The sequence below is a fragment of the Telluria sp. ZT3P39 genome, assembly GCF_059685935.1.
The window spans coordinates 56,573-235,810 of record NZ_JCASIH010000006.1 but is presented as its reverse complement, the minus strand read 5'-3'; the positions used below and the strand labels follow the sequence as shown (position 1 = coordinate 235,810).

General features: G+C 64.3%; 168 protein-coding genes and 2 tRNA genes (1 of these 170 running past the window's edge). 86 read left to right on the top strand and 84 right to left on the bottom strand.

Annotated features, from left to right (window positions below; all coding sequences use genetic code 11):
* Positions 1-424: 424 nt before the first annotated feature.
* Entirely contained in the window at positions 425-652 is a 228-nt protein-coding gene (locus tag AC56LR_RS09220; protein WP_497129706.1) for a hypothetical protein, read from the top strand.
* 44 nt (positions 653-696) lie between these two features.
* Here AC56LR_RS09220 and AC56LR_RS09215 read toward each other — a convergent pair whose 3' ends face one another.
* From AC56LR_RS09215 to AC56LR_RS09175, 9 genes are all read right to left on the bottom strand, one after another.
* On the bottom strand, positions 697-1,149 hold the full coding sequence (locus AC56LR_RS09215) for a GNAT family N-acetyltransferase (RefSeq protein ID WP_497129705.1): 453 nt from the start codon (positions 1,147-1,149) through the stop codon (positions 697-699).
* A gap of 34 nt (positions 1,150-1,183) precedes the next feature.
* Complete coding sequence (locus tag AC56LR_RS09210) at positions 1,184-2,221, bottom strand: arginase family protein (protein WP_497129704.1); 1,038 nt, start codon at positions 2,219-2,221, stop codon at positions 1,184-1,186.
* 24 nt (positions 2,222-2,245) lie between these two features.
* The gene (gshA, locus tag AC56LR_RS09205) at positions 2,246-3,841 is read right to left on the bottom strand and encodes a glutamate--cysteine ligase (RefSeq protein ID WP_497129703.1); all 1,596 of its coding nucleotides are present in this window, start codon (positions 3,839-3,841) and stop codon (positions 2,246-2,248) included.
* A gap of 79 nt (positions 3,842-3,920) precedes the next feature.
* Positions 3,921-5,726, bottom strand: coding sequence for a DUF885 domain-containing protein (locus AC56LR_RS09200; protein ID WP_497129702.1), 1,806 nt, complete (start codon positions 5,724-5,726; stop codon positions 3,921-3,923).
* A 72-nt stretch (positions 5,727-5,798) separates the two neighbouring features.
* Positions 5,799-6,617: a peptide chain release factor N(5)-glutamine methyltransferase gene (gene prmC / locus AC56LR_RS09195; RefSeq protein WP_497129701.1), complete on the bottom strand. Its 819-nt coding sequence runs from the start codon at positions 6,615-6,617 to the stop codon at positions 5,799-5,801.
* The gene (locus AC56LR_RS09190) at positions 6,617-7,090 is read right to left on the bottom strand and encodes a disulfide bond formation protein B (protein ID WP_497129711.1); all 474 of its coding nucleotides are present in this window, start codon (positions 7,088-7,090) and stop codon (positions 6,617-6,619) included. Before AC56LR_RS09190 ends, prmC begins: the two co-directional genes overlap by 1 nt.
* A gap of 171 nt (positions 7,091-7,261) precedes the next feature.
* Entirely contained in the window at positions 7,262-8,341 is a 1,080-nt protein-coding gene (gene prfA / locus AC56LR_RS09185) for a peptide chain release factor 1 (RefSeq protein WP_497129700.1), read from the bottom strand.
* 81 nt (positions 8,342-8,422) lie between these two features.
* Positions 8,423-9,703: a glutamyl-tRNA reductase gene (hemA, locus tag AC56LR_RS09180; protein WP_497129699.1), complete on the bottom strand. Its 1,281-nt coding sequence runs from the start codon at positions 9,701-9,703 to the stop codon at positions 8,423-8,425.
* An 85-nt stretch (positions 9,704-9,788) separates the two neighbouring features.
* Positions 9,789-10,478, bottom strand: coding sequence for a response regulator transcription factor (locus tag AC56LR_RS09175; protein WP_497129698.1), 690 nt, complete (start codon positions 10,476-10,478; stop codon positions 9,789-9,791).
* Positions 10,479-10,663: 185 nt separating this feature from the next.
* Between AC56LR_RS09175 and AC56LR_RS09170 the strand changes: the two genes are divergently transcribed.
* Positions 10,664-11,212 (top strand): hypothetical protein, encoded by a 549-nt coding sequence (locus AC56LR_RS09170; protein ID WP_497129697.1) that lies wholly within the window; start codon positions 10,664-10,666, stop codon positions 11,210-11,212.
* Positions 11,213-11,287: 75 nt separating this feature from the next.
* Here the strand turns inward: AC56LR_RS09170 and minE are convergent, their stop codons facing one another.
* The 3 genes from minE to minC are packed head-to-tail and all read right to left on the bottom strand — an operon-like array spanning position 11,288 to position 13,217.
* Positions 11,288-11,539 (bottom strand): cell division topological specificity factor MinE, encoded by a 252-nt coding sequence (minE, locus tag AC56LR_RS09165; protein ID WP_497129696.1) that lies wholly within the window; start codon positions 11,537-11,539, stop codon positions 11,288-11,290.
* Position 11,540: 1 nt separating this feature from the next.
* Positions 11,541-12,356 carry a septum site-determining protein MinD gene (gene minD / locus AC56LR_RS09160; RefSeq protein WP_489875326.1) on the bottom strand — a complete coding sequence of 272 codons (816 nt, stop codon included), beginning with the start codon at positions 12,354-12,356 and terminating at the stop codon, positions 11,541-11,543.
* Between the two features lie 42 nt (positions 12,357-12,398).
* Positions 12,399-13,217 carry a septum site-determining protein MinC gene (minC, locus tag AC56LR_RS09155; protein ID WP_497129695.1) on the bottom strand — a complete coding sequence of 273 codons (819 nt, stop codon included), beginning with the start codon at positions 13,215-13,217 and terminating at the stop codon, positions 12,399-12,401.
* Between the two features lie 282 nt (positions 13,218-13,499).
* On the opposite strand from minC, the gene AC56LR_RS09150 reads away from it, so the two are divergent.
* The 7 genes from AC56LR_RS09150 to AC56LR_RS09120 all read left to right on the top strand — a co-directional run bounded on the left by AC56LR_RS09150 (position 13,500) and on the right by AC56LR_RS09120 (position 21,026).
* The gene (locus tag AC56LR_RS09150) at positions 13,500-14,678 is read left to right on the top strand and encodes an acetyl-CoA C-acetyltransferase (RefSeq protein ID WP_497129694.1); all 1,179 of its coding nucleotides are present in this window, start codon (positions 13,500-13,502) and stop codon (positions 14,676-14,678) included.
* A gap of 75 nt (positions 14,679-14,753) precedes the next feature.
* Positions 14,754-15,494, top strand: a complete 741-nt coding sequence (gene phbB, locus AC56LR_RS09145) for an acetoacetyl-CoA reductase (protein WP_497129693.1) — start codon at positions 14,754-14,756, stop codon at positions 15,492-15,494.
* Between the two features lie 117 nt (positions 15,495-15,611).
* Positions 15,612-16,931, top strand: a complete 1,320-nt coding sequence (locus tag AC56LR_RS09140) for an amino acid deaminase (protein ID WP_497129692.1) — start codon at positions 15,612-15,614, stop codon at positions 16,929-16,931.
* A 51-nt stretch (positions 16,932-16,982) separates the two neighbouring features.
* Positions 16,983-17,939: a prolyl aminopeptidase gene (gene pip, locus AC56LR_RS09135; protein WP_497129691.1), complete on the top strand. Its 957-nt coding sequence runs from the start codon at positions 16,983-16,985 to the stop codon at positions 17,937-17,939.
* A gap of 73 nt (positions 17,940-18,012) precedes the next feature.
* Complete coding sequence (locus AC56LR_RS09130) at positions 18,013-18,459, top strand: DUF2721 domain-containing protein (protein WP_497129690.1); 447 nt, start codon at positions 18,013-18,015, stop codon at positions 18,457-18,459.
* Between the two features lie 25 nt (positions 18,460-18,484).
* A complete protein-coding gene (locus AC56LR_RS09125) occupies positions 18,485-18,937 on the top strand; it encodes a hypothetical protein (RefSeq protein ID WP_497129688.1) in 453 nt (150 codons plus the stop codon).
* 55 nt (positions 18,938-18,992) lie between these two features.
* A complete protein-coding gene (locus tag AC56LR_RS09120) occupies positions 18,993-21,026 on the top strand; it encodes an oxidoreductase (protein WP_497129710.1) in 2,034 nt (677 codons plus the stop codon).
* 71 nt (positions 21,027-21,097) lie between these two features.
* Here AC56LR_RS09120 and AC56LR_RS09115 read toward each other — a convergent pair whose 3' ends face one another.
* Together AC56LR_RS09115 and AC56LR_RS09110 are read right to left on the bottom strand one after the other, a co-directional pair.
* The gene (locus tag AC56LR_RS09115; RefSeq protein WP_497129686.1) at positions 21,098-22,219 is read right to left on the bottom strand and encodes a beta-ketoacyl-ACP synthase III; all 1,122 of its coding nucleotides are present in this window, start codon (positions 22,217-22,219) and stop codon (positions 21,098-21,100) included.
* Between the two features lie 111 nt (positions 22,220-22,330).
* The gene (locus AC56LR_RS09110; protein ID WP_497129684.1) at positions 22,331-23,752 is read right to left on the bottom strand and encodes a S41 family peptidase; all 1,422 of its coding nucleotides are present in this window, start codon (positions 23,750-23,752) and stop codon (positions 22,331-22,333) included.
* A 521-nt stretch (positions 23,753-24,273) separates the two neighbouring features.
* Between AC56LR_RS09110 and AC56LR_RS09105 the strand changes: the two genes are divergently transcribed.
* The 3 genes from AC56LR_RS09105 to AC56LR_RS09095 all read left to right on the top strand — a co-directional run bounded on the left by AC56LR_RS09105 (position 24,274) and on the right by AC56LR_RS09095 (position 30,767).
* On the top strand, positions 24,274-26,484 hold the full coding sequence (locus AC56LR_RS09105) for a TonB-dependent receptor plug domain-containing protein (protein WP_497129682.1): 2,211 nt from the start codon (positions 24,274-24,276) through the stop codon (positions 26,482-26,484).
* Positions 26,485-26,556: 72 nt separating this feature from the next.
* Positions 26,557-28,608, top strand: coding sequence for a M13 family metallopeptidase (locus tag AC56LR_RS09100; RefSeq protein WP_497129680.1), 2,052 nt, complete (start codon positions 26,557-26,559; stop codon positions 28,606-28,608).
* 86 nt (positions 28,609-28,694) lie between these two features.
* Positions 28,695-30,767: a M13 family metallopeptidase gene (locus AC56LR_RS09095; RefSeq protein ID WP_497129678.1), complete on the top strand. Its 2,073-nt coding sequence runs from the start codon at positions 28,695-28,697 to the stop codon at positions 30,765-30,767.
* Between the two features lie 89 nt (positions 30,768-30,856).
* On the opposite strand, the gene AC56LR_RS09090 is transcribed toward AC56LR_RS09095, so the two are convergent.
* Complete coding sequence (locus tag AC56LR_RS09090) at positions 30,857-32,467, bottom strand: right-handed parallel beta-helix repeat-containing protein (RefSeq protein WP_497129676.1); 1,611 nt, start codon at positions 32,465-32,467, stop codon at positions 30,857-30,859.
* 569 nt (positions 32,468-33,036) lie between these two features.
* Here AC56LR_RS09090 and AC56LR_RS09085 point away from each other — a divergent pair.
* On the top strand, positions 33,037-34,044 hold the full coding sequence (locus tag AC56LR_RS09085; RefSeq protein WP_497129674.1) for a glycosyltransferase family 2 protein: 1,008 nt from the start codon (positions 33,037-33,039) through the stop codon (positions 34,042-34,044).
* 11 nt (positions 34,045-34,055) lie between these two features.
* The gene (locus tag AC56LR_RS09080; protein ID WP_497129672.1) at positions 34,056-35,504 is read left to right on the top strand and encodes an oligosaccharide flippase family protein; all 1,449 of its coding nucleotides are present in this window, start codon (positions 34,056-34,058) and stop codon (positions 35,502-35,504) included.
* 101 nt (positions 35,505-35,605) lie between these two features.
* Here AC56LR_RS09080 and AC56LR_RS09075 read toward each other — a convergent pair whose 3' ends face one another.
* The 4 genes from AC56LR_RS09075 to AC56LR_RS09060 all read right to left on the bottom strand — a co-directional run bounded on the left by AC56LR_RS09075 (position 35,606) and on the right by AC56LR_RS09060 (position 41,048).
* Positions 35,606-36,664, bottom strand: coding sequence for an acyltransferase family protein (locus tag AC56LR_RS09075; RefSeq protein ID WP_497129670.1), 1,059 nt, complete (start codon positions 36,662-36,664; stop codon positions 35,606-35,608).
* On the bottom strand, positions 36,661-37,983 hold the full coding sequence (locus AC56LR_RS09070; RefSeq protein ID WP_497129668.1) for a putative O-glycosylation ligase, exosortase A system-associated: 1,323 nt from the start codon (positions 37,981-37,983) through the stop codon (positions 36,661-36,663). Before AC56LR_RS09070 ends, AC56LR_RS09075 begins: the two co-directional genes overlap by 4 nt.
* Before the next feature lie 78 nt (positions 37,984-38,061).
* Positions 38,062-38,208, bottom strand: coding sequence for a hypothetical protein (locus AC56LR_RS09065; RefSeq protein WP_497129666.1), 147 nt, complete (start codon positions 38,206-38,208; stop codon positions 38,062-38,064).
* Positions 38,209-38,399: 191 nt separating this feature from the next.
* Complete coding sequence (locus AC56LR_RS09060; protein ID WP_497129664.1) at positions 38,400-41,048, bottom strand: RIFT barrel domain-containing protein; 2,649 nt, start codon at positions 41,046-41,048, stop codon at positions 38,400-38,402.
* A gap of 357 nt (positions 41,049-41,405) precedes the next feature.
* Here AC56LR_RS09060 and AC56LR_RS09055 point away from each other — a divergent pair, with 357 nt between their 5' ends.
* A complete protein-coding gene (locus AC56LR_RS09055; RefSeq protein WP_497129662.1) occupies positions 41,406-42,878 on the top strand; it encodes a right-handed parallel beta-helix repeat-containing protein in 1,473 nt (490 codons plus the stop codon).
* 28 nt (positions 42,879-42,906) lie between these two features.
* Here the strand turns inward: AC56LR_RS09055 and AC56LR_RS09050 are convergent, their stop codons facing one another.
* Together AC56LR_RS09050 and AC56LR_RS09045 are read right to left on the bottom strand one after the other, a co-directional pair.
* Positions 42,907-43,938, bottom strand: coding sequence for a GNAT family N-acetyltransferase (locus AC56LR_RS09050; protein WP_497129660.1), 1,032 nt, complete (start codon positions 43,936-43,938; stop codon positions 42,907-42,909).
* 204 nt (positions 43,939-44,142) lie between these two features.
* Positions 44,143-45,024, bottom strand: coding sequence for a c-type cytochrome (locus AC56LR_RS09045; protein WP_497129658.1), 882 nt, complete (start codon positions 45,022-45,024; stop codon positions 44,143-44,145).
* Positions 45,025-45,218: 194 nt separating this feature from the next.
* Here AC56LR_RS09045 and AC56LR_RS09040 point away from each other — a divergent pair.
* Positions 45,219-45,294, top strand: a tRNA-Arg gene (locus AC56LR_RS09040).
* 431 nt (positions 45,295-45,725) lie between these two features.
* On the opposite strand, the gene AC56LR_RS09035 is transcribed toward AC56LR_RS09040, so the two are convergent.
* Positions 45,726-46,364 carry a hypothetical protein gene (locus AC56LR_RS09035; protein WP_497129656.1) on the bottom strand — a complete coding sequence of 213 codons (639 nt, stop codon included), beginning with the start codon at positions 46,362-46,364 and terminating at the stop codon, positions 45,726-45,728.
* 100 nt (positions 46,365-46,464) lie between these two features.
* Positions 46,465-46,902 carry a Cd(II)/Pb(II)-responsive transcriptional regulator gene (gene cadR / locus AC56LR_RS09030; protein WP_497129654.1) on the bottom strand — a complete coding sequence of 146 codons (438 nt, stop codon included), beginning with the start codon at positions 46,900-46,902 and terminating at the stop codon, positions 46,465-46,467.
* A gap of 89 nt (positions 46,903-46,991) precedes the next feature.
* Between cadR and AC56LR_RS09025 the strand changes: the two genes are divergently transcribed.
* The 5 genes from AC56LR_RS09025 to AC56LR_RS09005 all read left to right on the top strand — a co-directional run bounded on the left by AC56LR_RS09025 (position 46,992) and on the right by AC56LR_RS09005 (position 55,519).
* Positions 46,992-49,421: a heavy metal translocating P-type ATPase gene (locus AC56LR_RS09025; RefSeq protein WP_497129652.1), complete on the top strand. Its 2,430-nt coding sequence runs from the start codon at positions 46,992-46,994 to the stop codon at positions 49,419-49,421.
* Complete coding sequence (czcI, locus tag AC56LR_RS09020) at positions 49,418-49,765, top strand: cation efflux protein, CzcI family (protein ID WP_497129650.1); 348 nt, start codon at positions 49,418-49,420, stop codon at positions 49,763-49,765. Before AC56LR_RS09025 ends, czcI begins: the two co-directional genes overlap by 4 nt.
* 90 nt (positions 49,766-49,855) lie before the next feature.
* Positions 49,856-51,127: a TolC family protein gene (locus tag AC56LR_RS09015; protein ID WP_497129648.1), complete on the top strand. Its 1,272-nt coding sequence runs from the start codon at positions 49,856-49,858 to the stop codon at positions 51,125-51,127.
* Positions 51,124-52,368 (top strand): efflux RND transporter periplasmic adaptor subunit, encoded by a 1,245-nt coding sequence (locus tag AC56LR_RS09010; RefSeq protein WP_497129646.1) that lies wholly within the window; start codon positions 51,124-51,126, stop codon positions 52,366-52,368. Before AC56LR_RS09015 ends, AC56LR_RS09010 begins: the two co-directional genes overlap by 4 nt.
* 16 nt (positions 52,369-52,384) lie before the next feature.
* Positions 52,385-55,519 (top strand): CusA/CzcA family heavy metal efflux RND transporter, encoded by a 3,135-nt coding sequence (locus tag AC56LR_RS09005; protein ID WP_497129644.1) that lies wholly within the window; start codon positions 52,385-52,387, stop codon positions 55,517-55,519.
* Positions 55,520-55,941: 422 nt separating this feature from the next.
* Here the strand turns inward: AC56LR_RS09005 and AC56LR_RS09000 are convergent, their stop codons facing one another.
* The gene (locus AC56LR_RS09000; protein WP_497129642.1) at positions 55,942-56,118 is read right to left on the bottom strand and encodes a recombinase family protein; all 177 of its coding nucleotides are present in this window, start codon (positions 56,116-56,118) and stop codon (positions 55,942-55,944) included.
* A 591-nt stretch (positions 56,119-56,709) separates the two neighbouring features.
* Between AC56LR_RS09000 and AC56LR_RS08995 the strand changes: the two genes are divergently transcribed.
* On the top strand, positions 56,710-57,078 hold the full coding sequence (locus AC56LR_RS08995) for a helix-turn-helix domain-containing protein (RefSeq protein WP_497129640.1): 369 nt from the start codon (positions 56,710-56,712) through the stop codon (positions 57,076-57,078).
* 630 nt (positions 57,079-57,708) lie between these two features.
* On the opposite strand, the gene arsH is transcribed toward AC56LR_RS08995, so the two are convergent.
* From arsH to AC56LR_RS08950, 9 genes are all read right to left on the bottom strand, one after another.
* Positions 57,709-58,428: an arsenical resistance protein ArsH gene (arsH, locus tag AC56LR_RS08990; RefSeq protein WP_497129638.1), complete on the bottom strand. Its 720-nt coding sequence runs from the start codon at positions 58,426-58,428 to the stop codon at positions 57,709-57,711.
* Positions 58,421-59,158, bottom strand: a complete 738-nt coding sequence (locus tag AC56LR_RS08985) for an aquaporin (RefSeq protein ID WP_497129636.1) — start codon at positions 59,156-59,158, stop codon at positions 58,421-58,423. The genes arsH and AC56LR_RS08985 overlap by 8 nt, the downstream gene beginning before the upstream one ends.
* Positions 59,159-59,180: 22 nt before the next feature.
* Complete coding sequence (locus AC56LR_RS08980) at positions 59,181-59,669, bottom strand: arsenate reductase ArsC (protein WP_497129634.1); 489 nt, start codon at positions 59,667-59,669, stop codon at positions 59,181-59,183.
* 33 nt (positions 59,670-59,702) lie between these two features.
* Entirely contained in the window at positions 59,703-60,047 is a 345-nt protein-coding gene (locus AC56LR_RS08975; RefSeq protein WP_497129632.1) for an ArsR/SmtB family transcription factor, read from the bottom strand.
* Positions 60,048-60,138: 91 nt separating this feature from the next.
* Positions 60,139-60,648, bottom strand: a complete 510-nt coding sequence (locus AC56LR_RS08970; protein ID WP_497129630.1) for an arsenate reductase ArsC — start codon at positions 60,646-60,648, stop codon at positions 60,139-60,141.
* A gap of 10 nt (positions 60,649-60,658) precedes the next feature.
* Positions 60,659-61,183 (bottom strand): arsenate reductase ArsC, encoded by a 525-nt coding sequence (locus AC56LR_RS08965; protein WP_497129628.1) that lies wholly within the window; start codon positions 61,181-61,183, stop codon positions 60,659-60,661.
* A 168-nt stretch (positions 61,184-61,351) separates the two neighbouring features.
* Positions 61,352-61,498 carry a recombinase family protein gene (locus tag AC56LR_RS08960; protein ID WP_497129626.1) on the bottom strand — a complete coding sequence of 49 codons (147 nt, stop codon included), beginning with the start codon at positions 61,496-61,498 and terminating at the stop codon, positions 61,352-61,354.
* The gene (locus tag AC56LR_RS08955) at positions 61,489-61,647 is read right to left on the bottom strand and encodes a hypothetical protein (protein WP_497129709.1); all 159 of its coding nucleotides are present in this window, start codon (positions 61,645-61,647) and stop codon (positions 61,489-61,491) included. The genes AC56LR_RS08960 and AC56LR_RS08955 overlap by 10 nt, the downstream gene beginning before the upstream one ends.
* On the bottom strand, positions 61,647-61,844 hold the full coding sequence (locus AC56LR_RS08950; protein ID WP_497129624.1) for a recombinase family protein: 198 nt from the start codon (positions 61,842-61,844) through the stop codon (positions 61,647-61,649). The genes AC56LR_RS08955 and AC56LR_RS08950 overlap by 1 nt, the downstream gene beginning before the upstream one ends.
* A gap of 548 nt (positions 61,845-62,392) precedes the next feature.
* On the opposite strand from AC56LR_RS08950, the gene AC56LR_RS08945 reads away from it, so the two are divergent.
* Positions 62,393-62,788 carry a helix-turn-helix domain-containing protein gene (locus AC56LR_RS08945; RefSeq protein WP_497129622.1) on the top strand — a complete coding sequence of 132 codons (396 nt, stop codon included), beginning with the start codon at positions 62,393-62,395 and terminating at the stop codon, positions 62,786-62,788.
* 85 nt (positions 62,789-62,873) lie between these two features.
* Here AC56LR_RS08945 and AC56LR_RS08940 read toward each other — a convergent pair whose 3' ends face one another.
* From AC56LR_RS08940 to AC56LR_RS08905, 8 genes are all read right to left on the bottom strand, one after another.
* Entirely contained in the window at positions 62,874-64,094 is a 1,221-nt protein-coding gene (locus AC56LR_RS08940) for a ParB/RepB/Spo0J family partition protein (RefSeq protein WP_497129620.1), read from the bottom strand.
* A 340-nt stretch (positions 64,095-64,434) separates the two neighbouring features.
* On the bottom strand, positions 64,435-64,884 hold the full coding sequence (locus AC56LR_RS08935; protein ID WP_497129618.1) for a hypothetical protein: 450 nt from the start codon (positions 64,882-64,884) through the stop codon (positions 64,435-64,437).
* Entirely contained in the window at positions 64,871-65,080 is a 210-nt protein-coding gene (locus AC56LR_RS08930) for a Lar family restriction alleviation protein (protein ID WP_497129616.1), read from the bottom strand. Before AC56LR_RS08930 ends, AC56LR_RS08935 begins: the two co-directional genes overlap by 14 nt.
* A gap of 4 nt (positions 65,081-65,084) precedes the next feature.
* The gene (locus tag AC56LR_RS08925) at positions 65,085-66,077 is read right to left on the bottom strand and encodes a hypothetical protein (protein ID WP_497129614.1); all 993 of its coding nucleotides are present in this window, start codon (positions 66,075-66,077) and stop codon (positions 65,085-65,087) included.
* Positions 66,070-66,246: a hypothetical protein gene (locus tag AC56LR_RS08920; RefSeq protein WP_497129612.1), complete on the bottom strand. Its 177-nt coding sequence runs from the start codon at positions 66,244-66,246 to the stop codon at positions 66,070-66,072. The genes AC56LR_RS08925 and AC56LR_RS08920 overlap by 8 nt, the downstream gene beginning before the upstream one ends.
* Positions 66,246-66,503: a helix-turn-helix domain-containing protein gene (locus AC56LR_RS08915; protein WP_497129610.1), complete on the bottom strand. Its 258-nt coding sequence runs from the start codon at positions 66,501-66,503 to the stop codon at positions 66,246-66,248. The genes AC56LR_RS08920 and AC56LR_RS08915 overlap by 1 nt, the downstream gene beginning before the upstream one ends.
* Before the next feature lie 95 nt (positions 66,504-66,598).
* Positions 66,599-67,162 carry a hypothetical protein gene (locus AC56LR_RS08910; RefSeq protein WP_497129608.1) on the bottom strand — a complete coding sequence of 188 codons (564 nt, stop codon included), beginning with the start codon at positions 67,160-67,162 and terminating at the stop codon, positions 66,599-66,601.
* Between the two features lie 49 nt (positions 67,163-67,211).
* Complete coding sequence (locus AC56LR_RS08905; protein ID WP_497129606.1) at positions 67,212-68,486, bottom strand: tyrosine-type recombinase/integrase; 1,275 nt, start codon at positions 68,484-68,486, stop codon at positions 67,212-67,214.
* Positions 68,487-69,021: 535 nt separating this feature from the next.
* Here AC56LR_RS08905 and AC56LR_RS08900 point away from each other — a divergent pair.
* The 5 genes from AC56LR_RS08900 to prsR all read left to right on the top strand — a co-directional run bounded on the left by AC56LR_RS08900 (position 69,022) and on the right by prsR (position 76,422).
* Positions 69,022-70,311: a nucleotide sugar dehydrogenase gene (locus AC56LR_RS08900; RefSeq protein WP_497129604.1), complete on the top strand. Its 1,290-nt coding sequence runs from the start codon at positions 69,022-69,024 to the stop codon at positions 70,309-70,311.
* Positions 70,312-70,382: 71 nt separating this feature from the next.
* Entirely contained in the window at positions 70,383-71,444 is a 1,062-nt protein-coding gene (locus AC56LR_RS08895) for an SDR family oxidoreductase (protein ID WP_497129602.1), read from the top strand.
* Between the two features lie 17 nt (positions 71,445-71,461).
* A complete protein-coding gene (locus tag AC56LR_RS08890) occupies positions 71,462-72,865 on the top strand; it encodes a TIGR03013 family XrtA/PEP-CTERM system glycosyltransferase (RefSeq protein ID WP_497129600.1) in 1,404 nt (467 codons plus the stop codon).
* A gap of 88 nt (positions 72,866-72,953) precedes the next feature.
* Positions 72,954-75,047: an XrtA/PEP-CTERM system histidine kinase PrsK gene (gene prsK, locus AC56LR_RS08885; protein ID WP_497129598.1), complete on the top strand. Its 2,094-nt coding sequence runs from the start codon at positions 72,954-72,956 to the stop codon at positions 75,045-75,047.
* Between the two features lie 13 nt (positions 75,048-75,060).
* On the top strand, positions 75,061-76,422 hold the full coding sequence (gene prsR, locus AC56LR_RS08880) for a PEP-CTERM-box response regulator transcription factor (RefSeq protein WP_497129596.1): 1,362 nt from the start codon (positions 75,061-75,063) through the stop codon (positions 76,420-76,422).
* A gap of 109 nt (positions 76,423-76,531) precedes the next feature.
* Here the strand turns inward: prsR and AC56LR_RS08875 are convergent, their stop codons facing one another.
* Genes AC56LR_RS08875 through AC56LR_RS08850 form a run of 6 tightly spaced genes read right to left on the bottom strand, consistent with a single transcriptional unit; the run spans position 76,532 to position 81,943 of the window.
* Positions 76,532-77,785, bottom strand: coding sequence for a glycosyltransferase (locus AC56LR_RS08875; RefSeq protein ID WP_497129594.1), 1,254 nt, complete (start codon positions 77,783-77,785; stop codon positions 76,532-76,534).
* Between the two features lie 7 nt (positions 77,786-77,792).
* Positions 77,793-78,638 carry a hydrolase 1, exosortase A system-associated gene (locus AC56LR_RS08870; protein ID WP_497129592.1) on the bottom strand — a complete coding sequence of 282 codons (846 nt, stop codon included), beginning with the start codon at positions 78,636-78,638 and terminating at the stop codon, positions 77,793-77,795.
* Complete coding sequence (locus AC56LR_RS08865) at positions 78,631-79,476, bottom strand: hydrolase 2, exosortase A system-associated (RefSeq protein ID WP_497129590.1); 846 nt, start codon at positions 79,474-79,476, stop codon at positions 78,631-78,633. Before AC56LR_RS08865 ends, AC56LR_RS08870 begins: the two co-directional genes overlap by 8 nt.
* A complete protein-coding gene (locus AC56LR_RS08860; RefSeq protein WP_497129588.1) occupies positions 79,473-79,721 on the bottom strand; it encodes an acyl carrier protein in 249 nt (82 codons plus the stop codon). Before AC56LR_RS08860 ends, AC56LR_RS08865 begins: the two co-directional genes overlap by 4 nt.
* Before the next feature lie 15 nt (positions 79,722-79,736).
* Complete coding sequence (locus AC56LR_RS08855) at positions 79,737-80,750, bottom strand: GNAT family N-acetyltransferase (RefSeq protein WP_497129586.1); 1,014 nt, start codon at positions 80,748-80,750, stop codon at positions 79,737-79,739.
* On the bottom strand, positions 80,747-81,943 hold the full coding sequence (locus AC56LR_RS08850) for a DegT/DnrJ/EryC1/StrS family aminotransferase (RefSeq protein WP_497129584.1): 1,197 nt from the start codon (positions 81,941-81,943) through the stop codon (positions 80,747-80,749). The genes AC56LR_RS08855 and AC56LR_RS08850 overlap by 4 nt, the downstream gene beginning before the upstream one ends.
* A 168-nt stretch (positions 81,944-82,111) precedes the next feature.
* Between AC56LR_RS08850 and AC56LR_RS08845 the strand changes: the two genes are divergently transcribed.
* Together AC56LR_RS08845 and AC56LR_RS08840 are read left to right on the top strand one after the other, a co-directional pair.
* Positions 82,112-83,686: an acyl-CoA ligase (AMP-forming), exosortase A system-associated gene (locus AC56LR_RS08845; protein ID WP_497129582.1), complete on the top strand. Its 1,575-nt coding sequence runs from the start codon at positions 82,112-82,114 to the stop codon at positions 83,684-83,686.
* The gene (locus AC56LR_RS08840; RefSeq protein ID WP_497129580.1) at positions 83,683-84,930 is read left to right on the top strand and encodes a pyridoxal-dependent decarboxylase, exosortase A system-associated; all 1,248 of its coding nucleotides are present in this window, start codon (positions 83,683-83,685) and stop codon (positions 84,928-84,930) included. The genes AC56LR_RS08845 and AC56LR_RS08840 overlap by 4 nt, the downstream gene beginning before the upstream one ends.
* A gap of 27 nt (positions 84,931-84,957) precedes the next feature.
* On the opposite strand, the gene AC56LR_RS08835 is transcribed toward AC56LR_RS08840, so the two are convergent.
* The 6 genes from AC56LR_RS08835 to AC56LR_RS08810 all read right to left on the bottom strand — a co-directional run bounded on the left by AC56LR_RS08835 (position 84,958) and on the right by AC56LR_RS08810 (position 93,239).
* A complete protein-coding gene (locus AC56LR_RS08835) occupies positions 84,958-86,172 on the bottom strand; it encodes a polysaccharide pyruvyl transferase family protein (protein WP_497129578.1) in 1,215 nt (404 codons plus the stop codon).
* Complete coding sequence (locus AC56LR_RS08830; RefSeq protein ID WP_497129576.1) at positions 86,169-87,155, bottom strand: glycosyltransferase family 2 protein; 987 nt, start codon at positions 87,153-87,155, stop codon at positions 86,169-86,171. The genes AC56LR_RS08835 and AC56LR_RS08830 overlap by 4 nt, the downstream gene beginning before the upstream one ends.
* A gap of 89 nt (positions 87,156-87,244) precedes the next feature.
* Positions 87,245-89,830 carry an oligosaccharide flippase family protein gene (locus AC56LR_RS08825; protein WP_497129574.1) on the bottom strand — a complete coding sequence of 862 codons (2,586 nt, stop codon included), beginning with the start codon at positions 89,828-89,830 and terminating at the stop codon, positions 87,245-87,247.
* Positions 89,831-89,845: 15 nt separating this feature from the next.
* Positions 89,846-90,826, bottom strand: coding sequence for a polysaccharide deacetylase family protein (locus AC56LR_RS08820; protein ID WP_497129572.1), 981 nt, complete (start codon positions 90,824-90,826; stop codon positions 89,846-89,848).
* 79 nt (positions 90,827-90,905) lie between these two features.
* Positions 90,906-92,063 carry a glycosyltransferase family 4 protein gene (locus tag AC56LR_RS08815; protein ID WP_497129570.1) on the bottom strand — a complete coding sequence of 386 codons (1,158 nt, stop codon included), beginning with the start codon at positions 92,061-92,063 and terminating at the stop codon, positions 90,906-90,908.
* Positions 92,064-93,239, bottom strand: a complete 1,176-nt coding sequence (locus AC56LR_RS08810; protein ID WP_497129568.1) for a glycosyltransferase family 4 protein — start codon at positions 93,237-93,239, stop codon at positions 92,064-92,066.
* Between the two features lie 344 nt (positions 93,240-93,583).
* Between AC56LR_RS08810 and AC56LR_RS08805 the strand changes: the two genes are divergently transcribed.
* Positions 93,584-94,945 carry a UDP-glucose dehydrogenase family protein gene (locus tag AC56LR_RS08805; RefSeq protein WP_497129566.1) on the top strand — a complete coding sequence of 454 codons (1,362 nt, stop codon included), beginning with the start codon at positions 93,584-93,586 and terminating at the stop codon, positions 94,943-94,945.
* 73 nt (positions 94,946-95,018) lie between these two features.
* Here AC56LR_RS08805 and AC56LR_RS08800 read toward each other — a convergent pair whose 3' ends face one another.
* The 10 genes from AC56LR_RS08800 to AC56LR_RS08755 are packed head-to-tail and all read right to left on the bottom strand — an operon-like array spanning position 95,019 to position 107,968.
* On the bottom strand, positions 95,019-96,914 hold the full coding sequence (locus AC56LR_RS08800) for an XrtA/PEP-CTERM system amidotransferase (protein ID WP_497129564.1): 1,896 nt from the start codon (positions 96,912-96,914) through the stop codon (positions 95,019-95,021).
* Positions 96,915-96,966: 52 nt separating this feature from the next.
* The gene (locus AC56LR_RS08795; RefSeq protein WP_497129562.1) at positions 96,967-98,154 is read right to left on the bottom strand and encodes a TIGR03088 family PEP-CTERM/XrtA system glycosyltransferase; all 1,188 of its coding nucleotides are present in this window, start codon (positions 98,152-98,154) and stop codon (positions 96,967-96,969) included.
* Between the two features lie 3 nt (positions 98,155-98,157).
* The gene (gene xrtA, locus AC56LR_RS08790; RefSeq protein WP_497129560.1) at positions 98,158-99,726 is read right to left on the bottom strand and encodes an exosortase A; all 1,569 of its coding nucleotides are present in this window, start codon (positions 99,724-99,726) and stop codon (positions 98,158-98,160) included.
* Positions 99,717-100,910, bottom strand: coding sequence for a TIGR03087 family PEP-CTERM/XrtA system glycosyltransferase (locus AC56LR_RS08785; RefSeq protein ID WP_497129558.1), 1,194 nt, complete (start codon positions 100,908-100,910; stop codon positions 99,717-99,719). Before AC56LR_RS08785 ends, xrtA begins: the two co-directional genes overlap by 10 nt.
* Before the next feature lie 3 nt (positions 100,911-100,913).
* On the bottom strand, positions 100,914-102,011 hold the full coding sequence (locus AC56LR_RS08780) for a FemAB family XrtA/PEP-CTERM system-associated protein (RefSeq protein WP_497129556.1): 1,098 nt from the start codon (positions 102,009-102,011) through the stop codon (positions 100,914-100,916).
* A 21-nt stretch (positions 102,012-102,032) separates the two neighbouring features.
* Positions 102,033-102,917, bottom strand: a complete 885-nt coding sequence (locus tag AC56LR_RS08775; RefSeq protein WP_497129554.1) for an XrtA system polysaccharide deacetylase — start codon at positions 102,915-102,917, stop codon at positions 102,033-102,035.
* Positions 102,914-103,954, bottom strand: coding sequence for an XrtA/PEP-CTERM system-associated ATPase (locus AC56LR_RS08770; RefSeq protein WP_497129552.1), 1,041 nt, complete (start codon positions 103,952-103,954; stop codon positions 102,914-102,916). Before AC56LR_RS08770 ends, AC56LR_RS08775 begins: the two co-directional genes overlap by 4 nt.
* A 13-nt stretch (positions 103,955-103,967) precedes the next feature.
* Positions 103,968-105,524: a TIGR03016 family PEP-CTERM system-associated outer membrane protein gene (locus AC56LR_RS08765; RefSeq protein WP_497129550.1), complete on the bottom strand. Its 1,557-nt coding sequence runs from the start codon at positions 105,522-105,524 to the stop codon at positions 103,968-103,970.
* The gene (locus tag AC56LR_RS08760; protein ID WP_497129548.1) at positions 105,505-106,419 is read right to left on the bottom strand and encodes an XrtA-associated tyrosine autokinase; all 915 of its coding nucleotides are present in this window, start codon (positions 106,417-106,419) and stop codon (positions 105,505-105,507) included. Before AC56LR_RS08760 ends, AC56LR_RS08765 begins: the two co-directional genes overlap by 20 nt.
* A 19-nt stretch (positions 106,420-106,438) precedes the next feature.
* Positions 106,439-107,968 carry an XrtA system polysaccharide chain length determinant gene (locus AC56LR_RS08755; protein WP_497129546.1) on the bottom strand — a complete coding sequence of 510 codons (1,530 nt, stop codon included), beginning with the start codon at positions 107,966-107,968 and terminating at the stop codon, positions 106,439-106,441.
* 378 nt (positions 107,969-108,346) lie between these two features.
* Between AC56LR_RS08755 and AC56LR_RS08750 the strand changes: the two genes are divergently transcribed.
* From AC56LR_RS08750 to AC56LR_RS08720, 7 genes are all read left to right on the top strand, one after another.
* The gene (locus tag AC56LR_RS08750) at positions 108,347-109,150 is read left to right on the top strand and encodes a S1 family peptidase (protein ID WP_497129544.1); all 804 of its coding nucleotides are present in this window, start codon (positions 108,347-108,349) and stop codon (positions 109,148-109,150) included.
* Between the two features lie 140 nt (positions 109,151-109,290).
* Positions 109,291-109,902, top strand: coding sequence for an XrtA/PEP-CTERM system exopolysaccharide export protein (locus AC56LR_RS08745; protein WP_497129542.1), 612 nt, complete (start codon positions 109,291-109,293; stop codon positions 109,900-109,902).
* Positions 109,903-110,132: 230 nt separating this feature from the next.
* Positions 110,133-110,651, top strand: a complete 519-nt coding sequence (locus AC56LR_RS08740) for a hypothetical protein (RefSeq protein WP_497129540.1) — start codon at positions 110,133-110,135, stop codon at positions 110,649-110,651.
* Between the two features lie 14 nt (positions 110,652-110,665).
* Positions 110,666-110,938 carry an HPr-rel-A system PqqD family peptide chaperone gene (locus AC56LR_RS08735; RefSeq protein WP_497129538.1) on the top strand — a complete coding sequence of 91 codons (273 nt, stop codon included), beginning with the start codon at positions 110,666-110,668 and terminating at the stop codon, positions 110,936-110,938.
* Positions 110,932-111,846, top strand: a complete 915-nt coding sequence (locus tag AC56LR_RS08730) for an HprK-related kinase A (protein ID WP_497129536.1) — start codon at positions 110,932-110,934, stop codon at positions 111,844-111,846. The genes AC56LR_RS08735 and AC56LR_RS08730 overlap by 7 nt, the downstream gene beginning before the upstream one ends.
* Positions 111,843-112,943: a nucleotidyltransferase domain-containing protein gene (locus tag AC56LR_RS08725; protein ID WP_497129534.1), complete on the top strand. Its 1,101-nt coding sequence runs from the start codon at positions 111,843-111,845 to the stop codon at positions 112,941-112,943. Before AC56LR_RS08730 ends, AC56LR_RS08725 begins: the two co-directional genes overlap by 4 nt.
* A 122-nt stretch (positions 112,944-113,065) precedes the next feature.
* Positions 113,066-113,818, top strand: a complete 753-nt coding sequence (locus tag AC56LR_RS08720; protein ID WP_497129532.1) for a GAF domain-containing protein — start codon at positions 113,066-113,068, stop codon at positions 113,816-113,818.
* A gap of 91 nt (positions 113,819-113,909) precedes the next feature.
* On the opposite strand, the gene AC56LR_RS08715 is transcribed toward AC56LR_RS08720, so the two are convergent.
* On the bottom strand, positions 113,910-114,791 hold the full coding sequence (locus AC56LR_RS08715; protein WP_497129530.1) for a PEP-CTERM sorting domain-containing protein: 882 nt from the start codon (positions 114,789-114,791) through the stop codon (positions 113,910-113,912).
* 464 nt (positions 114,792-115,255) lie between these two features.
* Between AC56LR_RS08715 and AC56LR_RS08710 the strand changes: the two genes are divergently transcribed.
* Positions 115,256-116,086 (top strand): HesA/MoeB/ThiF family protein, encoded by an 831-nt coding sequence (locus tag AC56LR_RS08710; RefSeq protein WP_497129528.1) that lies wholly within the window; start codon positions 115,256-115,258, stop codon positions 116,084-116,086.
* Here AC56LR_RS08710 and AC56LR_RS08705 read toward each other — a convergent pair.
* The 4 genes from AC56LR_RS08705 to AC56LR_RS08690 form a co-directional block, all read right to left on the bottom strand.
* The gene (locus tag AC56LR_RS08705; protein WP_497129526.1) at positions 116,083-116,931 is read right to left on the bottom strand and encodes a PEP-CTERM/exosortase system-associated acyltransferase; all 849 of its coding nucleotides are present in this window, start codon (positions 116,929-116,931) and stop codon (positions 116,083-116,085) included. The genes AC56LR_RS08710 and AC56LR_RS08705 overlap by 4 nt on opposite strands.
* 30 nt (positions 116,932-116,961) lie before the next feature.
* On the bottom strand, positions 116,962-117,834 hold the full coding sequence (locus AC56LR_RS08700) for a PEP-CTERM/exosortase system-associated acyltransferase (protein WP_497129524.1): 873 nt from the start codon (positions 117,832-117,834) through the stop codon (positions 116,962-116,964).
* Between the two features lie 65 nt (positions 117,835-117,899).
* On the bottom strand, positions 117,900-120,680 hold the full coding sequence (prsT, locus tag AC56LR_RS08695) for an XrtA/PEP-CTERM system TPR-repeat protein PrsT (protein ID WP_497129522.1): 2,781 nt from the start codon (positions 120,678-120,680) through the stop codon (positions 117,900-117,902).
* 223 nt (positions 120,681-120,903) lie between these two features.
* The gene (locus AC56LR_RS08690) at positions 120,904-121,206 is read right to left on the bottom strand and encodes a hypothetical protein (RefSeq protein ID WP_497129520.1); all 303 of its coding nucleotides are present in this window, start codon (positions 121,204-121,206) and stop codon (positions 120,904-120,906) included.
* A 121-nt stretch (positions 121,207-121,327) separates the two neighbouring features.
* Here AC56LR_RS08690 and AC56LR_RS08685 point away from each other — a divergent pair, with 121 nt between their 5' ends.
* On the top strand, positions 121,328-121,597 hold the full coding sequence (locus AC56LR_RS08685) for a MoaD/ThiS family protein (RefSeq protein WP_497129518.1): 270 nt from the start codon (positions 121,328-121,330) through the stop codon (positions 121,595-121,597).
* A gap of 3 nt (positions 121,598-121,600) precedes the next feature.
* The gene (locus tag AC56LR_RS08680; RefSeq protein ID WP_497129516.1) at positions 121,601-122,689 is read left to right on the top strand and encodes a WD40/YVTN/BNR-like repeat-containing protein; all 1,089 of its coding nucleotides are present in this window, start codon (positions 121,601-121,603) and stop codon (positions 122,687-122,689) included.
* A 48-nt stretch (positions 122,690-122,737) separates the two neighbouring features.
* Here AC56LR_RS08680 and icmF read toward each other — a convergent pair whose 3' ends face one another.
* The 3 genes from icmF to AC56LR_RS08665 all read right to left on the bottom strand — a co-directional run bounded on the left by icmF (position 122,738) and on the right by AC56LR_RS08665 (position 130,783).
* Positions 122,738-126,025 carry a fused isobutyryl-CoA mutase/GTPase IcmF gene (gene icmF, locus AC56LR_RS08675; RefSeq protein WP_497129514.1) on the bottom strand — a complete coding sequence of 1,096 codons (3,288 nt, stop codon included), beginning with the start codon at positions 126,023-126,025 and terminating at the stop codon, positions 122,738-122,740.
* Between the two features lie 123 nt (positions 126,026-126,148).
* A complete protein-coding gene (locus tag AC56LR_RS08670) occupies positions 126,149-129,706 on the bottom strand; it encodes an indolepyruvate ferredoxin oxidoreductase family protein (RefSeq protein ID WP_497129512.1) in 3,558 nt (1,185 codons plus the stop codon).
* Positions 129,707-129,853: 147 nt separating this feature from the next.
* The gene (locus AC56LR_RS08665) at positions 129,854-130,783 is read right to left on the bottom strand and encodes a LysR substrate-binding domain-containing protein (protein ID WP_497129510.1); all 930 of its coding nucleotides are present in this window, start codon (positions 130,781-130,783) and stop codon (positions 129,854-129,856) included.
* A 108-nt stretch (positions 130,784-130,891) separates the two neighbouring features.
* Between AC56LR_RS08665 and AC56LR_RS08660 the strand changes: the two genes are divergently transcribed.
* Together AC56LR_RS08660 and AC56LR_RS08655 are read left to right on the top strand one after the other, a co-directional pair.
* Positions 130,892-132,112, top strand: coding sequence for an HD-GYP domain-containing protein (locus AC56LR_RS08660; RefSeq protein ID WP_497129508.1), 1,221 nt, complete (start codon positions 130,892-130,894; stop codon positions 132,110-132,112).
* Between the two features lie 78 nt (positions 132,113-132,190).
* Entirely contained in the window at positions 132,191-132,793 is a 603-nt protein-coding gene (locus tag AC56LR_RS08655) for a 2-hydroxychromene-2-carboxylate isomerase (RefSeq protein ID WP_497129506.1), read from the top strand.
* A 7-nt stretch (positions 132,794-132,800) separates the two neighbouring features.
* Here AC56LR_RS08655 and AC56LR_RS08650 read toward each other — a convergent pair whose 3' ends face one another.
* Positions 132,801-133,835: a GGDEF domain-containing protein gene (locus AC56LR_RS08650; protein WP_497129504.1), complete on the bottom strand. Its 1,035-nt coding sequence runs from the start codon at positions 133,833-133,835 to the stop codon at positions 132,801-132,803.
* 355 nt (positions 133,836-134,190) lie between these two features.
* Between AC56LR_RS08650 and AC56LR_RS08645 the strand changes: the two genes are divergently transcribed.
* The 12 genes from AC56LR_RS08645 to AC56LR_RS08590 all read left to right on the top strand — a co-directional run bounded on the left by AC56LR_RS08645 (position 134,191) and on the right by AC56LR_RS08590 (position 145,284).
* The gene (locus AC56LR_RS08645; protein ID WP_497129502.1) at positions 134,191-134,397 is read left to right on the top strand and encodes a Flp family type IVb pilin; all 207 of its coding nucleotides are present in this window, start codon (positions 134,191-134,193) and stop codon (positions 134,395-134,397) included.
* Between the two features lie 58 nt (positions 134,398-134,455).
* Positions 134,456-134,977, top strand: coding sequence for an A24 family peptidase (locus tag AC56LR_RS08640; RefSeq protein ID WP_497129500.1), 522 nt, complete (start codon positions 134,456-134,458; stop codon positions 134,975-134,977).
* Positions 134,978-135,088: 111 nt separating this feature from the next.
* On the top strand, positions 135,089-136,480 hold the full coding sequence (locus AC56LR_RS08635) for a DUF8689 domain-containing protein (protein WP_497129498.1): 1,392 nt from the start codon (positions 135,089-135,091) through the stop codon (positions 136,478-136,480).
* Entirely contained in the window at positions 136,477-137,322 is an 846-nt protein-coding gene (cpaB, locus tag AC56LR_RS08630; RefSeq protein WP_497129496.1) for a Flp pilus assembly protein CpaB, read from the top strand. Before AC56LR_RS08635 ends, cpaB begins: the two co-directional genes overlap by 4 nt.
* 25 nt (positions 137,323-137,347) lie before the next feature.
* Positions 137,348-138,937 carry a type II and III secretion system protein family protein gene (locus AC56LR_RS08625; RefSeq protein ID WP_497129494.1) on the top strand — a complete coding sequence of 530 codons (1,590 nt, stop codon included), beginning with the start codon at positions 137,348-137,350 and terminating at the stop codon, positions 138,935-138,937.
* 9 nt (positions 138,938-138,946) lie between these two features.
* On the top strand, positions 138,947-139,225 hold the full coding sequence (locus AC56LR_RS08620; RefSeq protein ID WP_497129492.1) for a hypothetical protein: 279 nt from the start codon (positions 138,947-138,949) through the stop codon (positions 139,223-139,225).
* A 48-nt stretch (positions 139,226-139,273) separates the two neighbouring features.
* Positions 139,274-140,449 carry a CpaE/TadZ family protein gene (locus AC56LR_RS08615; RefSeq protein ID WP_497129490.1) on the top strand — a complete coding sequence of 392 codons (1,176 nt, stop codon included), beginning with the start codon at positions 139,274-139,276 and terminating at the stop codon, positions 140,447-140,449.
* Between the two features lie 29 nt (positions 140,450-140,478).
* Positions 140,479-141,825: a TadA family conjugal transfer-associated ATPase gene (locus AC56LR_RS08610; RefSeq protein ID WP_497129488.1), complete on the top strand. Its 1,347-nt coding sequence runs from the start codon at positions 140,479-140,481 to the stop codon at positions 141,823-141,825.
* Between the two features lie 10 nt (positions 141,826-141,835).
* Positions 141,836-142,813, top strand: coding sequence for a type II secretion system F family protein (locus AC56LR_RS08605; RefSeq protein WP_497129486.1), 978 nt, complete (start codon positions 141,836-141,838; stop codon positions 142,811-142,813).
* Between the two features lie 7 nt (positions 142,814-142,820).
* Complete coding sequence (locus AC56LR_RS08600) at positions 142,821-143,762, top strand: type II secretion system F family protein (protein WP_497129484.1); 942 nt, start codon at positions 142,821-142,823, stop codon at positions 143,760-143,762.
* Positions 143,763-143,779: 17 nt separating this feature from the next.
* On the top strand, positions 143,780-144,868 hold the full coding sequence (locus AC56LR_RS08595; protein ID WP_497129482.1) for a LytR C-terminal domain-containing protein: 1,089 nt from the start codon (positions 143,780-143,782) through the stop codon (positions 144,866-144,868).
* A 92-nt stretch (positions 144,869-144,960) separates the two neighbouring features.
* Positions 144,961-145,284: a BON domain-containing protein gene (locus tag AC56LR_RS08590; protein ID WP_497129480.1), complete on the top strand. Its 324-nt coding sequence runs from the start codon at positions 144,961-144,963 to the stop codon at positions 145,282-145,284.
* Between the two features lie 27 nt (positions 145,285-145,311).
* On the opposite strand, the gene AC56LR_RS08585 is transcribed toward AC56LR_RS08590, so the two are convergent.
* On the bottom strand, positions 145,312-146,079 hold the full coding sequence (locus AC56LR_RS08585) for a GIN domain-containing protein (protein WP_497129478.1): 768 nt from the start codon (positions 146,077-146,079) through the stop codon (positions 145,312-145,314).
* A 514-nt stretch (positions 146,080-146,593) separates the two neighbouring features.
* Between AC56LR_RS08585 and AC56LR_RS08580 the strand changes: the two genes are divergently transcribed.
* The 19 genes from AC56LR_RS08580 to AC56LR_RS08490 all read left to right on the top strand — a co-directional run bounded on the left by AC56LR_RS08580 (position 146,594) and on the right by AC56LR_RS08490 (position 162,825).
* Entirely contained in the window at positions 146,594-147,304 is a 711-nt protein-coding gene (locus AC56LR_RS08580) for a SapC family protein (protein ID WP_497129476.1), read from the top strand.
* Positions 147,305-147,565: 261 nt separating this feature from the next.
* On the top strand, positions 147,566-148,111 hold the full coding sequence (locus AC56LR_RS08575) for a lysozyme family protein (protein WP_497129474.1): 546 nt from the start codon (positions 147,566-147,568) through the stop codon (positions 148,109-148,111).
* Positions 148,112-148,381: 270 nt separating this feature from the next.
* A complete protein-coding gene (locus tag AC56LR_RS08570; protein ID WP_497129472.1) occupies positions 148,382-149,701 on the top strand; it encodes a tyrosine-type recombinase/integrase in 1,320 nt (439 codons plus the stop codon).
* Positions 149,702-150,518: 817 nt separating this feature from the next.
* The gene (locus AC56LR_RS08565) at positions 150,519-150,947 is read left to right on the top strand and encodes a hypothetical protein (RefSeq protein WP_497129470.1); all 429 of its coding nucleotides are present in this window, start codon (positions 150,519-150,521) and stop codon (positions 150,945-150,947) included.
* 375 nt (positions 150,948-151,322) lie between these two features.
* Complete coding sequence (locus AC56LR_RS08560) at positions 151,323-151,703, top strand: helix-turn-helix domain-containing protein (protein ID WP_497129468.1); 381 nt, start codon at positions 151,323-151,325, stop codon at positions 151,701-151,703.
* Positions 151,700-152,152: a DUF1376 domain-containing protein gene (locus tag AC56LR_RS08555; protein WP_497129466.1), complete on the top strand. Its 453-nt coding sequence runs from the start codon at positions 151,700-151,702 to the stop codon at positions 152,150-152,152. The genes AC56LR_RS08560 and AC56LR_RS08555 overlap by 4 nt, the downstream gene beginning before the upstream one ends.
* Positions 152,149-153,810, top strand: a complete 1,662-nt coding sequence (locus AC56LR_RS08550) for a DEAD/DEAH box helicase (protein WP_497129464.1) — start codon at positions 152,149-152,151, stop codon at positions 153,808-153,810. The genes AC56LR_RS08555 and AC56LR_RS08550 overlap by 4 nt, the downstream gene beginning before the upstream one ends.
* On the top strand, positions 153,797-154,759 hold the full coding sequence (locus tag AC56LR_RS08545; RefSeq protein ID WP_497129462.1) for a DUF7146 domain-containing protein: 963 nt from the start codon (positions 153,797-153,799) through the stop codon (positions 154,757-154,759). The genes AC56LR_RS08550 and AC56LR_RS08545 overlap by 14 nt, the downstream gene beginning before the upstream one ends.
* Entirely contained in the window at positions 154,756-155,040 is a 285-nt protein-coding gene (locus AC56LR_RS08540) for a hypothetical protein (RefSeq protein ID WP_497129460.1), read from the top strand. The genes AC56LR_RS08545 and AC56LR_RS08540 overlap by 4 nt, the downstream gene beginning before the upstream one ends.
* A 28-nt stretch (positions 155,041-155,068) precedes the next feature.
* On the top strand, positions 155,069-155,353 hold the full coding sequence (locus AC56LR_RS08535) for a hypothetical protein (protein WP_497129458.1): 285 nt from the start codon (positions 155,069-155,071) through the stop codon (positions 155,351-155,353).
* A gap of 275 nt (positions 155,354-155,628) precedes the next feature.
* A complete protein-coding gene (locus AC56LR_RS08530) occupies positions 155,629-155,832 on the top strand; it encodes a hypothetical protein (protein WP_497129456.1) in 204 nt (67 codons plus the stop codon).
* Positions 155,833-155,837: 5 nt separating this feature from the next.
* Positions 155,838-156,695 carry a hypothetical protein gene (locus tag AC56LR_RS08525; protein WP_497129454.1) on the top strand — a complete coding sequence of 286 codons (858 nt, stop codon included), beginning with the start codon at positions 155,838-155,840 and terminating at the stop codon, positions 156,693-156,695.
* 27 nt (positions 156,696-156,722) lie between these two features.
* Positions 156,723-160,055, top strand: coding sequence for a coiled-coil domain-containing protein (locus AC56LR_RS08520; RefSeq protein WP_497129452.1), 3,333 nt, complete (start codon positions 156,723-156,725; stop codon positions 160,053-160,055).
* 235 nt (positions 160,056-160,290) lie between these two features.
* Entirely contained in the window at positions 160,291-160,614 is a 324-nt protein-coding gene (locus AC56LR_RS08515; protein ID WP_497129450.1) for a hypothetical protein, read from the top strand.
* Positions 160,583-161,056, top strand: a complete 474-nt coding sequence (locus AC56LR_RS08510; protein WP_497129448.1) for a DUF2335 domain-containing protein — start codon at positions 160,583-160,585, stop codon at positions 161,054-161,056. The genes AC56LR_RS08515 and AC56LR_RS08510 overlap by 32 nt, the downstream gene beginning before the upstream one ends.
* A gap of 141 nt (positions 161,057-161,197) precedes the next feature.
* Entirely contained in the window at positions 161,198-161,851 is a 654-nt protein-coding gene (locus AC56LR_RS08505; protein ID WP_497129446.1) for a hypothetical protein, read from the top strand.
* Between the two features lie 274 nt (positions 161,852-162,125).
* Positions 162,126-162,326 carry a hypothetical protein gene (locus AC56LR_RS08500; protein ID WP_497129444.1) on the top strand — a complete coding sequence of 67 codons (201 nt, stop codon included), beginning with the start codon at positions 162,126-162,128 and terminating at the stop codon, positions 162,324-162,326.
* Positions 162,323-162,652, top strand: a complete 330-nt coding sequence (locus tag AC56LR_RS08495) for a hypothetical protein (protein ID WP_497129442.1) — start codon at positions 162,323-162,325, stop codon at positions 162,650-162,652. The genes AC56LR_RS08500 and AC56LR_RS08495 overlap by 4 nt, the downstream gene beginning before the upstream one ends.
* Entirely contained in the window at positions 162,649-162,825 is a 177-nt protein-coding gene (locus tag AC56LR_RS08490; RefSeq protein WP_497129440.1) for a hypothetical protein, read from the top strand. The genes AC56LR_RS08495 and AC56LR_RS08490 overlap by 4 nt, the downstream gene beginning before the upstream one ends.
* Before the next feature lie 100 nt (positions 162,826-162,925).
* Here AC56LR_RS08490 and AC56LR_RS08485 read toward each other — a convergent pair.
* From AC56LR_RS08485 to petA, 6 genes are all read right to left on the bottom strand, one after another.
* A tRNA-Thr gene (locus AC56LR_RS08485) sits at positions 162,926-163,001 on the bottom strand.
* A gap of 26 nt (positions 163,002-163,027) precedes the next feature.
* A complete protein-coding gene (locus tag AC56LR_RS08480) occupies positions 163,028-163,513 on the bottom strand; it encodes a ClpXP protease specificity-enhancing factor (protein WP_497129438.1) in 486 nt (161 codons plus the stop codon).
* A 137-nt stretch (positions 163,514-163,650) separates the two neighbouring features.
* Positions 163,651-164,262, bottom strand: coding sequence for a glutathione S-transferase N-terminal domain-containing protein (locus AC56LR_RS08475; RefSeq protein WP_171085447.1), 612 nt, complete (start codon positions 164,260-164,262; stop codon positions 163,651-163,653).
* Positions 164,263-164,361: 99 nt separating this feature from the next.
* Positions 164,362-165,126 carry a cytochrome c1 gene (locus AC56LR_RS08470; RefSeq protein WP_497129436.1) on the bottom strand — a complete coding sequence of 255 codons (765 nt, stop codon included), beginning with the start codon at positions 165,124-165,126 and terminating at the stop codon, positions 164,362-164,364.
* A gap of 28 nt (positions 165,127-165,154) precedes the next feature.
* A complete protein-coding gene (locus tag AC56LR_RS08465; RefSeq protein WP_497129434.1) occupies positions 165,155-166,570 on the bottom strand; it encodes a cytochrome b in 1,416 nt (471 codons plus the stop codon).
* A gap of 1 nt (position 166,571) precedes the next feature.
* Entirely contained in the window at positions 166,572-167,186 is a 615-nt protein-coding gene (petA, locus tag AC56LR_RS08460) for a ubiquinol-cytochrome c reductase iron-sulfur subunit (RefSeq protein ID WP_497129432.1), read from the bottom strand.
* Positions 167,187-167,412: 226 nt separating this feature from the next.
* On the opposite strand from petA, the gene mscL reads away from it, so the two are divergent.
* The 4 genes from mscL to AC56LR_RS08440 are packed head-to-tail and all read left to right on the top strand — an operon-like array spanning position 167,413 to position 170,105.
* Positions 167,413-167,820 (top strand): large conductance mechanosensitive channel protein MscL, encoded by a 408-nt coding sequence (gene mscL / locus AC56LR_RS08455; RefSeq protein WP_497129430.1) that lies wholly within the window; start codon positions 167,413-167,415, stop codon positions 167,818-167,820.
* Entirely contained in the window at positions 167,817-169,016 is a 1,200-nt protein-coding gene (locus AC56LR_RS08450; RefSeq protein ID WP_497129428.1) for a Do family serine endopeptidase, read from the top strand. Before mscL ends, AC56LR_RS08450 begins: the two co-directional genes overlap by 4 nt.
* Positions 169,017-169,037: 21 nt before the next feature.
* Positions 169,038-169,730 (top strand): DUF2461 domain-containing protein, encoded by a 693-nt coding sequence (locus AC56LR_RS08445; protein WP_497129426.1) that lies wholly within the window; start codon positions 169,038-169,040, stop codon positions 169,728-169,730.
* Positions 169,731-169,757: 27 nt separating this feature from the next.
* Positions 169,758-170,105, top strand: a complete 348-nt coding sequence (locus AC56LR_RS08440) for a cupin domain-containing protein (RefSeq protein WP_497129424.1) — start codon at positions 169,758-169,760, stop codon at positions 170,103-170,105.
* A gap of 35 nt (positions 170,106-170,140) precedes the next feature.
* Here the strand turns inward: AC56LR_RS08440 and AC56LR_RS08435 are convergent, their stop codons facing one another.
* The 5 genes from AC56LR_RS08435 to AC56LR_RS08415 form a co-directional block, all read right to left on the bottom strand.
* Complete coding sequence (locus AC56LR_RS08435; protein WP_497129422.1) at positions 170,141-171,172, bottom strand: NAD(P)H-dependent glycerol-3-phosphate dehydrogenase; 1,032 nt, start codon at positions 171,170-171,172, stop codon at positions 170,141-170,143.
* A gap of 19 nt (positions 171,173-171,191) precedes the next feature.
* Positions 171,192-171,632: an SH3 domain-containing protein gene (locus tag AC56LR_RS08430; RefSeq protein WP_497129420.1), complete on the bottom strand. Its 441-nt coding sequence runs from the start codon at positions 171,630-171,632 to the stop codon at positions 171,192-171,194.
* A gap of 105 nt (positions 171,633-171,737) precedes the next feature.
* Complete coding sequence (secB, locus tag AC56LR_RS08425) at positions 171,738-172,196, bottom strand: protein-export chaperone SecB (RefSeq protein ID WP_489875198.1); 459 nt, start codon at positions 172,194-172,196, stop codon at positions 171,738-171,740.
* A 160-nt stretch (positions 172,197-172,356) separates the two neighbouring features.
* Complete coding sequence (grxC, locus tag AC56LR_RS08420; RefSeq protein ID WP_497129418.1) at positions 172,357-172,620, bottom strand: glutaredoxin 3; 264 nt, start codon at positions 172,618-172,620, stop codon at positions 172,357-172,359.
* 26 nt (positions 172,621-172,646) lie between these two features.
* A complete protein-coding gene (locus AC56LR_RS08415; RefSeq protein WP_497129416.1) occupies positions 172,647-173,048 on the bottom strand; it encodes a rhodanese-like domain-containing protein in 402 nt (133 codons plus the stop codon).
* Positions 173,049-173,133: 85 nt separating this feature from the next.
* Here AC56LR_RS08415 and gpmA point away from each other — a divergent pair, with 85 nt between their 5' ends.
* The 8 genes from gpmA to AC56LR_RS08375 all read left to right on the top strand — a co-directional run.
* Complete coding sequence (gene gpmA, locus AC56LR_RS08410) at positions 173,134-173,880, top strand: 2,3-diphosphoglycerate-dependent phosphoglycerate mutase (RefSeq protein ID WP_497129414.1); 747 nt, start codon at positions 173,134-173,136, stop codon at positions 173,878-173,880.
* A gap of 18 nt (positions 173,881-173,898) precedes the next feature.
* Positions 173,899-175,311 carry a murein hydrolase activator EnvC family protein gene (locus AC56LR_RS08405; RefSeq protein WP_497129708.1) on the top strand — a complete coding sequence of 471 codons (1,413 nt, stop codon included), beginning with the start codon at positions 173,899-173,901 and terminating at the stop codon, positions 175,309-175,311.
* A gap of 10 nt (positions 175,312-175,321) precedes the next feature.
* Positions 175,322-176,803, top strand: coding sequence for a S41 family peptidase (locus tag AC56LR_RS08400; protein WP_497129412.1), 1,482 nt, complete (start codon positions 175,322-175,324; stop codon positions 176,801-176,803).
* A gap of 15 nt (positions 176,804-176,818) precedes the next feature.
* Positions 176,819-177,577, top strand: coding sequence for a HesA/MoeB/ThiF family protein (locus AC56LR_RS08395; RefSeq protein WP_497129410.1), 759 nt, complete (start codon positions 176,819-176,821; stop codon positions 177,575-177,577).
* A 128-nt stretch (positions 177,578-177,705) separates the two neighbouring features.
* The gene (gspG, locus tag AC56LR_RS08390) at positions 177,706-178,149 is read left to right on the top strand and encodes a type II secretion system major pseudopilin GspG (RefSeq protein WP_497129408.1); all 444 of its coding nucleotides are present in this window, start codon (positions 177,706-177,708) and stop codon (positions 178,147-178,149) included.
* Between the two features lie 8 nt (positions 178,150-178,157).
* On the top strand, positions 178,158-178,637 hold the full coding sequence (locus tag AC56LR_RS08385; protein ID WP_497129406.1) for a GspH/FimT family pseudopilin: 480 nt from the start codon (positions 178,158-178,160) through the stop codon (positions 178,635-178,637).
* Between the two features lie 8 nt (positions 178,638-178,645).
* Positions 178,646-179,041 carry a type II secretion system minor pseudopilin GspI gene (gene gspI / locus AC56LR_RS08380; protein ID WP_497129405.1) on the top strand — a complete coding sequence of 132 codons (396 nt, stop codon included), beginning with the start codon at positions 178,646-178,648 and terminating at the stop codon, positions 179,039-179,041.
* On the top strand, positions 179,038-179,238 hold the 5' portion of the coding sequence (locus tag AC56LR_RS08375; protein WP_497129403.1) for a PulJ/GspJ family protein. 438 nt of this gene lie beyond the right edge of the window; 201 of the gene's 639 nt are visible here — the first part of the coding sequence; its start codon is at positions 179,038-179,040; its stop codon lies beyond the right edge, outside the window. The genes gspI and AC56LR_RS08375 overlap by 4 nt, the downstream gene beginning before the upstream one ends.

Genomic DNA, 179,238 nt, shown 5'->3' with positions numbered 1-179,238 from the left:
GAAAGAGAGGGCTAACACAGCCATGCATGCACCGCTTTTTTGACAGGGAAGCTAGCAGCAACCCGGCCCGCCTACAAGGAAAATATGTGGGGAAGGGTCAGGGTCAGGTCTGACATTTGGACACGGACTCAACCAGGTCAAGGCTGGGCTCGTGTCCGAATGTCAGACCTGACCCTGGGTGTATGTCCGCAACCAGGTCAAGGCTGGGCTCGTGTCCGAATGTCAGACCTGACCCTGGGTGTAGGTGCCGTAAAATTCGGGTCTGGATTTCGAGCTCGTTCTGCACAAGGTCGAATACGAAACTAGAGCAAGACCAACTGGGGCGCTGCCCCGGTTTTTTTTGGCGCGCACGCCTGCGTTGGCGCACATGGCGGGCCGGCTGGATGCCGGAAGCTGCAGGTCCCGACAACTACCGCCTGCCGCCATGCGCTGCCACGTCCCGCTCCTGCTGCTGCTCCTGTTCGCTTGCCGCGTGTGCGGTGCCGAAGCACTTTCCACTTCAGAATGTCTCCACGGCTGCACCGCATCCATGCCGGTGCGCGCCTGCGTGGCCGCCGCCCATCCGCCTCCGGCTGAAACCGACGCCTGGCTGTTGCTGGCGGCCGTGGCCGTCTGCGCGGCGGGCCGGCTTGCCACGAGCCGGCGCGGATGAGGTGCGGCTCGACCCGGTGCCGGCAAGCCAGGCCTGGTTGCCGTTCAGCGCAGCATGTCGACGTGCATGATGCCGTCTTCGTCGTAGGGGGCGGAGACGGTCTCGAAGCCGAAGCCCTGGTAGAAGGTTTCGAGGTATTGCTGCGCGCCGATGCGGATGCGGTGGCCCGGATACAGGGCTTCGGCGCATTCGATGCCGCGCACCAGGAGCGCGCGTCCGGCGCCGCTGCCGCGCGCGGCCTGGGTGGTGATCACCCGGCCGAGCGACATCTCGGTGTATTTCACGCCGGGACCGAGCACGCGCAGGTAGGCCGCCAGCTGGCGCTTGCCGTCGACGGTGCGCCAGCCGAGCAGGTGGTGGGCCAGCGGGTCGAGGCCGTCGATGTCGGGATACAGGCAGGTTTGTTCGAGGATGAACACGTTCTGGCGCTGGGCCAGCACCTCGTACAGGTCGGCGGGGCTGAGGTCGTTGAAAGGGGAGAACTGCCAGTCGATCATGATGGTGTGGTGTTGGGCCGCGTAGCGTGAACGCTTACGCAGCGGTTTCGAAGCCTTCGAGGATGTTCACGGTGTTGGTGCCGACGCTGGCGCCAGGGTCCGTTGCGGCCCCGCCGCCCTCGAAGATAAAAGTGGTGGGCAGGCCGAGGTGCGCAATGCGCTCGCCGATGCGCAGGAAGTCGCCGCCCTGCAGGCTGAAATCCGGCCCGATTTCGCCCCCCAAGGACACCACCAGCGCGTCAGCGCGGAACATCGCCAGCTTGAGGCAGGCCGTTTCCAGCGCGGCAAACCACGGCGCGCTGCCGCTGCCCGGGGCCAGCGGCAAATTCATGGTGCAGCCAAGTCCTGCGCCGGCGCCCTGTTCGCTGGCGTGCCCGAGGTAGAAGGGGTAGGCGCCGCGCGGGTCGAGGTGGATCGACACGAACAAGGCGTCGGCCCGCTCGTAGAAAATATGCTGGGTGCCGTGGCCGTGGTGGCGGCCGATGTCGAGGATGGCCACGCGCTGCGCGCCGTCGTCCAGCAGGTGCTGGGCCGCCAGCGCGGCATTGTTCAGGAAGCAGCCGCCGCCGAACCAGTCGGCGCCCGCATGGCGCCCGGGCGGGCAGGTCAATGCGAGGGTGCCGCGCTCGCCCATGCGCAGCGCGTGGGCCGCATTGACGGCGCAGTCGGCGCCGGTCTTGGCCGCGATCCAGGTGCCTGCGCCGAGCGGCGTGTGACTGTCCGCCGCATACAGGCCGGCGCGCGCCAGGAAGTCCTCAGGCTCGTGGGCATCGCGGTCGCGCATGCCGCGTACCGGCCACAGCGCCGGCAGCAGCGCGCGCCCCGCATTGCCCGGATCGCGTGCGCTCCACTCGCTCCATGCCGTGCGCAGGAAATGCAGGTAGCGCGGCGTGTGCACGCGTTCGAGCGAGACCAGCGGCACGCCATGCGGCGTGACGATGCGACCCAGCCCGCGCCGTTCGAACTCCGCCAGCGTCAGCGCGAGCGCGTTGACTCCGCCGGCCCGCTCCTGCCAGGGCGCAGGCGCGCCGCCTTCGTGCTGGGCGTGGTGTTCGTTGTAAAAGGTGAGCAAGGCATTCCCGCCGCAGGCGCCCGCTTATTGGTTACCGCACAGCGTGCTGCTGTTATAGGCCGCCACGAAGTCGTCGAAACTGCCGCTGTCGGCCGCCTCGATGGTGGCCTGCTCGGCGATCGAGGCGGCGACCATCTCTTCGAACATCGCTTCCTCGGCCGGCATCAGCGGACTGTCGCGGAAGCTTGCCGCATGCAGTTCGCTCTGGCGCAGGCCGAACGCGGAGGCCGAACCAAGCGCGCGGATTTCTTCGAGCACGCGCGCCGAAGGCGTGAGCGCCGGGTTCTCGATCTTGGCCTGTTGCAGGCCGAGCGAACCCGCATGCACGCCAGCTTCGTTATGGCCTTCGTCCAGCAGCTCGGCCACCGGGCGGATGCGCTCGATCAGTTCCAGCGCCCATTCCTTCAGGGGCACCTCGGCGCCGTCGCGGGTGAGCGTCAAGGCCGGGTCGCGCCCTTGCTTGACGGTGCGCGCGAAGTTGCGCGCATGGACCTGGCCTTCGTGGGCGCTGATCAGGGGGCTTTCTTCAAACGCGCAGAACAGCAGGAAGGCGTCGAGGAAGCGGCCGGTCTCCAGGCTGATACCCACCGGCTCGAACGGATCGACGTCGAGGCAGCGCACTTCGATGTATTGCACGCCGCGGTTGCACAAGGCCTGTACCGGGCGCTCGCCGGTACGGATCACGCGCTTCGGGCGGATCGTCGAGTAGTACTCGTTCTCGATCTGCAGCACGTTGGTGGACAGCTGGATCCACTCGCCGTCCTTCCTGGTGCCCATCTCGGCATACGGTTCGTACGGCGTGTTCACCGCGCACATCAGGCTGGTGACATAGCTCTCCAGGCTGTTCTCGTGCGGGCGCAGGCCGCTTTGCGCGTCGTTCTGGTAACCCAGGTCGCTCATGCGCAGGCTGGTCGCGTAGGGCAGGTACAGGGTATCGTCGGACAGGGTCTCGAGATTGTGCGGGCGGCCGCGCAGGAAGCTGGTGGTCAGCGCCGGGGTGGCGCCGAACAAATACATCAGCAGCCAGCTGTAGCGGCGGAAGTTGCGGATGGTCGCGATATAGCTCTCGGACTGGAAGTCGCGCAGCGCGTTGCGGCGCTCCTCAATAATGCCTTCGCTGGCGGCCACCAGCTGCCACAGTTTTTCGGGCAGCGAGTAGTTGTAGTGGATGCCCGCGATGCACTGCATGGCCTTCCCGTAGCGCAGCGCCAGACCGCGCCGGTACACGTGCTTGAGCATGCCCAGGTTCGATGTGCCGTACCAGGCGATCTCGATGTCTTCTTCCGATGGCAGTTCGCCCGGCATCGACACGCTCCACAGCATGTCGCCGTCCATGCGGGCGTGGGCGAAGCGGTGGATGGCGTCGAGGCGGTTCAGGGCCACGGAGATGTCATGCTCGGCCGGGGTGATGAACTCGAGCAGGGCTTCGGCGTAATCGGTGGTGATGAGCGGATGGGTCAGTGCCGAACCAAGTTGCGCCGGGTGCGGGGTGCGTGCCAGGCGGCCGTGGCGGTCGACGCGCAGGGTCTCGCGCTCGATGCCGCGCAGGCCCTGGCCGAGCAGGGCGCGGTGGTCGTCGTCGTCGAGCAGGGCCAGGCGGCGTTGTAATTGGGTCGACACGGGTGTTTCCTTTCTTATACTGCCAATGCGGATTGGAGCAGAGATTAACCGAAAAACGGCGAGCGCGCCGGGCGCCCCCTCATTCCCGCCGGGCTGCCGCCGCGGTGGCCGGATTTGCCTGCGGCCCTGGCGCCGCGGCGCCCTTTTTGGCTGCCGCTTTTTCGGCCTGGATCCAGACTTCGACCTGGCGCTGGAGCAGGTCGAGCGGCAGGGCGCCGTTGCCCAGCACCGCATCGTGGAAGCGGCGCAGGTCGAAGCGCGCACCCAACACGGCGCGGGCGCGCTCGCGCAGGGCCGCGATGCGCAGCTGACCGATCTTGTAGCCGAGGGCCTGGGCCGGCTGGGCGATGTAGCGGTCCACTTCCGCTTCGTTGTCCTGCGGCGGGTTGGCCGTATGGGCATTGAGGTAGTCGATCGCCTTGCGGCGTGACCAACCCATCGCATGGATGCCGGTATCCACCACCAGCCGCGCGGCGCGCAGCATCTCTTCGTTGAGCTGGCCGAAGCGCGAGAACGGATCCTCGAAGAAGCCGAGCTGCGGCCCCAGGCCTTCGGCATAGGTGGCCCAGCCTTCGCCGAAGGCGTCGATCCAGCCATGGCGGCGGAAAGCCGGCAGCGCGAGCGCCTGGGCACGCGCCACCTGCAGGTGATGGCCGGGCACCGCTTCGTGCAGCGCCACGCTGTCGACCTGCCACATCGGGCGCGCCCCGAGCTGCGTGATGTTCACCACCAGCGCCGCGGTGCGCGCCTCGCTGCCGGCTTCGTAATAGGCGACCGGCTGCCAGGTGCCGTCCTGGATCATCGGCTTGACCGCGATGCCGGCGTCCGGAACCGTGGCCACTACCTTCGGCAGCTTGGCCTGCGCACGCGCCAGGGCCTTGCGGTAGCGCCCCAGCAGCGCTTCCGGCTCGCTGAAGAACAGGCGCGGGTCGGTGCGTGCAAAGACCAGGAATTGGGGCAGGGTGCCGCGAAAGCCGGTCCGTGCTGCCTGCGCCGCCATCTGTCCACGGATGCGCGCCACTTCGCGCAGGCCGATGGCGTGCACGTCGGCGGGCGCCAGGCCGGTGGTGGTGGCGCTGCGCAGCAGGAAGGCGTACCAGGCCGCGCCGCCGGGCAGGCTCGAGGCGCCGATGGTGTCGCGCGCGGCGGGCAGGTATTCACTGCGCAGGAAGTCTTCCAGCCGGTGCAGGCTGACTGCGGCATTGGCCAGCACGGTGATGCCGCGGTCGACCAGTTCTTCACGCGTCTCGGGTTCGATCGATGCAGGGATGCGCCCGAAAGGCGCGTTCAGTGGACCCGTGGCGATGTTTTCGCGCAGCAGGCGCAGCGCGTCCGGCACCGGTGTGATGGCCGCCTTGGGCACGGTCCAGCCGGCGCGCATGCCTGCGCGCAGCTGCTCGATCAGGCCGTCGACGTGGGCCGGCAAGGCCTTCATGCGCGCCAGGTAGGCGCGGTAGTCCGCTTCGGTGGCGAAGGGCATCTGCGCAACCAGGCGCGGCAGGCGCAGGTGCAGGCCGTCCCAGCCGCTGATCGGCTGCGGGTCGAAGGCGGTGAAGGCGGCGGCGGCCAGGCTGCGCTCGCGCGCGGCGATGAACAGGTCGTAGGAGAGCTGGTCTTGTGCATCGAGCTGGGCGCGGTCCAGCTTGCGGGCTTCTTCCAGCACCTGGCGCGTGTGCTCGAGGGCGGCGGCGCGCCCTGCCAGCGAGGTGTCGGATAGCAGCGCGTTGTGACGGTGCTCGCCGATGCCGGTGGCGTATTCGGGTTGCTGGCGCAGCTGGTATTGCCATTCGCGCTCGAACAGCCGGCGCGCCTCGTCGGCTGGCGTGTCGGCGGCGCCGCAGGCGAGGGGAAGCAGCAGGAAAATCGAAGCGAGGAAGGTGCGCATGCGGTGCCCGCGCAATGGGCCGACGGTCAAGGAGTGGTCATTGTAGCAAGACCCGGACCGGGACCGCGCAGGCTAGGGCAGGCGGCCGCCGCTGACGCGCTCGATACCCGACAAGTCGCGCCAGCTTTGTACGTCGAGGAAGCCGCGTGCGCCGAGCAGCGCGCGCACGGCTTCGGCCTGGTCGTAGCCGTGTTCGAGCAGCAGCCAGCCGCCCGCCACCAGGTGGCCGGGGGCGCCCTCGACGATGATGCGCAGTGCCGACAGGCCGTCCGCACCGTCGGTGAGGGCGCCGGTCGGCTCGAAGCGCAGGTCGCCCTGCGCCAGGTGTGCGTCGCCCGCGGCGATATAAGGGGGATTCGAGGCGATCAGTTCAAACTGCTCGCCCTGGACGGCGGCAAACCAGTCGCTGCGCAGGAAGCGCACCGCGGCGCCGTTGGCGGCGGCATTGTCGCGCGCAATGCCCAGGGCCTCTTCGCTGAGGTCGAGCGCGGTGACGGCTGCATCTTGTCGGTTGTGGGCGCAGGCCACGGCGATGGCGCCGCTGCCGGTGCCCATGTCGAGCATGCGGCCTTGCGGCGGCAGGCGTTCGAGCGCCAGTTCGACGATCAGTTCGGTGTCGGGGCGGGGAATCAGCACGCCGGGGGCGACCCGGAACGGCAGCCCGAAGAATTCGCGGCTGCCGACGATATAGGCGATCGGCTCCCCCTCCAGGCGGCGCTGCACCAGCGCGCCAAGGCTTGCCGCTTCGTCAAACGTCAGGGCGCGGTCGGACTGGGTGATCAACTGGATGCGTGCCAGGCCGAGCGCATGGCACAGCAGGATGCGGTTTTCCAGCGGGTCCAGCGGCAGCGACGCTTGCAGCTGCTGGAGCGTAGCGCCTGCCTCGATCATCAGCGTGCCTTGCGCACCAGGACGAAGACCAGCAGCACCGTGAAGGCCACGAACCAGATCGCCGACCATTGCGGGATCGCCAGGCCCATCACCGCATCGGTGGCGCCCGAGCACAGGCCGTCGGCGCGGAACAGCCACGGCAGGTATTCGGCGGTCGGGATCTTGTTGAGGAAGGTCTCCATCGGATCGATGCCGCAGCTGAAGCCCGGGTTGGCGATCACGTACAGGTGCTTGCCGACGAAGTACAGACCGCCGAGCGCCGCCATCAGCGCCAGGATCGTGCCTTCGCGGACCTTGCCGCTGATGGCCGACACCAGGGTGGCCACGCCGATCGCCAGGAACATGTAGCGCTGGATCACGCACAGCGGGCAAGGCTGCATCTGCTGGATGTGCTGGAGATAGAGGGCCACGGCGATCAGCGCGAAGCAGATCGAGGAGATGGCGAACAGGATCTGGCGGGTGGTAGGCAGCATCATGGTGTTTGTATGGGCGTTGTTCGGACGGGGCATTCTCGCATAAGTTCGCATCAAGTTAACCCGTAGGGTGGCCGTGTTTCCCGGCCGCGCGTTCAAATTTCATATGAACAGACGCGGCGTGGTTAATCACGAGCCGGTTGAACGCGCGGGCGGGAAGACCCGCCCACCCTACACATCCCCCAGCGCCGCCAGCAATTCCGCCTGGTGCTCCGCCGCCAGTGCATTGGTCAGATCGGCCAGGTCGCCATCCATGATGAAGTCCAGCTTGTACAAGGTGAGGTTGATGCGGTGGTCGGTCAGGCGCCCCTGCGGGAAGTTGTAGGTGCGGATCCGCTCGCTGCGGTCGCCCGAGCCGATCAGGCTCTTGCGGGTAGCCGCTTCCTTCGACTGCTGCTCGCGCAGCTGCACGTCCTTGATGCGCGCCGCCAGTACCTTCAGCGCCTGGGCCTTGTTCTTGTGCTGGCTGCGGTCGTCCTGGCATTCCACCACGATGCCGGTCGGCAGGTGGGTCAGGCGCACCGCCGAATCGGTCTTGTTGATGTGCTGTCCGCCGGCGCCCGAGGCGCGGTAGGTGTCGATGCGCAGGTCGGCCGGGTTGATGTTCACGTCCTCGACTTCGTCGGCTTCCGGCATCACGGCCACGGTGCAGGCCGAGGTGTGGATGCGGCCTTGCGTCTCGGTGGCCGGCACCCGCTGCACGCGGTGGCCGCCCGATTCGAATTTCAGTTTCGAGTACACGCCGTTGCCGATGATGCGCACGATGACTTCGCGGTAGCCGCCCAAGTCCGAGCTCGATTCCGACACCACTTCGACCTGCCAGCGGTTGCGCTCCGCGAAGCGCGTGTACATGCGCAGCAGGTCGCCCGCGAACAGCGCCGATTCGTCGCCGCCGGTGCCGGCGCGGATCTCGAGGAAGATGTTGCGCTCGTCGTTGACGTCCTTCGGCAGCAGCATTTTTTGAAGATCGAGCTCCAGCGCGGCCAGGCGCGCCTTGGCCGCTTCGATTTCGTCCTGCGCGAACTCCTTCATCTCCGGGTCCTGCGCCATCTCCTGGGCCGCGTCCATGTCGCCCTGCGCGGCGCCGTACTGGTGGAACAGTTCGACCAGCGGCGCGAGCTCGGCGCGCTCGCGCGTGAGCTTGCGGTAGCTGTCCATGTTGGTGGTGGCGCCTTCGCACATCAGGAGCTCGTCGAGTTCGACGAATCGGTTGGCCAGTTGTTCCAGCTTGGCCAGCATGGATGGTTTCATGGGAATGCTCGGTAAATTCGGGAAGCCGCAATGCGGCCGGAATGCGTCTGGTGAGAGACGCACAACGAATGGGAAGGGCCGCTAACGGCGGCCGCGGAACAGCTGCGGCAGCAGGGCTGCCAGACGGGCGCGCTCGTCGCCCTGGGCATGGTGCAGCGCCTGCTGCGGGCCGTGCAGGAACTTGGCGGTGAGGCCTTTCGACAGCGCCTCGAGCACGGCCTCGGGATCTTCGCCGCGCGCCAGCAGTTTGCGTGCGCGTTCGAGTTCGGCCAGGCGCAGCGCCTCGCTCGACTCGTGCAGGTCGCGGATCACCGGCACCACGGCGCGGTCGCCCACCCAGTGCATGAAGGACTGGACCCGGGTCTCGATGATGGCTTCGGCCTGCGATACGGCGGCCTGGCGGCTTTCCAGCCCGGTCTGCACCACCTGCGCAAGGTCGTCGACGGTGTAGAGGAAGACGTCGTCCAGGCGTGCGACTTCGGATTCGATATCGCGCGGCACCGCCAGGTCGGCCATGAAGATGGGACGGTGGCGGCGCGCCTTGATCGCGCGCTCGACCATGCCAAGGCCCAGCAACGGCAGCGTGGACGCGGTGCACGAGATGACGATGTCGAACTGGTGCAGGCGTTCGGGCAGGTCGGCCAGCAGGATCGCCTCGCCGTTGTAGCGGGTGGCGAGCGCCTGCCCGCGGGACAAGGAGCGGTTGGCGATGGTGACCGATTTCGGGTTCTGCGCGGCGAAGTGGGCGGCGCACAGTTCGATCATTTCGCCGGCGCCGATGAACAGCACGTGCTGGTCGGCGATGGAATCAAAAATGCGCTGCGACAGGCGCACCGCGGCGGCGGCCATCGACACGCTGTGGGCGCCGATCTCGGTGGTGCTGCGCACTTCCTTGGCCACCGCGAAGCTGCGCTGGAACAGCTGGTGCAAATAGGTGCCCAGGCCGCCCGCTGCATCGGCGGTGCGCACGGCGTCCTTCATCTGGCCGAGGATCTGCGGTTCGCCCAGCACCATGGAGTCGAGCCCGGAGGCGACCCGGAAGGCGTGGCGCACCGCGCTGTCGTGCGGCAGCATGTAGAGATGGGGGCGCAGCTCGGCGAAATTCAGGGCGTGGTAGTGGGCCAGGAACTGGGCCGAGGCGTCGAGCGGATTGGGCGCGTCGCTGGCCGCATACATCTCGGTGCGGTTGCAGGTCGAGAGGATGGCCGCTTCGTTGCTGGCGCCGCCGCTGCCGCCCTGGCGCGCGAACCAGCCGCGCGCCGCCTGCACCGCGCCGCCGAGCTGCTCAGGCCCGAGCGCCAGCTGCTCGCGGAGCGAGACCGGTGCGGTCGTGTGGTTCAGGCCAACGGCAAGCAGTTGCATGGTGGGGCGGGGTGGACGGTATGCGCCCATTATACCCTTGTGCGAGAAGGGTTTCAGCGGCCGCCAAGGGCAGCCGTGAGGATGCTCAGGCGCCCAGTTTTTCCAGGCGGTAACCGTAGCTGTACACCGGCACCAGGCGGAAACCGTTTTCCGGACGCAGGCTCAGCTTGTTGCGCACGCGCGAGACATGGGTGTCCATGGTGCGCGAAGGCACGTCGGTATCGCGGACCCAGACCGATTCATGGATGTAGGCGCGCGACAGCGGACGGCCGATGTTGCGGAAGAACAGCAGCGCCAGCGAGAATTCCTTCTGGGTGACGTCGACCACCGAGCCATCCTTGATCAGGCGGCCTGGGCGGGTTTCGAAGATATACGGACCGAACTGCAGCTGTTCCGCGCTGTTTTGCGACGGGTAGGCGCGGCGCAGCAGGGCCGAGACGCGTGCCACCAGTTCGCCGCGGCGCAGCGGCTTGACCAGGTAATCGTCGGCGCCGGCAGTGACGCCCGCGATGATGTCGTCCTCGGCATTGTTACCGACCAGGAAGATGGTCGGGGCATTCGCCGCCATCTTTTCCTTGGCGCGGCGCAGCACTTCGGCGCCTTCCATGTCCGGCACGTTCCAGTCCATGACCAGCATGTCCGCCGTTTCCTTGCGCAACTGGGCCAGGCATTCCCGGGCATTGTCGAACGCCTGGCAGCCATGGCCGGCGGCGGTCAGCACCTGGCAAATCAGCTCAGCCTGAGCACGGTCTTGTTCCAGAATCGCAATCTTCATGGGTCATCTACTGGTAAGGTTACCGTTGTAGGAAGTCTCCTACAAGAGTTAAACGGAATATAGCAGACTTTCACAAAATAGTGCTCAGGAAAACTAGGAATTTACATTTGGAACCTTTGTTCTGTTGTGTTAAGGGGATAGCGGGCTCCGCGTTACACTTTGCTAAACAGACAATTGGAGGCGATATGTTGTTTCGACGCAAAAATAAGGACATTCTTTCGACGGAGCCGCCATTGGTGCCGGTCAGCGGCATCGGCATCGAACTGGCGCGCGAGCGCTGCCGCGAGATGGTGCGCAAGCGTGCGATGGTGTCGGCCGGCGTGGCCGCCATCCCGCTGCCGGGTGTGGATATCCTGTCGGACCTGACCACCTTCGCGGTGCTGGTCGAAGAAGTGAACAAGGAGTTCGGGCTCAGCCAGAAGCAGATCGAGCGCCTGAACCCGCAACGGCAAGTGCTGATCTACCGGGCAGCGGCCTCGGTCGGTGGCATGCTCGTGGGTAAATTGGTGACGCGCAAGCTGGTGCTGGCGGTGTTCCAGCGCGCCGGTATCCGGATCGCGGCCAAGACGGTGGCCAAGGTGGTGCCGATCGCGGGGCAGATGGCGTCTGCGGCGATCGGGTTTGCGCTGTTTCGCAAGATGGGCAACCAGCATGTGGAGGCTTGCGCCAAGGTGGCGCGCGAGCTGGAGACCTTGAAGGTGGTTGATACGGAAAGTACGGTGGCGCCGATGTGAGGTGGCACTGGAATTATTAACTTTTATAAACAAATGTCCGCACATAGCGGACATTTGTTTAGTCAAGCACCGGAATCAAGCGTCCGGCAACACCACGTTCACGTCCAGCACTTCCAGGTTGCCCTGGCGGTCGAGCGAGATCTTGATGTCGTCCGCGTTGACCTTGGTGTACTTGGAGATGACCTCGATCAGCTCGCGGTGCAGGGCCGGCAGGAAGTCCGGACCGGTGACACTGCTGCGCTCGCGGGCGATGATGATCTGCAGGCGTTCCTTGGCGGCTGACGCGCTCTTCTTTTTCTCCGGGAAAAGGAAATTGAGCAGTGCCATATCACTTCGCTCCAAAGATGCGCTGGAACAGGCCCGGCTTTTCGTAGCTGGTGAAGCGCAACGGACGGTCTTCGCCCAGGAAGCGGGCAATCACGTCCTCGTAGGCGTCGGCCACGTCGGTCCCCTTGAAGTGGATCGCCGGGTTGCCCTGGTTCGAGGCGTGCAGCACCGATTCCGATTCCGGGATGATGCCGATCAGCGGGATGCGCAGGATTTCCTGCACGTCCTGGTAGGACAGCATTTCGTCGGCTTCGACGCGCTTCGGCGAGTAGCGGGTGATCAGGAGGTGTTCCTTGACCGGCTCCGAACCGCTCTGGGCACGGCGCGACTTGGCCTGGATGATGCCGAGGATGCGGTCGGAGTCGCGCACCGAGGACACTTCCGGATTGGTGACGATGATCGCTTCGTCGGCGAAGGTCAGGGCCATCAGGGCGCCGTGCTCGATACCGGCCGGCGAATCGCAGATGATGAACTCGAAGCCCATCTGCACCAGGTCGTTCAGCACGCGTTCCACGCCTTCTTCGCCCAGCGCATCCTTGTCGCGCGTCTGCGACGCCGGCAGGATGAACAGGTTGTCGGTGTGCTTGTCCTTGATCAGCGCCTGGTTCAGGGTCGCTTCGCCATTGATGACGTTGATCAGGTCGTAGACCACACGGCGTTCGCAGCCCATGATCAGGTCGAGGTTACGCAGGCCGACGTCGAAGTCGATGACCACGGTCTTGTGGCCGCGCAGGGCCAGGCCGCTGGAGAAGCTCGCGCTCGAGGTGGTTTTGCCCACACCGCCCTTGCCGGACGTTACAACAATAATTCGTGCCACAAAAAAGTCCTTTTCAGTATCTAGCAGTATCTAGGTCAAGGGTTACGCGCGCGCTGAAGCCGGAGCCAGCGATGATATATCGAGGCGGTCGCCCACCAGCCGGATTTGGGCCGGCTGGCGCGTCAGGTCGTTGGGGAAACCGTCGTCGAAGGTGCGGTACACGCCCGCGATCGACACCAGTTCGGGCTGCATCGACAAGGCGAAGATGCGCGCCTCCGGATTGCCGGACGCGCCCGCGAGAGCCCGGCCATTCAATGGGGCATACACATGGATGCTGCCGTCAGCAATGATTTCCGCACCATTGTTGACGACGGCGGTAATGATCAGGTCGCTGCCGCGCGCATACACGCGCTGACCCGCACGCACCGGGGTATCGATGATCATGGCCGACACCGGCAGCGGCGCAGGCGCGGCACCTGGCGCCGGTTCGGCCGGCGCCGGGGCCGGCGCGGCAACAGCTTCCACTGCCGGCGCAGGCGCAGGCGCAGGCGCAGGCATCGTCACCGGGGCCGGCGCCGTTTCGGGGGCACGCACGCCGCTCGAGCCGTCGTCCAGCGACAGGCCATGGGCGCGGATTGCGTCTTCCATGGCCGGGGCGGCGCCGCGCACGGCGACCGCGTTGAGCCGGTATTTCTTCAGCAGCGCCACCAGGGCCGGCCAGTCGATCGTCGGGGATTCATGGGCAATGGCGGCGACGTCGATCACCGCGAACTCGTCTTCGAAGAAGTCCGAGACCCCGCCGGTCATCTGGTGCAGCGCGCCATCGATCGTGGCCGGATCGGCCGAATGCAGGATCGTCGAAATGGCGACGACCGTGGAGATCTTGATTTCAATGGGTAGCGAGCTTGGGGTTTTGGTCATAAAGCAGTCTGGTTGGCGTTGCGCTCGTGCATTCTACTGTGAAATTTGACCAAAAGGAGAGTTGCGTACACATCATTCCAGTAGGAAACGAACCTTGTCGCCACCGTTCAAAAACGTCCTGACGACACACCAGGGGCTTCGCAACAGGCGGTTGTAATCTGTGGATTAGCTGATAAGATTGATTTTCCTCACACGTGGGTAGAACGCGCACCTTAAGATGCATGGTTTCGCAACCTGCAGTCTCAACAAATCCCCGGCCAGACCGGGACTAGGGAGAGCAACATGGAAGACGTCGTCATCGTGGCCGCCGGCCGCACCGCGGTCGGTAAATTCGGCGGTTCGCTGGCCAAGATCCCTGCGACCGAGCTCGGCGCGCAGGTGATTCGCCAGCTGCTGGCCAAGACCGGCATTGATCCGGCCTCGGTCAGCGAGGTCATCATGGGCCAGGTGCTCACCGCCGGCGCCGGCCAGAACCCGGCGCGCCAGGCCGTGATCAAGGGCGGGCTGCCCGACATGGTGCCGGGCATGACCATCAACGCCGTCTGCGGCAGCGGCCTGAAAGCCACCCACCTGGCGGCCCAGGCCATCAAGAGCGGCGACGCCCAGATCGTCATCGCCGGCGGCCAGGAAAACATGAGCGCCTCGCCGCACGTGCTCAACGGTTCGCGCGACGGCTTCCGCATGGGCGACGCCAAGCTGGTCGACACCATGATCGTCGACGGCCTGTGGGACGTCTACAACCAGTACCACATGGGCGTGACCGCCGAGAACGTCGCACGCAAGTACGAGGTCTCGCGCGCCGAGCAGGACGACTTTGCGCTGCAGTCCCAGCTCAAGGCCGAAGCTGCCCAAAAAGAAGGCAAGTTCAAGGACGAAATCCTGCCGATCGAGATCCCGTCGAAAAAAGGCGCGACCGTCTTCGATACCGACGAATATCCCAAGCATGGCTCGACCCTGGAGGCCCTGTCCGGCCTGCGCCCGGCCTTCAACAAGGAAGGCACCGTCACCGCCGGCAACGCCTCCGGCCTGAACGACGGCGCCGCCGCCGTCATCATGATGAGCGCCTCCAAGGCAAAAGAACTCGGCTTGACACCGCTGGCGCGCATCAAGGCCTATGCCTCGGCCGGCCTGGACCCGTCGATCATGGGCATGGGCCCGGTCTCGGCCACCCGCCTGTGCCTGCAGAAGGCCGGCTGGACCCACGACGACGTCGACCTGATGGAAATCAACGAAGCCTTTGCTGCCCAAGCCATCGCGGTCAACAAGGAAATGGGCTGGGACACCTCGAAGATCAACGTGAACGGCGGCGCCATCGCGCTGGGCCACCCGATCGGCGCCTCCGGCTGCCGCGTGCTGGTTACCTTGCTGCACGAAATGGTGCGCCGCGACGCCAAGCGCGGGCTGGCCAGCCTGTGCATCGGCGGCGGCATGGGCGTGGCGCTGGCAGTGGAGCGCGACTGACGAATTCGCAGGCAGCCGCATGCGGCTGCCTGTCGAACGACGACGTAGTGACTGACAATAAAACTGGAGAAGACAATGGCAAGAGTTGCATTAGTAACGGGTGGCATGGGCGGTCTGGGCGAAGCGGTCTGCATCAAGCTGGCTGCCCTGGGATACCGGGTTGTCACCACTTTTTCGCCAGGCAGCAAGAAGGCCGATGCCTGGCTGGGCGCGATGCGCGAGCAGGGCTTTGACTTCAAGGCCTATGCCTGCGACGTGTCCGACTACGACTCGGCCCAGGAATGCGTGCGCCAGGTCGAGCGCGACGTCGGCCCGATCGACGTGCTGGTCAACAACGCCGGCATCACCCGCGACATGACCTTCAAGAAGATGGACAAGCCCAACTGGGACGCGGTCATGAAGACCAACCTGGATTCCGTGTTCAACATGACCAAGCCGGTCTGCGACGGCATGGTCGAGCGCGGCTGGGGCCGGATCATCAACATCTCGTCCGTCAACGGTCAGAAGGGCGCCTTCGGCCAGACCAACTACTCGGCCGCCAAGGCCGGCATGCACGGCTTCACCAAGGCCCTGGCCTACGAAGTCGCCCGCAAAGGCGTCACCGTCAACACCATCTCGCCGGGCTATATCGGCACCAAGATGGTGATGGACATCCCGAGCGAAGTGCTGGAAACCAAGATCATCCCGCAAATCCCGATGGGCCGCCTGGGCAAGCCGGAAGAAGTCGCCGGCCTGGTCGCTTACCTGTCGTCGGACGAAGCAGCATTCGTCACCGGCGCGAATATCGCGATCAATGGCGGGCAGCACATGCAGTGATCGCTGGCTTGCGCCACGAAGGGCACCGCTGCGGCGGTGCTTTTTTTTGTCCTACCCACGCGGTCAACGATCGCTAGAATATCTACACTGCCATTTCATCAGGTAACCGGACCTCCCATGCACACCTTGCCCCGCGACGGCCTCGCCCTGTCCAGCCTCGACGAACAACTGCTCCCTCCCGGCACCAAGGGGCTCCCGATCACCGAACCCCTGCGCCAGGGCGCCATCGGCGTGCAGGGCTGGAACGTCCTGCGCGGCGACACTTCTTTCCCGGTCGCGGTGCTGAAAGAATCCGCGCTGCAGTACAACCTTGCCTGGATGAAGGATTTTTGCGAACGCCACGGCGCCACGCTTGCGCCGCACGGCAAGACCACCATGAGCCCGCAGCTGTTCGGCGCCCAGCTGGCCAATGGCGCCTGGGGCATCACGCTGGCCAGCGCCACCCAGGTGCAGGTCGCGCACCGCTTCAACGTGCGCCGCGTGCTGCTGGCGAACCAGCTGGTGGCGCGCGCCGATATCGAGGCCGTGCTGGCGCTGCTGCATGACGACCCGGATTTCGAATGTTTCGTGCTGGCCGACTCGCTGGACGGCGTAGCACGCCTGGCGGGGGCAGTGCAGGCCCGCGCCCTGGCGCGCCCGCTCCCGGTGCTGGTCGAACTGGGCCTGGCCGGGAAGCGCGCCGGCTGCCGCACGCCGGAAGAAGCCCTGAACGTGGCCCGTGCGATTGCCGGCGCCGACGGCCTGGCGCTTGCCGGCATCGAAGGCTACGAGGGCCTGCTGGTCAGCGACGACTTCTATGCCGACGTGCGCGCCGTGAATGCCTTCCTGGCCGCTCTGGCCGAGTTGGTGAAGACGGCCGATGCCGAGGGCCTGTTCGGCAGCGCCGAGATCCTGCTCTCAGCCGGCGGCTCGGCCTATTTCGACCTGGTGGCGCGCGGCTTCGCCGGCGTGGAAGGATTGTCACGCCCGGTACGCGCCGTGCTGCGCAGCGGCTGCTACCTCACCAGCGACCACGGCTCCTACAAGCGCCTGCTGTCCCGTCTGGATGCGCGCGAAGCGCACGGCGAAGGCTTGCGTCCCGCATTGGAAGTGTGGAGCTGCGTGCAGTCGCGTCCCGAGCCGGGCCTGGCCATCCTCACCATGGGCAAGCGCGACGCGTCCTATGACATCGACCTGCCGGTGCCGCTGTTCGCGCATCGCCCCGGCGGCGATGCGCAGCAGCCTGCCGCGCTGCCGCCCGGCTGCGCCATCGTCAAGATGAACGACCAGCATGCCTACCTGACGCTGCCGGAAGGCGCGATCCGCGACCAGCTCGCCGTTGGCGACCTGGTCGGCTGCGGCATCTCGCATCCCTGCACCACCTTCGACAAGTGGCAGGTCTTGCTGGCGGTGGACGACGCCTACACGGTGACCCAGGCGCTGAACACCTTCTTCTGAAAGGCTGGTCCGTACGCTACAATCGGCACCTAGCCTGCCGAGAGAGCCGCCATGCCTGCCACACCGCCGTCACTGTTCCCCCCGATCCAGCCCATCCGCCACGGCATGCTGGCCGTCGACGAGCTGCACACGATCTATTGGGAAGAAGTCGGCAACCCCAACGGCATCCCGGTGCTGTTCCTGCACGGCGGGCCGGGCGCCGGCCTGTCGCCCCAGCACCGGCGCTTCTTCGATCCGAACGCCTACCGCGTGATCCTGTTCGACCAGCGCGGCGCCGGCAAGTCGACGCCGCTGGGCGAATGGCGCAACAACACCACCCAGCTTCTCATCGACGACATCGAGCGCCTGCGCGCCATGTTCGGCATAGCGCAATGGCTGGTGTTCGGCGGCTCCTGGGGCTCGACCCTGGCGCTGGCCTATGGCCAGGCCCACCCGGAACGCTGCCTCGGCTTCGTCCTGCGCGGGATCTTCCTGTGCACGAAGGCCGAAGTCGACTGGTTCCTGAACGGCGTCCAGTGGTTCTATCCCGAGCTGTACGAAGAATTCGTGGCGCCCATCCCCGTGGCCGAGCGCGGCGACCTGCTCACCGCCTATACCACGCGCCTGCTGTGCGACGACCCCGAGGTCTACTGGCCGGCCGCGCGCGCCTGGAGCCGCTTCGAGGGGCGCCGCGTCTTTTTGCTGCCGCAGCCCGAGGAAGCCTCGTCCGACGCGCTCGACCTGGGCGTGGGCCGGCTCGAGTCGCACTACATGCTGCATGGGGCCTTCCTGGAAGAAGACCAGCTGCTGCGCGACGTCCAGCGCATCAGCCATCTGCCGGCGACCATCGTGCAGGGCCGCTACGACGTGATCTGCCCGCCGCTGTCGGCCTGGCGCCTGCACCAGGCCTGGCCCGGCGCAAAGCTGCGCATGATTCCCGACGGCGGCCATGGCGCCCTGGAGACCGGCATCGCGCGCGCGCTGGTGGGCGCGACCGAGCAGTTCAAGCGCCACGGACGCTTCGATTGAGCGCTTTTGGGCTGCCGGGGCCGCACGCCGGCTGCTACACTAAGGCCAACCTGACAATAACGCACCTGTCCTCATGAATATCCAGATCAGCGACATCGGCCACGTCATCCAGTTGGCGATCGCGCCGGTCTTCCTGCTCACTGGCGTGGCAACCAAGCTGACGGTCCTGACCAACCGCCTGGCGCGCATCATCGACCGCACCCGTGTGCTCGACGATCGCCTCGCGGAAGGCGCCAACGAAGAGTATGCGGGCGAGCGCGAGACCCTCTATACCCGCGCCCACCTGATCAACACCGCCATCACGTCCAGCACCGCCTGCGGCCTGATGGTCTGCCTGGTGATTGCCCTGCTGTTCCTGGGCGATACCACCAACCTGCCGCTCGACCAGTACATCGCCGGCCTGTTCGTGCTCGCGATGCTCGGCCTGATCAGCAGCTTCGTTTATTTCCTGCGCGAGATCTTCATCGCCTCGCGCTTCATGCGCCTGCAACACACGCTGTCGCTCAAGCAGTCCCGCTAACGCTTCAATCGAACGGTTTTATCTCATGCACGACTATCAACGCCCCCCGACCCTTTACCGCTACGCACCGCAAGACGAACTCGAAGCCGCGCTGCGCGGCCAGTTCCGTTTGCTGCCCGACGGCGGCTTCCTGGCCCTGTCGTTTTCGACCGCCTGGGACAAGCAGCTGTTCGACGTGTTCAGCCCCGCCGACCGCTGCCTGGTGATCCACAATACCGAGGAATTCGGCGAACGCCTGCACCGCGCGGTGCAGCGCACGCTTCCCAACTGGGCCGGCATCGATGGCGAGGTCACCTACGGCACGCGCTCGCCGCTGGGCGCCGCCTTTACCAAGAGCCTGGGCCAGTCGCGCGAACAGGAATGGCAGTTCGCCTGGCGTTCGATGTCGCCGGGCGCCAGCCTCAATCCGGTTGTCATCAATATCGGCAATATCGAACAGTTCGCCGAACTGCGCGAACGCGACTTCCGCCCGTCCTGACGCGGCGAAAGCCGTTTAGTAACATCCCTCCACGAAATCACGGTGTAATGCCGTGATGACGCATTCCACCTATCCACACCTCCTCGCCCCGCTCGACCTCGGTTTTACCACCCTGAAGAACCGCGTGATCATGGGCTCGATGCACACCGGGCTCGAAGACCGCTTCTATAACTACGGCAAGCTCGCGGCGTTCTACGCCGAACGCGCGCGCGGCGGCGCCGGCCTGATCGTCACCGGCGGGATCTCGCCGAACCGCCAGGGCTGGCTGCTGCCTTTCGGCGGCACCCTGAACTTCCTCGGCGACGTGCCGAACCACCGGCGCGTCACGCGCGCGGTGCATGACGAGGGCGGCAAGATCGTGCTGCAGATCCTGCACGCGGGCCGCTACGGCTACCAGCCCTTCGTGGTGTCGGCATCCAGCATCAAATCGCCGATCTCCAAATTCAAGCCGAAGGCGCTGGATGCGCGCGGCATCGAGCACACCATTGCGTCCTATGCGCGCTGCGCGAAACTGGCGAAAATGGCCGGCTACGACGGCGTCGAAGTGATGGGCAGCGAAGGCTATTTGCTGAACCAGTTCCTGTGCGCGCGCACCAACAAGCGCACGGACGACTGGGGCGGCTCGATCGGGAACCGCATGCGCCTCGCAGTCGAGGTGGTGCGCCGCATCCGCGCAGCGGTCGGTCCGGACTTCATCCTGATGTACCGCCATTCGGTGCTCGACCTGGTTGAAGGCGGCAATACCTGGGACGAAGTGGTGGCCGTCGCCAAGGCCCTGGAGGCGGCCGGCGTGACCATCCTGAACACCGGCTACGGCTGGCATGAGGCGCGCGTTCCCACCATCGTCACCTCGGTGCCGCGCGCGGCGTTCGCGCAAGTGGCGGGCCGGCTGCGCGCCGAAGTGGGCATCCCTGTCGTCGCCTCGAACCGCATCAACATGCCGGATGACGCCGAAGCGCTGCTGGCGCAGGGCAGCGCCGACATGGTGTCGATGGCGCGGCCCTTCCTGGCCGACCCGGACTGGGTCGTCAAGGCGGCGGGTGGCCGGGTCGACGAAATCAATACCTGCATCGCCTGCAACCAGGCTTGCCTGGACCACACTTTTCAAAACAAGCGCGCCAGCTGCCTGGTCAATCCGCGCGCCTGCCACGAGACCGAACTGGTGTTTCGCAAGTCCGCGCGGCCACGCCGTGTCGCCGTGGTCGGCGCCGGGCCGGCCGGCCTGTCCGCCGCCACCGTCGCCGCCGAATGCGGCCACCGGGTCACGCTGTTCGACGCGCTGGGCCACATCGGCGGCCAGTTCAACGTGGCGATGCGCGTACCGGGCAAGGAAGAATTCGCCGAGACCATCCGTTATTTTGGCCGCAAGCTGGAATTGACCGGCGTCGAGCTGCGCCTGGGTGCGCGCGTCACGCGCGACGAACTGGTGGCCGAAGGCTACGACGACGTGATCGTCGCCACCGGCATCGTCACGCGCAAGCCGAAGATCGAGGGCATCGACCACCCGAAGGTCCTGAGCTACCTCGACGTGCTGCGCGACGGCAAGCCGGTGGGCCGCAAGGTGGCCATCATCGGCGCCGGCGGCATCGGTTTCGACATGGGCGAATTCCTGGTGCACGACCCGAGCGTGCCGCTGCCGGTGCCGCCTGCGCACTGGATGGCGGAATGGGGTGTCGATCCGGCGTCGAACACGCCGGGGGGGCTGGTGCCGCAGGTCGCACCGCATCCGCCGCGCCAGGTCTGGCTCCTGCAGCGCAAGACCACGCGCCCTGGCGCAGGCCTGGGCAAGACCTCTGGCTGGGTGCACCGCGCCACCCTGGTGCGCAACGGCGTCCAGATGCTGGCCGGGGTGCAGTACGACCGCATCGACGACGCCGGCCTGCACATCACGGTCGGCGGCGAGCAGCGCGTACTGGACGTGGACAATGTGGTGATCTGCGCGGGGCAGGAGAGCCTGGCGGAGCTGATGCCGGCGGAAGGGAGCAAAGTCGGGCCGCGCTTCCACAAGATCGGCGGGGCGGCGCTGGCGGCGGAGCTGGATGCGAAGCGGGCGATTCGGGAAGGGGCGGAGCTGGCTGCGCGGCTTTGATGAGCGTTGGCGGATACGCGTACAAACTTGGGTTCCGGCGAAGGCCGGAACCCAAGTTTGCAAGCGTCGTGTTACTTTTTGCGAACCACCACACACCCGATCGAATACCCCGCCCCAAACGAGCAGATCACGCCATTCGCGCCGCTCGGCATGTCGTCCTGGTACTTGTGGAACGCAATGATCGATCCCGCCGACGAGGTATTCGCATAGGTATCGAGGATCACCGGCGCCTCGCCCGGCTCCGCATCACGCCCCAGCAGGGTGCGGGCGATCAGCAAATTCATGTTCAGGTTCGCCTGGTGCAGCCAGTAGCGCGACACGTCCTTGATCTCGAGGCCGGCATTTTTCACCGTGGCGGCGATCATCTCGGCGGCCATCGGGCACACTTCCTTGAAGACCTTGCGGCCCTGCTGGCGGAACAGCTTGTCCGGCGCGCCGATGCCGGCTTCGTCGAAGCGGTTCATGAAGCCGAAGTTGTTGCGGATGTTGTTCGAAAACTTGGTCTTGAGCTTCGTGTCGAGTATCTCGAACTGGTGGCGGCTGGTGGCCGTCTCCGCCGCTTCGATGACGACCGCGGTGCAGGCGTCGCCGAAAATGAAATGGCTGTCGCGGTCGCGGAAGTTCAGGTGGCCGCTGGTGATTTCCGGGTTCAGCATCAGCACGGCGCGCGCGCGGCCGCTTTGCACCGCGTCGACGGCGGTGGCGATGCCGAAGGTGGCCGACGAGCAGGCCACGTTCATGTCGAAGCCGAAGCCTTCGATGCCCAGCAGCTCCTGCACCTCGACCGCCATGGCCGGGTAGGGGCGCTGCATGTTGGAGCAGGCGACCAGCACCATGTCGATGTCGGATGGCTGCTTGCCGGCGCGGTCCAGTGCCTCGCGCGCAGCGGCCACGCACATCTCCGCCTGCAGCGACAATTCTTCGTCGGCGCGCTCGGGAATGCGGGCGGTCATGCGCGCCGGATCGAGGATGCCTTCCTTCTCCATCACGTAGCGCGACTTGATGCCGGAGGCCTTTTCGATGAAGCCGCTGCTCGACGCTTCCAGAGGGGTAGCCTCGCCGGCCGCGATCGCCGCGGCGTTTTCCTGGTTGAACAGCTCCACATAGGCGTTATAGGCCGTCACCAGCTCGTCGTTGGAGATGGAATACGGTGGCGTAAACAGGCCGGTGCCGCTGATGACGACAGGTTTCATGGTCGGGACTTTCAAAGAAAATAACAGGCGTTACCTGCAAGATGCGGCGATTCTACACGCTCGCGCGGGGCCTGGGAATTGGCCGGCCCGACAACGAAGATGCCTTTTTACTCAGCGCGCGTGCTGGGCCAGCGTGGCGCCGCCGGGCCGGCGCGACAGCTGCACCGGCTGGCCCTTCAGGTGGCGCAGCGCCTGCGCCAGCTGGAAATCGCTGGCGCTGCCGTAATCGAGCGGCTTGCGCTGGCGTGCCTCGGCCAGCAGCCGCATCTGCTCTTCGATATCGTCTTCGCGGGTGGCCGCTTCTTTGTCGCGGTCGTTCGACAGGTGGCGCTCGAGGTCGGCCTCGCGCATGCGCAGGGCGTTCAGGCCGTCGCCATCGAGGGTTTCGTCGACGGCCAGGTCGGGCAGGATGCCGCGCGCCTGGATCGAGCGCCCGGCCGGGGTGTAGTAGCGCGCGGTGGTGAGCTTGACCGCGGCGTCGTGGCCGATCGGGCGGATGGTCTGCACCGAGCCCTTGCCGAAGGTCTGGCTGCCCAGGATGGTGGCGCGCTTGTAGTCTTGCAGGGCGCCGGCGACGATTTCCGAGGCCGAGGCCGAGCCGGTGTTGACCAGCACGACCATCGGCAGGGTCTTGAAGGCTTCCGGCAGCGTCGAGAGCGGATCGCCCCCGCTGCGCAGCATGTAGAACTCGGGACGGCCATAGAAGCGCTGGCGCGAATCGGCCAGCTGGCCGTTGGTCGAGACGATCTCGGCGTCTTTCGGCAGGAAGGCGGCGGCCACGCCGATCGCGCCCTGCAGCAGGCCGCCGGGATCGTTGCGCAAATCGAGCACGATGCCTTTCAGGTCAGGGTCCTGGCGGTACAGGGCCTGCAGCTTGGCGGCCATGTCGTCCACCGTCGGCTCCTGGAACTGCGAGATGCGCAGCCAGGCGTAGCCCGGTTCGACCATTTTCGCCTTGACGCTTTTCTGGATGATTTCGCTGCGCACGATGGCAAAGCGCAGCGGGGCAGGGGAGTCCTTGCGCGTGATGGTGAGCGTGACCCGGGTGCCGGGCTCGCCGCGCATGCGCTTGATCGCTTCGTCGATCGGCAGGCCCTGCACCGGATGGCCGTCGATCTGGGTGATCAGGTCGCCCTCCTTGATGCCGGCGCGCCAGGCGGGGGAATCCTCGATGGGGGCGACGATCTCCACGAAGCCATCGTCGCTTTCGGAGATCTCGATGCCAAGGCCGACGAAGCGGCCCTCGGTGCCTTCGCGCAGCTCGCGGTAGGCGCGCGGGTCGAGGTAGGCCGAGTGCGGGTCGAGCGAGGCGACCATGCCGGAAATGGCTTGCGAGAGCAGCGCCTTGTCTTCGACCGGCTCGACATAGGTGGCCTTGATGACGCCGTAGACGTCGGCCAGCTGGCGCAGCTCGGCCAGCGGCATGCCGGCGTCGACCGGCTTCTGGGCCAGGGCGGAGAACTGCATGGTAAGGGCGACCCCGGTGATGGCGCCGAGGCCGACGAGACAGGAATTCTTGAAAGTGGAGCCCATGGTTCACCCGGTTTGGCCGTGCGCGGCCGTCACGCATGAGATAGCGCGAGTCCAGTATAAACCCGAACATCGGCCGCTGCCCTGAACCTCGCCAAACTTCGAAGCAATACATATCAATCGGCCGGCGCGCGCGCCGCCTGTTACGACTTCTTGAGCTTGGTAAGCAATTGTAAGAGTCCAAGCGAGCGCGAGGGCCGAGTCATATAGTCAATCTCAGTTTTTCTCTCTCTCTCCACTTTTTGAAGTGGTCTTGCCCGCGGCCCCCTCCGCGGGCTTTTTTATGTCCCGCGCTGTTCCAGCATTCACTTTCCGGGCGTAAATTGGCAGTCCGTCCGGATGTTGTGGTGGCGTACCAACACATGCATATGCAATAACACCCATCCTGCATGTATCGAAAAGTAAAAAAGCACCGATGGCCGTTGCCGCCTCTTGCGCACGGGCTAGAATGGGCCTCAGCCCCTGCCGTCCTGGACGGCGGGCGCACCTACCGGGATGCCCCCTAAGTAAAACAATAAAGAAGCATGAAGAAACTCGTATCGATCGCCTGCCTGGCGATGCTCGGCCCAACCGTGGCCCACGCCGGCGGCCAGTCGGCGGATCCCGGCGTGGCCCAGCCCGTCCAGGACACCCCGAAGGCCCCGGCCGCCGGCGACAAGCTGCAGCAGGTGACGATCAGCGGCAGCCGCGCCAACGATACCGACCAGCGCCGCCTCTCCACCGCCGGCAAGATGGTGTTCGGCCGCGAGGAACTCGACCGCAACGGCGACAGCAATGTCGGCGACATCCTCAAGCGCCTGCCGGGCGTGACCATGGGCGGCGCACCGGGTGGCCGCGGAGGCGGCGGGGTGCGCATGCGCGGCATGGGCAACGGTTATACCCAGATGCTGGTCAACGGCGAGCGTCCGCCTCCGGGCTTCTCGCTCGAGTCGCTGCCGCCCGACCAGGTCGAGCGCATCGAAGTGATGCGCGGCCCGGTCGCCGAGCACAGCACGCAGGCGATCGCCGGCACCATCAACATCATCCTGCGCGAAGGCTACCAGCAGAAGGACAAGCAGGTCCGCCTGAGCGACAGCGTCACGCGCGGCCTGCATTCGCCCAACGTGTCGGTGGCGGTGCCGGGCAAGTCGGGCAAGCTGTCGTGGCTGACCAATGTCATGGTCAGCCAGAACCGCAACGAGAACGAGACCACCACCTACGACCGCGTCGAGCGCCGCGACGGCAGCCTCGATAGCGAGCAAATCCTGCGCGGCACCAGCGATGCGCGCTCGACCGGCCTGCACATGACGCCGCGCTTGACCTATGCGTTCGATAACAAGGACACGCTGACGGTCCAGCCCTTCATCGGCATCAACCGCAACAAGAGCCGCCTGGCCAACCAGGCCGAGCGCCTGGGCGGCACGCCGGCCTATGGCCGCCTGGCCCAGGAGTCGGAATCGGATGCGGCCTTTATTCGCGTGATGGGCAACTGGCTGCACCGGATGGAGGGCGGGGCCAAGCTGGACCTGAAACTCAGCGGCGGCGGCATGAACAACGAGAGCAGCAGCCTGCGCCGCACCTTCGGCTTCGATGGCGCGCCGCTGCGCGTCTACAACGACGAAGGCGACATGCGCTTCCGGGGCCTGAGCAACAATGGCAAGTACACCCGGCCGGTGGGCAAGGGCCATTTGCTGGCGGTCGGCTGGGACATCGAAGGCACGCGCCTGAGCCAGACCCAGGTCGCGGAAGACGATGGCGGCCCGCTGTACGAAGAATCCGGCGCCAATCTCGCGGCCGCGCAGCGCCGCATCGCCTTCTTCGCCCAGGACGAATGGGACATCACCGAACGCTGGTCGGCCTACCTCGGCCTGCGCTGGGAAGGCATCCGCACCACCAGCAGCGGCCGCGCCAACGACGTGAAGAACGTCAGCCGCGTCTGGAGCCCGGTGCTGCACACGGTCTGGCGCATTCCCGGCACCCAGAAGGACCAGGTGCGCGCCAGCCTGACCCGCAGCTACCGCGCCGCGCCGCTGCAGGACATGATCGCCGCGCCGACCATCTCGGCCGACAATTCCTTCGTGCGTCCCGACCGCAGCGGCAACCCGGCGCTTGAACCCGAGCTGGCCACCGGCATCGACCTGGCCTATGAACACTATATCGGCAAGACCGGCATCGTCTCGGCCAGCGCTTTCGTGCGCAATGTCGATGGCCTGATCCGCCGCGTGGTCGAAGAAGTGCCGACCAGCCAGGGCCTGCGCTGGATCTCGCGCCCCGTCAACGTGGGCGACGCCAGGACCAGCGGCATCGAACTCGAAGCCAAGTTCACGCTGAACGACGTCATGAAGGACGCCACGAACGTCGACCTGCGCGCCAACTACAGCCGCTTCTGGTCCGATGTCGACGGCATTCGCGGTCCCTACAACCGCCTCGAGGGCCAGGCCGAGCAGACCGCCAACCTGGGCGCCGACTGGCGCCTGAAGTCGATGCCGCTCACGCTTGGCGCGAGCGTCAACTGGACCCCGGAACTGCTGGTGCAGCTCAGCGACGAAGAATTGTCGCGCGCGGGCTCCAAGCGCCAGATGGATGTGTATGGCCTGTGGCGGTTCTCCGCCAACACGCAATTGCGCGTGTTCGGCAACAACCTGCTGGCGCAGAACTATGACACGGCGCGTTTCGTGACCGTGCCCGAAGTCTTTACCTCTACCCAGGCGCGTACCTACGCGACTGTCGGCGTGCGCCTGGAGCTCAAGCTCTGATGACGCATATTGGAAGAACGGCCACAAGCCGCTCATTTTTCAGCAACTTTCCCAGCAACTAAGGACACCCCCGTGAAGCGACTCCTTTTGAGCACCCTGACCCTGTCGATGATGGCGGCCTTCGCCCATGCGGCAGACCCTGCCCCTGCCAAGCCGGCCGGCGCGCCGATCTCCGGCATCGACACGCAGTACATCGACACCAGCGTGCGCCCGCAGGACGATTTCTTCACCCACCTGAACGGCAAGTGGCTCAAGACCACCGAGATCCCGAGCGACAAGGCCAGCTGGGGTACCTTCATGAAGCTGCGCGACGACACCACGCCGCAGATCAAGGCCATCATCGAGGCCGCGCAGGCGGACAAGTCGGCCAAGCCTGGGTCGGAAACCCGGAAGATCGGCGACCTGTACGCCAGCTACATGGACGAAGCGCGCCGCGAAGCCCTGGGCACCAAGCCCTTGAGCAGCGAGCTGCAGAAGATCCGCTCGCTCAAGGACAAGAAAGCCCTCCCAGGCCTGGTGGCGCACCTGTCGAAGATCGGCGTGTCGACCCCGTACGGCATCTACGTCAACCAGGACATGCGCAAGTCGAGCGAGCACGTCGTGTACATCTCGCAAAGCGGCCTGGGTATGCCGGACCGCGACTACTACCTGAAGCAGGACGACGCCAAGCTGGCCGAAGTGCGCGCCAAATACCTCAAGCATGTCGAGCAGACCCTCGTGCTGGCCGGCGAAAAGGATGCCGCGGCCCAGGCCAAGGCCATCGTCGACTTCGAGACCGAGCTCGCCAAGGTGCAGTGGACCCGCGTCGAGAACCGCGACCCGGTCAAGCGCTACAACAAGATGAGCGTGGCCGAGCTGGGCAAGCTGGCGCCGGGCTACGACTGGAAGGCGGCGCTGGGCGCGGCCGGCTTCGGCAACAAGGTCGACACCGTCATCGTCAACCAGCCGAGCTATTTCAAGGGCCTGAACGACGTGCTGGCCAGGACCGAGCTGTCGACCCTGAAGTCCTATTTCGAATGGCAACTGCTGCGTGAGTTCTCGCCGCTGCTGTCGAAGGCCTTCGTGGAGCAGAGCTTCTCGTTCTACGGTACCGCGCTCTCTGGCGTCTCCGAGCAGGCGCCGCTGTGGAAACGCGGCGTGGGCGCGCTCGAGGGCGCGCTGGGCGAAGCGGTCGGCAAGCTGTACGTGAAGGAGCACTTCCCGGCCGAGCGCAAGGCGCGCATGGAAGAGCTGGTGAAGAACCTGATCATCGCCTACGGCCAGTCGATCGACAACCTCGAGTGGATGAGCCCGGAAACCAAGAAGGAAGCCCGTGCCAAGCTGGCCAAATTCACGCCGAAGATCGGCTATACGGAAAAGTGGCGCGACTATTCGAAGCTCGCCATCAAGCGTGACGACCTGGTCGGCAACGCGATGCGCACCGCGAACTTCCGCTACAACTATCAGCTGAACAAGCTGGGCAAGCCGGTCGACCGTACCGAATGGGGCATGACGCCGCAGACCGTGAACGCCTACTACCGCAGCACCACCAACGAGATCGTGTTCCCGGCCGCGATCCTGCAGCCGCCGTTCTTCGACATGCGCGCCGACGATGCAGTCAACTACGGCGGCATCGGCGCCGTGATCGGCCACGAGATCGGCCACGGCTTCGACGACAAGGGCAGCCAGTCGGACGGCGACGGCAACCTGCGCGACTGGTGGAGCGACGCTGACCGCACCGCCTTCAAGGCCCGCACCGACAAGCTGGTGAAACAGTTCAACGGCTTCTCGCCGCTGCCTGGCTATAACGTGAACGGCGAACTGACCCTGGGCGAGAACATCGGCGACAACGCCGGCCTGTCGATCGCCTACAAGGCCTACAAGCTGTCGCTGAAGGGCCAGCCGGCCCCGGTCATCGACGGCCTGACCGGCGACCAGCGCTTCTTCATGGGCTTCGGCCAGGTGTGGCGCTCGAAGATGCGCGAAGCCCAGCAGATCAACCAGGTCAAGACCGACCCGCATTCGCCGGGCCAGTTCCGCGCCAACGGCACCGTGATGAACATGCCGGAGTTCTACGAGGCCTTCGGCGTGAAGCCGGGCGACAAGATGTACCTGGCGCCGCAAGATCGCGTCATCATCTGGTAATCTCGCGCTAGCAGGCACAATCTGAACGGGCCGGCGCAAGCCGGCCCGTTCAGCATGACGACAATAGAACATACACGGAGAGACGCATGAAACGACATTTGCTCAGCGCTGCGGCGCTGGTCCTGGTAGCCTCGATGGCCCAGGCCGAAACCGGCACCGGCGCTGCAGCCAGCGCCAAGAGCGGCGCCAAGGCAGCTGCGCTATCGTCCGGCATCGCGCTGGAATACGTGGAACCTGCAGTACGCCCGCAGGACGACTTCTTCCAGCACCTGAACGGGAAATGGCTCAAGACGGTCGAGATCCCGGCCGACAAGTCGACCTGGGGCGCCTTCCACCAGCTGCGCGACGACACCCTGCCGCAGCTGCGCGCCATCATCGAGCGCGCCGCTGCCGACAAGAGCGCGGCCGCCGGTTCGGAAACGCGCAAGATCGGCGACTTCTACGCCAGCTACATGGATGAAGCGCGCCTGGAGCAACTGGGCATCTCGCCCCTGAACGGCGAACTGGGCAAGATTGCTGCCCTGAAGGACAAATCCGAGCTGCCGGCAGCGTTTGCCCGCCTCGGCCGCCTCGGCGTGACCGTGCCCTTCGTGTTCTACATCCACCAGGATGCCAAGGATTCGACCAAGTACGTGGCCGACCTGTACCAGGCCGGCCTGGGCATGCCCGACCGTGACTACTACCTGAAGGGCGACGACGCCAAGCTGGCCGACATCCGCGCCAAATACCAGCAGCACGTCGAAAAGTTGCTGACCATGGCCGGCAGCAAGAACGCTGCCGCCGATGCGAAGGCGGTCGTCGACCTGGAAACCGAACTGGCCAGGGTCCAGTGGACCAAGGTCGAGAACCGCGACCCGATCAAGACCTACAACAAGGTCGAGCTGGCCAAGCTGGCCGAGCTGGCACCGGGCTATGACTGGAACGCCTGGCTCGATGCGGCTGGCTTGAAGGGCAAGGCTTCCTACCTGATCGTGAGCCAGCCAAGCTACCTGAAGGGCTTCGCCGAGGTCCTGAACCGCGTGCCGCTCGAGACCTGGAAGACCTACCTGCAGCTGCATACCGTGAACGGTTACGCCGGCTTCCTGTCGAAAGCCTTCGTCGACCAGCGCTTTGCCTTCAACGGCACCGTCCTGTCCGGCATTCCGCAGCTCGAGCCGCGCTGGAAGCGCGCGGTATCGACCCTGGAAACGAGCGTGGGTGAAGCGGTCGGCAAGCTGTACGTGAAAGAGCACTTCCCTGCCGAGCGCAAGGCGCGCATGGAAACCCTGGTGAAGAACCTGCTGGCGGCGTACAAGGACTCGATCAATACCCTCGACTGGATGAGCCCTGCGACCAAGAAGGAAGCCCAGGCCAAGCTGGCCAAGTTCACCCCGAAGATCGGCTACCCGAACAAGTGGAAGGATTACTCGGCGCTCACCGTCAAGCGCGATGACCTGGTCGGCAACGTGATGCGTTCGCGCGAAGTGGAATACAACCGCGAGATCAACAAGCTGGGCAAGCCGATCGACCGCGACGAATGGGGCATGACGCCGCAGACCATCAACGCCTATTACAACCCGGAACTGAACGAGATCGTGTTCCCGGCCGCGATCCTGCAGCCGCCGTTCTTCGACGCGAAGGCCGACGACGCGGTGAACTACGGCGGCATCGGCGCCGTGATCGGCCACGAGATCAGCCACGGCTTCGACGACCAGGGCTCGCAGTACGACGGCGACGGCAACATGCGAAACTGGTGGACCGCCGAAGACGGCAAGCGCTTCGCCGAAAAGACCAAGGTGCTGGTCAGCCAGTACGCCGCCTACAGCCCGCTGCCTGGCTATAAGGTCAACGGCGAACTGACCCTGGGCGAGAACATCGGCGACAACTCGGGCCTGGCGATTGCCTACAAGGCCTACAAGCTCTCGCTCAAGGGCAAGAAGGCCCCGGTGATCAATGGCCTCACCGGCGACCAGCGCTTCTACATGGGCTGGGGCCAGGTGTGGCGCACCAAGATGCGCGAGCCGGCGCAGATCGCCCAGATCAAGACCGACCCGCACTCGCCGGGCCAGTACCGCGCCAACGGCACCCTGAAGAACCAGCCTGGCTTCTACGAGGCATTCGGCGTCAAGCCGGGCGACAAGATGTACCTGGCGCCGAAGGATCGCGTGATCATCTGGTAAGCACGCGCCTGCATAGGCAATGAAAAACGGCCGCGATCTGCATCGCGGCCGTTTTTTTTAACCACTGCGCCGCTCAGGCGCAGCCGGTCTTACATGACAACGTTCGAGACGCTGCAGGTCTTGGCATAGCCCGGCTTCGGATCGCCGAAGACGGCGTTCGAGCACGACACGGAGCCGGTCACGACTTTCGTCGCATAGCTGCCGTTGTAGCCGTAACGGACTTCACGGGTGCCGGACACGGCGCAGGTGCCGCCTTCGCTGGCGCAAGTCGTCCAGCTCGCCGTCGTCGTGCTTGGCGCCGGGGCAGTCACGGTGGTCGTGGCGCTGAACTGGCAGGTCTTGCCATAGCCTGGCGCGGGGTCGCCGAATACGCCGTTGGTGCAGGCGACCGGACCGGTCAGCGTTTTGGTGACGAAGGCAGTCGCGGTGCCGTAGCGTACCTGGGCAGAGCCGCTGAACGAGCACCAGTTGCCTTCGGTGGCGCAGGCAGTCCAGCCGGTCGGGGTGGGGGCCGGAGCAGGTGCCGGCGCAGGTGCCGGAGCAGGTGCCGTCCCGGTCGTCGTCGAGCCCGTTTCGTATGCGCCGATGTCCAGCAGGCCCACTGCGGTCCGGGTTACACCCGAGGCAGGGTGCTTGTACTGGGCAACCGGGGTCAGGGACACGCCCGCCGCGGTGTTGCCCGGCGCCGAGCCGGCATTGATTACCAGGGCATTGGCCAGCGGCGTCAGGTCATAGGCTGCACGGTTGACGAAACCGGGCGAGGCCGAGCGGTAGTTGGTCTTTTCGACCGTGCTGGCCTGGGTGCTCAGGGTGCCGGTGCCGCCGAAGATGTTGTTCTGCAACAGGGCAGGCTTGGTCACGCCGGAACCGACGAACACGAAGGTGCCGCGGGCGGTATCGTCGTTCAGGAAGGTATTGTTGACGACGTACAGGTCGTGGCCCGGGTTGCTCGCGCCTTCTTCGCCGTAGGCGATCATGCCCGGGTTGTTGTTTGCTGCCGGCTGCTGGATCACGTTGCCGATGATATAGGTCGTGCCTGCGTTCGGCAGGTTGATCTCATAGCTCGGTTTGCCGCTGCCGGCCTGGCCGTCCGGCAGGCTCGAGAAACGGTTGTACACGATCGTGTTGACCCGTGCGCGCGACTTCAGGTTGTGCCCGACGTTGGCGTCGTGCGAGAAGTTGTAGCGGTAGGTCAGGCTGGCGACGTTGCCGATGTACAGGTTGTGGGTGTAGCCGGTGCCGTCGCCATTGCGGCCGAATTCGGTGGTTTCGATCAGGATGTTACTGGTACTGACTGCGTTGGCGAGGATACCGTTTTCGTTGTCGTGCAGGAAGGACGAGCGCAGCGTGAAATTGCTGCCTTCCAGGCGCAGGGCGGCGCCATTACGGTCCGGGACCTTGGCGCCGTACATTTCGACGTTCTCGACCACGACATTATTGCCGATGACGACCCAGGTGCCCTTGCCCATCGCATTCCTGCCGTAGGCATCGATCTTTGGACGGCCGTTGACGCCGCGAATGGTCAGGTTGCTGGCGTAGATGCCGCATACGTCACCGCTGTAGGTCTGGGCCTGGATCTCGACGATATCGCCATCCTTGGCTGCGGCGAAAGCGCCGCATGGGCTTGCATAAGTCTTGCCGGAACCCACTGAAAGCGTGGCAGCCGATGCCGGAAGGGCGGTCAGGAAACCTGCGATCAAAAGGCTATTTCGCAGGGTAGAAGAAGAAAACTGGTGCATCGCTATACCTCTGGTCAGAATGTCAAGATATGTGTCTGTAGGAAATTTTTTGCGACACATTTCCGGCCAGCATATACGATGCCGTGTGTAAAATCACGTGACCAATTGTAACAATCGGAACTTCTTCTTGCACTCCATAGAGAAAACAGGGTGGAAGTGTTAATTATCTATCACCACTCTATTTTGGCGTCATTTGCCGTCAACTTGACGTTATCTCGCAAAGTGAAACGGATGAGCTGGCTGATCGGTAAATTTTTTCGCTTGGAAATTAGTTGACCAATTGTCAAAGTTTGTGCCATGCAACAATCACCTTGATTTATAGAAGAAAAATAGTTGAATATCGAGCGACATGTTTTATTTTTAGCAATTATGATAGGGGTGAATGTCCCGTTTCGCGGTGCAGGCAGCCGCGAACGACACTGCATGTGTATCCGTACCCGCACGGGACCCCAGGGCCGTCCAGCGCAGGATGCAGGCAGTCAGCGCTCGCTACCCGAGCGTGCGAACCAACCTAGAAAGCGTCCGACGCCATGATCAAATTCAGTCTCATCATCCCCACCTATAATCGGTCCGATCTGCTGGCTGTTGCGCTCGACCATATCAGCAAGGCGCGCGTCCCGGCCGACATGGACCTCACGGTCATCGTCTCCGACAACAATTCGACCCCGGCCAACCAGGAAGCCAACAAGGCTGCCCTGCAGAACTATCCGGGCAAATCGAAATACTTGCTCGCCACCCAGCAGGGACGCTCCGCCGCGCTCAACTTCGCGCTGGCGCACACCGACGACGATTTCCTGGGCTTTGTCGACGACGACGAAAAGATCGATGCCGCCTGGTTCGAGGTCGTGGCCGGCTACCTGCGCGAGGGTGCGGTGGATTTCCTGGGCGGCCCGTACAAGCCGGATTGGGAATCGGCACCGCCGGATTGGCTGCCCATGCATGTCGGCGCCTACCGCGCAGTGCTGGGCTGGATCGAGCAAAGCGACCGCGCCCAGCCATTCAAGGACTTCGGCGGCAGCATCTGCGGCGGCAACTGCATCGTGCGCCGCACCGCCATGATCGAGGCGGGCGGGTTCGCGACCCATATCGGCCGCTCCAAGGGCAACCTGATGGGCGGCGAAGACGACGAACTGCACCATAACCTGCTGGCCAAGGGATTCCACGGCATCTACGATCCGGCCCTGATCATCTATCACTTCATCCCGAATTCGCGCATGACCCGTTCCTATCACCTGCGCTGGTCCTTCTGGTCCGGCGCCACGGTGGGAGTGCGCCATCAATGGCTGCCGCCCGAGCCCGTGCCCATGCTGCTCGGCTTGCCGCGCTACCGCTTCAGCAAGGCGATCACGGGATTGGTGGGTTACGTGCGTAACTTCTTTTCACACGCGCAAAACAGCAAGGCGACGGGCTTTACCGGCCTGATGGATGCCGTGTATTTGCTCGGCATCGCATACGGCAAATTTATCCTTGGAAGAAAAATGCAGAAACCGACGATGGTCGCTGCCGTTCCCCTGCATCCGCCTGCTTCCCATTCCTGAATGACAGATCGATGAGTTCCCTGCGTTCCAAACTTGCGTTCGAATTTTTCGCCACCAACGGGGCGACGGTCGCAAATTTCCTGCTGTCGATTTACATCGCGCGCATCCTCGAGCCAGCCGAGATCGGTATTTTTTCGATGGCGGCAGTACTGGTGGCATTTGCCCACGTGTTTCGCGACTTCGGCGTCGGGTCCTTCATCCGCAGCCAGAAGACCCTGACCACCGAATCCCTGCGCGCGGCGATGGGCGTCATGATCTGCGCATCCTGGACCTTCGCACTGGCCGTCTACCTGGCCGCGCCCTATGCCGCCAGCTATTACAAGCACCAGGGCGTGCAGGAAATCATGCAGGTGCTGGCGATCGGCTTCCTGTTCATTCCACTCGGCTCGATTCCGCAGGCCATGCTCGCGCGTGAACTGAATGTGCGGATTCCTGCCATCGTCAGCGCGGCATCGGTTGTCGCCTATGCCATCAGCTGCATCACGCTGGCCAAGCTGGGCTACAGTTACATGGCATTTGCCTGGGCTAACCTGATCAACATCATCGTGACCGTCACGGCCTATTCGCTGCTGCGGCCCAAGAATCTGCCGCGCTGGCCATCGCTGCGCGGCTGGCGCGAAGTGGTCAATTTCGGCGGCGGCACGATGCTGACCAATTCGATCCGTTCCGCCGACGCGGCCTTGCCCGACCTGATCATCGGCAAGCTCAGCGGAGCGCACGCCGTCGGCCTGTTCAGCCGCTCGAATTCCACGGTGAACATGCTGAACTATATTGCCGGCCCGACGATCAATTTCGCCACCTTGCCCTACCTGGCCAAAGTCCATCACAGCGGCGAGGACGTCTCGCGCGAGGTCAAGCGCATCATTGCCTATCTCACCGGCGTGATGTGGCCTGCGCTGGCGGTCATGGCCTTCGTGCCCGAAGACATTATTTTGCTGCTCTACGGCCCGGCCTGGCTCGGTTGCGCCCTGATCATCCCGGCCTTGTGCGTAGTGGCCGCGATCCAGACCTCGTTCTCGGTGCTGCAGCCGGCATTCACGGCGATGGGGCGGCCCTACCTGGCCGCTTCGCCCCTGATGGTGGGCATGCTGGCCAAGGGCGTGCTGGCGGTGGTCCTGTTCGATGGCACCCTGCAAGGCTTTGCCACGGCCTTCGTGCTGGGGGAGGTCCTGTCGATCCCTGCCTACCTGCTGCTTGCCCGCAAGACCATGGGGATCCAGGTCGCCCACTGGTTGTCGGCGACCTGGCGCAGCGCCGTCACGGTGCTGGCCATCCTGGCCTCGCTCTATCTGTTCGCGCCGGTGCTCGCGTCGGTAGGCCATCCGGCCGGACGGCTGCTGTTGGTCGGGCTGTTCACTTTCGTTGTCTGGTCCGCCGCGCTGCTCTTGCTGCGCCACCCGCTGGCCGAGGAACTGCTGCGCGCGAAGAACTTGTTATCCACCCGCCTGGCGCGGGCATAACACGGCAAGCCTGCACAGCGGGCAAGTCAATTAAAAAAGCTGCCTGGATGCACATCCAGGCAGCTTTTTTTCATGCGACCGCCGCTGGCAGCAGGCAATGATCACCGGGCCGGCAGCCTGCGGCGGAAGTATCTCTGCGAGGGCGAATCGACCGCGTGGTGCAGCAGCACCGACAGGACCAGCACGGCCAGGAAGGACAGCCAGAGGTAGACCTGGTTGACCTGGTCAGTGTTGGACACGAAACCGGCCTTGAGGAGGTCGTAGACCAGGTAATGCACCATATAGGTCGAATACGAAATCTCGCCCAGGTAGACCAGCGGCGGCGTGGAGAGCGCGCGCGTGATCCACGACGAGGTCACGCTCAGGTAGGCGATCAGGAAGGCAAAGGCGGCCGGGATCAGCGAAAAGTCGGGAATCGGGGTGGCCACGTACAGAACGCACAGCGCGACGAAGCCGGCCAGCGCGGCGCCCGACCAGGCTTCGAGGAAAGCCTTGTGGTGGACGAACAGGGAACCGATGAAGACGCCCATGAGGAATTCCAGCATGGTGCGCACCAGGGCCATGCGCGGAATGTCCGAGCCCAGGGAGTGCAGGCCGCCCAGCGAATAGATCAGGTGCAGGAGCAGCGCGACCAGTGCGATCACGACCAGGTGCGCCGCGATGCCGCCGCGCAGCTTGCGCAGGCTGAAGGCCATCAAGGGGAAGAACAGGTAGACGAACCATTCCGAGCTGATCGACCAGGACGGGACGTTCCAGGTCAGGTCGCTGCCGACCCACATATGGACCAGGAACATGCTCTGGATGAAAGAACTCCAGGTATACGATGCGGGCGCCGTGCCGCTGCTCGACAGGAAGGTGAAGGCGCCGAACAGCATCAGGTAACCGCCCAGCATCACGAGATGCAGCGGGTAGATGCGCGAGAAGCGGTTCCAGTAGAATTTGCCGATGCTGCGCGGGGAATTATCGGTCAGCTTGGCGTGATAGCTCAGGAAAATCACGAAGCCGCTCAGCAGGAAGAACAGGTCAACCGCCAGGTAGCCGTGCGAAATAATATTCCTGAGCGGCCCGGAGACCGAATCGCCCATCAGGCCCAGCGAGTGGTAGAACACCACCCACCAGGCACAGATGCCCCGCAAGCCTGCAAGTTGATTGAGCTTCACAGTGTCACACGTCCTTTTTCTTTGAGCTGGTCGCGCGCCACGCGCGCGGCATACTGGTCGATCGCGATCGTCAGGCTGACCATGTAGAAGATGAAGGGCTGGTAGGCGATGCCCACGAACGCGCCGCCGGCAAGGAAAATCACGATGGCCGTCGTCAGGGCATCGGCCAGTCCGACCAGCCAGGCCATGCCGGGCTGGTCGCGCCAGGTCTTCTTCAGCTTGCGCAGCTTGAGCAGCGCCAGCACGATGATCGAGAAATACAGGGCGAAGCCCACCATGCCCTGTTCTCCCAGCACTTCGAAATAAATGCTGTGGAAGGCCTTGCCGCCCATCTGCCCGTCGGGCAGGTAATGGACCACGCCATCTTGCGACACGGCCACGATCCGATTGTGCATATAGGCGTCGAAGCCGCCGCCCAAGGGATTGCTGGCGACAAAGTCGAGCGTCCATTCCCAGACCTTCAGCCTGCCGAGCGCGGACGAGTCGGCGTTATAGGTCTCGATGGTCGACATGCGCGCGCCCCAGGGGGTCGAGGACAGGTCGATGTTCATCAGGATGATCGCCGCCAGTGCGGTGCCACCGATCCACCACATCTTCTTCTTCGACTTGAGCATCGACAGCGCGCACAAAGTCACCACTGCGATCACGCCGGTGCGCGCGGTCGTGCCCACCACCGCGGCCAGGGCCGTGACGATGATCCCGGCGAACAATGCGAAGGTCAGCAGGTTTTTGGGGAACAGCAGGGTATGGCGCATGATGAAGAGGATCAGCGGGATCAGCATCACGCACACCACGGCCAATGTGCTGCTCTCGGACAGGCCGGTATTACCCGAGCCCATGATCGCCAGCACGCCATAGCCCCCGCCGCCGAGCGCGGTCTTTACGCCGGCCGAGAAGAAGATGGTGCTGGCGGCAAAAATGAAGACCAGGATGAAGGCTTCGATCTGCACCCGGGAACGGAAGATGTACGGGATGAGCAGGGCGAAGATCAGGACCTTGGACGCCCAGTCCCATTTCGTCCATGCGCGGTCGGGGAAGGCCGACATCGAGGTGGTCAGGGTTACCCAGATGGCGAACATGGCGATCAAGACCAGGATCGCGCCGAATTTGGGCGGGGATTTCCGGTCCTTCAGCGCGAACAGCGACAGGGTGGCCAGGGCCGCGATGAAGGACAGCGGCATGCCGTTGACGATGGAGTAGGCGAGTTGCTGGGGCTTGACGATATCGACCCAGACAAAACCCAGTGCCGCGGCGAATGCGGCGGAAAACCCCATGAACATCAGGCCGGCAAAAATTGCCGTCAAAAAAAGACTTTGCATACGTGTGTGAGGCCTTGCGCAACGTTGGCGGGAGACCCGAGGACCGCCCGGAGCAGAGGAAATGCCGGGGCTGTGCGTTTACTTGCGAATGTCCTGGGTAGTCTGTGGTGGCTGGGCTTGTTCGCTGCCGGAAAACCAGGGCAGCAGCCTGTCGAGCTTGATGGCGCGGAAGACTGTGTAGACGATCAAGGTGCTGAAAAGAAAAATTGCCGCGTTGTCAATCATGACTTCCTGCCTTTAACGGGTGCTGCCTTCTTGAAGAGTTGCCAGAACGAACGGGCACTAGAATACCACGTGAGGTGGAGCAACACCGTTGCGCCCATGGTCTTTTTGTTGTCGTTTTGGTACCAAACTGCGACAGTGCGAAAAAAAAGCGGAAGCCCCTGGGGACTCCCGCTTTCCGGTCGATGCCCGGCTTAGCGTGGCACGACGGCGTATTGCGGTTCGGTTGCGTAGTCCGGCTTGAACGGACGCGCCGCGAACAGCGACCAGGCTTTTGCACCGGCGGCATTGGCGCCGACGGCGTAGGCCAGGGCCGGCTGCATGATGGCCTGCGAGCCGTTGGTGGTGACACCGCTGACCATCTCGCCGGTACGCAGCTTGAGCAACGAAGCCATGATCGAGCTGCCGCACTCCGACTGCAGGACCGTCAGCGCGTTGTTGGCCTGATATACCTGGCCAATCGTCGTGTAGAACGGCGCGGTGGAGGTATCGCGTACCTTCATGCTGTACAGCGGCGCTTCGATCCAGCAGAAGCCGCTGCCCACCATGCGATCGACCACGAATTTCGACTTCCAGGTCAGCAGGGGCTGGGCGTTGCTGAAGCCGAGCTCGACCATGCGGCCGATCACCATGGTGAAGAAGTCATCCTGCCATGGGGCCAGGCCGGTGTTGCCGTCGTACTCGATGGCATAGCCGTTGGTGATGACGCCGAGCTTGTTCGCTGCCGTATTGCTGATGTAGGCCGTGTTGTACCAGTCGATATTGTGGTTCACGACGGCGGTAAAGTTGGCCTTCTGCGGATCGTTGTCCGGCGTGATGTAGGCAGCTTCCGTCACGGTACGCATTGCCCATGCCTGGGCACGCACCTGGTCGGACTGCACCAGCCCCTTGCCGGCCTGGCGGTAGCCAGGATTGTTGTAGAAGCTGCTGTAGTTAGCCCAAAATTGCAGCTCTTCCAGGTGGTAATAGTCGCCGGTCACGAGGTAAGGCACGTAGGCGAAGGCTGCCTGGTGCGCCGTGTCGGCGGTCATTGGGGTGTTGCACAGCGTTGCCGGGCAATCCGGGAAGGCCTCCTTCTGGCGGGTCGCCGGATTGATCGTGTCGTTGCCGCTGGTGATGATCGACATGTACGGGTACTGCGCCAGGGTGACCGGACGGCCGGTGTTCTTGTCGCGGTAGTGGGTCGACCATGCGCCGGCCGAGTCCGACATGCCCAGCGAGACATCCTTCATGCGCTGGTCCATGCTCAGCAGGTAGAGTGCATTCCAGGACGGCATCAGGCCGATATCGCTGCGGGCGCCGGTGGTCGGCATGTAGGGCTGGCCGACGCCAGGCTGCATCGGGCCGTTCTTGCTGGTGGTCCAGCGCGAGTTCCAGGAAGCGATCGTGGTATCCTGGATGACCAGCGACTGGTCATAGTTCGGCAGTGCCTTGCTGGCGAGCAAGTATTTGGTATTGTGACGCACGTTCAGCACCTGCTTCTGGCCCCACCAGAACACCTTGCGCCAGCGGGCGTGGTGGTAGTGGTTCAGCGCAGCCTGCGAATAGACCGCCTGGCCACCGACCAGCATCTGGGCGTCGTAGGTCAGGTTTTGCGGCGCGGCCTGGTAGGCCCACCCGTTTTCCAGCGTGACGTCGACGCGTGCGCTGTTGCTGCCAGCATAAGAACGGATGGCGAACTGTGCAAACAGGTGAGGATGTTCCGTGCCCGAGGCGGTTTTCAGCGGCGCCGACACCACCCACTCATTGACCAGCGATCCCGACAGCCAGCTCGTATATTTGCCGGCTTTCAGCAGCGCGTCGGCCGAGGCCGTGTATTGCACGCCGCTGATGGTCGCGTTGAAGCCCGCAGTGAAGCCGTCATTCAACAACGATGCTGGCGTTGCCGCGGCAGGCGCCGCCGCAGCCGTGGCCTTGACCAGGGTGATGTTTTGCACGTCGTTGGCTGCACTGCTCGGCAGCTGCGCCGTGATGACTGCGTGGCGCAGCGAGCCGTCGGCATGGCGCGCCTTGACGTCGACCTGCAGCGGCACCGCGGCGCCGCTGGCGCTCAGACCGGTGACGGTTTCACCGCTGGCGACGTGGCCCTGGGCAAACACTTGTCCAAAGGTCGCGGCTGCGTTGGTTTGCGTCACTGCCGTCGGGTTGGCCAGCTGGACTGCGGTGATGCCGCCAGCCTGGACGACAACCGGGCTCAGGTTAGGCGCCGGGGCAGGTGGCGGGGCTGGGGTCGGGGTCGGAGAGATGACCAGCGACGTCGACTGCGTCACGCTGCCGACGCTGCAGGACTTGCCTTGGCCGGGGGCCGGATCGCCGAAGACCGAATTGGCGCAGGCCACCGGGCTGGTGACCATCTTGGTGACATAAGCGGTCGCGGTGCCGTAGCGAACCTCGGCGGTACCGCTGAAGGTACACCAGTTGCCTTCGGTAGCGCAGGCGTTCCAGCTGATTGTCGTCGTCGGTGGCGCAGCGAGAGCGATCACCGGGGCGCTCGCAATGCTGCAGGACTTGCCGTAACCGGGAGCCGGGTCGCCGAACACGGCGTTCGAGCACGCAACCGGGCCGGTAATCGTCTTGACCGCGAAATTGCTGCCATAACCATAGCGTACCTCGGCAGTGCCGCTGACGTTGCAGGTACCGCCTTCGGCGGCGCATTGGGTCCAGGTGGTTTCAGCGGTCGATGACGGAAGATAGGAGGTACTGGCCCGCGTTGCTGCCATCGTACCAGTTGCGCTGGCCATCGCGTCGTCCGGTGCGGCATCGGTGCCACCACCGCATGCCGACAAGCCGGCGCAGAGCGCCGCGAGGAGAATCGAGAGAGGGGTATGGGATGTGTAACGCATGATCTAAACGTGTCCTAGAAAGTAACGGCGTAATAAATAGTGCCGTACGGATACATTTAGGTTACAGCGGAAAAACAAATGGCTACAGGAAAAATTCGAAATAGATACTGAAAAAATTCCCAAAAACAACAAACGATTATCATCCGCACCACTCTTGTTGTCAATAAACATTTATTTCAAGCATCATTTAGTGATGTGTTTACGAAACAAAATGTCGGCGATTTTTGCCTGTTTCAGCTTGTGGGATAATCCAGCGCCTTTTACCGTAGCGCAATTTCAGAAATTGCTTATGATCAACTAATTTGCCTTTTTAACACGCGTCGATGATGAATATCCTGACAACCCAATGGTCCTGCCATGGCTCGGCATAAAGGCTCACATCGCGCCGGCGCCGGGTACCGCCGCCGTTGGCTCGGCGCGGGCGTGGCCGTGCTGGTGCTGGCTGCCCTCGCCACCGGAGCGATCCTGTCGAGGCTGGACGATGCGGGTATCGCGCCGCGCTCGCTGGGTCCCTATATAGAGCGCCGCAGCGATGGGCACCATGCGGTGATCGAAACGGCTGGGCAGGTCGTCGGCGCGTGGCTGGTGCGCGCCGACCGTGGCGAGCCGGCCTGGCGCGCGGCGCCATGGTCGGGCAGGGTAGGGATGCAGCCGACGGGGGTGGCCGCACCGCCGGAGTCCGGCGGACAGGAAGTCCTGGTTGCCGACAGTGCCGGGCTGCTGCGCGCACTTGCCGCAGCGCTGCCGGGCCAGGTCCTGACCCTGCTGCCGGGCCGTTACCGGATCGAGCGGATGGTCGAGCTTGCCCGTCCGGGCAGTGCCGCGGCGCCGATCGTGGTGCGTGCCCACCAGGCGGGCAGCGTCCAGCTCGACATGGCGACCGAAGAGGGGTTCCGTGTGTCCGCCCCTTACTGGCGCTTCGAAAACCTGGTTTTCCAGGGCGCCTGCGCCAACAACAGTTGCGAGCACGCCTTCCATGTGGTGGGCAATGCCCACCACTTTGCTGCGCGCAACAACCGCCTGGTGGATTTCAATGCGCATGTCAAGATCAATGCGGAAGGCGGACGCTACCCCGACCATGGCCTGATCGAATCGAATACGCTGACCAATACCAGCGTGCGGCCTACGGCCAGTCCGGTGACGCCGATCGACCTGGTGACGGCCAGCCACTGGGTGATCCGGCGTAACCTGATCAGCGATTTCATCAAGGGTGACGGCGACCGCATCAGTTATGGCGCGTTTGCCAAGGGCGCCGGCGGCGACAACCTGATGGAGCAGAACGTCGTGCTGTGCGAGGACAAGCTGCGCGGCGCGCCCGGCCAGCGGGTCGGCCTGTCGCTGGGCGGCGGCGGCACCGGCAAGTCGTATTGCCGCGATGGCGGCAAGTGCATCACCGAGCAAGCCGGCAGCACCCTGCGCGCCAACCTGGTGGCGTCCTGCTCGGACGACGGGATCTATGTGAACGCGGCCGCGCGCAGCAAGCTGCTGCATAACACCCTGGTCGACACCGGCGGGATCACCGTGCGCTTTGCCTCGAGCAGCGCCGACGTCGAGGGCAACCTGGTCGACGGCCTCATCCGTAGCCGCGACGACGGCATCCTGCACCTGGGGGACAACCTGCACTCGTCCGCGGCGCGCCTTTACTTCGGAAGCCATCCGCAGCGCGCGTTGTTCCGCGATCCGCTCGCCTTCGACTTCCGCTGGCGCGATCCGGCCGGAGCCCGCAAGCTGCAGGGCGAAGCGATGCCCGACCTATGCGGACCGGCGCGTACCGGCACGGCCCGTTACGGGGCCTTCGAGGATTTCGCGGGCTGCCTGGCCGGCCCCTGAACGCCGCTCGCCTGCCGGCGCAGGGCGTTTACATGCCGAGCTTCCATTTAATGCGATGGAAGTTGTGGATAAGCGGGCTGAGCGCCGAGTCGCCTTTCCAGACGCCCCGGTAGAGCCGGTATTCGTGGTTGGTGATCTCGCGCTTGGCGGGCGTGTCGCCTTCGCCGCGGTCGATCACCCTGAATCCCGCCTCGCTGCAGGACTCGATAATCTGCTGGAACAGCAGGCGCCCCGGGGAATAGCGCGAGAATTCCGGGTTATACACCGGGAACCAGAAGGTCAGGATCCCGTTGCCCATGATGCCGAAATGCGAGGCGATCCACTTGTCGCCCGCATACAGGGTCGACAGCACGCCGCGGCAGGTCAGGAACCGGTAGTCCAGCAGCCGCAACAGGGCCTTGCGCTTCCACTCTTCTTGTAAAGAGTCGGGGGCCTTGCTCTCCGCATATTGCGCGCGCTTTTGGGCGATCAGGTGCGCGAGCTGCCCGGGCCGGTCCTCGGCGACATCGAACTCGAAGCGGATCGGGCCGATTTCCTCGGTCAGCTTGCGCAGGCGGCGCGCGGTGTCCTTGGTGTAGTGGCGCGACTGCGCGGCGTTGAGCACCGTCGGCGACTCGGGCGTGAGCAGGGCGCGCAGGCCGATCCGCGGCTGCTCCCCGGCCAGGCCGTGTTGCAGCTGGGTTTCGTCGAGATGGGAGAAATTCAGGTAGTTGATGTTCGCCAGGCGCAGTAGCTCACTTCCCGTAATGCGGAAACCCGGTTCGGCCACCACGCCGAAAGTATCCATCAGCTCGCCACCGACACGCTGGGCCACCTTGAAACGCCCGGCCCACTTGTTCTCATACAGGTAGGGGAAGAAGGCGCTGGTTTTCCCCTGGTCCTGGATCACGCAGACGCGCGCATCGACGCCGGACTCGGCAATGGCACGCGCGAAGTGCGCGCTCATGAAGGGCGAAGCGACATGGGGCTGGGTCGTCGACAAGCGGTCCCATGCCTGGATGTCGTCCGGGGAAAGGGCGTCGGCCTTCTTGAGGTATGCGTGGCGTGAGAGGTTTTGCATTTTTTGCAATTGAATGTGGGCGACGACATTCTAAACGAAAAATATTTCTAAATCGCATTGAACAGTGCGGTCTGTCCACATGGAACCACAGGGGAATCGGGGCGAGGAGCGGGGAGGCGGGAAAGGCGGGTGCTGCGGGGAGAGAAACGGGGACGGCGGCGAGCCTGCCCATGACAGGCCCCGGTCAGACCGGGGCCCGGCGTGTTATTTCGAGGCGAGGACCATGTAATCGACTGCCGCCTTGACGTCGGCGTCGGGAGCGGTCGAGCCGCCCTTCGCCGGCATGACGCCGGCCTTGCCCTGGAAACCCTTGATGGCGTGTTCGTACAGCGCAGGATTGCCCTGGGCAATGCGCGCAGCCCAGGCTGCCTTGTCGCCGACTTTCGGCGCACCGGCGATACCGGCACCATGGCAGGCGACGCAGGCGCTGTTGTACAGGGTCTTGCCGGTGTCTGCCGTGGCGACGGCCGGAACGACCGACGCCGGGGCGACAGGCGCCGCGGCAGGAGCGACAGCGGCCGGCATTGCGGCGGCAGGCGCTTCGGCAGCGGCCGCGGCGGCTGGTGCAGCGGCCGGCGCCGGGGCGGCAGGTTCCTTGAACGATGCGCCGCTCTTGTTGGCCAGGTAAACCACGGCGCGCTCGACTTCCACGTTGTCGAGGTCAGGATTGCCGCCCTTGGCCGGCATCGCGCGGATGCCTTCGATCGCATGCTTGACGAGCAGGTCGTAACCCTGGGCCAGGCGCGCGCTCCAGGCGCCGTTGTCGCCCAGTTTCGGGGCGCCGGCCGCACCGCTGTCATGGCAGGCTGCGCAGACCGCGGCATAGACGGCATTACCAGCTTGCAAGACGCGTGGTGCGTTCGCATCGACCAGGGTGAAACCCTCTTCGGCCACCGGACGCACGCGGTCGGCGACTGCCTCGGCGCCCTGGCTGTCGGTGCCGGCGCCCACCAGGCGGTCATTGGTAGCGAAAATCACGAGCAGGATGATGCCGATGACGATGACCAAAAAGAACCCCGCGACCGCTGCGATGAGCTGTTTCGGGGTGCTGATCAGGGATTGGTGTTCATTGTGTGCGTCGCTCATGATTTCCTTAATTCTATTAAAAAAACCTGCCACTACCAGCGTTTGCAATTACATGTTCTTTTGCAAATGCCGTCAAACGGCCGATTATAGACGTAAAGCTGCTGTAGTGTAACGAAATTCAATGCTGCCAGAGCATGACCATGGACGCGGGTGGCGAAAGACTGTATCCTTCGCCTCACTTTCTCTCCCTTAACGCGGCTGTAGCTCAGTGGATAGAGTATTGGCCTCCGAAGCCAAGGGTCGTGGGTTCGATCCCCGCCAGCCGCACCATGAAATCAAGCACTTACTACGCTTCTCATCAGTGCTCAGCACGATGGGGTTACAGCGGGGTTACAGCAGCCGTAGCGTGCCGTTGACCATCGCACGGTGTGACGGCGAATTCAGCGGCAAGCGAGTCGCTGAAAAGCCAGAAAGTTCCTCCTCAAGCCACACGCGTTGACCCGCATCTTGTGTTCGACCTGACGCTGCGCACTAGCCATTAGGAATCTGCGGGACGGCATGTATGACGGCCGGCTAATAGCTTCCCTGTGCTTGCGTCTTGCGCTTGCGCCGCCTGTAGGCGCACACGACCGTGGCCGGGTCCCCGGCACCCAGCTGACTACCGTCGGTGCGCCCGATTTACCTGTAGCGAACATTCGCAAGATGGCTGCCCACCGGCAGCTCGACGGCGCTCTGCGGGCAGTAGTGTCAAAGAGCGGCCGTTATACTTCGACACCGTGCCTTTTAAGGAACTCTTTGCATGCTTGACGCGGCGCGTTCAGGTCCTCAAATTCTTTGACCATATCGTCGTATCGCCCTTGGTAATAGGAGCTAATCCTGGCAGCAGGAAACGGCACGCCTGCGCCCGTTTTCTTCAGTGAGATCATGGTGTTCTCGATGCGAACCTTGATCACAACTAATTTTGCGGCGGCGTGATCGGAAACCATCGACAGTGGCGCTAGGTCAGCAGACGACCACATGCCGGCAGCTTCCAAGATTTCGCCGCACTTCAGAAAAACCGCGCGCGGATCCTCCTCCAGCAAGCTCGCGGGAAGGTATCCCACGGCGGACCGCAGCGCTCCTTGTACAGCAGCGATCCAGATGAAGAGCTGTGCCGCATGGATCAATGCCAAGTCGATCTGGTCGTTCCGGCGCTCTCGTGCAGATTGAGTGGCGATCACGATGGTCACAGCAAGCGCAAGCGCGGTGCAGATGGCGCCGACCCATGTGCCCCAGTCCGACGCAGAAAGTGAGGACCAGCTTATCCACTTGTAGCCGACGAACACTATCGCCGCCGCGAGCGCGATGAGAGCGTATTTGTTGTACCAAGAGTCTAGCCAGTTCATCAGCGTCGCAAACATGCTTCCTCCACGCAATATTCGCGGAATCGTAACATGTCCTTCTTGAAACGATGCCACTGAACAGACCAAGCACCTGGGCTGTGTCGACCTGAAGCCGTCGTCACAAGTGAGTCAAACGCGGGCTTGTTTTCGGTGCGTCGCACGCCGCTTCTGTCCCGAGTGCTTGAAGGATCGCACATGAGCTTGTGGTGTCACTGGACACGCACCGGCTCCTCAAATGTCTGAGCTGGGTCTCCAGTGCCGACAAGGACGCAATGCGCATGGCCACATGACCGATGTGCTTGTCGAGCAGCTTGTTGACACCGAGGCAGTCCCGTTCGGGTTCGTCGCGGAAGTCGAGCAGGAGCCGGATCTCGTCCAGCCCCATGTCCAGTGCCCGACAGTGTCTGACGAAGAGCAACCGCTCGCTGTGTTGAGCACCGTATGTACGGTAATTGTTGGGCGACCGTTCAGGCGGCATGAGAAGACCAATCCGTTCGTAATACCGGATCGTCTCGACGGGGCAACCCGAGCGCTCGGCTAGTTCACCAATCCTCATCCATCACCCTATTCGTTTAAATTGCGCTTGACCCTGAACCGACTACAGGGTTTCAAATGCAAACTATACACAGTTTGCAAGGGCCAGGTATGTCGGAGTGTCAGACTAAATCGTGTTGTGCGGGGGCGGCGTCAGTCGGGCCTTCGGCGGCAGGAGCAGCGTCGTTCGATCACGTGTTGGTGCTTCATATCGACCAGATGGATTGTCCGACCGAAGAGGGGCTGCTGCGTCAGACGCTCGGACGAGTCACAGGCGTGAGGCAGTTGGACTTCAACCTCATGCAGCGCCGCCTTCGAGTCGAGCATGGCCTTGCCGACCCCACGCCCATTCTCGCGGCAGTTCGTGCAGTAGGCATGAATCCGGTCGTCGAACCTGACGCCGACCAGAAGCCCGCAGGAAGCCATACCGTTTTCCAGATCGAAAACATGGACTGCCCGACGGAAGAGGCTCTCATCCGCAATAAGCTGTCGCAGCTTCCGCAAGTCACCCAGCTTGAGTTCAACCTGATGCAGCGGCGCCTGACCGTGAAGCACACAGGGACGGGCCAGTCGATCCAGGCCGCGTTGCAGGCCATTGGGATGCAGGCGGTCACTGAGGTGACCAATGCCGGCACTGCGGCAGGCACAGTTCAGCCGTCCACCCCGTTGTGGCGGCGGCAGACAGGGTTGCTTCTCGGCCTTGGGGCAGCTGCCGGTGCGGAGCTTCTTGCATGGACAAGCGGCAGCGAGGACTCGTGGGGCGTCATCCTGTTGTCGTTGCTGGCGATCGGACTAGCCGGTCTGGGCGTGTACAAGAAGGGCTGGATCGCGCTCAGGAACCGAAACCTGAATATCAATGCCCTCATGTCGATCGCAGTGACTGGCGCCGTACTGATCGGCCAATGGCCAGAAGCGGCGATGGTGATGGTCCTGTTCGCCATTGCCGAGGTGATCGAAGCGCGCTCTCTCGATCGGGCGAGAAACGCCATCCAGGGCTTGATGTCACTGACGCCTGACACGGTGCACGTGCTCGGCGCGAACGGCACATGGAGCGAGCGTGAGGCCGCTACCGTTGCCGTTGGCGAGATCGCACGCGTTGGACCAGGGGAACGAATAGCCATAGATGGAGAAGTGACAACAGGCCAGTCCTCCGTGAACCAGGCGCCAATCACCGGAGAGAGCATGCCGGTGCTTAAGTCGGCCGGCCACAAGGTCTTCGCGGGCACCATCAACGAGACCGGCTCCTTTGAGTACCGTGTCACTGCAGTGCACAGCAACTCGACCCTCTCGCGCATTATCCATGCCGTTGAAGAGGCACAGGGCAGCCGCGCGCCCACCCAGCGCTTCATTGACCGTTTTTCCCGCGTCTACACCCCGGTCGTGTTCGCCATCGCACTCGCTGTTGCCGTTGTGCCGCCCCTGATACTGGGCGCTGAATGGTTGCCCTGGATCTACAAGGCGCTGGTGCTGCTTGTGATCGCGTGTCCATGTGCACTAGTGATCTCCACGCCGGTCACGGTTGTCAGCGGCCTCGCTGCAGCGGCCCGCGCCGGCATCCTGATCAAGGGAGGCGTCTACCTGGAGCAGGGAGGGAAGCTGCGCTCGCTCGCCCTCGACAAGACAGGCACGATCACGCAAGGCAAGCCAATGGTGACGGATGTCGTTGCCGTTCAAGGCGATGCGGCGACGTCCCTTCTTCTTGCCGCGTCTCTCGCCGGACGCTCCGACCATCCTGTCTCGGCTGCTGTCAGCCGGCACTGGCAGCAGCAGGCCAACGGCGCACCGCTTGCAAGTGTGAGCGGCTTCGAGGCGCTTGTCGGCCGTGGCACGAAAGGGCAGGTTGGGGACAGGAGCTACTATCTGGGCAATCATCGTCTGATCGAGGAGCTGGGCATCACTACTCCGGCCGTCACCGACATTCTCGGCAGGCTGGAAAACGAGGGCAAGTCGGTCGCCATCCTCTGCGACGACTCGACACCGTTTCTGGTTATTGGCGTAGCCGATACCATCCGCGAGACGAGTCGTGAAGCGATCGAGCAGCTTCATCAGCTGGGGGTTCGTACCGTCATGCTCACCGGCGACAACCCAAACACTGCTGCTGCGATTGCCGGCCAGGTCGGCATCGTTGATGCCCGTGGCGGGCTGCTCCCTGCCGACAAGCTCGCGGCGGTGAACGAGGAGCTGGCACGTTTCGGCGTAGTAGGTATGGTCGGTGACGGCATCAACGATGCGCCAGCGCTTGCGAAGGTAAGCATCGGTTTTGCCATGGGCGCCGTCGGAACTGACACCGCCATTGAGACTGCCGATGTCGCGTTGATGGACGACGACCTGCGCAAGATCCCAGAGTTCATCCGGCTCAGCAGGCAAACCAGCGCAATCCTCCGGCAGAACATCCTTGCCGCCTTGTCAATCAAGGCCGTGTTCCTGATCTTGGCCATTGCAGGATCGGCTACACTGTGGATGGCCGTGTTCGCAGATATGGGCGCGAGCCTGCTTGTGGTCTTCAACGGCCTGCGACTGCTACGCCCCAAAAAACGATGAAGCGCTTCTTCCTGATCTTCCTGCTCGTGCTCCTGCCCCTCCAGTTTTCCTGGGCTGTGGCGGGCGCTTACTGCGCTCATGAGGAAGGTGCTGCCGCACAGCACTTCGGTCACCATCTGCACAAGCACGAAGGGACCGGAAAGTCCGCCGATGAGGCGCCGAAGAAGGCAGCAGGCGATGCAGACTGCGAATACTGCCATCACGTCTCCGCCAGCGCGATCTTCGCCGCCATGCCGATGATGGAGACGCTTCACCCACCAGCTCACATCCGTTTCGAGGTTCACCGATACGCCTCGCACATCCCCGATCTCATTCCCCGACCTGACTGGTCAGCGCTCGCCTGAGCCGGCGGGACAAACACGAACCAAAGCGCGCGCTTCGTGCGCGGACGTACTGGTGTCTTCGCCGAATAGCCACCCTGTTCGGAGTTAATAATGAGAAAACTGATTCTGCCGCTTGCACTGGCGGCGATCACCTGGATGCCTATTGCTGCTCATGCGCGGCCGACGGCGAGCACCGCGCACACGGGTCATCGGCTGACGCTTGACGCAGCTGTGGAGCGCGCGCTGCGCCTTCACCCCGAGATCCACGTCGCGCAGCAGGAAGTGGCCGCGCAGTCGGGTGCATTGACGCAGGCCGGAACCTTGCCAAACCCGGAGCTTGAATTCCTTCGTGAAGGCAAGGAGGCCCCGAATCGCACGTCTACGGTCCAACTGAGCATCCCCTTGGAACTGGGCGGAAAGCGGTCGGCACGCATGCGCGTAGCGCAGCAAGAGCAGCGCATGGCGTCGCTCGACCTAGACGCTGTACGCGCCCGTATCCTTGCGGAGACGGTTGCTGCCTTCTACGAGCTTGTCGCGGCCAACGAACGTACTCGTCTCGCCAGCGAGCTGGCATCGATAGCCGAGAGGGCAACTGGCGCCGCCGGCCGGCGTGTCGCGGCAGGCAAGATCTCGCCGGTCGAGGAGACCCGCGCAAAGGTAGCCGAAGCCGGCGTTCGTATCGAAGCGGTGCAGGCAGGCCGCGACGTGGAAAGGGCCAGGATTCGCCTCGGGGCGCTGGTTGGAATCGACTCGCCTCAGGTCCTTGTGACCAACGCTGGCGCAATCGAGCTGCCGGCCATTGTTCCACTTCCTGAGCTATTGGTGCAGCTGGAGCGGTCTCCCACCCTGGCGCGTGCTCGTGCGCAGGTTGATCACCGCGTGGCGGTGGTTGACGTCGAGCGCTCACGACGGATACCCGATGTCAGCGTAATAGTCGGCACCAAGCGCGAGGACGAGCACAGGCAGGGAGTCATTGGCCTGTCGATCCCGCTTCCACTGTTCAACCGCAACCAGGGCAGCCTGCTTGAATCGTTGCGCCGTACCGACAAGGCGCGCGACGAACTGGATGCGGAGACGCTGCGCCTACGCTCGGAGCTGTCGGATGCACACACCCGCCTGGCTGCAGCACTCAAGGAAGCGGCCTTGATCCGGGCCGACATCCTGCCCGGCGCTCAAAGCACCTACCATGCGGCGAGCCGAGGGTTTGAACTTGGGAAGTTCAGCTTCCTAGAGGTGCTGGATGCCCAGCGCACCCTGTTCCAATCAAAAACACAGTATCTGGTGGCGGTTGTCGAGAGCTATCGGGCGTCGGCCGAGATCGCACGTATCGTCGGCACTAACGCTCAACAGAACGGCAACGCCCAGACTCAGGAGCAAGAATGAAGACGCAACAAATGAAACTGATCACCATCATGGTGGTCCTGGCCATCGGGTTCGGTGGATTCGTGGTGGTGAAGGACCGGGCTGCAGATGCGCCGGCCACGGAGCAAAGCGAAGTTGACGAGCACGGCAAGGCCGGTCACGACGATGCGACAACAGGATCGAAGGAGGGCAAGCCAGAGCAGGCAAACAAGGACGACCCCCATGAAAACGAAGGAGTCATCCGATTCAACAATGACCAGGTGAAGGTGGCCGGTATCTCCATGCAGACAGCAGAGGCGGCCCACCTCGATACCTTCATCCGCATGCCAGGCCAGATTGTCTTGAACGAAGACCGCACTGCCCACGTGACCCCGCGCGCGTCTGGGGCAGTCGAGGCGGTGAAAGTCAACTTAGGCCAGGCGGTCAAGAAAGGTGATGTGCTCGTCGTGATTGCCAGCGTGGAGATCTCCGACCAGCGCAGTGAGCTTGCCGCAGCCGAAAAGCGGCTCGCGTATGTACGGGGCGTATATGCCTCGGAAAAGGCATTGTGGGAGGAGAAGGTCTCGGCACGCCAGGACTTCTTGAAGGCGGAGCAGGAGCTGAGGGAAGCCGAGATTAGCCTGCGCAACGCCCGGCAGAAGCTGCAGGCGCTTGGCGCACAAGGAGGCACCTCTGGCCCGACGAACCGTCTGCATGTACGCGCTCCATTCGGTGGGACGATCGTCGAAAAGCATGTGGCCCTGGGTGAAGTCGTGGGTGCCGACACTCGCATCTTTACAGTGTCAGACTTGTCGACGGTCTGGGCCGATGTCGTGGTACCCGCCAAGGACCTGGAGATCGTCCGGGTCGGCACCGACGCCATCATTCGTTCCGTTGCATCAGAGACGACAGCTCCGGGAAAAGTCAGTTTCGTCAGTGCCATGATCGGCGAGGAGTCGCGCTCAGCGAAAGCAAGGGTCGTCCTGAGCAACCCGAACTCGTCCTGGCGTCCGGGCCTTTTCGTCAACGTCGACATCGTTACGGGATCGGCCAGGGTCCCCGTGGCGGTAGCAAAGGAGGCGCTGCAGACAGTCGAAGGACGCCAGGTCGTATTCAAGCGCGTGGCCGAGGGGTTCGTCGCCCAGCCTGTATCGACGGGCCGCTCAGACGGACGACTGGTCGAGATCACCACGGGGATCAAGGCCGGCGACCAGTACGCGGGCGCAGGCAGCTTCGCCATCAAGGCGGAGCAAGCCAAGGGCGACGCCGAGCACGGCCATTGAGCGGAGACGACCGACCATGTTCAATCGAATCATTCGCGCTTCCATCGAGCACCGCTGGCTTGTCATGTTCCTCGTGTTCCTCATGGCAGCGGCAGGCGTGTACAACTACCATCGGCTGCCCATCGATGCGGTACCCGATGTCACCAACGTCCAGGTGCAGATCAACACTTCTGTGCCCGGCTATTCGCCCCTGGAGACCGAACAGCGCATCACGTTCCCGATCGAGTCTTTGATGTCCGGGCTGCCCCGGCTCGAAGAATTCCGCTCTCTATCCCGCTACGGCCTGTCACAGGTCACCGTGGTCTTCAAGGACGGCACCGACATTCACTTCGCCCGCCAGCTGGTCAGCCAGCGGCTACAGGATGCGCGCGAGCAGTTGCCACAGGGCATTGTTCCCGCGATGGGGCCGGTCGCAACAGGCCTCAGCGAGATCTATCTCTGGACCGTTGAAACCATCCCCGGCGCCCGAAAGCCCGACGGAACGCCGTACACCCCGACCGACTTGCGTGAGGTCCAGGACTGGATCATCAAGCCGCAGTTGCGCAACGTGCCCGGCGTCACGGAGATCAACTCCATCGGAGGCTACAACAAGGAGTTCTTGGTGGCCCCCGACCCGAACGTCCTGTCCTCGTATCGCCTGAGCCTCGCCGACGTCGTGACGGCGCTGGAGAAGAACAACAGCAACGTCGGTGCTGGCTATATCGAACGGGAAGGCGAGCAGTATCTGATCCGCACCCCGGGACAGGTTGGATCGATCGAAGACATCGGCAACATCGTGGTGTCCAGTATTCAGGGCGCGCCAGTGCGCATCAAGGACGTGGCGCAGGTCTCGATCGGCCGCGAGCTGCGTACTGGTGCCGCCACGGAAAACGGACAGGAAGTCGTGCTGGGGACCGTGTTCATGCTCATTGGCGAGAACAGTCGGGCTGTATCAAGCGCGGTGGACAAGAAGATGGCCGAGATCAACCGCACACTGCCGGCTGGCGTCAAGGCGGTCACCGTCTATGACCGCACCGTCCTGGTCGAAAGGGCTATCAACACAGTCAAGAAGAACTTGCTCGAAGGCGCGGTGCTGGTGGTCGGGGTGCTCTTCCTCTTCTTGGGGAACTTCCGGGCCGCGCTCCTGACCGCCATGGTGATCCCGCTGTCGATGTTGTTCACGTTCTCCGGCATGGTGGCCAACAACGTCAGCGCAAACTTGCTCAGCCTGGGCGCGCTTGACTTCGGCATCATCGTCGATGGCGCTGTCGTGATCGTGGAGAACTGCGTACGGCGCCTTGCCCACGCGCAGGCGCGCCATGGGCGCCCGCTCACGATGCAGGAGCGCTACCACGAAGTGTTCCTCGCCGCGCAGGAAGCCCGTAGGCCATTGCTGTTCGGCCAGCTGATCATCATGATCGTCTACCTGCCGATCTTCGTGCTCACCGGGATCGAGGGCAAGATGTTCCACCCGATGGCGTTCACGGTCGTGATTGCCCTGCTGGGAGCGATGATCCTTTCGGTCACCTTCGTCCCTGCAGGCGTGGCCCTGTTCATGGGCAAAACCGTGTCGGAAAAGGAGAGCCGCCTGATGCACGGAGCGAAGCGGTACTACGAACCCTGCCTCCGGTACGTCATGGCGAACAAGCCTGTGGCGCTGACCTTCGCCGGCATCATGATCGCGCTGTCCGTACTGCTGGCCACCCGGCTGGGGACAGAATTCGTGCCTAACCTGAACGAAGGCGACTTCGCGGTGCTCACCGTGCGGGTCCCGGGAACCAGCCTGACCCAATCGGTCAAGATGCAGAAGCAGATCGAAACGACCCTCATGAACAAATTCCCGGAAATCGCCCGGGTGTTTGCCCGTACCGGCACGGCGGAGATTGCGTCGGATCCTATGCCGCCGAGCGTCTCGGATGGGTACATCATGCTCAAGCCAGAGAGCGAATGGCCAAGACCAAAGAAGACGCGCGATCAGCTGCTGGCAGCGATCCAGGAGACCGTCGAGGCCTTGCCGGGCAACAGCTACGAGTTCAGCCAGCCGATTCAGCTCAGGGTAAACGAACTTATCTCGGGCGTGCGCAGCGACGTCGCAGTCAAGGTCTTCGGGGACGATCTCGACATCCTCAACACAACGGCGGCGCGGATCGGCCAAGTACTGGAAAAGGTCCCTGGTGCGAGTGAAGTAGCGGTAGAGCAGACCACTGGCCTGCCGATGCTGCAGATTCACGTTGACCGGGAGCGGGCAGCCAGGATGGGCCTGAACATCGCGGACGTACAGAACCTGATCTCGACGGCGACCGCCGGCCGCGAGGCTGGGACCCTGTTCGAGGGCGACCGCCGGTTCGACATCGTCGTGCGACTACCCGAAGCCGTGCGCAGCGACATCGACGCTCTGCGGCGCCTGCCCGTTCCGCTGCCGACGACGGGCGCGAACGCCGCGCAACACTACGTCACGCTGGGGGAGATCGCTACCTTCGACACCGCGCCCGGTCCAAACCAGATGAGCCGGGAGCAGGGCAAGCGCCGCGTGGTGGTCACCGCCAATGTGCGAGGCCGCGACATCGGATCCTTCGTCAGTGAAGCCGAGCGCCGGATACAGGCCGAAGTGAAGGTGCCGGCCGGGTACTGGACGACGTGGGGTGGGCAGTTCGAGAACCTGCAGGCCGCGGCGAAGCGGCTACAGATAGTCATCCCGGCGTCATTGCTCCTCGTGTTCGCGCTCCTGTTTGTCATGTTCAATAACGTCAAGGATGGCTTGCTGGTCTTTACCGGCGTGCCGTTTGCGCTGACAGGCGGGATCTTCGCCCTCTGGTTGCGCGGGATCCCGATGTCGATCTCCGCTGCAGTCGGCTTCATCGCGTTGTCCGGTGTGGCCGTGCTCAATGGCCTGGTCATGATCTCCTTCATCAGGAGCTTGCGTGAGGGCGGCACAGGGCTTGCCGAAGCGGTGCACGAGGGGGCAATGACGCGTCTACGGCCGGTCCTGATGACGGCGTTGGTCGCATCGCTCGGCTTCGTGCCCATGGCGATCGCCACCGGGACCGGGGCCGAGGTGCAGCGACCGCTGGCCACTGTCGTGATCGGCGGAGTCCTGTCGTCGACCGTCCTGACGCTACTGTTGTTGCCGTTGATGTACTACATGGTGCACAGGAGGAGTGAACGGACCTGACCGTCCCAGCCACGGTGGCAGTGTGATCGCAGGACGAACACCCTGCCATCGAGGATCTGCTCACCGTCGTACGGGGACAGTTCGAGTTTTCAGCCGCGCAGCAGAACCTCGATCTGGCCAGTAATACCGTGACGGGGTCGTCCAGCAGCATCTGCACCGCACGACGCTTGTCGGCGTTGATGCGACGCAGGCGTGGGTGGCGTTCGCACTAGCCGCATACAGCATGGCGTCGCGCCAGGTCCCCTCGTGTACGACGACTGGGATGTCGAGCGCGTCGATGGCCACATGCGCGAGCATAGGCTAACTGAAAAGGCCAAACAGCCCCTCCAAGGCGCTCATGAGCGCGCTGTCCTGTCGAGAGTGTCACCATCGCCGCGCGCGCCTTGGGCGTCGTTCTACGCGGCCTTGCGAGCGTCTTGCCTTCAGCGCGTGTGCGTTCCAGTCCCGCCCCTAGTTCTCTTGAGACGCAGGTCAGGCTCCATTTCGGCGACAGCGGCCAACATCGTCAGCATCATGCGCTCGGCTGGCGAGATCAGGTCGAGCTGACCCAGTTGCAGGACGATCACCTTGACCTCCAGCTCGTTGAGGCGCCGTATCATCGCCAGTACGTCCACTGCGTCACGCCCGAGCAAGCTAAGCGTTGACCCCGGCGGGCCATACACGTTGGAGTCAACGCTTGGTCAGCTCGCGCAGCGTGTCCCTGTCCTCGTTCAGGGACGGTCTTTGCCCTTCGTCTGAATCCGGCGGATTTTCGAGCGGTTCGAGACATCCTGATCGCGGCGACGCTGGCTTTTCACCCGGGTTCCCCGCCTGCTCTGGCGGTGCTGCAGCGCGCTATGGCGGCGCCGTTCGCCACCTGGTCGCTGCCGTCGGGCGTGCCCGAGATCCGTGCCATGAACATCCGGTGAGATCAGGGCAGGTCGTGGCGCAGCCTCTCCCTGGCCAGCAGCATGACCGCAGCTCATCCTGCGCCCGTGCTGTGCCGGCTTCTTGGACCCGTCTTCAGGCTCTGGTGGGTTTCTTCGCGCGTCGTGCTGCCGCTCGCACCTCGGTGACGACGGCCATGAGCGCACGCCGGACCGAGATCGGCTTGGCCGAGAAGCCTTCAGGCGACCCGAACACATAGTCCGGGCCGCGCCTGTGGGTCCTCTGGTAGGCTTCCATGTCGTCATAACTTCAAGGTGCAGCCTATGACCAAATATGTTGCGAGAAGGATAAAAGAAAGGATGAAGGCCATCGGCATGACCCAAGCTTGGCTGGCTGAGAAGGTGGGGGTATCGATCGCCGCCGTCTCGAAGTGGACGACGGACGGGAAGGTTGCGCGCGACAACGTGCCGCGAGTCGCAGAGGCACTGGGCCTTACCACTGACCAGCTTCTGGGAACAGATCCTCCGGCTTACACCGAGGCTACCTGGTCTGAATGGGTGAGCGCAGACGAAAAGGAAATGCTGGAACTGTACCGCCTGTGCAGTCAGGAAGGTCGCCTAATGCTGAAAGGTGCCGCCCGCGAGGGGAGCAAGGCGACGGCGACCAGTAGCGCGCTCGCCCCCTCCTTTTAGCAGCCCAGGCCTGTTCAAGGTGTGCTGCGTCTGTTGTACCTCGGCACCGAGGACTAGGAGCGTGCAGGCCTAAGGTTGTCTTGTAGGTGCTGCAGCAGGAGATTGCGTTGCTTTCGGCCGTCGTTCGCCAGAAACGTGAGCAGCTTGGCTGGCGGCGGCATGGGCTGGCCATCGTGCCAATGCGCCAACGTGACTTGGTCGTCAGCGCCCGGATGAGGTTGCCTTCGAGGTCGTAGCTGTCGTCATCGGCAAGGTGCCCTCCGCCGGCGCCGAGCACCATGCGGATCGGCTGCGCGGCCGGGTTACGACCGGCCCTGCTAAGTCTTGTTCGCAGCGCGCCACGCGCGCCGCACCTCTTTGGTGATCTCCAGCAAAGCCTGGGTCACCGAGCTGCTTTTGAACGCATTGCGCGATGAAACTGCCTTGCTAGCAGTGGTGCGTGGGCCAGTTGAGCGCTCCCATGGGCGCCACTCGCGGATCGCTGCGGCCTGCCGTGTCCGTCGTTCCTGGGACCACCCTCGAGAACCTGCGCTCATTAGTTCGTTCCTTAAAATCCGCTAGAAACCAGCGTGACTTCGTCATTTGCCCTTCAGGTCATTGGTCTGGAGGCACATGACACGTTGAAGGACCCTACAGCTTTTCGATCTGCCGGTCGATCGCCTTGCGCGCCCGCTCGTTGCGCTCGCTGTAGCGGTCGTTCAGGTACTCAGCGCGACCACGCAGCAGCAGAGTGAACTTGAACAGTTCTTCCATCACGTCGACCACGCGGTCGTAGTAGGCCGAGGGATGCATCCGCCCGGCATCGTCGAACTCCTTGTAGGCCATCGGCACCGACGACTGGTTCGGGATCGTGAACATCCGCATCCAGCGGCCCAGCAGGCGCAGTGTGTTGACCACGTTGAAGGACTGCGAGCCGCCGCACACCTGCATCACCGCCAGCGTCCGGCCCTGGCTCGGCCGAACGGCACCCTGTTCCAGCGGGATCCAGTCGATCTGGTTCTTTATCACGGCCGTGATCGCGCCGTGGCGTTCAGGGCTGCACCACACCTGGCCCTCGGACCACAGGCACAGCTCACGCAGCTCGACCACCTTCGGATGCGTTTCGGGCACGCTGCCGACCATGGGCAACTCCATCGGGTCGAAGATCTTCACCTCGGCGCCGAAGTGTTCGAGGATTCGCGCCGCCTCGTACGTCAGGAAGCGGCTGAACGAGCGCTCGCGCAAGGAGCCGTACAGCATCAGGATGCGCGGCGGATGGTTCATGTCGCCGACGGGTTCGAGCTTCTCGATCGTCGGCAAGTCCAGCAGCTCCGGCTTGATGTTCGGGAGGTTGTGCTGCGGCTCAGCCATGCTTGACCTCCTGCGGCTGTCCGGCGCCGGCGAAGTCGCTTTGCGCGACCGTGCCAGCTACCGTCGCCTCCCGATGTGCTGCCGGGTAGAGCCAGCAGAACAGCGGCGTCGCGGCGGCGGCGCCCAGCAGCTGCGCCACGATGAAGCCGAATGCATCGGCGGGGCGGATGCCGGCGAAGGTATCGGTGGCGCTGCGCGCCAGGGTTACCGCCGGGTTGGCGAACGAGGTCGAGGAAGTAAACCAGTAGGCGGCTGTGATGTAGGCCGCGACCGCGAACGGCGTCACACTCGGCCGGCTGCGCGAGCAGCCGATGATGACGGCGATGAGGCCGAAGGTGGCGACGAATTCGCTCCACCACTGCGCGGTGCCGGTGCGCACGTGCTCGGACGCGACGAACACGGGGATGTCGAACATCAGGTGCGCGGCAGCCACGCCGGCAAAGGCGCCCGCGACCTGCACGGCGATGTAGGGGAGGATCTCGGACGCCGGCAGGTTCTTCTGCCACGCTTCCGACAGCGTGACGACCGGGTTGAAGTGCGCGCCCGAAATCGTCCCGAACATGAGGATCAAGGCCACCAGGCCGGCGCCGGTCGCTATCGCGTTGGCCAGCAGGGCGATGGCCACGTTGCCGCCGGCTAGGCGCTCGGCCATGATGCCCGAACCCACGACCACGGCCAGAAGTAGGGCAGTGCCGAGGCCTTCGGCGACGATTCGTCTGGCAAATGTCATTATGCAACTCCTTTGTTCGACGTCAGGCCGTGACCGGCAGCAGGGTCCCGATGCGGTCCAGTTCCGCCTTCAGGCGCGCCTTGTCGTTCTTCAGCTCGTCGAGGGGGAGGGCCAGGAAGGCTTCGATACGCGCACGGAGGATCGCGTAGGCCGTCTCGAAGGCGGCGTTGATTTCCTCCTCGGTGCCGACCACGTGACTCGGGTCTTCCACGCCCCAGTGCGTGCGCAGCACCGGGCCGAGGTAGGCTGGACAGGTTTCGCCGGCGGCGCTGGCGCAGACGGTGACCACGATGTCCGGCGTCACGGGCAGGTCGTCCCATGATTTGCTGTAGTAACCCTCGGTGGAAATCCCCTTGCTGGCAAGCAGGGCTAGCGCCTTGTCATTCAGTTTGCCTGTGGGCTGGCTGCCCGCGCTGATGCCATGCCAGCCGGCGGACGCCAAGTGGTTGAAGACGGCTTCGCTGATGAGCGAGCGGCAGGAGTTGCCAGTACAAAGAAACAAGACGTTCATGGTAGACCTTTATTTCAAAAAAATGGAAAAAAATCAGGCAGCGACGCCTGAGGCCTCGTCGTCGCAGCTTGTCACATCGTCGGGCAAGCAAGGATTGCCACCGCAGCAGTTCTCGCTCAGGAAGCCGAGCAAGCCGTTCATCGTGGCGAAGTTCGCCGAGTAGATGATGAAGCGACCGTCCTGACGCGGAACGACCAACTGGGCGTGGGCGAGTTCTTTGAGGTGAAACGAAAGCGATGAGGGCGGCACGTCGAGCGCGTCGGCGATTTTTGTCGCAGACATGCCCTCAGGCCCCGCCTGCACGAGCAGGCGGAAGGTGGCCAGACGTGACTCTTGGGCCAAGGCAGCCAGTGCTGCAAGTGCCGGTTTGGTATCCATAATGTCGCCTTTATGTTTGATGATTCCAGTATAGTGGAACTGACGTCCTCGTATCAAGGCTGATTGAGCTGGCTGGAACGCGGCAGCTGACTCAGGGCGCGAGCGATGCGATCGTCCGTACTGCTTCGCGCCGAACAGCATCACCCTCCATCCAGTCGAAGGGCAGCGCTATGAACTGCTCGACTCGCTTGCGGATCTGTATGAACACCTGACTAAAAGCTTCCTTCTTTTCCTGATCACTACCAATCACTTGTGCCGGGTCCATATAGCCCCAGTGCGCCGTCGTAGGGTAGCCCGGCCAGTGAGGACAGGTCTCGCCGGCCGCGCTGTTGCACACGGTAATGATGAAGTCCATGCGCGGCGCGCCAGGCGAGGAAAAGTCGAACCAGCTCTTGCTGTGCATCCCGTTGACAGGGAATGCGGGATCGAATTGCCTGATCTGCTCAATCGCGTACGGGTTCACAATGCCGGTGGGCCGGCTTCCCGCTGAGTACCCCTTGAACCGCCCCCTGCCCAGGATGCTCAAAAGCGCTTCTGACATGATGCTGCGCGAAGAGTTGCCCGTGCACAAAAACAGGACGTTGTACACCTTGCTTCTCATGTCGGACCCTTCAATGAGGTCTATCGACAAGGCGCAGGTTGGGCTGGGCCATTGCCTCTAGCTCCTCCTGAATCGCCAGGCGCGACAGTTTCTCGAAGGGCAGCATCGAGAAGATGTCCAGACGATTCTTGATTTCGCGGCAGACCTTTGCGAAGAGCTGCCGGTGAGCTTCCTCACTCCCTACAAACAAGGCGGGATCTTGGAAACTCCAATGCGCAGTGATTGGGTGGCCGGGCCAGCGCGGACAGGTTTCTCCTGCTGCGTTGTCGCACACCGTGATCACGAAGTCCATGTGAGGCGTGCCAGCGGACGCATACTCGTCCCAACTTTTGCTGCGCAAGCCGTCCGCCGAGAAGCGCAGTCGCTCGATCTGCTCGATCGCTAAGGGATGCACCGATCCTGTCGGGTGGCTGCCGGCACTGTAGGCATGGAAGCGCCCAGTGCCGGTCGCGTTGAGCACGGCCTCGGCAATGATGCTGCGAGAAGAATTTCCTGTGCAAAGAAACAGTACGTTGAAGATCTTGAGGTCAGTCACAGCACTCTCCGTTTAGACAAGGTTTGGTACGACACTTCTAAATATATCGAATTTTTTTGACAGTCTGATGACATGCCAGTATTCTTTATTCGTCGAATAACGAATAAAAAAGACCAAATTCTCTGTTTGAGGCGGAAGATGAATCTGTTGAAGCGACGTTACCTTGACTCATTCGTTAGTCGACGAAAATCGAAAAGCATGCGCAAGTCGATCGGACTTGCCTTTGGACTGGGCGCGCTTCAACCCGGCCTTGGTCCGCTCGACCAGTAAGTCAAGCTCCATCTCGGCCACGGCCGCCAACATCGTCAGCAGCATGCATCCGGCCGCCGAAGTGAGGTCGAGCTTGAAGTGAGGTCGAGCTTGCCCAGCTGTAGCACGATCACCTTGACCTGCATCTCGCCGAGTCGCCGGATCGTTGCCAGGACGTCGACTGCGTTACGCCCAAGCCGGTCCAGCTTTGACACTACCAACGTGTCGTCCTTGCGAGCTTGTCGATCAACCGGCTGAACTCGGCCCGCTGCGTCGCGTGCACGGCGCCGCTGACGGTGTCGGTGTCGGTGTACCAGTAGTCGAGCTGAACCCCTGCCTGCTCGATCTCAAACCGCTCGTTGTTGGTTCTCTGTTCCTGGATGCTGACTCGGCCATATCCGAAAGTCGCCATGATCTTGCTCCTGACCGTATGGACTAGTTCCAACATGTTAGAAGGGAAGGAGCTAGTTTGATCACAGGCAAGACAGGGTCATTGCTGGGTGTTGAAAAAGGTCGTTAAATGACACCCTCAGGTGTGGCAGCCGGCTTAACACTTCTAAGGGTTGTTCTTGTCAATTGGAAATGAGTACTCATGAGAGTACGCACCCCCACGCGGGCGCGGGCGAGAGAGAACATCGCGGCGGTCAATTACCTTTATGCACAGTCTTATTAACGAAATCTGTGGATGGATTGCTTAATGGACAACTATCAGAGTTGATAGGTGCGCAAGCTTGGCTTGGTCGAGCCAGCACACTCCGCGCGAAGTCCGCGCCCCTACAGCGGATTTTAAGAAAGTGGATGTGGATCAGTGTTAGCCAGCCCGCGCAGTAGGTACCTATCTTCGTCGATTATCTGAGTGGCCAAAGTCATCTGGCACCGGTTCACGCCCTCTGGCACATGACTGCTATAGTCGTGCCGGCAGTACCAACATTGATGTCGTCACGACTTTCAGGTGGTCACATGAACAGCGATATTGCAAACTTGATAAAGAGCAGACTGAAAGCCATCGGCCAGAGCCAAGCTTGGCTCGCCGAGCGGGTGGACGTGTCGATCGCGGCAGTCTCCAAGTGGACGACAAGTGGAAAGATCGCGCGCGACAATGTACCTGCGGTCGCAAAGGTGCTGGGACTGACTGCCGATCAGCTATTAGGGACGGACGCTACGCCTGCCGTGCTTGGAAAGGCTTGGCTTGAACAAGTAGATTCGGACGAGATGGAAATGCTGGAGCTGTATCGTCAATGCACTGAGGCGGGTCGGATGATGTTGAAAGGAGCTGCCCGCGTGGGCAGCGAGCGAAAGCACATGGCTCTCAAGCCGGTCCAAAGGACTAGTTTCAACGAAAAGACCGTTACCTGACCAAAGTCACGGCCTCAACAACATCACAGGTTCTCAGGGGCGCCTCACGTTAGTCGTCGGCCGAGGGCATGAGCTACAGCAGTGTCTACTTGTCTTGTCCCAAGCCTTGCGCACCGAGGTCGGCTTCGGCTGCCAAGCTTGCGGTCGTGGCGACGAGCACACGCACGCGGTCGACGATATTCTTCGCACCTGCAACGCCCAGTAGCTTGCCCAGCTCCGCGAACTGATCACCGAGGAATTGCAGGCGCTCATCTCGCGGGTTTTCTCGCTCTAACACCTCGTCGAGACGGTGTTCCAGCTCGACACGCACGGCGATCTCGCGCTGCAGCTCGGCATTGTGTTGGTCACACAATGCGGCGACTTGAGCAGTGAGTCGCTTGGTCTCTTCCTGAGCTTCGGCCAGCAGCTCATTGACGTTTGCGTTGAGGGCGACATCGACGCGCGACATCGATTCCAGCTTGCGCGCCTTCGAGATGGGGGGGTGATCGCCGTCGCTACGCGGTTTCTCCACTTCGCCGCCTTGCGACGACACGGACGCCGCTGGCGGTTGATGATCGGCGTCACGCTCGTCCGAACTCATGTCCGTCGACGCTGAGGGAGCGGCAGCGGAGGTTGGCTTGTCCTTGACCCTCTGCTGGTAGGTCTTACCGTTGCGGGTGACGGTGCGGGTCGGCGCGGCCGGGCTATCTGCATTATCCGTGCAGATAGCCTTGCGCACGTCGGCCACCAGGCTCGCGCCGACCTTGCAGTGGCGGGCAATCTCGCGGTCGCTTTTCTGGGTCAGCTTTGGGTTGGCCAACACCATTTGCACTGAGTTGCGTTTGTCAGCGTTGGTGCGGCGCAGACCGTGAGTATCGTTGGCGCCAGCAGCGTGCAGCAAGGCCTCGTCGAGGGTGCCGTCACGGACGCAGGCCAAGATGTCCGTGCTGCCGATCAGGCGGTGTGCGAAGAAGCGATGGAAGCCGTCTGCGAGCCAGTAAGCATCCACCTCTTTCTCGTGGTAAAGCAGAACTGGCGGCAGCTTGGCACCGTCGCGCAAAGCCTCGGCATAGTCTTCAACGATGGCGTCATCAATCTGCAGGCGGGTCTGGGTCCCACCGTCGATGCGCACGTCGCTCATGGGGAAGAACTCGGGACGGTACTTCTCTGCTGCGTCGCTCGCCTTCTCGTGCCGTGCGAAATCCTTTGCGACAGCGTCGGGCGTTTCATGACCCGGCTGTGCCAGTGCCGCCACTGCTTCGGTGACGATGCTAGCTGCTGTGGTCAGGGAATGAAGAGAGATGTTTCCGGTCAGGTGGGTCATCATTGCTTCTCCTTGTTCAGATGATGCTGCGATGTTGTTGGGTTGTGTTGCTGCTGCGGACAGCCGCCAGATCGGCGGAATGGTGGGCGGTAGTGGCTTTGGCGTGCGGTGCGGCCCGCATGTCTGCGCGTCGCCGACCCAACCAAGCCCGTCGCTTCCTACTGGTGCACCAAGTCCTGTGCTGGGCAGAGATGGCAACCTCTAAAACATGTACGAAAATCGTACCGATCGAAAAATCGCCGTTTCCCTATGAGCCGTGGTTCAATTTCCGTACCGATTGAACAGCTATTCCACCTGCTATCGGTACGAAAACCGGACCATGTAGCCCCCGATTTCCGTCCGATCAGTACGCTTTTCGTACCTCACGAACTGCCGGCTTTACCCGTCCTTCATTCGGGTCCTGCCTGGCAGCGCTGAAGAACTTTAGGTGGTGAAAGGCGCGAGGATCGATGTCCATCGACTTCTCGTAATCGAGTTCCCACCAGGTAAAGGCGACCCATTCCGCAGTGCGCGGGGGATGCCCGATGCGGGTCTGCACCACGAAGGAGCAATCCAGCAGCGCCTTCTTGGCCCTGATCAGGGTCTCCTTCGACACCCAGCCGTACCTCTGCATGACCGGGAAGCCAGGGCACAGCCTGCCGTTGTTCTTGCCCGTGTACTGGCTCATCAGGTCGATGGCGAGTACACGGGCACTGTGCGGCAGGTTCAGCCACTCTTCTGAACGAACGACCTCGGTGGGGATGGCAACGAACGGGAACGACAGACCGCCCTTCCGGTAATTACTCTTGCTCATTACCCCTCCGGTTCCAGACCTTGACGGCCTTGGCGGCTTCGTCCATTGCCCAGGTCGTGGCACCGCACTCGTACTGGGTGCAGCGCACGCGCCACCAGGTCGGTGCCAGCGGCAGTGATGATAGGGTGGCTGGGCCCCCGCAGAACGGGCAGGGCCGCAGATTTATCGTGCTGGCACGATAGACGGATGCGCTCATGCGCTTAGTCCTCGCCGTAGTTTTCGTCGTCATCGGGTTCCCCGTCGGACTCATAGATCAGCGCGGCCAGCGAGTCCGGCGACAGCATGCCGAGCCGAAGCAGCCCGTCGCGTTCGGATTGCTCGGCGATCTTTGCAACTGCCAGTGCATTTGGTGGCAACAGGACCTCGATTTCTCTACGCAGCATGCGGCGCAGGATGCGCGCCGGCATCGCTTCGGCCTCGACAGTCACTGCGACATGGGCAGAGCGCTTGTCAGTCGCTTTGCGTGGCTTGGTTGGCAGGTTGTGGAGTGCGATCTGACGCTGGTTGACTGCGATGCGCTTGAAGTGCAGCGGGATGTCCGGGCGCAGGTGCAGTCGCAGTTCACGTTCGAGCGCGATGTCGATCAGTACGCCGGCCGGATCGTAATCGCCGATGTAGAAGATCGTCAGCGGGCGCAGGTCGTCGCTATGGTTGTGCATCTCGGCGGCCTCGTGAACGAACGACAGGCTGCTGAAGCCGCCGCATGGGTACAAGGCGACTGCAAGCTCGTGGCAGTCAGCCTGGACGACGCTGGCGATACTGCGGCTTTCGCACCAGACCTCGCAGCGGCCCTCGGCCTCCTTCCACAGGTCGGCGCGGTACAAGCCAGCCATGCGCAGCAGGAAGTTGTTCGCGTCCGAAAAGGTCGTGACGAAGTAGCCGCGGCGCGACATATCGGCGATCCAGCTATACGGCAGGCGGCCGCTACGGCGCAGCTTCACGCAGCGATCCTGTACGTGGCGGTAGCCGTTGTCCGATTTCTCGACCGGCTCGGGCAGACGCGGGTCGGTCATACGGTAGAACACGTGGCGCACCGACTGTGGATGATCTACTCTCAGCACGTCCAGGATCTGCTGGTCGAGCTGCTCGGTTTGCGCCTGGGTGCGGCGGTGGCGCTTTATCGTGCCAGCACGATAAGTACCGCCCACCATGGCGTTGGGTTCCCATGGCTGTTTCTTGGCGTGGTTATTCATCGCAGACCCCCGTCTTTTTTTCCTTGCGGGCGAGGAAGCGGTACAGCCCGTGCAGTTCGTCGAGGCACATGACGTGCACGTCGGCACCGATGCCGAGGCCGGAGTGGCGCGACAGGAGCATCGACAGCTCAGCGAGCCAGGGCTGGTCGTTGGCGGGTTGGGAAGTCATTATTCGACCTCCTGGATGGAACCGACACGGCGGGATTCCAAGAAGGAATCGAGGTCGTTCTTGCGGTAGCGGACGAGACGGCCGACTTTGAGGTAGGGGAGCGAATAGCGGCCCGTGCAGCGCCACACGGCCAAGGTGGCTGCTTCGACGCCAATGTATGCAGCGGCTTCGGCGGGCGTCATCAGCGCGGACGTCAGCGTGGGCGGTTGCAAAACAGAAGCAATCGCCGTAACGGCTTGCGGGAACTTCTTTTCCAAGGTCTTCTCCTGGTTGCGGAACCCGCCGCAGGATTGCTGCAGGTTACTTGACCGCGAGTAGACCTCGTATGCCTAGTGTTTTTAAGTGTTGCCGTTCAGTCGAAAACTGTCTTTTTCTTCTTGGAACGAGATACGATCGGCCGGCCCCGGCGCCGGCCACGGGGTATGACAATGTCGCCAAAGGCCACATTGTCCGTGCTGCCCCGGCGGATATCCGTCAGCCACTCGTTGTTTTCTTCATAAACGGCGATCACTGTGCGGCGAGGCACGCCTACTTCCTGTGCGACCATGTCGAACACGTCTTTCTCCCCGCGTGCGAAGCTGGCCCCCTCCTGGCGTCGCCGTAGCAGGTCAGCGAGGATCTGCGATTTGCACTTGTCCTGGTAATGCTTGTTGTAGCGCGCGTTACTGCTATCCGGCTTCCAGCCGAAGTACTTGTTCAGGTCGACAGGCTGGCCGATCTTGATTGCCGTCTCAATGCGCAGCAGTTCATCGACGGCCCAGTCTGGGATGACGGCTTGATAGCGTCCGCATAACAGCAGCGTTTTGAGCAGCCCCTGCAGATCGCCCTTTTGGAAGGCGCGCCTTTGGATCACGAGTGCGCGCAGAATCTCTCGATCGGACAGCAGGCATGGCTCGTCATTTTCGTTCTCCAGCATGTTTCTCCTTCGTCGTGGGTGTTGGTGGGGCGACGGCACCGCGTGCAGCTTAATCCGTAACCTGAGCGGCCTCGGAAGCCGGGGGAGAACCCAGCGCTGCCTCGAACAGCGCATCTGCGGCCTGCGCAACCGATGCGCGAACTGGTTCGGCGCTCAGGCGCGCATAGATCTGTGTTGCGGCAAGTGACTTGTGGCCGAGCGACTTGCCGATGATCACGAGCGAGGACCCGAGAATCGCCTGCCAGCTGCCCAGTGTGCGGCGCAGGTCGTGAATGCGCAGGTCGTCGATTCCGGCGGCGTCCAGGATTGTCCGAACGCCGCGTTTGGGCGACTCGAGGTGTCCCGAACGGCCGGTGCCAGGGAATACCCACGTGCCGCCAGCGGCCTGCCGTCCCTGCAGCACGGCCATTGCTTGGTCGCACAGCTGCACATCGACCGGCTCGTCGTTCTTCGTGTCCGGGATGCGCCACACGCGGCGGGTCATGTCGATGTCAACCCAGCGCATGGCGAGCACATTGCCGCGCCGCGCCCCCGTCAGGATCGACAGGAGGATGTAATCGCGGATCGTGATGTTTGTGGTCTGCGCAAGGGCAGTGAAGAGTTGCGGCAACTCGTCGCGGCCCACGAACCTGTCACGCGCCTTGATCCGCAGGATGCCGAATTCGGCAGCCGGGTTGTCGCCGCCGAACCGGCGCGCCTTGATGACGCAGTTGAAGACCACCCGCAGCAGCTTTAGCGCGTGGTTTGCGGCTGCGCGACCGGCGCCGCGCGCCAGCGAGGACTTTAGTTCGGCGACCTGGACCGGGGTAATGCTAGAAAGCTTGCGGTGTTCCCAGTTGACCGAACCCGGCGATTTTGTGCGCGGCTTGCCGTGTTTCTTTACTTGGGTCGGCGGCAGGGCGCCGAGGTAGCGCTCGAAGTTGGCGCGCATCGCATCGACAGTCTTGAGTCCTTCCGGGATGGCGCGATGCTCCACGTACCAGTTGAACGCCTGGCCGAGCGTCAACTCGGCACGGCGGTCGCGTTTGGCCTGGGCCGGGTCCCGTCCGAGGGCGATGTCGTTACGGATGGCAACAGCGCGGACCCGGGCTTGGTCGATTTTCAGGTCAGGATACAGTCCAATCGTGATGCGCAGCGGTCGGCCGTTGGGCACGCGCTTGAGCATGCAGAAAGTCTTGCGCCCGTTCGACGTTATGCGCAGCTGCAGGCCAGGTTCGCGGATATCATGATAGGTGGCGCGCGCTCCTGCCGGGGGCAGGGGGAGGCGATCAATGGCGGCTACCGTAAATACAATACGCTGCGAGGGTGAGCGCGGTGTTGGCATATTTCGGTCCTGGGCTACATTGGGGTTACGGAGGAGCGCAATGCCGGACAACTTTCGTACTCGTCCGTAAATCTCGGCCGCGCTATAAGATCATGATTTCATAGTAAATATAAAAGCAAGTCAAATTTGGTAAAACGTGGCAAACATGCTAGCCTTGTGCCTCCGAAGCCAAGGGTCGTGGGTTCGATCCCCGCCAGCCGCACCATCCCATTCATCTGCCTTCCCTGCCTGTCTCGGGTGTCGACGCATGCCGTTATCGGCCGGTGCGCGACGCTTGACGAAGTGCTATCGGTACGGCGCGCACGATTCATGCTTTCTTGGAACTTGTGTTTCAGAAAATGCTAATATCCCCAGACCGATACAGATGAGCTGGCTAAAGGCGTCTTACGCCAGTCATGTCATTTAGTTATCACTTCGAAGTCAATGTTGTTACCGTTAGACAAATTCTAAAGGTAAGTTGAGTGTACTTATCCATTCGTGCTACACTGAATGTTAGCATAATTGCAAAACTAAATTCTTGAGCGGAACGCGATCAATGAAAGCTGATGAAGTCGTCGCAGTGGTAGGGCTGGGTTACGTCGGGTTGCCCCTGGCTGTTGAATTTGGCAAGAAGGGGCGCACCATCGGTTTTGACCTGTCGCGTGCCAAGATCGAACGTTATCAACAGTTCGTGGACCCGACCGGCGAAGTCTCGTCGGACGCGCTGCGCGCTGCGAGCGGGCTCGAGGTCACCACCGACCCGGCCATGCTGGCGCAGGCCGACTATATCGTCGTGGCCGTGCCGACCCCGGTCGACATCGCGCACAATCCCGATTTCACGCCGCTGATCGGCGCCAGCAAGTCGGTCGGCAAGCACATGAAGCGCGGCGCCATCGTCGTCTATGAATCGACCGTCTATCCCGGCGCCACCGAAGAAGTGTGCATCCCGATCCTGGAACGCGAGTCGGGCCTGAAATGGAAGCAGGACTTCAACGTCGGCTTCTCGCCGGAGCGCATCAACCCGGGCGACAAGGAACACACCCTCACCACCATCCTGAAAGTGGTGTCGGGCGACGGCGACGAATCGCTCGAGCGCATCGCGAACCTGTACGAATCGGTGATCACCGCCGGCGTCTACCGCGCTTCCAGCATTAAAGTTGCCGAAGCCGCGAAAGTCATCGAGAACACCCAGCGCGACCTGAACATCGCGCTCATGAACGAACTGGCGATCATCTTCGACAAGATCGGCATCGACACCCTCGAGGTCTTGAAGGCAGCCGGCACCAAGTGGAACTTCCTGCCCTTCCGTCCGGGCCTGGTCGGCGGCCATTGCATCGGCGTCGATCCGTATTACCTGACCCACAAGGCCGAGATGGTCGGCTACCACCCGCAGGTGATCCTGGCGGGCCGCCGCATCAACGACGGCATGGCCAAGTTCGTGGCCGAGAAGACCGTCAAGTCGATGATCTCCTCTGGCTTCCACGTCAAGGGCTCGAAGGTCAACGTGATCGGCCTGACCTTCAAGGAAAACTGCCCGGACCTGCGCAACTCGAAAGTGGCCGACATCGTCCACGAACTCGAATCGTATGGCGTCGAGGTGCATGTGTTCGACCCGCAGGCCGATGCCGCCGAAGCGCAGCACGAGTACGGCATCAAGCTGGAAAGCTGGGACAGCCTGCCGAAGGCCGACGCCGTGATCATCGCCGTGCCGCACAAGGAAGTGCTGGCCCTGTCGCTGCCCGACTTCCAGTCCAAGCTCAACGAAGGCGGCTGCTTCATCGACGTCAAGTCGCAGTTCGAGCCGAACGCCTTCCAGGAAGCCGGCTACTGCGTCTGGCGCCTATAACATTCCGTGGCTGCGCGTGAGCGCGGCGACGTCGCCGGCAACGCCGGCGTGACCCTGAAAGTGTTTAGAAAGTGAACAAGTTCCAAGACGTCCAGCAGCACCTGCGGCAGCACCGCTACCACTGGCTCGTAACCGGTGCGGCCGGGTTCATCGGTTCGAACCTGGTCGAGGCGCTGTTGAAGCTCGGCCAGCAGGTCACCGGCCTGGACAACTTCGCGACCGGACACCGCCACAACCTCGACCTCGTGCGCGACGCCGTCGGCGCCGAGGCCTGGACCCGCTTTGCCTTCATCGAAGGCGACATCCGCAGCGAGGCCGATTGCGCCAGCGCCTGTGCCGGCGCCGATTTCGTGTTGCACCAGGCGGCACTGGGCTCGGTATCGCGCTCGATCGACAATCCGATCATGACCAACGAGGTCAACGTCACCGGCTTCCTGAACATGCTGGTGGCCGCGCGCGATGCGAAAGTGAAGCGCTTCGTCTACGCCGCGTCGAGCTCGACCTACGGCGACCATCCCGACCTGCCGAAGATCGAAGACCGCATCGGCAACCCGCTGTCGCCCTACGCCGTGACCAAGTACGTCAACGAGCTGTATGCCAACGTGTTCGGCCGCACGTACGGCACCGAATCGATCGGCCTGCGCTATTTCAACGTGTTCGGCCCGCGCCAGGATCCGAACGGCGCCTATGCCGCCGTGATCCCGCAATGGGTCGCGGCGCTGATCCGCAACGACGAGCTGCGCATCAACGGCGACGGCGAGACCAGCCGCGACTTCTGCTACATCGACAACGTGGTGCAGGCGAACATCCTGTCGGCGCTGTCGGGAAGCGAAGCCGCCAACCAGGTATTCAACATCGCGGTCGGCGACCAGACCAGCCTGAACCAGCTGTACGACACCATGCGCGGCCTGCTGCGGGAGCAGTTCCCGCACCTGGACGCGCACCGGCCGAGCTATGTGGAGTTCCGCCGCGGCGACGTGCGCCATTCGCTGGCCGACATCTCGAAGGCGGGAGCCCTGCTGGGCTACCAGCCCACGCACAGGATCGGCGAAGGCCTGCAGCAGGCGATGGCTTGGTATGTGCAACACCTCGCGCCATCTGAGAACAGCAATGCACAACCAAACAAGCAATAAAAATCGGGGAGGCTGCCGTGTTTAGGATCTCTAACCACTACGTGTCGAAGATCGTCTTTCTTCTGCTGTTCGTCGAAGTGATCGTACTGCTGGGGGCGGCCTACATCGGCTCGGCCCTGCGCATGCTCGAATTCGGCGACGCGGCGACGGCGGCCCACCTCGACCACTTCTTCACCTCGGCGGTTGCCTTCACCGTGGCGATCATCTTCAGCATGAGCGCCATGGGCATGTACCAGCTCGACTACGATGAAGGGCTGCGCCACCCGTTCTTCATGAAGCTGATGCCATCGTTCATGATGGCTTTCGCGATCCTGGCGCTGGTGTTCTACATGGCGCCGGAACTGTCCTTCGGACGCGGCACCATGGCCGTCGTGTTCATCCTGGGCGGCTTCGGGATCTTCCTGGCGCGGATGGCCTTCTTCAAGTCGTCCGAGGCGCGCATCCTGCAGTCGCGCATCATGTTCCTCGGCGGCGGCCCGCTGGCCAAGGAGTGCAGCGAGCTGGCGGCCAAGAATTCGAACTACCACCGCTACGACATCGCCGGCTTCATCCCGAGCCCGAGCGAAGAGCTGTGCATCCCGGCCGAGAACCTGCTGAAGGTGCGCGACGGCGACTCGCTGGTCTCGCTGGCACGCCAGCACAACGTGTCGGAAATCGTGGTCTCGGTGCAGAACCGCCGCGGCGGCTTCCCGATCAAGGAACTGCTCGACTGCAAGCTGCAAGGCATCCGCGTCACCGACGCCGCCACTTTCTTCGAGCGCGAAACCTGCCAGATCCGGGTCGACTCGCTGCAGCCTTCGTGGCTGGTGTTCGGCGGCGGCTTCGACCAGAGTTTCGTACGTACCTTCATGAAGCGCACCTTCGACCTGGTGTGCAGCCTGTTGATCCTTCTGATGGCTTTCCCGCTGATGCTGCTGGCGGCGGTGCTGGTCAAGCTCGAGGACGGCGGCCCGGTGTTCTATTCGCAGGAACGGGTCGGCAAGGATGGCAAGACCTTCCGCGTCCACAAGTTCCGCAGCATGCGCGCCGACGCCGAAAAAGGCGGCAAGCCGCAATGGGCGGCCCAGAACGACCCGCGCGTGACCCGCTTCGGCAACTTCATGCGCAAGACGCGCATCGACGAGCTGCCGCAGATCCTCAATGTGTTCAAGGGCGAGATGTCCTTCGTCGGCCCGCGTCCGGAGCGTCCTTACTTCGTCGAGCAGCTGATCGAAGTGGTCCCGTATTACAACGTGCGCCACAGCGTCAAGCCGGGCATCACCGGCTGGGCCCAGGTGCGCTACGGCTACGGCTCGTCGGCGGAAGACGCGCTGCAAAAGCTGCAGTACGACCTGTACTACGTGAAGAACAACAGCCTGTTCCTCGACGTCCTGATCCTGATTAACACCCTCAAGGTCGTCCTGTTCCGCAGCGGCCGCTGATTCGCCTGCACCCGGCGGGGCAACCCGCCGGGCGTCGCGCACGCGCCGTCCCACCTTCCTTCCTCCCCGCGCCGCCACCTTCCACGACATGGATGCCGTTCCCCTGACCAGCATCGCGGTTTACAGCTATGCGCTGGTCGCCGCCAGTTTCCTCGTGCTGGGCGCGCCGCTCGCGGTCCGCCAGCGGCGCCGCCACGACATCGTGCTCGGCCTGGCCTGCCTGTCGAGCGTGCTGTGGGGCGCGGCGCTGGCCTGGGAAGCTGCCTACGGCGTCATGTGGTCGCCCCTGACCGATTGCGCCGAACTGCTGCGCAACGCCGCCTGGTCGGTGTTCCTGATCGTGCTGCGCGGGCACTTCACCGAACCGGACAGCCGGATGCCCCTGCGCCTGCAGCCGCCCATCCTGTTCGGCGGCCTGGGCTACCTCGCCTGCCTCGGCGCGGCGATGGCGGGCTGGTGGGACCTGTCCGAGCTGGCGACGTCGGGCGCGGTATCGGTGGCCGCGCGCGTGGCGATGGCCGTCTCGGGCATGCTCCTGATCGAGCACGTCTACCGCAACCGCACGCTGCACGAACGCTGGGCCGTGAAATTCGCCTGCCTCGGCATCGGCGCCATGTTCGCCTACGACTTCTACCTGTACAGCAACGTGATGCTGTTCCGCGAGGTCGATCCCGACATCTGGGCCGCGCGCGGCGTCGTCAATGCCCTGACCGTGCCCCTGATCGCGATTTCGCTGGGGCGCAGCAAGCTGTGGTCCTCGCCGCTGGCGGTGTCGCGCCGCGCGATGTTCCACTCGGCCACCCTGTTCGGCTCGGCCCTCTACCTGCTGGCCATGGGCTCGGCCGGCTACTACCTGCGCTATTTCGGCGGCAGCTGGGGCACCGTGATGCAGGTGACCTTCCTGTTCGCGGCCCTGATCCTGCTGGCCGGGGTGCTGTTCTCGGGCAGCTTCCGGGCGCGCCTGAAGGTCTTCATCAGCAAGCACTTTTACCGCTACAACTACGATTACCGCGAAGAGTGGATGCGCTTTACGCGCACCCTGTCCAAGCCCGGTCCCGACCTGGGCGAGCGTGTCATCGAAGCCGTCGCGGCCCTGGTGGAAAGCCCCGCGGGCGCCTTGTGGCAGCGCGGCGAGTCAGGCCATTACGAACCGGCGGCCAACTGGCGCGGCCCGGCGGTGGCGGCCTCCGAGCCGGCCGATTCGGCCTTCTGCCAGTTCCTCGAATCGAGCCAGTGGGTGGTCGACCTGCACGAATACGCCCACACCCCGGGCAAGTACGATGCGCTGGTGCTGCCGGAATGGCTGGGCAGCTATCCGCGCGCCTGGCTGGTGGTGCCGCTGATCCTGCACGCGCGCCTGTTCGGCTTCGTGCTGCTGCAGAATCCGCGCAGCCCGGTCAAGCTGAACTGGGAAGTCATCGACGTGCTCGAGATCGCGGGCAGCCAGGCCGCCAGCCAGCTGGCGCAGCAGGACGCCGCCCATGCCCTGATGGTGGCGCGCCAGTTCGAGTCCTTCAACCGGATGTCCACCTTCGTCGTGCACGACCTGAAGAACCTGGTGCTGCAGCTGTCGCTGATGAACGCCAACGCCGCCAGGCACAAGGACAATCCCGAATTCCAGGCCGACATGCTCGAAACGGTCGACTATTCGGTGCAGAAGATGAAGATCATGCTGCAGAAGCTCAGCCGCATCGAAAACCACGAGCAGCCGCTGGCGCTGTCGGTCGACCAGGTGGTGCGCCAGGCGGTCGCGCTCAAGGCCGCCTTCGAGCCGCGCCCGCAGCTGGCGGTCGAAGATCCGCTGCTGCGCGTGCTGGCCGACCGCGAGCGCCTCGAGCGCGTGGTGGGTCATTTGATCCAGAACGCGATCGAAGCGACCCCGCGCACCGGCAGCGTGAAGATCCGCCTGGCGCGCGAAGCGGCCAGCGCCGTGATCGAGATCGCCGATACCGGCGAAGGCATGAGCGAAGACTTCATCCGCGAGCGCCTGTTCAAGCCCTTCGACTCGACCAAGTCGGCGGGCATGGGCATCGGGGTGTTCGAAAGCCGTGAATACATCAATGAACTGGGCGGCAGCCTGGAGGTGAGCAGCAGGCCGGGCGCCGGCACCACCTTCCGTGTCCTGCTGCCGCTCCATCAACAAGAAGTGCCGGCGGAGCAGAATGCTTCGCGCGCCGCATGACCCGAGGAAGAACGTGACCCAGACCAAACCGAAACTGCTGATCATCGAAGACGATCCCGGCCTGCAAAAGCAGCTGCGCTGGAGCCTCGATGCCTATGATGTGGTGGTAGCCGGCGACCGCGAGGCGGCGCTGGCCCAGATCCGGCGCCATGAGCCGGCGGTATGCACCATGGACCTCGGGCTGCCGCCCGATCCGGACGGCTCGACCGAAGGGCTGGCGACGCTGCAGCAGATCCTGGCGCTGGCGCCGGACACCCGCGTCATCGTCCTGACCGGCAACCAGGACCACACCAATGCGGTCAAGGCGATCGGCATGGGCGCCTACGACTTCCACCAGAAGCCGTGCGACCCGGAAGTGCTCAACCTGGTGATCCAGCGCGCCTTCTTCCTGAACAACCTGCAGATGGAAAACCGCCGCATGCAGCAGTCGCAGGCCGACTCGCCCATGTCCGGGGTGATCTCGCGCGACCCGGGCATGCTCAAGGTCTGCCGCAACATCGAAAAGGTGGCGCCTACCTCGGCTTCGGTGATGCTGCTGGGCGAGTCGGGCACCGGCAAGGAAGTGCTGGCGCGCGCGCTGCACCAGCTCTCGCCGCGCGCCAAGGAACGCTTCATGGCGATCAACTGCGCGGCGATTCCGGAAAACCTGCTCGAGAGCGAGTTGTTCGGCTACGAAAAGGGCGCCTTCACCGGCGCGGCCAAGCAGACCAAGGGCAAGGTCGAGCTGGCGCACGGCGGCACCTTCTTCCTCGACGAAGTGGGTGATTTGCCGATGCCGCTGCAGGCCAAGCTGCTGCGCTTTTTGCAGGAGCGCGTGATCGAGCGCATCGGCGGCCACGAGGAGATTCCCGTGGACGTGCGCATCGTCTGCGCAACCCACCAGAAGCTCAAGGAATTGTGTGCCCAGGGCCGCTTCCGCGAAGACTTGTATTACCGCCTGTCCGAGATCGTGGTGACGATCCCGCCGCTGCGCCAGCGCGACGGCGATGCCGCCTTGCTGGCCCACCATTTCAAGAACAAGTTCTGCGCGGCCGAGTCGCGCCCTTCGCTGCACTTCGCACCGGATGCGATCGCGGCGATCGAAAGCTATGCCTGGCCGGGTAACGTGCGCGAGATGGAGAACTACATCAAGCGCGCGGTCATCATGGCCGACGGGAACACCATCGTCGCCGACGACCTCGGGCTGCCGGGCGAGGGCGCGGAAGAAGAGCCGATCAACCTGCGCCAGGTGCGCGACGAGGCCGAGTACAAGGCCATCGTCAAGGCGCTGGCCCGGGTGGACGGCAATATCGTCAAGGCCTCCGAGGTGCTGGGCGTGAGCCGCCCGACCCTGTACGACCTGATGGGCAGGCACGGCATCAAGACCGGCGCCTGACCAGGGCCCGTGTAGGGTGGTCGGCTCCGCCGACCGCGCGTTCAACCGGGTCGTGCGTCGCCACGGTGCATGTGAGCGTTGAACGCGCGGTCGGGAGAACCCGACCACCCTACGGCTGGCCTGGCGCGATCTCGTCGAACAGGCGCGCCAGCTGCACGGCCTGGGCGCGCCGCTCGTGGCGCAGCACCACGTCGGGCGCCGCCACCGGCGCGCTGCCTTGTTCCACCAACGCCAGGAAGCGCACCAGCGCCTCGATGATGCCGGCGGTCGCATCGAGCGGCCCGATGGTGTCGATGCCGGCCCGGCGCAAGGTGGCCGCGGTGTCGCCCGCGGCATCGGTCAGGGCCAGCACCGGCCTTCCCGCGCGCAGGTATTCATACAGCTTGGCCGGCACCTGGTCGTTGCAATTGGCCGCCTGCAGCACCAGCAAGGCGTCGGCCGCGAGCATCTCGCGCAGCGCCTCGCGGTAGGGCAGCGGCGGCGCGATCACCACCATGTCGTCCAGGCCGAAGCGCTCCACCAGGCCGCGCAAATACTCTTCCATGACCGGCGCGCGCAGCACCAGGCGCAGCGTGTCCGGGCCGATGCGGCCGTCGGCGCGCAGGGCCGCCAGCGCCTCGAACAGGCAGGTCGGGTCGCGCTCGAGCGCATACACGATGCCGCTGTGCAGCAGCACCAGCGGCCCGCCGGCTGCTTTCCCGGCATCCGGCAGGGGCGCGCCGGCGGCGGCGAAATTGCCTTCGTCGTAACCATTCTCGATCACGCACAGGCGCGTCGCAGGCAAGTCCGGATAGCGTTCGCGGTAGCTGCGCGCCGCGCCCGCAGTGGTGCAGACCGCGCGCGTGCAGTGGAGCAGGGTCTGGCGTTCGATCCAGAGCGCGGCGGCGCGTTTCAATCGTCCGCTCGGATGCACCGCGTCGACCATCGGGTCGCGCAGGTCGGCCACCCAGGGCAGACCGGTCAGGCGATGCAGCACCAGTCCCACCAGGTGGGCGGTGGCGATCGGGTAGGTCGACCAGATCAGGGCCGGGCGCCGGCGCCGGATCGTGGCCAGGCCGGCCGGCACCGCGCCGAGCAGCCAGGTGATCCAGCGGTCGGGCAGCGCCATCCAGCCGGCGTAGCGGCCGCGCCAGGCCAGATGGCGCGCGGTGTCGAGCGCGAAGGCGCGCTGCACGCTGGTGCCGGGCGGGATCGCGCCGAGCTGTTCGATGCCGGTGTCTTCGTAGGCGCGCGGCGCGGCGCTGAGCACCAGCGGTTCCCAGCCCAGCGCCGGCAGGTTGCGCACGAATTGCAGGGTGCGCTGCAGCCCGCTGCTGCCCCGTTGCGGCGGGAAGTGGAAGGCCACCATCAGCACGCGCCTCATCGCGGCCTCACCATGCGCGCACCCAGGCGCAGACGCGCGCCGCGGCTTCGTCTTGCCAGGCGCGCTGCGAGAAGGTATGGTCGGCGCCCGCCAGTTCGTGGCGGCGCATGCGGGGTTCGGCCAGCAGCCGGCGCCACTGGGGCGAAGACTGCGCCAGGCCGGCGAATTCCTGCGCCGTCAGGTCGGCCCCGCTCAGCACCACCAGCACCTGCCCGGAAAAGCGGCTGAGCCGCGCATGCATGCGCTCGGGAAGGCTGGCGCCGGATTCTGCGCTGCCGCCCTTGTTGCCCTTGCTGCCCGCCTGGCGCAGCAGCGCCAGCGCCGAGGCCAGCGCGGCGCCGGGGCGGAAGCGCCCGGACAGCAGCTTGCGCCAGAAATCGAGGCTGAGCAGGCGCGCGCCGTAATAGTGCTGCAAGGTGGCGCGCGCCGCGCCCTGTTCGGTGCGCACCCACGGGTTCAGCAGCACCAGGCCGCGCACCCGCGCGTCGTGCGCCGCATAGAACACGGCGGCGGAGGCGCCGTCGCACAGGCCGCACAGCGCCACTTCGCGCAGCGTGGGCACGGCATCGAAAAAGGCGTCGAGCGCGCAGCGCAGGTCGGCGTCGACCGCCTCGAAATCGCGCAGGGCGCCTTCGCTGTCGCCCATGCCGCGGTAATCGAAACGCATCGCCGCCACGCCTTCGGCCGCCAGCTGGCGCGCCAGCAGCGTGAACTGGCGGTGGCTGCCGGCGCGGTATTGCGGGCCGCCGACCACGATCAGGACGCCGCGCGCGGCCGGCGCCGCCGGCAGGCTGACGATGCCGACCAGCTGCTCGCCTTCGCAGGCGAAGGACAGGGCGCGTTCCTCAAGCATGGGTGGCCTCGCCCAATACCGATACGGTGGCATCGAGCAGGGCGGGACAGTCGATGATCTCCTGGCTGCTCCAGAAGACCGGCCCGCGCACGCCGTGCAGGGTTACGGGTGTCCCGGCCACGCGCCAGGCGTCGGCAATGCGTGCGCTGGCCGGCGCCAGCGGGCGTTCGCCCGGGCCGACGTCGAACCAGTCGACTGGGGCCATGGGAGCCAGCGTCCTGGCGTCGAGCGCGTCGATGGCGGCCGCCAGTTGCGGGGCCAGCGTGTAGCCGGCCACCTCGAGCGGCGCGCCGCCGAGCAGGGCAGCGCGCAAGGCCTGCGGCCCTTGGGCGCTGCCCTCGCGCAGCATCTGGCCGGCGCTGCGCAGGCGCAGGAATCCGGTCAGGAAGGCGGCGCCGCTGGTAACCGGCTGCCACAGCAGCAGCCGCGGCAGCGGTGCGGCGCTGCGCCGCGTGTAATCGAGCGCCAGCAGGGCGCCCAGCCGCAAGCCCCACAGGCCTGGCGCGACGCCGCTGCGCTGCTCCAGCCATGCGCAGCCGGTGGCGAGGTCTTCCAGCCAGGCTTCCCAGCGCGCCTCGGCGAATTCGCCGGCGCTGTCGCCGCAGCCGTACAGGTCGAGCTGCAGCACGGCCACGCCGGCCGCCGCCAGCCGGCGCGCGCCGATGGCCGCCATGCGGCGCGACTTGTTCATCTCTTCGCCGAAGGGATGGATATACAGCAGCGCCTGGCGGCAGGGCGTGGAGTCGCCTTCAGCCGGCGCGTGATAGAGGGCAAACAGCGGCCCGCGCGCGGAGGGCAGGAAGAAGGGTTCGGCCCCACGCTCCGGCGCCGTGCTCATCGTGCGAGTTTTCCGTCCACGAAGGCAGCCAGGCTGCCCAGGGTCTCGAAGGTGCTGGCGCTGATCTCGTCGTCGTCGACCATGAAGCCGAAGCGCTCTTCAAGGGCTCCGAGCAGCGACACCACGGCCATCGAATCGAGCTCGGGCAAGGCGCCCAGCAGCGGCGAATCGGCGGTCAGCGCCGCGCCGCGCGGTCCCAGGAACAGGGTATCGGTCACGATCTGTTTTACTTCATCCAAATACATAATTTCTCCAGCGGTTCAGGCCCGGGCGCGCAGCGCGGCATGCGCACGCGCCAGCAGCGGCCAGCGGTAATAGTTGACATGGTACAGACGGCGGATCTCCTGCGTCCAGCGCGTGTGCCATTCCATCACCTTGCCATAAAATTCGATGCGCTCGTGGCGGGCGTCTTCGAACAGTGCGCGGCTGGCTTCTTCGCGCATCAGCATGGCCGGCGAGGTGCCGTCGGCCACCGCTTCGTCATAGGTGGTTTTCAGCACGATCAGGCAGCGTTCGTCCTCGATGCACAGGTCCATGGCGGCCAGGCGCTCGCCATACCAGTAGCGGTAGGCGCGGGCGCGCCCGCACCGGGCAAAGGCGCGCAGCATGGCGCCGTAGAAGCGGCTCTGGGCGTCGCCCGGCGCCACCGCGGTGCCGCCGCCGGCCTTCCAGCCGGCCGCCTCGAGGCGGGCATAGTCGGCCACCGCCGCTTCCATGCCCGCTTCGCCGCGCTCCACATCGAGCCGCAGCGCGATGCCGTCGCGCTGCAGGCGGGCGCGCTGTTTTTTCAGGTTGCCGCGCAGGTTCTTGCCGCGGCCCTGCCAGTAATCGTCGAAACTGCCCTGCAGCGTGATGCGCGCGGTGTCGATGTAGTCGAGCGTGCGCACGCTGCCGGCGTCCAGGGGCCGCGCCACCAGGTCGGGGTCGAGCTGGGTCAGGCCGAGCACCAGGGGCCAGCCGGGCAGGGCGCGCAGCAGGCCACGCAGCAGCGCCGCGGTATCCTGGCCGGGCGCTTGCAGCCACAGGCCGAGCGGGGCCTGGGCCGGCTGCAGCGTGCTCCAGCCGCGTCCCGCCGGCGCCACCACGCCCATCGCGACCAGCGCGCCATCTTGACGGCAGCAGGCCAGCAGCGCGCGCGGGTCGCCGAAGGTCTCCAGCAGCGGCGCCAAGAATTCCGGCGCCAGCGCCGGCGGCATGCCGGCGGCGCCGGCCAGGGCGCCCCATTCAAGGGCAAAATCCGCGAACCGGGCGGCGGGATGCAGGGTCCAGTTCATGCGCGCACCGCCGCGCGAATGGTGGCGCACAGCCAGGCCAGTTCGTCTTCGCGCAATTCCTGGTGCACCGGGAAGCCGAGCACCTGGCGCACCAGCGCGGCGCTGTGCGGGAAGGCGTCGGCGGCCGGGTCACGCACCTGGGCGAAGCGCACCAGCGGCACGCCGCGCGCTTCCAGTGCCGCGAACAGCGGCTCGGGGTCATCGACCAGCAGCGGGAATACCCAGGGGCAGACATCGTCCGGCAGCACGGGGTGCAGCGGCCGGCAACCCGGCAGGCCGGCCAATGCGGCCTGCAGCCGCAGGTAATTGGCGCGGCGCGCCCCCACGATGCGCGCCGGGCTGCCAAGGCGCAGCACGATGCGCGAGAACAGCGCGCTGCGGAGGTCGAGCCAGGCCGGCTCGAAACGCACGCTGCTGTCGGACGAATCGGGCGCCAGCGCCGCCTGCGGGGCGGCGCCCGTGTCCTTGGCGCGCGTCCACAGCAGGCGCTTGAGCGCCAGGGGCAGAGCCAGCAGCCAGGCCAGGGGCTGCATGCGGCCGTAGGCGAAGCCCCGCTCGAGCGTGTTCAGGGCCACCTTGGCCTCGAAACCGGCGCCCGCTCCGCGCGGTGGCGGCGCGCCCAGCCGGTGGCGCGCCGAGACCAGGCAGCCGCCTTCGTAGGTGGGATAGAACTTCATGCTGCTGGCGATCGCGTAGTCGCCCCAGGCGCCGACCGGGCGCCCCTGTACCTGGCCGAACCAGCTGTGCGCGCAGTCTTCCAGCAGCTGCAGGCCGGCGCCGTCGCACCAGGCGCGCAGGGCCGCCATGTCCTGGTGGAAGCCGAAATAATGGGTGGCCATCAGCGCACGCACCGCCGGAGTGGTGCGGCGCGCCAGTTCCTGCGGGTCGACCATGCCGTCCGGCCCGACGTCGTAGTACACCGGCTGCACGCCGGCCCACAGCAGCGGCGCGACCATCGACTGGGTGTGCCAGGCCGGCACCAGCATCGCGTCGCCGGGCTTCAAGTCCATCTCGCGCAGCGCCATGCCGATCGCGATGCGTCCGCTGGTGACCAGGCAGGCCGGGCCGGCATCGAGCACCGAGGGCAGGGCGCTGCCACTGGCGCGTTTGAAACTGCGGGCGGACAGCACCGGGGCCAGCGGCAAGCGCGGGCGCGCCGCCGGCAGGGTGGAAGAAGGCAGGATTTTGCTCATCAGGGAGTATAGGCCCAGCAGGGGGAGTTGGTCGAGCCGCGCTCGCCGCTTCGCGGGCGGCGGCAAGCGCTTTTGCCGATCGCCTGGTCGATTACTTCGTCGAAATCTTACTGGTAAAATGCGCGCTCGGCTGCCTGCGTCAGGGAGCGAGAGACTATCAGGATTTTCATGGGTGACCTCGTTCACGATTTCATTTTCTCGGCAGCGCAGCGCACGCCCCAGGCCGAAGCGCTGGTGTATCGCAGCGAGCGCCTCGATTATGCCGCGCTGGCGCGCCAGGTAGGCGCCGCCGCCGCCGCCATGCAGGACGCCGGCGTCGAAGCCGGCGAGCGCGTCGCGGTCTTCCTCGAAAAGCGTATCGAGGGCGTCGCCGCCCTGTTCGGGGCCAGCGCCGCCGGCGCCGTCTTCGTTCCCGTCAATCCGCTGCTCAAGCCCGAGCAGGTCGCCTATATCCTGGCCGATTGCGGGGTACGCCTCCTGGTCACGTCGCCGGAACGCCTGCGCCAGCTGGCGCCCGCGCTGGCGCACTGCCCGCAGCTGCACACCATCCTGGTCACCGGCGCCATCGAGACGCTCGAGGCGCCCGCCGGCGTGGCGCTGCGCCCTTTCGGGGGCCATGCCGGCGCGCCGCGGCCGGTGCGCCGCATCGACGCCGACCTGGCCGCCATCCTGTACACCTCGGGCAGCACCGGCAAGCCCAAGGGCGTGGTGCTGTCGCACCGTAATCTGGTGGCGGGGGCGGAAAGCGTCGCCGGCTACCTGGCCCTGGGTCCCAGCGACCGCCTGCTGGCGGTGCTGCCGCTGAGCTTCGACTATGGCCTGAGCCAGCTGACCTGCGCCTTCCACGTGGGCGCCGCCGCGGTGCTGATCAACCACCTGTTCGCCCAGGACATCGTGCGCGCCGTCTGCGCCGAGCGCATCACCGGACTGGCGGCGGTGCCGCCGCTGTGGATCGAACTGGCGCGGCTGGACTGGTCGGCCGCGCCGGCGCTGCGCTATCTCACCAATTCCGGCGGCGCCATGCCGCGCGCCACCGTCGACGCGCTGCGCAGCGCCATCCCCCAGGCCGAACTGTTCCTGATGTACGGCCTGACCGAAGCCTTCCGCTCGACCTATTTGCCGCCGTCCGAACTGGACCGGCGGCCGGACTCGATCGGACGCGCGATCCCGAACGCCGAAGTGATGGTGGTGCGGCCCGACGGCCAGCCTTGCGCGCCGGACGAGCCGGGCGAGCTGGTGCATCGCGGCGCCCTGGTGGCGCTGGGCTACTGGAACGATCCGGCCAAGACCGCCGAACGCTTCCGGCCCGCCCCGGGCCGCGACCCGGCGCTGCCGCTGGCCGAGATGGCGGTGTGGTCGGGCGACACGGTGCGGCGCGACGCCGAGGGCTACCTGTATTTCGTCGGCCGCAGCGACGACATGATCAAGGTGTCCGGCTACCGGGTCAGCCCGACCGAGGTCGAGGAAGCCTTCCACGCCAGCGGGCTGGCGCACGAGGCGGCCGCCTTCGGCGTCCCGCACCCGAAGCTGGGCCAGGCCGTGGTGGCAGTGGCGCGCGCGCACGATGGCGCATCCGGCGCCGACCTGCTGGGCGCCTGCCGCCGCCTGCTGCCGGCCTATATGGTGCCGGTCCACCTCGCGCTGAGCGCGGACCCGCTGCCGCGCAACCCTAACGGAAAGATCGACCGCACGCTGCTGCGCGCAGGTTTCATGAACATGTTCGACGACCAGGAAACCCCATGACCGATATCCGCCCTGCGCAACGCCCTGTGCATGCCGCGCAAACGCTGTTTCCGGTATCAGGCGGCTGCCTGCAGGTGGGCGGCATCGCGCTGACCCGGCTCGCCGAGCGCGTCGGCGCCACGCCTTTCTATGCCTACGACCGCAGCCTGCTCGATGCGCGCGTGGCCCAGCTGCGCGCCGCGCTGCCGCCGGCGGTGCGGCTGCATTACGCGGTCAAGGCCAACCCGATGCCGGCCCTGGTGCAGCACATGGCCGGCCTGGTCGACGGCTTCGACGTCGCATCCGCCGGCGAAATGGCGGTGGCCCTGGATACGGGGATGGCGCCGGCCGACATCAGCTTCGCCGGCCCCGGCAAGTCCGATGCCGAATTGCGGCGCGCGATCGCGGCCGGGGTGTGCCTGCACATCGAATCGGAAGCGGAACTGGCGCGCGCGGCCGGCATCGGCGCGCAGCTGGGACTGCGCCCGGCAGTGGCGCTGCGGGTCAATCCGGATTTCGAACTGAAGGGATCGGGCATGCGCATGGGCGGCGGCGCCAAGCCCTTCGGCATCGACGCCGAGCGGGTGCCGGCGCTGCTGCGCACACTGGGGGTGCTGGCGGTGGACTTCCGCGGCCTGCACATCTTCAGCGGCTCGCAAAGCCTGAAGGCGGACGCCATCATCGAGGCGCAGTCGCGCACCTTCGAGCTGGCCCTGTCCCTGCTCGAAGGCACCGGCCTGCCGCTGGCGCAGCTGAACATCGGCGGCGGCTTGGGCATTCCCTATTTCCCGGGCGAGCAGCCGCTGGCGCTGGACGCGATCGGCGCGCACCTGCACGGCTGGATGGAGCGCCTGCGCGAGCGCTCGCCGCAGACCGAGGTGATCATCGAACTGGGGCGCTACCTGGTGGGCGAGGCGGGCGTGTACGTGGCGCGCGTCATCGAGCGCAAGGAGTCGCGCGGCCAGGTCTTCCTGGTGACCGACGGCGGCCTGCACCACCACCTGGCGGCGTCGGGCAATTTCGGCCAGGTGATCCGCAAGAATTATCCGGTCGCGATCGGCAACCGCATGGACGGCGCCGCGCTCGAAACCGTGTCGGTGGTGGGGCCGCTATGCACGCCGCTCGACCTGCTGGCCGAACGCATGGAACTGCCCCAGGCCGGTGCGGGCGACCTGGTGGTGGTGTTCCAGTCGGGCGCCTACGGCCGCAGCGCCAGCCCGGCCGCCTTCCTGAGCCATCCGGCTGCTGCGGAAGTGCTGGTGTAAAGCACTCCCCCAAGGCAGGGACGGTGCTCAGTGGCGTTCCGTCACCGCTTTGCCCTGCACCCCGGCCTGTGGGGGACGGCCGACCAGCTCGCCGATCAGGTCGAAGGTCGTGCCGGCAAGTAGCGCCACCCGCGCGCGCCGCTCGCGGATATGCTCGGTATAAGGCCCCAGGTTGCGCAGGGCCAGGCGCGTGGCTTCCACCAGGCGCGCGCTCAAGTGCTCGTCGATCTCGACCAGGTAGTCGGGCGAGGCGAAATCCTCGAAGACGTTGGGAACCTTCGGCTCGTAATTGATCGGGACCACCGGGACATTGCAGCCCAGCGAAAAGATCATCGCGTGCAGGCGGACCGTGATGTTGAGCACCGCCTGGCCCGCGACCCATTTGAGCTGGGCCGCCGACAAGCGCTTTTCATAGACGTGCAGCGCTTGCGGATGCTTCATCGCCGCCTGGATGCGGCGCGCCATGGCGACGTCGTCCTTGCCATGGTCGAGCACGGACATCGGCACCGCCACGATTTCCACGTCCTCGGTCTCGACCAGCTGGTCGAGCGCGGCCGCGAACAGCGCGATGCATTCCGGGCGCCGGCGCAGCGCATAGGTCGGATAGAAGCCGATTTTCCGCTTGCCGGTGCCGAACAACGCCTGCAGCTGCGTCCGGTCCTCCTCGGGCGGGGCTTGCGCGGCGAGCAGGAAAGCCGGATCGGCCACGATGTGGATGCGTTCGTCCGGCACGCCGACTTCGCGCAGGAGTTGCGCCGCGCGCTGGCTGCGCACCGTAATCAGGTCGCAGGACCGGGCCGTCGTGCCGATCAGCCATTTGCCCAGCCGGGTCTTGAACGGGCCGACACCGATCGCATACATCATCGTCTTGCGTCCCAGCAGGCGGGCCAGCCAGATTTCGTCGAGCAGGCGCAGCAGGTTGCGCCAGTTGGTGTTGTCGCGCAGGATGCCGCCGCTGCCCAGCACGACGAGGTCGGCCTGGCGGATCGCGCGCAGGTGGCGCAGCACATTCCCGTTCAGGTATTGGCCCAACATGCCGCGGCCGACCAGCACCGGGTGGAACTGGCCGCGCACGCGCGCGCTCCGGGGGATATTTTCGGGAAACTCCGACAGCACCGTAAACCGGGCGTCGAGACGGGCGGAAGTGCGTTCTACGAAAACATCAAGAATGGCGTCATCCCCGGCGTTGAGCTGTCCATACCAACCATTGATCAGGATGTTCAGCGGGGTAGTACCACTCATTTACCGGGCCTCGCGAAGGTTTCTTTCGTTAATGCGGCAGCCTCCATCACCAGGGCGCGGGGCAGGTAGGACAGGCTCTTGAGCGGACGGGTGCCGCAGCGGGCCGCCTGGACGAACAGCGACATGCTGGCGCGGTAGCTGCCCGAGAAGAACAGGTCGCAGGCCAGCTGGAAAGAGCGGTTGCCGCGCAGTTCGCGAACTTCTTCGATCGTCAGCTTGCCGGACTGCTCGCGCATATGGCGTTCGATCATTGGCATGACGATGGCGCCGGTTTCACGCCGATGGCGTTTCATCAGGCTGTTGGTAATATCATAATAATTGATCAGGATCTCGGGCAGCACGACCAGCTTGCCGCGAATGGCCAGCTTGATCCACAGGTCGAGATCCTCGCCGACCGCCAGCGCTTCGTCAAAGCCGCCGAGTTCGCGCACGAGCGCGGTACGGGTCAGGACGGTCGGAGTCGGCACGAAGTTGTAGACCAGCAGGGTTTTCCAGGCGTCGGTGCCTTGCACCGGAGGCCGGTTCACATGGCCTTCCTTCAGCGGCATCCCCTCGGCAGACGACATCTGGCTATTGCAGGACACCAGGGTCACCGTGGGATCGGCTTCGATGGCCGCGACTTGCCGGCGCAGCTTGTCGGCCAGCCAGATGTCGTCGGCGTCGAGGAAGGCCAGGTAGGGCGCGCGCGCCAGCCGGATGCCGGCATTGCGCGCGGCCGATACGCCGCTGTTGACCGGCAGCTGCAGCAGTATGATGTTCTCGTCCGGCCCGATCGCCGCGCGCACGGCGTCGGCCGTGCCGTCGCTGCTGGCATCGTCGATGACGATGACCTCGATCCCGACGCCTTCCTGGGCGCGCACCGAGGCCAGCGCACGCGCGATGGTGGCGGCGGCGTTGAAGGCCGGGATGATCACGCTGACCTGGATGTCCTCGCTCGCGCAGGACAGGCCGGCGCCCGCCTTGTTGATGTGTTCTTGTTGCATAGGTTCAGCCCTCGAAACCACTTGATGCTCTGTTGCTGCGGCGGGGTGGCCCCGCCGCCAGATGAATAAAAAAGAAAACCGGCCCGCGCTCAGCGCTGGCCCGGCAAGTGCGGCTCGACTGCCCGTACCGGGCGCAGGAACAGCCAGGTCGCCAGCAGCGTCGGCTGGACCCGGCCGGCCGCGTCGCTGATTTCACGTTCCGAAATATGGATGCGCCCGACCGGGCCGATGGCGCCGCCCGCGGCCGCGCCATCAAGGCGATTCAGGTGCGCGCGGCTGTCGAACAGGTAGCGGTAGCCGGCCGCGCGGCAGGCAGCGAGCACCGTTTCCGAGCCGGCGCCGTGCGGCAGCGACATCGATTCGACCGGCGCCTTGCCGAGGTAGGCGGACAGGGTGTCCTGGGCGGCCCCGAGTTCCTGCGCCAGGTCGGCGACCCGGGTCAGCGGCTGGTGCGTCATGCCGTGGCCGCCGATCGCGTGGCCGGCCGCCAGCTTGCGCAGCTGGGGCACATCCATCATGGCAGGCATGGTCGCCGTGCAGTAGCCGGGACCGCTGCGGCGGCGCAGTTCGGCGGCCAGGGCCGGCGCTTCGGCGCGCGGGCGCCGGCCGATTTCCCGGATCACGGCGCGCGCGACGTCTTCGCCACTGCTCGCATGCAGCACGCAGTCGAGCGGCGCCATGCCCAGGCTGGCCAGGGCCGCGGCAACCTGCGTCCCGGCTTCAGATTGGGTCGCCAGGAAGCTGTACAGGCCTTCTTCCCAGAACGGCTCGGCCTGGCCGACTGCGCTGCCGGCCACGAAGACCAGCGAAGGCATGCGGTAGCGGTCGAGCACCGGCTGCGCGTATTCGGCGGTGTCGGCCCAGCCGTCGTCGAAGGTAATCAGGAGGCTGTTGGCGGGCAGGCTTTCCTTGCCCTCGAGCGCGGCGAACACGGTCGATGCGCCGACCACGTTGTAGTGGCGCTGGAAGAATGCGAGGCAGTGCGCGAACGATTCCGGCGTCATGGTCCATTCCGGATCGGCGCCGGGATAGCGCGGATCGGACCGCGGCAGCACGCGGTGGAACATGACCACCGTGAGGTTGCGGCGGTTGCGGATCCGGTGCCAGGCGCCCAGCAGGCCGGCGCGGTAGGCCAGCTGCTTGGCGCGCGCCGCCGACCGCAGCGGCGGCGGGAAGGGCGCATCGGCGGCGCGCTTGCCGAATATGTGCTGCCTCATTCTGGCGACCTGCAGGCCGAGCAGGGGCAGCACATGCTGGCCCAGCGGGTGGCCGGTGAGCGCCAGGCCGATCATCCAGCCAAGCGCGGCGCCGGCGCCGCCCAGCACCAGCACGCCCCAGGCATGCGACGAGACGTCGCCGCCGGCGCGCCACACCATCAGCGGCACGATCACCGCGCAGGCTGCGATCAAGGCGCTGGGTGCGCAGGCGCGCGCCAGCACCAGCGGACGCACGCCGATGGTCCGGTGCAGGAACCAGCAGACGGCGACGAGACCGATGCATTCGGACGCCACCAGGGCCAGCGCCACCGCCTGCAGGCCGTAGGCCGAGCTGGCCAGCACGGCCAGGATGCGTACCGGCTGGACCAGCAGGTTGCACATGGTGGCGCTGCGCACCTGTCCGGCCGCGACCATGGCCGGCGACGCGAACAGCCCGATGGCCGCGATGGCGCCGGCCACGCACAGCGGCCGCGCCAGCGGTACCGATGCATCCCACTGGGGACCGTAGAGCGCGTGCGTAACCGGGTAGGCCAGCACCATCAGCACCGCCAGGAAGGGCCAGGCGACGGCGGTCAGGTTCCCGACTGCCGCCAGGTAGGGCTGGTCGAGCTTCTGGCCGTCGCGCCGCACCTGGGCGAAGTAAGGCAGCACCAGCGGCGTGACCGCATTGGCGATCAAATGGGTGAACAGCTGCACCAGGCCGGTGGCGCGGCTGAAATAGCCGACCGCCGCCATGTTCATGACCTTGCCGACCACCAGCTCGGGCGCGCTGGCGCCGGCGATGTTGGCCAGGTTGCCCAGGCTGCTGATGCTGCCGAAGGACAGGATGGTGCCGATGTTGCGAAAGCGCGGTAACCAGGGGAAATTCGCGGGCCGGAACAGGTTGCCGCCGATGCCGAAGGCCAGGATGCCGGCGAAATTGGCCCAGGCCAGGCTCAGCGCCCCATGGCCGGACAGCGCCATCGAGACGGCGACGCCGACGTGGCACAGCGCGCTGAATGTCTTGACGTAGAAGATGGCGTTCAGGCGACCTTCGCGCCGCAGCACTCCGAGCACAACCGAGCCGAAAGGCGAAATCGCGAAGCTGGCCGCCATCACCGTCAGAATGTCGCGCAGGGCCGGGTTGCCGTAGAAGCGCGCCACCGGGCCGCTCAGCGCATACAGGGTGCCGCCCACGGCCAGCGCCAGCAGGATCGCCACGCCCATCACCGCCTGCAGCTTCTCGCGGGTCAGGTCGCGTTCCTGGATGATGTACTGGATCACGCCGAAATCGCGGAACACGTGCAGCATCGTCATCAGCATCGCCGCCAGCGAGAAGGTGCCGATCTCGGAAGGCGACAGGATGCGCGCCAGGAGCATCACCGACACGAACTGGATCCCCAGCTCGACGTATTGGGTGGCAAACGAGATGCCGATGGCCTTGCGGCCCGTCAGGTTGGAGGGAGGGGTGGAAGTCATCGTCGCCATCGAAGGTCAGCCGGCGAGCCAGCGCAGCACGCGGAACACGTAGAACGGGCGGGTGATGTCCCAGGGACGGCTGCGCGGCAGGGCAAAGCGGTCGTCCGCCGCGCCGGCGGCGCCCAGTGCCGTGGAAAACGCGGCTTCGAAGCCGGCCTGGCGCGCCATGGCGATGTGGCGCTGGTCGAAATCCTTGCCGTGCTTGCCGTTCGGGTAGGCGAAATATCGCACCGGCCGGCCGGTGATGTCTTCCAGCTGGCGCTTGCTCTCGGCCATCTCGTGCAGGGCGCTCGCGTCGGGCAGGCTGGTCAGGATGGGATGGGAAATCGTGTGCGCACCGATCTCGACGCCCAGGCCCGGCAGGGCGCGGATCATCTCGCTGGTGAGCATCAGTTCGTGGTCCGGCCGGCCAGCCAGCCGGTCGAGCCGTTCCACCAGCGCTTGGCGCAGCGCCGGCGCCAGGTACTTGGCTTTCTCGGTCAGGTCGGCCACTGCATGCCGGCGCTGCTCGAGGGTGTCGAGCGGATAGCTGCCCAGGCCCGCGTCTTGCAGGTCGAGGCGGCCGCCCTCGATGGTGCGCAGCGCTTCCAGGATGCGGTCGTTCCACATGCTGCCGCTGTCGATGAAGCCGGTGGTGACGAAGACGGTCGCCGGGAAGCCGAATTCGCGCAGGACCGGCAGGGCCAGGTCATGGGTCGAGCGGTAGCCGTCGTCGAAGGTGATGCAGACCGCGCGCGGCGGCATATTGCCATTGGCCAGCGCCGCCAGCGCCTGGTCCATCGGCAGCACGTTGAAGCAGTCCGCCAGCACCTGCATCTGCCAGCGGAAGGTGGCCACGTCCGGCTCGGCCGCCAGCAGCGGATCGGCCGTCTCGAGGATGCGGTGGTAGTTCAGGATGCACAGCCGTCCCTGCCCGGGCCGGCCCGCTGCAATCCTGTCGCCGATGAACCGGACCAGGCGCGAACCCAGGCTGGCGGAGGGCGCGTACGCCATCATGTCATGTCCTTTGTGATGAAGCCGGGCCCGGCATGGCTGCGCCTGCCGCGGCAATGGCGGCACGCCGCAGCTGCGCGGGTCAAGCACGGCGCAGCAATCCCTGGAACAGGCCGACCACGCGCAGGGCGTTTTCGTGCCAGGTCAGTTTTTGTTCGGTAATCGTCGCGCGCGCATTGGCGGCGACCTTCTCGCGCAGGACGGAGTCGGTGCACAGACGATCAACTGCCTGCGCCAGCGATGCGGTGCTGTCCGGGTCGAACAGGACGGCGTTCTGGTCGCGCGCCAGGATCTCTTCGATGTTCGGCTGGGCCGGACCGATGATCGCCTTGCCCAGCGCCAGGTATTCGAACAGCTTGAGCGGCGAGGCATAGGCCACCACGGCCGGCTGCAGGGCGATGTCGAAGGCGGCCACGTGGCGCGCCACGTCGTCGCGCTCGACGATGCCGGTGAAGGTCACGCGGCTGGCGATACCCAGGTCGCGCGCCTGCTGCTCGAGCGCGGCGCGGGCCGGGCCATCGCCGACCACCAGCAGGTGGCGGCGCGATTCCGGCGGGTCGCCGGCGATCAGGTCGACCACCTTGTCCAGGCCGTGCCAGTCGCGCACGAAGCCGGTAAAGCCCAGCACCAGGTTGCCTTCGAGGCCGAGCGCGCGCTTGGCCGCCTCGACGTCGGGCACGCCGCCGAAGCGCTCGCCGTTGATGCCGTTCGGGATCACGACGATGCGCTCTTCCGGCACGCCGTAGGAAGCGACGATGTCGCCCAGCACGCGCGTCACGGGCAGCACCACGTCGGCATTGCGCCAGGCATAGGCTTGCGACCAGCGCGCCAGGCGCGTGAGCGACAGGCCGTCATAGCGGCTGCGCTCTTCCAGGATCGGGGCATTGATCTCGAGCAGCAGCGGCAGCTTGTACTTGCGCGCCAACCAGATACCGGCCGGCAGGAACAGGTTGTAGCGCTCGTAGATGCAGTCCGGCTTGTGCTGGCGGACCGCTTTCGCCAGACGGCGGTAGGCCACCAGCGAATAGCCCAGCTCCATCAGCTCGTAGAACCATTTCGGCAGGTAGCGCTTGAGCAGGGCGACGGCGCCGGCATCCGAGCCGAAGGATTCGGTCTCGGCGCTCGGGGGCGCCACGATGATGATCTCATGGCCTTGCGCACGCAGCGCGCCGATCATTTCTTCGATATGGACGTATTGCCCGTCCTTGGAACGGGTGCGGTGATGATAAAGGATGCGCATTTACGGCTGCCCCATGAGGATGTTGCGGAACAGGTCGATCTGTCCCTGAGTAGTCTGGTCCCAGCTGAAGCGCTCGGCGTAGCGGCGGGTCGCGGCGCGGTCCGGCGCCTGGGCGCGCAGCAGTTCGATGGCTTCCACCAGGCTTTCCGGCGTGCGATCTTGCATCAGGCGGCCGGCTTCCGGCGCGGTGACCACTTCCGGCGTGCCGCAGATGCTGGTGGCCACCACGGGCGTACCGCAGGCCATCGATTCGAGCAACACATTGGCCCAGCCTTCGCGGCTGGAGGCCAGCACCATCAGGTCGGCGGCGCCGTAATAGGTACGCAGCTCGGTCTGGGGCACGGGCCCCAGCAGGCGGACGCGGTCGGCCACGCCCAGTTCGCGCGCCAGCGCCGCCAGCTTGTCGTGGTCTGGGCCGTCGCCGGCCACCAGCAGGGTTACGCCGGGCAGGCGGGTGAGGGCCTTGACGATGATGTGGTGGCCCTTGTGTTCGTTCAGGCGGCCCACCGACAGCAGGGTGTAGCCGTCCAGGCCGAGCGCGGCGCGGGCGGTGTCGCGGTCCAGCGGCGCGAAGCGCTGCAGGTCGACGCCGTTGCGCAGCGGCGTGATGTGGCGCGGATCGGCGCCCAGCCGGGCCAGTTCGTCCTTCAGGTAGCTGCAGACGGTGATCACGGCGCGCGCGTTCTGGGCGGCCCACAGGATCATCTTGCGCGGCACGGGAAACTGCGGAAGCAGGTTGATGTCGCTGCCGCGCGCGGTGATCACCACCGGTTTGTTGAAGTACTTGCCCAGCATGACCGCGGCGACGCCGTCCGGATAGAAGTAGTGCGCGTCGATGGCGTCGAAGTCGTAGCCGCTGTCGATGAGTTGGCCGATCGCCGGGCGCACCGCGCGCGCCATCAGCTGGGGCGCCACGTTCATGCCGATCTTGGGCAGGGCCACATAGCGCGGATGAACGATCTCGATGCCGCCGCGCACCTCGGCCGCAGGCACGCGCGCCATCTTGCCGTAGTTGCCGAAACGTTCTCCCTTGAAGGGGAACCAGGGCACCGGCGCGACCACGCGCGATTCGACCTGGCCGCTGGCGACCAAGTAGCGCAGCCGGGTTTCCACGAACAGGCCGTGGTTGGGCTGTTCGGCATTCGGAAACAGGGTGGAGAACGTCAGTAGTTTCATTTCGGGAGTGGCCGGATGAGCATCCCGGCGCGGCCGCCTGCGGCGCGCGGAAGGATCCGCGGGGCGGCTGCGCGCGACTGCTGCGGCAGCAAGAACAATGCTTGCCGGATTGCTATTTTCGTTAAAAACAAGTCAGTATATTACCTTAGAAAAATTAAAAGATCGCACTGTTTCGTGCGAGAAACGTAGTGCGATTCCGACGGTTAAATGCCGCCACACAATAGAGCTTGATCCGTTTGCAATTTTTTAACAGCACTGTTAGTCTTGCTGGAAACTTTCGCGGCCGGCGGCCCCAGCAATGCGGCGCCGCGGCCATTCGTGCCCCTCTCCACCGCTGAACTCCTATGAAAATTTCCATTATTGGCACCGGGTATGTTGGCCTGGTGTCCGGCGCCTGCTTTGCCGACGTCGGCAACACCGTGCTGTGCCTCGACGTCGACGCCCGTAAAATCGACATGCTCAAGGACGGGCAGATCCCGATCCACGAGCCCGGCCTCGAATCGTTGGTCGCGCGCAACGCCAGCGCCGGCCGCCTGCTGTTTTCGACCAGCTACGACGAAGCCGTCGCCCACGCAGAATGCATCTTCCTGGCGGTCGGCACCCCACCGGATGAAGACGGCAGCGCCGACCTGACCCATATCCTGGCAGCGGCGCGCAGCATCGGCCAGCGGATCACGCGTCCAGTGGTCGTGGTCGACAAATCCACCGTGCCGGTCGGCACCGCCGACAAGGTCCGCGCCGCCATTTCCGGCGAGCTGGACAAGCGTGGCGTGAGCGTCGAGTTCTCGGTCATCAGCAATCCCGAATTCCTGAAGGAAGGCGCGGCTATCGGCGACTTCACGCGCCCGGACCGCATCGTGATCGGCAGCGACAGCGCCACCGCGACGCAGCTCATGCGCCAGCTGTACGCACCGTTCAACCGCAACCACGAAAAGCTGGTCGAGATGGATGTGCGCAGCGCCGAGCTGACCAAGTATGCTTGCAACGCCATGCTGGCCACCCGCATCAGCTTCATGAACGAAGTGGCCAACCTGGCCGAACTGCTGGGCGCCGACATCGAGGCGATCCGCATGGGCATGGGCCTGGACCCGCGCATCGGTCCGAGCTTCCTGTACGCAGGCGTGGGCTATGGCGGTTCGTGCTTCCCGAAAGACATCAAGGCGCTGGTCAAGACCGCCGCCAACCACGACCAGCCGATGTACCTCCTGAACGCCACCGAGAAGGTCAATGAGGCGCAGAAGGACGTGCTGTTCAATAAGCTGTGCCGTTTCTTCGGCGGCGAATCCAAGCTCAGCGGCCGCACGGTCGCGATCTGGGGCCTGTCGTTCAAGCCGAACACCGACGACATGCGCGAAGCGCCGAGCCTGCGCCTGATCCGCAAGCTGTTCGCGGCCGGCTGCAAGGTCGTGGCCTACGATCCGGTGGCGGCTGAAGAAGCCGGCCGCGTGCTGGTGGCCGAGCATGGCGCCCAGCGCTGCGACGAATTGCTGCGCATGGTGGGCTCGGCCAACGAAGCGGTGCGCGGCGCCGATGCGCTGGCGCTGGTCACCGAGTGGAAGGAATTCCGTTCGCCCGACTTCAGCTACCTGGCGCAGGAATTGTCGGCCAAGGCCGTGTTCGACGGCCGCAACATCTACCAGCCGGCGACCGTGTCGTCGTATGGCCTGCATTACGAAGGCATCGGCCGCGTCAGCTCCGCAGCCTGAAAATGACAACCGGGCCTGCGGCCCGGGTCATTGTGCTTCACTTAGTGCCCGGTCCAGCCGGGCGCTTTGCGTTTCAGCGCTCCAGGCTGACGCGCAGGAAGGCTTCGAACATCAGCACCGACCACAGCGGGGCGCTGTAGTCGCTGGCGCCCGACTCGTGCTGTTCGACCATGTGGCGCAGATACTTCTCGTTGAAGATGCCGGTGTCGAGCAGGCGCTGGCTCAGCACTGCGTCGCGCACCGCCTGGCGCAGCGGACCGCGCAGCCAGGCCGCGACCGGGATCGAGAAGCCTTTCTTGGAGCGGTACAGCACGTCGTCCGGCAGGAAGGGCTCGAGCGACTTCTTGAAGATGTACTTGCCTTCGCCGCCCTTGAGCTTGACGTCTGACGGCAGTCCCGACACCCACTCCAGGAAGGTATGGTCCAGCAGCGGCACGCGCACTTCCAGCGAGTGGGCCATGCTGGCGCGGTCGACCTTGGTCAGGATGTCGCCCGGCAGGTAGGTCTTGAAGTCGAGGTATTGCAGCACCGACAGCGGGTCGTCGGTCGGCGCATTGGCCGCATGGCCGCGCATCACCTCGATCGCGCGGTAGCCCTGCAGGCGGCTGCGGAAGCCGTCGCTGAACAATTCGTCGCGTACCCGGTCCGGCATGATCGACACGCCGTGGAAGTAGCCCTCGACCAGGTCGCGCGCCAGGGCCTCGAAAGTGGTCTTGGCGCGGAACATGCGTGGCGCCCAGTCGGCCTTCGGGTACAGCGCGCCCAGGGTGCCGAACAAGGGTTTGCGCAGGCCGGCCGGCAGTTTCGAACGCACGCTGTGCTCGGCCATCGCATAGCGGTAGCGGCGGTAGCCGGCGAAGTTCTCGTCGCCGCCGTCGCCCGACAGCGCCACCGTCACGTGCTGGCGCGCCAGCTGGCAGACGCGGTAGGTCGGGATCGCCGAGCTGTCGGCGTACGGCTCGTCGTACAGGCCGGCGAGGGTGTCGACCAGGCCGTAGTCGTCCTTGCTGACCACCTGGGCATGGTGGCGGGTGGCGTAGCGCTGCGCCACCATCGACGCGTATTTCGATTCGTCGAACTCGGGGTCGTCGAAGCCAATCGAGCAGGTGGTGACCGGCTCCTTGCCCTGCTGGGCCATCATGGCCACCACGGCGCTCGAATCGACGCCGCCCGACAGGAAGGCGCCCAGTGGCACTTCGGATTCGGTCTGCGACAGCACCGCTTCCTGCAGGCGCGCGGCCAGTTCTTCGATGATCTCGGCTTCAGGGCGCGGCGCGTGCGGGCGGAAGGGCAGGTCCCAGTAACGGTGCGGCGTTACCTGCGTGTCGCCGACGCGCAGCGTGATGCAGTGGCCCGGGCTGAGCTTGAAGGCGTTATTGAAAATGGTGTTCGGCTCCGGCACGTAGCCGAAGGCGAAATATTCCTCGACCGCGCGCGGATTGAGCTCGCGCGACAGTTCGGGGAAGGTCATGATCGATTTGAGCTCGGAGCCGAACACGAACAGGCCATTGGGCAGCAGCGAATAGAACATCGGCTTGACGCCCACATGGTCGCGCGCCATGAACATCAGCTGGCGGTTGCGGTCCCACAGCGCGAAGGCGAACATGCCGCGCAGGCGGCGCAGGCAATCCTCGCCCCAGGCTTGATACGCCTGCATCACCACTTCGGTGTCCGACCTGGTGCGGAACACGTGGCCCAGCGCGATCAGTTCGTCGCGCAGCTTGCGGTAGTTGTAGATCTCGCCGTTGAACACCAGGGTCATGCTGCCGTCCGCGCTGCGGAAGGGCTGCTGGCCGGTGGCGATGTCGATCACCGACAGGCGCCGGTGGCCCATGCCCAGGCCCGGCTCCAGATACAGTTCGCCCTCGTCCGGGCCACGATGGTGCTGGCTTTCGTTCATGCGTCGCAGCGCTTCGCGATCGATCCCGCGGCTGCCGCGGGTATCCAGGATGCCGACAATTCCGCACATAATTCTGGGTGTTCCTTAAGTTGCTCTAAACTAACTTGAAGTTAGTTTAATATTATTTAAGCGCCGCGGCCTGGGGCCGGCGCAGTTTCTGCTGGCACAGGCGGTCGTACAGCTTGCCGTATTCTTCCAGCATCGCCCGCATGCTGAAGGATTGTTCCACGCGCGCCCGGGCGGCTTCGCCATGGCGCTGCAGGAGGACCGGGTCGCGCACATAGGCGGCCAGCGCCGACACCAAGGCATCGACGTCGCGCGGCGCGACCAGGGTCCCTTCGCGGCCGTCGGTGACCACTTCCGGGATGCCGCCGACGCCGGATGCCACCACCGGCAGGCCGCAGGCCATGGCTTCGAGCATCGAGACGGGCGTGCCTTCGGCCAGCGAGGGCAGGACGAACAGCGAAAAGCCGTGCAGCAGGCTGGCCACGTCGGCGCGCGCGCCGGGCAGCCAGACCACGTCGTTCAGCCCGAGGCCGGCGACCTGCTCGCGCACCGCCCCCATCAGGGGACCGTCGCCCACTAAGCTCAGGCGCAGGCGCGCGCGCTGCTCCGGCAGTTGCTCGCGCAGGCGGGCAAACGCGGTGACCAGGTCGCGATGGTTCTTGACGTCCTGGATGCGCGCCACGGTGCCGATGACGAAATGATCGCCGCCGTCCCAGGGCGAAGCGCCCGTGTCCGCCGTGGTTGCGGCGAACTTGTCGGTATCGACGCCGTTCTTGATGAACAGGGTCTTGGCCGCCGGGATGCGCACCGTCTCGCCCAGCCAGCGGTGCAGGTCTTCGGAAACCGGGACGAAGCAGTCGATGAAGGGCGCCAGGCGGCGGCGCAGGAAGTTGTGCTTGGGGTTCAGGCCATGCGGGTCGCCGGCGTCGCGCCCGTGTTCCGCATGTACCCGCACCGGGATCCCGGCCAGCATCCCGCTGAAGGCATATTCCAGGGCCGACAGGTTATAGGTGTGCAGGATGGCCGGGCGCAGCTTGCGCATCAGCTTCCAGAACTTCAGGTGGGTGCCCAGGCCCAGCCCGGGCGGCTTGCCCAGGGCGTAGACCTCGACGCCCGGCTGGGTGATGCGCTGGGCGAAATCGGTATACCGCGTCAGGCACACCACGGCGTGGCGGTAGCGTTCCGGCGGCATGCGGTTGATGCAGTCCACCAGCAGGGTTTCCAGTCCCCCGACGTCGAGCGCATAGGTCAGGTGCACGACCAGGGGGCGCTGCATGCTCAGGTGGGCGGAATCGTCGCGCATGCGTCAGCGTCCGCGCGCCTGCAGCAGCGCGCCGTCGACCGAGGCGAAATGCTGGCCGAGGAAGGCGCGCAGCGTGGCGCGTGCGGCGTCCGCATTGCTGCCGTCGAATGGTGCGGCGATCGCCACCAGTGCGCCGTCGTCGCCGCGGAACTGCAGCTTGCCCTTGGCCTGGTGCAGCTTGCCGGCCACGTTGCTGGCCGTGTAGCGGCCATCGACCCACATCACCTGCCAGACCACCAGCGGTCCGCCGGGACCGTCGAGCACCGCTTCGCGCAGCGGCAGGTTGTGGCCGCCCGCCTGTTCGGTACGCATCGCCGAGGCGGTTTCGTGGAAGGCATCCTTCTCGCCGGCCAGACGGTTGACGGAGCTGATCAGGCCCTTCTGCTTGCTCTGGTTGCGGTAGTACAGCATCTGCAGCAGGACCGGGCGGCCTTCCGGCGCGCGGTAGACGCGGGCGATGCGGGCGTCCGGTTCCATGTAGTCGACCTGCCAGTCAGGGAAGGTCGGGGCCAGCGGCCAGGACACGGCCGGCTCGGCCAGCACCACCGCCTGTGGATTGTGGTTGGCGCGGTCGTTGAAGGCGGCGAAGGCCGGCCATACGGCGCTCAGCGCCACCACGGCCAGCGCCATCGGCAGCAGCGAGCGCGCCGCGCCCTGGATCCGGCCCGGCGCGGCCGGGGCGGCCGCAGGGGCAGTGGCCGACGCCGGCAGCTCGTCTTCGCGCCAGTAGCTGCCGATCCAGAACATGATGAACATGATCACGCCGAAGAACAGCCAGCCGTAGACCAGGTGGTCCACGCCGGTGGCCAGTTCCATGCCGCTCAGGTGGCCGATCATGACGATGCCGTAGGCGCGCAACCAGTTGGCGGCGATCGGCACCAGGATCGCTAGGGCGATGAACACCGTGCGGCGCAGGTTGGAGCGGTAGGTCAGGTAGGCGTACAGGCAGCCCAGGGTGATCGACGAGATCAGGTAGCGGATGCCGCTGCAGGCCTCGACCACCGACCAGCTGCCGGTGGGCAGCTCGAAGCGGGTGCCGTTGCGCAGCACCGGGATGCCGGTGGCCTGCACCGCCCATACCGTGAAGTCGGCGGTGTATTCGATCAGTGGGCCGACGAAGACTTCGCCAAACGGCACCGCGAACAGCAGGAACAGCAGCGGGAAGGTGAATTTCGCCGCCAGGCGCGGGCCCAGCAGGGTCAGTGCGGCCAGCGGGAACATGGTCACGAAGGCGTATTGCATCACCACTTGCACGTCGCCCATGCGGGCGGCCAGCCAGGCCGCGCCGGCGCAGGCCAGCAGGACCAGGCCCGGGCGCCATGGCTGCGCCGGCAGCTGCCCGAACCAGGCGCGCTGGCGCCAGATCAGCGCCAGGCTGATCGGCAGGATGATATAGCCGTGGGCGAAGGTCTCGGAGCTGTTCCAGATCGACACCATCGAGGAGGCGGTGGCGAAATACAGCGCGAAGGGCGCCAGCAGCGCCAGCGCCAGGATGATCATGTTGGTGCGCGGCAGGGTGGCCGGGGTGTGGACCGGGCTGTCGATGATGCCGGGTGGCGGTGTCAGGAACATTCGAGTCGCTCTCCGATGCAGGCCAGGTTGCTCGGCCAGCTGTATTTGTTTTCGACCTTGGCGCGGGCGGCCAGGCCGATCTCGTTGCCGCTGCGTGCCAGCAGGGCGGCGACCGCGTCGGCGAAACCGGCGGCGTCCTGGGCCAATACCAGCTCCAGGCCCGGCTCGGCGTCGATGCCCTCCAGGGCCTGGGGCGAGACCACCACCGGGGTGGCCATCGCCATCGCCTCCAATACCTTGTTCTGGATGCCGCGCGCAATGCGCAGCGGCGCCACGGCCGCCTGGGCGTGCGCGATATACGGGCGCACGTCCGGCACGGTGCCGGTGACGACGATGTTCGGCTGCCTGGCCAGTTCCAGCACGGCCGGCGAGGGTCGCGCGCCGACGATGTAGAACTTCAGGTCGGGGAAGCGCGCGCGCAGCAGCGGCATCACGTCATCGGCGAACCACTGCACCGCATCCACGTTCGGCCAGTAATCCATGGCGCCGGTGAAGACGATGGCGCGCTCCCCAATGGCGAACGGGCTGGTATTCACGGCATCCGGCGAGAAGTAGTCGGTGTCCACGCCATTGCTGAAGAAGCCGATCTTCGCATTGCTTTCCGGGGCCAACTGGCGGAACAGGTCTGCTTCGGGACTCGATACGAACAGCGAGGCGTCGTAGTCGCGCGCCACCTGGCGCTCATAGGACAGCAGCTGGCGCGCCTCGTGGCGGTACAGCCAGCTCATCGGCCAGGATTTCTTGTCGGCGTACTGGCGCCATTTGTCCGAGTCGACGTCGCAGAAGTCGACCACGCGGCGCGCGCTCGGGTACTTGTCGGCGTACTGCGCCATCGCCGAGGAGAACACCAGCACGCGCTCGATGCCGTGGGCGGCGACGGTTTCGTCGACCCAGCGCTGCATGCCGGCGTCGCGGTAGTAGTCGAGCGAGAGCGAGCGGTTGGTGGCCAGCGCTTTTAAACTGCGCACGCGCGCCAGCAAGGGGTTCAGGCTGGCGAAATGGCTGCTCGCGCACAGCTTTTCCACGGTCGGCACATGCTGCCAGTCGTCGGCGTCGTCCACGAACGTCGCCAGGTGCACGCGGTAGTCGCGCGCCAGGTGCTTGAGCAGGTGGTAGGAACGGATCTTGTCGCCCTTGTTCGGCGGGTAGGGGATCCGGTGGATCAGCAGGAGCAGGTCTTCCACGGGTTATCCCAGGTTGCGCACGATGTAAGGGCCGAGGAAGTTCGCCACCGGCAGCGGCAGCTTCTTCCACATCTTGATGAACAGCTGGTACTTCGGGTTCAGCGGATTGTTGTCCGGCAGCGCACTCGATGCGTACAGCTTGTATTCATACGGCAGCGGCTCGGCGGTGAAGCCCCAGTTCTTCTTGAAGTCGTAGGCGCCGGTACCGAGCTTGCTGCGGCCGTAATCGAAGATCTTGCAACCGCGCGCGGCGGCGGCCTGCATCAGGTTCCAGTACATGAAATCGTTGCCGGCCACTTCGCGCGCCAGGTCCATGCCGCCGCCGTAGTAGGGCACGACCTCGTCGCGCCAGTAGAACGACAGCACCGAGGCCACCAGACGGTCGTCGCTGGTGTAGATGGAGCGCACTTCGCATTCCTTGCCGAACACCTGCTGCAGCTTGGCGAAGTATTTTTTCGGGAACACCGGGGTGCCCAGGCGCAGCACGCTGTTGGCATAGGCCTCGAACATGCGGTCGACGTTATCCTCGACCACGCCGTTCAGGCCCAGCTTGATCCCCTTGCGCACCATGGCGCGCTGCTTGCGCGGGATGGCGTTCAGGTTGACCTCGTCGTCGCTCGAAATCTCCTTGCGGAAGGTGACGTAGAGTTCCTTGGTGTGCCAGCTGTCGTCGCCCGGGTGGGCGCGCTGCATGCCGCGGTATTCCAGGTGGCCCACGCCGAGTTCGCGCGCCAGCTTGTCGGCAGCATCGTCGAGCAGGCTGCGTGCGCCATCGTCGAGCGCGGCCACGCCGCCATACACGCAGAAGGGCATCGCGCCGAGCGAGTGGCCGAACAGGCGGCTCTTGATCTCGGCCAGGGGCAGCACGCCCTGGATCTGGCCGTCCTGCTGGACGTAATAGAACCAGGTCTTGATGCCGAAGGATTCCTCGATCACTTTCTGCCAGCCCGAGAGATGGAAGAAGGTGGCTTCAGGGCAGGCGCGCACGAACGCGTCCCAGCGGGCGTAATCCTGCGGCTGCAGCAGGTGCAGGGTCTGTGGTCCGGTAGCCTGCGCCGGGGCGGCGCGTTTGGCCTGGGCGGCTTCGATGATCGAGTTCATGGTGCGGGTTTGCCTAACTTTTTATTTCTTGTCCAGGAAGATGCGGTCCATGCGGTCCCACGCGAAATCGCGTGCCAGCCGTTCGAGGCGGGCTTCCATGCGGTCGATGTTGACGTAGTGGCGGAAGCGCGACTTGGCGTCCAGGCCTTCCGGGCGCGGCTGGCCGGGATCGACTTCCCACGGGTGGAAGTAGAACAGCGCCGGCTGGCCGTCTTCGCGGTTCACCTTCTGCATCATCCAGCGCGACAGCGCATAGGGCAGCAGGCGGAAATAGCCGCCGCCGCCGGCCGGCAGGTTACGGCCGAACATGTTGACGGTGGTGACCGGCACTTCGAGCAGGCCGTCCGGGCCGTGCGGATAAAACGCGAAGCGCGGTGCGTCCGGCATGCCGTAGTGGTCGTGCGCGATCGGGTAGATGCTCGAGCTGTAGCGGTAGCCGGCTTCGTGCAGCGCTTCCAGCGCCCACAGGTTGGCGTGGCCGATCGAGAAGCTCGGCGCGCGGTAGCCCAGCACGGCCTGGCCGCCGAGGTCTTCCAGCAGGGCTTTGGACGAGCGGATGTCGTTGTCGAATTCGGCGCGGCTCTGGTCGGAGGCGCGCAGGTGGCCGTAGCCGTGGCTGGCCAGCTCGTGGCCGGCGGCGACGATCTTTTTCACCATGGCGGGATAGCGCTCGGCGATCCAGCCGAGGGTGAAGAAGGTCGCCTTCACGCCGTGGCGCTCGTACAGCGCCAGGATGCGTTCCATGTTGGCTTCGACCCGGCATTCGCGCGCAGGCCAGCTGTCGCGGTCGATGTAGGGGGCAAAAGCGGAGACCTGGAAGTAATCCTCGACGTCGCAGGTCATGGCGTTCTTGATGCGCTCACCTGGGGCAGGAGCCTGGCGCGCGACCGGTTCGTAGGGTTTCATTCCTGGTTGTCCATCTGCTGGGCCTCCGCGCCCTGCGGCGTGGCGACGATTTTTTTCAGGATCGACAGTACCGAGACGATCGATTTCTCGAGCCGCATCATGCGTTCGTCGAGCAGCTCCACGCTCGCGCGGCGATCGCCCCCGCGGGTGTCCATCGTGCGCAGTTCGTCATGCGCCATGGCGGCCGAGCCGCTTGGGTCGGATGCGCCGGCGCCCTCGGGGAGCTCGAATTCTTGCGAGATGTCGCGCACCACTTCGCTGATGTCGGCTTCGGTGAAGGCGTGCATCTCTTCCAGGTAGCCCATCAGGAGCACGCGGTCCATCAGCGTATTGGTCTTGCGCGGGATGCCGCCGCTGTAGGCGAAGATCGCCGCATGGGCGCCGTCGTCGAAAGCGGGGTCGCCCTGCCAGCCGACCGTGGCCATGCGGTGCTCGATGTAGGCGCGGGTTTCCTGCGCATCCATCGGGCCCAGGTGGTAGCTGGCGATCACGCGCTGGCGCAGCTGCTGCATGCCGGGGCTGTGCAGGGTGGTGCGGAATTCCGGCTGGCCGAGCAGGAAGGTCTGCAGCAGCGAGCGGTCGTCGGTCTGGAAGTTCGACAGCATGCGCAGCTCTTCGACCGTGCGCGCATTCAGGTTCTGGGCTTCGTCGATCAGGAGCAGGGCGCGCTTGCCCTGGCGGTCGACGCCGCGCAGGAACTGCTCGAGGCGGTTGAGCAGCTCGGCCTTGCTGGCGCCCTCGTAGGGCAAGCCGAAGCTCGACACCACCATGCGCAGCGTGTCTTCCGGATCGAGGCTGGTGTTGACGATGTGGGCGGCGACGATCTGGTCGAGCGGGATCTTGTTGAGCAGGTTGCGCACCAGGGTGGTCTTGCCGGCACCGACTTCGCCGGTGATGACGATGAAGCCCTCGCCCTGCGACATGCCGTACTCGAGGTAGGCCATGGCGCGCTTGTGGCCCTTGCTGCCGAAGTAAAAATGGGGATCCGGGCGCAGCTGGAACGGCTTGGCCGACAGACCATAATAAGTTTCGTACATCGCTTGCTGCTCCTTAAAGCTGCGCGGACAGGGTGGCCGAAATGGCGTTTTCCCGGTAGGTGCCCGCATTGATGCCGACGCCGCCGCGCATGTGGCGGAATTCCGCCGCTGCGCTGAGCTTGTTGCCCAGCCGGCGTGTCAGGCCGATGCGCAGCTGGCGGCTGTTGTCTTCGTATCCGGTCTCGAGCGAACGGCTGCGCATCAGCAGGACCGAGGCCAGCGCGCTGGTGCGGCTGCTGAGCCGGTAGGTGTAGTTCGAGCTGACGCCCTTCTGGCGCACGTTGTCGTTGAGCGAGGACAGTTCGGTGCCCAGCAACGGAGCGTCGCTCTGCTGGTTCGACAAGGCGATGCGCTCGCTGCTGAAGGCCGACACGATCAGGCCGCTGCGCCCCTTGGTGTAGGCCATCGAAGCCTGCAGCTGCTTCTGGCGCACGTAGCGGTTGGTCAGGTAATTCACGCTCTCGGCCAGCGAAGGCGGCAGGCCGTTGGTGCGGATATAGCCGGCCACCGCCTGCTGGCGCAGCACCGGATCGGTGATGGTGGTCGCGAACAGGCGGTCGAGCAGGGCCGTGGTGTCGATCGCCGCCGGCAGCAGGAATTGCGAGCGGCTATTGGTGATCGCATCGTCGTACACGATGCTCCAGTTGGTGTAGCGGCTGCGGTGACTGGCGTTGAGCTTGCCCGTCTTGCCATAGAAATGGCGGCCGATCGCGGCGCTCACGCTGGTGCGCAGCGATGGCGCCCAGTCGAAACCGGCCGACCAGTTACGCCCCGCGGTATTTCCGCCCGGGCCTTCGTAGTCGTAGCGGTCGTAGCCGGCGGTGGCGGTCAGCGCGAAGCGCCGGTTCAGGGCGTAGCGCAGGCTGGTGCCGGCCGATTCCGAAGACGATTCGCCGGTCAGGTCGTTCTCGAGGTCCTGGCGCTGGTAGTTCAGGCCCAGGCCGAGGGCCTGGAACATCGATCCGCTGTCCAGGCTGGCGCTGAGGGTGTCGCCCAGGCTGCTGCCGAAGCGGTTGACCGTGCCCGCATCGACCGAATCGCGCGAGTAGCGCACCACGGCGCGGGCATCGTTGCTGAAGCGCTTGTCGAGGGTAGGGGTGATGCGCCAGGTCTTGATCCTGGCGCGGTTGCCGGTCGCGTACAGGTTATTGCCCAGCTGCGGGCCGAAGGCCGACACCGGCTGCTGCGAGGAGCCGCCGGCCGCGTCGATGAACAGCAGGTCGTCGACCAGCATGCCCTGGCCGGCGAAGCTGTATTCGTGCAGGTTGTCGATCGTGCCGGGCAGGTCGCCATCGCTGTATTCGTAGTGGCGAAACTGGCTGCTGGCCGCGACCTTGTAGCGGCGCCCGCTGCCCGTTATGGCCAGGCCCGGGTTGATTTCGGTGACGAACTGCGACTCTTCCTGGCCGCGCGGGCGCAGGTTGACGTTGTCGGTATAGGTCTGGGTGACGCCGATGGTCGGATAGATCTTCCAGCCGGCCTGGCATTCCGATGCCAGCAGCATGGCGGCGGCCGCCAGCGGCGCCAGGCGCAGGGCCCGGCGTGGCGATTTAGCCGTAATGGTAGTCATACGTCTCTTCGATGCCGGGAATGTCCCTGGTCTTGTTATAGATGAGATTGACGTTGGGGCAGCCTTCCAGCTGGTGCAGCGCTTCCTTGACTGCGTGCTGGGTCGTGGTCTGGGATTCGACGACGACCACGATCTGGCCCATGTGCGAGGCCAGCGCGCGTGCTTCGCTGGTGAGCAGCAGCGGCGGCGAATCGAAGATGACGATCCGGTCCGGGTAGCGGTTGGCGATTTCGCGGACCAGCGCAGCCATGGTCGAGCTGGCCAGCAACTCGGTGGCGCGCGGCGTGCTGGTGCCGGCGGCCAGGATGCTCAGGGTGTCGACGTTGGTGCGCAGCAGCACGTCGGACATGTCGAGCTTGTCGTCGATCAGCAGGTCCATCAGGCCGCGCTCGGCCGGCAGGCCGAGGGTGCGCAGCACCGACGGGCGCGCCACATCGGCGTCGACCAGCAGCACGGTGTGGTCCAGCTCCATCGCGATGCTCATCGCCAGGTTGATCGCGCAATAGGTCTTGCCTTCGCCCGGCAGCGAGCTGGTCAGCATGATCAGGTTGTTCGGATTGGCGCCCGCGGTGCGCTCGGCGAAGGCGCGCTTGAGCAGCGGGCGCTTGATCAGGCGGAAGTCTTCGAGCAGGCTGGTACGTCCGCCGGCGGCGGTGACCATGCCGGTGGCGCGCATCTTGCCCAGGTCGAGCTCGACCTTGCGGGTGTTGCCGCGCGCGGCCGGGGCCGCTTCTTCGGCGTGCGCCACCTGGACGACTGCGGGTGCGGCCACGGCAGGCACAGTCAGCGCCTCGATGGTGTCGATGCCGGCCGGGGATGGCGTTACGGGCGCCGCCGGTTTGGCCTGGCCGCGCTCCAGGTCGATGCGGCGCGCCGCTTTTTCGATAATGCTCACGTCTGCTCCTTGGATTCGGTTACAGGCCGTTCGGACGGACCAGGATGGCCGTCACGCCCGCGCCATAGAGGGCCAGCAGCAGCAGCACCGCGGCGCCGAGCGCCAGCAGGCGGCGCTTGCGGCGGACGGTCTGTTCACCGGTCCAGTTCATGCTGATCGAGCCCAGAATCGGCAGGCCGGTGGCGTCGCGCAGGGCGGCCTGGCTCAGGAAGGTCGGGCGCAGCTGGCTCATCAGGAAGGCAGCGGCCAGGCCGGCGCCGAGCGCGCCGACGAATACCAGCGAGAACAGGCGCAGGCGGTTCGGGCCGGACGGCTGCGGCGGTGCGGTCGGCGGGTCGATCACGCGGAAGGTCAGCATGTCGGTGGCCGAGGACAAATCGCCCGACAGCTTGGCCGATTCGCGGCGTTCCACCAGTTTCTGGTAGTTGTCGCGGTTGACTTCATAGTCGCGGTTGAGCTGGGCCAGCTGGGCTTCGATTTCCGGCGCCAGGGTGCTCTGGGTGCGCATGCGCGAGGTGCGCGCGCTGTATTCGTTGACGCGGGCCTGGAGCGAGGCCACGCGCGCTTCGGCTTCCGACAGCGCCACGTTGAGCTGCTGGAGCATCGGGCTGTAGCCGGCGCCGGGATCGCTGCTGCGCTTGCGGTTTTTCGCTTCGTCGCGCTTGCGGGCCACCAGCTGCTCGAGCAGGCGCGCGTTGGCGACGATGTCCGGGTGGGCTTCGGTGTATTGCGTGCGCAGGGCGTCGAGCGTCTTGTTGACGGTGGCGATGCGTTCGTCGAGCTCGGGGTTGCTGACCGGCGCGATGGCGGTATCGCCCGGCAGGGATTCGCCCGAGATGCGGCGGCGGATCGCGTTGCGCGCCTGCTCGGCTTCGGCCAGTTCGAGGCGCGCGGTGCTGAGCGCTTCGGTGCTGGCCAGCATGCGCGTGCCGAAGTCCGCGCCTTCCGACGGCAGCATGCCGACGTGGCGGATCTTGAACTCTTTCAGGGAGTTTTCGGCAGCCGCCAGTTTCTCTTCATAGTTGCGGATCTGGTCGTCGATGAACTGGACGGCCTTGTCCGAATCCTGCTTCTTGTTGCCGCCGCCTTCGACGAAGATTTGCAGCAGCGCCGTCACAACGTCCTTGCCCAGTTTCGGGTCAGGGGCGGTGTAGCTGATGGTATAGATGTCGTCGCGCTCGGTGCCGGCGATCTTGATCTGCGACATCAGTTCGTCGACGATCTTGTCGTGCTCCTTGGCGTTGGTGGCCTTGACGTCCAGGTCCACCATGCGCATGACGCGTTCGACGTTCGGGCGGCTGATCAGGGTGCCGCGCATGAACATCACCTGCTGCTCGATGTTCGGCAGGGTGGTCATGCCCGACAGCAGCGGCTTGAGGATACTCTGGGTATCCACATAGACGCGGGCCGAGGCTTCGTACTGGTTCGGCAGCTTGAGCACCACGGCCCAGCCGACGATGGCGACGGCCCAGGTGATGAAGACTGCATGCCAGCGGTACTTCCCAAGCGCTTTGAGGAAAGTAAGAATTGAGGCTGTGATATCTGCCATGTCGTGGATCTCGCCATAAAGGCTTGCGCCAGAAAACGCAAGCCTATCAATCAATAAGAGTGTGCATGATCGCTTGTTGACTGAGCAATTGCAATTGCAGGTCGGAAAAATAAGCGGCTAGTGTCACAAAAATGGTGTTTGTGCAACAGGAATTCCCAAGGACAACACCAAATCCATGGGTTTAGAGCAATTTAGCAATACTATATTGCTGTTTAACAACGATTTGCCGAAGAAAAAGTTCTTTAGGAGTAACTTCCTTCATTTCTGCACACCCGCTGCTTGTTCAGCACAACGACTATTGCTTTGAATCAAATGCTGTATTTTAATGTCGGAAATGCAAAAGAGGCCACACAATTGATTCCTAATCGAAATGACATCATGCCAGTTCAAGGACTGCGCCGCCTGTTGCTGAGTGCGCCGATGCTGCTGTGCACCATGGCGCTGCCCGTCGCCGCCCAGGACCTGGCGCGCGAGGCGCCCCAACCCTTGCCGCGCACTGTGGCCCGGGTCAAGCCCTCGGTGGTCGGCGTCGGCACCCTGCTGAAAACCCGCCAGCCGGCCATCGTCTTCAGCGGCACCGGCTTCGTCGTCGGCGACGGCCTGAGCGTGATCACGAATGCCCACGTGATTCCGGCCACGCTCGACGTGGCGCGCATGGAGGAAATCGGGATCGTCACCGGCAACGGCGGGGAAGCGGTGAGCTTTCGCAGCGCGCGCGTCGCCGCAGTCGACCGCGAGCACGACCTGGCCCACCTGCGCCTGAGCGGGCCGGCCCTGGCGCCGCTGGCGCTGGCAGGGGAGGGCGCGGTGGCCGAGGGCCAGGCCCTGGCGTTTACCGGCTATCCGCTCGGCATGCGGCTCGGCCTGCACGCTGCCACCCACCGCGCCCTGCTGGCGGCGATCGCGCCGGTGGTGCGGCCGTCGCTGAACTCGCGCCAGCTCGACCCGCGCGCCATCGCCCAGCTGCAGCGCCGTTCCTTCGACATCTACCACCTGGACGGCACGGCCTATCCCGGCAACAGCGGCAGCCCGCTGTACGACCCGGCCAGCGGCGCCGTGGTCGGCGTCATCAACATGGTGTTCCTCAAGGGTTTGAAGGAAAGCGCGGTGTCCGACCCGAGCGGCATCACCTACGCGATTCCGGTACGCCATGTGCATGAGCTGTTGCAAAGATCCCAATAGGCGTTTTTCAGTTGTGCACAAGATTGCCGAAGTGCTATGGTATAAAATAGCGCTCGACAATTTTGCGAGTACGGCAGTGGCCTCGGCCAGACGGCTGCCGCCATGCCAACCAGGGGATTTTTGACGTGAGCACGAAAACGATGCAAGGAATCAAACGCGCAGCCCAGGCTGCAGCCATCGGCTGCCTGTTCGCAATGGCCGGCTGCGCCAGCACCCCGCCTGCGGTGGTGGACACCCAGGTGGTCAACCCGGAATACCTGATCGGTCCGGGCGACAACATCAACATCATTGTGTGGCGCAACCCGGAAGTGTCGATGTCGGTCCCGGTGCGCCCGGACGGCAAGATCACCACGCCGCTGGTCGAAGACCTGCCGGCCGCCGGCAAGACCTCGACCCAGCTGGCGCGCGACATCGAAGGCGCGCTCGCCAAGTTCATCCAGCAGCCGGTGGTGACCGTCGTGGTGACCAATTTCGTCGGCAATTACAGCGACCAGATCCGCGTGATCGGCCAGGCGACCAAGCCGCAAGCCCTGCCATACCGCAAGGAGATGTCGCTGATGGACGTCCTGATCGCGGTCGGCGGCGTCACCGAATTCGCCGCGGGCAACCGCGCCACCGTGATCCGCACGGTCGACGGCAAGCAGCAGCGCATGCATGTACGCCTCGATGACCTGATCAAGGATGGTGACATCTCGGCCAACATCACGATGCGTCCAGGCGACATCCTGGTGGTCCCTGAGAGCTTTTTCTGATCGGCTGTCGAAAATTCTTACACAGTGACCGGCATACTGGCTAGACTGGCAGGACGAAGGATGAGCGCGATTTGCTGTAGGTGCTTGTTTTTGCAGCAATTTTCAACGCTCATGCTTTCGAGGCATAATTCTTGCTTATTCGAAATGCCAGCCGTCTCGGCATAACAACCTTGTGAGGATGCACCGTGTCGACCGAACATCAACCAGACCAAGCCGGATCCACGGCGCCGATGAGCGCGCGTGGCGCGGCGCGCCGCCGCCTGACCAAGGCCGGGCTGGGTGCGGCCAGCGTCCTGTGGACAGTTGATAGCCATGCCACGATGAGAACCATGGTGTGCGTGTCGGCCTCGGGCGCGCTATCCGGCGGTCTCAGCAGTAACTACGCCCGCACCCAGCCTGCCTGCAACGGCAAGTCGCCGGGCTACTGGAAGAACCACGGCGGCTGGCCGACCGCCCAGGGCACGAATTTCAGCGAGGTGTTCGCCTGCTCCGGAAGCAACGCCAGCACCTACGGCAGCAAGTCGCTGTTCGAAATCGTGAACGGCTGCGATTTCGACAAGTACAACTTCGGCATGCAGCTGGTTGCCACTTACCTGAACGTGCTGTCGGGCCGGATCGGCTTCCTGTCGGTCCAGACGCTCAAGCACATGTGGACCCAGATCCAGAGTACCGGCACCTACAATCCTGCCAAGGGCGTGTTCTGGAATGCCGAGCAGACCAAGCGCTACCTCGAAGCGACGCACGATTAAGGCGGCGCTTGCCGATGTGGCGTGTCATTCCCGGGCAGTCGCTCGCCTGCCGCGGCTGGGACGACCAGGCCATCCTGTATAACGACCTGTCCGGCGCCACCCACCTGCTCGGCCCCGCGGCACAGTGCCTGCTCGAGGCGCTGCGCGCCGGCCCGCTGGACGAAGCGGCCCTCGGCGCCGCCCTGCTGGCCGAATTCGAGATCGACGCAGTCGCCCTCGACGCCGAACTCGCGGCCGTGCTCGATGACCTCGCCCGCCTCGACCTGGTCGAACCCTACCCATGCTGACCCTGTCCAGCCTGACGCGGCAGGACTTGCTGCGCCGCTTTGCCGGCCCCGGCCTGGTGCTGCGCACCGGCCCGTTCCGCAGCCGCATCCGCACCGACATCGCCCACCTGGCCGACACCATCGCCCTGCTGTACGCCGACTATCCGGTCGAGGACGACGGCTTCGCCGATTTCCAGCTGAATTTTCGCCGCGCGGGCGGCCTGCGGCGCTGGTTCCGGCCTCAGGTGCGCTTCGACCAGGACGGCGCCGAGCCCTTCAAGCCCCTGCCCCTAAGCCAGGCGCACCCGATGTTCGAATGGGTCATGAACTGGTGCGTCACCAATCATGCGCACACCAGGCTGATCGTGCACGCGGCCGTGCTCGAGCGCGACGGCTGCGCCGTGGTGATGCCGGCGCCGCCCGGTTCCGGCAAGAGCACGCTGTGCGCGGCCCTGGCCAGCCGCGGCTGGCGCCTGCTGTCGGACGAGCTGGCACTGGTGCGCCCCGGCGACCTGGCGCTGCTGCCGCTGCCGCGGCCGGTCAGCCTCAAGAACGCCTCGATCGGGATCATCCGCGCCTACGCGCCGCAAGCCGTGTTCGGACCGCCGGTCGCCGGCACGGTGAAAGGCACCATCGGCCACATGCGCGCCTCCAGCGCCAGCGTGGCGGCCGCAAGCAACAGCGTGCAGGCCACCCACATCGTGTTCCCGCGCTATCTGGCCGGCGCCCCCGCGCGCCTGGAGCCGGTGCCGAAGACCCAGCTGTTCATGCGCGTGGCCGACAACGCCTTCAATTATCCGGTGCTGGGCGCGACCGGTTTCGACACCCTGGGGCGCCTGGTGGAGCGTTGCGAAGGCTTCGAATTCAGCTACGGTGCGCTGGACGAGGCCATGGCCGTGTTCGATGCGCTGGCGGGAGGCGCCGCATGACGCTGCCGCTGCTGGTCGAGGTGCTGCGCGCACCGGGCAAGGCGGCCGCGCTCGGCCTGGCCGAATGGGAGCTGCTGCTGCGCCAGGCCGCCAGCGCCGACCTGACCGCGACCCTGCGCGGGCTGTTTGAAGAGGCGGGCGTGCTGGCGGCCGTGCCGCCGGCGCCGCGCGAGCACCTCGAATGGGCGCAGGTGGCTGCGGTGCGCCACCGCCGTGCGGTGCGTTACGAGGTGCGCTGCATCGGGCGCGCGCTCGAAGGACTCGGCCTGCCGCTGATTTTGCTCAAGGGCGCCGCCTATGCCATGGCCGGCCTGCCGTCCGCGGCGGGGCGCATGTTTTCCGACGTCGACATCCTGGTACCGAAGGAGCGGATCGTCGAGGTTGAGGGCGCGCTCATGCTGCACGGCTGGGCCGGCACCCACCAGGATGCCTACGACCAGCGCTATTACCACGAATGGATGCACGAGCTGCCGCCGATGGAGCATGTCCGCCGCGGCAATGTGATCGACGTGCACCACGCGATCCTGCCGCAAACGGCGGCGGCGCGCCCCGACCCGGCGCTGCTGCGGGCGGCCGCCCGCCCGATCCCGGGCAGCGACAATCTCTGGACCCTGGCGCCCCAGGACATGGTGCTGCACAGCGCAGTGCACCTGTTCTCGGAAGGCGAGATGCACCACGGCCTGCGCGACCTGCTCGACCTGCACCGCCTGCTGCTGGCGTTCGGCGCGGCGCCCGGCTTCTGGGAAACCCTGCCGGCGCGCGCCGTCGAACTGCAGCTGGCGCGGCCGCTGTTCTATGCCCTGCGCTATGCCGCGCGCCTGCTCGGCACGCCGGTGGCGCCGGGCGTGATGGCGGAAGCCGCCATTGCCGGACGGCCCCCAGGCCCGCTGCTGGCCCTGATGGATGGCTTGTTCCTGCGCGCGCTGCTGCCCCCGCACCCGAGCTGCGCCGGTCCCTTGAGCCCGGCCGTACTCTTTGCCCTCTACCTGCGCAGCAACTGGCTGCGCATGCCGCCGTTGATGCTGGCGCGGCACCTGTTCCACAAGGCTTTCCTGTCGCCGCGCAAAGGGCAGGAAGAGACCCAGGCGCCGGTCTAGCCAGGACCTTGACTTCCGGATATACCTGCGGCGATACCGCTTGTTGCAAGGTGTGAAGTAACTTATCATCAATCGCCGAACTCAGCCGGCGCAGCGTCGACCCTTTATCCGGAAGGTGATCCATGACTGACAATGCCAAGCGCCTGGTGCGCCTGCAAGAGGTGCAGGCCCTGCTCGCCAGCGGCAGCCTCGACGACAACCTGCACAGCCATGCCGAGCTGGCCAAGCGCCTGGTCGGCGCCGCCAGCTGCTCGGTCATGCTGCTCAACAGCGAATCGCCCGACGACTTGCGCATGCGCCTGTGCGCCAGCGCGGGTGAACTGCCGCCTGCCGCGGCCGACGCCCTGGTGGCGAGCGGCGAGGGCATCTGCGGCCAGGTGCTCGCCAGCGGCCGCGCGCTGCTGGTCGAGGACATCGCCCGTTCCGCCTTCGCCGGCCTGGCACGGCACAGGCGCGCCGCGCTGCCGGCCCTGATGTCGGCGCCGGTGCGCATCGACGGCCGCCTGGTCGGCGTGGTGAACGTCACCGGCGCCGCCTTCAGCGAAGCCGAGCTGCACCTGCTCGAGGTGGTGGCGCTGTATATCGGGAAATCGGTCCAGGTGATCCAGCTGCAGCACCTGCTGGCCTCGCGCTTTGCGCAAATGGCGCTGGTGCGCGATGCGCATGAACGGGGGCAGGATGGGCAGCACCGGGGCGGCGCCGCGCCCGGCACCGCATACCAGAATCCGGAAGACGTCGCGCGCATCCTGGCGCGCTCGTTCTACAAGGAGATGACGCGGGCCGGCTTTGCGCCGGGCCAGATCGTCAGCGCGGCGACCGAACTGATCGGCCAGCTCAAGGGGACGCTGCAGGAAGACGCCCGCGCCGGCAGCTGAGGGCGCAATGAAAAAGGCCGGATCCCTTGCGGGATCCGGCCTTTTCAGCCTTCATGCCACAACCGGGTTGCCCCGGTCGTGCGCAGGAAAATTACTTGGCAGCGCGGCGGCGGCGCAGGCCAGCCAGACCGGCGAAGCCCAGACCCAGCAGGGCCAGCGAACCTGGCTCAGGGATCTTGTTGGCGCGGATCGGATCGTTGATCAGGCCGACGAAGCAGGTGTTGTCAGCGATTTGGGCCGGGGTGCACGAACCCGAGCCAAACTGCGAACCATTGGTGCTCAGGGTGAACTTGCCGTCCAGGTCGTGACCGAACTGGCCGTTGGTGTCCCACTGGGTCATGGCGGTGCCGCCGACGACGTCACCGAAGAACTGGCCTTCGCCCGCTGCTGGCAGGGTTGCTGCGGTTGCGGTTTGCACCAGGGTCGCCAGGCGCTCGTCAGCCGATGCGTTGGTGCCGCCGGCCACGTTGATCAGCTGCTTGCCGGCGCCGAATTCAACTTCCAGGTATTTTTCCATGCCGGCGAACAGCGAGTAGCTGTCGTAGCCGGTACGGCTGGCTGGCGATGCGTTGAAGTTCGAGGTCAGCGAGGTCAGACGGGTGGTCGAACGGTAGATGTCCAGATGGATCATGCCGTCAGCGCCGCCACCGGTTGCGCCGATGTTGTAGATGTTGAATTTGCCGGTGTTTGGATCTTGCACGATGTTCTGGTCGGCGATACCGTAGATCATGTAGTACAGGTAGGTGCCATCCGACACGCCCGAGAACCATTCCATGTCATTCAGGCCGGAGATCGAGGTGATGTTGCCCACGCCCCAGGTCGTTTCGTTGGAACCGGCGGTGGTACGCGATTCGGTGGTCAGGCCGGTCAGCTTGATGTTCAGGTTGCCAGTCAGCGCGTCCAGCGGGGTAGCCGATGCGGACAGTGCTGCGAAGCCGAGGGTCAGGGCGGTAATCAGTTGTTTCAGTTTCATTCTAATCTCCAGAGATTTAATTTGGTGCTGCAGGGAGCGACACAGGGTATTAAGCAATCCGCGTGCCAGCTAAATATTCCTTTTTGCAACTGATTGATTTTACTGGGCTTATTTTCTCGACGGGAACTAGTCCTACATGAGTTATCGGAGCGCTTTTTTGGGCCTGTAAAGTTCTCCGACACGGCGATACACCTTGAAGACGGAGAAGTTGTTGAAATGCATCGAACTACGGCATTTTCTCCTGTCCCGGTAGTCCCGATGGGTTCGCCGAGCGGGCCGTCTGCCGGGCTGATGTAAGAAAAACCGACAGCCCAACGGGCCCATCGAAAAGCTGGCTGACACGGCCAGAAAATGGCATGATGCCTAGCATTATTTGCAAGGAAATGGCGCGCTATTCATAGGTAATGAAAGCGCGCAGTTCCTGTACCCATGCCAGTGCGGCACCATTCCACCATGAGGCTTCCATGACCACCGCTTTCGATTACGATACCTTTACCACGCGCAATAACGGCTATGTATCCAGCGACACCCAGGCCAAGATCCGCAGCACCCGCCTGTTGATCGCCGGTTGCGGCCTGGGCGCGTCGACCGCCATCTGCGCCGCGCGCATGGGATTTACCGAATTCGTCCTGATCGACGGCGATACCGTCGACGCCCACAACCTGAACCGCCAGTTCTATGACTTCGACGATATCGGCTCGCCGAAAGTCCAGGCCCTGAAAAAGCACATCCTGCGCATCAATCCGGAAGCGAAAGTCGAAGCGGTCCAGGCCAACCTCGATGCCAGCAATGCCCAGTCGCTGGTAGGCAGCGTCGACATCATCTTCGATACCATCGATTTCCTCGACCTCGAAGCCATCCTGGCCCTGCACACGAATGCCCGCGAGCAGCGCAAGGCCGTGTTTACCGCGCTGTCGATCGGCTTCGGCGCCGGCGTGCTGTACTTCCCCGCGGGCACCAGCGCCTCGCTGGCCGACGTCATCGCGCACGATGTCCAGCACGCCCAGGGCGAAGGCGATGCCAGTTATGCGAACGTGTTCGGGAAAATCATGGGCCGGATCGGCGCCCACCTCGACCGTCAGGTGGTCGAGCAGGTGGCCAAGGCATTGACGATCATGGAAGACGGCCGTCCTTGCCCGGCATCGCAGATCGCGGTGGGCAGCTTCACGGTTGCCGCGCTGGCCGTGTCGATGATGCACGACATGCTGGCGGGAATGGACGTGCCGGCGTCGCCGAACATGGTGGTGCACAGCTTCCGCAACCACACGACCAAACTGGTCAATATTGCTGCTTAATTGATGTCGTTGCCCGGCTTGCGGACCACGTGGACGCGGGAAGGGTGGGTCTGTTCGACCACTGGCGGTTTTTCGCTGAACCAGGCCGCCAGGGTCGGATTGCTCGTCGAGAGCTTGCGCCGCAGGTCCTGCAGGTCCAGCACGTAGGGCGTGACGGAACCGTAGTAATTCGCTTCCGGGCCGATGGCCATGAAGCGGAACCCCATCTTCTTGAGCGCGTGCGCGAGCGAGCGCTCCATTGCGGCATACCAGTAGCGGATGCCGTGTTCCTGGCTGTGGCGGAACATTTCGCGGTACATCCCGAGCAGCAGCATCGGCGAGCTGCGGTCGCGCCGGTCCACCGCCGGATCGAATTCGATCGACGGCTCGTGGCTCGGCAGGAAACCAGGAATGCCCAGCACGCTGTCGGCGCGCCGGCGGCGGTGGCTTTTCTTGACCACCAGGCGTGAAATCTCGGCCGACTGTTCGCGCTCGGGCATGTCGAAATCGTCGAACACTTCGCAGTGCAACTCGAAGGGATAGGGCTTGGGCGCCAAAGGCTGCACCAGCCTGACCGCGCCGACCAGCTTTTCTTCCAGCGTATAGGCCGCGAAGTGGGTGGAGGCGTCGTCGTAATCGTCGAGCTCCATGCCGTCGACATACTGGTCGGGCTGGAGGAAGGCATATTCCAGGCAATACACCTGGTGGCGAAGTTTAAAAATGTCACCCGGGATGTTGCCTAAATGGCTGCCCCGGTACGCACGGAAAATATTGCTGTTGACGTGGTCAATCGTTTCCTGGTGTGCCCCGAACTCTACACGGGACAGGAAGGCGTCAGGGTCGACGCGGGCTTTTCCGTTGTCCATCTGTTTTGATTGTCCAGTCTCGGACCCTAGTTATTTTTTCCTGAAGCGTGCCCCGAGATAGTCTCCGACCATGGTTTTCATCATGATCCAGATGGGAATTGGTTCGTCATTGAACCAGGCTGCCAGGAACTTGTTTTCTCTCTTTAAGCGCTCGTTCAGCTCGTTCAAGTCGACCATGTGCGGTGTAACGGGACCGTAGTAATCGACCTGCGGCCCAATCGGCACGAACTTGAATCCCATCTTGTCCAGCGAGCGCGCCAGTGACCTTTCCATAGCGGCGTACCAGTAACGAATCCCGTTCTGACGGCTATGGCGGTACATCTCACGATACATTCCTAGCAATAATAGCGGACTATTGCCGCGCTTGTCGCCGCGCACGGTTGAACTCGGTCGAATTGCCTTCGTGCTGCCTTTTTCGCGGAAGTCCTGCGAAATACCCTCCATCGAGTCGCCACGGCGCCGGCGATAGGTCTTGCGCACGACCAGACGCGAAATTTCGGCCGCCGATTCGGCTGCCGGGTAGGTGAATTCTGGAAACGGAACGCAATGCGACTGGAAGGGATATTGCTGGCCAGAATGCGGTTGCACCAGGCGCACGGTGCCGACGATATCGTTATTCAGCGTATAGGCGGCGAAATGGATCGAGCAATCGTCATACTCATCGGTTTCCATTTCCTCTTTGCAATTACTTGCCTCAAGATAATGCCGCTCGAGGCAATACACTTCATAGCGGAGCTTATAAATCTCTTTCAGGACATAGGATTCCATATTCCCTTTTAATACCTTACGGAAATTAAAATAGGGAATAAGAATATCTTGCTTGCCGGTAAAACGACCGGTCAGGCGGGCAAAGAATCCAAGCGGGACTGGTTCGCACTCTTGTTGTTGGATAACAGTTGTCATGATGGGGAAGAGGCAGGCTTGGGATGCAGTGGGATACTGCGGCCGCCGTAGCGGCCGCAGGCAGCTTAGAGCTGGCGCAGTAATGCCTTGGTGTCGTCCAGGCTGGCGAACGGCTTGCCGCCGGCCAGCGCGGTCTCGGCTTCCTTGCGCGCCCCCGCCTTGTCGCCGGCTTTCGCCAGGCCGGCGGCCAGGTGGTAGCGCAGGTCCGGCGCCTGCGGGCTGGCCGCGACGGCCTTGCGCAGCAGTTCGACGCCGCGCGCGGTGTCACCCTTCTGCACCAGGATCCAGCCATAGGTGTCGAGGATGGCCGGGTTGCTGCCGGCCAGCTTGAACGCCTTTTCGGCAGTCGGCAGCGCGCGCGCATCGTTTTCCTGCTGGTAGGCCCAGGCCAGGTTGTTCAGGGCGGCGGCGTTCGACGGGTTGGTCGTGAGCGCGGCTTCCAGGCTGGCGATGGCCGGCTTGAACTGGCGCTTGGCCAGGTAGCTGTCGGCCACCACCATCGCGACCAGCTCATCCTTCGGGTTGGCCGCATGGTATTTCACCATGCGCGCTTCGGCTTCGGCGGTCTTGCCGCTCTGCGCCAGCGCCTGGGTGGCCTTCATCAGCACCTGTGGCGAATTCGACAGCGCAAACGCCTTGTCGTAGGCCTGGGCCGCGGCTGCGGCTTTCTTCTGCGTCATCAGGAGGTCGCCCTCGAGGACATAGCCGGGCACCGCTTTCGGGTCGTCCTTCTGCATCTGGCGAGCCACGGCGAGCGCTTCCTCGGGCTTGTTGGTGCGCATGGCCAGCTCGATCTGGGCAATGCGTGCCTGGTCGAATTTCGGGTCGAGGGCGAGCGCGCGCTTCAGATCGTCGGCCGCAGCTGCATTGTTCTTCATCAGCATGTGGATCGCTGCCAGGCGCACCTGTGCCTGGGCCGACTTCGGCACGGCCTTGGCCAGCTTGTCGTAGGACTCGAGGGCGCCGACAAGATCCTTGTTGGCGATCTGGGCCTGGCCCATCAGGTCCAGGACTTCCGGCTCGCTCGGGTGGATCGTCAGCGTCTTGCGCGCCAGCGCCAGCGCTTTTTCCGGCTGCTTGATGCGCAGGTAATGCGAACCCAGCGCCAGCGCCGGACGCACCGCTTCCGAATTCTCGCTCTGGGCTTTTTCCAGCCAGCTCGTGGTGCCGGCGACATTGTTCTGCGATTGTTCGATCAGGGCCAGCGCCGTCATCGCGTCGATGTTCTTCTTGTCTTTCGCCAGCACGGCCTCGAAGCGCTTCTTCGCGCCGGCAACGTTTTTCTCGTTCATGTCCAGCTGGGCCAGGTTCGACACGGCCTGGAACATGGTCGGCTCGAGCGTCACGGCTTTTTCGAAACTGGCGCGGGCGTTCTTGACGTCGCCCTTGGCCATGTACACCTTGCCTTTGGCGTTCTGGACTGCAGCGCTGTTTGGCTGGGCCTTTTCGAGCGCCGCCACGGCGGCCAGGGCCTTGTCGTACTGGCGGCGGCCGATCTCGACCTGCACCAGGGCGAACCCGGCATCGAGCGATTTCGGATCGAGCGCGGTGGCCTTTTCCAATTGCGTCACGGCATTGTTGATATCACCCTGGCCGAGCTTGGACAAGCCGAGCGAGGTGTGGATGCTGGCAGCCGATGGCGCCAGGGCGCTGGCCTGTTCGAGATAGGACGAGGCCTTGGCGAAATCGCGCGCCTGCAGGTAGGACTGGCCGGTCAGGGCCAGCAGCTGCGGGTCGGTGGATGCGGTTTTCAGGGCTGGGGCGAGCACGGCGGCGGCTTCGACCGGCTTGTTGGTCTTCAGCAGGACCTGGGCCAGCAACTTGCGTGCATAGACATTGTTCTCGTTGTTGGCAAGATAGCCGCGCAGGTACTGCTCGGCTTGCTGGTAAGCGCCGAGATTGAGTTCGACGGCGCCCGACAGCAGCAGGCTCGGCATGTGGTTCGGCGCTGCGCGCAAGATCTTTTGCAGCAATTCTTTCGCTTCTGCGTTCTTGCCGCCGGTGAAGGCGAGCAGGGCCTGCGCATAGGTCGTGTTGAGGTCGCCCGCACCATGCTTGAGCGCAGCGTCGACGTCGGCCTTGGCCGCCACGAGATCGTTGCTGCCGATGTGCACATAGGCTTTTTCGATGTTGGCGCTGCGGTGCGCCGGCTCGATCGCCAGCGCCTTGTCATAGGCGGCCAGCGCTTCCTTGGTCTTGCCCTGGCTGCGCAGCAGGCTGCCCATCAGCATCCACGCTTCCGCGTTCTTCGGGTCGCGCGTGGCGGCGTCCTGGGTGAAGCGCTCGGCGCTGGCCAGGTCGTTGGCGGCAGCGGCGTGGCGCGCCATGCCGATCAGGGCGTCACCGGAGTTCGGGTTCAGCGCCAGCGCCGCATCATAGGATGCGCGCGCCTTGGCGGTGTCGCCCAGTGCCAGGAAGGCGTCGCCGCGGCGTGCCAGCAGCGGTGCCGAGGCCTTGGCCTTGTCTTCGGTGATCTCGTCCAGCAGCGGCTGGAATTTTCCTTGCATCAGCAGGCTTTGCGCCAGCATCGGCAGCGTCTTGTCGGCTGCAACGCCCAGGCTGGCGGCCTTGCGCAATTCTTTGTCGGCCGAGGCCGGATCGCCCAGTTGCAGGTGCAGGGTACCCAGGCGCAAGCGCGCTTCGGCGTTTTCAGGATTCTGTGCGACGGCGTTCTTGAGCTGGATCAGCGCCGCCTTGCGGTCGCCCTTGGTTTCATATTGCTGCGCTTCGGCCAGCAATTCTTCCGCAGTCTGCGTGCGGTTGCAACCTGCCATGCCTGCGCCCAGCAAGATAGCGCCAGAAACCACGGCAACGGCAAGTTGTTTTTTGGTGAGAGTACCCGGCATTGTCTTTCCTTTGATGAAGGCACTTGCGAATTTCGTGTGTTGGGTGCAAGCGAAGTTTCCCGACTGTTAATAATACCTCACGGAATGCGTCGAAAGCGCCCCCAGCTCATCCGTTATTGCAAATAGCTTTCCCGTGTTGCTATTGTGCGAGATGAGGGAAGGGTAGTGTTGATTTACAGAAAGATAGCAGGCGATCGCAACAGATAAGAATCCTGGGCCGGGCTCAGGATTTGCGCAGGCGCCCGAGCAGGGCTTCGACGTCCTCGCTCACCGGCAGACCGTGGCGGCGCAGCAGCTGGACGTGCAGCACGAGGTTCTCCAGGACCAGCTTGGCCGATACCGCGAGCAAGGTCATCAGGCGGTCTTCAGTACTGAAATTCTCCATCGCAGCGGCCATTTCGCACAGGTGGGTGGCCACCAGCGCCCGCAGTTCGTCCTCGGGAAAGGGGAGGTCGGCGAAATCGATCGGGTCTTCCTGCTCGACTTCATGCATCAGGGCGGCAAGCTGTTCGGGCTGGATCGGCATGGTGAACTCCGCTGGACTAGGAAAGTCCATTCTAGGCCAGTACCGCCACGCCCGGCGAGCGGATTGGACAGTAGCCGCGCAAGCCCGGCGCGCATACAATCTGGCGTCTGGAGGAGACCCGATGGCGCAGCTATTCTTTACGCAGCAATTGGCGCGGTTCACGAGCCTGCCGCAGGTGGACACCGCGGCCGGCGAGCTGCGCGCCGCGCTCGAGGCCGCGTTTGCCGCCAATCCTCGCCTGCGCGGCTATGTTCTCGACGACCAGGGCGCGCTGCGCGCCAACGTGACGATTTTCATCGATGGCCAGCGCTGCCGCGACACCCGGCGCCTGGACGATCCACTCACCCCCTCCAGCCAGGTCTACGTGCTGCAGGCCCTTTCCGGAGGCTGAACCATGAACCAGCGTGCCTATCTGTCGACCCGCAAGGGCCTGTTCGAGCTTCATAAAGAGAAGGGCCGCTGGACATTCGGCCCGGTGCATTTCCTGGGCGAGCCGGTGTCGATGACGCTGGCCGACCGCCGCGACGGCGCCCTGTACGCGGCGCTGAACCTCGGCCATTTCGGCGTCAAGCTGCACCGCCGCGGCGCAGGCATGGAAACCTGGACCGAATTGCCGGCCCCCGCCTATCCGCCCAAGCCGGAGGGCAGCGAGGACAAGGTCGACTGGAACAACCGCCTGGTCTGGGGCCTGGAAGCCGGCCTGTCCGGGCAGCCCGGGGTCCTGTGGGCGGGCACGCTGCCCGGCGGCCTGTTCGTCTCGCGCGACCATGGCGACTCCTGGGAGCTGGTGCGCGCGCTGTGGGACGTGCCGCAGCGCGCCAGCTGGTTCGGCGGCGGCTACGACGTGCCGGGCATCCACAGCATCTGCGTCGACCCGCGCGACGGCCGCCAGTTGCTGGTAGGCGTGTCCTGCGGCGGCGCCTGGCGCAGCGAGGACGGCGGCGCGAGCTGGACCATCAGCGCCACCGGCATGCGCGCCGACTACATGCCGCCCGAGATGAACGAGAACGAGGAAGTGCAGGACCCGCACCGCATCGTGCGCTGCCCGGGACAGCCGGACGTGCTCTGGTGCCAGCACCACAACGGCATGTGGCGCTCGACGGACGGCGGGCGACGCTGGCAGGAAATCACCAAGGTGCCGCTGTCGCATTTCGGCTTCGCGGTGGCGGCCCACCCGCTGGACGGCGACACCGCCTGGTTCGTGCCGGCCGAAGCCGACCAGCGCCGCATTCCGGTCGGGGCCGCGCTGGCGGTGCTGCGCACGAAGGATGGCGGAAAGAGTTTCGAAGTGCTGAACAAGGGCCTGCCGCAGGAGCATTGCTACGACCTGGTCTACCGGCACGGACTGGCGGTGAGCGACGACGGACTTACCCTGATCATGGGGTCGACGACGGGCGGGGTGTGGATCTCGGAGAACGGCGGCGACAGCTGGCAGACCTTGTCTACCTCGCTGCCGCCGGTGTATGCGGTGACCTTCGGCTGAGCGGGGGGGGGCACCGGCGCCGCCCGAGGAACCCGGGCGGCGAAACGCTTACATATTGCGGCGGTACTGCCCACCCACTTCGAACAGCGCGGTCGTGATCTGGCCCAGCGAGCAGACGCGCACCGCGTCCATCAGCCTGGCGAACACGTTCTCGTTGTCGATCGCGGCCTGCTGCAGCGCAGCCAGGGCGGCTGGTGCCGCGGCGGCGTTACGGCTGTGGAACTCGTCCAGACGGGTCAGCTGCGACTGCTTTTCATCGTCGGTCGAGCGTGCCAGTTCGATGATGGCAGGGGCGCCCGTACTGTTCGGGTTGCGGAAGGTGTTCACGCCGATGATCGGCAGGGTGCCGTCGTGCTTCTGGTGCTCGTACAGCATCGACTCTTCCTGGATCTTGCCGCGCTGGTAGCCGGTTTCCATCGCACCCAGCACGCCGCCACGCTCGGCGATGCGCTCGAACTCCTGCATCACCTGTTCTTCGACCAGATCGGTCAGTTCGTCCATGATGAAGGAACCCTGGTTCGGGTTCTCGTTCTTGGCCAGGCCCCATTCGCGGTTGATGATCAGCTGGATGGCCAAGGCCCGGCGGACCGATTCGTCGGTCGGCGTGGTGATCGCTTCGTCGTAGGCGTTGGTGTGCAGCGAGTTGCAGTTGTCGTAGATCGCGATCAGCGCCTGCAGCGTGGTGCGGATATCGTTGAAGTCGATTTCCTGCGCGTGCAGCGAACGGCCCGAGGTCTGGATGTGGTACTTCAGCTTCTGCGAACGTTCGTTGGCGCCGTACTTGTCGCGCATCGCCACGGCCCAGATGCGGCGTGCCACGCGGCCCAGCACCGTGTATTCCGGGTCCATGCCGTTCGAGAAGAAGAACGACAGGTTCGGTGCGAAATCGTCGATGTGCATGCCGCGCGCCAGGTAGGCTTCGACGAAGGTGAAGCCGTTCGACAGCGTGAAGGCCAGCTGCGAGATCGGGTTCGCGCCCGCTTCGGCGATGTGGTAGCCCGAGATCGACACCGAGTAGAAGTTGCGCACCTGGTGGTGCACGAAGTATTCCTGGATGTCGCCCATCACCTTCAGCGAGAACTCGGTCGAGAAGATGCAGGTGTTCTGGCCCTGGTCTTCCTTCAGGATGTCGGCCTGCACGGTGCCGCGCACGTTCATCAGGACCCAGTCGCGGATCTTCTGCGCTTCGTCGTCGGTCGGCTGGCGGCCGTTGTCAAGCACGAACTTGTCGATCTGCTGGTCGATGGCGGTGTTCATGAACATCGCCAGGATGGTCGGCGCCGGGCCGTTGATCGTCATCGACACCGAGGTCGACGGGCTGCACAAATCGAAACCGTCGTACAGCACCTTCATGTCGTCCAGGGTCGCGATCGACACGCCCGAGTTGCCGACCTTGCCGTAGATGTCGGGACGGATGGCCGGGTCGGCGCCGTACAGGGTGACCGAGTCGAAGGCGGTCGACAGGCGCTTGGCGTCCATGCCGGTCGAGACCAGCTTGAAGCGTCGGTTGGTGCGGAAGGCATCGCCTTCGCCCGCGAACATGCGGGTCGGGTCTTCGCCTTCGCGCTTGAAGGCGAACACGCCGGCCGTATACGGGAAGGAGCCCGGCACGTTTTCCAGCATCAGGAAGCGCAGCACTTCGCCGTGGTCCTCGAAGCGCGGCAGCGCCACCTTGCGGATCGGGTTGCCTGACAGGGTCTTCGAGACCAGGCGGGTGCGGATTTCCTTGTCGCGGATTTTCACGACGTAATCGTCGCCGGCATAGGCGGCCTGCATGTCGGGCCACATGGCCAGCAGCTTTTTCGCGCCGCCTTCCATGGCGTTGTCGCGCTCCGTAATCAGGTCATCGAGCACCACGCCGCGGTTGGCGGCAGCCAGCATGCGTTTGGTTTCGCTCAGCTGCTGGCGCTCGCGCGCCAGCGTGACCTGCTTCTTCACGTTGCGGTGGTAACCGCGCACGGTGTCGGCGATTTCGGCGAGGTAGCGCGCGCGTGCGGGCGGCACGATCACGTTCTTGCCGCTCGAGTATTTCGATGCAGGTGCCGCCAGGCGGCTGGCATCGACCTGCAGGCCGAGTTCCGCCAGCTTGGGCAGCAGGCCGTGGTACAGCGCCGTGACGCCGTCGTCGTTGAAGCGCGAGGCTTGCGTGCCGTAGACCGGCATCTCGTCGGGGCTGCGGCTCCACTGTTCGCGATTGCGCTGGTATTGCTTGGCGACGTCGCGCAGCGCATCCTGCGCGCCCTTGCGGTCGAACTTGTTGATCGCGATGAAGTCGGCGAAATCGAGCATGTCGATTTTTTCCAGTTGCGAAGCGGCGCCGAATTCCGGCGTCATCACATACATCGAGGTGTCGACGTGCGGCACGATGGCGGCGTCGCCCTGGCCGATGCCCGAGGTCTCGACGATCACCAAATCAAAACCCGCCACCTTGCAGGCGGCGATCACGTCCGGCAGGGCCTGCGAGATTTCGGAACCGGCTTCGCGCGTGGCGAGCGAACGCATGAAGACGCGCGCCTGGCCGTTCCACGGGTTGATCGCATTCATGCGGATGCGGTCGCCCAGCAGGGCGCCGCCCGACTTGCGGCGCGACGGGTCGATCGAGATCACGGCGATGTTCAGGCGATCGCCCTGGTCGAGGCGGATGCGGCGGATCAGTTCATCGGTCAGCGAGGATTTGCCGGCGCCGCCGGTGCCCGTGATGCCGAGGGTCGGCACGCGCAAGCCTTCGGCGGTGTTGATGACCTGCTTGCGCAGTTCAGGATCGACCTTGCCGCTTTCCAGGGCGGTGATCAGCTGGGCCAGCGGACGGTGGCGCTGGCCGATGTCGCCTTCGCGCAGCGCGTCGATGCTGGTCGGTGCGTAGGACGACAGATCGACGTCGCAGGTTTCCAGCATCGAGCGGATCATGCCGACCAGGCCCATGCGCTGGCCGTCTTCCGGGCTGAAGATGCGGGTGACGCCGTAGGCATGCAGTTCTTCGATCTCGCTCGGGACGATCACGCCGCCGCCGCCGCCGAACACCTTGATGTGGGCGCCGCCGCGCTGGCGCAGCAGGTCGATCATGTACTTGAAGTATTCGACGTGGCCACCCTGGTAGCTCGAGATGGCGATGCCTTGCACGTCTTCGTTCAGGGCCGCGGTGACGACTTCGTCGACCGAGCGGTTGTGGCCGAGGTGGATCACTTCGGCGCCGTTCGACTGCAGGATGCGGCGCATGATGTTGATCGAGGCGTCATGGCCATCGAACAGGGAAGCAGCGGTGACGAAGCGCACCTTGTTGGCCAGCTTCGGCTGCTCCGGCAGGTCGAGTTTGGCGGCGGGAGTGATGTCGTTCATTGGATGTGGTCCTTGGTATTGGGAGGACAGGGGTATCCTGGTACGGTATATGACGTTAACGTTAACGTCAAGCCGGGCGCGAGGGGGTGATGGGGTGGGGCGGCCGGGCCGCCCCACCGGCGTTTACGCTGCGCGTTTCTTGACCTTGCCCGAGAGCAGCTCAGCCTTGCGGGCGCGGAACTCCAGCACGGCCTTTTCCTTGACGTGGCCGAAGCCGCGGATCTGTTCCGGCAGCGAGGCCAGTTCGACCGCATCCGCATGCGTGCCGGCGTTCAGGCCGGCCAGCAGGCCTTCGATCATCTCGCGGTATTCGACAATCAAGGAGCGTTCCATCTTGCGCTCTTCCGTGTAGCAGAACACGTCGAAGGCGCCGCCACGCAGGCCTTTCAGTTTCGCCAGCAGCTTGAAGGCGCCGAACATCCACGAGCCATACTGCGCCTTGACCATGCGGCCCTTGGCGTCCTTCTTCGCGAACAGCGGCGGGGCCAGGTTGAACTTGAAACTGAAATCGCCTTCGAACTGGCTCTTCACCTGCTCGAGGAAGGCTCCATCGGTGTACAGGCGGGCCACTTCGTACTCGTCCTTGTAGGCCATCAGCTTGAAGTAGTACTTGGCCACCGCTAGCGAGAGCTTGTTGCCCAGGCCCTGGGTCGTCTCGGCCGCGCGCACGCGCGCCACCAGGTCGGCGTACACGCCCGCATAGGCGCTGTTTTGGTAGCCGGTCAGGAAGTCGACGCGCTTGTTGATGATGGTGTCCAGGCTTTGCGGCATCTGCACCACGATCGCTTGCGAAGGCGTGGCCTGCTTCTCGACACGCTTGAAGTCCACGGCGGCGCGGCGGCCCCACAGGAAGCTCATCTTGTTCGAGGCGACGGCCACGCCATTGAGTTCGATCGCGCGCAGCAGCGCGGCTTCGGTCAAGGGAATGCGGCCCTTCTGCCAGGCGTAACCCATCAGGAACAGGTTGGTGGCGATCGAGTCGCCCATCAGCGCGGTCGCGATGCGGGTCGCGTCGACGAAGTCCACGCCATCGGCGCCACCGACGGCTTCCAGGATCAAGGAGCGTACGTCGGCGGCCGGGAATTCCCAGTCGGCGTTTTGCGCGAAGCTGCCGGTCGGCTGCTCGTGCAGGTTGACGATGGCGAGCGTCCGGCCCGGACGCATCTTCGAGACCGCATCGGCCGCACCGGTAGTGAGGATGTCGCAGCCGAGGATGAGGTCCGCTTCGCCGGTGGCGATGCGCTGGGCGCGCAGGCGGTCCGGGGTGACGGCGATCTTCACGTGCGAAGTGACCGAACCGTTCTTCTGGCTCATGCCGGTCATGTCCAGCACCGAGGCGCCCTTGCCCTCGAGGTGGGCGGCCATGCCCATCAGCGCGCCGACGGTGATGACGCCGGTGCCGCCGATGCCGTTGATCAGGATGTTGTACGGGTGCTCGATGCCTGGCAGTGTCGGCTCGGGCAGTTCGCCCCAGCCGTCGCTCGCGCCTTGCTTGGATACGCCGGCACGGCTCTTCTTGAGCGTGCCGCCTTCGACGGTGACGAAGCTCGGGCAGAAGCCCTTGGCGCACGAGTAATCCTTGTTGCAGGACGACTGATCGATGGCGCGCTTGCGGCCGAATTCAGTTTCCTTCGGCAGGATCGAAACGCAGTTCGACTGGATGCCGCAGTCGCCGCAGCCTTCGCAGACGGCTTCGTTGATCACCATGCGCTGGTTCGGGTCGGCGAATTCGCCCTTTTTACGGCGGCGGCGCTTCTCGGCGGCGCAGGTCTGGTCGTAGATGATGACGGTCACGCCCGGCAGTTCGCGCAGCTCGCGCTGGATGTCGTCCATGTGCTTGCGGTCGTGCAGGGTGACCAGCGCCGGCAAACTGGAACGGTCGGCGTAGCGCGACAGGTCTTCGGTGACCAGGGCGATGCGCTTGACGCCTTCGGCCGCCATCTGCTGCGCGATCATCGGCACCGAGGTCTGGCCGTCGACCGGTTGGCCGCCGGTCATCGCGACCGCGTCGTTGTACAGGATCTTGTAGGTGATGTTCACCTTCGCGGCCACGGCCGCGCGGATCGCGAGATAACCGGAATGGAAATAGGTGCCGTCGCCCAGGTTCTGGAACACATGCGGCACTTGCGAGAACGCGGCCTGGCCGATCCACGGCGTGCCTTCGCCGCCCATGTGGGTGGTCAGCTTGTTCATCTCCGGATAGATCGAGGTCGCCATCACGTGGCAGCCGATGCCGGCCAGCGCGAAGGAACCGTCCGGCACCTTGGTCGAGGTGTTGTGCGGGCAGCCGGAGCAGTAGAAGGCCGGGCGGAAGGGCGTGGTGATCGCCTTCTGCAGCACGGCGTCTTTCGCGTCGAGGAAGGCCAGGCGCGCGCGGATCAGATCGCGGGTGGTGTCTTCCAGGCTCAGGCGCGCGATGCGGCCGGCGATCACGCGGGCGACTTGCGCGACCGAGAAATCGGCTTTCGGAGGCAGCAGCCAGTCGCCGCGCGGAGCGACCCATTCTCCCTTGTCGTCGAACTTGCCGACCACGTGCGGACGCACGTCGTCGCGCCAGTTATACAGCTGTTCCTTCAACTGGTATTCGACGACCTGGCGCTTTTCCTCGACCACCAGGATCTCGTCCAGGCCTTGCGCGAATTCGCGCACGCCGTCCGGTTCCAGCGGCCAGATCATCGCGATCTTGTACAGGCGCAGGCCGACCTTGGCGGCCATGTCCTCGTCGATGCCCAGTTCTTCCAGCGCTTCCAGCACGTCCAGGTAGGACTTGCCCGAGGCGATGATGCCCAGTTTCGCGTCCGGACTGTCGATGGTGACGCGATTGAGCTTGTTTTCGCGCGCATAGGCCAGCGCCGCGTAGATCTTATAGTCCTGCATCAGCGCTTCCTGCGCGCGCGCCTGCTGGCCCAGCGGCACCGAGGACAGCCTGGTATTGAGTCCACCTTCCGGCATCGCGAAGTCCTGCGGCAGCTTGACTTCGACGCGGAACGGGTCGGCATCCACGGAGCTGCTGGATTCGACCGTGTCGGCCAGCGCCTTGAAGGCCACCGCGCAACCCGAGAAGCGCGACATCGCCCAGCCATGCACGCCGAGGTCCAGGTATTCCTGCACATTGCACGGGTAGAGCACCGGGATCATGCAGGCCGAGAAGATGTGGTCGGACTGGTGCGGCAGGGTCGAGGAATAGGCGCCGTGGTCGTCGCCGGCCACCAGCAGCACGCCGCCGTGTTTCGCCGTGCCGGCGTGGTTCATGTGTTTAAAAACGTCGCCGCAGCGGTCCACGCCCGGGCCTTTGCCGTACCACATGGCGAACACGCCGTCGTACTTGGCCGGACCGATCAGGTCCACGGTCTGGGTGCCCCACACCGCAGTGGCGGCCAGGTCTTCGTTCACGCCCGGGACGAACTGGATCTTGTTCGCTTCCAGGTGGCCCTTGGCCTTCCACAGCGTTTCATCGAGGCCGCCCAGGGGCGAACCGCGGTAGCCCGAGACGAAACCGGCGGTGTCGAGACCGGCGGCGGCGTCGCGCTCGCGCTGCATCATCGGCAGGCGTACCAGGGCCTGGATACCGGACAGGAAGATGTTGCCGGTCCGGGCGGTGTACTTGTCGTCCAGGGTGACGGTGGTGAGGCGGGACGCGTAGTCCGGGCTCAGGGCCTGGGGCGTGACGGTATCTGGCATGGGGTCTCCATTATGTGGTTCGGTGCTGTGCTGCCTTGCGCCGGGTAGGCGAAGGCGCTTTTTGACCGCGTGGAGTGTAGGGACTCAGGCCAGCCAGGGCCAATAGGGATTGCGGATGGGGGTATAAGAAAAACTGATGACCGTTATTCAGCGCAGGCGCGCACCCGGCCAGGCGCCGCGCGCGCACAGGTCTTCGGTCACTTCGCGTACCAGCTTCCCGATCGCCGCCGCCGCATTCGTGAGCGGGATATTGCGCGAAGCGGACAAGCTCACCTGGCGCATCAGCGCCGGGTCTTCCACCGGCCATGCCTTGAGCGCGCCGCGCTCGATATCGGCCAGCAGCGGCGCAACCGGCAGCAGGGTGGCGCCCAGGTCGGCCAGCAGGGCAGAGCGCAGGATGGCGAGCGAGTTGATCTCGAGGATGGGGCCGAGCGCCAGGCCTGCCCGTGACGCCACCTGTTCGACCAGCGGGCGCACGCCGTGCTGGCGCGCCGGCAGGATCAGGGTACTGGCCAAGGCCTCGGTCAAGCTCAAGCTGGCTGCGGCGGGCGCGAACGCTGAACCGGCGCGGCAGATGAACATCAGGTCTTCCTCCACCAGCGGCGTGTTGGTGAAGTGCCCGGCCGGGACTTCGTCGAACAGCACCGCCAGGTTCAGGCGCCCCGACTTGAGCTGCTCGGTGAGGCTGCCCGAAATCTCCTCGGTCAGCTGCAGGGTGATTTCCGGGTAGCGCACACGCGCGCTGCTGAGGATCGGCAGCGCCAGCGCGCCCGAAATACTGTGGGGCAGGCCGAGCGTCACGCTGCCCGAAGGCCGCGTGGTGGACTGCACCACCGCCGAGCGGGCATCGGCCACCTGCTTCAGGATCGCCTGCGCATGCTCATAGAAGATCTTGCCGGCGTCGGTGCTGAGCATGCCGTGGGCCGAGCGGTGCAACAGCTGCGCGCCGAGTTCCTCTTCCAGCTGGCGCAGTTGCTGGGTCAGTGCCGGCTGCGCCACATGCAGGACCAGTGCGGCGCGCGAGAGCGAGCCGTGGTCGACGATGGCGACGAAATAGCGCAGCTGGCGAAGTTCCATGCAATGAACTGTGTCTTAAAAGAAACAAATAGTGAAAATAGGTAACAGTCTTGCTATACTGCATCATGGCCGACTGGCGCCGACATTATCACAGAGCAGAGAAGAATCATGTTAAAGAAGGTGGATGCATCGCAGCTGAAGGTCGGGATGTTCATCCACGATCTGGATTGCGGCTGGATGGATCATCCGTTCGTGCGCGCGCGTTTCGTTCTGACCACGGACGACGAAATCCACAAGATCCGCAACGCCAAGATCCGCGGCGTGGTCATCGATTGCAGCAAGGGCCTGGACATCGACGACGCGCCGACGCTGGCCGAAGCCGAGGCCGAAACCGAAGCCGAAGTGACCGCCATCGCCACCAAGCCGCTGATCGTCACCCGCGTCTCGCTGGGCGAAGAGCTGCAGCGCGCGGCCCAGGTCCGCAAGCAGGCCGCCGGCCTGGTACGCGCCGTGATGGCAGATTCGCGCCTGGGCAAGGCAGTGGAAATGGACAAGGTGGCTCCGATGGTCGAGAGCATCACCGAATCCATCCTGCGCAATTCGGGCGCGCTGCTTGGCCTGCTGCGCATCAAGAACAAGGACGACTACACCTTCCTGCATTCGGTCAGCGTGTGCGCGCTGCTGGTGGCCTTCTGCCGCTCGCGCAACATGGACGCGGACACGGTCTACCAGGCGGGCCTGGGCGGCCTGCTGCACGACACCGGCAAGGCGCTGGTGCCCGACGCCATCCTGAACAAGGCGGGGCGCCTGACCGACGAGGAATTCGACATCATCAAGCGCCACCCGCGCGACGGCTACGACATCCTGGTCAAGTCGCCGGAGATCGGCCAGATCCCGCTCGACATCACGCTGCACCACCACGAGCGGCGCGACGGCAGCGGTTATCCGGACAAGCAGGGCGAAGGCAGCATCAGCGAGCTGGCGCAGATGGCGGCGATCGTCGACGTGTACGACGCCATCACCTCGGACCGCTGCTACCACAAGGGCATGCCGGCAGCCGAAGCGCTGCGCAAGATCTACGAGTGGAGCAAGTTTCACTTCAACCCGACGCTGGCGCAGGAATTCATGCGCTGCGTCGGCATCTACCCGGTCGGCACCCTGGTGCTGCTGGAGTCGGGGCGCCTGGGCGTGGTGATCGAGCCGCACGAAACCAGCCTGCTCACGCCGAAGGTCAATGTGTTCTTCAGCACCAAGACCCCGGGCTATATCAAGCCGCAGACCGTGGACCTGTCCAAGGCGCTGGGCTTTGGCGGCGGCGACAAGATCGTGCGTCACGAGGCGGCCGAGAAGTGGAACGTCAACCCGCTGCAGTTCATGAACATCGCTTGAGGCGCCGGGTGCGCCGGGCCCCGGAGATGCGACAATGGCATCTCCGGGGCTTTTTTTACCATTTGGTAAGGATTCGCGATGCACGCACCCATCGAATTCTGGTTCGAGTTCGGCAGCAACTACAGCTACCTCTCCCTGATGCGCATCGAGGCGCTGGCAAGCGATGCCGGCGTGCCGCTGCGGTGGAAGCCCTTCCTGCTCGGCCCCATCTTCCGCGAGCTGGGCTGGCAAAGCTCCCCTTTCAACGAGCAGAAGGAAAAAGGCGACTACGCCTGGCGCGACATGGCGCGGCGCGCCGCGAAATACGGGCTGCCCTTTACCCGGCCGACGACCTTTCCGCGCCAGGCGCTGCTGCCTATGCGCGTCGCCCTGCTCGGGGCGGAGCAGCCGTGGATGGGCGAATTCTGCCGCCGCATCATGCTGCAGAACTGGTGGCAGGATGCCGATATCGACAAGGCCGATGTGGTGCTCGCCGCGCTGGCCGGGCTGGTCGACGATCCGGCCGCCATGGTGGCGATGGCAGGAGAAGAAGCCGCCAAGACGGCGCTGCGCGCGCAGACCGCGGCCGCGCGCAAGCTCGGCATCTTCGGTGCGCCCACCTTCATGGTCAACGGCGAGATGTTCTGGGGCGACGACCGCCTGGAGGACGCGCTGGACTGGGCGCAGGCGGCTCCCGCCTGACCCCGCCTCAGAAGAATTCGGCGGTGTCGTTGGTGGCGATGGTCTGCAGCAGGCCGCTGGCCACCAGCTCTTCGTAGTAGCAGGCGCGGTTGCGCCCATTGGCCTTGGCGAAGTACAGCGCCTGGTCGGCGTGGCCGAGCGTGACCACCGGCGAATCGGCGGCGCGGATGCTGGTGAAGCCGACGCTGACCGTCACCTGTCCCACCTGCGGGAATTCGTGCGTCTCGACATCGAGGCGGAAGCGGTCGATGATTCGCCGCGCATTGTCCAGCGTCGTCGAACGCAGCAGCACCACGAACTCCTCGCCGCCGAAGCGGAATACCCGGTCCTGCGCGCGGAACGATGATTGCAGCAGGTTGGCGACCAGGATCAGCACTTCGTCGCCGTACAGGTGGCCGAAGCGGTCGTTGACTCCCTTGAAATGGTCGACGTCGACCACGGCCAGCCACTGCTTTTCCTCGGCGACGTGGTGGCGCCGTTCGGGCAGGCCCGGCACCACCGGCTCAGCGTCGGGCGTGTGCAGCATGCGCGCCAGCTGGTCGTCGAAGGTCTTGCGGTTGAGCAGGCCGGTGAGCGAATCGCGCTCGCTGTAGTCGAGCAGGTTCTGGAAATTGCGGTAGACGCTGACGATCCCGCTGATCATGTGGACGGTATCGCCCGTGAATTCGCCCTGGTGCGTGATCTCGAGACAGGTCGCGGCCTTGTCGCCGAACCAGATCGGCAGCCACAGCACACGCAGGCCATCGGGGCCAGCACCTTCCGCGCGCGAATCGTGGTGGGCCAGGCAGTGCGCCAGCGCGGGGAAGGCCAGGATCGGCTCGCCCGGGCTGCCATCTTGCGTCTCTTCGGGGCAGGCGACGCCGCCGGCGCGGATGCAGGCGCGTGCGCGCACGAAGCGGTGGCCGCAAACCGTGGTGATCGCCAGCACGCGCGTTTGCACCGCGCCCGACAATTCCTGGACAGCCGAAATCACGGAGATGTCGAGCATCGTGTGATCGCGGTGGCCAGTCATGTCCACCATGTGTCTCAGCAGGGAATCCATATCGTTCACAGCACCAAAGTCACGCAAAAGCACAGCTTGTCGATACCACGGGAAAGTGTCGCTTTTTTAAGCGCACAAGGGAGACAGCATAAAGCCTTTTTGTATTACAGGCAACTATTCTTGACAATATCGATCACCCATAGCGGCTAGCCCGGAACCGAGCCCTGCGGTGTTTGTTCACGCGCAAACGACCAAGGGCAAAATCATTTCCGCATGGAAAACTTGCCCGACATCAACTTGCCGTATGGAACTATTGGGTACAGTGAACTCACTGACAGACGCAACAGGAAACAGCAACAAGGACGGGGCCCCGTCTGCTGTCAGTAAGTCCCTTTAACCACCATAAGGAGTTGTCATGAGCACCATTACCTCCGCCATCAAAACTTTCATCGCCGATGAAAACGGTGTGACTGCCATCGAGTACGGCCTGATCGCTGCCCTGGTCGGTGTCGCGATGGCGACGGTGGCCGGCCAGGTCGGCGGCAAAATCAAGCTCGCTTTCGAGACCATCCGGGATGCGTTCAGTACTCTGCCTGCCGCTCCGGCTGCTCCCGCACCCTGATCGCTGACGCCCCCAGACGCCTTGCGGCCCCTGGGGGCTTTTTTTTCTGGAGCGGATCATGGTTGTTACCCTTTATCTCGACACCTTGCTGCTGCTGCTCGTCAGCGCCGCTGCGATCAACGATCTTTCCAGCCGTCGCATCCCGAATCTCCTGCTCTTGTCCGGCCTCGCGGCCGCACTGGTCCTGCATGCGCTGTCGCCCGACCCCGGCAAGGCATTGCTGTCCGCCCTTGGCGGCATGGCAACCGGCTTCCTGATGTTCATTCCCTTTTACCTGGTCCGCGGCATGGCTGCCGGAGACGTCAAGATGATGGCGACCATCGGCGCCTTCACCGGTCCGCTCGTAGCCCTCCAGATTGCCATCTTCGCATGGTGCGCCGGCGGCATCATGGCCGTCGCCATCATCATCTGCCGCGGCCGGTTGAGGCTGGCGTTGGGCAACCTGTGGAGCATCTTGCGGCCCGTCATGCTGCGGCTTCCGGCAACGCCCGGAGCGGTGCGGGAAAGCGCCGGAACGATGCCCTACGGGGTAGCGATCGCAGCCGGGACGATCTACGTCCTGGTGAGCAATTACGCTTGATTTTCACGCTGAGTTCGCTTCCTTGCCTGAGGTCAAACGGGGGCAAATGGCGATGGCTAGAATCAATTTAACAAATGTAAGAAATATCCGCACCGAGCAGGAGGTTTCCCCATGGAAGTATTAACAGCGACTACGGCCGACGGCCTCGACGCACCGCCGGCGCCCATGCCGGGCGGCGCGCCCGAGGCCGAGGCCGAGCTTGCGCCTGTCCTGCCGCGCCAGCCGCGCACCGTGCGCGATACCGGCCTTGAACCACGCTTCCTTACCGCCCTGGTCGTCAAGACCATGCATGCGAGCGGCAAGACGGCCCTGTCGGTGCTCACCGGCCGCCTGCGGCTGTCCATCGGCGTGGTGCGCGAAGTGCTGCATGTTCTGGTGGCCGAGCAGCAGGTCGAAGTCGCGTGGTGCGGAGATTCCGACATCGACGTGCACTACCAGCTGACCGCCTTCGGCCAGCGCGCCGCTGCCGACTACCTGGCCGAATCGCGCTACGTCGGTCCGGCCCCGGTCACGCTCGACGCCTACCGCATCATGGTCGCCCAGCAATCGCTGAGCCAGCCCGATGCCATGCGCGTCACCCCGGCCGCGTTGCGCGCGGCGCTGGCGGAAGATGGTATCGAGCCTGCAGTGCGCGACCTGCTCGGCGCGGCCCTGCATTCGAACCGCCCGCTGATGCTGTATGGCCCTTCCGGCAGCGGCAAGACGACGCTTGCGCGCAAGCTCGCGCGCCTGCGCCAGGAGCCGATCGCGGTGCCCTACGCGGTGGTGGTCAACCACGACATCATGCAGGTGTACGACCCCAGCCTGCATCCGGCGCCCGTGCTGTCGCGCGCCATGGAAGAACGGCGTAGCTGCGACGCGCGCTGGGCCCTGTGCCAGCGCCCGCTGGTGCATGCCGGCGCCGAGCTGGCGCGCGACATGCTGGAGCTGCGCATCGATGCCGCCAGCGGCGTCCTGCGCGCGCCGCCGCACCTGCTGGCCAATAACGGCCTGCTGGTGCTCGACGACGTCGGCCGCCAGCGCGTGCCGGCCGGCGAGGTGCTGCACCGCTGGCTCGGCGCCCTCGAATGCGGCGTCGACCACGTCGCGGTGCCCGGCGGGGCGACCCATGCGCTGCCCTTCGACGTGTCGCTGGTGCTGGCCACCAGCCTGGCGCCCGAGTCGGTGCTGGACGAATCCTGCCTGCGCCGCATCGGCTACCGGATCCCGATCGGCCCCCTGTCCGAAACCGGCTATCGCACGCTGCTGCGGCGCCAGTGCCGGCTGCGCGGTATCGAGCCCGACGAAGGGGCGATGGATTACCTGGTCAACGAACTGCACCGCCGCACCCGTCGCCCCTTGCTGGCAGCCTGGCCGCACGAGCTGCTGGGCCGGATTGCCGACTTCGCCGGCTTTGCTGGCCACACCCCGCGTTTCGACGTGGACAGCGTGGCCCAGGCCTGGAGCAGCCTGTTCGGCGCCAAGGCGGCGCCTGAATCAAGCAACCTGGGAGACGCCCGATGAAAAACAAGCGTGCCGTGATCGTGATGGCGCTCGCGATCCTGTTCGGCCTTGCCGCCGTGGTGCTGGCCTCGCGCTGGCTCCTGACCCAGCCTGCGGCCAGCGCCGGCCGCATCGTGGTGGCGGCGGCCGACATCAACATCGGGCAGCGCCTGACGCCTGAGATGCTCAAGCTGGTCGAATGGCCGGCCGACAGCGTGCCGAAAGGCGCGTTCGGCGATCCGCAGAAGCTCAGCGGCCGGGTGCTCAAGACCAGCCTCCTGCCGGGCGACCCACTGAGCGAGTCCAAGCTGGCGCCGGCCGGTACGCTGGGCGGCCTGTCGGCCCTGATCACCGAAGGCAAGCGCGCCATCACGGTGCGCGTGAACGACGTGATCGGCGTGGCCGGCTTCGCCCTGCCCGGGAACTACGTCGACATCATCGTCAGCACCGAGACCGAAACGCAGGTGCAGTCCGGCGCTCCGCGCGAGCACAGTATTTCGAAGATCGTGCTCGAACGGATCCTGGTGCTGGCGGTGGCCCAGGAAGTCAACCGTGACGAGACCAAGCCGAAGGTCGTGAACGCGGTCACGCTCGAAGTCACGCCCGAGCAGGCCGAGATGCTCGACCTGGCGCGCAGCGTCGGTACGCTGTCGCTGGCCCTGCGCAACCAGATCGACCCGGCCGCCGCCCAGACCGCCGGCGCCACCAAGCAAAACCTGCTGCCGGTTGCCGCCGCGCCCATCAAGCAGGTAGCGATGCCGCTGCCGGCGCCGCGGCCCATGGTGCAGGCGCCGCGTCCGGCGCCGCAGCGCGACTGCGTGAAGGTCATCAACGGCCTGCACGCTTCCCAGGAATGCTTCTGACCCCCAGCGAACCCGGATGGATGCCATGAACAGACGCCTCAATGTTGCACAGCTCGCAGCCAGCCTGGCGCTGGCTGCCATCGTGCCGGCCCACGCCGCCCCTGCGCCTGCGAAGGCTGCAGCCGCGGCCCCGGCCAAACCGACAGCGCCGGCTGCGGCCAAACCTGAAGCCGCCGCCCCGGCCAGGACGCCGGAAGCGCGTTCCCAGCCTGCGGCCGGTTGCCGTGGCGAGGCCGCGCGCCCCGCCACTTTGGCGCTCCATATGGGCAAGTCGACCATGCTGCGCCTGCCCGAGAAGGTCGCGCACCGCAGCGTCGGCAACCCCGCCATCGTGCAGGCGATGCTGGTGGCACCGGACACGCTGTACATCGCCGGTGTCGACGTGGGCACCACCAACATGATCGTCCAGGGCAAGAGCGGCTTGTGCAGCGTGGTCGACATCGTGGTCGCGATGGACCCGGCTGCGCTGCAGGCCACGCTCGCCGTCGCCATGCCCGAGGAGAAGGACATCCGCGTGATGTCGGCCGCCGATTCGCTGATATTGACCGGCACCGTGAGCGACGCCGGCGCGATCGCGCGCGCGCTGGAGCTGGCCGGCGCCTACGTGCGGCGTCCGCTGCGCCAGCTGACGGTCGCGGAAAACGAGAACGGCAGCGTGGTGGGCCTCGGCAGCAACGGTGGCGCAGCAGGTGGCGCGGCTTCCGCCGCCGCCCGCGTGGTCAACCTCCTCAATGTCAGCGCGCCGCAGCAGGTACAGCTCGAAGTGAAGATCGCCGAGGTGTCGAAGACCCTGCTCGAGCGGCTCGAAGCCGACACCGCCTTCCGCTTCGGTTCGGGCAGCTGGACCACGACCCTGGTGTCGAACTTCCTGACCGGGCGGGCGCAGGGCGGCCTGGCGAATGTCAAGTCGAACGGCAACCGGCTGGGAGTGGATGCCGACAAGCAGGACAGCCTGGTGCGCGTGCTGGCCGAGCCGAACGTGCTCGCCATCAGCGGCCAGGAAGGCACCTTCCTCGCGGGCGGCAAGTTCTTCATCCCGGTCGCCCAGGACGACAAGAAAATCGTCCTTGAGGAAAAGGAGTTCGGCGTCGGCCTGCGTTTTACCCCGACCGTGCTGGCCGGCGGCCGGATCAACCTGAAGGTGGCGCCGGAAGTGTCCGAATTGTCGCGTGAAGGCGTCGGTGTCTCGGCCGCCGGCATTTCCGGCACCGCGATCCTGCCCTTGATTACCACGCGCCGCGCCAGCACCACGGTGCAGCTGTACGACGGCCAGAGCTTCGCCATTGGCGGGTTGATCAGGAATAACCTGGTGGCCAACCTGAAAGGCTTGCCGATGCTGGGCGAGGTCCCGATCCTGGGCGCGCTGTTCCGCAGCACCGACTACCAGCAGGACCGCACCGAGCTGGTGTTCGTGATCACGGCACGGCTGGTCAAACCGATGCCGGGCGCCAGCTACTCGCTGCCGACCGACAAGGTCGGCATCCCGTCGCGTGCCGGCGTGCTGCTCGGCGGGCGGCTGGAGGGCGAGGCGCCGGCCGCGACCACCGCTGCCGTATCCACCCCACCGGCCGCGCAACCCGCCGCGCATACCGCCGGCGGCTTCGAACTCAAATAGGAGCTTATCGTGACGACGACGATCCGAATCGCTGCACTGGTGCTGCTGGGCGCCTGCCTGCAGGGCTGCGCGCAGACCACGCCGCATTGGGACCAGCAGTTCGGCAAGGCCACGCGCCACAACCTGGCCGCCCAGGTGATCGATCCGGCCGCCTCGGCCAACCAGCACCCGGCCACCGGCATCGACGGCCCGGCGGCCAAGGGCGCGCACGACCGCTACCAGCGCAGTTTCGCGCAGCCGGAAGCGCAGGCGCCGACGCTGGTCATCAATGCCGGCGGCGCGCGATGAGCACGTCCATCCGATCCTGATCCGAATGCGTCCGCCACGAGGCCCGCCATGAAAGCGCTACTCATCAGCCGCGACAGCCAGCTCTACGCGGAAATCGCCTCCCAGGGCGCTGCGCGCGTGCCGCCGCTGAACCTCGGCGCCGTCCGCGCCGGCATGCGCGAGGCGCTGGACCGGCCCGAGGCCGACAGTCCGCAGCTGGTCATCGTCGACGCCACCGATACCGAGCCGTCCGAAGTGGCGCTGCTCGAACGCCTCGGCCGCCAGTATCCCGAAGCGCACCTGATGCTGCTGACCGACCAGAACCAACCCGAGCTCCTGATCCGCGCCATGCGCGCGGGCGTGCGCGAGGTGCTGCAGCTGCCCCTTGTGCACCGCGCCTTCCACGAGTCGATGGACCGCATCTCGGCCGCCGCCGGCGTTTCGGCCCTGCGCGACGGCAAGGTGCTCGCCTTCATCGCCTGCAAGGGCGGCAGCGGCGCCACCTTCATCTCGACCAATTTCGGCTATGCGCTGGCCACGCTCGCCGCCAAGAAGGTGCTGCTGATCGACCTGCATGGCCAGTTCGGCGACGCCGCGCTGTATGTCTCGGACCAGAAGCCGACCATGACCCTGTCGGACGTCTGCGCGCAGATCGCCCGCATCGACGGCCCCTTCCTGGAAAACTGCGTGGTGCACGTCACGCCCGGCTTCGGCGTGCTGGCCGCCGCCGACGATCCGGGCCATGCCAAGGAAGCCAAACCGGAACACATCGACACCATCCTGCGCGTGGCGCGCCAGCACTACGATTACGTGCTGCTCGACGTCGGGCGCCAGATCGACGCGGTATCGCTGCGCGCGCTCGACGTCACCGACACCATTTATCCGGTGCTGCAGCTGGCGCTGCCCGACATCCGCGATGCGCGCCGGCTGCTCGATATCTTCCGCTCGCTCGGCTACGTGCTCGACAACATCCGCCTGATCGTGAACCGCTACGAAAAGGGCGGCAAGCTGCGCCTGCAGGACCTGCATGGGGCGCTGGGGTGCGAAGTCGTGCACACCTTCCCCAACGATTACGTCGCCGTGACCGATTCGGTCAACCAGGGCGTGCCGGTGCTGCAGTTGTCGCGCTCGAGCGCCGCCGCGCGCAGCCTGGCCGACATGGTCGAACTCGTGACCACGCGCCGCGTCCAGGAAAGCAAGGGCCTGTTCGACCGCCTGTTCGGTCGCGGCGATTCCGACGACTGAACGCAACCACGGACACCACGGAGCATCCCATGTCCCTACGAGAACGTCTCGCGACCTCCACCCCGGAACGCCAGTCGGGCGTGGTCCTTCCGGACACGTCCAACCAGGCCTACCAGGACCTCAAGAAGTCCATGCACCAGATGATCCTGGACCGCATCGACCTCGAACGCCTCAAGCGCCTCACGGCCGAGCAGTTCAAGCACGAGCTGGCGCTGCTGATCCAGCGCATCATCGAGGAAGAGCGCATCGTGCTGAACCAGCATGAGCGCCACAACCTGGTGCTCGACATCCAGCACGAGATGCTCGGCTTCGGCCCGCTCGAGCCGCTACTGAACGACCCGACGGTCTCGGACATCCTGGTCAACACGGCCAGCAAGGTGTACGTGGAGCGGCGCGGCCGGCTCGAACTGACCGACATCACTTTCCACGACAACGCGCACCTGATGAAGATCATCGAGAAGATCGTCTCCCGCGTGGGCCGGCGCGTGGACGAATCGAGCCCGATGGTCGATGCGCGCCTGCCGGACGGCTCGCGCGTGAATGCGATCATCCCGCCGCTGGCGGTGGACGGGCCGCTGCTGTCGATCCGCCGCTTCGGCAATACCCCGCTGTCGGTGCAGACCCTGCTCGACTACAAGAGCCTGACGCAGCCGATGATCGACGTGCTGCAAGCCTTGGGCGCGGCCAAGGTGAACATCCTGATCTCGGGCGGCACCGGCAGCGGCAAGACCACGCTGCTCAACCTCATTTCCGGTTTCATCCCGGCCAGCGAGCGGGTGGTGACGATCGAAGACGCGGCCGAGCTGCAGCTGCGCCAGCCGCACGTGGTGCGCCTGGAGACGCGCCCGCCCAACATCGAAGGCAAGGGCGAGGTGACCCAGCGCGCGCTGGTGCGCAATGCGCTGCGCATGCGCCCCGACCGCATCATCCTGGGCGAGGTGCGCGGCGCCGAGGCGCTCGACATGCTGCAGGCGATGAACACCGGCCACGAAGGATCGCTGGCGACGATCCACTCGAATACCCCGCGCGATGCGCTGTCGCGGCTGGAGAACATGGTCAGCATGGCCGGCGTGAACCTCACCGCGCGCGCGATCCGCCAGCAGATCGTGTCGGCGGTGACGGTGGTGGTGCAGGCGTCGCGCCTGACCGATGGCACGCGCAAGGTGGTCAGCCTGCAGGAAATCACGGGCATGGAAGGCGAGATCATCTCGATGCAGGAGATCTTCCACTTCGAGCAGAGCGGCGTCGATGCCGACGGCAAGGTGCTGGGCCGCTTCAGCGCGACCGGGGTTCGCCCGCGCTTTGCCGACCGCCTGAAGATGTATGGCGTCCCGGTGCCGGACAACGCCTTCGATCCGGACCGAACCTTCGATTAAGGGAGGACGCATGAACGCGGTGTTCTATGCTTTTGCGGTGTTCCTGTTCGCGGCGGTGATCCTCGCGATCGAGGCCACTTACCTGTGGTGGGTGGGTACCTATGGCGCCGCGGCGCGCCGGGTGGCCCGCCGGCTGCAGCTCATGTCCGGATCCGCGGGGCGCAGCGGCGAGCGGATCTCGATCCTCAAGCAGCGGCCCTACAGCCGCAATGCCGCCTTCGACCGCCTGCTGCACGGTTTTCCGCTGGCGCACCGGATCGACGCCTTGCTGGTGCAGGCCGGATCGGGGGCCACCGTGGGGCGTTTCCTGGCCTGGTCGTTCGGCTGCATGGCCATGCTCGTGCTGCTGTCGCTGGGATGGCCCCTGCCGGCGCCGGCGCGTGTATTCGTGGCCGTGCTCGGGCTGGCCATTCCCTGGTTCCTGGTGCGCCGTGCGCGCCAGCGGCGCCTGATCCGCATCGAGCAGCAGCTGCCCGAGGCGGCCGATTTCATCGCCCGCGCCCTGCGCGCCGGCCACTCGTTCACCAACGTGCTGCAGATCGTCGGCACCGAGCTGCCCGAGCCGCTCAGCGGCGAATTCCGCATCGCCCGCGAGGAAATCAACTACGGCGTGCCGATGAACGAGGCGCTGCACGGGATGGCCGCACGGATCCCGCTGACCGACCTGCGCTACCTGATCATCGCGGTGCTGATCCAGCGCGAGTCCGGCGGCAACCTGGCAGAAATCCTGGGGAACATCAGCCAGATCATCCGCGCCCGCCTGAAGCTGGTGGCGCACGTGCGCGTGCTGTCGGCGGAAGGGCGGATGTCGGCCTGGATCCTCGGCCTGCTGCCTTTCGGCGTGATGGCCATGATGACGATCTCGAGCCCGCAATACGTCAGCATGCTCTGGACCGACCCGCAAGGCGTGCGCTTGCTCTGGTATGGCCTGGGCATGATTGCCTTCGGCGTCATCTGGCTGCGCAAGATCATCCGTATCCGCATCTGAGGCCAACATGACGTCATCCCAGCTGACCTTCCTGCTTCTTGTCCTGTGCATCGTCTGCGGCCTGGCCTGGCTCGGCCTGGTGCTGTTCGCGCCGCTGGCCCTGCGCGAGCGCCTGAGCCGCTTCCTCGGCAGTGCGGCCCCCGGCCAGCTCGATGCGGGCGGCGGCTGGATCGAACGCGTCGCCATCGTCGCCAAGCCCCTGACCAAGCTGTCGATCCCCGACGAAGGATGGGAAAAATCGACCCTGCGCACCCGCTTCATGAATGCCGGCTGGCGCAACCCCGCCGCGCCGACCCTGTACTTTGCCTCGAAGACCGGACTGGCGCTGCTGCTGCCGGCCCTGTCGGCGCCCTTTGCCTTCATCTACGGCGGCATGCTGCCCAGCGGCCACTTGCTGGCGCTGCTGCTGGCGGCTGCCTCGCTCGGCTACTACCTGCCGAACATCGTGCTGGGGCGGATCGTGGCGCGCCGCAGCCGCGAGATTTTCGAGACCGTCCCCGATGCGCTCGACCTGCTGACGGTCTGCGTCGAAGCCGGCTTGAGCCTGGAGCGGGCCATGGTCAAAGTGGCCAGCGAGATCCACATCAAGAGCGCCGTGCTGGCGCAGGAACTACAGCTCGTGCTGATGGAGATGCGGGCCGGTTTCACCAAGGAAAAGGCGCTGCGGAATTTCGCGCTGCGCTCGGGCGTCGAGGACGTCGACACGCTGGTAGCGATGCTGATCCAGTCCGAGCGCTTCGGCACCAGCGTGGGCGACGCGCTGCGCGTGCACTCCGATAACCTGCGCCACAAGCGGCGCGTGATGGCCGAGGAATGCGCCGCCAAGATCGGCCTGAAGCTGCTGTTCCCCCTGATTTTCTGTATTTTCCCGACGCTGCTGATGGTGCTGCTCGGTCCCGCCGCGATGCAGATCGGGCGTGCCCTGGGTGCCTTGCCTGGCGCGCAATGAGTACGAAGGAGCCTGTGATGCGAATCCCTACCTTGTTCACCCGCCTGACGCTGCTGTGCGCCGCCTGCAGCCTGCTCGCATGCGCGCCGATTTCCGGACGGAGCGGCATCACCGTGGCAGTCTCGCTTGCCGACCAAGGCTACATGGCTGGCCGCAACCACCACCTGGCGCGGCGCTACGACGAAGCGCGCGCGGCCTACCAGGCAGTGCTGACGGCCTCGCCGCAGCATGTCGATGCCCGCAACGGCCTGGCGACCCTGCATGCCGAGCAGCGCGAATTCGCCGCCGCGATCGCGCTGTGGCGTACGCTGACCGACTCGCTGACGCTGGCCTCCGGTCCCGGCAAGGCCTACCTGTTCGGCAACCTCGGCCACGCCTACTTCCTGAACGGGGACTATGACAAGGCGCTGGCCACGCTCGAAAAAGCCTGCCTGCTCGATCCACTGAACCACCGCTCCTGGCAGCTGCTGGGCGAAACCCTGCGCAAGCTCGGCCAGGAAGAGCGAGCCCGGCAGATGCTGAGCCAGGCCGACGCCTTGCGTACCCATGATTTCCAGAAGGACTATGCCGCCGCCGGCAGCCAGAGCAGCGTCGCGGCGATCGACCGCGCCGTCAAGTCGCCCACCCGCGAGGAACCGGGTTGGAGCCAGGCGCAATTGCATGTGGGCGCAAACGGCATGCTCGAATTGCGGCGCGGCCCGGCGCCGTTGCCGCTGCCCGGCCCCGCACCGGCGCCAGTGCCGGCGGCGCCTGGCGGCCGCGCCCCGGTCGCGGTCGAAATACGCAATGGCAATGGAGTGCAGGGGATGGCGCGCACGCTGGCACGCCAGCTCGGCAGCACCGAATGGAAAGTCACGCGCCTGTCGAACGCACCGGGCTTCGGCGTGCCCAGCACCCGCATCGAGTACGAGGCGGCCAACCGCGCGCTGGCCGAACGGCTCGCGGCCAGGTTCGGCGTCGTCTCCCTGCAAGAGGTGGCCAACTGCGCGCCCGCCGGCCTGCGCGTGGTCATCGGGCGCGACATTGCGCGCCGCGGCTATGCCCTGAAGCCGGCGGTCCCGGCCCGGGAATCCGCACCGGTGCTGGCAGCGAACAACCCTGGTTGAAAAAAGGTCGGGTTGCACGTTTGCTCAGCATCAAACGCAGGGATGCGGCGCCCGAGAGAATGAGTTGATTCGACTTCTCTTGGGAGCCCGCCATGAACCTTTCCTACCGTCTCTATTTCATCCTCGCCGGCCTCTTGCTCGCGGCACTCACCGCCTGCGCGCCGACCAGCACGCGCCAGGGCACCGGCGAATACATCGACGACGCCGTCATCACCAGCCGCGTCAAGGCCGCTTTCGCTGCCGACCCCGAGGTCAAGGCGACCGAAGTACAGGTCGAGACCTTCAAGGGCACCGTGCAGCTCAGCGGCTTCATCGAATCACCGGAGAGCGCCGTGAAAGCGGCGCAGATTGCCCGCGCCGTACCGGGCGTCAAAGAAGTGCGCAACGCCATGGTGCCCAAGGACACACGACGCTAAGGGCGCGCGCAGCGCGAACGCACCGGCTTATTTCCAGGCCACCCGGCCCATGCCGCTGGTATTGACCTTGCGGGTCGACGGGTTGCCATAGACGGTTGCAGAACCCATGCCGCTCAGGTCGACATCGGCGGCACGGGTCGCGTGCACGGTCGCGCCACCCAGTCCGCTCATGTCGAGGTCGACCGTGTCGGCGCGCAGTCCCTGCGCCTCGAGGCTGCCGACGCCTGCCAGCTTGGCGTGCAGCAGCTTGCTTTCCCCGGTGACGCTGATGCGCCCGGCGCCGCGCAGGTTCAAATCGAGGCGCTCGGCGCGCACGCCGTTGAGGGTCAGGCCACCTACGCCGCCGAGGCGGGCATCGATCGTGCGGTAATTGCTGTTCATGGTCACCGAGCCGGCGCCATCGAGCGCCACCCGCACCGCATCACCCGAGAAGCCGGTGACGGTCGATGTCCCCACGCCCTGCGAGGAGAACTCGCTCAGGTTCGGCACGGTCAGCTCGGCGCGCAGTTTCTCGTACCGGTCACCATCGCGGGAATTGAACGATTCGGTACCGATTTCCAGCGTATCGCCCCGCTGGGACGTCGTAATGCGTTGCACGTAGCGGCGGTCGCCCGACACCACCAGCGAAGGGGTAGCACCTTGGCGCAGCACGAGATCGACGACGCCGCCCAGTTTGACCTTCGTGACCCTGGCATCGATGTTGCGGGTTTCGCGCACGACCTCGTCGGCAAGGGCAGGGCTGGCAAGCAGGGCGAAGGTGGCGGCTACGGCCACGGCGCTCAAGAGTTTTTTCATGCTTGTTCTCCGGATGGGATGTCGATGGGACCACTATAAGACGCAAGCCGCATGCTCCCGGTGCGATTGCGATGAATTGCGCATTCCGCGGTCTGGAGCGTAAAAAACGGTGAATGACGACCGCGGGCAACTCCAGGGCGGCTGCCTGTATCGGGGCATCACATTACCTCCACGGTTACCTCATCCCATCAATCTCTCTCCCCTGAGCCGCCGCGGGGAGCGACGACCCTGCCGGCTACTGGCGCGACAACCACCATGCGGATACGATTCCGGGCCGCCTTCATGACGTGGTGGCGCTGTGGACGCACCGTCCGCCCTCGCGTTTTAACGTTAATCGCATCCAGGAGGTGTTCCCGGCGGCGAGTTACCAGTATATTTTGTACGGGACGGGATTTCGCCCCGATCCGGGTCTGGCGCGGCGTAACCGCGCTGCCCGGCAACCGCACGCTCATCGCGCGCATCCTGCGCCATGGACTGCACAAGCATTAACGACAACCGATAAAGAGACACCGTAATGGCAAACCCTGTACTGCTTAATAACATCGAACACAAAGACCTGCGCGTAATCACCCGCCATGGCCGCGACCTGGGCGACAGCCACCCTTATGTACAGACCTTCGCCGGCGAGTTCCGCCTGCTGCAGGCGCATTACCCGATCGTGTTTACCAAATCCGCCGAAGACCAGCCCTTCGAGCCGGTCGCCCTGTTCGGCTTCGAGAACGACGAAAACCTGTTCCTGACCGAGAGCGGCTGGGACGCCACCACGATCCCGCTGCTGGTGGAGCGCCTGCCTTTCCTGATCGGCAAGCACGGCGACGAGCTGATGATCCACATCGATATCGACAGCCCGCGCATCAGCAAGACCGAGGGCGAGCCGATCTTCCTGGAGCAGGGCGGCATGACGCCCTATCTCGAGAACGTCAATTCGATGCTGGTCACCGTGCATGAGGGCCTGCAGACCAACGCCGCCTTCGTCGAGGCGCTGGTGAAGCACGACCTGCTCGAATCGTTCGCGCTCGACGTCCAGCTCAATGACGGCTCGCAGCACCGCATGACCGGCTTCTCCACCATCCACGAAGAAAACCTGAACAAGCTCGATGCGGCGGCGCTGGACAGCTTGCACAAGCAGGGCTACCTGGCCGCGATCTTCTTCCAGCTGGCGTCCTTGTCGAACTTCCGCGCGCTGATCGAGCGCAAAAACGCACGCAATGCTGCCAAAGGCTAAGCTGACCGCATCCCGAATAAACCGCGAGGTCGCCGGCTGACCAGTTTGCTCAAGCGCAAGCGGTTTGTTTGATCTCCATGACCTTGGTCGCGCCGCGCGCCGCTCTGTGCTTGCTCAAACTTTCCCGGGTACCGCGCCCTAAGATGAGTTCGAGGAGTGCACACCGCGCCGCTCTCGTTGGGACACAAGCCTCGTTACCACGACTACTTGCTGTCCCCGTAGCACCAGCATCCCGTGCGGTCATTCGTATCAGGAGGATCTATGCCGGACGCACAGCCCAAGGCCCCCAAGGAGCGGTCGGCGCGCACCTGTCAGGAGCGCTGCGACCAGAACGCGGAAGACCTGTCGCATCCCAACGTCGCAGCCTTCCTCAAGGCGATCGCCGCGGCGGAAGGGGGAGGGTATGACTTCAAGTACGGCGCGCTGAAAGGACGGCTGAACGACCGATGGCGTTTTACCGATACATCGACGCATCCTGGACCAGGTATCGATGGCAAGTCGACTGCGGCCGGGATGTACCAGATTACGCGTCCGACCTGGCAGCATCATGGTGGCAAACTCGGGCTTGACGATTTTTCGCCGCGGACACAGGATTTGATTGCTGTCGAAATCTTGCGCAGCCTTGGTGTGATCGAATCGATCAAGGCCGGCCAGGTTGCCGGGGTCATGCCCAAGGTTGCGCGAACCTGGGCATCCCTCCCGAAAGGACCAGGCCAATGCAATCATTACCCGCACCAGCGCTATGTGAAATTCGACCACTTCCTGTCCGCTTATCTGTCCGCCGGTGGGCAACTAGACTGCGCTTGAAAACAAAAAGCCCAGCCGGTGAGGGCTGGGCTTCGTGCTGAAGTATGCTGGTGCCGGCTGCCGGTTTCGAACTGGCCACCTGATGATTACAAATCACCGACTAAGCCTATTCCTCTGTGTTGATCGCCATTCCGAAATAATATAAAAACGCTATAAATCAAGAGCTTGTGATTTTTCGACGCTGTATTTGTGTTGATGTTTATTGATTGCTATACTCTAAAATGGGTTACATGGCGGTTACATCGTCGGCACAAGCGGAGCAACGAAACAATGGCGAAGGTGAAATTTACAGCTGGACGACTTGACGCGTTCCATTGCGAAGCAGGCAAGAGTCAGTCTTTCTTGTGGGATGAGGGGGCGCCAGGCTTGGCGCTTCGCGTTACCGCGAGTGGAGCGAAGTCGTACATTTTCCAGGCCAAGCATAACAACGTGGCTCTGCGCGTTACCATCGGCTCCGCAAAGACTTGGAGCATTACCGCTGCACAGGCCGAAGCCCGACGCTTGAAAGTTCTTATCGACAACGGGCAAGATCCCCGGCAAGTGAAAGCGGCGCAGCTTGCTAACCAAGAGGCCGTACAGAATGCCGCGGATGCCGCTGCGTTGCGCCGGTCGGTCACCTTGGGCGACGTGTGGGCCGTGTACGTAGCCGACCGTATTGCGAGCCGGGAAAATGGCTGGTCCGAGCATCACATCAAAGCGCATCGGCAAATGATTCAGGCTGGTGGCGAGCCACGGGCTAGAAGCCGGAAACTTACTCAGTCCGGCCCCTTGTTTCCCCTTGCTGCAGTCCCGCTAATTGAGTTGACACCTGAATGCATTGAAGCATGGGCAAAAACGGAGGCGAAGACGCGTCCATCCAGTGCTAGGCTGGCGTGGCGATTGCTCAAGGCGTGCATGAATTGGTGCGCCGCGCACAAGGTGTACGGCAGCATAGTGCTTTTCAACCCGACAAAAAGCACCAGAGCTCGGGAGAGCTTGGGTAAGCCCAAGAAACGGCACGACGTATTGCAGCGCGAACAGCTACGTGCTTGGTTCGATGCCGTTCGCAAGGTAGGAAATCCGGTCATTGCCGCCTATCTGCAGTGCCTGCTCATCGTCGGGCCGCGCCGGGAGGAGCTCGCTCGGCTCCGATGGGCTGACGTCGACTTCCAGTGGGGTAGCATTAGACTGAACGACAAAGTGGAGGACTTTCGAATTGTGCCATTAACGCCATATGTCGCGCAGCTCCTGTCCAGGCTACCTCGCCACAACGAGTGGGTCTTCTCCAGCACTGCCTCTGTCGCTGGCCACATTGCCGAGCCGCGCCATGCGCACAATGGGGCGCTGGCGGTAGCAGGCCTTCCGCACCTCACCCTTCACGGTCTGCGCAGGTCGTTCGCGACGCTCAGCGAGTGGGTAGAGACGCCCGCCGGCATAGCAGCTCAGATTCAGGGGCACGCACCGCAGGGGGTTCGAGAGCAAAACTATATTCGTCGCCCTTTGGACCTGCTACGGATGTGGCACTGCAAAATTGAATCGTGGATGCTAGAGCAGGCGGGCATTGAGTTCGAGCCAGGGGCATCTGGTTTGAGGGTTGTGGCCGCCAGTTGAGGGGCCGTTTGCGATCGTTCGGAAGATAGATCTGGATCGAGCAAAGCGGGATGGGCGGCTTATTCGGCAGTTTTTCGGCAGAATATAAATAGGCATCGCTATGTTCGTAACTGCCAATAAGTGCAGCAAAGTCAAAGTCCAGAGAAGGAACAAAGCGATGCAAATCACCACCCCACTGCCACCTGCTCTCGCCAACATTTCCGCCGGTCGCGATCACATCCAGACGGCAGAGTTTGCGCGAGCGACAAATCGTGCGTGCCAGACGATACGGAAAAACTACTGCCTCACCGGCGAGTGTTATGGCATCCGGCCAGTCAAATTCGGAAATCGTCTACATTGGCCAGTAGCGGCGGTCGCGGCGCTACTCAGCGCAGGAAACTAAGCGCCAGATAGTGAAGCTGCTCCACGGGAGCAAGGCGCGAAATGCACGCCTGCCCAGTGCCAAAAGTTAAGCGCCAGTCTAGTTTTAGCGGACGAAAAGCCGGCTCCTTCACCGGTCTGACTGGCGCGCCAATTTTGAAGGCAGACACCTGAAGGGGTGCCTATGCTTAGTATCTCAACAATCACAGAGGCTCTTGCCGTGCTTTCAGAGGCTACTGGCCGGGAGTGGACTTCGAACGAACTATTCGATCTCGCAGCAAATAACGGTGTGAAACTGCATGCAGTAGTGCCGTCGACCGTAGACACTACTGTCCAATGCTTCGAAATCGGAAGGGGACTGGTTGAAAAACACCGACTGGGGGCGGGTCACTCGCTTCTAGCCGTGCTGTTCCCTTTTCAGGTAGCGCGACTCTGGATGAGTGGTGCAGTGGAGACAATGCACCCGGCCGACTATGGCGGGACAGAGGGAGAGTACAAGTTTTTAACGGAACCCGTTGTGGTTACGAGCGCCTCGGTACGTATCAAGGCCGAAACCCTGCGCGCTCTGTTGGATATTTGGAATAGCACGCATACTGGACTCACATCCCCATCAAAGGAGCGCGATTTCAAGAAGGCTACCGATGTGATTGCTCCTCTTGAGCTGGATGTTGAAAAATGGAAGATTCGGGCTACCGCTCTAGCAACTGAGTTCATCGCCCGTCACAAAAAGCAAGATCTCTTCCCTACTCAGGAGGACGTTTGCAAATATCTGGAGGTGCAGCTGCGCGAGGAAAAGGTCTACGGAGCGCAAAAGAGACCGCTATCAGCAAAGTACATCGGTAGAAATGCAATTCAAGGCGACTGGTGGAAAAAGAACAAACCGTAGCCGGAAACTGCGGGAAAGGCGGGAAAACATTCCGACCGATTTTCCCAACGTTGATTAGTGCAGTTCGAGGCCAGTGCCTGTAGGGGTTTGCTGGCTTTTTACTTTCTGTTGCCGGGAAACTTTCCCGGGGCCGGAATGGAGTCTTCACCAAATTAGTGAGGACTCAAATGAATGCCAACCAAACCTTCCTTCCACTAGACGCAGAGACTCGCAGCCATGTTGATACTGCGTGTGCTGCGTTTCATCTAACACGCCGTCCGCAAACCCTCAGGGCCTGGGCCAGCAGCGAGGCCGGGGCCCTACGCCCAATTCGCGTCAACGGACGACTCGCTTGGTCTGTCGCCGAAATCAAACGCCTGCTGAACGGTGGGTCAAATGGCTAACCGCGAGCAGCAAAACGCCCGGACAGAGCCGGGCGCCTGTGTCGATCTTGCTGGGGGGCTGGAGTCGACAAATCAAATCAAATCAAACGCTGGTGAGTTTAACACCGGTCCCGAGATCCTGGCGAGTAAATCGACGGCGACCGGGGTGCAGCTGGCCAAGCTGATTGCATTACTCCGCCTGGGGCCGAAGACCACGGTCGAACTGCGGTCCCACGCGATCATGATGCCGGCGGCGCGCGTCTTCCAGCTGAAGCGCGAGCATGGCTACAACATCACGACTGAGCTCGTGACGCTGTATGACACCGAAGGCGTCCGCCACCGGCAATGCGCTCGTTACCACCTCCAGGGGGCCAAGACCGAGGAGGCTCTGTGAACTTCTACAAGCACTTCATTGGCGACTATCAGCGCGACACCGGCGACCTTACCCTGGTCGAACACGGCGCCTTCCGGCTGATGCTTGATACCTTCTACGGGACCGGCCGCCCTCTTCCGAAGGACCGGAAGGCGCTCTGTCGGCTGCTCCGCGCGGAGACTGAGACAGAGCGAAAAGCGATCGATGCCGTCTCCCTACGGTTCTGGCGCCCCCTACCTGCCGAAATCGAGCCGCTGTATGAGTGGCTTGACCTTCACACCGAGGCCGAACGGGCCCCGCTTCATGTGGCCACAGTCGAGTGGATCGAAGTTGGTGGCCTCGTGAACGTCCGCGCCCTGGCCGAAATCGTAAAGGCCCAGGCAATCGCAATCAAGAACCGCAAAACTGCGATCGAGCGTGAGGCGAATCGGCGGCGCGCACCACTGGGCGACGAAGGGGGGCGCGCATGACTTACGAACACGAATCGTGCACGCAGCGTGCTACGAACTTGTCACCGGCAGAGCACGCACTGTGCACAGACTGTGACACGTTTGGTCAACGTATCCATAGCCATAACCATAGCCATAGCTTTAAAGACCAAAACCCGCCCAGCCAAGGTGAGGGTAGTTCAAGCGCGCTAACCCTTCGGCCGTACCAATCCCACGCAGTCCAGAACCTCCGCCTTGCCCTGGCTGGGGGTGTGGTGCGTGAAATGCTGGTTGCGCCCACAGGATCGGGGAAAACAGAGATCGGCATGGCCTTGGTCCGCGGCGCCCGATCAAAGCACAAGCGGGTGATCTTCCTATGCAACCGCGTGCAGCTGGTCGAGCAGACTTCCCGACGCTTCAGAAAGGCCGGAATTTCGCACGGGATCATTCAGGGCGCGAACACCATAAGGCTTTACGAGCATGTGCTGGTGGCCAGCATCCAGACTGTCGCGCGCCGCGGCCTGCCGGAGGTCGACCTGATCATCATTGACGAGGCACACACCGTGGCCGGATCCAAGGAATACCGGACAGTGCTCGCCGCAGCTAAGGGAGTGCCGGTCATCGGTCTGTCTGCTACGCCGTATGCGCGCGGCCTGGGCAGGCACTACGACGAGCTCGGCGGCCCGCTGTTCGAACACATGACGGTGGCGGCGACGATCCCGGAATTGATCGAGGCCGGGTATCTGGTCGACTGCGATGTCTTCGCGCCGAGCGAGCCGGACATGAGCGGCATCAAGCAGGCGCGCAACAGCTTCGGCGATATGGACTACACCGACGCCGACGTCGGCCGCGCCGCCAACAAGCCGGAGCTGGTGGGCGACATCGTGACACATTGGCTGCGCCTGGCGGCCGGCACGCCGACCGTCTGCTTCGCGGCGAACATCGCGCACAGCAAGCACATCGTCGAACGCTTCCTTGCCGCCGGTGTCGCAGCGGAGCACATCGACTGCTACACCGACGAGGAGGAGCGGCGTGCGATCCTGGCCCGGGTCGAGACGGGACAGACCTTGGTGATCTCCAACGTCGGCATCCTTGCAGAAGGCTGGGATTTCCCGGCCTGCCGCACGCTGATCCTAGCGCGGCCGACCCGTTCGCTGATCCGCTACATCCAGATGGCTGGGCGCGTACTGCGCCCGTTCCCCGGCAAGGAGCGCGCCCTGGTCCTCGACCACTCGGGAACGGTGACCCGGCTCGGTTTCCCGACGGAGGAGTTCCCCCTTGAGCTCGACGACGGCGCACCTAAGGATACGAAAGGCGGCCAGGAGCAGAGGGAGAAGTTGCCGAAGGCCTGCCCTTCGTGCAGCTACGTCAAGATCACTCATGAATGTCCACAGTGTGGCTTTATTCCAGAGCGACAGCCCAATGTCGACGTCAAGGAGGGCAACCTGATTCTGCTCAAGAAGCGGTCCAAGGCGCCGCAGATCGACAAGCAGGAGTTTTACTCCCAACTGCTGACTATCGCGGAGGATAAGGGTTACAAGCCGGGGTGGATTGCGAACAAATACAGGGAGCGGTTCGGGGTTTGGCCGCGCGGCATGCTGGATATCCCGGCGCCAGTTGGCACGGAGGTGATGGGCTTTCTTAAGCACGTGCAGATCCGGAATGCGAAAGCACGGGAGGTCCGCCATGCACGCGCTTAGATCGAAGACGGCCGACGCGGCAATCGGCCGCTGGCCCGGCATCCTTCAGTCGCTCGGCATCGATCCGGCCTTCCTCGGCAAGAAGCACGGCCCCTGCCCGATCTGCGCCGGCAAAGACCGGTACCGCCTCGACAACCGCGAAGGTCGCGGCACCTGGATCTGCTCCCACTGCGGCGCCGGCGACGGCTTCCAGCTCCTGCAGAGGGTGCACGGCTGGTCCTTCAGCGAGGCCGCCCGGCAGGTGGACCGTATCGTCGGCACCTTCCAACCCGGGCCCATCGCTCCACAGCGCACCGAGGAAAGCAAGCTCCGCGCGTTGCGTCAGGTATGGGAGACCAGCAAGGCGGTCAGCCGCGGCGATCCTGTTTGGCAGTACCTGAACCGGCGCCTCGGCCTCGAGCAGGTGCCGCCAGGACTGCGATTCCATCCCGGGCTCCGATACACCGACGAGGACGGCACCGACCTGGGCCGCTTCCCCGCGATGGTCGCCCGCCTACAGTATCCAGACGGCGCCGGCGCATCCATCCACCGCACTTACCTGACCGAGGACGGGCGCAAGGCTCCCGTCCCTCAACCCAAGAAGATCATGGCCGGCAAACCGCTAAATACGGCCGCTGTGAGGCTTGGGGCAGCCGGGACGACGCTGGGCATTGGGGAAGGTATTGAAACGGCGCTGGCGGCCGCAATTCGCTTCGGTGTGCCTGTGTGGGCGGCGACCAATGCAGTGTTGATGGAGTTTTGGGAGCCACCCACAGGCATCGAACGGGTGCTGATCGCAGGTGATAACGATGCCAGCTTCACCGGGCAGGCTGCGGCGTTCTCCCTTGCCCGCCGACTGACTCGGCAAGGCCTTGCTGTCGAGATCCAGATACCCAACACGGTCGGAAAAGACTGGGCCGACGCATGCGTAGCCCTCGCCCCCCAATCACTTACGAAAGGAATCGTATGAAAACGATCCCCCTTGCCGAGTTGGTGAAATTTATCGGTCTCATGGTCGACATGAAAGAGGAGGGTACGACCGAACGTGGCCTAGCCGAATTTGAGAGGCAAGTAGAGGAATATTTGGGACCGCACCGGCTTGTAGGCGAGTCCCAAGTTGACTTGTTCTGGCGCATAGCCAACTGGCCTGATGGAACCATTGTCCCGGCAATGTGGAGGAACGGTATCCACGTCGAAATCGCGACTGCGCTTGCGGCCCAGATTGAGATCGAAAATGAGGTGAAGCAGTGAGCGCCGCCTTTCACCGCCGGAGGCCCACATGACCAGCGCGCGCAGCACCGTCCTTGAGATCATGCAAGGCATAGACGCGCTCGACGTCGATCGAACCGCAAAGCAGAAGTTCCGTGACCTGGTGGGCGCCATCGCATCGACGCACGGCTTCGACTGGATGGAGCGCGCCAATCGTGAAGCCTTCGCCCGGCAGCTCTTGGGCATGCGCGTTCCTAGGCCAGTGGTTCGCGACAGGTTGATAGACCTCTACGGGATCTCACGCCCCCAGGCGTACCGAATCATTAGCTACGCGCTGCAATCGGCTCATCCGTAAGCCCTTGGATGAGACGGTCTGGAAGTCTAATGGATTATCAACTACACGAAGGAGTGAACCATGATTTTCGGAATTTTAGGCGGTCGAAGCGAAAGAACCGGGAGCTCGCTGATCGAAGCTGCCTACGTCACGAAGATGCGCGCCGCGGCTGCCCAGGCCAAGAGGTCGGCCGCCCAACCAAAGAGCCCGGGCCCTCTGAGCCAGTCCGCCAAAAACCGCGCCACCCTAGCCGAGGCACTCGCCGCGCCGAAGCTCTAACCACGAAAGAAACTGCCATGACCAATACCATCGATACCGTTACCGATCTGAATCAGGACGCCGTGAAAGTACGTCTGCTGCGCGGCGACTCGCCGTTCGGCGAAGTGAACGACGTTGTCTTCATCGACAAGAAGCTGGTGGACGGCTACACCAAGGGCGGCCTGGTCGACGCGAGCCCTGGGGCCGTCGCATACGCCGAATCGCTGAAGAATAAGGAGTAACGAGCATGCCAAAGACGACTGCACAAAACCGCGCCACCCTGGCGAACCTCAACTCCGACCTCGCCGGGAGTCCGCACATGGAGCGGCGCGCCGGGCCGGCACCTACGGCGCTGCAGCCGCAAGCCAAGCCTAACGCCACTCTTACCGAAGTTATGCTGCGCGCCTATATGGGCCCAAAAGGCGGCCTCAGGCCCGAAAATTTCGCGCCCCCACGGCCGCAGGCAAAGCCGATCACCCTCGATTATCCTCATATCCAGTCGCAGCCGGAGTATGCGGCCGAAGCCGGGAAGCTCAACAACTTCGCCCGCGAGCTGGATGCGGCAACAGCGAAACTCGCCACCCTTCATGAGCAGCTCAAGCCGAAACAGATCTACGATGCAGACGTCGAAATCGATCGCATTGCCAAAGCCGAGGCTCTGCTTGCCGGGGAGTCCTCGCCGGATGGTCGTGAAGATCTGCTCGCCGAGATCGGTAGAGCCAATAAGCTGATCGAGACACTCCGGATCGCAATGGATGCGCAGAGCAACGTAGTGCGACGCATTACGTGGGACTTGAGTCAGGCAGCCGGTCGCCGGTACGCAAACGAACACAAGGATCACGTTAAACGAATCATGGCCGCAGTGGCCGAGCTGTACGCTGTAAATCAGGCGGAATGGGAGTTTCGTCACGATCTGGAGCGCTTGGGGTACACCGGGGGGGCGCTGCCGGCTATGTGGCTCCAGTCCGTGGAAGACCACACAGATATGAACGGGAACCTCACCTACTACTGGTTCAAAGAGGCGGAGAAGTATGTGAAGACGGATGCCGAGGTTGCCGCCGGAGTGCGCAAAAGCCGCCTGGCAGCCGCACTGAACCGGGACTGATCAACCCACAACCGATAGGATAGTCCCATGCCATTACTCCAAATCGACATCGAGGCCCGATACGCCCAGTTCCGCGATGCCATGAACCGCATCGAACGCCAGACGCAGCAGTCGGCGTCCAACATGAGCCGGGCCTTTAGCGGTGTGAAGACAACGCTAGCAGGCCTCGGCGTCACCGCGACCGCCGGCGCGCTGACGTCGATCGTAAAGAACGCAATCGATGCAGCCGACACGCTCAACGACCTCTCAAAGCAAACGGGCGTAGCGATTGAGACGCTCGGTGGCCTTGGCTTTGCCGCGGGCCAGGCCGGCGGCAGTTTGGACAGCATTGCCGGCGCCGCCGGGAAGCTGAATAAAGCGATCGCCGGTGCTGCCGGTGGTAATAAGGAGTTTGCTGAGGCTTTCAAGAAGATGGGCATCGACATCGAGGGTGCCGAGGGTAAATTGAAAACCGCCGACCAGGTGCTGATCGAGCTGGCCGATAAATTCGCCACTTATGCTGACGGCCCCGAAAAGGTCGCGATCGCCCAGCGCCTTCTCGGCGAGTCCGGCGCCGAGATGATCGGCTTCCTGAATGATGGCGGTCAGGCCATTCAGGAAAACATCGACTTTTACCAGCGGTTCGCCGGCGTCACGCAGGAGACTGCAGACCGGGCGGATGCCTTCAACGACTCCCTCGGCAAACTAAGCGCGCTATCAAGCGGCTTCGGGCAAAGGCTAGCAGCGGAACTGCTACCGACCATGGAGGGTATTGCTAATGCGCTGGTCGAGGCAAGGGAGAACGGTGACGAGTTCAACAACTGGGCGGAGCGTGCGGCCAGCGTGATCAACGGGCTCGCCTACGTCTCGGTAGGCGGAGTACAGGGACTGGAAGAGATTGCAAACTTAGCCGGACTCGCTGCCGATGCAATGCAGGCTCTCGCCAGCGGCAAGCCGTCCGAGATTGCAGAGGCATGGCGCGCCTATGGGGAAGCGAGGCAAGATTCAGCCAATGACGCTCATGCTGGCTTCCAAGCCCTCAAAAATCCGTCCCTTCCCGATCCGACTGAGCCTATCGTTGCGAAGTATGACAAGCAGATCGCAGAGGAGTGGAGTCTGTTCAACGACCGCAATCGCGCCCTGAAAAAGCTCCGTGACGAGGACCAGATCTCGGAGAAGGAATACCAGGTCAAGAAGTTGGCGGCACACCGAGACGCAGTGGAGGAAACCCGGAAGCTGATCGACTCGCAGATCTCTACCCTGACCGACAAAAAGCTGAACGCCAAGACGCCACAGGAGGCGGCCAACCTCCAGGCGCGCATCGATGCGAAGCACAAGGAGAAGTTCTTTGCTGGCGAGGGCAAGCGGCCAGCCCCGATCCTTTCGAGCGGCAGCAAGGGAAAACCCCGAGTGGCTTCGGTCGATGATCTAGAGACCAGAGCCGCCGATGCCAAAAACCGCAGTCTAGAGAGCTTGTCCGAACGCGAGCGCGAGATCCTGGCCGATCGCAACGAGTTCCTGGCGGCTTACTATCAGGAGGACCTGATCTCGATCAAGGATTACTATGCCGGCCGCCGGACTGCCCAGGATGAGGCTCTGCGCGCCCAGGAAGCGAACATCAACCAGGAGATCGCCAATCTCGAGGCATTGAAGCCAAAGGACGCGCGCGGCCGCGCCGAGGTCGACGGCAAGATCGAAGCACTGATCGAGCGGCGTTCGCAACTTCAAGAGGCCGCCGGCAAGGCCGCGATCCAGCTTTCCATCGACGAGACGCGCGCCGCCAAGGCCTTCCAGGAAACCCTCGCAGGGATCAACGCGGAGCTGCTCGAGCAACAGGGGCTTTTGCCACAGGCCGCCGGCGCCCGCTTCGATATGAGTAACGAGCGACTCAAGACACGCCTGACGACAGAGCGCGACGCAGCGACGACTGGAGGCGATGCTGCCACGGCTGCTGCTCGCAGCGCGGATCTCGATAAGCTAGCCAGGCTGCGCGCGCTGGCGGTCGCACGAGCGGAGCTAAACAGCCTCGAGGAAGTCGCGACTCAGGTTCAATTCAAGCTCACAGCAGCAACCGTGCGAGCCGAGATCGGCGCCAAGAACGGGGCCACCTCCGAGATAGAAAGCCTGCGCGCCGTCAGTGACGCACGCCTGCAAGCGGTAGCTGACCTGCAGCAGGTCGCCACGGCGCTCGATAAAGTGGCCCGGTCAACGGGCGACGCTCGCATGCTGGAGCAGGCCAAGGGCTTGCAGCTCGAAGTCGAAGAGCTCGCAGCATCTGCCGACCTCGTACGGGAACGCTTCGAGGATGCCTTTACCGGCCCATTCGAATCTGCCCTAGAGAAGATGATCAGCGGGACGGCGTCTTTCAAGGACGTTATCAAGGGCCTCTTCAGTGAAATCGCATCAGAGTTCACCCGCATGGCGGCGCAGGACTTCACGAAGCAATTGCTCGGATCAAAGGGTGCGCTTGGCGGCATGGTGGACTTCACGGCCCGCATGTTCGGCGGTGAGTCCAAGGTGCCAAGCGCCTCAGCCGACGTCGCCAGCGCCCTCTCCGGTACCGCTGACAGCGCAGGTGCAGCAGCGGCAGCAGCCCAAGTAGCCACGCTCGGAGCAGCGGCTACAGGGGCAAGCACTGCGATGGGCGTGCTCACTACGGGAGCGCTTCCCTCCCTGGTGGTGGCGGCAGAAGCAGCGGCGGCAGCTCTGGCGAACGTCGCAGCCTCGGGCGGTTCCAGCTCTGTCTCCGGGCTCGCGAGTCTGTTCAGCTCATCCGGCTCTTCGGACACCATGGACTATGCGGCAGCGGTGGAGGCGACAGGCTGGTTCCGCAACGGCGGCATCTTCGCCGGCGGTGATGTTGTCCCATTCGCCAAGGGTGGCATTCCCGGGATCGTCTCGGCGCCGACCTACTTCCCCATGAAAAACGGCGGCACCGGCCTTATGGGTGAGGCCGGGCCGGAGGCGATCATGCCTCTCGCGCGTGACCCTGGCGGCGAGCTGGCTGTCCGCATGGTCGGCGAGCGTGGCTACGTGACGATGCTGCCGATCACCCGCGATAGCACCGGCCGCATGGCGGTGCGAGCTCCGGCCAAGGCCTTTGCAAATGGCGGAGTCTTCGGGGGCGGGGAGCCGACCAGGCGCACCAGTGTCGCGGGGATCATTGACCAGGCATCGTCCAAGGCCGCGGCCATGCGCGTCGAGACTCTCGCGGTCCCGATCGGGCAGCTTGTCGACCAAGGCGGAGCTGGCACAAAGGGCGGCGACACCCACCTGACTGTGAACGTGACACCGCCGGCCGGGACGTCGCGTGAGAGTGCTTCCCAGTGGGGAGCAGTGGCAGGCCGGCAGATCCAGCGGTCCATGAAGCGGAACACGTAAAGTTCTGAAATCAAATGGCTTGAGTGCGCGAGATGGGCGGGGGAGGGTAAAAGTCCAGAGGGTAACCCCCTCCAGACCGCATCCTCCCCCACGCACAGAAAATTTTCCCCTTGTGAAATTAAATCAAATTCAGAAAATGGTCAAAGCAACCCAATTTTCATAGGGAAAAGAGGGGAAAAAAGCCATTTGTTTTCATGTTAAATCGATGAGCTTTTGTTAAAGCCGATACCCTGACATGACGCCGATCAACGTCGCACGTTATTTCCTTCAGGAAACCGAGCGAACATTTTCTCACTGGTGTATAGTCCCTCCCATGTTCATCATTGACTTCAACAGCGACGAGCGCAAGGCCTTCCGTCATGGCTTCCTTAAGGGCCTGGCCGCTCCAGTGATGCTCTACCATTCAGAACCGGCGCCGAAGTGCGTCCGGGTAGAATACGTATGGCCTGAGTACTGCAAATCACCCAAAGAGGCGATGACCAAAGATTGGCGACAATTAGGTCACGACCTAACTATCGCAATCGAGCATGAATCGTCCAAAACAAAAATCTCCCGTTAGAAGACCTGAAATTCTTGACGCTGAGCCGGTGCCTCAGCCTCGTCACGTGATTGAGCGTCGAACATTTGAAGGGCCAGTTCCCCACCCTGAAATCATGCGTGGCTATGAGGAGTTGGTGCCGGGTACAGCTGCTCGCATGTTCGCTCACGCCGAGGAAGAGGCCAAGCATAGGCGTGACTTGGAGCGCATGACGACTGAGGCGAACATCAGCGCCCAGCAGACTGCCCTGGCAATCGAAGGGAAAAAGACGGACGCCATCATGACCAGCGACCTAGTCGGCCAGATCGCAGGAGTCGTGGTTTCTCTAGCGTGCGTCAGCGGCGCGATCTATCTCGCCATGAATGGTCATTACTTAGTAGCAGCCGCTTTAGCAGCAATTCCTTCAGCGGCAGTAATCCAAGCATTCGTCACGCGCAAGGCGCCCGCCAGGCCAGCAAAGTAACGCACATTTATCCGATGCAAAGCCCCGTTAGCCGGGGCTTTTTTACGTCCGCGCGCGCCTGCAATCCTGAGTAGCCTCACCTCTACGCCACGATGAACACACCTACCTTCACTCTCGAATATCTTCAGCCTATACTGAAGCATGCTAATCGATGACCTCTACTTCTACTTGGAGATCGACGGAGGCGAGTGCGCCTTGGATACCGGCGAGCCATCGGACTACCTCTACTCGACTCGCGGAAGAATCGTTGCCCAGGATGCGAACGAGCGGACAACTGAGGCCGGTCGCTTTCACCTCTACTATCTCGACGTCGGTGCTGCCCTAAACGCAGGCAGAGACCTCTTCGACATCTTTGATTCTGATTCCTCGACGGTGGACTACTTCGAAACTATTTTCGATCCTGAAACCCTCGAAGTATCGGTCAAGCTTGAGAAACTGTTCAAGGACAATGCTGGCTGGGGCAATGTCTTGATTTTGAACCGGTTGGAGCTGCTTCCTGAGCACCGGCAAAGAAGCCTGGGGCTCATCGTCATGCGCAGGCTCATCGAGAGGTTTGGCGCCGGAGCCTTCGTCGTAGCGATCAAGCCTTTCCCCCTGCAATGCGAATGCTCAAGCGGTGAAGATAGCGAATGGCGATCCCAGCTCCAGCTGGCCGCTCTTGGAAAAAACGAGCAGCGCGCAACAAAGAAATTGCGTGACTACTATGCCACGCTAGGGTTTAAAGCGATGAGAGGGACGCCCTTCATGTTCCTGATGACCGATGACCAACTACCGACACTAGACCTTAAGAGATAGCTCACACGCTTGCTATTCGCTTGACGAAGAAATCTCCCTGCCGTAGTCTGAATACGTCCCCGAGAAAAAGGGGAACGAGTTTGGCGACTCGAATCACTTAAGGCGGACAACCGCCGCATGGCGGTATTTTTTTGTCCATGCCATTGCATCTCCTATGAGCGGCGGTGGTGGGGATACCTTCGGGTATGCCGGCTGCCTTAAGTGCCGGTTCGCCAACCTCGCCACTTGCCGCTCTCCCACCAGGGCGCGACCACAACCGACGAGGAGAATCGATATGCTTAGCATCAGTCCGCTCGTACATCCCCACCCCGAACAAATCCACCGCCTTGCCGGAATTGCCGACACTGTTGGAGCAGTGCTTGGCGCCTTCCAGCTGCTGCCGTCGCGTGAGCGCATCGCAATGCTTGCGGTATGTGTCGGCCTGGCTGACGATCTTGCCTCCGCACTCGCGGCCATCGCCAGGGAGGCCGTATGAAGAACGACATCGCACAAGCCCTTCTCCATCCTTCCGATGCTGCGCACAAGTCATTTAGCTACATAGCTGACGACGTCGAACGAGCTGGCCTGACTGAGTTTGTCGAACTGACTCTCGACATATCCGCGGGTGTCGCAGCCTGCCTGGACTTGGTTTCCTCAAGCACGATCGCCCGGGAATGTGGAGAGATGCCGACAATTAACCCTACCATATCGGTCAATCTTCTTCGTCTCTCCATGGCAGCGAGCCGACTCCTGCAGGAGGAGGCCCTTCGAAGTGCTGAGTTTCTGAATGAGTACAAGCGCGTGAATAGAGGTGGAGCATGAGCACGCAAGAAAATGGCAGCGGCGACAAGCCTAACCCCCTCGAGGCTGAATTGCTGCACCACCTGCGTTTGATGACGCCAGAGGCGCGCAAAGACTTGCTTGCCATGTCGGCTTCATACGCTCGACTATTTCCGGTGCGTCCCGCCCTACACTTGGTGCACTCGGCGGGCTGAGTTGGCAGGATACCGCCGCGGACGGGTTACACAGCGGTTACATAGGCTGAAAAAAGCAAAAGCCCAGCCGATGAGGGCTGGGCTAAGTGCTTGATTTTACTGGTGCCGGCTGCCGGTTTCGAACTGGCCACCTGATGATTACAAATCAACTGCTCTACCAAATGAGCTAAGCCGGCGTGATCTTTAGGACAAGAATTATACCTTACTTGATCCGGGTCAGCGTTGGACGCCCGCCCTTCTTGGGCGGCTCGTCGTTGTCATCCGGCGACGCTGCCGATTCGAGCGAAGCTTCCGCCTGCTGCCTGTCCGGCACCGCCGACAAGGCTGGCGCAGAGGCTTCTTCGCTACTGTCCGAAGACACCGACTCGGAAGCCGTCGCACCTACTTCAAACGCCATCCCCTGGCCATTTTCGTTCGCGTAAATCGCCAGCACGTTCTGCACCGGGATATACAGCTCGCGGGACACGCCATTGAAGCGCGCACGGAAGTGAATCGCGTCGTTGTCCATCTTCAGGCCCGAGGTGGCGCCGTAGCTGATGTTCAGGATGATCTCACCCTTGCGCACGTATTCCATCGGCACCGTCGTGGCTGCATCGACCTTGACGGCGAGGTAGGGGGTGAAGCCGCTGTCCGTGCACCATTCGTAGATGGCGCGCAGGAGGTAGGGCTTGGTGGAGATATCTGACATTGGTTCTGGTTGATAACAATACTGTTCGTACACGCAGTTTACTGGATTCGCCTGGGGCGCGTCCGAAACTGGCGTGTACTGGATCGGCGATGCAGGTGACGGACATCAAGCCCGCCACGCCGCATCAATGCGTCGATTTAACGGCGCATGACTTTCTCGGACGGGGTCAGCGCTTCGATGTAGGCCGGACGCGAGAAGATGCGTTCGGCGTATTTCATCAGCGGGGCCGCGGTCTTCGACAGCTCGATGCCGTAGTGGTCCAGGCGCCAGAGCAGCGGGGCGATCGCGACGTCGAGCATCGAGAATTCGTCACCCAGCATGTACTTGTTCTTCAGGAACAGCGGGGCCAGCGTGGTCAGGCGGTCGCGGATTTCGGTGCGGGCCTTGTCGTGGCTCTTGTCGTTCGTCTTGTTGCGCTCGCTTTCCAGCACGTGCACATGGACGAACAGCTCTTTTTCGAAGTTGAACAGCATCAGGCGGGCACGGGCGCGCATGAGCGGGTCGGCCGGCATCAGTTGCGGATGCGGGAAGCGCTCGTCGATGTACTCGTTGATGATGTTCGATTCGTACAGGATCAGTTCGCGCTCGACCAGGATCGGTACCTGGCCGTACGGGTTCATGGTCGAAATGTCTTCCGGCTTGTTGAACAGGTCGACGTCGCGCACCTCGAAGTCCATGCCCTTTTCGAACAGGACCAGGCGGCAGCGTTGGGAGAACGGGCACGTGGTGCCGGAGTAGAGAACCATCATGGTTTATAGTTCCTTAAGAAACAAAGGGGTGAAGCGCCTAGCGACTCACCCCGAAAAATGATTGCCCGTATTATAGCCAACCGGGCAATGAAAGCGAATTTACTTGACGTCTTTCCAGTACGATTCGTTCAGGCGCCATGCCAGGAAAGCGAAAAGGGACAGGAATAACAACACAATAACGCCCAACTTCTTGCGCGTGTCTTGCGCTGGCTCAGCCATCCAGCTCAGGTAGGCAACCAGGTCAGCCGTTGCGGTGTCGAATTCCTGCTGGCTCATCGTGCCGGGCGTGACCTGCTCGAAGCCCGTGAACTTGTGGATCTTCTTGCCGGCCTCGTGCGGATCGGCCACTTCCTCGAACTTGGCGGTGCGGATGCCCTGCATCTGCCACATGGCGTGCGGCATGGCCACGTTCGGCACGACCATGTTGTTCCAGCCGGTCGGACGGGCGCTGTCGGCGTAGAAAGTGCGCAGGTAGGTGTACAGGTAGTCCGCGCCGCTGCCGGCCGGAGACGATTTCGCGCGGGCGATCACCGACAGATCCGGCGGCACGGCGCCGAACCATGCCTTGGCATCGTCCGGGCGCATGGCCGTCGTCATCATGCCGCCGACCTTGTCTTGCGAAAACAACAGGTTGGCTTTGATTTGGTCTTCCGTCAAACCAAGGTCGCGCAGGCGGTTGTAACGCATGCTCGATGCCGAGTGGCAGTTCAGGCAGTAGTTGACGAACAGCTTGGCGCCGTTCTGCAGCGACGACATGTCGGCCCGCTCGGGCGCGGACTCGAGCGGATAGCCGCCTTCGGAGGCAAAAACCAGTCCTGGCACCAGCGCCAGGACTGCGATCAGTTTCTTCGCAAAAAATTTCATGTGGTGTCCTTGTGCTCTTGTTCTTCGATTAGTGTGGCGTGAAGGTCAGGCGCGTCGGGACCGGCTTGAACCGGCCCATCGTGCTCCACCACGGCATCAACAGGAAGAACGCAAAGTACAGCAGGGTCGCCACTTGCGAGATGATCGTGAAGGTCGCCGTCGGCAGTTGGGTGCCCAGGTAGCCCAGGATCACGAAGATCACGGCGAACAGCAGGAACACGGTCTTGTGCCAGTTCGGGCGGTAGCGGATCGAGCGTGCCGGCGAGTGGTCGAGCCACGGCAGGAAGGCGATGATCACCACCGACGAGCCGAACAGCACCACGCCCCAGAACTTCGCATCCAGCACCTGCGGCAGCATGCCGACGACGATCAGCAGGCCGACCACGGCGATGATGAGCTTGGTGCGGTAAGCCAGGCGCGACTTGAGCCAGATGAACACGACATAGGCGGCCACGGCAGCCATCAGCACGTACATGAAGTCGGCGGTGGTGGCGCGCAGCACCGAGTAGAACGGCGTGAAATACCAGGTCGGGGCGATGTGCGACGGCGTCTTCATCGAATCGGCCGGCAGGAAGTTGTTGTACTCCAGGAAGTAGCCACCCATCTCAGGCGCGAAGAACACGATTGCCGAGAAAATGAGCAGGAACACCGCCACGCCGAAGAAGTCCTTCGCCGAGTAGTACGGGTGCGACATGATGCCGTCCACCGGGTGACCGTCCGGGCCCAGGTTGTCCTTGATCTCGATGCCGTCAGGGTTGTTCGAGCCGACTTCGTGCAGCGCGATCAGGTGGGCGGCAACCAGGCCCAGCAGCACCAGCGGCAGGGCGATGACGTGGAAGGCGAAGAAGCGGTTCAGGGTGGCGTCCGACACGACGTAGTCGCCGCGGATCCACAGCGACAGGTCGGGACCGATCACGGGAATCGCGCCGAACAGGTTGACGATCACCTGCGCGCCCCAGTACGACATCTGGCCCCATGGCAGCAGGTAGCCGAAGAAGGCTTCCGCCATCAGGCACAGGAAGATGGCGAAGCCGAAGATCCAGATCAGCTCGCGTGGCTTGCGGTAGGAACCGTACATCAGGCCGCGCGCCATGTGCAGGTAGACCACGATGAAGAACATCGAGGCGCCGGTCGAGTGCATGTAGCGCACCAGCCAGCCCCACGGGACTTCGCGCATGATGTATTCGACCGAACCGAAGGCCAGGTTGGCGTCCGGCTTGTAGTGCATGGTCAGGAAGATGCCGGTGATGATCTGCAGCACCAGCAGCAGCATCGCCAGCGAGCCGAAGATGTACCAGAAATTGAAGTTCTTCGGGGCGTAGTACTTGCCCCATTGGTCATTCCAGAGCTTGGACAGCGGGAAGCGGTCGTCGACCCAGGCCAGGGCCTTCTGGCCGGCCGGTGCGGTCGCCGGGAGCGTCGTTTCTTTGAATGCGCCTGCCATGTTACGCCTCGCCTTTCTCGTCTTTACCGATCACCATGCGGGTATCGGACAGATACATGTACGGTGGGACATCCATGTTGGTCGGCGCCGGCTTGTTCTTGAACACGCGGGCCGACAGGTCGAAGGTCGAGCCGTGGCAAGGGCAGAGGAAGCCGCCCGGCCAGTTGTCCGGCAGGTTCGGCTGGGCGCCGGATGCCAGGCGCGACGACGGCGAGCAGCCGAGGTGGGAGCAGATACCGACGGTGACCAGCACTTCCTTGTGCTCGGCGCGCGCGCGGTAGGGATTCTTGGCATAGGCCGGTGTCGGCAACTGGTACTCTTTTTCGGAATTCGGATCGGCCAGTTCGCCCGCATTCTTCTCGAGGGTGGCCAACATTTCCGGCGTGCGGCGCAGGATCCACACCGGCTTGCCGCGCCATTCGACAACCTTCATTTCCCCCGGCTTGACGTCCGAGATATCGACCTCGACCGGAGCACCGGCGGCTTTCGCCCGCTCGGACGGCTGGAAGGTACTGACGAGAGCGCCCGCCGTGGATACTCCAACGACGCCACCTGCCGCGCATGTAGCGACGAGCAGCCCGCGTCGGCCTGAATCGACCTGTTTTTCGTTACTCATACCAACCCCACTCCGTGAAAATACGAACCTTAAGAATCTAGTAAAGAGCTTCCAGCAACACAAAATTATATGTGAACGGCAATACCGATTGGAAAAAAATTATCAAGCGGACACAACAAGATTCAAATATGAAGCATTTTTGCGCTCTCAGTAGGCTGTGCATACACGCCCGGTAGCTTACGGTATGATGAACCTCCTTTCCTCAATAATAATGAAAGGGATGGCCATGAGCATGATGGGTGAGTTCAAAACGTTCGTAACACGTGGCAACGTCGTCGATCTTGCCGTCGGCGTGATCATCGGAGGCGCCTTCGGACGCATCGTCGATTCGCTGGTCAAGGACATCATCATGCCGCCGATCGGGGCATTGTTGGGCGGCATGGACTTCGCCAATTATTACGTGCCGTTGAACGGCCAGGGCAGCACCTTGCCGCTCGCCGAGGCGCAGAAAGCCGGCGCCGTGCTCGCTTACGGTAATTTCCTGACCGTCCTCCTGAACTTTATCCTGCTGGCGTTTGTCATCTTCCAGATGGTACGAATCGTGAATCGCATCCGCAAGCCGGCAGAGGTCACCGCGGCAGAGGCCGAGGAAATCCTGCTCCTGCGCGACATCCGTGACTCCCTGAGAAAGTGAAACCCGGCACCCTCCATGAGATCCAGCCAGCCAGGCCGCTAAGGCGGCTCTGGCTGCTGTTCGCGCAAACCGTCACGGTGGCGCTGGCGCTGTATTTCGTGGTGGCTGCCTTGCGGCCCGAATGGCTCGAGCGGGCCCCGACCCAGGTCATGATCGGAAATAACGGCATGCCGGGCAAGGCCGTACCGGTGCTGCAGGGGCCGGCGCTGCCGGCGGGCGGCAGCTACCGCGAGGCGGCCGGGCGCGCCATGCCGGCCGTGGTTAACATTCTCACCAGCAAGGCTTCTCGCGAGACCCATCCACTGCTGAAAGACCCGTTCTTCCGCCGTTTCTTCGGCGACCGCATGCCGCCCGACGAGCAGCTGGCCAGCCTCGGCTCGGGCGTGATCGTCAGCACGGACGGCACTATCCTGACCAATAACCACGTGGTCGAGGGCGCCGACATCATCGAGGTCGGCCTGGCGGACGGGCGCAAGATCCCGGCGCGCATCGTCGGCACCGACCCGGAAACCGACCTGGCCGTGATCCGCATTTCGGCCAGCAATTTACCGGTGATGGTGCTGGGCGACCCGGAACGGGCGCGCGTGGGCGATGTGGTGCTGGCCATCGGCAACCCGTTCGGGGTCGGCCAGACCGTCACCCTGGGCATCATCTCGGCGCTGGGACGCAACAACCTGCATATCAACCACTTCGAGAATTTCATCCAGACCGACGCCGCCATCAACTTCGGCAACTCGGGCGGGGCGCTGGTCGATACCAACGGCCACCTGCTCGGGATTAACTCGGCTATCTATTCGCAAACCGGCGGCTCGGTCGGCATCGGGTTCGCCATCCCCGTCACCACCGCCAAGACCGTGCTCGATTCGATCGTCAAGCACGGCGTGGTGGTGCGCGGCTGGATCGGCATCGAATCCCAGGACATTACGCCCGAGCTGGCCCAGAGCTTCGGCCTGGGCCGCGACAGCGGCGCCATCATCGCCGGCGTGGTGCGCGGCGGCCCGGCCGACCGCGCCGGCATCCAGCCGGGCGATATCCTGCTGGCCGTCGGCAGCAAGACCGTTGCCAATACCAGCGAGATGCTCAACCTCATCGCCCAACTGGAACCGGGCGAAAAGGCGCCCTTGCGTATCATGCGCAAGAACCGCGAGGCAACCCTTGCCGTCACCGTCGGCAAACGCCCGCGCCAGCCCCAGTAATTTTCTTTTTTTGGAACCTGCATGCACCTGCGTGACCTGACGCAATTTTTAAGCGAGCTCAGCGAGAACAACACCCGTCCCTGGTTCATCATGAACAAGCCGCGCTACGACATCCTGCGCGCGGAATTCCTCGATGTCGTCACCGAGCTGATTCGCGAGCTGGGGACCTTCGACAAGCAGGTGGCCGCCTGCGACCCCAAGAAGGCGATGTTCCGCATCCACCGCGACGTGCGCTTCGCCAAGGACAAGCGGCCCTACAAGACCCATTTCTCGGCCGGGATCGCCCCGCTGAACAAACGGCGCCCGAGTGCGGCCGGCGGCCCGACCTATTACTTCCACATCGAGCCCAACGGCACTTTGCTGTTCGGGGCCGGCGAGTACCTGCCGCCGGCGCCGCGCCTGAAGGCGATCCGCGAGCACCTCGTCAACGATGCGACAGGCTTCACGAAAATGTTGAAGAATAAGCATCTCCGGTCCACCTACGGCGACCTGCAGGAAGAAGATAAATTGCAGCGTCCCCCGAAGGGCGTGGACCCCGATCACCCGCTGGTCGAATACCTTAAGCTCAAGAGCTTTTTCGTCTGGGTCGAGGTGCCGCTGCTGCTGAACGCGCCCGAACTGCTGGTGCCGCAACTGGCCAGCGGCATGAAGGACGCGTTCGCGCTGGTCACCTGGCTGCGCGGGGTGCCGGAGAAGCACGAAGAGCCGGAATAACAGAACACATTCATCACGGAGGGCGACATGGCCTTGCAACATGCAGTTTCAGGCGAACGCATCGCCTTGCAGCGCGGCGACGACGACATCGCGCATTTCACCTCGATCGCCCTGATCAAGACCGAGCACATGGAGTTGATCCGGCTGGTGCTGCCGAAAGAAAAGCCCATGCCAGAACACAAGGTTGAAGGGGAAATGACCCTGGTGTGCCTGGAGGGCGAGATCGCGTTCGACGCGCATGGGCGCACCACGATCCTGCAGCCGAACGAGATGGTGTATCTGGCGGGCGGGGAGCCGCATGCGATCCGCGCGATTCAGGATGCAGTGGCCTTGATGACCATCTTGCTGGTGCCGAAGGGGGGAGCGGGGAATTAGGGGGCGAGTACTACTGACGTGACATGCGCATCACGTCAAGCCAGCTCATCCCGCGGATCCCGCGCTATCAGCTGCTGCGCCATCTCCGTCGCATTCACCCCATCGAACAGCACCGCCGCCACCGCCTCGGTGATCGGCATGTCCACGCCCAGCCGGCGGGCCAGCGCGCGCACCGACTTCGCGCAGGGCACGCCTTCCGCCACATGCCCGAGTTCGGCCACGATGGTGTCCAGCTGCTTGCCCTGGGCCAGCGCCAGGCCCACGCGCCGGTTGCGCGACAGGTCGCCCGTGCAGGTCAGGATCAGGTCGCCCATGCCGCTCAGGCCCATGAAGGTGCCCGGCTGTGCGCCCAAGGTCACGCCCAGGCGCGTGATTTCGGCGAGGCCACGGGTGATCAGGGCCGCGCGTGCATTCAGGCCCAGGCCCAGGCCGTCGGCCGCGCCGGTGGCGATCGCCATCACGTTCTTGACGGCGCCGCCCACTTCCACGCCGACCATGTCGTCGCAGGCATAGACGCGCAAATTGTTGCCGTGCGCCGCGGCGACCACGCGTTCGCGCAGCTGGCTCGAGGTCGAGGCCACGCTCAGGGCGCAGGGCAGGCCGCGCGCGACTTCCTGCGCGAACGACGGGCCCGACAGCGCCGCGCCTTCGGCCGTAGCGCCCAGCACTTCGGCCACCACCTGATGCGGCAGCAGGCCGGTGCCGGCTTCGAAACCCTTGCACAGCCAGACCACGTTCGGAATCGCGCGGCCTTTCAGTTGCCCCAGCAGCGGACGCAGGCCGGCCACCGGGCAGGCCAGGATCAGCAGCGGCGCTTCATCCGCGGTGGCATCGGCCACGTGGGCCAGCGCGGCCTCGAAGTCGGCGCCGACGCACAGGCCTGGGGGCAGCGGGTAGCCAGGCAGGTAGTGCAGGTTCTCGCGTGCGGCTTCGGTTTCGGCCATCTGTGCGGGGTTGCGGCCCCACAGCAGCACGTCATGGCGGGCCGCCAGCGCAATGGCCACGGCCGTGCCCCAGGCGCCGGCGCCGAGGACGGTAATCTTGGATGGGTATTTTTGTTCTTGCATTTTTATTGAGCAGGCGACATTACAGGCCCCAGAGGTCGTTCGAGCGCATATAGCCGAGGATGCCGTCGCGATGGCGCACGCGCACCCAGGCGATCGCGCTGGGGTCGACCAGTTCCAGCACCACGCCCTTGTCGGCGGTCATCAGGACGGGCGAGGAGTCGTCGGGCTCGGCGAAGACCTTGGCGCCGGGCGTGCTGACGACGACGTTGCGGCGCGCCACCAGGCCCTTGGCCTCGGTCCAGGCCAGTTCGCCGTTCATGTCGCGCACCTTGACCCAGTCGCCATAGCCGATCACGACCTGCAGCGGCATGCCGCGCGGCGCGATGTAGAGCTTGGCGCCACGGGTAGAAGGGGTGTCGTACAGGATCACGGGAGCCGGGCCGACGCTCTTGAAATCGAAGGCGAACGCAGCCGGTGCCGACAACAGGAGCACGCTGGCAAGGAGACGGGAATGGTTCATGGCGGGCCAGAGATCGGATCGAATCGCGGATCTAAACCGCGGGTAACACCGTGGACGCCGGAAGGCAAGCACGGGCACCGCTAGCGATGCCCGCGAAAGAACGACTTACTGTGCCGGAGCTTCAGCAGCCTGGGCCATTGCTTGCTGGCGCTGCTGGTAGAAAGCTTCGAAGTTGATCTCGGCCAGGTGCACCGGTGGGAAGCCGGCGCGGCTGATCACGTCGGCGATGTTGGCGCGCAGGTAAGGGTAGACGATGTTCGGGCAGCCGATACCCAGCAGCGGGTCCATCTGCTCGGCAGGGATGTTGCGGGCTTCGAAGATGCCGGCCTGCTTGCCTTCGACCAGGAAAGCGACCTTGTCCTTGACCTTGGCGGTGACGGTGATGGTCACGGTCGACTCGTAGATGCCGTCGGCGATGCTGTCGGCGCCGACGTCCAGCGACACTTCGATGGTCGGGGCTTCCTGCTCGAGGAAGATCGCCGGGGAATTCGGTTGCTCCAGCGACATGTCTTTCAGATAGACGCGTTGGATTTGGAAGACTGGTTGCAGGTTTTCGTCAGACATGGAACGCTTTCGTGAAATTTTGGATGGACGGACGCGCCGTCACGGTGCTTTGGTCAAACGCGACGGCAATTGTATCAAAATCAATTTGGATGCAATACCCCCACCGCAGCAGGGTCCGAAGCCCGTCAATCCGGGCTCCATCCAGGTGGGCTCCGGCTTGTCAGGCGCCTTGCAGCAGCGGGTCCAGGCGGCCGGTTTGGTCAAGGGCGTACAGGTCGTCGAAACCGCCGACGTGGGTCTCGCCCACGTAGATCTGCGGGACGGTGCGGCGGCCGGTGCGCTGCATCATGATCTGGCGCTGCTCCGGATCGAGGTCGACACGGATGCGTTCGATCTCGGTCACGCCCTTGGCTTCGAGCAGGCGCTCGGCGCGCACGCAGTACGGGCAGCTTGCGGTGTGGTACAGAACGACGTGTTGGGTCATGATGCTTCCTTCCTGAAAGGCATTGGTTACTTGGTCACCGGCAGGCCAGCCGCGGTCCAGGCCGTCAGGCCGCCTTCGAGCGCATGCGCGTCCTCGAAGCCGGCGGCCGCCAGCAGGCGCACCGCCTTGTCGGCGCGGGCGCCGGTCTGGCAGACGACGATGATGGTGCGGCCCTTGGACTTGTCCAGCTCGCCGATACGATTGGTCAAGTCTGCCAGCGGGATGTTTTTTGCGTCGCGCACATGGCCGGCAGCAAATTCTTCGCTGCTCCTCACGTCCAGCACCACGGTCTTGCCGCGGTTGATCATTTGCGTGGCCTGCAGCGGGGAGGCGCGCTTGCCGCGCGGCGCCATGGCTGGCCAGAGCAGGGCGGCGCCCGAAATGACGGCGATTGCCACGACGAAGATATTATCGAGAATGAAATTCACAAGGCTTCCAATGGTTGAACTGAATCGGCGCATTATAAAATAGATGCTGGACCGGATATCAATCGCACCTTTTAAAGAAGAGCTTATGTACAAAATCGTATTCATGCGTCATGGCGAATCCACCTGGAACCTGGCCAACCGGTTTACCGGCTGGGTCGACGTCGACCTGACCGAAAAAGGCATCGCCGAGGCGAAGAACGCCGGGCGCGCCCTGCGCGACGCCGGTTTCACTTTCGACCTGGCCTATACCTCGGTGCTCAAGCGCGCCATCCGCACCCTGTGGCTGGCGATGGACGAAATGGACATGATGTACCTGCCGGTCAAGAACGACTGGCGCCTGAACGAGCGCCACTACGGCGCCCTGCAGGGCCTGGACAAGGGCGAGACCGCCGCGAAATACGGCGACGAGCAGGTGCTGGTCTGGCGCCGCAGCTACGACACGCCGCCCCCTGGCCTGGACGAAAACGACGAGCGCACCTCGTTCAAGGACCCGCGCTATGCCGGCCTCGACAAATCCCAGATCCCGCTGACCGAATGCCTGAAGGACACCGTGGCGCGCGTGATGCCGTGCTGGAACGAAGAAATCGCCCCGGCCATCCGTGCCGGCAAGAACATCCTGATCTCGGCCCACGGCAACAGCCTGCGCGCCATCATCAAGATGCTGGACAACATCAGCGACACCGACATCGTCGGCCTGAACATCCCGAACGGCCAGCCGCTGGTCTATGAGCTCGATGCCGACCTCAAGCCGATCAAGAGCTATTACCTGGGCGACCAGGAAGCGATCGCCGCCGCGGTGGCGGCCGTGGCCAACCAAGGGAAGGCGAAGTAACACTTGCGTTTGCCATTCATGAAGTCCGCCGGCAGCGCGCTCCTGTGCGCGCTGCTGGCCATCGCGTTCTCCAGCCCCGCTGTCGCCCAACGCCAGACCGACCGCAGCCGCCAGAAGCTGACGGCGGAGAAGCAGCGCGCCGGTATCCAGCAGCGGTTGCAGGCCATCAAGCGCGAGATCGCCCGCACCGAAAGCGAAAAAGAAGACGCCGCCGACGAGCTGGCGGAGTCCGAGGCCGCCATTTCCGACGCCAACCGCGCCCTGCGCGATCTGGCCGAGGAGCAGGACGCCACCAGCACCCGGGTCAACAGCCTGGCGCAGGAGCAGGAGCGGCTGGCGCAAACAATTGTTAATCAAAAGAAACAATTGTCCAAACTGCTGCGCGAGCACTATGTGGCTGGCAACGAAGACCGGATCAAGCTGCTGCTGTCCGGCGACAATCCGAACCGCATCAACCGCGACCTGCAGATGATGGCCTATGTCTCGCAGGCCCAGGCCAAGCTGCTGGGCTCGCTGCGCACCAACCTGGCCCAGGTCGAGGCCAACCGCGACAAGGTCGAGAACGCCCAGCAGGAACTGCAGGAAATCGCCGACGAGCAGCGCGACCAGAAAGCGCTGCTGGAAAAGGAAAAGTCGCGCCGCACCGCGCTGCTGCAGGATTTATCCAGCAAGCTGTCCGACCAGCGCAAGCAGGCCGACCGCCTGCAGCGCGACGAGCAGCGCATGAGCGGCCTGGTCGACCGCCTGACGCGCCTGCTGCGCGAGCAGGCCGAAGCCGAGCAGCGCCGCCAGGTGGCGCTGGCCGCCGCCAAGGCCAAGGCCGAAGCCGAAGAAAAAGCCCGTGCCCTGGCGCGCGCCAAGCTGGCGGCCGAGAAGGCCGAGCGCGAACGCATCGCGCGCCAGAACGCCAAGCCCGGCGCCAAGCCGAAACCGGAGCCGGAACCCGAGCCGCCGAAGGTGGCCGAGCAACCCAAACCCGTCGAGAAACCGACGCCGCCGCCGGCCGAAGTCACGCTGGCCCCGGCCGCGCCTTCCGGCGCCTTCGCCAGCCTGAAAGGCCGCCTGAGCGTGCCGGTCAGCGGCAGCATCGCGGCGCGCTTCGGCGCCCGCCGGGGCGAAGGACCGACCTGGAAAGGCATGTTCATCAAGGCGCCCGAAGGCACCGAGATCCGCGCCGTCGGACCGGGCCGTGTCGTGCACGCCGACTGGATGCGGGGCTTCGGCAACCTGATCATCATCGACCATGGCGGCGAGTACCTGTCGATCTACGGGAACAACTCGGCAATGCTGAAACGCCCGGGCGACATGGTGCGTGCCGGCGAGGCCTTGGCGAGCGCCGGCAACACCGGCGGCAACGAAGAATCGGGGCTATACTTTGAGCTCAGGCATCGCGGCAAGGCCTTCGATCCGGCAAGCTGGATCAAATTCTAGGGGCACATTTATGAGCAGCAAAGCAAAGAACCTTGGCCTGATCGGACTGGGCATGGTGGCCGGCGTCGCCGCCTCCTTCCAGTTCTCGGCCCATGCACAAAAAGACATCAAGTCGCCGCTGCCGCTCGACGAGCTGCGCCAGCTGGCCGATGTCTATGGCCTGATCAAGACCGATTACGTCGAGCCGGTCGAGGACAAGAAGCTCCTGTCCGAAGCCATCGGCGGCATGGTCGCCTCGCTCGACCCGCATTCCACCTACCTCGACCAGAAAGCCTTCCGCGAAATGAAGGAAGCGGTGCAGGGCAAGTTCGTCGGCGTCGGCATCGAAGTGGCCAGCGAAGACGGCTATGTCAAGGTGGTGTCCCCGATCGAAGATTCGCCCGCGCACAAGGCCGGCATCAAGTCGGGCGACCTGATCACCCGCATCGACAACGTCCCGGTGCGCAACATGTCGATCGACGAAGCGATCAAGCGCATGCGCGGCAAGGCCGGCAGCAAGGTCACGCTCACCATCGCCCGCCGCGGCGAAGACCGTCCGTGGGTGCTGCCGGTGGCGCGCCAGGAAATCGTGGTCCAGAGCGTCAAGGCGAAAATGGTCGAGCCGGGCTATGCCTGGCTGCGCGTGAGCCAGTTCCAGGAAAACACCGTCGACGAGCTGGCGAAAAAAGCCAAGGCGCTGTACGCCGAGAACCCGGAGATCAAGGGCCTGGTGCTCGACCTGCGCAACGACCCGGGCGGCCTGCTGCCCGGCGCGATCGGCGTGTCGGCAGCCTTCCTGCCCAAGCAAGATCAATTGATCGTATCCACCAAAGGCCAGCTGCCCGATTCGAACCAGCAGTTCTACGGCCGCCGCGAGCATTATTCCCAGCGCGGCGCCGACCCGCTGGCCAGCCTGCCCGCAGGCCTCAAGACCGTGCCGATGGTGGTGCTGGTCAATGGCGGCTCGGCCTCGGCTTCGGAAATCGTCGCCGGCGCGCTGCAGGACTACCAGCGCGCGATCGTGATGGGCAGCCAGACCTTCGGCAAGGGCTCGGTGCAGACCCTGCGCCAGCTGTCGGCCGACACCGCCGTCAAGCTCACCACGGCGCGCTACTACACGCCGAAGGGGCGCCCGATCCAGGCCACCGGCATCGTGCCCGACATGAAGGTCGACGAGACGCTCGAGGGCGATGCGCTGGCCGTGCTGCGCGTGCGCGAAGCCGATCTGCAGCGCCACCTGCTCAGCGAAGGCGAGCTTGAAAAGACCCCGGCCGCCAAGGATGCGCGGGTTGCATTGGAAGCCCAGCAGCGCGCGATTGCGCAACTGAAGGATCGCAAGCCGCTCGACTACGGCAGCAAGGACGACTTCCAGCTGGCGCAGGCGATCAACCATTTCAAGGGGCAGAAGGTGGTGCTGGCCAAGGCGGATGCGGATGCGGCCAAGCCGGCGGCGCCAAAAGCGCTGCCGGGGGCGGAAACCAAGCCGCCTGAACTGAAGGCGCCGAAGAAGTAGTGTGACGCGCAGTTAATGAACGACACCCAACTCCTGCGCTACTCCCGCCACATCCTGCTCGACGACATCGGCATCGATGGCCAGCAGCGCCTGCTCGACGCACACGCCCTGGTCATCGGCGCCGGCGGCCTCGGTTCTCCCGCGGCTCTCTATTTGGCGTCCGGCGGCATCGGCCGCATCACCCTGGTCGACGACGACGTCGTCGACCTGACCAACCTGCAGCGCCAAGTCATGCACACCACCGCGCGCATCGGCCAGCCGAAAGCCGATTCCGGCCGCGCCGCCCTGTTGGCCATCAACCCCGACATCGAGGTCATCGCGCTGCGCGAACGCGCCGGCGGAGAACGCCTGCAACAACTGGTCCGCAGCGCCACCGTCGTGCTCGACTGCACCGACAACTTCGCCACCCGCCACGCCGTCAACCGCGCCTGCGTGGAGGAGGGCAAACCGCTGGTCTCCGGCGCCGTGATCCGCTTCGATGGCCAGCTCTCGGTCTTCGACACGCGCACCTCAAGCGCCCCCTGCTACGCCTGCCTGTTCCCCGAAGACAGCCACTACGAGGACGCCGCCTGCAGCAGCATGGGTGTGTTCGCGCCGCTGGTGGGCGTGGTCGGCGCCATGCAGGCGGCCGAGGCGATGAAGCTGGTGGCCGGCATCGGCCAGCCGCTGGCAGGGCGCCTGCTGCTGCTCGACGGGCGCGCCATGGAGTGGACCGATATTAAGGTAGCCCGCAATCCATCCTGCCCGGTCTGCGCGGCCCGCCATTCGGCGTAGAATCGGCCACACAATTAAGAAAGGCGGCGCACGGAAAGCTGGCATACAATTGCTAACCCGCAGCGGGCGAGTCCTGCTGACATCGGCTAACCTGTTTCGCTTCAACCGACTTATTGCAAAGATTATCTATGCACATTGATTCGCAACGTAAGCAGCGCCGCGCACGCGGTTTCACCCTGGTCGAGATCATGGTCGTGGTGGTCATCATCGGCATCCTCGGCGCCCTGGTCGTGCCGAAGCTGCTGGGCCGCACCGGCGAGTCGCGCGTGACCGCCGCCAAGGTCGACATCGCCACCATGATGCAGGCCCTCAAGCTCTACAAGCTCGACAACCAGCGCTACCCGAGCACCGAGCAGGGCCTGGTTGCCCTGGTCACCAAGCCGACCTCCGGCCCGGCCGCGAACGGCTGGAAATCCGGCGGCTATCTCGAAAAGCTGCCAAAAGACCCATGGGGTAATGGCTACCAGTACCTGTCGCCAGGCATTCACGGCGAAGTGGACATCTTCTCGCTGGGCGCCGATGGCCAGCCCGGCGGTACCGGCGAGGATGCCGACGTCGGTTCCTGGGAATAAGGTTTTTTATGCGGGCCCATGGCGCCCTGCGCAGGGCAGCCGGCTTCACCCTGGTGGAGCTGTTGGTCGTGATGGTCATCATCGGCATCACGCTGGGACTCGCTTCGCTCAACGCCATCCCGTCGCCGCGCCAGAACCTGCAGCAGGAAGCCCAGCGCATCGCCTTGCTGCTGCAGCTGGCGCGTGACGAAGCCATCGTGCGCAACCGCCAGGTGGCCTTTGAGGCCAATCCCGAACGCTACCGCTTCATCGTGCGCACCGACACCGGCTGGGAGCCGGTCACGCGCGACGATCTGCTGCGCGAACGGATCTTCAAGAGCGGCCCGCTGCGCCTCGTGCTCGAACCCAATTCCGGCGCCAACCCGAACGCCCTGCGCATCGTTTTCGGCCGCGAGCCGGTCGACAAGCCCTTCGTGCTGACCCTGGCCGCCGGCGACGATGCGGTCGCGATCCGTGCCGACGGCGTCGGCCACTTTACGGTGGAGTGAAGCGTCCCATGACCATGCCCCTGCGCCGTCCGTCCGCCGCACCTGGCTTCACCCTGCTCGAAGTGCTGGTGGCGCTGGTCATCGTCGGCACCGCCCTCGGCGCCGGCCTGCGCGCAGTCGGCAGCCTGACTTCGAACAGCGCCGGCCTGCGCTCGTCGATGATGGCGACCTGGTCGGCCGAAAACCGGCTGGTGCAGATCCGCCTGGGCCGCGAATTTCCTCCCGTGGGCAAACGCAATTTTCCCTGTGCCCAGGGCGACCTCCAGCTCATTTGCGAAGAAGAAGTCATCACCAGCCCGAACCCGCAATTGCGCCGGATCGAAGTATCGGTGTTCGACGCCGAACGTCCCGAGCGCCGCATCGTCAAACTGATACAGCTCGTCCTGAGGCCTTCCCGCACATGACTCCAGCTATTCGTTCGGCCACGCGGCGGCGCCGCGCCGGCTTTACCCTTGTCGAGCTGCTGGTGGCGATCAGCATCCTCGCCATCCTGGCCGTGCTCGGCTGGCGCGGGTTGGACGGCATCGTGCGCGCCCGCATCGCGCTCACCGAGAACATGGAAGTCACGCGCGGCATGCAGCTGGCGTTCGCGCAGATGCAG

What these genes read in the sequence shown, in the direction of transcription:
- AC56LR_RS08910 (WP_497129608.1), bottom strand. Translation starts at nt 67,162, where the DNA reads ATGCTGGAGAACGAAAATGACGAGCCATGCCTGCTGTCCGATCGAGAG.
- xrtA (WP_497129560.1), bottom strand. Translation starts at nt 99,726, where the DNA reads ATGTTCCTGACACCGCCACCCGGCATCATCGACAGCCCGGTCCACACC.
- AC56LR_RS08800 (WP_497129564.1), bottom strand. Translation starts at nt 96,914, where the DNA reads ATGTGCGGAATTGTCGGCATCCTGGATACCCGCGGCAGCCGCGGGATC.
- AC56LR_RS08730 (WP_497129536.1), top strand. Translation starts at nt 110,932, where the DNA reads ATGCTGACCCTGTCCAGCCTGACGCGGCAGGACTTGCTGCGCCGCTTT.
- AC56LR_RS08590 (WP_497129480.1), top strand. Translation starts at nt 144,961, where the DNA reads ATGAACCTTTCCTACCGTCTCTATTTCATCCTCGCCGGCCTCTTGCTC.
- AC56LR_RS08650 (WP_497129504.1), bottom strand. Translation starts at nt 133,835, where the DNA reads ATGGATTCCCTGCTGAGACACATGGTGGACATGACTGGCCACCGCGAT.
- AC56LR_RS08585 (WP_497129478.1), bottom strand. Translation starts at nt 146,079, where the DNA reads ATGAAAAAACTCTTGAGCGCCGTGGCCGTAGCCGCCACCTTCGCCCTG.
- AC56LR_RS08430 (WP_497129420.1), bottom strand. Translation starts at nt 171,632, where the DNA reads ATGAACCATTCCCGTCTCCTTGCCAGCGTGCTCCTGTTGTCGGCACCG.
- AC56LR_RS08745 (WP_497129542.1), top strand. Translation starts at nt 109,291, where the DNA reads ATGCAAGGAATCAAACGCGCAGCCCAGGCTGCAGCCATCGGCTGCCTG.
- AC56LR_RS08475 (WP_171085447.1), bottom strand. Translation starts at nt 164,262, where the DNA reads ATGATGGTTCTCTACTCCGGCACCACGTGCCCGTTCTCCCAACGCTGC.
- cpaB (WP_497129496.1), top strand. Translation starts at nt 136,477, where the DNA reads ATGAAAAACAAGCGTGCCGTGATCGTGATGGCGCTCGCGATCCTGTTC.
- AC56LR_RS08850 (WP_497129584.1), bottom strand. Translation starts at nt 81,943, where the DNA reads ATGAGCAAAATCCTGCCTTCTTCCACCCTGCCGGCGGCGCGCCCGCGC.
- AC56LR_RS08470 (WP_497129436.1), bottom strand. Translation starts at nt 165,126, where the DNA reads ATGAAATTTTTTGCGAAGAAACTGATCGCAGTCCTGGCGCTGGTGCCA.
- AC56LR_RS08395 (WP_497129410.1), top strand. Translation starts at nt 176,819, where the DNA reads ATGAACGACACCCAACTCCTGCGCTACTCCCGCCACATCCTGCTCGAC.
- AC56LR_RS09215 (WP_497129705.1), bottom strand. Translation starts at nt 1,149, where the DNA reads ATGATCGACTGGCAGTTCTCCCCTTTCAACGACCTCAGCCCCGCCGAC.
- AC56LR_RS09175 (WP_497129698.1), bottom strand. Translation starts at nt 10,478, where the DNA reads ATGAAGATTGCGATTCTGGAACAAGACCGTGCTCAGGCTGAGCTGATT.
- AC56LR_RS08780 (WP_497129556.1), bottom strand. Translation starts at nt 102,011, where the DNA reads ATGAACTCGATCATCGAAGCCGCCCAGGCCAAACGCGCCGCCCCGGCG.
- AC56LR_RS09110 (WP_497129684.1), bottom strand. Translation starts at nt 23,752, where the DNA reads ATGGGCTCCACTTTCAAGAATTCCTGTCTCGTCGGCCTCGGCGCCATC.
- AC56LR_RS08515 (WP_497129450.1), top strand. Translation starts at nt 160,291, where the DNA reads ATGACGCCGATCAACGTCGCACGTTATTTCCTTCAGGAAACCGAGCGA.
- AC56LR_RS09170 (WP_497129697.1), top strand. Translation starts at nt 10,664, where the DNA reads ATGTTGTTTCGACGCAAAAATAAGGACATTCTTTCGACGGAGCCGCCA.
- AC56LR_RS08505 (WP_497129446.1), top strand. Translation starts at nt 161,198, where the DNA reads ATGCTAATCGATGACCTCTACTTCTACTTGGAGATCGACGGAGGCGAG.
- AC56LR_RS08750 (WP_497129544.1), top strand. Translation starts at nt 108,347, where the DNA reads ATGCCAGTTCAAGGACTGCGCCGCCTGTTGCTGAGTGCGCCGATGCTG.
- AC56LR_RS08715 (WP_497129530.1), bottom strand. Translation starts at nt 114,791, where the DNA reads ATGAAACTGAAACAACTGATTACCGCCCTGACCCTCGGCTTCGCAGCA.
- gspG (WP_497129408.1), top strand. Translation starts at nt 177,706, where the DNA reads ATGCACATTGATTCGCAACGTAAGCAGCGCCGCGCACGCGGTTTCACC.
- minC (WP_497129695.1), bottom strand. Translation starts at nt 13,217, where the DNA reads ATGACCAAAACCCCAAGCTCGCTACCCATTGAAATCAAGATCTCCACG.
- AC56LR_RS08540 (WP_497129460.1), top strand. Translation starts at nt 154,756, where the DNA reads ATGAAAACGATCCCCCTTGCCGAGTTGGTGAAATTTATCGGTCTCATG.
- AC56LR_RS08940 (WP_497129620.1), bottom strand. Translation starts at nt 64,094, where the DNA reads ATGATGACCCACCTGACCGGAAACATCTCTCTTCATTCCCTGACCACA.
- AC56LR_RS08665 (WP_497129510.1), bottom strand. Translation starts at nt 130,783, where the DNA reads ATGGAACTTCGCCAGCTGCGCTATTTCGTCGCCATCGTCGACCACGGC.
- AC56LR_RS08975 (WP_497129632.1), bottom strand. Translation starts at nt 60,047, where the DNA reads ATGGATACCAAACCGGCACTTGCAGCACTGGCTGCCTTGGCCCAAGAG.
- AC56LR_RS08825 (WP_497129574.1), bottom strand. Translation starts at nt 89,830, where the DNA reads ATGACTTCCACCCCTCCCTCCAACCTGACGGGCCGCAAGGCCATCGGC.
- AC56LR_RS08830 (WP_497129576.1), bottom strand. Translation starts at nt 87,155, where the DNA reads ATGCAACAAGAACACATCAACAAGGCGGGCGCCGGCCTGTCCTGCGCG.
- AC56LR_RS09085 (WP_497129674.1), top strand. Translation starts at nt 33,037, where the DNA reads ATGATCAAATTCAGTCTCATCATCCCCACCTATAATCGGTCCGATCTG.
- AC56LR_RS08545 (WP_497129462.1), top strand. Translation starts at nt 153,797, where the DNA reads ATGCACGCGCTTAGATCGAAGACGGCCGACGCGGCAATCGGCCGCTGG.
- AC56LR_RS08725 (WP_497129534.1), top strand. Translation starts at nt 111,843, where the DNA reads ATGACGCTGCCGCTGCTGGTCGAGGTGCTGCGCGCACCGGGCAAGGCG.
- AC56LR_RS08985 (WP_497129636.1), bottom strand. Translation starts at nt 59,158, where the DNA reads ATGACATTTGCCAGACGAATCGTCGCCGAAGGCCTCGGCACTGCCCTA.
- AC56LR_RS08385 (WP_497129406.1), top strand. Translation starts at nt 178,158, where the DNA reads ATGCGGGCCCATGGCGCCCTGCGCAGGGCAGCCGGCTTCACCCTGGTG.
- AC56LR_RS08770 (WP_497129552.1), bottom strand. Translation starts at nt 103,954, where the DNA reads ATGTACGAAACTTATTATGGTCTGTCGGCCAAGCCGTTCCAGCTGCGC.
- AC56LR_RS08560 (WP_497129468.1), top strand. Translation starts at nt 151,323, where the DNA reads ATGGCTAACCGCGAGCAGCAAAACGCCCGGACAGAGCCGGGCGCCTGT.
- AC56LR_RS08705 (WP_497129526.1), bottom strand. Translation starts at nt 116,931, where the DNA reads ATGGACAACGGAAAAGCCCGCGTCGACCCTGACGCCTTCCTGTCCCGT.
- AC56LR_RS08945 (WP_497129622.1), top strand. Translation starts at nt 62,393, where the DNA reads ATGAACAGCGATATTGCAAACTTGATAAAGAGCAGACTGAAAGCCATC.
- AC56LR_RS08905 (WP_497129606.1), bottom strand. Translation starts at nt 68,486, where the DNA reads ATGCCAACACCGCGCTCACCCTCGCAGCGTATTGTATTTACGGTAGCC.
- AC56LR_RS08950 (WP_497129624.1), bottom strand. Translation starts at nt 61,844, where the DNA reads ATGGCGACTTTCGGATATGGCCGAGTCAGCATCCAGGAACAGAGAACC.
- AC56LR_RS08735 (WP_497129538.1), top strand. Translation starts at nt 110,666, where the DNA reads ATGTGGCGTGTCATTCCCGGGCAGTCGCTCGCCTGCCGCGGCTGGGAC.
- AC56LR_RS08835 (WP_497129578.1), bottom strand. Translation starts at nt 86,172, where the DNA reads ATGAGTGGTACTACCCCGCTGAACATCCTGATCAATGGTTGGTATGGA.
- AC56LR_RS08815 (WP_497129570.1), bottom strand. Translation starts at nt 92,063, where the DNA reads ATGCGCATCCTTTATCATCACCGCACCCGTTCCAAGGACGGGCAATAC.
- AC56LR_RS08510 (WP_497129448.1), top strand. Translation starts at nt 160,583, where the DNA reads ATGAATCGTCCAAAACAAAAATCTCCCGTTAGAAGACCTGAAATTCTT.
- AC56LR_RS08440 (WP_497129424.1), top strand. Translation starts at nt 169,758, where the DNA reads ATGGCCTTGCAACATGCAGTTTCAGGCGAACGCATCGCCTTGCAGCGC.
- AC56LR_RS08680 (WP_497129516.1), top strand. Translation starts at nt 121,601, where the DNA reads ATGAACCAGCGTGCCTATCTGTCGACCCGCAAGGGCCTGTTCGAGCTT.
- AC56LR_RS09190 (WP_497129711.1), bottom strand. Translation starts at nt 7,090, where the DNA reads ATGCTGCCTACCACCCGCCAGATCCTGTTCGCCATCTCCTCGATCTGC.
- prfA (WP_497129700.1), bottom strand. Translation starts at nt 8,341, where the DNA reads ATGAAACCATCCATGCTGGCCAAGCTGGAACAACTGGCCAACCGATTC.
- AC56LR_RS09010 (WP_497129646.1), top strand. Translation starts at nt 51,124, where the DNA reads ATGAAGACGCAACAAATGAAACTGATCACCATCATGGTGGTCCTGGCC.
- arsH (WP_497129638.1), bottom strand. Translation starts at nt 58,428, where the DNA reads ATGGCTGAGCCGCAGCACAACCTCCCGAACATCAAGCCGGAGCTGCTG.
- AC56LR_RS08565 (WP_497129470.1), top strand. Translation starts at nt 150,519, where the DNA reads ATGCACCCGGCCGACTATGGCGGGACAGAGGGAGAGTACAAGTTTTTA.
- icmF (WP_497129514.1), bottom strand. Translation starts at nt 126,025, where the DNA reads ATGAACGACATCACTCCCGCCGCCAAACTCGACCTGCCGGAGCAGCCG.
- AC56LR_RS08570 (WP_497129472.1), top strand. Translation starts at nt 148,382, where the DNA reads ATGGCGAAGGTGAAATTTACAGCTGGACGACTTGACGCGTTCCATTGC.
- AC56LR_RS09050 (WP_497129660.1), bottom strand. Translation starts at nt 43,938, where the DNA reads ATGCAAAACCTCTCACGCCACGCATACCTCAAGAAGGCCGACGCCCTT.
- AC56LR_RS09060 (WP_497129664.1), bottom strand. Translation starts at nt 41,048, where the DNA reads ATGCGTTACACATCCCATACCCCTCTCTCGATTCTCCTCGCGGCGCTC.
- AC56LR_RS08765 (WP_497129550.1), bottom strand. Translation starts at nt 105,524, where the DNA reads ATGACTACCATTACGGCTAAATCGCCACGCCGGGCCCTGCGCCTGGCG.
- prmC (WP_497129701.1), bottom strand. Translation starts at nt 6,617, where the DNA reads ATGATCGAGGCAGGCGCTACGCTCCAGCAGCTGCAAGCGTCGCTGCCG.
- AC56LR_RS09125 (WP_497129688.1), top strand. Translation starts at nt 18,485, where the DNA reads ATGCACGACTATCAACGCCCCCCGACCCTTTACCGCTACGCACCGCAA.
- AC56LR_RS08655 (WP_497129506.1), top strand. Translation starts at nt 132,191, where the DNA reads ATGCACGCACCCATCGAATTCTGGTTCGAGTTCGGCAGCAACTACAGC.
- AC56LR_RS08700 (WP_497129524.1), bottom strand. Translation starts at nt 117,834, where the DNA reads ATGACAACTGTTATCCAACAACAAGAGTGCGAACCAGTCCCGCTTGGA.
- AC56LR_RS08685 (WP_497129518.1), top strand. Translation starts at nt 121,328, where the DNA reads ATGGCGCAGCTATTCTTTACGCAGCAATTGGCGCGGTTCACGAGCCTG.
- AC56LR_RS08980 (WP_497129634.1), bottom strand. Translation starts at nt 59,669, where the DNA reads ATGAACGTCTTGTTTCTTTGTACTGGCAACTCCTGCCGCTCGCTCATC.
- AC56LR_RS09000 (WP_497129642.1), bottom strand. Translation starts at nt 56,118, where the DNA reads ATGATACGGCGCCTCAACGAGCTGGAGGTCAAGGTGATCGTCCTGCAA.
- AC56LR_RS08535 (WP_497129458.1), top strand. Translation starts at nt 155,069, where the DNA reads ATGACCAGCGCGCGCAGCACCGTCCTTGAGATCATGCAAGGCATAGAC.
- AC56LR_RS08690 (WP_497129520.1), bottom strand. Translation starts at nt 121,206, where the DNA reads ATGCCGATCCAGCCCGAACAGCTTGCCGCCCTGATGCATGAAGTCGAG.
- gpmA (WP_497129414.1), top strand. Translation starts at nt 173,134, where the DNA reads ATGTACAAAATCGTATTCATGCGTCATGGCGAATCCACCTGGAACCTG.
- AC56LR_RS08795 (WP_497129562.1), bottom strand. Translation starts at nt 98,154, where the DNA reads ATGCGCGACGATTCCGCCCACCTGAGCATGCAGCGCCCCCTGGTCGTG.
- AC56LR_RS08865 (WP_497129590.1), bottom strand. Translation starts at nt 79,476, where the DNA reads ATGAGCACGGCGCCGGAGCGTGGGGCCGAACCCTTCTTCCTGCCCTCC.
- AC56LR_RS08740 (WP_497129540.1), top strand. Translation starts at nt 110,133, where the DNA reads ATGAGCGCGCGTGGCGCGGCGCGCCGCCGCCTGACCAAGGCCGGGCTG.
- AC56LR_RS08435 (WP_497129422.1), bottom strand. Translation starts at nt 171,172, where the DNA reads ATGCAAGAACAAAAATACCCATCCAAGATTACCGTCCTCGGCGCCGGC.
- AC56LR_RS08845 (WP_497129582.1), top strand. Translation starts at nt 82,112, where the DNA reads ATGGGTGACCTCGTTCACGATTTCATTTTCTCGGCAGCGCAGCGCACG.
- AC56LR_RS09055 (WP_497129662.1), top strand. Translation starts at nt 41,406, where the DNA reads ATGGCTCGGCATAAAGGCTCACATCGCGCCGGCGCCGGGTACCGCCGC.
- AC56LR_RS08610 (WP_497129488.1), top strand. Translation starts at nt 140,479, where the DNA reads ATGTCCCTACGAGAACGTCTCGCGACCTCCACCCCGGAACGCCAGTCG.
- AC56LR_RS08855 (WP_497129586.1), bottom strand. Translation starts at nt 80,750, where the DNA reads ATGAACTGGACCCTGCATCCCGCCGCCCGGTTCGCGGATTTTGCCCTT.
- AC56LR_RS08530 (WP_497129456.1), top strand. Translation starts at nt 155,629, where the DNA reads ATGACCAATACCATCGATACCGTTACCGATCTGAATCAGGACGCCGTG.
- AC56LR_RS08970 (WP_497129630.1), bottom strand. Translation starts at nt 60,648, where the DNA reads ATGAGAAGCAAGGTGTACAACGTCCTGTTTTTGTGCACGGGCAACTCT.
- AC56LR_RS08755 (WP_497129546.1), bottom strand. Translation starts at nt 107,968, where the DNA reads ATGGCAGATATCACAGCCTCAATTCTTACTTTCCTCAAAGCGCTTGGG.
- AC56LR_RS08615 (WP_497129490.1), top strand. Translation starts at nt 139,274, where the DNA reads ATGAAAGCGCTACTCATCAGCCGCGACAGCCAGCTCTACGCGGAAATC.
- AC56LR_RS08520 (WP_497129452.1), top strand. Translation starts at nt 156,723, where the DNA reads ATGCCATTACTCCAAATCGACATCGAGGCCCGATACGCCCAGTTCCGC.
- AC56LR_RS08925 (WP_497129614.1), bottom strand. Translation starts at nt 66,077, where the DNA reads ATGAATAACCACGCCAAGAAACAGCCATGGGAACCCAACGCCATGGTG.
- AC56LR_RS08900 (WP_497129604.1), top strand. Translation starts at nt 69,022, where the DNA reads ATGAAAGCTGATGAAGTCGTCGCAGTGGTAGGGCTGGGTTACGTCGGG.
- AC56LR_RS09080 (WP_497129672.1), top strand. Translation starts at nt 34,056, where the DNA reads ATGAGTTCCCTGCGTTCCAAACTTGCGTTCGAATTTTTCGCCACCAAC.
- prsK (WP_497129598.1), top strand. Translation starts at nt 72,954, where the DNA reads ATGGATGCCGTTCCCCTGACCAGCATCGCGGTTTACAGCTATGCGCTG.
- AC56LR_RS08445 (WP_497129426.1), top strand. Translation starts at nt 169,038, where the DNA reads ATGCACCTGCGTGACCTGACGCAATTTTTAAGCGAGCTCAGCGAGAAC.
- AC56LR_RS09105 (WP_497129682.1), top strand. Translation starts at nt 24,274, where the DNA reads ATGAAGAAACTCGTATCGATCGCCTGCCTGGCGATGCTCGGCCCAACC.
- AC56LR_RS08710 (WP_497129528.1), top strand. Translation starts at nt 115,256, where the DNA reads ATGACCACCGCTTTCGATTACGATACCTTTACCACGCGCAATAACGGC.
- AC56LR_RS09200 (WP_497129702.1), bottom strand. Translation starts at nt 5,726, where the DNA reads ATGCGCACCTTCCTCGCTTCGATTTTCCTGCTGCTTCCCCTCGCCTGC.
- AC56LR_RS08775 (WP_497129554.1), bottom strand. Translation starts at nt 102,917, where the DNA reads ATGAAACCCTACGAACCGGTCGCGCGCCAGGCTCCTGCCCCAGGTGAG.
- secB (WP_489875198.1), bottom strand. Translation starts at nt 172,196, where the DNA reads ATGTCTGACGAAAACCTGCAACCAGTCTTCCAAATCCAACGCGTCTAT.
- AC56LR_RS08645 (WP_497129502.1), top strand. Translation starts at nt 134,191, where the DNA reads ATGAGCACCATTACCTCCGCCATCAAAACTTTCATCGCCGATGAAAAC.
- AC56LR_RS09130 (WP_497129690.1), top strand. Translation starts at nt 18,013, where the DNA reads ATGAATATCCAGATCAGCGACATCGGCCACGTCATCCAGTTGGCGATC.
- AC56LR_RS08405 (WP_497129708.1), top strand. Translation starts at nt 173,899, where the DNA reads ATGAAGTCCGCCGGCAGCGCGCTCCTGTGCGCGCTGCTGGCCATCGCG.
- AC56LR_RS08875 (WP_497129594.1), bottom strand. Translation starts at nt 77,785, where the DNA reads ATGAGGCGCGTGCTGATGGTGGCCTTCCACTTCCCGCCGCAACGGGGC.
- AC56LR_RS08625 (WP_497129494.1), top strand. Translation starts at nt 137,348, where the DNA reads ATGAACAGACGCCTCAATGTTGCACAGCTCGCAGCCAGCCTGGCGCTG.
- AC56LR_RS09005 (WP_497129644.1), top strand. Translation starts at nt 52,385, where the DNA reads ATGTTCAATCGAATCATTCGCGCTTCCATCGAGCACCGCTGGCTTGTC.
- AC56LR_RS08870 (WP_497129592.1), bottom strand. Translation starts at nt 78,638, where the DNA reads ATGCTTGAGGAACGCGCCCTGTCCTTCGCCTGCGAAGGCGAGCAGCTG.
- AC56LR_RS09070 (WP_497129668.1), bottom strand. Translation starts at nt 37,983, where the DNA reads ATGCAAAGTCTTTTTTTGACGGCAATTTTTGCCGGCCTGATGTTCATG.
- AC56LR_RS09120 (WP_497129710.1), top strand. Translation starts at nt 18,993, where the DNA reads ATGACGCATTCCACCTATCCACACCTCCTCGCCCCGCTCGACCTCGGT.
- pip (WP_497129691.1), top strand. Translation starts at nt 16,983, where the DNA reads ATGCCTGCCACACCGCCGTCACTGTTCCCCCCGATCCAGCCCATCCGC.
- AC56LR_RS08660 (WP_497129508.1), top strand. Translation starts at nt 130,892, where the DNA reads ATGTTAAAGAAGGTGGATGCATCGCAGCTGAAGGTCGGGATGTTCATC.
- AC56LR_RS08995 (WP_497129640.1), top strand. Translation starts at nt 56,710, where the DNA reads ATGACCAAATATGTTGCGAGAAGGATAAAAGAAAGGATGAAGGCCATC.
- AC56LR_RS08805 (WP_497129566.1), top strand. Translation starts at nt 93,584, where the DNA reads ATGAAAATTTCCATTATTGGCACCGGGTATGTTGGCCTGGTGTCCGGC.
- AC56LR_RS09015 (WP_497129648.1), top strand. Translation starts at nt 49,856, where the DNA reads ATGAGAAAACTGATTCTGCCGCTTGCACTGGCGGCGATCACCTGGATG.
- grxC (WP_497129418.1), bottom strand. Translation starts at nt 172,620, where the DNA reads ATGACCCAACACGTCGTTCTGTACCACACCGCAAGCTGCCCGTACTGC.
- AC56LR_RS08670 (WP_497129512.1), bottom strand. Translation starts at nt 129,706, where the DNA reads ATGCCAGATACCGTCACGCCCCAGGCCCTGAGCCCGGACTACGCGTCC.
- AC56LR_RS08920 (WP_497129612.1), bottom strand. Translation starts at nt 66,246, where the DNA reads ATGACTTCCCAACCCGCCAACGACCAGCCCTGGCTCGCTGAGCTGTCG.
- AC56LR_RS08575 (WP_497129474.1), top strand. Translation starts at nt 147,566, where the DNA reads ATGCCGGACGCACAGCCCAAGGCCCCCAAGGAGCGGTCGGCGCGCACC.
- czcI (WP_497129650.1), top strand. Translation starts at nt 49,418, where the DNA reads ATGAAGCGCTTCTTCCTGATCTTCCTGCTCGTGCTCCTGCCCCTCCAG.
- AC56LR_RS08960 (WP_497129626.1), bottom strand. Translation starts at nt 61,498, where the DNA reads ATGCTGCTGACGATGTTGGCGGCCGTGGCCGAGATGGAGCTTGACTTA.
- cadR (WP_497129654.1), bottom strand. Translation starts at nt 46,902, where the DNA reads ATGAGGATTGGTGAACTAGCCGAGCGCTCGGGTTGCCCCGTCGAGACG.
- AC56LR_RS08810 (WP_497129568.1), bottom strand. Translation starts at nt 93,239, where the DNA reads ATGAAACTACTGACGTTCTCCACCCTGTTTCCGAATGCCGAACAGCCC.
- mscL (WP_497129430.1), top strand. Translation starts at nt 167,413, where the DNA reads ATGAGCATGATGGGTGAGTTCAAAACGTTCGTAACACGTGGCAACGTC.
- phbB (WP_497129693.1), top strand. Translation starts at nt 14,754, where the DNA reads ATGGCAAGAGTTGCATTAGTAACGGGTGGCATGGGCGGTCTGGGCGAA.
- AC56LR_RS09035 (WP_497129656.1), bottom strand. Translation starts at nt 46,364, where the DNA reads ATGTTTGCGACGCTGATGAACTGGCTAGACTCTTGGTACAACAAATAC.
- AC56LR_RS08840 (WP_497129580.1), top strand. Translation starts at nt 83,683, where the DNA reads ATGACCGATATCCGCCCTGCGCAACGCCCTGTGCATGCCGCGCAAACG.
- AC56LR_RS08635 (WP_497129498.1), top strand. Translation starts at nt 135,089, where the DNA reads ATGGAAGTATTAACAGCGACTACGGCCGACGGCCTCGACGCACCGCCG.
- gspI (WP_497129405.1), top strand. Translation starts at nt 178,646, where the DNA reads ATGACCATGCCCCTGCGCCGTCCGTCCGCCGCACCTGGCTTCACCCTG.
- AC56LR_RS08490 (WP_497129440.1), top strand. Translation starts at nt 162,649, where the DNA reads ATGAGCACGCAAGAAAATGGCAGCGGCGACAAGCCTAACCCCCTCGAG.
- AC56LR_RS09140 (WP_497129692.1), top strand. Translation starts at nt 15,612, where the DNA reads ATGCACACCTTGCCCCGCGACGGCCTCGCCCTGTCCAGCCTCGACGAA.
- AC56LR_RS08820 (WP_497129572.1), bottom strand. Translation starts at nt 90,826, where the DNA reads ATGATGGCGTACGCGCCCTCCGCCAGCCTGGGTTCGCGCCTGGTCCGG.
- petA (WP_497129432.1), bottom strand. Translation starts at nt 167,186, where the DNA reads ATGAGTAACGAAAAACAGGTCGATTCAGGCCGACGCGGGCTGCTCGTC.
- AC56LR_RS08495 (WP_497129442.1), top strand. Translation starts at nt 162,323, where the DNA reads ATGAAGAACGACATCGCACAAGCCCTTCTCCATCCTTCCGATGCTGCG.
- AC56LR_RS08550 (WP_497129464.1), top strand. Translation starts at nt 152,149, where the DNA reads ATGACTTACGAACACGAATCGTGCACGCAGCGTGCTACGAACTTGTCA.
- AC56LR_RS08640 (WP_497129500.1), top strand. Translation starts at nt 134,456, where the DNA reads ATGGTTGTTACCCTTTATCTCGACACCTTGCTGCTGCTGCTCGTCAGC.
- AC56LR_RS08605 (WP_497129486.1), top strand. Translation starts at nt 141,836, where the DNA reads ATGAACGCGGTGTTCTATGCTTTTGCGGTGTTCCTGTTCGCGGCGGTG.
- AC56LR_RS09150 (WP_497129694.1), top strand. Translation starts at nt 13,500, where the DNA reads ATGGAAGACGTCGTCATCGTGGCCGCCGGCCGCACCGCGGTCGGTAAA.
- AC56LR_RS08720 (WP_497129532.1), top strand. Translation starts at nt 113,066, where the DNA reads ATGACTGACAATGCCAAGCGCCTGGTGCGCCTGCAAGAGGTGCAGGCC.
- AC56LR_RS08580 (WP_497129476.1), top strand. Translation starts at nt 146,594, where the DNA reads ATGGCAAACCCTGTACTGCTTAATAACATCGAACACAAAGACCTGCGC.
- AC56LR_RS08935 (WP_497129618.1), bottom strand. Translation starts at nt 64,884, where the DNA reads ATGAGCAAGAGTAATTACCGGAAGGGCGGTCTGTCGTTCCCGTTCGTT.
- AC56LR_RS09095 (WP_497129678.1), top strand. Translation starts at nt 28,695, where the DNA reads ATGAAACGACATTTGCTCAGCGCTGCGGCGCTGGTCCTGGTAGCCTCG.
- AC56LR_RS08465 (WP_497129434.1), bottom strand. Translation starts at nt 166,570, where the DNA reads ATGGCAGGCGCATTCAAAGAAACGACGCTCCCGGCGACCGCACCGGCC.
- AC56LR_RS08400 (WP_497129412.1), top strand. Translation starts at nt 175,322, where the DNA reads ATGAGCAGCAAAGCAAAGAACCTTGGCCTGATCGGACTGGGCATGGTG.
- AC56LR_RS09220 (WP_497129706.1), top strand. Translation starts at nt 425, where the DNA reads ATGCGCTGCCACGTCCCGCTCCTGCTGCTGCTCCTGTTCGCTTGCCGC.
- AC56LR_RS09025 (WP_497129652.1), top strand. Translation starts at nt 46,992, where the DNA reads ATGTCGGAGTGTCAGACTAAATCGTGTTGTGCGGGGGCGGCGTCAGTC.
- prsT (WP_497129522.1), bottom strand. Translation starts at nt 120,680, where the DNA reads ATGCCGGGTACTCTCACCAAAAAACAACTTGCCGTTGCCGTGGTTTCT.
- AC56LR_RS08525 (WP_497129454.1), top strand. Translation starts at nt 155,838, where the DNA reads ATGCCAAAGACGACTGCACAAAACCGCGCCACCCTGGCGAACCTCAAC.
- AC56LR_RS08860 (WP_497129588.1), bottom strand. Translation starts at nt 79,721, where the DNA reads ATGTATTTGGATGAAGTAAAACAGATCGTGACCGATACCCTGTTCCTG.
- AC56LR_RS09065 (WP_497129666.1), bottom strand. Translation starts at nt 38,208, where the DNA reads ATGATTGACAACGCGGCAATTTTTCTTTTCAGCACCTTGATCGTCTAC.
- AC56LR_RS08500 (WP_497129444.1), top strand. Translation starts at nt 162,126, where the DNA reads ATGCTTAGCATCAGTCCGCTCGTACATCCCCACCCCGAACAAATCCAC.
- hemA (WP_497129699.1), bottom strand. Translation starts at nt 9,703, where the DNA reads ATGCAACTGCTTGCCGTTGGCCTGAACCACACGACCGCACCGGTCTCG.
- minE (WP_497129696.1), bottom strand. Translation starts at nt 11,539, where the DNA reads ATGGCACTGCTCAATTTCCTTTTCCCGGAGAAAAAGAAGAGCGCGTCA.
- AC56LR_RS08600 (WP_497129484.1), top strand. Translation starts at nt 142,821, where the DNA reads ATGACGTCATCCCAGCTGACCTTCCTGCTTCTTGTCCTGTGCATCGTC.
- AC56LR_RS08595 (WP_497129482.1), top strand. Translation starts at nt 143,780, where the DNA reads ATGCGAATCCCTACCTTGTTCACCCGCCTGACGCTGCTGTGCGCCGCC.
- AC56LR_RS09115 (WP_497129686.1), bottom strand. Translation starts at nt 22,219, where the DNA reads ATGAAACCTGTCGTCATCAGCGGCACCGGCCTGTTTACGCCACCGTAT.
- AC56LR_RS08480 (WP_497129438.1), bottom strand. Translation starts at nt 163,513, where the DNA reads ATGTCAGATATCTCCACCAAGCCCTACCTCCTGCGCGCCATCTACGAA.
- AC56LR_RS08930 (WP_497129616.1), bottom strand. Translation starts at nt 65,080, where the DNA reads ATGAGCGCATCCGTCTATCGTGCCAGCACGATAAATCTGCGGCCCTGC.
- AC56LR_RS09045 (WP_497129658.1), bottom strand. Translation starts at nt 45,024, where the DNA reads ATGAGCGACGCACACAATGAACACCAATCCCTGATCAGCACCCCGAAA.